Here is a 223,445-nt window from a genome sequence, read left to right as displayed (position 1 = left end):
TGTAGGAGCTGCCGCAGGCTGCGATCTTTTGCTTTCAGGAGCTGACTTTTTTACGCGGCACGATCTTCTTCAGCAACAATTTCGCCTTCCCGCGTAACCGCGCCAAACCCGAATCCTTCCCCGGCGGGGTCAAACCCTGCTGCCTCACCCAGTCCTTCCAGCGAATTCGTTCATCGCGCACCAGCCAGCCTTCCTGTCGGGCAAAACTCTCGGCCAGGTACAGGCCACGCGTGCTGGCCGGGTACAGTTGATCCTTTTTCAGGGTGTAGAGCTCAGCCATCGGATGGCCGTCCTGCAAGGGCATCAAGTACAGATCGGGGCGCTTGCGGTCGAGGCGGGCGACGAGTTGATCGCCTTCCAGCCGTTCATCGACATGGAACAGACTCAGGGACTTGGCTTCCTTGGGAACGTCCAGGCGCAGGTCGTAAATCAGTTGCAGCGACGCCGTCGGCAAATGCACGTAAGCCCGCGGACGCTCCATCAACGTCAGGTTGGCGCAACGCACCGGCCGCGCCGAGCCGGACAGTGGCGACAAGCGAAACGGCAGGGCTTCGCGGTAATGCAGGGCAGCCGAGTAGGGCGCCGGCAGCCAGGTGTCATTGAACCGGCCACCGAGCCAGCCTTCCGGGGTTTCCAGCAGGCATTCTTCGGCAATCTCCTGGATCGCTGTGTGCAGGGGGAGGTTCAGTTCGTGGGCCGGCACGTAACCGGAGATCAGCTTGAGCACCACGTCGCCACGGTCCTGCCGACGCTGACGCACCAGCACCCAGTAGTCGCGATTCTGCCAATGCAGGGTCAGGCGCACCGAGACCCCGAGATTGGCCAGTTCCAGGGCAAATCGTTCGCTGTCGCCGACCGTGACCGGCCGACGACGTTGCAGGGTCTGGGAGAAATTCAGCGGCCTGCCGACGCTCTGGTAACTCAGGCCTTCAGGAGTCGCTTCGACGAATAACGGCAGGGTCTTGAAGTTGCTCGGGTTCTTTCTGATGAGCGTGCGCGACATGTCGGCTCCTGCTTAAGGCCGCGTGAGCGGCGTCAGTGGCTACGTAGGACCTGGGCAACGGTCGCGACATTGTGGGCGAGGTGCAGCGGATTGATGGTCCCGACAATAGCACTGGCAACGCCCGGATGTTCAAACAGCAACTCGAAACTGGCGCGCACCGGGTCCACGCCCGGACTCAGGCATACGTGACCGCTGGCGAGGGCTTTCTTGACCAGAATGGCTTTGCCGTGTGCAGCAGCATAGTCAATGACGGCCTTCTCGTTTTGTTCGTTCAGATTGTAGGTGACCATCGCGCAGTCGCCTTGCTCCAGCGCCTTCAATCCGCCTTCGACGGTCTTGCCGGAAAACCCGAATCCGCCAATCTTGCCTTCGGCCTTGAGTTCGGCGAGGGTTTCGTAGACTTCGCAGTCATTGAGGATCGCCAGGTCGTTGCCATCGGAGTGCACCAGCACCAAGTCGATGAAGTCCGTTTCCAGGCGTTGCAGGCTGCGCTCTACCGACATGCGCGTGTGTGCCGCGCTGAAATCGTGACGAGACTGGCCGTCGGCAAATTCTTCACCCACCTTACTGACAATCACCCAATCCTGACGCTGGCCGCGCAGCAATGGGCCGAGGCGTTCTTCGCTGCGGCCATAGGCCGGGGCTGTGTCGATCAGGTTGATGCCCAGGTCGCGGGCAAGCTTGAGCAGCATGCGCGCTTCATCGTCATCGGGAATCCGGAAGCCGTTGGGGTATTTCACGCCTTGGTCGCGGCCCAGTTTCACTGTGCCCAGGCCCAGGGGTGAGACCAGCAGGCCGCTGCTGCCCAGGGGGCGATGCAAGTCATGCAGGGTCGGTTGGCTCATGGTAGCAGTTGCTCCCAGGCCGGTACGCCCATCGGCGGCTTCGGCAGTTCAGGCAGCGCTGCCGGGTGGCCTGGCTGGATGCCGTCGCGGGTCAGGTTGGCGATGACCCGGTCAGCGAAGTCCGGCGCCAGGGCGAGTTTGGTTGGCCAGCCCACCAGCAGCCGGCCTTCTTCTGCGAGAAACGCATTGTCGGGGCGGGTCAGGCCCGATTGCAGGGGTTCGGCGCGATCCACGCGCAGGGTGGCCCACTGCACCGTGCTCAAGTCGATCCACGGCAGCAACTGGCCGAGTTCTTTCTGTGCGGTGGCGATTTGCTCCGCAGGCTCACGGAGCACGCCTTCGCTTTCGGCGATGTCGCCACCCATGTACCAGACCCATTGACCGTCGGCGGCCGGGTGGGTGGTGACGGTAATGCGCGGTTTGGTGCCGCCGCCCAGGCAATGGGCGTACAGCGGTTTGAGGCTCGGCCCCTTGGCGATGATCATGTGCAGCGGTCGACGCTGCATCGCCGGCTCGCTGAGACCCAATGCTTCGAGCAGTTGCGCCGTGCCCGCGCCGGCGCTCAAGACGATGCGCTGGGCGCGGATCTCGCGCTCATCGACGATCAGGCCGACCAGTACGCCACCCTCCAGCAGCGGTTCGATTTTCTGCCCGGCGAGCAAGCCATCACCGGCGAGGTCGGCCAGGCGCTGGACCAGGCTCGGCACATCGATCACCAGTTCCGCCAGGCGATAGACCTTGCCCTTGAAGCGCTTGTCTTGCAGCGCGGGTGGCAATTGGTCGCCCTTGACCTGATCGACGCGACCGCGCACGGCCTTGCTGGCGAAGAAACTGGTCAGGTTGCCGGCGAGGGTGCCAGGGGACCACAGGTAATGGGCTTCGGAGAGCAGGCGCACACCAGACAGGTCCAGCTCGCCGTCACCGGCCAGGGCTTCACGCCAGCGGCGCGGCATATCGGCGATGGCTTCCGAAGCGCCGGTCAGGGCGCCGTGCAATGCGTACTTGGCACCACCGTGGATAATGCCCTGGGACTTCACGGTCTGCCCGCCACCGAGGCTGGCGCTTTCCACCAGCACGGTCGAAAAACCCTGGCGGCGCAGGCGCGCGTTCAGCCAGAGGCCGGCGACACCAGCGCCGACAATCAGAACGTCGGTGGAAATAACGGATGGCATGCAGCGACCTCTGTGTTCAAGACGAGGGCGCAGTATACAGAGCTGAGACGGGAAAAAAGATCGCAGCCTTCGGCAGCTCCTACAGGTGGCGCACGCATTCCCCTGTAGGAGCTGCCGAAGGCTGCGATCTTTTCTTTCAATGACCTGCGGTTTTGGAAAAGAGTTGAATCACCACAACCCCCAGCACAATCAACGCCATCCCCAGCATGGCCGGCACGTCCAGCTTCTGCTCGTAGATAAACAGCGCCGCGACGCTGACCATCACGATCCCCATGCCGGCCCACACGGCATACGCCACACCCACGGGAACGCTGCGCACCACCAGGGTCAGCATCCAGAAGGCAATGCCGTAGCCAAGGATGACCAGCACCAGTGGCAGCGGAGTGCTGAGGCCTTTGACGGCTTTCATCGAAACAGTGGCAATCACTTCGGCGCAGATGGCAATGGCCAGGTAGTAGTAAGCGGTCATGGGTCAATCCTCGTGTGAAGTGTTGCTCTCTGAGGTCGGCATTCTAGTGATTTGCCAGATGCGGTAAAGTCATTACCTATCTGTTCAAGAGATGGGTTGAGCCATGAGCATGCAATGGAATCTGGAACAACTGCGGTTGTTTGTCAGCGTAGCGGAGCAGCGTTCGTTTTCTGCCGTGGCGCGGGATCAGCGCAAGGCGCAGTCGGCGGTCAGCAGTGCGATAGCGTTGCTGGAGGATGACCTGGGCGTCAGCCTGTTTGACCGCAGCAGCGGTCGTCAGCCGAAGCTCACTGAAGCCGGTACCGCTTTGCTGGACGAAGCACGGGAAGTGTTGCGTCAATGCGAGCGGCTCAATGGTCGGGCATTGGCGATGATGCGCGGCCAGGAGGCACGACTGCGCGTGGCGCAGGATGAAGCGATGCCTTATCAGCCGATCATCGAAAGCTTCGAGGCCCTGGCGGAAAAATTCCCCAGCCTTGAAGTGCAACTGACCAGTGCCGCCCAAGGCGATGTCGCGCGCAAGCTGGTGGAGCGGCGCGCCGATCTGGGGCTGCTGTTCTTTCACGATCAGATTCCCGAGGCGCTTGAGCGTCGCGTGCTGGGCAGCGTGGAAATGGTCACGGTGTGCGGCAAGGATCATCCGTTGGCGAGCAAAGGCACAGTGGACGGCCAGCAGTTGGCGCAGCATCGGCAGTTGTTGATGTCCACGGAGTCGAGCATTTATCCCGGCAGTGATCCCGCCAGCCCGCAAGTCTGGCGCGCCGACAGTTTCTATGTGATGGCCGAATGGCTGGTGCGCGGCCTCGGCTGGGCGTGGTTGCCGCGCCACGTGGTGCAATACCCGACTTATCAGAACCAGATGGTCGAACTGGTCAGCGAATGGACCCCGCCGGCCCTGGTGGTGGAGCTGGTATGGCGCCGGGACGAGCCGCTCGGTCCGGCCGCGCGCTGGCTCGCCGAACGTTTTGCCGTGCACTTGCAGACGATTGGCGAAAAAAGCCGATAAACTCCGCCGCCATGAATAGAACTCTCTACACCGCGCTGTTTTATCTGGGGCTGCCATTGGTAGCGATTCGGCTTTGGCTGCGCGCACGCAAGGCGCCGGCGTATGCCAGGCGCATCGGCGAGCGCTTCTCCTACGGGATGCCGGCGATGAAACCGGGCGGCATCTGGGTGCATGCCGTGTCGGTGGGCGAAAGCATTGCTGCCGCGCCGATGATCCGCGCCTTGCTGGCGCGTTACCCGAATCTGCCGATCACCGTGACCTGCATGACGCCGACCGGTTCGGAACGCATCCTGGCCCTGTTTGCCAATGAGCCGCGCATCCAGCACTGCTATCTACCTTACGATTTGCCGTGCGCAGCCCGGCGCTTCCTCGATCGGGTCCGGCCAAAACTGGCGGTGATCATGGAAACCGAGCTGTGGCCCAACCATATCCATCAATGTGCCAAACGCGGGATTCCCGTGGCGCTGGCCAATGCACGACTGTCCGAACGTTCGGCCAAGGGCTACGGCCGCTTGCGCAAGCTGACCCAGCCGATGCTGGCCGAGATGAGCCTGTTCGCGGTGCAGACCGAGGCCGAAGCCCAACGCTTCCGTAATCTGGGTGCGCGTTCGGAGACGGTCGAAGTGACCGGGTCGATCAAGTTCGACCTGACCATCGACCCGCAACTGCTCGAGCGCGCCAGCCAGTTGCGTGGGCAATGGCAGGCGCTGGAGCGACCGGTGTGGATCGCGGCCAGTACCCATGACGGCGAAGACGAGGTCGTGCTGGCGGCTCATCGTCAGTTGCTGGCCAGTCACCCCGATGCGTTGCTGATTCTGGTGCCACGTCATCCGGAACGCTTCAATTCGGTGTACGGGCTGTGCCAGCAACAAGGGTTTGCCACCGTCCGGCGCTCCAGTGGCGACGCGGTCAGTGCCGATACTTCAGTGTTGCTGGGCGACACCATGGGCGAGTTGCTGTTTCTCTACGCGCTGGCTGACAGCGCTTTCGTCGGCGGTAGCCTGGTGCCGAACGGCGGGCATAACCTGCTGGAACCGGCGGCCCTCGCCAAACCGGTGCTGAGCGGGCCGCATCTTTTCAACTTCCTCGAAATCGCTGCGCAGTTGCGCAGTGCCGGGGCGTTGCAGGAAGTGGAGGATGCCGAAGGGTTGGCGGTGGCGGTGCAACGGCTGTTCGAACTGCCGCGTGATGCGCAGCGCATGGCAGAGGCAGGGTTGAAGGTGATGCGCGCCAATCAGGGGGCGTTGCAGCGCTTGCTGGACGGGTTGGGGCGGTTGATCGAGCGGTAGACTGAGTCGTCTGGCAGAAAAAGATCGCAGCCTGCGGCAGCTCCTACAGCAGGCTGCGATCTTTTGCTTTATTGCTCCGGTCGCGCCTTCAACTGTTCCTCTGCCGCCTTGGCCAGATCCGGTGGCAGGAAATCCTTGTCCGGGTTGTAGTTGGGATTGAGCCAGCGTGCCAGGTTTTGCAGGTCCCCCGGATTCAACGTGCCGGCCTGTTGCTTCAAGCGCAGGTTGTCGAGGATGTAGTCGTAGCGGGTGTTGTTGTAGTCGCGCACCGAGTTGTAGAGCGAGCGTTGCGCATCCAGCACGTCGACGATGTTTCGCGTCCCCACCTGATAGCCGATTTCAGTCGCTTCCACCGCGCTCTGGTTGGAGATGATCGATTGCTTGCGCGCCTGTACCTGCTCGACATCGGTGTTCACTGCGCGGTGCAGGTCGCGGGTGTTTTCCACGATGCTGCGGCGTAGGGCTTCGCGTTGCTGCTCGGTCTGGTCCAGTTGTGCATACGATTGGCGCACCTGGGAGTTGATCAGGCCGCCGCTGTAGATCGGGATGTTCAGTTGCAGGCCGACGGTGGTTTGATCGACGTTGCCGCCGTACGCCTGGGGCAGGTTGTTCGGGTTGCTGAAGCCCAGTGCATCGTTGTCGCCTTTCTCGTACTTGGCGATCGCATCAACCGTTGGCAAGTGCCCGGACTTGCGCTGCTTGAGGGTTTGCTCGGCGGCGCTGACGGCATAGTTGCTGGCCAACAGATTGAGGTTCTGCCTGCCCGCCGTTTCGACCCAGGCCTTGGCGTCGTTCGGTACTGGCGGCAGGATCGGCAGGTTATGGCTGATGCCCCAGATCGAGTTGTACTGACGGTTGGTCAGGGTGATCAATGCTTCAAAGGCGTCGTCCACCTGGCGCTGCGCAACGATGCGGTTGGCGCGTGCGGTGTCGTAGCTGGCTTGTGAGTTCAACACGTCGGTCTTGTCCGAGAGGCCGACATCGAAACGCTCGTTGGATTGATCGAGCTGGCGCTTGAACGCCGCTTCTTCGGCCTTGGTCGAGGCCAGGTTGTCTTGGGTGCGCAGCACGTTGAAATAGCTGTCGGCGGTTTGCAGGATCAGGTTCTGCTCGGTCGCCGAGAGTTGCAGGGCGGCCTGTTCGTTGACTTCCTTGGCGGCCTGGAACTGGAACCAGCGGTCTGCCCGGAACAGCGGCTGCGCCAAAGTGGCCTGGTAGGAATGGGCATCGCGGTTGGACGTGCCCGACGGTTGATCGAGCGACGTACGCACCTCGGAAACATTCGCGCCGCCCGAGAGGTTCGGCAGCAGCCCGGCGCGAGCCTGGGGGACGACTTCCTTCTGCGCGCCGTATTGGGCGATGGCAGCCGCCAGATCGGCGTTGTTGTTGACGGCTTCCTGATAAACGCTGACAAGGTCCGTCTTGTTCGATAAGGGCGCATCTGCTGCCCAGGCCAATCCGTTGGACGCACAAGACACGGCAAGGGCCAGTGAGAGTTTGCGCAGCATAGACGATCCCTAGAATTGATATTACAAAGGTAATTTGAGCGCCAAGGCTAAGGCTCTGCTTCGACAGCGTCAATGCGCGGCTCAGCGTAGCGAGTGTAGTTGCGCATTGGGGTGGCAACAATCCTGATACTGCGTGTTATTACGCCATTCATCATGGTATTTGCCGGGGGGTTGGCGTTCTTTGCCAGTTGTGTCTAGACTGGCCGGGTTCTTGTCGGGGTGCCTTGCTATGAGGCTGAGATCGAATAATTTCGGATCCCGTTGAACCTGATCAGGTTAGCGCCTGCGTAGGGAACAAGATTTCTCGTCACCCGGCGAGTCCTCTTGTGCTTCGTCCGGGAAATTGTTCGACAATCGAACGCTCCCCGTGTGACGACGCACAGCACCAGTCCTGGTGCGTCCGTGCCTTTCAGGTTCTGCTCCGACAATCCACTGCCTGGATGCTGTCTGGAGAGCCCGTGATGACCATAAAAGCAAAAAACGCGATCAACCTGAGTGAGTCGGCCAAGGTCGATGAACAGTCGGTTCAACCCTTTACCCGTTCGCAAAAAATCTACGTCCAGGGCTCTCGTCCGGACATCCGCGTGCCGATGCGCGAAATCACCCTGGACGTGACGCCGACTGACTTCGGTGGCGAAATCAACGCCCCGGTGACTGTCTACGATACCTCGGGTCCCTACACCGATCCCAACGTGGTGATTGACGTACGTAAAGGCCTGGGCGACGTGCGTTCGGCGTGGATCGACGACCGTGGTGACACCGAACGCCTGAGTGGCCTGAGCTCGAACTTCGGTCAGGAGCGCCTTGCCGATCCAGAGCTGACCAAACTGCGCTTTGCCCACGTGAACAACCCGCGCCGCGCCAAGGCCGGGGCCAACGTCAGCCAGATGCACTACGCGCGCAAAGGCATCATCACCGCCGAGATGGAATACGTCGCCATCCGCGAAAACATGAAGCTGCAAGAGGCCCGCGCCGCCGGCCTGTTGAAGCAACAGCACGCCGGCCACAGCTTCGGCGCGAGCATCCCGAAAGAAATCACCCCTGAATTCGTCCGCGAAGAAATCGCCCGCGGCCGCGCGATCATCCCGGCCAACATCAACCACACCGAACTGGAACCGATGATCATCGGCCGTAACTTCCTGGTGAAGATCAACGGCAATATCGGCAACAGCGCCCTGGGTTCGTCCATCGAAGAAGAAGTGGCGAAACTGACCTGGGGCATTCGCTGGGGTTCGGACACGGTCATGGACCTGTCCACCGGCAAGCACATCCACGAAACCCGTGAGTGGATCATCCGCAACTCGCCGGTGCCGATCGGTACGGTGCCGATCTACCAGGCGCTGGAGAAGGTCAACGGTGTGGCCGAAGACCTGACCTGGGAGCTGTTTCGCGACACGCTGATCGAGCAGGCCGAGCAGGGCGTCGACTACTTCACCATCCACGCCGGCGTGTTGCTGCGCTACGTACCGATGACCGCCAAGCGCGTGACCGGCATCGTATCCCGTGGCGGCTCGATCATGGCCAAGTGGTGCCTGGCGCACCACAAAGAGAACTTCCTCTACACCCATTTCGACGAAATCTGCGAAATCATGAAGGCCTACGACGTCAGCTTCTCGCTGGGCGATGGCCTGCGTCCGGGCTCGATTGCCGACGCCAACGACGAAGCGCAGTTCGGCGAGCTGGAAACCCTCGGCGAGCTGACCAAGATTGCCTGGAAACACGACGTGCAGTGCATGATCGAAGGCCCGGGTCACGTGCCGATGCAGTTGATCAAGGAGAACATGGACAAGCAGCTGGAGTGCTGCGACGAGGCGCCGTTCTACACCCTCGGTCCGCTGACCACCGACATCGCGCCGGGCTACGACCACATCACCTCGGGCATCGGTGCGGCGATGATCGGCTGGTTCGGTTGCGCCATGCTCTGCTACGTGACGCCGAAGGAGCACCTGGGCCTGCCGAACAAGGATGACGTGAAGACCGGGATCATCACCTACAAGATCGCCGCGCACGCCGCCGATCTGGCGAAGGGACACCCGGGTGCACAGATCCGCGACAATGCCTTGAGCAAGGCGCGTTTCGAGTTCCGCTGGGAAGACCAGTTCAACCTGGGCCTCGATCCGGACACCGCGCGTTCGTATCACGACGAAACCCTGCCGAAGGATTCGGCCAAGGTCGCGCACTTCTGCTCGATGTGCGGGCCGAAGTTCTGCTCGATGAAAATCACCCAGGAAGTCCGCGAGTATGCGGCCAACCAACGGATCGAAGCGGTCGACGTGGACGTCGCCCAAGGCATGGCTGAACAGGCCGAGCGCTTCAAGCAGGAAGGCAGTCAGCTTTACCAGAAAGTTTGATCTGACAGGTCGGCGGTGTACTCACCGCCGTCTTCGCGAGCAGGCTCGCTCCCACAGGGGATTTGTGAACGACGCAAACCTAATGTGGGAGCGAGCCTGCTCGCGAAGGCAATCAAGAAAACAACAAATGTCCCTCTGAGATAACACCCTTGAGCATTCAACCCAGCACTTACTCCCCCGACATCGCGGTGCCGACCGACAAACGTGTGTTCGGCGGTCGCGATCTGTTTTCCCTGTGGTTCTCCCTCGGCATCGGCCTGATGGTATTGCAGACCGGTGCATTGCTCGCGCCGGGCCTGGGCCTGTCCGGTTCGTTGCTGGCGATTTTCCTCGGCACCCTGGTCGGCGTTCTGCTGCTCGCGGCGGTCGGGGTGATTGGCAGTGACACCGGCCTGTCGTCGATGGCCGCCCTCAAGCTCAGCCTCGGTACCAAGGGCGCGAGCCTGCCGGCGGTGCTGAACCTGCTGCAACTGATCGGTTGGGGTTCGTTCGAAATCATTGTCATGCGCGATGCCGCCAGCCTGTTGGGCGCGAAGGCCTTCAGCGACGGCAGCCTGCTGTCGAATCCGCTGCTCTGGACCCTGTTCTTCGGCGCCCTGGCGACCCTGTTGGCGGTCAGCGGCCCGTTGACCTTCGTCCGGCAGATCCTGCGCAAGTGGGGTATCTGGCTGCTGTTGGCCGCGTGCATCTGGCTGACCTGGAACCTGTTCGCCAAGGCTGACCTGGCTGCATTGTGGGCCCAGGCCGGTGACGGTTCGATGCCGTTCGCCGTGGGTTTCGACATCGCCATTGCCATGCCCCTTTCCTGGCTGCCGCTGATCGCCGACTACTCGCGGTTCGGCAAACGGGCGAAAAACGTCTTCGGTGGCACGGCCATCGGATTCTTTATCGGTAACTTCTGGCTGATGAGCCTGGGCGTGGCCTACACCCTGGCATTCGCGCCGAGCGGTGAAGTCAATGCATTGCTGCTGGCGCTGGCCGGTGCCGGCCTGGGGATTCCGCTGCTGCTGATTCTTCTGGATGAATCGGAAAACGCCTTTGCCGATATTCACTCGGCAGCGGTGTCCAGCGGGATTCTGTTGCGTGCCAAAGTCGAGCATCTGGCCCTGGCCATCGGCGTTATCTGCACGCTGATTGCCCTGCTGGCGCCATTGGCCCAGTACCAGAACTTCCTGCTGCTGATCGGTTCGGTGTTTGCGCCGTTGTTCGGCGTGGTGCTGGTGGACCACTTCATCCTGCGCAAGCGCAGCGGCCAGGTGGCTTCAGCCGCTTTGCGCTGGCCGGCGCTGCTGGCCTGGCTGGGTGGGATCAGCACTTACCATCTGCTCGCCAACCTGTATCCGGACGTGGGTGCGACCCTGCCGGCGCTGGTCCTGGCAGGGTTGCTGCAGCTGGTACTGGGCCGGGCCTTCAGTTACGGCCGGGAAACAGCTCGGGCTTGATGATGCCGTTCAGGCGAGGGTAGGGGATCTTCAGTTCGACATGGCCCAGCGCGTAAGGCGCAATGGTGCTGGTTTCGTACTTGAGGATCACCCCGCCGTAGGTCAGCGCCACGTTCTGGGTTTTCTGGAACGGCCAGCTCTTCACGAACTCCGGTTCCTGATCGAGCTTGGTGCTGATCAGCCAGCTGTTGTGCGCCACTTGCGCGGCTTTCCAGAATGCGTCTTCCTGCCCTGGCACCAACATGTCGGACAACGTCAGCACTTTATGCTGCTGGCGCGAGTAGTTGATGAAACCCCGCCCCGGCGTGCCATGGGCTCCGCCGGTGTCCAGGTAGCTGGACAATTCGATGATCACCAAGCCGTCATGCTGCTCACGTACCTTTGCTTGCAGATAGCTGCTGTTGCGCGGGCCGGCGGTGCGCAGGAACTCTTCGCGATAGGCCGCCAGGGTCGGTGCGACCGGCGCGTCGGGCGAGGTGCGGGTCATTTGCAGCAGGCGTTTTTCGATGATGCCGTCCAGGGCAGGCTCGTCCGGAAAGTGCAGGGTGTCGATGTTGACCAGCGGGCATTCCGGGTTGCTGCAGCCGGGCTTGAGTTGCTCGGAAGCGTCGCGGGTGGTTTCCAGCGGCGTCCGGTAGTTGGGCTGGAACAGGCTCGCGCAAGCGCCCAGGGTCAGGGCGATGGCGGCCACGGAGGCGATTTTGAAAAGCGACATGGGCGTCCTTTCTGAAACAGGGGAAGGCAAAAAGTTACCGGCTTCGACTCTCAACAAAGCAATCAGTTCGCCACTAAGCTAATTAGAGAGGGTTTCGCCTTCACCGTCCATCCCGCTGACGGGAAAGGGGCTGCATCAAACATCACGGGCGCGTTAGGATGGCGCGAAGTCGAGGCCCAGGAAGAAAGCAGCCTCGTTCAGGATTTGCAGTAACGAGGATAATCATGACGGATTTTGCCAACGCCATTCCGACCGCCGTTGATATCGTGCGGCGCGAAAAATGCTACGAGGGCTTCTACAAACTCGAACGCGTGCACTTGCGCCACGAATTGTTCGCCGGGGGCATGAGCCGTGAGATCAATCGTGAAGTGTTCGTTCGCCATGATGCGGTCTGCATGCTGCCTTACGATCCGCAGCGCGATGAAGTGGTGCTGATCGAGCAGTTTCGAGTCGGCGCCATGGGCAAGACCGACAACCCGTGGCTGATCGAACTGGTCGCTGGTCTGATCGACAAGGATGAAGTGCCGGAAGCAGTTGCTCACCGCGAAGCGCAGGAGGAAGCTGGGCTGGAAATCGGGGCGCTCTGGCCGATGCTCAAATATTTTCCATCGCCGGGCGGCAGTAACGAGTTCGTGCATTTGTACCTGGGGCGTTGTGATACTACCGGGGTAGGCGGCCTGCATGGGCTGGAGGAAGAGGCAGAAGACATCCGCGTCACGGTCTGGGCTTTCGAAGATGCCCTGCAAGCCGTGCGCGACGGGCGTATTGCCAACGCGGCGAGCATCATTGCCTTGCAATGGCTGGCTTTGAACCGCGTTGAAGTGAGGGGGTTATGGTCGTAAACAAGCTGCGCGATCGCTATCGGGTAGATCTGGTGGGGCTGCAAGCGTCCTGCGAGGCGAACTACGCGCGCCTCATGCGACTGCTGCCGGACATGCGCAGCGAGCCTGCCGCGCGGCGCATCGCCGTGACCCATGGCGACCAGATGCTCGGCGTGCTGGCCCTGGAGGTATTGCTGACCTGTCCTTACACCACGACCCTGCAAGTGCGCCAGGAACACAGCCTGCCGTGGCTGCCGGTGCCGCAACTGGAAGTGCAGGTCTATCACGATGCGCGTATGGCCGAAGTGGTGAGCGCCGAACATGCACGACGCTTTCGCGGCATCTATCCTTACCCGAACGCCTCGATGCACCAGCCGGACGAAAAGGCCCAGCTGAACATGTTTCTGGGCGAATGGCTGAGCCATTGCCTGGCGCTGGGGCATGAGTACGAAGTCGTACGTTAACGGCGAAGCGCAGATGTGAACTGCGTCAGGTTCACGGATTTCCCCTTTCGATCGTCCCCCAGCATAATTGCGGCACTTACCCATCCCCGTGATCACGCCCTGGGAGAACGCCTTGCCGAGCGTATCCACATTGACCACCGCCGATCCGGCGTTGCTGGTGCAACTCTCCGACAGCCATCTGTTTGCCGAAGCGGACGGTGCGTTGCTGGGCATGAACACCCGCGACAGCCTGCAAAAGGTCATCGAGCTGGTGCGCGCGCAACAGCCGCAGATCGATTTGATCCTGGCCACGGGTGATCTGTCCCAGGACGGGACGCTGGCGTCCTACCGGCAATTTCGCGAGATGACGCGCCAGCTCGATGCGCCGGCGCGCTGGATTCCCGGCAACCACGATGAGCCACAGATCATGGCCGAGGCGGCGGTGCAGAGCGCTTTGCTCGAACCGGTGGTGGATATCGGCAACTGGCGGGTCACGATGCTCGATTCGGCGGTACCGGGCTCGGTGCCGGGATATTTGCAGGATGAACAGCTGCAGTTGCTCGCCCGCTCGTTGAGCGAAGCGCCGGAACGCCATCATCTGGTGTGCTTCCACCATCACCCGGTGTCCATCGGTTGTGCCTGGATGGAACCGATTGGCTTGCGCAATCCCGAAGCGTTGTTCGCCGTGCTGGACCGTTTCGAACAGGTGCGGGCGGTGTTGTGGGGGCATGTGCACCAGGAAATCGATCAGAGGCGCAATGGTGTGCGATTGATCGCCTCGCCCTCGACCTGCATCCAGTTCGAGCCGGGCAGCGAGGATTTCAAGGTCGGGGAACAGGCGCCGGGCTATCGCTGGTTGCGGCTGCTGCCCGACGGGGGGCTGGAAACCGGTGTGGAGCGGGTCACCGGATTCGATTTCACTGTGGATTACGGTTCCAACGGCTACTGATACATCCCTTGTAGGAGCTGTCGAGTGCAACGAGGCTGCGATCTCTTGATCTTAAAAAATCAAAATCAAAAGATCGCAGCCTGCGGCAGCTCCTACAGGGATCGCATTTCATCGGCACCCAACGCGCCCGAGTCCCTGTAAACTCCGACTCTTTAGCCGACGCACAGGGAACTCAAATGTCCGGTTCGATCCTTTATATCCACGGCTTCAACAGCTCGCCGTTGTCGAAGAAGGCCTGCCAGTTGGTCGAGGTGATGGAGCGTCTGGGCCTGAGTGAACACTTGCGCGTTCCGGCATTGCACCACCACCCGCGCCAGGCTATCGAGCAGCTGGAGCAGGCGATCGCCGAACTGGGACGGCCACTGCTGGTCGGCAGCTCCCTCGGCGGCTACTATGCCACTCACCTGGCCGAGCGCCATGGCTTGAAAGCCCTGTTGATCAACCCTGCCGTCAGCCCGCACCGGATGTTCGACGGCTATCTGGGGACGCAGAAAAACCTGTATACCGAAGAGGCCTGGGAGTTGACCCACGACCACGTGACGGCCCTGGCCGAGCTGGAAGTGCCGGCACCCCGGGATCCGCAGCGTTATCAGGTATGGTTGCAGACAGCTGACGAAACGTTGGACTATCGTCTCGCCCAGCAGTATTACCGGGCATGCGCCTTGCGTATCCAGGCCGGTGGCGACCACAGTTTCCAGGGTTTTGCCACGCGACTGCCGGCCATGTTGAGTTTTGCCGGCATTGGTGCCGATTTGTATCAGGCAATCGATTTCAGCGCATTGTGAGCGATAGCCCCATGAATTCTTTTTTCACCGAACACTGACGACGAGACCCCATGGCCACTCCCAGCGCTAGCTCTTATAACGCCGACGCCATCGAAGTCCTCTCGGGCCTCGACCCGGTGCGCAAACGCCCCGGCATGTACACCGACACCAGTCGGCCGAACCACCTTGCCCAGGAAGTCATCGACAACAGTGTCGACGAAGCCCTGGCCGGGCATGCCTCATCGGTACAGGTGATCCTGCATGCCGACCATTCCCTGGAAGTCAGCGATGACGGCCGTGGCATGCCGGTGGACATTCACCCCGAGGAAGGTGTTTCGGGCGTCGAGTTGATCCTCACCAAGCTTCACGCCGGTGGCAAGTTTTCCAACAAGAACTACCAGTTCTCCGGCGGTTTGCACGGGGTGGGTATTTCGGTGGTCAACGCCTTGTCCACCGAAGTGCGGGTGCGGGTCAAGCGTGACGGCAACGAGTACCAGATGACCTTCAAGGATGGCTACAAGGCCACCGAACTGGAGATCGTCGGTACTGTCGGCAAACGCAACACCGGCACCAGTGTGTTTTTCGCACCGGATCCGAAATACTTCGACTCCCCGAAATTCTCCATCAGCCGCCTCAAGCACGTGCTCAAGGCCAAGGCCGTGTTGTGCCCGGGGCTGCTGGTCAGTTTTGAAGACAAGGCCACCGGCGAGAAAGTCGAATGGCATTACGAAGACGGCCTGCGCTCCTACCTGGTGGACGCGGTCAGCGAATTCGAGCGCCTGCCGGACGAGCCGTTCTGCGGCAGCCTGGCCGGTAATAAGGAAGCGGTGGATTGGGCGCTGCTGTGGCTGCCCGAAGGTGGCGACGCGGTACAGGAAAGCTACGTCAACCTGATCCCGACCGCACAGGGCGGTACCCACGTCAACGGCTTGCGCCAAGGCCTGCTCGACGCCATGCGCGAGTTCTGCGAATTCCGCAGCCTGTTGCCGCGCGGCGTGAAGCTGGCGCCGGAAGACGTCTGGGAACGTATCGCCTTCGTACTGTCGATGAAGATGCAGGAGCCGCAATTCTCCGGCCAGACCAAGGAGCGCCTGTCGTCCCGTGAAGCGGCGGCGTTCGTCTCTGGTGTGGTCAAGGATGCGTTCAGCCTGTGGCTCAACGCCCACCCGGAAACCGGCATGCTGCTGGCGGAACTGGCGATCAACAACGCCGGCCGTCGCCTCAAGGCCAGCAAGAAGGTCGAGCGCAAACGCATTACCCAAGGCCCGGCGCTGCCGGGCAAGCTGGCCGACTGTGCCGGGCAGGACCCGATGCGTTCCGAGTTGTTCCTGGTGGAAGGTGATTCCGCCGGCGGCTCGGCCAAGCAAGCGCGAGACAAAGAATTCCAGGCGATCCTGCCGTTGCGCGGCAAGATCCTCAACACCTGGGAAGTCGACGGCAGCGAAGTGCTGGCCAGCCAGGAAGTGCACAACATCGCCGTGGCGATCGGTGTCGATCCGGGCGCTGCCGACATGAGCCAACTGCGCTACGGCAAGATCTGCATCCTCGCCGACGCCGACTCCGACGGTCTGCACATCGCGACCTTGCTGTGCGCCTTGTTCGTCCAGCACTTTCGCCCGCTGGTGGATGCCGGTCACGTCTACGTGGCCATGCCGCCGCTGTACCGCATCGACCTGGGCAAGGAAATCTACTACGCCCTGGATGAAGCCGAACGCGACGGCATCCTTGATCGTCTGGTAGCCGAGAAGAAACGCGGCAAACCGCAGGTCACCCGATTCAAGGGGCTGGGTGAAATGAACCCGCCGCAGCTGCGTGAAACCACCATGGACCCGAACACTCGGCGTCTGGTGCAGTTGACCCTGGAAGATTTCGAGGCTACCTCGGAAATGATGGACATGCTGCTGGCGAAGAAACGCGCCGGTGACCGCAAGACCTGGCTGGAGTCCAAGGGCAACCTGGCCGAGGTGCTGGGCTGATGCGTCTGGGCTTTGCCCTGGCCTGTGCGTTGCTGCTGACGTCGATTACGGTATCTGCCGAGCCGGCGCCACAGCTGCGCCTGTTGTCCGGGCATGTCGTCGACAGCATGCGCGGTGGCAACCTGTCCGGGCTGGCGCAGTGCGGCAATGACCTGTGGGCAGTTTCCGACCGCGACGATGATCAGATCTATCGCCTCGATACCAGCGGACCTGACTGGCAGGCCGAAGCGGTGCACATTGACGTGCCGCCGGTGCCTGACAGCGGCTTGCCCTGGGGGTTGAGGTCTAGTGTCTGGGGAGCTTCGTTCGTGCGTGGCGGCGATCTGGACTTCGAAGGCATCTCCTGCGACAGCGCCGGCAATCGCTACATCGTCAGCGAAGGCCATGCCGCTGTCTTGCAAGTGCCGGCCACGGGGCCTGCTACCTGGCTGAAAATTTCGCCGATGATGGTTCGCGAGGCACGGGCCAGAGGCCTGTTACTGCAATTCAATGCGCTGTTCGAAGGGCTGGCGGTCAATCCGGCGGGCGATCAGATGTGGCTCGCCGCCGAGCGTCAAGGCCGCGGCCTGCTGATGATCAAACGCAAGCAGACGTTGTGGGATTGCGACGGTGGCTGCGTGCTGCTGAGCGAGGCGGGCATGGAAATGCAACCCGAGCAGTTTCCCCACGCCAGAGCTGTCTCGCAGGATTTTTCGGACCTGTCGCTGTTCAACGGCAAGCTGTTCGCCCTTGAACGCAACGCCTATCAGATTTGTCGCCGGGATCCGCAGACGGCCAGGGTCGAGCGCTGCTGGTCGTACGCCGCCGAGTTGTTGCAGGAAAACCGTCGTTATCCACAGGACTACGGGTTGGAAGAAGCGTTGATCGTGGATGCCGATGGTGCCTGGATCGGTGTCGACAATAACTTCGGTGCGCGCGCCGATGGTGAAGTGCGTCCGGTGGTCTGGCGCTTCGCTGCACCGGAAGGTGGCTGGAGTGCCAAGCCATGAGCCAACAAACGCCGGGTCAGCGCATCGGCCGGGTGTTTATGGTGCTGGCCTGGTGCGCAGCGCTGTTTCTGGCCACGCGGTTTTTCGGCCAGTGGGAAGCGCGGCAGCAAAATCCGAATGTGGTGGTCAGCTCGGAGCAGGGCGAAGGTTTCATCGAGGTGAAACTGGTCAGCAATGTGCAGGGGCATTTCGTAGCCAGCGGCCAGATCAACGGCCAGCCGGTGGACTTCATGCTCGACACCGGGGCGACCGATGTGTCGATTCCGGCGGACCTGGCCAAGCGTTTGAAGCTCGAAGAAGGATTCGGCGTGACCCTGAGCACGGCCAATGGCCTGAGCCAGGGCTATCGCACCCGTATTGAACGCCTGCAACTGGGCGACATCGTGCTGCGGGATGTGCGCGCACTGGTGGCCCCGGGGCTGCATGGCGATCAGGTGTTGCTCGGCATGAGCGCACTGAACAAACTTGAATTTACCCAGCGCGGTGGCACCATGCTGCTGCGCCAGACAACGAACCGATGAGGCCCGCATGAGCGACTCCCTTGATCTCAGCCTGGACGGTGTAGAACGCCGGTCACTGGCTGACTTCACCGAAAATGCCTACCTCAACTACTCCATGTACGTGATCATGGACCGTGCCCTGCCGCATATCGGCGACGGTCTTAAACCGGTACAGCGGCGTATCGTCTACGCCATGAGCGAGCTGGGGCTGGACGCCGATTCCAAGCACAAGAAATCGGCGCGTACCGTCGGTGACGTGCTCGGTAAATTCCACCCCCACGGCGACTCGGCCTGCTACGAAGCCATGGTCCTGATGGCCCAGCCGTTCAGCTATCGCTACACGCTGGTCGACGGCCAGGGCAACTGGGGTGCGCCGGATGATCCCAAGTCCTTCGCCGCCATGCGTTACACCGAAGCGCGGCTGTCGCGTTATTCCGAAGTGCTGCTCAGCGAACTGGGCCAGGGCACGGCGGACTGGGGGCCGAACTTCGACGGCACGCTGGACGAGCCGCTGGTCCTGCCGGCCCGTTTGCCGAACATCCTGCTCAACGGCACCACCGGCATCGCCGTGGGCATGGCCACCGACGTGCCGCCGCACAACCTGCGCGAAGTCGCCACGGCGTGCGTGCGTTTGCTCGATGAGCCCAAGGCTACGGTCGAACAGCTCTGTGAACACATCCAGGGCCCGGATTACCCGACCGAAGCGGAAATCATCACCCCGCGCGCCGACCTGCTGAAAATCTACGAAACCGGTCGCGGCTCGGTGCGCATGCGCGCCGTGTATCACATCGAAGACGGCGACATCATCGTCACCGCGTTGCCGCATCAGGTCTCGGGCGCCAAGGTGCTGGAGCAGATTGCCGCGATGATGCAGGCCAAGCCGTCCAAGGCCCCGCAAATCGCCGACCTGCGCGACGAATCCGACCATGAAAACCCGTGCCGGATCGTGATCATTCCGGGGGCGCGCAAGAACTTCGACCACGATGCCTTGATGCAGCACCTGTTCGCCAGCACCGAGCTGGAGTCGAGCTACCGGGTCAACATCAACATCATCGGCCTGGACGGCAAGCCGCAGCTGAAAAACCTGCGCGCGTTGCTGGTCGAATGGCTGGAGTTCCGGGTGCAGACCGTGCGTCGTCGCCTGCAATTCCGCCTCGACAAGGTCGAGCGTCGCCTGCACCTGTTGGACGGTTTGCTGATTGCCTACCTCAACCTGGATGAAGTGATCCACATCATCCGTACCGAGGAACAGCCACGGGCGAAACTGATCGAACGCTTCGCCCTGAGCGAGATCCAGGCCGACTACATCCTCGACACCCGCTTGCGTCAACTGGCGCGACTGGAAGAGATGAAGCTGCGTGCCGAGCAGGATGAATTGCTCAAGGAACAAGCCAAGCTGCAAGCCCTGCTGAGCAGCGAAGCCAAGCTGAAAAAGCTGGTGCGCACCGAGCTGATCAAGGACGCCGAAACCTACGGCGACGACCGTCGTTCGCCTATCGTCGAGCGCGCCGAAGCCAAGGCCCTGACCGAGCACGATCTGCTGCCGAACGAGAAAGTGACGGTTGTACTGTCGGAAAAGGGCTGGATTCGTTCCGCCAAAGGCCACGAGATCGATGCCACCGGGCTTTCCTACAAGGCCGGGGACGGGTTCAAGGCGTTGGCCGCCGGGCGCTCCAACCAGTTTGCCGTGTTTATCGACTCCACCGGCCGCAGTTATTCGGTGGCCGCCCATACCTTGCCGTCGGCCCGTGGCCAGGGCGAACCGCTGACCGGTCGCCTGACGCCGCCACCGGGAGCGAGTTTCGAATGCGTGCTGATGCCCGAAGACGACGCGTTGTACGTGATCGCCTCCGACGCCGGCTACGGTTTCGTGGTCAAGGGCGAGGACCTGCAAGCCAAGAACAAGGCGGGCAAGGCCCTGTTGAGCCTGCCGAACAACGCCAAGGTCATGCTGCCGCGCCCTGTTGCCGATCGTGAGCAGAACTGGCTGGCATCGGTGACGACCGAAGGTCGCCTGCTGATCTTCAAAATCAGCGACCTGCCACAATTAGGAAAAGGCAAAGGCAACAAGATCATCGGGATTCCCGGTGAGCGAGTGGCCAGTCGCGAAGAGTATGTGACGGACATCGCCGTATTGCCGGACGGTGCAACACTGGTGTTGCAGGCCGGGAAACGTACCTTGTCACTGAAAGCGGACGACCTCGAACACTACAAGGGTGAACGTGGCCGTCGCGGCAACAAGCTGCCGCGTGGCTTCCAGCGGGTAGATGCGCTGCTCGTCGAAAACCTCAATTAGGCCTCCTGGAGGTGCCGAACTACGAATTAACCCGTAGTTCGGCGCTTTGCGCTGGAGTCGGAACGCATATTCACGGATGATATGGCCTTTCAAGCGCCGGCACTGCCGCGCGTTCTTCATATTTATTGAGTATTTTCACTGTGATCAGCCTTTTATTGATCACCTGGATGGGACGATGACTGCTCTGCGCCTTCCTTTTATTCTTATGCTCGCCGGCATTCTTGGCCTGGCGGGTTGCAGCGTTCACCAACCGGTGTCGCTGTATCAGCTGGACGCTGGAAACCCGGTTCAGCCTGCGCAGAACGCGGGCATGGCGGTATTGTTGGGCCCGGTCACCGTGGCCGACTACCTGCAGCGCGAAACCTTGTTGCAGCGTCAGCCGGATGGCAGCTTGCAAGCATCGACCGACGGTCGTTGGGCCGGCAGCCTTTCGTCGGATATCGATCAGTTGCTGCTGCGTCAGGTCGCAGGTCACCTGGACAGCCAGCGCGTAGTGCTGGCCCCGGCAACATTGGGGTTCACCCCGGACGTTCAGGTGCTGCTGACCATCACGCGCCTGGATTCGGGTGCAAAGCAACCGGCGATCCTCGATGCGCAATGGCGGCTGATCGACCGTCGCGGGCAGGTCCGCGACAACCGCATCATCCATTTGCAGGAACAGCATGCCGGTAGTACGGCGGCTCAGGTCCAGGCACAGGGCGTGTTGTTGCAACGCCTGGCCTCGGAATTGTCGGTGGCGCTCAAGCCGCTGGCCAATCAGCCGCCGATCGCCGAAGTCCCGCGTAAAGCGCCAGCCAAAGTGGCTGCACCTGCGGTAGAACAGGAAAAGCAGCCGAAGATCCCGATGGCCGCGCCTATTCGTACGGATATGGAAGTGTTCCGCTTCTAAGCCTGGACTGAAGCTGTTCCCCCATAAAGCCCGCCTTGTGCGGGCTTTATTGTTTCTGCCGGCTGGCGATCTTTAGTGTGGCTGGTGGCCTCATCGCGAGCAGGCTCGCTCCCACAGGGGGTCCTCAGTGAGCACTCCGTTGTGGTAACCCGGATCAATTGTGGGAGCGAGCCTGCTCGCGAAGGCGTAGGTACAGACAACAAAAAAGCCCGCAGACGATCACTCATCTGCGGGCTTCATTGTGGCCGGGCCTAAGGTTTAAGCCCGGCGCTCGTGCATCCGCGCCAGTTGCCGCTCAAGCATCGATGGATACGGCTCCATCAACCGCTCCACGCAGCATGCGCCTTCAGGGCTGGCAATCGGGCGGATCCGTGCGCGCTGACGGATCAACGCGTCGTCGCTGATCTTGCGTTCCACCAGCAGCAGGTTGCGGCTGTGCTGCGACAGGGCCAGGGCGTCCTGGGCAGGGTCGGTCAGCAACAGGTCGATCTGGCTCAGGCCGAACAGTTCGTCGCCGAGGGTCAGGCCCAACTGCAATTGCAGGGTGATGCCGCTGTCCGCGACTTCGATCTGCAACTGGTGGCCCAAGGCCCGTAGCAACTCGCCACAGCAAATGGCGTTGGTCAGGTAATCGTCGCCGCTGTCTTCGGTGTGGAACAGCATCAGCGTGCTGCCATCGTTCAAGGTCTCCACTTCGCCCTGATACAGCGATGCGGCCTGGTCGAGGCAATCGCGATAGCGCTCCAGCAGTTCTTCAAGGCGCGCCCGCGGCAAGCGTCGCAGTTGCTCCTGGGAGCCCAGTTGCACCGCCAGTACCGCGCTGTGTTGCGGCACGCTCGGCGTGGCCTTGCGAATCACCGGTTGCGGGGGGCTGTCCAGCGACTCGTCGCGCAGGTCGGCGAACGGGTCCTCGTCATCGTCGTCTTCGACGGTGCTGACGATCTGCCGTGGCGCTGGCTTGAGCGCCGCTACCGGGCGGCTCTCGTCGAAACTCGGATCGCGCAGGTTACGGACTTCGAAGGCCGGGTCGGCCTCGTCATCGACGTCGTCGAATTCCGGTTCCGGTTCCGGCACAGGGGCAGGCTCCGGGGCGAAGTTGGCGTGCAGCTGGCGCGCCAGGTCGCCGATTTCGTCCTGGCGGTCGGTGGCCGGGGTGTATTCATCGATATTGCGCAGCCACACCCGCAATTGCAGCAGGGGTGTTGAGAGATAACGCCCCATGCGCAGGCTCAGGGCCAGGGACAGGGCCAGCAGGATGGCGCTGAGGATGCCCATGCTTTGCAGGCTGATGGTCATCGGCTGCTGGAACTGGTCCATGTCCAGGCTGATGCGCAATTGCCCGGCGGTCACGTCCTGGAAGGTGATCTTGCTCTGGTACATGCCTTCGGCCTCGCCCAGCAGGCCATGCTTGGGACGCTGGCCGGATTCGGCAAGGATGCGGTTGTCCGGGCTGTAGATGGCGGCGTGGGCCACCAGCTTGTTCTTGGTCAGGTTATTGAGCAGCACATTGAGGCTGAGGATGTCGTTGGACACCAACAGCTCCGTGGCCGAAGTGGCCGTCTGCGTCGTCAGGCTTTCGCCCAGCGCATCCGCCTGCTCGTGCATGGCCTGCTTGAACTGCAGGCCCATCACACCGGCATAGATGACCAGGGCCAGGGCGACCAGGATCACGTTATGGCTGGCGATGCGCAATGCAATCGGTACACGGCGGTGGCGCAGTGCCCGGAAGATCAGCAGGAAGAAGTTATCGGTTTTTACTGGCGTGGGCCGGTTCACTTGAGCTCGGCTCTTTTGTCCGTGAAGTTGACGCGCAGTATAGCGACAGGCCCTAGACCGTCAAAGCGCTCACGGTGCCCGATGGTCACTGAAAGTGGGTAGAATGCGGTTTTTTTCCACCTGCGGGGGTGCGCCTTGCGCGAAATCGTCCTGATAAACATCACGGGAGTCGACCGTCCGGGTCTGACTGCGGCCATTACCGGCGTTCTGGCCCAGGGTGGTGTGAACATTCTCGACATCGGTCAGGCGGTGATCCACGACACCTTGTCGTTCGGCATCCTGGTTGAAATTCCCGATACCGAACAAGGCAAGTCCGTGCTCAAGGACATCCTGTTCAAGGGCTACGAGCTCGATCAACAGGTGCGTTTCACGCCGGTGTCCGAACAGGATTACCAGCAGTGGGTCGGCAACCAGGGCAAAAAGCGCCACATCGTGACCCTGTTGACCCGCAAGGTGACAGCCGGGCAGTTGCAGGCCGTGAGTTCGATCACTGCCAAATATGGCCTGAACATCGACCACATCGATCGTCTGTCCGGGCGCATGCCACTGGACACCCCGGCCGACAAGGGCAAGGGCTGCATCGAGTTTTCCGTGCGTGGCGAGGCGGCTGATCCGCAGGCACTGCGGGCCGAATTCCTCAGCGTCGCCCAGGAACTGAACGTCGACATCGCCTTCCAGGAAGACTCGCTGTTCCGTCGCAACCGTCGTCTGGCGGTGTTCGACATGGACTCGACCCTGATCGAAGCCGAAGTGATCGATGAGTTGGCCAAGGCGGCTGGCGTGGGTGACAAGGTTTCGGAAATCACTGAGCGGGCGATGGCCGGCGAACTGGATTTTCGCGCCAGCTTCAAAGAGCGCCTGGCCCTGCTCAAAGGTCTGGACGTTGGCGTGCTGGATTCCATTGGTGCCTCGTTGCGCCTGACCGAAGGGGCCGAAACCCTGTTCGCCGAACTCAAGCGCCTGGGCTACAAGACCGCGATCCTGTCAGGCGGCTTCACCTACTTCGCCAAGCAATTGCAGGCCAAGCTGGGAATCGACTATGTGTTTGCCAATGAGCTGGAAGTGGTCGACGGCAAAGTCACCGGCGTGGCGGTCGAGCCGATTGTCGATGCACAGCGCAAGGCGGATTTGCTGAAGGAACTGGCACACAAGGAAGGCTTGCGCCTGGAGCAGACCATTGCGGTCGGCGACGGTGCCAATGACTTGCCGATGCTGGCGATTGCCGGGTTGGGCGTGGCGTTCCGCGCCAAGCCGCTGGTGAAGCAGTCAGCCAAACAGGCGATTTCGACGCTGGGGCTGGATGGCGTGCTGTACCTGCTGGGCTTCCGCGATCGCGACGGCCAGTTGTAACGCGCAAACCCACTGTAGGAGCGAGCCTGCTCGCGATGAACCTGAGAGCGACGCGGGCATTCAGAATGCCCGCGTCATCGTTAACGTCCATCGCGAGCAGGCTCGCTCCTACAGTGAATAGCGGTGTCTATCAGGCTTTTGGTGAGCCCATGCCCTGACCCATCTGCACCGCTGTACCGGCAGTCATTTCCTCAGCCCACTTCACCTGATCCGGCCCGAACAGCACGACGGCGGTCGAACCCAGCTTGAAGCGACCCAGTTCCGCACCTTTTTCCAGGTGGATCGGCGCGCGCGCGGCTTCGTCGTAGCGGAAGGTTTTCAGCTCGCGCTTCGGCGGCGTGACCAGGCCGGCCCAGACGGTTTCAATCGAAGCCACGATCATTGCGCCTACCAGCACCACGGCCATCGGCCCGCGCTCGGTGTCGAAAATGCACGCCACGCGCTCGTTGCGGGCGAACAGTTCCGGAACGTTTTCAGCGGTGGTCTGGTTGACCGAGAACAGACGGCCCGGGATGTAGACCATCTCGCGCAGGGTGCCGGCCAGCGGCATGTGCACGCGGTGGTAGTCCTTCGGCGACAGGTAGATGGTCGCGAAGTCACCGCCCATGAACGGCGCAGCATTCGCCGCATCGCCACCCAGCAGTTCCAGCACGCTGAAGCTGTGGCCCTTGGCCTGGAAAATACGACCGTGCTCGATCGGGCCGAGCTGGCTGATCGCGCCGTCGGCCGGGCTGAGGATCGCGCCCGGCGTTTCGTCCAGCGGGCGGGCGCCGTCTTTCAGTGCGCGGGTGAAGAACGCGTTGAAGTGCTCGTAGGCAGTCAGGTCTTCGACCAGCGCCTGGGACATGTCCACCTGATAGCGCTTGGCGAACCAGGCGGTAAAGGCATTCTTGAACCAGCGCACGCGGCATTCGGCGATGCAGCCGGCCAGTCGCGAGAGCAAGTTGTGGGGCAGCAGGTACTGGCCGAGGAGAAACAGACGCTTGTTCATTAACAGTCCTTAAAAATCTTAAATTTCTACCGGGGTATCGGGATGGTTGCCCCATTCGCCCCAGGAGCCGGCGTAGCCCTTGACCCGCGGATAACCGAGAGCCTTGGCCACCAGATAGGTGAAGCCAGAGCGGTGGTGGGTCTGGCAGTGGGTAATCACTTCTTTGTCTTTGCTGATCCCGAGTTGTTCGAGGATCTGCGGCATGTCGGTGCGGATGCGCAGCTGGCGCGACTGATCCATGCCGGCGGTCCATTCGAAATTGACCGCACCGGGAATGTGCCCGCCCTTGGCCGCCAGGACTTTCTCGCCGGAATACTCCAGCGGCCCGCGTGCGTCCCAGATCGCCAGGTCGGCGGCGCCGAGGCGGCTTTGCAGGTACTCACGGGTGGCGGTGGGTTCGTCGTGCAAGGTCAGTGAAACCGGGCCGCCCACGGCTGGCGGGATCTGGATCGACATGGGCAAGCCTTCCGCCAGCCAGGCCGTCAGGCCGCCGTCGACGTAGTGGTACTTGCTGTGGCCGATGACATCCAGCAGCCAGATGAAGCGCCCGGCCCAACCGCCGCCTTCATCGTCATACACGACATAGACCGCATCGGGATTGTGTCCCAGCTCGCCAAACAGCGTTTCGAGCGCTGCCTGCGGGGGCATCAGTCCCGGGGCGGGTGCCTGCCCCAGTTGCGTGCGTTTCGGATCGACAAAGCGCGCGCCGGGAATGTGTCCCTCGGCGTAGCGGGCGGCACTGGTCAAGTCCACCAGAATCAGTTCGCGAGCGTCGAGGCGAGGGAGCAAGTCGCTCGGCTCGATCACCAGCGGCAAGCCAGAGAAGTCAGACATGTGAGGTCTCCAGAGCACAAAAGGGAGGATTGTAGCGCAGCCTTATTGGCCACGGTGGCTAAAGCTGTGCAGGGCTTTCTCGATGCACTGCGCGGTTTTACCGAAGGCCTGTACGGAAATTTCCGAAAACGGCCCGCCGCCCTGATCCGCCACGACGATCATGATCACCCGGCCATTATTGACCAGTGAGCGCAGCAGCAGGTGTTCGCCGCTGAACTGTGAGCGCAGGCTGTTGGGCAGCAGGGCCGAGAATTGCGCGTTGTTGGCCGGCGTCAGGCGGACCTGGGCCTGTTGCGCGAGCAGGCGTTGCAAGACGTTGCTCTGGCTGACCACAAAGTTCAGCCCGGCCGTTTCCTTCGGCAGGCCGGCCGTCTGGTGCACGCGCAGGTTGGCATGGGTACGGTCGGCCATCAGGATCATCACCCGACGCATGCCGCAGGCCACCAGAGCATCGCGGGCGGCGATGGTCAAGTGCATGGCGTTGGTGAAGCGACTCGGCTCGACCAGCAATTCGGCGCATTGCTTGCGCCATTTCGCCAGATCTTCGGCAGTGGGGCCGGCGGCCGGTAGCAGTCCGGCGTGGATACGGTTCATACCCCACGGCCAGATCAGCGATTCAGCGGGGTGCCAGAGGTCGGGCATGGAGTGATGGCGCGCGCTGTTGGCGGCTTGCTGGTGCAGTTGTTGTTGCACCTCATCCATCGGCATTTGCAGGTAAAGGCTGGTCAGGTACTGCCAGCGTTCACTGTGCGGGCTGTCCCAGGCGTGTTGTGCCGACAGCGCCAGCCCGTTGGCCAGCAGCACCGTATTGGCCGGTTGGTTGAGCCAGCGGCGCAGGGTCGGATCGTCATCGAGGCGGTTCTGCTGGCGCAACGGGTGCTCGCTGTCACGGGCGATGCGCAGGACTTTCACCAGCTCCCGCTGCTCGGTGAGCAACAGGCGATAGCCCTGTTGCACCCAGATCGGCAAGTGCCAGACCTCCACCAGCGCCTGGCCGATGTCCAGCAGGCGTACGCCAAACAATTGCTTTTCTACTTTACGTGCCGATTCACCTTTATGGATGACCCGCAGCTCCCAGTCTTCGAGCAGTTCTGGATGGGTCAGCGCCAAAGGCCACAGGGGCGAAAGAAACAGCAGGCTACCCCAGTGGATGTCCTGCCACAGGCGAGCCAGGCGACTGGCAAAAAAACCATTGGCCTGTTGCGTGGCGTGCTGGCTGATCATCTGCAGCTGACGCAAGGCTTTGGGGATTTCGGACTGGGGGTCGGCGGGCAGGCGCGCGAGCAACTCTTCGGTGCGTTTCAGGCCCAGGCGATTGATCGCAACCTCAAGGTTTTCCGCAGGCTCGGCCATGCCGCCGTGGGTGTGCCGGTTGGCTTCGCGAATCACGCTCAAGGCCAGGGCGGGGCTGCCTTGCATGAGGTCGGCGATATCGCGCAGTGAGCTTCGATTGTCGCGGATGGCCTTGCAGACCCGGTCGTGGCTGGCTTGCGGGACGGGAAGGCGTACGCCATCGAGCAGCTTGACCCAGCCTTCGAGCGTCGTTGGTTTTGGTGTTGGAACGTTCGTTTCGTTAACCATGGTGGGAGGCGATCATCGTCAACAATACCTGTGCCCGGAAGGGGTCAAATTAGCTTTTCGCCTGAACTGGCTATAGTCTGGCGCAGTTTTGCCGATAAGTAGAAGAAGAGATTTTTTAACTTCCGAATATGACCTTGAACCCGACTCAGTAAGTGCTCTCCTAACCTATGGCTAAAATTATCGGCATCATCGTCGTATTCGCGAGCGTGCTCGGCGGATACGTGCTTTCCCACGGCAAGATTGCCGCCCTGATCCAGCCTTTCGAGGTCATGATTATTGGCGGTGCAGCCCTCGGCGCATTCTTGCAGGCCAACCCCGGCTACATGACGATGCACGTGCTCAAGAAATCCCTGGGCATGTTCAGTTCGCGGTTCAACCACGCCTTTTACCTTGAAGTGCTGGGCCTGATCTACGAGATCCTCAACAAGAGCCGCCGCGAAGGCATGATGGCCATTGAGGGCGACATCGAAGATGCCGCCGCGAGCCCGATCTTCGCCAAGTACCCGACGGTCCTCAAGGACGAGCGCATGACCGCGTTCATCTGTGATTACCTGCGCATCATGTCCTCCGGCAACATGGCCCCGCACGAGCTGGAAGGCCTGTTCGACATGGAGCTGTTCAGCCTCAAGGAAGACCTGGAACACCCCTCCCACGCGGTCAACGGCATCGCCGACGCCATGCCAGGTTTCGGTATCGTCGCGGCGGTACTGGGTATCGTGGTGACCATGGCTTCGCTGGGTGAGGGCGACCAGAAGTCCATCGGCCTGCACGTCGGTGCGGCACTGGTCGGTACCTTCTTCGGTATTCTCGCCGCCTACGGTTTCTTTGGCCCGCTGGCCCATTCGCTGGCCCACGATGCCAAGGAAGAGCTGAACGTCTACGAAGCCATCAAGGCCTCGCTGGTGGCTTCGGCGTCCGGCATGCCGCCATCGCTGGCCGTCGAGTTCGGGCGCAAGGTTCTGTACCCGGCGCACCGTCCTAGCTTCGCCGAGCTGGAACAAGCGGTTCGCGGTCGTTAAGCATGGAAAATAATCAGCCGATAATCATCAAGCGCGTCAAGCGCTATGCCGGCGGGCATCACGGCGGGGCGTGGAAGATCGCCTTCGCCGACTTCGCTACGGCGATGATGGCGTTCTTCCTGGTGTTATGGCTGCTGTCCACCGCCACGCCGGAACAGAAGATTGCCATCGCCGGTTACTTCAAGGACCCGATCGGCTTTTCCGAAAGCGGCACGCCGTACATCATCGATCTAGGCGGCACGCCGACCATGGCGCCGGAAAACACCCTCAACCCTGAGGTGAAGTCCCAGCCGCAGCCGGACAAGGTCACCGTCGATACCGACCAGGTCGAAGGCATGGCCGAGCAGGTCGAAAAGGAGCGCCTCGAACTGTTGCTGCAGGAACTGCAGACCAAGGTTGAAGAGAATCCGCAGCTGCAGAAATTCAAAGACCAGATCATGTTCGAGATCACCCCGGACGGCTTGCGCATCCAGATCGTGGACGCGGAAAACCGCCCGATGTTCGACTCAGGCAGTGCCCGTCTGAAGCCGTATTTCGAAGACATCCTGCTGGCCATGGCCGACACCATCAAGGCGGTGCCGAACAAGATCAGCATCAGCGGCCACACCGATGCCAAACCGTACACCGGCACCGGTGATTTCGGTAACTGGGAACTCTCGGCCAACCGTGCCAACGCCGCACGTCGTGCGCTGGTGGCGGGCAGCTATCCGGATGCACAGGTGGCGCGCGTGGTCGGTTATGCCTCTTCGGCGTTGTTCGATCGCGAGCACCCGTTCAACCCGGTTAACCGTCGTATCGACATCGTGGTGCTGACCAAGAAAGCCCAGCGGGCCATCGAAGGCTCGCAAGGCGCGGAGCCAGCTCCCGATGCGCCGCAAGGTTCGGCTGCACCAGGCGCAGCACCGACCACACCGGTCGACCCGAACGTGTTGCCGGCGGACAAGGAGCCGCTGCCGGCCCACGAACTGCGCGAGCGTTTGAATCTGTTTGATGATCCGGCACCGAAACCGGGTGAGCCACCCAAGCAGTGACGTACAAAAAAGCCGACAGCGATGTCGGCTTTTTTGTGCGGCTTTCACTGGCTTGGAGGGATCCCCTGTAGGAGCCGGCTTGCCGGCGATGGTCGTCAACGATAACGCGTGCTGCCTGGATCCACTCGGCGTACTTGAACTCATCGCCGGCAAGCCGGCTCCTACAGATGATGGGTGAGAGAAACCCCGGAGTGACGTCAGAAGCCGCGGATGATTCGGGACTTGAGCTCGGCGTGAAAGCGATCCGCATTGGATCTGTTGACGCTGCGCACCGACTCGCTGCCGGTCACCGATTCCAGCGACATCGAGCGCTTGAGCGTCGCTTCGTTGCGGTAGGCATCGATAAAGAAGTCGATGTCCCGGTCGCTGGTCAGCTTCGGCCATTTGTCCAGGTACAGTGGCAGCTCGGTCGGGCCGGTCTTGAACGAGCAGATGCGTCGGTTGGTGATGGTCGCCTCGCCGATTTCGAACGGTACCCACCAGGACAGTGCGGTTTTCTCCGAGACCACCGCCAGCAGGTGCGTGCATTCGCTGATGTTGCGGGTAATCACCCCGGTGATGTCGTCGGTGGTCTGGGATTCGGCATCCAGCACATCAAGGTAGGTCTTGATGTTGGCCTGGATCAGGCGCGCGTTGATCTTGACCGCGTGGGCGCGGTCCATGTGGCGGTAGCTGATAAACACTGGCATCAGAAATGTCCCTTGATCGCGAGTTCGCGGTAATAGGCGCCGAGGGCGGTGAGGCGGCAACCGGTGGAGTGGATGGCGGCGTAATACATGTGCTCGGCGTCCACCGGTTCGATGAGGCTGTGACGGTTGCACTTTTGCAACTGGGCGAAGACGTCGCCGTGCTCCGGGTTGAATTCAGGCTCGGTGGGCTCAAAGCTGGGGGCGAGGGGGTACACCGACTCCGCTTCGGCAAACCATTCGGGGAGTTTGCGCAGGATCTCCTTGGGGATCAGCGGCGACACTTCGCGCAGGGAAATGAACTGCGAGACGTTGGTCTTGAACACCGGGCGCTGTTCCCAGGCATCGAGGGCGTTGTCGACAAACGAATAGAGGCTGCCGGGTGTGATCTTGCCCAGGATGTTCGCTGCTCCGCCGTGCAGGGCCTGGAGCAATAGTCCGGTGAACACGCCGTGTTGCGCGCCCTCCATCGCCGGCTCTTCCTTTTTGCAGGCAGTCAGAATGGTCATGCCTTCGCCGACCACGCTACCCTCGCTGCGCAAGGCGCGCAGTTCGCCGGCCGAGCCGCTCTGGCAACAATCGAGGATGATCACTTTGTTTTTGATCTTCGTGGCTTTGCTCGCCCAGTTAAGAATGTCGCTGAGGCGAATCCCGTCCTTGGCGCTCTTGTAATCCTGCGGGATCAGCATGCCTTCGTCGGTGTCGGTGTCGAAGCTGCCGTGGCCGGCGAAATACAGCAGCGCGACATTGCAGTCCCCGGAAAACAGCTCGCGGATCTGGTCTTCGAGCTTTTCCCGGCTCAGGTAGTCCTCGGCGGAGGTCAGCACGATGTTCTTGAAGTTCGGATCGCCATTGGCGTCGGTCTTGAGCACGGAAGCCATGGCCATGGCGTCATTGCTGCAACCGCTGAGCCGCGAAACGTGGGTGTAGTCGTTGATGCCGATAAACAGTCCTTTGCGCATGGTTACACCGCCGTATGCTGGCGAATTGCGCTGATGATGCTGTTGGTGTTCCAGGCACACTCGGCATGTGCCGCCTCACGTACCGCCGTGGAAATCCGCTCGGCGCCGAACGGTTTGATCGCAATGATCACCTTGCCCATGCGCTTGGCGATCTCGATTTCCTTGTTGATCCACTTGCTGTAGGTGGAATACATCCCGGCCATGATCAATACCGCCGAACATGGACGGATCTTGTTTTCGATGGCCTCCTCAAGTTGTTTGTCGGTTTTCGCGCCGACAATCGGGTTGTCCGGTGGCACCGAAAAATTCTTGTAGGTGAAACCGGGCTTGGCGTTGAGCAGGCGCACGAGATTGTCGTGGGCGTCGGAGTAGTTCCACGAGTGGCTGATGAACAGATGGTAGGTTTGCATGGGTGTCCCTCGGTGTCGCTGGAGTGCGAAGAGGGTTTGAAACTAGGTGATTACAGGGCGGCTACAAGAGGCCGGCGCGGAAAGAGAAATGCCCTACAGGCGAGCGTGCGCACGTCTTACAGAAAGGTCTGATGTTTAAGCGGGGGACGATCCAGCCGCCGACCACCCCGCGTAAAGCTAGGTGGTCGGCATCTCTGTTTAGTAGCCGTTTTCCGGCAGGCTGGCGATGATCGAGCGGTAGCTGTTCATCCGTTGCTGCTGCACGCGGCCATCTTCAAGGGCCTTGAGCAGGGCGCAACCGGGTTCGCGGTCATGCTTGCAGTCACGGAAGCGGCAGGTGCCCAGCAGGTCGTTGAACTCGATGAAGCCGGCTTCGACGTCGGCACGGCTGACGTGGCCCAGGCCGAATTCGCGGATACCCGGGGAGTCGATCAACTCACCGCCGCCGGGGAAGTGGAACAACCGCGCGGTAGTGGTGGTGTGGGTGCCCTGGCCGGACAGCTCGGACAGCGGGCCGACGCGGGTCTCGACATCCGGCAGCAGGCTGTTGACCAGCGACGACTTGCCGACACCGGACTGGCCGACGAACACGCTGATGCGTCCGTCCAGCTGCGTCTGCAACTGCTCCATACCGTTGCCGTGATGCGCCGACACTTCCAGCACCGGGTAACCGAGTGTGCGGTATACGGCGAGCAAGGCATTCAGTGCAGGGGCGTTGTTTTCGTCGATCAGGTCGAATTTGTTCAGCAGCAGCAGCGGCTTGATGCCCGCATGTTCGGCCGCCACCAGGTAGCGGTCGATCAAGTTGGCGTGGGGCTCGGGCAGCGGTGCAAACACGATGACGATCATGTCGACGTTGGCCGCCACCGGCTTGAGCTGACCACGGCTGTCCGGGCGGCACAGCTCGGTGTTTCGCGGCAGTTGTGCCACGATTACACCGATGCCCTGGTTGCCGGCGCGCCACACCACCTGATCACCGGTCACCAGCGCCGGCAGGTTCGCGCGCAGGTGGCAACGGAACACCTGGCCGGCCAGTTCGCCGTCGCGGGCCTCGACCTCGACCTGCACACCGAAGTGCGCGATCACCAGACCGTGCTGTTCCGGGCCCAGATCGCCGCCCTCAAGTGCCTCGACAGCTGAGGACTCGCGTTTGGCGGCGCGGGCAGCGCGTTCGCCCTGAATCTTTTCGATGCGCCAGTTTTGGCGGCGATTGAGTTGGCGTTTGGCCATGGGTGTTCCGTATAAAGAATGCAGCGATTAGGTAAAACGGCCGCGAGTTTAGCACGCCCGGCCACCGGCCTAGGCTAAACTGCGCAGCATTGCTTAGGAGCCGAACATGCAAAATCCGCAGAACCTGATCTGGATCGACCTGGAAATGACCGGTCTGAACCCTGATACCGACGTCATTATCGAAATGGCCACCATCGTCACCGACAGTGACCTGAACACTCTGGCCGAAGGCCCGGTGATCGCCATTCACCACAGCGACGAAATCCTCGCCGGCATGGACGAGTGGAACACCCGCCAGCATGGCGGTTCCGGGCTGACCCAGCGGGTTCGTGACAGCCGTATCAGCATGGCCGAAGCCGAAGCCGAAACCATCGCCTTCCTGGAGAAGTGGGTGCCGAAGGGCAAATCGCCGATCTGCGGCAACAGCATCTGCCAGGACCGTCGCTTCCTTTATACCCACATGAAATCCCTGGAAAGCTATTTCCACTACCGCAACCTCGACGTGTCCACCCTCAAAGAGCTGGCGGCGCGCTGGGCACCGGACGTGCGTGACAGCTTCAAGAAGGGCAGCACCCACCTGGCGCTGGACGACATCCGCGAATCCATCGCCGAGTTGCAGCACTACCGCAAGCACTTCATCAAGGCCTGATCGGACTCCTCTGTAGGAGCTGCCGCAGGCTGCGATCTTTTGATCTTGAATACCAAAGTCACAAGATCGCAGCCTGCGGCAGCTCCTACAGGGTTTGTGGGCCTTGGTGAATTGGGTAGACTGCGCGCCTTTTCGCAAGGACCGCCACCATGTTGCTGATGCTCTACCTGATCGCCATCACCGCCGAAGCCATGACCGGCGCCCTGTCTGCCGGGCGTCGTGGCATGGATTGGTTTGGTGTGGTGCTGATCGCTTGCGTCACGGCGTTGGGGGGCGGTTCGGTGCGCGATGTGCTGCTCGGGCATTACCCGCTGACGTGGGTCAAACACCCGGAATACCTGGTGCTGACCACGGCTGCGGCGATGATTACCGTGTTCACGGCACGCTGGATGCGGCATTTGCGCTCACTGTTTCTGGTGCTCGATGCCATGGGGCTGGTTGCCTTCACCCTGATCGGCTGCATCACCGCCCTGGAAATGGGCCATGGCATGTTGGTCGCCTCGGTCAGCGGTGTAATCACCGGAGTATTTGGCGGCATCCTGCGGGACATTTTCTGCAACGATATTCCGCTGATCTTCCGGCGTGAGCTGTATGCCAGCGTCTCGTTTGCGGCGGCGTGGTGCTACATGCTCTGTCTGTACCTGAACTTGCCAGGGGAACAGGCGATTCTGATCACATTGTTCGGCGGGTTCCTGTTGCGCTTGTTGGCGATCCGTTTTCACTGGGAAATGCCCAAGTTCGTCTACAACGACGAGGCTTGACGCCGCGATCCCCCTACACGAGGCCGTGTTGTTTCAGGGCCCACTCGACGTGTTCGCGGACCAGTTCGGACGGATGCTCGCGTCGCGCCTTCAACGCCTCCAGCACCGGAATCGTCGAAGGCGCATTGCCCAGGCCTACCGCCAGGTTGCGCAACCAGTTTTCGTAACCGGTCCGACGCAGCGGCGAGCCTTCGGTGCTGCTCAGGAATTTCTCCTCATCCCACATGAACAGCTCCGCCAGTTCGGCGTTGTCCAGGTTGTGCCGTGGCTTAAAGTCGTTTTCACCGGACGGGCGGGCGAAGCGGTTCCAGGGGCAGACAATCTGGCAATCATCGCAACCGAACACCCGATTGCCGATCAGCGGCCGCAGGTCTTGCGGGATCGCGCCTTTGAGTTCGATGGTCAGGTAGGAAATGCAGCGCCGGGCATCCAGCACGTAAGGGCCGACGAAAGCATTGGTCGGACAGATGTCGAGGCAGGCACTGCACCGACCGCAGTGTTCGGTGGCGTGGGGCGGGTCTACCGGCAGCGGCAAGTCAACGAACAGCTCGGCGAGGAAGAAATAACTGCCTGCCTTGCGGTTCAACACCAGGGTGTTTTTGCCAATCCAGCCCAGTCCGGCCTGTTCGGCGATGGCTTTTTCCAGCACCGGTGCACTGTCGACAAAGGCACGGAAACCAAACGGGCCGATTTCTGCCTGAATCTTGTCCGCCAGTTGTTGCACGCGCTTGCGGATCAATTTGTGGTAATCGCGACCCAGGGCATAACGCGAGACGTAGGCTTTTTCCGGTTGGGCGAGCATTTTCGCCATGTGGGTGTCGCCCGCCAGGTAGTCCATGCGCAGCGAAACCACGCGCAAAGTGCCGGGCACCAGCTCCTCCGGGTGTGAGCGTTTGCTGCCATGGGCGCCCATGTAGTCCATCTCGCCGTGGTAGCCGGCGGCGAGCCAGTGCTCCAGGTGTTGCTCGTGCTCGCCCAAGTCGAGGCCGCTGATGCCGACTTGCTGAAAGCCCAGCTCGCGGCCCCAGTCCTTGATGGATTGGGCGAGGGCAGGCAGGTCTGTGGTAATAGCGGGCATGATGCGAGAGAAACCGGAGCTGAGGTGCGTATAATTCTGCCAGACATCGGAGCCCGAAGACGCATGCCGCACACTAAAGATGAATTACCCGACGCGCTGTACAGTGCCGCGCAAGTGCGAGCACTCGACGCGAGCCTGATCGCCGCCGGCACACCGGGCTTCGAATTGATGCAGCGCGCGGCGCGGGCGACGTGGCGCGCGCTGGTGCGGCAATGGCCGACAGCGAATGAACTGAGTGTACTCACCGGCCATGGCAACAACGCCGGGGACGGGTATCTGGTGGCCGTGTTGGCCTTGCGCGCAGGCTGGTCTGTCCGGGTATTGGCGGTGGGAGATCCGCAGCGCCTGCAGGGTGACGCGGCCTTGGCACATGCCGAGGCGGTGTCTGAAAAAGTGCTCATCGAGCCCTGGACCGCACAATCCGGATTGCGCGGCATCGTCCTGGATGCTTTGCTTGGCACCGGGCTGAGCGGCGAGGTGCGTGAGCCGTATGCCAGCGCCATCACCGCGATCAATATGAGCGGGTTGCCGGTCGCGGCGGTGGATATTCCTTCAGGGCTGTGCGCCGATACCGGTCGTATCCTCGGCGTGGCGGTGCAGGCCGACCTGACAGTGACCTTCATCGGCTTGAAATTGGGATTGTTCACCGGGGAGGCGGCTGATGTGGTCGGCGAACTGCTGTTCAACGACTTGCACGCAGACCCACAGTTGATGGAAGGCGCTGCTTTCACCGCCCGTCGCCTGACTGCGGCTAACCTGCCGCGTCCAGCGGCGCGGGCACCGGCTTCCCACAAAGGCAGATTTGGCCATGTGTTGCTGATTGGCGGCGACCGCGGGTTGGGTGGTGCGATTCTGCTGAGCGCGCAAAGTGCGCTACGCAGCGGGGCGGGCATGGTGTCGGTGGCGACCCGCAGCGAACATGTCGCGGCCGCACTGGCGCGGATCCCCGAGGCGATGGTGCTGGGCACTTCCTCGGCCAATCAGCTGATGAATTTGCTGCAAAAGGTTTCCGTGCTGGTGGTCGGTCCGGGGCTGGGGCAAGCGGGTTGGGGGCGCAGCTTGTTGTCTGCCGCTGCTAACGCAGCGTTGCCGCAAGTCTGGGACGCCGATGCGCTGAACCTGCTGGCCGAGGAGCGTGTGAGTTTGCCCAGGGATTGCGTGATCACTCCGCATCCGGGCGAAGCGGCGCGTTTGCTCGGAATGAGTACGGCGCAGGTTCAAGCCGACCGACCGGCAGCGGCCCATGCATTGAGCAAGAAATATTCGGCGGTCGTGGTGCTCAAGGGGGCCGGGAGCCTGATTGCCTGTCCCGACGGGCGGCTGGCCGTCTGTCATCAGGGCCACCCGGCGATGGCTACTGCCGGTTTAGGCGATGTTCTGGCCGGTTTGCTCGGCGCATTGCTGGCCCAGGGCATGGAACCCTTCGACGCGGCCTGCCTGGCGGTCTGGCTGCACGCCAATGCCGGCGAGCAACAAGGAAAATTCGGCCGTGGGCTGGCGGCCAGTGATCTGATTCCAGCCATTCGTCAGTTGTTGGAGGAGCAAGCACCGTGTCTGAAGTAACCCTGTACCTGGCCGATGAGCAGGCCATGAGCGACTTTGGCGCACGCATTGCCCGAATCACCCAAGGCCATGGCCTGATCTTCCTCGAGGGCAACCTGGGGATGGGCAAAACCACGTTGTCCCGAGGCATCATCCGCGGCCTGGGGCATGTCGGGGCGGTAAAAAGTCCGACCTTCACCCTGGTTGAACCCTACGAGATTGGCGACATTCGCGCCTTCCATTTCGATTTGTACCGTCTGGTCGATCCGGAAGAGCTGGAGTTCCTCGGTATCCGCGACTATTTCGAAGACGATGCCCTGTGTCTGATCGAGTGGCCCGACAAAGGTGCAGGCTTTTTGCCAAAGCCGGACCTGACCATTACCATTAGCCCGCAAGACAGCGGGCGTTCGCTGAAAATTTTATCCCAGGGCTCGCGTGGCGAGGCCTGGTGTGCCGCTTTGGCATTGGAATCCAAATAAATGATGGGGTTAGGTATGCGCTTTCGCGCGTTGGTTGCTGCCGTAGGGGTGTTGTTTCTGGCGGTGACCGTCGACGCTGTGGCCGATTCGAAGGTCAACAGTGTTCGTCTGTGGCGGGCACCGGACAACACACGTCTGGTGTTTGACCTGACCGGCCCGGTGCAACACAGCGTCTTTACCCTGACCGCGCCGGATCGCCTGGTCATCGACATCAATGGTGCGACCCTCGGTGCGCCACTCAACGTCAACACGTCGAACACCCCGATTACCGCCATGCGCTCGGCTCAACGCACGCCGACCGACCTGCGGGTGGTCATCGACCTGAAAAAGGCGGTGACACCAAAAAGCTTCTCCCTGGCGCCGAACGCCCAGTACGGCAACCGCTTGGTAGTCGATCTGTTCGATAACGCCGCGGATGCAGCGCCTCCTCCAGCGCCGACACCGTCGGTCGCCACGATGCCCGCCGTGCCAGTCACGCCTGTGGAGCCTGCAATCAAGCTGCCGCCGGCCCCGCCCGGCAAGCGCGACATCATTGTGGTGATCGACGCCGGACACGGTGGTGAAGACCCGGGTGCATCGGGTTCTCGCGGCCAGCGTGAGAAAGACGTGGTGTTGCAGATCGCCCGCGAATTGCAACGCCAGATCAGCGGCATGAAAGGTTTCCGCGCCGAACTGACCCGTACCGGCGATTATTTCATTCCGTTGCGCGGCCGTACCGAAATTGCCCGCAAGAAAGGCGCCGACCTGTTCGTCTCGATCCACGCCGACGCAGCGCCTTCTGCCGCCGCTTTCGGTGCCTCGGTATTTGCCCTGTCCGATCGCGGCGCGACCTCGGAGACGGCCCGCTGGCTGGCTGACAGCGAAAACCGTTCCGACCTGATCGGGGGGGCCGGCAACGTCAGCCTCGATGACAAGGACCGCATGCTCGCCGGCGTGCTGCTCGACCTGTCGATGACGGCATCCCTGACGTCCAGCCTGAACGTTGGCCAGAAGGTGCTGAGCAACATTGGCCGGGTCACGCCTCTGCACAAGCAGCGGGTCGAACAGGCCGGGTTCATGGTGCTGAAGTCGCCGGATATTCCGTCGATCCTGGTGGAAACCGGGTTCATCTCCAACGCCAACGAAGCCTCGAAACTCGCGGCATCGAACCACCAGCAGGCACTGGCGCGTTCGATCAGCAGCGGCGTGCGCCAGTTCTTCCAGCAGAACCCGCCGCCGGGCACTTACATTGCCTGGCTGCGCGACTCCGGCAAGATCGTGCAGGGGCCACGTGACCACCGCGTCAACCCGGGCGAGACCCTGGCGATGATCGCCGTGCGTTATCAGGTGTCGCCCGCGACCCTGCGCAGTGCCAACAACCTGTCGAGCGATGAGCTCAAGATCGGTCAGCACCTGACCATTCCGGGCACTGAACTGGCGGCCAAAGAATGAATCAGGTCGTGAACAACGGCGCGCGAATCGAGCTGTTAAGCCCGCGACTGGCGAACCAGATTGCCGCGGGTGAGGTGGTCGAGCGCCCGGCTTCGGTGATCAAGGAACTGTTGGAAAACAGCCTCGACTCCGGTGCCAGGCGCATCGACGTCGATGTGGAGCAGGGCGGCGTCAAATTGCTGCGGGTGCGCGACGACGGTAGCGGCATTTCTGCCGATGACCTGCCGCTGGCGCTGGCCCGCCACGCCACCAGCAAGATCCGCAACCTGGAAGACCTCGAACAGGTCATGAGCCTGGGCTTTAGGGGTGAGGCCCTGGCATCGATCAGCTCCGTCGCGCGCCTGACCCTGACCTCCCGCACCCGCGATGCCGATCAGGCCTGGCAGGTCGAGACCGAGGGCCGTGACATGGCGCCCCGCGTGCAGCCTGCGGCGCATCCGGTGGGCACTTCGGTTGAAGTGCGCGACCTGTTTTTCAACACGCCGGCGCGGCGCAAGTTTCTCAAAACCGAAAAAACCGAATTCGATCACCTGCAGGAAGTCATCAGGCGTCTGGCCCTGGCGCGCTTCGATGTGGCGTTCCATCTGCGCCACAACGGCAAGACCATTCTCAGCCTGCACGAGGCCCATGATGATGCGGCCCGTGCCCGGCGCGTGGCGGCGATCTGCGGGCCGGGCTTCCTGGAACAGGCCCTGCCGATCGAAATCGAGCGCAACGGCCTGCATCTATGGGGCTGGGTCGGCCTGCCGACCTTCAACCGCAGTCAGGCCGACTTGCAGTATTTCTTCGTCAATGGCCGTGCCGTGCGCGACAAGCTGGTGGCCCACGCGGTACGCCAGGCCTATCGCGATGTGCTGTTCAACGGTCGGCACCCGACCTTCGTGCTGTTTTTCGAAGTCGATCCGACCGGCGTCGACGTCAATGTGCACCCGACCAAACACGAAGTGCGCTTCCGCGAAGGGCGCATGGTCCACGATTTCCTCTACGGCACCTTGCACCGTGCCTTGGGCGATGTGCGCCCCGATGATCATCTGGCGGCACCGGTTGCCACGGCCATCGTCCGGCCTACCGGCCTCGAAGCCGGTGAATTCGGGCCCCAGGGAGAAATGCGCCTGGCCGCCAATGCCCTGCTGGAACAGCCTCAGGCCCAGCCGTCGTTCAATGCGCCGGCAGGTTCGGGTGCTGGCGCGGGTTATCAGTATCAATACACGCCGCGCCCGCAGTCCGGTGTGCCTGTCGCCGAAGCGCAGGCCGCCTACCGCGAGTTTTTTGCGCCGCTGCCCGAGGCCAATGCCGTTGCGCTACCGGCCGGGCAGGACGACATCCCGCCGCTGGGTTATGCGCTGGCACAACTCAAGGGCATCTACATCCTTTCGGAAAACGCCCAGGGCCTGGTGCTGGTGGACATGCACGCCGCGCACGAGCGGATCATGTATGAGCGTCTGAAGGTGGCGATGGCCAGCGAGGGCCTGAGTGGTCAGCCGTTGTTGGTGCCGGAGTCCCTGGCCGTTAGTCAGCGTGAAGCCGATTGCGCCGAGGAACATGTCGCCTGGTTCCAGCGCCTGGGCTTTGAGTTGCAGCGCCTGGGCCCGGAAACCCTGGCCATCCGACAGATCCCGGCACTGCTCAAGCAGGCCGAAGCCAACCGGCTGGTCGCGGACGTCCTGGCGGATCTGATGGAATTCGGCACCAGCGACCGCATTCAGGCGCACCTGAACGAGTTGCTCGGGACCATGGCCTGCCACGGCGCGGTTCGGGCGAACCGGCGTCTGGCCCTGCCGGAAATGAATGCCCTGCTGCGTGACATGGAAAACACCGAGCGCAGCGGTCAATGCAACCATGGCCGACCGACCTGGACCCAACTGGGCCTGGACGATCTGGACAAACTGTTCTTGCGCGGTCGTTGATGAGCCAGCTCCCACCTGCGATTTTCCTGATGGGGCCGACCGCCGCCGGCAAGACCGACCTGGCCATCGAACTCACCAAGGTCCTGCCTTGCGAGTTGATCAGCGTCGATTCGGCGCTGGTCTACCGTGGCATGGACATCGGCACCGCCAAGCCTTCCAAAGAGCTGCTGGCGCAATATCCGCACCGTCTGATCGATATTCTCGACCCGGCCGAGAGCTATTCGGCCGCGGATTTCCGCCGTGACGCCCTGGAAGCCATGGCAGAGATCACCGCACGCGGAAAAATTCCGCTGCTGGTAGGCGGTACGATGCTCTATTACAAGGCTTTGCTTGAAGGCCTGGCGGAGATGCCGGCCGCCGACCCGCAAGTGCGCGCACAGATCGAAGAAGAGGCTGCACGCCTTGGCTGGCAAGCCCTGCACGACCAATTGGCAGTGATCGACCCGGTTTCTGCCGCGCGTATTCATCCGAACGATCCGCAGCGTCTGAGTCGAGCACTGGAAGTTTATCGGGTAAGCGGTCAGAGCATGACTGCGCTACGCTTGCAACAATCTGCGCAAAGTACCGAAGCAGCCGCTTCGGGACAGCAACAATTGCCCTATACTGTCGCGAACTTGGCTATTGCCCCGGCAAATCGCCAGGTACTGCACGAGCGAATTAAACAAAGATTCACTTTAATGTTGGAACAGGGATTCATTGACGAGGTCGTAGCCCTGCGTAATAGAGGTGACCTGCATGCCGGGATGCCGTCTATACGTGCAGTAGGCTATCGCCAAGTCTGGGACTACCTGGATGGCAAGCTGACGTCAGCCGAGATGCAGGAGCGTGGAATCATTGCCACGCGCCAATTGGCGAAACGCCAGTTCACCTGGCTGCGCAGTTGGACTGACCTGCATTGGCTGGACAGTCTGGATTGCGACAATCTGCCGCGCGCCTTGAAATACCTTGGGACCATCTCCATATTGAGCTGAGTCCTTGCAATTGCCGTCTATCCTTGGGGGTGTGGCGGCTAAAGCCACCTGTTTACCTATTTTTTTATATTGAATCCTTAAAGGAGTGCGGCACATGTCAAAAGGGCATTCGCTACAAGACCCTTACTTGAATACTTTACGTAAAGAGAAAGTTGGGGTGTCCATCTACCTGGTCAACGGTATCAAACTGCAAGGAACGATCGAGTCGTTCGACCAGTTCGTCATCCTGCTGAAAAACACCGTAAGCCAGATGGTCTACAAGCACGCTATCTCTACAGTGGTACCGGTTCGTCCAATTCGTCTGCCTAGCGCAACCGAATCCGATGCAGGTGACGCTGAGCCAGGTAACGCCTGATAGGAGTCTCCTTTGTTCTTTGAGCGCCACGGTGGTGGTGAGCGAGTGATCCTCGTTCACTTGGATGGACAGGACCCTGAGGCGCGCGAAGATCCGCAGGAGTTTCAGGAATTGGCTAATTCGGCCGGCGCCGAGACCGTTGCGTTTTTTAACGTGCCGCGTCATCGGCCAACCGCCAAATTTCTGATTGGCAGCGGCAAGGTCGAGGAGCTACGTGATCTGGTCCATGCCGAAGAAGCAGACCTGGTCATCTTCAATCACGTCCTCACACCCAGTCAGGAACGTAACCTCGAACGTGTCTTCGAGTGTCGCGTGATCGACCGCACCGGTCTGATTCTCGATATTTTCGCCCAGCGCGCCCGCACCCATGAAGGCAAGCTCCAGGTAGAACTGGCCCAGCTTGACCATATGAGCACCCGGCTGGTTCGTGGCTGGACCCACCTTGAGCGCCAGGGTGGCGGTATCGGCATGCGTGGCCCGGGTGAAACCCAGCTGGAAACCGACCGCCGTTTGCTGCGGGTTCGCCTGCGACAGATCAAGGGCCGGCTGGAAAAAGTGCGCAGTCAGCGCGAACAGTCACGACGCGGCCGTTCACGTGCGGATATTCCTACCGTGTCCCTGGTGGGCTATACCAACGCCGGTAAGTCCACGCTCTTCAACAACGTGACGAAATCCGACGTGTACGCGGCTGACCAGTTGTTTGCCACGCTGGACCCGACCTTGCGCCGTCTGGAACTGGACGACCTGGGGCCGATTGTCCTGGCCGACACTGTGGGTTTCATCCGCCACTTGCCCCACAAGCTGGTCGAGGCATTTCGGTCTACGCTCGAAGAGTCGAGCAACTCCGACCTGCTGCTGCACGTGATCGATGCGGCCGAACCGGATCGCATGTTGCAGATCGAGCAGGTGATGGTGGTGCTGGGCGAGATTGGCGCCCAGGACTTGCCGATCCTCGAGGTCTATAACAAACTCGATTTGCTTGAAGGCGTTGAGCCACAAATCCAGCGCGACGAAAACGGCAGGCCCCAGCGGGTCTGGCTCTCGGCACGTGATGGCACAGGTTTGGAATTGCTTGAGCAAGCCATTGCCGAGTTGCTGGGCAGTGAATTGTTTGTCGGTACCTTGCGCTTGCCTCAGCGCTTTGCGCGTCTGCGTGCACAGTTTTTCGAGCTGGGCGCGGTACAGAAAGAAGAATACGACGAAGAAGGTGTCAGCTTGCTGGCCGTTCGATTGCCGCGCTCGGAGCTCAATCGACTGGTCAGCCGTGAAGGCGTTGTGCCGACGGAGTTTATCGAGCAACACACTTTGCAATAAAAGCCTGAGAAAGCGGTTGTGCCGTGGTGACAGGCATTCTGTAGCATTGGTCGGCGCGCCGTGGGTGCGTCTTTGCTTTATCAGATGGAGAGCGCTATGGCTTGGAATGAGCCGGGTGGCAACTCGAATAATCAGGATCCTTGGGGTGGCAAGCGTCGTAACAACGGCGACCGCAAGGGGCCACCGGATCTCGACGAGGCCTTCCGAAAGCTGCAGGAAAGCCTGAACGGTTTGTTCGGTGGTGGTAAGAAACGTGGTGGCGACGACGGCGGTGGTCCGGGCAAGAGTGGCGGCTTTGGCGGCCTGCTCGGCATCGGCCTGGTCGTGTTGGCCGCCGTTTGGCTGTACAGCGCGGTTTATGTCGTCGACGAGCAGGAGCAAGCCGTGGTGCTGCGCTTCGGCAAGTACTACGAAACCGTGGGTCCGGGCCTGAATATCTATTTCCCGCCGATCGACAAGAAGTACATGGAAAACGTCACGCGTGAGCGTGCCTACACCAAGCAGGGCCAGATGCTGACCGAAGACGAGAACATCGTCGAAGTGCCGCTGACCGTGCAGTACAAGATCAGCAACCTGCAGGACTTCGTGCTGAGCGTCGATCAGCCGGAAATCAGCCTGCAGCACGCGACCGACAGCGCCTTGCGCCATGTGGTGGGTTCCACCGCAATGGACCAGGTACTGACCGAAGGTCGTGAGTTGATGGCCAGCGAGATCAAGGAGCGTCTGCAACGCTTCATGGACACCTATCGCACCGGTATCACCGTTACCCAGGTCAACGTTCAGAGCGCAGCGGCACCGCGCGAAGTCCAGGAAGCCTTCGATGACGTGATCCGTGCCCGGGAAGACGAGCAGCGTTCGCGCAACCAGGCCGAAACCTATGCCAACGGCGTCGTGCCGGAAGCCCGTGGTCAGGCCCAGCGCATCCTGGAGGATGCCAATGGTTACCGTGACGAGACCGTCTCGCGTGCCAAGGGTGAGGCCGATCGCTTCACCAAGCTGGTTGCCGAGTACCGCAAGGCGCCTGAAGTCACCCGCCAGCGTCTGTACCTGGACACCATGCAGGAAGTCTTCAGCAACACCAGCAAGGTGCTCGTGACCGGCAACAAGAACGGCCAGAGCAACCTGTTGTACCTGCCGCTGGACAAGATGGTCGAAAGTGGTCGCAACACCAGCACTCCGGTGACCAGTGCGGCAGCCACCAGCAATGAAGCGAATGCGCGTGCGGCAGCTGATCTGCAGCAACAGCAAGCACGTACCAGGGAGAGTCGCTGATGAGCAATAAATCGCTGATCGCCCTTATTGTCGGCGTCGTCGTGGCGATCGCTGCCTGGAACTGCTTCTACATCGTGGCTCAGACCGAGCGTGCGGTGTTGCTGCAGTTCGGTCGCGTGGTCCAGACCGATGTTCAGCCAGGCCTGCATGTGAAAGTGCCTTACGTTAACCAGGTGCGTAAATTCGACGCACGCCTGATGACGCTGGATGCACCGACACAACGCTTCCTGACGCTGGAAAAGAAAGCCGTGATGGTCGATGCCTACGCCAAGTGGCGCGTGAAGGACGCAGAGCGTTACTACACCGCGACTTCCGGCCTCAAGCAGATCGCCGACGAACGTCTGTCCCGTCGTCTCGAATCGGGCCTGCGTGACCAGTTCGGTAAGCGCACCTTGCACGAAGTGGTCTCCGGTGAGCGCGATGCGTTGATGGCGGACATTACTGCTTCGCTGAACAAGATGGCTGAAAAAGAACTGGGCATCGAAGTGGTCGATGTCCGGGTCAAGACCATCGACCTGCCGAAAGAAGTGAACCGCAGCGTGTTCGAACGTATGAGCACCGAGCGTGAGCGTGAAGCTCGCGAGCACCGCGCCAAGGGTAACGAGCTGGCCGAAGGCATCCGTGCCGACGCCGATCGTCAACGCCGCGTGCTGCTGGCTGAAGCCTATCGTGAATCCGAAGAGGTTCGCGGTGACGGCGATGCCCAGGCCGCTGCGATCTACTCCAAGGCCTACGGTCAGGATCAGGAGTTCTACGCGTTCTACCGTAGTCTGCGTGCCTACCGTGAAAGCTTCGCGAACAAATCCGACGTCATGGTCCTCGACCCAAGCAGCGACTTCTTCCACTACCTGGAAAAAGCCAAGCCTTGATACGGCGTTGACCTGATTTATCCCCCCGCCGGGCGGCTAAAACCTCTGGCGGGGTGATCCTTTGGGAAAACGTGTGTATGATGCGGCAGCCGGGAAATTCCCGGCTTTTTTGCGTCTGCATGTTTGATTGCTGTTTTAAAGCAGATGCCGGGCCGATTGGCTCGACAGTTTTTCGAGGAAAGTGGTTGGCGAAGCCGGTAGAAGGGCTTTTCGCTCCGTCGCTCATGCGCGTGGTTTGTGCGCAAGCCGATCATTTTCTGCTTCACTCAAGGCTCGCCGACAGGCTGGTCGCCCGGAGATAGGGGAAGGCGTAATGGCAACGGTAGACCGCTGGCTTCTGCCAGATGGCATCGAAGAAGTACTGCCACCGGAAGCTGCGCGTATTGAAGTCGCGCGTCGTCAGGTGTTGGATCTGTTCCAGAGCTGGGGTTACGAGTTTGTCGTGACTCCCCATATCGAGTACCTGGAATCCCTGCTGACCGGCGCGGGCCAGGACCTGGATCTGCGCACCTTCAAGGTCATCGACCCGCAGTCGGGCCGCCAGATGGGTTTCCGTGCCGACATCACGCCACAAGTGGCGCGCATCGATGCGCATACCCTGCGTCGCGAAGGTCCGAGCCGCCTGTGCTATGCCGGCAGCGTGCTGCATGCCCAGCCGCGTGCCTTGTCGTCCTCGCGCAGCCCGATTCAGCTGGGTGCCGAGTTGTACGGCGACGGCAGCCCGAGCAGCGACGTCGAAGTCATCAGCCTGATGCTGGCCATGCTGCAACTGGCCGATGTGCCGGATGTGCACATGGACCTCGGTCATGTCGGCATCTATCGCGGCCTGGCCCGCGCCGCCGGTTTGTCCGGTGAAGTCGAGCAGCAGTTGTTCGATGCCTTGCAACGCAAGGCCATCGACGAGGTCATTACCTTGACCGAAGGTTTGCCTGCCGATCTGTCGGGCATGCTGCGGGCGTTGGTCGACCTGTGTGGCGGTCGTGAAGTGCTGGCTGCGGCCCGCGAGCGCCTGGCCAAGGCGCCTGCCCCGGTTCTGGCGGCGCTGGACGACCTGCTGGCGATTGCCGAGCGGCTGTCCGTGCGTTTCCCTGAGCTGCCGCTGTATTTCGACCTGGGTGAGCTGCGTGGCTACCACTACCACACCGGTGTGGTGTTCGCCGTGTTCGTGCCGGGTGTTGGCCAGTCCATTGCCCAGGGCGGTCGTTACGACGACATCGGCGCCGACTTCGGTCGTGCCCGTCCGGCGACCGGCTTTTCCACCGATTTGAAAACCCTGGTGACCCTGGGGCGTGCTGAGATCGAGCTACCGTCTGGCGGTATCTGGATGCCTGACAGTACGGATGCGGCACTCTGGCAGCAGGTTTGCCAGTTGCGCAGTGAGGGTCAGCGTGTCGTTCAGGCTTTGCCTGGACAACCTTTGGCCGCCGCCCGTGAAGCGGACTGCGACCGGCAATTGATTCAGCAGAACGGGCTTTGGCAAGTATCGCCACTGGCTTCTTGAGTTTTCCCGCCGGCTGCCGCCGGCACCAAGTTTGCGCGAATGAGGACAAGTGTTATGGGTAAGAATGTCGTAGTCCTGGGCACCCAATGGGGTGATGAGGGCAAAGGCAAGATCGTTGATCTGCTGACCGAACATGCTGCCGCCGTAGTGCGCTACCAGGGTGGCCACAACGCGGGTCACACTCTGGTGATCGATGGCGAAAAAACCGTCTTGCACCTGATCCCGTCGGGCGTGCTGCGCGAAGGCGTGCAGTGCCTGATCGGCAACGGCGTGGTGGTTGCACCTGACGCCCTGCTGCGCGAGATCACCAAGCTGGAAGAAAAAGGTGTGCCGGTGCGCGAGCGCCTGCGTATCAGCCCGTCCTGCCCGCTGATCCTGTCCTTCCACGTTGCGCTGGACCAGGCCCGTGAAAAGGCCCGTGGCGAGCTGAAGATCGGTACCACCGGTCGCGGCATCGGCCCGGCCTACGAAGACAAGGTTGCACGTCGTGGCCTGCGTGTGGGCGACCTGCTCAACATGCCGCGCTTTGAAGACAAGCTGCGTGAACTGGTGGATTACCACAACTTCATGCTGGTGGGTTACTACAAAGAGCCAGCCATCGACTTCGACAAGACCCTGGCCGAGTGCAAGGAATACGCTGAGCTGCTCAAGCCGCTGATGCTGGACGTGACGGCCGAGCTGCACGACCTGCGTCGTGCTGGCAAAGACATCATGTTCGAAGGCGCCCAAGGCTCCCTGCTGGACATCGACCACGGTACCTACCCGTACGTGACCAGCTCCAACACCACCGCTGGCGGCGTTGCTACCGGTTCGGGTGTCGGCCCTATGTTCCTGGACTACATCCTGGGCATCACCAAGGCTTACACCACGCGTGTAGGTTCGGGTCCATTCCCGACAGAGCTGTTCGACGAAGTCGGTGCGCACTTGGCTAAACAAGGTCACGAGTTCGGCGCAACTACCGGCCGTGCTCGTCGTTGTGGCTGGTTCGACGCTGTTATCCTGCGTCGCGCTATCGATGTGAACAGCATCTCGGGCATCTGCCTGACCAAGCTGGACGTGCTCGACGGTCTGGAAACCATCAACATCTGCGTCGGCTACAAAGACGCAGAAGGCAAGGCCGTTGCCCCGACTGATGCTGACAGCTACGTGGGCCTGCAGCCTGTGTACGAAGAAGTGCCGGGCTGGACCGAGTCGACCGTGGGTGCCAAAACCCTGGAAGAGCTGCCAGCTAACGCCCGTGCCTACATCAAGCGCGTTGAAGAGCTGATCGGTGCACCGATCGACATTATTTCGACGGGCCCGGACCGCAACGAAACCATCGTTCTGCGTCATCCGTTTGCTTGATAAGTCGTTGATGTAAAACACAAAGGCTCCTTAATCGGGGCCTTTGTCGTATTTGTCTGTAGGACGGCATGACCTTTGCTGTAAATATCTTCAAAAGAATGCCATCAAATTAATGGCGTCCAAGTAGAGGGATTCACAGTGTCGGCCGTTCTCTCACTGTTACAAAGCCGTTTGTTGCGGCCTGTGTTCGTTACCCTGGGTATCGCCCTTTTGGTGCAGGTGCTGGTGGCTGTTGCTCTGACCCGGAGCACGGTGACGGCGCTCGAAGCCGATCTGGGCACACGCCTGGGCGCGGACAGTCAAAAACTTTCCGCCGAGCTCGAGCAGGCCGGGCGTGAAGTCACGTCCAGTCTGGACAGCCTTTCTACCAGTACACGTCAGCGCCTCACGGCCGGTTTGTCCTCACGCCTTGAGGAAGAGCAGGCGCAACTGCGTTCGACCCTGGAAAAGGACCTGAAGGACTCCGCCAACGATATGGCGCAGCTTCTGGCTTCGGTCGCGCCCCGCGCCATGTGGGACAACGACGTTCCGACGCTGTCCGAATTCGCCCGCCGGGCCCAGCGCAATCCCAATGTGCTGTTCGTGGTGTATGACGACGCTACCGGTCAGCACCTGACGCGCTACCTCAACCGGGAAAACCCGATCAACAAGGCACTGCTGGAAAAAGGCCAGGGCGAGCGGGCGCTCGACAAGGTGCTGGATGCAGCGAAGAACGATCCTTCGGTCTTCTACATCGAGGCCTCGATCAACCCCAATGGCGTGGAAATCGGCAAGGTCCTGATGGGGGTCTCGACGGCTTCCGTGGAGACTGATCTCGCAGCCCTCGACAAGCGCTTCTCGGCCTTGATCGCCAGCAGCGATCAACTGGTCGGCGACAGCCTCAAAGGCGCGGCTGCCGACAGCGCAACGGCGATGCGCGCGCGTCTGCAGTCCGCGCAGTCCACAGCGGCTGAAATGAAAGCCAACACCACCAGCACCGTACAGGAAGCGGCTGCAACATTGCGCTGGCGCATCGGCGTGTGTCTGGCAGTCGTGGGTTTTGGTGTCCTCCTGTTGCTGGCGGTGGTGCTCGGTCGTCGAGTGGTCAATCGCCTGAAAATGCTGATCGTTGCCATGGATGACCTGGCCGCGGGCGAGGGCGATCTGACCAAGCGTGTGCAGATCAACAGCAAGGACGAAATCGGCGACATGGCCTCGGCGGTCAATCGCTTTGTGGATAAGTTGCAGCCGATCGTGCGTGAGGCGGGCGATGTGGCTCAGCGTACCGGCGTCGAGATTGGTGCCATGACCCTGCGCAACGCGGGTGCGGACGCAGCGGCTGGCATGCAGCGCGACGAAGTGGCGGAGAGTTTGCGTGCCCTGTCGCAAATGGCGGATGAGGCGCAGTCGGAAAGCCATGCCATGCAGGCGGCGCTCAAGCAGGTGGTGGAGATTCGTCAGGCCACCGATGAAAACACCCGGACCTCGGCGAAAGTCGGCAGCCTGATCGAGGAGCTGGCGGGGCAGGTCAATACCGGCGCCCAAGTGATCGAGCGCCTGGCGCAGCAAAGCGAGCAGATTGAAGTGGTGTTGACGGTAATTCACGGCATCGCCGAGCAGACCAACCTGCTGGCGCTGAACGCGGCGATTGAAGCGGCGCGTGCCGGTGAGACCGGGCGCGGGTTTGCGGTGGTGGCAGATGAAGTGCGGGCACTGGCGAGCAAGACGCAGAGCTCCACCGGCGATATCCAGGCGCATATCGTGGCATTGCAGCAGGGCGCGCGCGAGGCGGTCGCGGCAATCGGTCAGGCCGGACGCCAGGCCAACGAAGGTTTGGTGGTGCTGCGTGACAGTGCACGGTTGCAGCAGTCGGTGCAGGCGTCGGTCGAGCAGGTGCATGCGGCGATCGGTCTGGCGACCCAGGCTGCGGCGCATCAGGCTCAGGGCGCACAGGCGGTGCGTGGTCGGGTCGAGACCATTCATGCTCAGGCTGAGAAAGCCGCACAAGCTGTGGTGGAGACCACGGCCAGCGGTAAGGTGCTGGATGGGTTGGCGGCGCAGTTGAAGGCGAGCCTGGGGCAGTTCAGGGCTTAGGGTTTGTGTTGAATGGTCTGGCGTCATCGCGAGCAGGCTCGCTCCCACATTGGAATGCGTTTCCCTGTGGGAGCGAGCCTGCTCGCGAATACGGTTTTAGCGACTCAGATACATCCGGGTCGTCAGCAGATAGACCGGTAATCCCGACACCAGAATCAGCAACGCCGCATAAGGCGCCGCCGCGGCAAATTCCACATTCGCGGTATGCGCCCAGACTTCCGTCGCCAGCGTATTCAGCCCCGTCGGACTCAACAGCAAGGTCGCCGTCAGTTCTTTCATCGCATCCAGGAACACCAGGGCGAAAGCTGCGCCGAGTGCCGGGAAAATGATCGGCAGTGTCACTCGACAGAACGCACTGAAAGACGAGGCGCCCAGTGTGCGTGCCGCTTCTTCAAGCTGCGGTGCCGCCTTGTTCAGGGCGGTGCGGATCGGCGCCTGGGCCAGCGGCAGAAACAGCAGGGCGTACGCGATCAGCAGCAATGCCGAAGTCTGGTAAAGCATCGGCACGTAGTGCAGGGCGAAATACACCAGGGTCAGGGCAATGACCAGTCCTGGCAGGGCGTGCAGCAGATACGGCAAACGCTCGGCCCAGATCGCCAGTTGGCCCTTGTAGCGCACGACCAGCAGGCCGACCGGCACCGCCAGCACCAGGCACACCGCAGCGCCACCCAACGACAGCGCGAGGGATGACAGCAATGCTTCGCCGATGGCTGCCATTGGAAAGGCCGCCGATGATCCGACGGCCAGCCAGTAAGCCAGCATCCCTAACGGAATCCCGCTGCCAATGATTGCCAGCAGCAGGCAATAAAGCTGTCCTGCCACCGCCCAGGGGCCCAGTTGAACCTGTTCTGCGCGGCGCGCCGCACCCTGACCGGTGCGCACGTGTCGACCCTTGCCCCGAACGCGCAGCTCCAGCCACAGCAGCGCCAGGCACAGCATCAGCAGCACGGCGGAGAGCATTGCCGCGTTGGCATTGCTGAACTCGAGCTCGAACTGTTGATAGATCGCGGTGGTGAAGGTTTGCAGGCCGATAATCGACAGCGCGCCGAATTCCACCAGCATGTGCAGGGCAATCAGCAAGGAGCCGGCGAGCAGCGACGGCCAGAGCAGGGGCAGGGTGACCTTGAAGAACACGCCCCAGCGGCTCTGTCCCAGGGTGCGCGCCGACTCTTCCAGCGATGGGTCGAGATTGCGCAGGGTCGCCGCCACCGGCAGGAAAATCAGCGGGTATTTAGAGAGCGTCATCACCAGAATCGCCCCGCCGAGTCCCTCGAAATGAGCGCTCAATGAAACCCAGGTGAAACTGCTGACAAACGCCGGTACGGCAAAGGGCAGGCACAGGATCACGCCCCACAGGCGTCGCCCCGGCAGACTGCTGCGCTCCAGCAGCCACGCCAGCGACAGGCCGATCGCACCGCAGGCCAGCGTCACGCCGACCATCAGCGCCAGAGTGTTGCGCAGCAGTCCGAACACATAGGGGCGCCACAGCAAATGCAGCGCCTCGGCCCAGCCTGCCTGCCAGGCCTTGAGCCCGACATAGGCCAACGGCAGCAGGCTGAGCACCACCAGTAGCAAAACCGGTAGGACCAGCCATATCGACGGCCGCTTGCGCCGCGGCATGTACCCGCCATGCGCGGAAAGCGATGCGCTCATCAGTTCAGGCCAACTTCACGTTCCAGGTCCAGGGCTTCTTCGGCATTGCCCAGGTCGGCTGGCGTGACTTTCGGTGCTTGCAGCTCGCTGAATGGCTTGAGCCCGCGATCAGATTCCATGCCTTTGTGCAGCGGGTATTCGGCGGTGGTCTGGGTGATCACGCGCTGGCCTTCCTCGCTGGCCATGTAGGCGAGCAATTGCTGTGCTTCTGTTGGGTGTTTGCTGGATTTCAGGACTGCTGCGCTGGACACGGTGATCAGCCCGCCGACGTCGCCGCCGGTGAAGTAGTGCAGTTTCGAATCGAGCTGGCCTTTTTCATGCTGCAAGGCGAACCAGTAATAGTTGTTGACCAGCACGGTGGCCACTTCGCCATTTTCCACGGCTTTGAGCGCGACCATATTGTTGCTGTAGGTCTTGCCGAATGCGCGCAGCCCGGTTAGCCATTCTTCGGCAGCGTCCATGCCGTGCACTTTGATGATTGCCACGGCTTGTTCCTGAAAGGCGCCGCTGGTAGGCACGAAGCCGACCTTGCCTTGCCATTTGGGATTGGAGAATTCCATCACCGAGGTCGGCAGGTCTTTTTCATCAATCAGCTTGGGGTTGTAGGCGACGACGCGCACCCGGGCAGTCACGCCAATCCAGGTGCCATTGCTGGCGACGTATTCCTTGGGCAGAACGGCCAGCGTGGCGTCATCCGCCTTGGCTAGCAGGCCTTGTTCGCCAAGTTTGTTCAATGGCGGCGATTCTTCGGTGTAGATCACGTCGGCAGGGGAGCGATCGCCTTCTTCGACGACCTGGCTGGCGAGCTGGTTGCTGCTGCCTTTGCGTACATTGACGTGGATCCCGGTCTTGGCTTCGAAGGCTTTGGCGACCGCGTCGCCGACTTCTTTGTGTTGGCCGTTGTAGAGCGTCAGGGAAACCGGGTCGGCGGCTTGGGTGAGGGGGGTGGCGAGTGTCAGGCCGAGCAGGGTGATGGTCAAGCCGCGGCGCAGGGTATTTCGAAACATCATTCGCAGGGTTCCTCACTGTCGCATTGCAAAAACTTGCAACAATGATAAACGATATTGTTTCTCAAGTGCGCCTTGCGGGTTGGATTTCCTTTTGGTACAGGCTGCCGATGACCCTGTAGGAGCGAGCCTGCTCGCGATGGTTTTCAACGATAACGCGGGGTGCCTGCATGCCAGTGTTGTCTGGGCGTGCATCGCGAGCAGGCTCGCTCCTACAGAAGGGCGGTAGAGAACATTTCTGGAGGTCAGAAACGCAAAAACCCGCTTTCGCGGGTTCTTGTGAAATTCAAGGCCGTAACCTTGAACTTGAATTGGTGCCCAGAAGAAGACTCGAACTTCCACGACCGTAAGGTCACCAGCACCTGAAGCTGGCGTGTCTACCAATTTCACCATCTGGGCATTCATCTTCAGCGTTGCCGCTGTTGATGTGGCGCACTATACGGAGAGCGTTTTGATCTGTAAACCCCTGATTTTAAAAATTAATAAACCAGTGGTCGAGAATGCAAAAACCCGCTTTCGCGGGTTTTTGTGTGAGCCTTGAAATTGATCTAATCTCAAGCTCGAAATTGGTGCCCAGAAGAAGACTCGAACTTCCACGACCTTGCGGTCACCAGCACCTGAAGCTGGCGTGTCTACCAATTTCACCATCTGGGCAGTATCGGCAACGTCTCCGTCGTCGATGGCGCGCACTATACGGAGCGTCTTTTTAACTGTAAACCCCCGACACCAAAAAAACCTGGAAAATTTCACCAGCGGTCTTCAAATCAGCTTTGCGGTGTCGATACAGGGCTTTAGATGGGTCGTCTTAGCTTGAAATTTCCCGTTTCATTACGCCTATGCCAAACTAACCCGCATATAGACAAGGTGAAAACTCTCTAATGGCCGATTGGCAGTCCCTCGATCCCGAGGCCGCTCGTGAAGCGGAAAAATATGAAAACCCTATTCCTAGCCGCGAACTGATCCTTCAGCACCTTGCTGATCGGGGTTCGCCTGCTAACCGCGAGCAACTGGTCGAAGAGTTTGGTCTGACCACAGAAGACCAGATCGAAGCCCTGCGCCGCCGCCTGCGCGCCATGGAGCGCGATGCTCAACTCATCTATACCCGTCGTGGCACTTATGCGCCGGTGGACAAGCTTGACCTGATCCTGGGCCGCATCAGCGGTCACCGCGATGGCTTCGGCTTCCTGGTGCCGGACGACGGCAGTGACGATCTGTTCATGAGCCCGGCGCAGATGCGCCTGGTGTTCGACGGTGACCGTGCCCTGGCGCGTGTTTCCGGTCTGGATCGCCGTGGTCGCCGTGAGGGCATGATCGTCGAAGTGGTATCCCGTGCGCACGAGACCATCGTCGGTCGCTACTTCGAAGAAGGCGGTATCGGTTTCGTCGTCGCAGATAACCCGAAGATCCAGCAGGAAGTGCTGGTGACGCCGGGCCGTAATGCCAACGCGCAGATCGGTCAGTTCGTCGAAGTGAAGATCACTCACTGGCCGACGCCACGCTTCCAGCCGCAAGGCGACGTGGTTGAAGTCGTGGGCAACTACATGGCGCCGGGCATGGAAATCGACGTCGCCCTGCGTACCTATGACATTCCTCACGTCTGGCCTGACGCCGTGCTCAAGGAAGCCGGCAAGCTCAAGCCGGAAGTCGAAGAGAAAGACAAAGAGAAGCGCATCGACCTGCGTCATCTGCCGTTCGTCACCATTGACGGCGAAGATGCCCGCGACTTCGACGATGCGGTCTATTGCGAAGCCCGTCCGGGCAAGCTGCGTCTGTTCTCGGGCGGCTGGAAGCTTTATGTGGCGATTGCCGACGTATCCAGCTACGTGAAGCTCGGTTCGGCGCTGGATGCCGAAGCCCAGGTTCGCGGCAACTCGGTGTACTTCCCCGAGCGCGTGATCCCGATGCTGCCTGAGCAGCTGTCCAACGGTTTGTGCTCGCTGAACCCGCAAGTCGATCGTCTGGCCATGGTTTGCGAGATGACCATCTCCAAGTCCGGCGAAATGACCGACTACTGCTTCTACGAAGCGGTGATCCACTCCCATGCGCGCCTGACCTACAACAAAGTCAGCGCCATGCTCGAAACGCCGAAGGCCACCGAGGCGCGCAAGCTGCGCGGCGAATACACCGACGTCGTGCCGCACCTCAAGCAGCTGTACTCGCTGTACAAGGTATTGCTGGCGGCCCGTCACGTTCGTGGCGCGATCGATTTCGAAACCCAGGAAACCCGGATCATCTTCGGTTCCGAGCGCAAGATCGCCGAAATCCGTCCGACCGTGCGCAACGATGCACACAAGCTGATCGAGGAATGCATGCTGGCGGCCAACGTGGCCACCGCCGAATTCCTGAAAAAGCACGAAATTCCTGCGTTGTACCGCGTTCACGATGGTCCGCCGCCGGAGCGTCTGGAAAAACTGCGCGCCTTCCTCGGCGAGCTCGGCCTGTCCCTGCACAAAGGCAAGGATGGTCCGTCGCCGAAGGATTACCAGGCATTGCTGGCCGGTATCAAGGATCGTCCGGATTTCCACCTGATCCAGACCGTCATGCTGCGTTCGTTGAGTCAAGCGGTGTACAGCGCTGATAACCAGGGCCACTTCGGCCTGAATTACGAAGCCTATACCCACTTCACCTCGCCGATCCGCCGCTACCCGGATTTGCTCACGCATCGCGCAATCCGCAGCGTGATCCATTCCAAGCAGAACACCCCGCACGTTCGCCGTGCCGGTGCGATGACCATTCCGAAGGCGCGCATCTATCCGTACGACGAAGCGGCCCTGGAGCAACTCGGCGAGCAGTGCTCGATGAGCGAGCGCCGTGCCGACGAAGCGACCCGTGATGTGGTGAACTGGCTCAAGTGCGAGTTCATGAAGGATCGCGTGGGCGAATCGTTCCCAGGTGTGATCACGGCCGTGACCGGTTTTGGTCTGTTCGTCGAGCTGACCGATATCTACGTCGAAGGCTTGGTGCATGTCACCGCGCTGCCGGGCGATTACTACCACTTCGATCCTGTGCACCACCGTCTGGCCGGTGAGCGCACCGGTCGCAGCTTCCGCCTGGGCGACACCGTGGAAGTGCGAGTCATGCGCGTCGACCTCGACGAGCGCAAGATCGACTTCGAGATGGCTGAAAAAACCATCAGTGCGCCTATCGGCCGCAAAAAGCGCGGTACCGAAAGTGCAGCGCCTGCAGCGAAAGTCGAAGCAGAACCGGCCCCGGCGAAAACCGGTCGCCGTCCTGCCAAGGAAAAGGCTGTCGAGGCCTATCGCCCGAGCGATGCCGCGGCGAAAAACGCCGAAGTGCGCAAAAGTCGTGAAATGAAACAGGCGTTGCTGGCCGGTGCGAAAAGTGGCGGTAAAGCGGCGTCTGGGGGAAAGACCAGTCGGTCGGCGCCTGACAAGGCCGTCGGCGGCAAGCCAGCCAAACCGAGCAAACATCGTAAAGGCCCGCCAAAAGCGGGCTCGGCTCCAGCCAAGAGTGGCGGGGCGCGTAAACCTAAGGCCAAGCCATGAGTCAGTTGGAAAAGATCTACGGCGTTCATGCTGTAGAAGCGTTGTTGCGTCACCACCCGAAACGCGTCAAGCAGATCTGGCTGGCCGAAGGCCGCAATGACCCTCGGGTCCAGACGCTGATTGAGCTGGCCAACGAAAACCGGGTCCAGGTCGGTCAGGCCGAGCGTCGCGAAATGGACGCCTGGGTTGAAGGCGTGCACCAAGGCGTGGTCGCGGAGGTGAGTCCGAGCCAGGTCTGGGGCGAGGCAATGCTTGACGAACTGCTCGATCGCACCGACGGCGCGCCGTTGTTGCTGGTGCTTGACGGCGTGACCGATCCGCACAACCTCGGTGCCTGCTTGCGTTCCGCCGATGCGGCGGGCGCGCTGGCAGTGATCGTACCGAAGGACAAGTCGGCTACCCTGACGCCGGTTGTACGAAAAATCGCCTGCGGCGCGGCGGAAGTGATTCCGCTCGTTGCCGTGACCAACCTGGCGCGCACCCTGGAAAAGCTCCAGCAGCGCGGCTTGTGGGTTGTCGGTACGGCCGGCGAGGCTGAGGTCAGTCTGTATGACCAGGATCTCACCGGTCCGACCATCCTGATCATGGGCGCCGAAGGCAAGGGCATGCGTCGCCTGACCCGCGAGCATTGCGATTATCTGGTGAACCTGCCGATGGCCGGTAGCGTCAGCAGTCTCAACGTTTCCGTGGCGACCGGCGTTTGCCTGTTCGAAGCGCAACGCCAGCGCAGTGTCAAAGCCAAGGCTGCCGCCAAGAAAGCCTGATCCGGTTGCAGTCCCTGTGGGAGCGAGCAAGCTCGCTCCCACAGTGTTTTGTGGTGTGGCATGAATGTGTGGTTGTTCAAATAATCACCAATTACCTTGCGCCTCTCTCGCCCCTTCTCTACAATTGCGCCCCTTGCTGTGATGGCAGGCACCAACGTGTCTAGCGTCCGCAAGTCCATAAGTGTCATTCACTCCTTGTCTGACCGCTTTTGAGCGGCAGGCTACAACCCGTAAGGAGCATTCATGCGTCATTACGAAATCATCTTTTTGGTCCACCCGGATCAAAGCGAGCAAGTCGGCGGCATGGTTGAGCGTTACACCAAGCTGATCGAAGAAGACGGCGGCAAAATCCACCGTCTGGAAGATTGGGGCCGTCGTCAACTGGCCTACGCAATCAACAATGTTCACAAGGCTCACTACGTGATGCTGAACGTTGAGTGCACTGGCAAGGCCCTGGCCGAGCTGGAAGACAACTTCCGCTACAACGATGCAGTGATCCGTAACCTAGTCATCCGTCGCGACGAAGCCGTTACCGGCCAGTCCGAGATGCTCAAGGCTGAAGAAAACCGCAGTGAGCGCCGTGAGCGTCGCGACCGTCCTGAGCACGAAGGCGCTGAAAGCGTTGACAGTGATGACAGCGACAACAGCGATAACGCTGACGAGTAATCCACGGACCTTTTAAGGAGCCTATCAAATGGCACGTTTCTTCCGTCGTCGTAAATTCTGCCGCTTCACCGCTGAAGACGTGAAAGAGATCGATTACAAAGATCTCAACACTCTGAAAGCCTACGTATCCGAGACCGGCAAAATTGTTCCAAGCCGCATCACCGGTACCAAAGCTCGTTATCAGCGTCAGCTGGCCACCGCTATCAAGCGCGCCCGCTTCCTGGCCCTGCTGGCCTACACCGACAGCCACGGCCGCTGAGACCGGGCAGTCGACACGTAGCAAAGGATTGAATGCATGCGGGCCATAGCTGAGTTCATCATGCGCGGCCGTATGCAGGCCACTCTGGTAGTGGCTGGATGCGCGGCATTGCCGTTGTTGTATTGGTTGGGTGCTGCCGCCGGATGCCTTGTGCTCCTGCGGCGCGGATTGAGGGACGCCCTGGGCGTTCTTGCTCTGGGACTGCTGCCGGCATTGGCCTGGTGGCTTTACTCCGACGACCCACGTGCACTTCTGGTGCTGCTGGGGTCTGCGAGCCTTGCGTTGGTTTTGCGCGCAAGCGAGTCCTGGAACCGCGTGCTGCTGGTCAGCATAGCGATGGGAGTGGTGTTTTCAGTGGTGTTGGGGACAGCTTTTGCTCCCCAGATCGAGATGCTGGCGCAGGCTTTGATCAAAGTCATGCCGTCGCTACTCGGCGATGTCTACCAGAAGTTGTCGGTAGACGAACAAGCGCGTTTCGCGTCCCTGATTGCACCGGTCCTGACCGGCCTGATTGCGGCGTTGTTGCAAATCGTCAGCTTGCTGAGCCTGCTTGTCGGGCGCTACTGGCAGGCGTTGTTGTACAACCCGGGCGGTTTTGGTCGCGAGTTTCGCGCCATCCGCTTCCCGCTGTTGCCGGCGATGTTGCTGCTGGCGTGCATGCTTCTGGGGCCGAACATCGGTCCGCAGATGGCCATGTTGACGCCGTTGTGCAGCGTACCGCTGGTGTTCGCCGGGCTGGCCCTGATTCACGGGCTGGTGGCGCAGAAGCGACTGGCCAGGTTCTGGCTGGTGGGGTTGTACGTGACGCTGTTGCTGTTCATGCAACTGATCTATCCGTTGCTGGTGGTCCTGGCCATCGTCGACAGCCTGATTGATTTTCGCGGTCGTTCGGCACCGAAAGATGCCGATAACGCGAACGGTGAAGGTTAAAAGTTAAGAGGATTTTCACATGCAACTGATCCTTCTGGAAAAAGTCACCAACCTGGGCAACCTGGGTGACAAAGTGAACGTTAAGGCTGGTTACGGTCGTAACTACCTGCTGCCTTACGGCAAAGCTACCGCTGCGACCCCAGCCAACCTGGCTGCGTTCGAAGAGCGTCGCGCTGAGCTGGAAAAAGCTGCAGCAGATCGCAAAGCATCGGCTGAAAGCCGCGCTGCCCAACTGGCCGAGCTGGAAGTGACCATCACTGCCACCGCTGGCGACGAAGGCAAGCTGTTCGGTTCGATCGGTACTCACGACATCGCTGACGCACTGACCGCCTCCGGCGTTGAAGTGCAGAAGAGCGAAGTTCGTCTGCCGAACGGCACCATCCGCAACGTAGGCGAATTCGACGTAGCCGTGCACCTGCACGCCGAAGTTGAAGCCACCGTACGCGTTGTCGTGGTAGCAGCTTAAGCAGCACTTGTCGGCTGGCACCCTCGGGTGCTTGCCGGTAACATCGGGCACGATCCTGTTTACAGGTCGTGCCCTTTGTCTTTCTGGCATCCCAGTTTTTACATTCCTGCTTTCCAAAAAAAACCAAGTGGCCATGAACGAAATCTTAGCTCCCGAGCAATACGACCTGCAAACCGCCGCGCTGAAGGTGCCGCCGCATTCCATCGAGGCCGAACAGGCTGTGCTCGGTGGTCTGATGCTGGACAACAACGCCTGGGAGCGCGTGCTCGATCAGGTCTCCGACGGCGATTTCTATCGGCATGACCACCGTCTGATTTTCCGTGCGATCGCCAAATTGGCCGATCAGAACATGCCGATCGACGTCGTGACCCTGTCCGAGCAACTGGACAAGGAAGGTCAGACTTCACAGGTCGGCGGCCTCGGTTACCTCGGCGAACTGGCGAAAAATACGCCGTCCGTCGCCAACATCAAGGCCTATGCGCAGATCGTTCGCGAACGGGCGACATTGCGTCAATTGATCGGCATCAGCACCGAAATCGCCGATAGCGCTTTCAATCCGGAAGGCCGTACCGCCGCCGAGATTCTCGACGAAGCCGAGCGCCAGATCTTTCAGATTGCCGAAGCGCGGCCAAAAACCGGTGGCCCGGTGGGCGTCAACGACCTGCTGACCAAGGCCATCGACCGCATCGACACCCTGTTCAATACCGACAACGCCATCACCGGCCTGTCCACCGGCTACACCGACCTCGACGAGAAAACCAGCGGCCTGCAACCGGCCGACCTGATCATCGTCGCCGGCCGTCCGTCCATGGGTAAAACCACCTTTGCGATGAACCTGGTGGAAAACGCCGTGCTGCGCAGCGAGAAGGCCGTCCTGGTGTACTCCCTCGAGATGCCAGGCGAATCGCTGATCATGCGTATGCTGTCTTCCCTCGGCCGCATCGACCAGACCAAGGTGCGTTCCGGTCAGTTGGAAGACGACGACTGGCCGCGCCTGACCTCGGCGGTCAACCTGCTCAACGACCGCAAGCTGTTCATCGACGATACCGCGGGCATCAGTCCGTCGGAAATGCGCGCCCGAACTCGCCGTCTGGTGCGCGAACACGGTGATGTCGGCCTGATCATGATCGACTACCTGCAGCTGATGCAGATCCCGGGTTCAAGCGGTGACAACCGGACCAACGAGATTTCCGAGATCTCCCGATCCCTGAAAGCCCTGGCCAAGGAATTCAACTGCCCGGTGGTGGCGCTCTCGCAGCTCAACCGCTCCCTGGAACAGCGGCCAAACAAACGCCCGGTGAACTCCGACTTGCGGGAATCCGGAGCGATCGAGCAGGACGCCGACGTGATCATGTTCGTGTACCGCGACGAGGTGTATCACCCGGAAACCGAGCACAAGGGCATTGCCGAGATCATCATCGGCAAGCAGCGGAACGGGCCGATCGGCTTTATCCGCCTGGCCTTTATCGGTAAGTACACCCGATTCGAGAACCTCGCGCCGGGCAGCTATAACTTCGACGACGACGAGTAACTGTTGATGCGGGGCCTCTGTGGCGAGGGAGCTTGCTCCCGCTGGGCTGCGCAGCAGCCCCAATACCTGCAACGGTACTGATTCAGACACACCGCATTTGCTGGTTTTGCGACTGCTTCGCAGTCGAGCGGGAGCAAGCTCCCTCGCCACATGGGTTGCGTGTGCCAGAGCTTCCACCAATTTCCGACCACAGCCGTCGGAATTGGTCAAAATTTGTGCTATATTCCGCGCCCGCGAAATTCAATGAAAGCCAACACCGGTTATCGACATGCAAGCAGCCAAGCCGTTATTTGACTATCCCAAGTACTGGGCCGAATGTTTCGGGCCAGCGCCGTTCCTGCCAATGAGCAGGGAGGAGATGGATCAGCTCGGCTGGGATTCCTGCGACATCATCATCGTCACCGGTGATGCCTACGTCGATCACCCGTCGTTCGGCATGGCGATCATCGGCCGGCTGCTGGAGTCCCAGGGCTTCCGCGTCGGGATCATTGCCCAGCCGAACTGGCAGTCCAAAGACGACTTCATGAAGCTCGGCGAGCCGAACCTGTTCTTCGGTGTCGCGGCCGGCAACATGGACTCGATGATCAACCGCTACACCGCGGACAAGAAAATCCGTTCCGACGATGCCTACACGCCAGGTGGCATGGCGGGTAAGCGTCCGGACCGCGCCAGCCTGGTCTACAGCCAGCGCTGCAAGGAAGCCTACAAGCACGTGCCGATCGTGCTCGGCGGCATCGAAGCGTCGCTGCGCCGCATCGCTCACTACGACTACTGGCAGGACCGCGTGCGCAACTCGATCCTGATCGACGCCAGCGCCGACATCCTGCTCTATGGCAACGCCGAGCGCGCGATCGTCGAGGTCGCCCAGCGTCTGTCCTACGGTCACAAGATCGAAGACATCACCGACGTGCGCGGGACGGCGTTCATCCGTCGTGACACGCCGCAAGGCTGGTACGAGGTCGATTCCACGCGCATCGACCGTCCGGGCAAGATCGACAAGATCATCAACCCGTACGTGAACACCCAGGACACCCAGGCCTGTGCCATCGAGCAGGAAAAGGGGCCGGTTGAAGATCCGCAGGAAGCCAAGGTCGTACAGATCCTGGCGAGCCCGCGCATGACCCGCGACAAGACCGTGATCCGTCTGCCGTCGGTGGAAAAGGTCCGCAACGACGCGGTGCTCTACGCCCACGCCAACCGTGTGTTGCACCTGGAAACCAACCCGGGCAACGCCCGCGCGCTGGTGCAGAAGCACGGCGAAGTCGATGTCTGGTTCAACCCGCCACCGATTCCGATGACCACCGAAGAAATGGACTACGTGTTCGGTATGCCTTACGCCCGCATTCCGCACCCGGCGTATGGCAAGGAGAAAATCCCGGCCTACGACATGATCCGTTTCTCGGTGAACATCATGCGTGGCTGCTTCGGCGGCTGCACCTTCTGCTCGATCACCGAGCACGAAGGGCGGATCATCCAGAACCGTTCCCACGAGTCGATCATTCGCGAAATCGAAGAAATTCGCGACAAGGTTCCCGGTTTTACCGGCGTGATCTCCGACCTCGGTGGCCCGACCGCGAACATGTACCGCATCGCCTGCAAGAGCCCGGAAATCGAATCCGCGTGCCGCAAGCCATCGTGCGTGTTCCCGGGTATCTGCCCGAACCTGAACACCGACCACTCGGCGCTGATCCAGCTGTACCGCAGTGCCCGTGAATTGCCGGGTGTGAAGAAGATCCTGATCGCTTCCGGCTTGCGTTATGACCTCGCGGTCGAGTCGCCGGAATACGTTAAAGAGCTGGTGACCCACCACGTCGGCGGCTACCTGAAGATCGCCCCGGAACACACCGAGGAAGGTCCGCTCAACCAGATGATGAAACCGGGCATCGGCAGCTATGACAAGTTCAAGCGCATGTTCGAGAAGTACTCCAAGGAAGCGGGCAAGGAGCAGTACCTGATTCCGTATTTCATCGCCGCCCACCCGGGCACCACCGATGAAGACATGATGAACCTGGCCCTGTGGCTCAAGGGCAACGGTTTCCGTGCCGACCAGGTGCAGGCGTTCTACCCGTCGCCGATGGCCACCGCCACCGCGATGTACCACTCGGGCAAGAACCCGCTGCGCAAGGTCACCTACAAGAGTGACGCGGTGACCATCGTCAAGAGCGAGGAGCAGCGTCGTCTGCACAAGGCGTTCTTGCGTTATCACGACCCGAAAGGCTGGCCGATGCTGCGTGAAGCACTGACCCGCATGGGCCGCGCCGACCTGATCGGGCCGGGCAAGAACCAATTGATTCCTTTGCACCAGCCATCGACTGACAGCTACCAGAGCGCCCGTCGCAAGAACTCGACGCCGGCCGGCAGCCATAAAGTGGCCGCGAAAGAGAAGACCACCAAGATCCTCACCCAGCACACTGGCCTGCCACCGCGTGCCAGCGATGGCGGCAACCCGTGGGACAAACGCGAACAGGCCAAGGCGGCGGCGTTCGCCCGCAACCAGCAGGCGGCCAAGGAGCGCAAGGACGCGGCCAAGGGCAAGGGGCCGAAGCCGGCTCGCAAACCGGTCGTCCCGCGCTAAACCTCGCCTGCGCTGAACAGAACGCCAACCTTCGGGTTGGCGTTTTGCATTCCGGGAAGAGTAAAAGCTGTATCACAGCCCGAGAGTGGGTTATGGCAACTGGCCTCTTCGCGAGCGGGCTCGCTCCCACAATGAAATGCATTTCTCCTGTGGGAGCGAGTCTGCTCGCGAAGAGGGCGGTACATTCACCAAAGAGCTTCCCAGGCGAAACCCCACTCGCCACATTTACGTGCAACATAATCAACCCATTTTCCTGCATCGCCCGGTTTTGGTGCTGTACTGCCTCAGGCAACCGAAGAAAGCGCCAGTAATGCGCGATGGCATAAGTCTTGCGCGCTTTCCCATACGCTCAAGGCTCGCAGGAGGCACGCCGTGTCGATTCATGTCGCATTGCACCATGTCACGCATTACCGCTATGACCGCGCTGTCGAGCTGGGTCCGCAGATTGTTCGCCTGCGTCCTGCCGCCCACAGCCGCACGCGGATTCTGTCTTATGCGCTGAAAGTCTCGCCCGAGCAGCACTTCATCAACTGGCAGCAGGACCCTCAGGGCAATTACCTGGCGCGGCTGGTGTTCCCGGAAAAAACCGAAGAGCTGCGGATCGAGGTCGATCTGCTGGCGGAGATGGCGATCTTCAATCCGTTCGACTTCTTCCTCGAACCCTACGCGGAAAAGATCCCCTTCACGTATGCCGCAGATGAGCGCAAGGAACTGGCGCCGTACCTGGAAACCCTGCCGCTGACGCCGAAATTCAAGGCCTATCTGGACGGCATCGACCGCACACCGTTGCCCGCCGTGGACTTCCTCGTCGCGCTCAACCAGCGCCTGAGCGAAGACATCGACTACCTGATTCGCATGGAGCCCGGCGTGCAGACGCCGGAACACACCCTCGAACACGCCTCGGGTTCCTGCCGCGACTCGGCATGGTTGTTGGTGCAACTGCTGCGTAACCTGGGGCTGGCAGCGCGCTTCGTGTCGGGTTACCTGATCCAGCTGACCGCCGACGTCAAAAGTCTCGACGGTCCGTCCGGCACCGAAGTGGATTTCACCGACCTGCACGCCTGGTGCGAGGTGTACTTGCCCGGTGCCGGCTGGATCGGCCTGGACGCAACCTCCGGGCTGTTTGCCGGTGAAGGACATATTCCGTTGGCTTGTAGTCCCGATCCGTCTTCTGCGGCGCCGATCAGTGGCCTGGTGGAACCGTGCGAGTGCGAGTTCAGCCACGAAATGTCCGTGGAGCGGATTTGGGAGGCGCCACGGGTCACCAAGCCCTACACCGAAGACCAGTGGCTGGCAATTCAAGCCCTGGGCCGACAGATCGATGCCGACTTGCTGGAAGGCGATGTGCGCCTGACCATGGGCGGCGAGCCGACCTTTGTGTCCATCGATGACCCGGACGGCGCCGAGTGGAATACCGCGGCACTGGGGCCGGATAAACGGCGGTTGTCCGCCGAACTGTTCCAGCGCATGCGTAAACACTACGCGCCCAATGGGCTGGTGCATTTCGGGCAAGGCAAGTGGTACCCCGGCGAGCAACTGCCGCGCTGGTCGCTCAATTGTTACTGGCGCCGCGACGGCGTGCCGATCTGGCACAACAGCGCGCTGATCGCCGACGAACAACAAGACTACGGCGCCGATGGCGCGCTGGCCGGACGTTTTCTGGCGAGTGTCGCCGAACGCCTGAAACTTCCGACACGCTTCGTTTTTCCAGCCTACGAAGACAATTTCTATTACCTCTGGCGCGAAGGGATGCTGCCGCAAAACGTCAGCGCCGAAGATTCCCGTCTGGAGGAGCCGCTGGAGCGGGCACGTCTGCGCAAAGTGTTCAGCCAGGGGTTGGACAAGGTGATTGGCCAGGTTCTGCCGCTGGCGCGCACCGCCAAGGGCGATCAGTGGCAGAGCGGCCGCTGGTATCTGCGCGACGAGCACTGCCGACTGGTGCCGGGAGACTCGCCGCTGGGCTATCGCTTGCCGCTGGGGTCGCAACCCTGGGTGAAAGCGGCGGAATATCCATTCATTCATGCGCAAGATCCGAATCAGGCGTTCCCGCCGCTGCCTGACACCGGCCAGCTTCAGAGGCAGGGCGCAGCAGTCGCAGAAGAGCGCGCGCCCAAAATCGACGAATCCGCCGACTGGCTGACCCGCACGGCCTTCTGTGCCGAGGCGCGGGAAGGCCGGTTGTACCTGTTCATGCCGCCGCTGGAGCGGGTGGAGGATTATCTCGAATTGGTCGCGGCCATCGAAGCCACCGCTGAGGAACTGATGTGCCCGGTATTGCTGGAGGGCTATGAGCCGCCGAGCGATCCCCGCCTGAGCAACTTCCGCATCACCCCGGACCCGGGGGTGATCGAGGTCAACGTGCAGCCGTCCGCGACTTGGGATGAATTGGTCGAACGCACCGAGTTCCTCTACGAAGAAGCGCGCCAGACCCGCCTGACCACCGAGAAATTCATGATCGACGGCCGGCACACCGGTACGGGCGGCGGTAACCATTTCGTGCTGGGTGGCGCGACCCCGGGGGACTCGCCGTTTCTGCGTCGCCCGGATCTGCTGCGCAGCCTGATCAGCTACTGGCACAACCACCCGTCCTTGTCCTACCTGTTTTCCGGACTGTTCATCGGCCCGACGTCCCAGGCGCCCCGCGTCGACGAAGCGCGCAACGATGCCTTGTACGAACTGGAAATCGCCTTCGCGCAGATGCCTGAAGCGGGTGAGGAGTGTCCGCCATGGCTGGTGGATCGACTGCTGCGCAACCTGCTGATCGATGTCACCGGCAACACCCACCGCGCCGAGTTCTGCATCGACAAACTCTATTCGCCGGACGGCGCCACCGGCCGCCTCGGATTGCTGGAGCTGCGGGCATTTGAGATGCCGCCCCATTCCCGCATGAGCCTGGCGCAACAATTGTTGCTGCGGGCGCTGGTGGCACGGTTTTGGCGCGAGCCCTATGCACCGCCAAAACTGGCGCGCTGGGGCACGGAACTGCACGATCGCTTCCTGTTGCCGCACTTTATCGAGCAGGATTTTGCCGATGTCATCGTCGACCTCAACGCCGCCGGTTATCCGGTACGGGCTGAATGGTTCGCCGCGCATCTGGAGTTCCGTTTTCCCAAGGTGGGCGATTACGCCGTCAGTGGTATTGCCCTGGAACTGCGCCAGGCGCTCGAGCCCTGGCACGTGCTGGGTGAAGAGGGCGCCATGGGCGGCACGGTGCGTTACGTGGATTCATCGCTGGAGCGTTTGCAGGTCAAGCTCAGCGGCTTGCCGCCCCAGCGTTACCTGCTGACCTGCAACGGTATTCCTGTTCCATTGCAGCCCACTGGGCGTGTAGGCGAATTCGTCGCGGGCGTGCGTTTTCGTGCCTGGCAACCGGCCAACTGCCTGCAGCCGACTATCCCGGTTCACGCGCCGCTGGTATTTGACCTGCTCGATACCTGGATGCAGCGTTCGCTGGGCGGCTGCCAGTACCACGTCGCCCATCCGGGCGGGCGCAATTACGACAGCTTGCCGGTCAATGCCAACGAGGCCGAGAGCCGGCGGATGGCGCGCTTCTTCCGCATCGGACACACGCCGGGGAAACTGCCCGTACCCCATCTGGACATTAACGATGAGCTACCGATGACGCTCGATTTACGACGTTTCTAAACCGTCCGCGACGCTCGGATTTTTCGTATATCCGGGCGTCACGAGCCTGCGCTAGTCTGACCGATCATTGCTGTCTGCCGAGCTTTCCATGCCTGACCTGCTAGACCGCTACCCGCTGACGGCGGGCACCTATCACGAACTGCTCGACGCCAGTGGCGCCGTGCGCCCGCACTGGCGCCGGCTGTTCGAGCAGTTGCAACGCAGCACGCCGGCACAACTGGTGCAGCGTCAGGCCCTGTTGACCCGGCAGATCCAGGAAAACGGCGTTACCTATAACGTCTATGCCGACCCCAAGGGCGCTGACCGGCCGTGGGAGCTGGACCTGCTACCCCACGTCATCGCGGCTGATGATTGGCAGCAGTTGTCGGCCGGAGTCGCGCAGCGGGCGCGTTTGCTCAATGCCGTGCTGGCTGACCTTTACGGTCCGCAACGGCTGATTGCCGAGGGGCTGCTGCCCGCCGAGCTGGTGTTCGGTCACAACAATTTCCTTTGGCCCTGTCAGGGCATCAGCCCGCCTGACGGGGCCTTTCTGCATCTGTATGCCGTGGATCTGGCGCGCACACCCGATGGCCGCTGGTGGGTCACGGCGGACCGTACCCAGGCGCCTTCGGGTGCCGGGTATGCGCTGGAAAACCGCACCATCGTGTCCCGGGCCTTTCCCGAGCTGTACCGCGATATGAAAGTGCAGCACTTGGCCGGGTTCTTCCGCACCTTGCAGGAAACCCTGGTCCGTCAGGCCCCGAGTGACGGGGATGCGCCTTTGGTGGTGCTGCTGACACCAGGACGTTTCAACGAAAGCTATTTCGAACATCTGTACCTGGCTCGACAGCTCGGTTATCCGCTGGTGGAGGGCGGTGACCTGACGGTGCGCGATGCCACTGTCTACCTGAAGACCCTGAGTGGGCTGCGGCGGGTGCACGCGATCATGCGTCGGCTCGACGATGACTTCTGCGACCCGCTGGAACTGCGCACTGATTCGGCCCTCGGCGTGCCGGGCCTGCTGGAAGCGGTGCGGCAGGGGCGTGTGCTGGTAGCCAACGCGCTCGGCAGTGGTGTGCTGGAGTCGCCAGGTTTGTTGGGTTTCCTGCCGAAGATCAATCAATTCCTGTTCGGCGAAGAATTGATCCTGCCGTCCATCGCCACCTGGTGGTGCGGTGAAGCGCCGGTATTGGCCCAGGCCCTGGAAAAACTGCCGGAACTGCTGATCAAACCGGCATTTCCGTCCCAGAGCTTTGCACCGGTATTTGGCCGCGACTTGAGTGAAAAACAGCGCCAGGAGCTCGCCGAGCGCATGCAAGCGCGTCCTTATGCCTATGTGGCGCAAGAACTTGCGCAATTGTCCCAGGCACCGATCTGGCAAGCCGAAGACGGTCAACTGCAACCCCGGGCCATCGGCATGCGCGTGTACGCGGTGGCCAGCCGCGAGGGATATCGGGTGTTGCCCGGTGGCTTGACCCGGGTCGCCGCGCAAGCCGATGCCGAAGTGGTGTCGATGCAGCGCGGCGGCGCCAGCAAGGACACCTGGGTCCTGGGCGATCGTGCGCCCAGCGGCGAACAATGGAAGGCCCAGCGCAACATCGGTGTGCATGATCTGGTGCGGCGCGATCCGTATCTGCCATCGCGGGTGGTGGAAAACCTGTTCTGGTTTGGTCGTTACTGCGAACGTTGCGACGACAGTGCCCGTTTGCTGCGCATCATGCTCGCGCGCTATGTCGACGGCGACGACCCGCAAGCCTTGCAGGCCGCAGTCGATCTCGGCGAACGGTTGATGCTGCTGCCCGATGAGGGCGAATTACCCGAACGCCTGTTGGCAGCATTACTCGGTGACGACTGGCCGTTCAGCCTGCGGTCCAACTTGCAACGCTTGCAGTGGGCCGCTTCGCAAGTGCGCGGCAAGCTCTCGCGGGAAAACTGGCAGGCGCTGGTGGAGTTGCAGCGCGAAGCCATGGAGCTGGAAACCGAAGAACCGGACTTCGGCGAGTTGCTGGATTTCCTCAACCGTCTGGTGATGTCCCTCGCGGCGCTGTCCGGTTTTGCCCTGGACGACATGACCCGGGATGAAGGCTGGCGTTTCCTGATGATTGGCCGGCGGATCGAGCGCCTGCAATTTCTCAGCGGCAGCCTGGCGGCGTTCCTGCGAGGCACCGGGGTCTTCGATCAGGCCGGGCTGGAATGGTTACTGGAACTGGGCAACAGCAGCATCACCTACCGGTCGCGCTATCTGGCGGTCGCGCAACTGGTCCCGGTGCTCGACCTGTTGTTGCTCGACGAGCAGAACCCTCACGCCGTGTTGTTCCAGTTGAAACTGGTGACGCGCACCCTCAAGCGTCTCAACGACGACTTTGGCGTACCGCGTGAAACTGTACTGCCGCAATTGGTCGAGCGTCTGGCGCGATTCGATCTGGGGTGCCTGGAAAACCCTCTGTTCGGCGACGCCAGTGTTCGCGCCGCCATCGAAGGGCTGGCGGCACTGTTGCAGGAGATCGCCGATGCCAGCGGGCAAGTTTCCGATCGCCTGGCGCTACGGCATTTTGCCCATGTCGACGATGTCAGCCAGCGCACGGTGTCCGTCTGATGAGCGCCCGCTACCAGATTTTCCACGACACCCATTATCACTACGACAGCCCGGTGTCCCTGGCCCAGCAACTGGCGCATTTGTGGCCGCGGCCTTGTGCCTGGCAGCGCTGCACCGACCGGCAATTGCAGATCAGTCCGCAGCCGAACTCACGTCGCGATGAGCTGGACGTATTCGGCAATCCGCTGACCCGGCTGGCGTTCGAGCGTCCCCACGATGAGTTGCTGGTCAACGCCAGTCTCACCATCGAAGTGTTGTCCCGACCTGTGCCGGACTTCAGCCGGTCTCCGGCGTGGGAACATACGCGAAGCGCGCTGACCTACAGCAGCCAACCGTTGTCGCCAGAATTGCTCGAAGCCTGCCGATACCGGTTTGAATCGCCGTATGTGCATTTGAAGAGAAACTTCGTCGAGTTCTCGCAAAGCTGTTTTCCACCCGGTCGACCGTTGTTGCTCGGCGTGCAGGCGCTGATGGAGAAAATCTTCAGCGAATTCACCTTCGATGCTGAAGCTACCCAGGTGGCGACGCCATTGGTGGAAGTGCTGGAGCGCCGACGTGGGGTCTGTCAGGACTTTGCTCACCTGATGCTCGCTTGCGTACGCTCCCGTGGATTGGCCGCGCGCTACATCAGCGGCTACCTGCTGACCCAGCCACCGCCGGGCCAGCCACGGCTGATCGGTGCCGATGCGTCCCACGCCTGGGTATCGGTGTTTTGCCCGGTGCTGGGGTGGGTGGATTTCGATCCGACCAACAATGTGCAGCCGGCACTGGAGCACATCACCCTGGCCTGGGGCCGGGATTTTTCCGATGTGTCGCCGTTGCGGGGCGTAATCCTGGGAGGAGGGAACCACGACCCGGAAGTTCGGGTCACCGTGATGCCACTGGAATAGCCCCCCCCGATCCTTGTAGGAGCTGCCGCAGGCTGCGATCTTTTGATCTTGTTTTTTTAAAAATCAAAGTCAAAAGATCGCAGCCTGCGGCAGCTCCTACAAGGGGGGAATGTATAGCGATTCTGGAGAGGGGTATTTCAGATCGGCCTGTGAGGATCGGCAGCCAAGCTGCCAATCCATTACACAGATCCGGTGGGCCAGATCAGATCAACCGGCCCGGAGGTTCTCAGGCGTCGGGCGCCGAGTCTTTCGGTGCATCAACATCGTCTTCTGCCGCCACTTCACCCTCAGGGTTCAGTGCCGCTTCTTCAGCTGTAGCTTTCTTGCGCTGAAGCTTTTCCTCTTTCTTCTGCTCCTTGGCCAAGTCTCTCTGACGTTTGGCGAAGGAATAATTAGGTTTAGCCATGGGCGATCCTCTGGGGTCGAAGGTGAGGTTGAGCGGCGCATATTCTGCCCTGTATCGGTGCCGAGCCGTTAGCTGGGTTTTTGCTCGGCCCACTTTGGCGCTACGGACGGTTGCCAGGCATCCAGAGCATCGAGCAGGTTTTGCGGCGATTCGCTCACCTGCAGCATGTCACGGTGCTGCCCGCGAACGAAGCCTTCGCCGACGATGTGATCAAGAAAAGACGTCAATTTGCTGTAGAAACCGTTCACTTCCAGCAATCCCAGCGGTTTTCCGTGGTAGCCGAGTTGGCCCCAGGTCCAGACTTCGAACAGTTCTTCGAGGGTGCCAAGGCCACCGGGCAGCGCGATAAAGGCATCGCTGAGTTCGGCCATCCGGGCCTTGCGCGCGTGCATGCCATCGACAACTTCCAGGCGGGTCAGGCCGCTGTGGCCGATCTCCTTGTCCTTGAGGCTTTGCGGGATGATGCCGATCACTTCACCGCCGGCCGCCAGGGCCGCATCGGCGACGATTCCCATCAGGCCCACGGCACCACCGCCATACACCAGGGTCAGCTTGCGTTCGGCCAGAGCCCGGCCAAGGGCCACGGCTGCTTCGCGGTAAGCCGGGTGGGTGCCGGTGCTGGCGCCACAAAATACACAAACGGATGTTAAAGACATGCCTTGCTCCATGGTCGATCAGGGCCACAGAGTAAAGGCAGGCGCGCGACACTCCAAGGGCTAGACTTGGTGTTTTGGCGTTTCGTACGTACCGCTGGCGCCGCAGGCGTAGGCGGCCAGCAAACTGCACAACAGGCTGTTGATCGACATGACAGGCATTCCATTTGAAGGGGGACGGCCTGATGATAGGCCCGGGCCAGACACTTGGCCGGTAGATATTTCGTATCGGTGCCATAGCGCGAAAGTTGTATACAATTTTTGATTCAAGTCATATGAACTTGCGAAGTTTTCAGGCAGTCTTCTGTTTATTCGCGATTTCGCTAACCCTGCCTTGGAGATTCACCATGTTTGCCAAACTTGTTGCGGTATCCCTGTTGACACTGGCCAGCAGCCAATTGATGGCTGCCGAGTGCAAAGTCACTGTCGACTCCACCGACCAGATGTCTTTCGACACGAAGGCCATTGAAATCGACAAGAGCTGCAAGACGTTTACCGTGGAACTCAAGCACTCCGGCAGCTTGCCGAAGAACGTCATGGGCCATAACTGGGTGCTGAGTAAAGAAGCCGACATGCAGCCGATCGCCACCGATGGCCTGAGCGCCGGCATCGACAAGAACTATCTGAAAGAAGGCGACGCCCGTGTGATCGCCCACACCAAGATCATCGGCGCTGGCGAGACAGACTCGGTGACCTTCGATGTGTCGAAGCTCGATGCGGCGGAAAAATACGGTTTCTTCTGCTCGTTCCCGGGCCACATCTCGATGATGAAAGGCACCGTGACCCTGAAGTAATCAGGTAAACCGCGTCATTGTTCTTCGCGAGCAGGCTCGCTCCCACATTTAGGCCGCGATCAAATGTGGGAGCGAGCCTACTCGCGAATGGGCCATCTGCATCAATAAATGTGCTGGCCAAAGAAAAGCCCGCTGAGGATCACTCTTCAGCGGGCTTTTTCATTCACTCACGCCTCAAGGCGCAAACGGCATCACACGCTTGTGATGGGTCTTGTTGTAGGTATCAACAATGATCTTGAACGCTTCCTCACGCACCGGATGGCCGTGCAGGAACGCGTCGATCTCGGCGTAGGTCACGCCGTGGGAGGCTTCGTCCGGTTTGCCGGGCGAAAGGTCTTCCAGGTCGGCCGTCGGGACTTTTTCCACCAGCGATTCCGGCGCGCCGAAGCTGCGGGCGATGGCGCGGACCTGGTTTTTCACCAGGCCGCTCAGTGGCGCCAGGTCGCAGGCGCCGTCACCGAACTTGGTGAAGAACCCCATCACCGCTTCCGCCGCGTGATCGGTGCCGATCACCAGGCCATGGGCCGCGCCGGCGATGGTGTACTGGGCGACCATGCGCATGCGCGCCTTGGTGTTGCCGAGCACGAAGTCCACCGACACCGCATGTTTGCCTTCGAAGGCCGCCACTTCATTGGCCAGGGATTTGACCGCCGGGCCGATGTTCACGGTGTGGCGCTCGTCCGGCTTGATGAAATCCACCGAAGCCTGGGCGTCGTGTTCATCGAACTGGGTTTCGTAGGGCAGGCGCACGGCAATGAATTTGTACGCGGCATCACCGCTGCGCTGGCGCAGTTCACGCACGGCTCGTTGGGCCAGCAGGCCGGCGGTCAGGGAGTCGACACCGCCACTGATGCCCAGGACCAGGGTCTTGAGCCCGGAGTTGACCAGGCAGTCCTGAATGAAGGTCACCCGCCGGGCGACTTCGGCCTCAAGGGCGGCTTCGTCGGCGAATGGCGGCTGGACCTTGAGCTGTTCAGCAATCTCACGCTGTACGGCTTGCATGAATTCACTCCTTGCTTGATGGACTTGAAAGGGCGGCAGGTACTTGGAAAACGTGTCGCAAGTACGCGACGAAATTCGGGTCTTTGCAGTGCGTCTTGCCGGGCTCGTCGGAGATTTTTGCCACCGGCTGGCCGTTGCAGGCGGCCATTTTAAGCACGATGCTCATCGGTTCGACACCCGGAATGTCACAGGTCAGGTTGGTGCCGATGCCGAAGCTGACATTGATCCGACCGCGCAGCGCTCGGAATATCTCCAGGGCCCTGGGCAGGGTCAGGCTGTCGGAGAAGGTCAGCGTCTTGCTCATCGGGTCGATGCCGAGCTTGTGATAGTGGGCAATGGCTTTTTCCGCCCAGACCACCGGATCGCCCGAGTCGTGGCGCAAACCGTCGAAAAGCTTGGCGAAAAACAGATCGAAATCGCCGAGGAAGGCATCCATGGTGATGCAGTCGGTCAGGGCAATCCCCAGCAGGCCACGGTATTCGCGGACCCAGCAATCGAGTGCGGCGATCTGGCTGTCGATCAGCCGCGGGCCGAGCTGCTGGTGGGCCATGATCCATTCGTGGGCCATGGTGCCCAGCGGTTTCATTTCCAGCTCCCGGGACAGGTGCACGTTGCTGGTGCCGACAAAGCGTCCGGGGAAGTCGTGCTTGAGCACATTCACCACTTCTTCCTGAACGCGATACGAGAAGCGGCGGCGCGTGCCGAAGTCGGCCACCTGCAACTCGGACAATTCATCGCTGCTGGCGTTGGCGCTCAGCCAGTCGAACTTGCGGTAGAGCTGCTCGCGGGCCTGCTCCAGCACGACTTCGCGGTAGCGATAGCGATTGCGTACCTCGCTGACCAGCGCCAGCAGCGGCACTTCGAACAGGATCACATGCAGCCAGGGGCCGCGCAGGCGGATGACCAGCTCACCATTTTCGATACCGGTGTGGAGGTAGCGCAGGTTGAAGCGAAACAAGCCGAGAAAGCGCAGGAAATCCGGCTTCAGGAAGCTGATGCGTTCCAGAAAGCTCAATTGATCGGCGCTCAGGCTCAGTTCGGCCAGGCGCTCGATCTGGAAACGGATCTCCGCCAGGTACGGGCGCAAATCCTCGCCGTTACGGCAACGAAACTCCCATTCGACTTCGACGTTGGGGTAGTTGTGCAGCACCGCCTGCATCATCGTCAGTTTGTAGAAGTCGGTGTCGAGCAGGTTCTGCACGATGCGATCGGCAAACACACTCTCGCTCATAACGGGAATCTCCAGCGTTGCAGCGGTATTGATCAATGGCGCTAGTGGCGCATATCACGGACAAGGATTACCAGCATTTTTTAGACTAAGGCAGGCCCTTGTAGGAGCTGGCTTGCCAGCGAAGGCGGACTTTCAGTCAACATTGTTTTTGAATGTGCCGGCCTCTTCGCTGGCAAGCCAGCTCCTACAAGGCGATGGCGCCCATCAGGTCGCCTCCGGGCTATCAACCTGCTCCAGCATCCACTTCACAAAGTCCCGCACCTTGGGTACTTCCGCCGAGTGCTCCGGGTATGCAAGGTAATAGGCATCGCTGCTGGGCATTGCATGCTGCCAGGGAATGACCAGCTTGCCATCGGCCAGTTCCTCTTCCACCAGAAAGCGCGGTAGCAGCGCCACGCCGCAGCCAACCTGGGCGGCACGGATGCACATATAAAAGGTTTCGAAACGCGGGCCGTGGTAGCTGTGCTCGGTGTGGTAGCCCTGGTGGTCGAACCAGTCATGCCAGGCCTGGGGCCGGGAGGCGTTTTGCAGCAGGACCAGGTCGGTCAGTTGCGTCGGGTCGGTGAACGGCGTGTCCGGCAGGCTACCCGGGGCGCACACCGGCACCAACTCTTCGCCGAACAGCTTCAGGCATTCGGTGCCGGGCCGCGAGCCCTGGCCGAAGTAGAACGCCAGGTCACTGCGACCTTGCAGCAGGTCGTCGGCTTCCTGTTCGCTGCACAGGTCCAGATGGATCGACGGGTGCCGCAGACGCCAGCCTTTCAGGCGCGGTACCAGCCAGCGCGCGCCGAAGGTGGGCGGCGTCGAAACCCGCAGGACTTCGGTTTCGCCACCGTAGGAACGCAGGTAATGGGTCGACATCTCGACCTGAGTGAGGATTTTTCGCACCTCAACCAGGTACAGATCGCCGGCCGGCGTCATCTGCAGGCGACGGCGCACCCGACGGAACAGCAGGTGCTGCAACAGCTCCTCGAGTTGTGCGACCTGTTTGCTCACGGCGCTCTGGGTCAGGTTCAGCTCTTCGGCAGCCCGGGTGAAGCTCAAGTGCCGGGTGACGGCTTCGAAGCACTGCAACGCAGCGATCGATGGCAGGTAGCGTTTATTCAGCATGGGCGGTCCTTGGTTCTTGTTTCTTATTGCCAGCAATGCACTGCATGAATAAACGGAATGATATCTCTCTTAAAGGTCGTTTGTTGAGTAACCTCCGGGCAGCTAAAACTACAGCTCTGATCAGCCGTGATTTTCCGGCTGCACGTGTTCTGTCTTTTGCTTGAGGAGTGACCCATGGTTGCCGCATTGCTTGATCGTCTAGGTGTGAACCCGGCCCTGTACCAGAACGGCAAAGTGCCGGTGCATTCGCCGGTCGATGGTAGCAGGATCGCCGCCGTGAACTGGGAAGGCGCGGCTGAGGTCGAGCAGCACATCAGTCGCGCAGATCATGCGTTCGAACTGTGGCGCAAGGTTCCGGCACCGCGCCGTGGTGAGTTGGTGCGTCAATTCGGTGAAGTGCTGCGCGAATACAAGGCCGACCTCGGCGAGTTGGTGTCCTGGGAAGCCGGCAAGATCACTCAGGAAGGCCTGGGTGAAGTTCAGGAAATGATCGATATCTGCGACTTCGCCGTCGGCCTGTCGCGTCAACTGTACGGTTTGACCATCGCTTCCGAGCGCCCTGGCCACCACATGCGTGAAACCTGGCACCCGCTGGGCGTTGTCGGGGTGATCAGTGCGTTCAACTTCCCGGTCGCGGTCTGGGCCTGGAACACCACGCTGGCACTGGTGTGCGGCAACCCTGTGGTGTGGAAGCCCTCGGAAAAGACCCCGCTCACCGCGCTGGCTTGCCAGGCGCTGTTCGACCGCGTCGTGAAGAACTTCAGCGATGCGCCTGCGAATTTGTGCCAGGTAGTGATCGGTGGTCGCGATGCAGGTGAGGCACTGGTGGACGATCCACGTGTAGCCCTGATCAGCGCCACCGGCAGCACCCGCATGGGCCGCGAAGTGGCACCGAAAGTGGCCGCGCGCTTTGCCCGCAGCATTCTCGAACTGGGCGGTAACAACGCCATGATCCTCGGCCCGAGCGCCGACCTGGACATGGCCGTTCGCGCGATCCTGTTCAGCGCCGTCGGTACCGCCGGTCAGCGCTGCACCACCCTGCGTCGACTGATCGCTCATGAATCGGTGAAAGAAGAAATCGTCACCCGCCTGAAAGCCGCGTACTCGAAAGTGCGTATCGGCCACCCGCTGGAAGGCAACTTGGTCGGCCCGCTGATCGACAAGCAAAGCTTCGAAAATATGCAGGATTCGCTGGAGCAGGCCTTGAGCGAAGGCGGCAAAGTCTTCGGCGGCAAGCGTCAGTTGGAAGACCAGTTCCCGAACGCTTACTACGTGTCGCCGGCCATCGTCGAAATGCCGGAGCAGAGCGATGTGGTCTGCCACGAAACATTCGCCCCGATCCTGTATGTGGTCGGCTACACCGACTTCCAGGAAGCGCTGCGCCTGAACAACGCCGTGCCACAAGGCCTGTCCTCGTGCATCTTCACCACCGACGTGCGTGAAGCCGAGCAGTTCATGTCGGCGGTGGGCAGCGACTGCGGCATCGCCAACGTCAACATCGGCCCGAGCGGCGCGGAAATCGGTGGCGCGTTTGGTGGCGAGAAAGAAACCGGCGGTGGTCGTGAATCCGGCTCCGATGCATGGCGCGGCTACATGCGCCGCCAGACCAACACCGTGAACTATTCACTGGAGTTGCCGTTGGCGCAGGGCATCACGTTCGATTAATTGTAGGAGCGAGCTTGCTCGCGATGATCGTCAACGATAACGCGGGCTTGCTGTTTAAACGCGTTGCCATGACGTTTTTCGCGAGCAAGCTCGCTCCTACAGTGATTTGTGTGTTGGTTAGGTTTCTGTTGGAGTCTGGCAATGCCGTTACGCGAAGAGTGTCTGTGGGAAAAACTGACGCCGCAGAGGCCGGACAATTCGGCCCTCAAGGGTGAGGTCACGGTGGATGTCTGCGTCATCGGCGCCGGGTTTACCGGTTTGTCGGCGGCGGTGCATCTGCTGGAGCAAGGCAAGACCGTTTGTGTGCTGGAGGCCCATCGCGCCGGCCATGGTGGCTCGGGGCGCAATGTCGGGCTGGTCAATGCCGGGATGTGGATTCCCCCGGACGAGATCGAAGCCGGGTTCGGCACTGAGGTCGGCAGCCAGCTCAACCGCATGCTGGGCGCGGCGCCATCCCTGGTGTTCAGCCTTGTCGACAAATACAACATCGATTGCCAGTTGCGCCGCGAAGGCACGCTGCACATGGCGCACAACGCCCGTGGCGAAGCCGACCTGCGCAGCCGTGAAGAACAATGGAAGCGCCGTGGGGCGCCGGTAGAGCTGCTCACCGGTCAGGCCTGCGAGCAAGCCACCGGCACCAAAAAAATCGCCGCTGCGCTGCTTGATCGCCGCGCTGGCACGCTCAACCCGATGGCCTACACCACCGGGCTGGCCAAGGCGGCCATCGGCCTGGGCGGTCAATTGTTCGATCATTCCCCGGTCACCCGGCTCGAACGCCAGGGCCAGCGCTGGTCGGTGCAAACCGCCCAGGGTTCGGTGATGGCCGAGAAGGTGGTGATTGCCTCCAATGCCTACACCGAAGGCGACTGGACGGAACTGCGGCGCAATTTCTTCCCCGGTTATTACTATCAGGTGGCCTCGGTGCCGCTGACCGAAGAAGCCGCCCGGCAAATTCTGCCCGGTGGCCAGGGTTCCTGGGACACCCGACAGGTGCTCAGCAGTATCCGTCGGGATAAAGACGGTCGCCTGTTGCTTGGCAGCCTGGGTAATGGCAATCAGAAGCCGACCTGGTTCCTCAAGGCCTGGGCCGACCGGGTGCAGCAGCACTATTTCCCGTACCTCAAGCCGGTGGAATGGGAGTGCACCTGGACCGGTCGCATTGCCTTCACCCCCGATCATTTGATGCGCCTGTTCGAGCCAGCGCCCGGTTTGGTGGCAGTCACCGGTTACAACGGGCGGGGCGTGACCACGGGAACGGTGGTCGGCAAGGCCTTTGCCGATTACCTGTGTAACGGAAATCCTCAAGCGCTACCGATTCCTTTCGCGCCCATGCAGCCATTGGCCGGGGTGGGGTTGCGCAGCTGTCTGTACGAGGCGGGATTCTCGCTGTATCACGCAGGCCAGTGCTTGCGGATCGTGATCTGAATGTTGATTTTTGCAGTGGGGAAGCGGCGCTTTTTCGATCTGCAGCTAGCCTGTAGTGGTGCGGGTTGTAGCAGTCTCGCACCAGCAGTGTGCACTTCGGTGACGCACGTTGTTACAGGCTGGTTGCACGTCGTTTAAAGCTGCGGTTGCAATGATGGCGCAGGCGGGTTGCGCCTCAAAAAAATAATGGTTTTACCTTCCGCGGTTTAGACGGTTGCACGCCCAATGAAAATGGGCCCGAAACAGTCGAAATAACAAGAAAGCAGCGACTTTTTTCAGAATAAAAAACCGATGGCACGGCCCTTGCTCTGAGCATTCAGTGAAGTCGCAGTGCCAATTAAAAAAAACCATGGAGCACCACCTCATGTCCCAGACGTTTTACAAGAAAGGCTTTCTGGCCCTCGCAGTAGCAACTGCGCTGGGTGTTTCTGCGTTTGCTCAGGCTGACATCAAGATCGGCGTAGCGGGACCAATGACAGGCGCCAACGCGGCATTTGGCGAACAGTACATGAAGGGTGCGCAAGCGGCGGCCGATGCGGTCAACGCGTCGGGCGGGGTCAACGGGGAAAAAATCGTATTGGTCAAGGGCGATGACGCCTGTGAACCGAAACAGGCTGTGACGGTCGCCAAGGACCTGACCAACCAGAAAGTCGCCGGCGTGGTCGGTCACTTCTGCTCCTCGTCGACCATCCCGGCCTCCGAGATCTACGACGAAGCAGGCATCATCGCCATCACTCCTGGCTCCACCAACCCGGCTGTGACCGAGCGCGGCCTGAGCGCCATGTTCCGTATGTGCGGGCGTGACGACCAGCAAGGCATCGTGGCCGGCGACTACATCGTCGACGTGCTCAAGGGCAAGAAAGTGGTCGTGCTGCACGACAAGGACACCTACGGTCAGGGCCTGGCGGATGCCACCAAGGCTCAGCTTGAGAAGCGTGGCGTGAAGCCTGTGCTGTATGAAGGCCTGACCCGTGGCGAGAAAGACTTCAGCACCATCGTGACCAAGATCCGCGGCGCTGGCGCTGACGTCGTCTACTTCGGTGGCCTGCACCCGGAAGCTGGTCCTCTGGTGCGTCAACTGCGTGAACAAGGCCTGAAAGACGTCAAGTTCATGTCCGACGACGGCATCGTGACCGACGAACTGGTGACCACCGCAGGCGGTCCGCAATTCGTTGACGGCGTGCTGATGACCTTCGGCGCCGACCCACGCCTGCTGCCAGACAGCAAGACCGTGGTAGACGCCTTCCGCAAGGCCGGTACCGAGCCTGAAGGCTACACCCTGTACGCCTACGCTTCGGTCCAGGCCCTGGCGGCAGCCTTCAACGGCGCCAAGTCCAACAAGGGCGAAGAAGCGGCCGCATGGCTGAAGAAGAACCCGGTCAAGACCGTCATGGGCGAGAAGACCTGGGACAGCAAGGGCGACCTGAAAGTCTCCGACTACGTGGTTTACCAGTGGGACAAGGACGGCAAATACCACCAGCTGGAAAAACAGAAGTAAGGGCTGACTCGATCGGCTGAACCCCACTGACCCCTTGTGGGAGCGGGCTTGCTCGCGAAAAACGTCAACGATAACGCGTGCTTGCTGGTTCAACGCGTTGTCCTCAGGTTCTTCGCGAGCAAGCTCGCTCCTACAAGGGGCAGTGGTGGCCAGCCTGATCGTGGGTGTCATTGCTCCGACGTATATCTGTATTTTCCTTAGAAGAACCGCACAGCCACATGTGCAGGTTCTCATTGCGTGAGATTGCGTTATGGATGGTATTTTCCTGCAGCAACTGGTCAACGGCCTGACCCTCGGGTCGGTCTATGGCCTGATCGCCATCGGCTACACAATGGTCTATGGCATCATCGGCATGATCAACTTCGCCCACGGCGAGGTTTACATGATTTCCGCTTACCTCGCGGCAATCAGTCTGGCTCTGCTGGCTTACTTCGGTATCGAATCCTTTCCGCTGCTGATGCTTGGCACACTGATCTTCACCATCGTCGTTACGGCGGTGTATGGCTGGGTCATCGAGCGTGTCGCCTACAAACCCCTGCGCAACTCCACTCGACTCGCACCGCTGATCAGTGCGATCGGTATTTCCCTGATCCTGCAAAACTACGCACAGATCTCCCAGGGCGCGAAGCAACAAGGCGTTCCGACTTTGCTCACGGGTGCCTGGCGCGTTGATATCGGTACCGGTTTCGTTCAGTTGACCTACACCAAGGTCTTCATTCTGGTCGCAGCGTTCGTCGGGATGGGCCTGCTGACCTACGTCATCAAGTACACCAAGCTCGGCCGCATGTGCCGTGCAACCCAGCAAGACCGCAAGATGGCTTCGATCCTGGGGATCAACACCGATCGGGTGATTTCCTACGTGTTCATCATCGGTGCAGCGATGGCGGCCCTGGCCGGCGTGCTGATCACCATGAACTACGGCACATTCGACTTCTATGCCGGCTTCATCATCGGGATCAAGGCGTTCACCGCCGCGGTGCTCGGCGGGATTGGCTCACTGCCCGGGGCGATGCTCGGCGGGATCATTCTCGGGATTTCCGAGTCGCTGTTTTCCGGTCTGGTGAACTCGGACTACAAAGACGTTTTCAGCTTCTCGCTGTTGGTCCTCGTTCTGGTCTTTCGGCCTCAAGGCCTGCTCGGCCGTCCTCTTGTGTCGAAGGTGTAAGCGATGTCTTCAACCACTAAAAAAACCATTGATATCAAAAAAAGTCTGGTTGACGCGATTCTTGCCGGCCTCATTGCCCTGATTGTGTTCGGGCCGATTGTCGGCGTCGTTCTCGATGGCTATGGCTTCAACCTGGAAACCACCCGGGTGGCGTGGATCGTGGCGATCGTCATGGCCGGACGTTTTGCCCTGAGCATGTTCCTGCAGACAGCCAAGGGCCTGAAAATCCTCGAAGGCTTTGAAACGACAGGCTCCGGGGTGCATGTGCTGGCGCCGGACTACAAGTCGCGGTTGCGCTGGATCATCCCGCTGATGATCGTCATCGCCGTGGCGCTGCCGTTTTTCTCCAACTCCTACCTGCTGGGCGTGGTCATCCTCGGGCTGATCTACGTACTGCTGGGGCTGGGACTGAACATCGTGGTCGGCCTGGCAGGCCTGCTCGACCTCGGTTACGTGGCGTTCTACGCCATCGGCGCCTACGGCCTGGCACTCGGTTACCAATACCTCGGGCTGGGCTTCTGGACGGTGTTGCCACTGGCGGCGATCATCGCCGGCCTGGCCGGTTGCATCCTCGGTTTCCCGGTGCTGCGCCTGCACGGTGACTACCTGGCGATCGTGACCCTGGGCTTCGGTGAAATCATCCGCCTGATCCTCAACAACTGGTTGTCGCTGACTGGCGGCCCGAACGGTATGCCGGCACCGCTGCCGACCTTCTTCGGCCTGGAGTTCGGCAAGCGAGCCAAGGACGGCGGTGTGCCGTTCCATGAGTTCTTCGGCATCGCCTACAACCCCGACGTGAAGTACTACTTCATCTACGCGGTGCTGTTCCTGGTGGTGCTGGCTGTGCTGTACATCAAGCATCGCCTGACCCGCATGCCAGTCGGCCGCGCCTGGGAAGCCCTGCGTGAAGACGAAATCGCCTGCCGCTCCATGGGCTTGAACCACGTACTGGTCAAGCTCTCGGCATTCACCATCGGTGCCTCGACGGCCGGTCTGGCCGGGGTGTTCTTCGCCACCTACCAGGGCTTCGTCAACCCGACCTCGTTCACCTTCTTCGAGTCGGCGTTGATCCTCGCCATCGTGGTACTGGGTGGCATGGGTTCGACCATAGGCGTGGTGATTGCAGCCTTCGTGCTGACCGTCGCCCCGGAACTGCTGCGTGGCTTCGCCGAGTACCGCGTGCTGCTGTTCGGCATCCTGATGGTGTTGATGATGATCTGGCGACCGCGCGGACTGATTCGGATCAGCCGTACCGGTGTGACGCCGCGTAAAGGAGTAGCGCCATGAGCGAAGTCGTACTCTCCGTAGAGAAGCTGATGATGCACTTCGGCGGCATCAAGGCGCTGAATGATGTGAGCCTGAAGGTCAAGCGCAACTCGATCTTCGCCCTGATCGGCCCCAACGGCGCCGGCAAGACCACGGTGTTCAACTGCCTGACCGGGTTCTACAAGGCCTCCGGCGGCAAGATCGAACTGAACGTGCGCGGGCAAAAAACCAACGTCATCAAGTTGCTGGGCGAATCGTTCAAACCGACCGATTTCGTTTCGCCAAAAAGCTTCATCACCCGGTTACGCTACAAGATGTTCGGCGGCACCCACCTGGTGAACCGTGCCGGCCTGGCGCGGACGTTCCAGAACATTCGCCTGTTCAAGGAAATGTCGGTGCTGGAAAACCTGCTGGTGGCCCAGCACATGTGGGTCAACCGCAACATGCTGGCCGGCATCCTCAACACCAAGGGCTATCGCAAGGCCGAAAGCGATGCGCTGGACCATGCCTTCTACTGGCTGGAAGTGGTGGACCTGGTGGATTGCGCCAACCGCCTGGCCGGTGAACTGTCCTACGGCCAGCAGCGCCGCCTGGAAATCGCCCGCGCCATGTGCACCCGTCCGCAGATCATCTGCCTCGACGAACCGGCCGCCGGCCTCAACCCTCAGGAAACCGAAGCGCTGAGCGCGATGATCCGGCTGCTGCGCGATGAGCACGATCTGACCGTGGTGCTGATCGAACACGACATGGGCATGGTAATGAGTATTTCCGACCACATCGTGGTGCTGGACCACGGCATCGTCATCGCCGAGGGTGGTCCCGACGACATCCGCCACGACCCGAAAGTGATTGCCGCGTACCTGGGCGCCGACGAAGAGGAGGTGGTATGAGCAAGCCCATCCTCGAACTCAAGGACCTGGACGTGTTCTACGGCCCGATCCAGGCCCTGAAAGGCGTCTCGCTGCACATCAACGAAGGGGAGACCGTCAGCCTGATCGGCTCCAACGGTGCCGGCAAGTCGACCCTGCTGATGTCGATCTTCGGCCAGCCACGGGCCGCCGACGGGCAGATCCTTTATCAGGGCGTGGACATTACCCACAAGTCGTCCCACTACATCGCCTCCAACGGCATCGCGCAGTCGCCGGAAGGGCGGCGGGTGTTCCCCGACATGACAGTCGAGGAGAACCTGCTGATGGGCACCATCCCCATCGGTGACAAGTACGCCAAGGAAGACATGCAACGCATGTTCGAGCTGTTCCCGCGGCTCGAAGAGCGGCGTACCCAGCGGGCGATGACCATGTCCGGTGGCGAGCAGCAGATGCTTGCCATCGCCCGCGCCCTGATGAGCCGGCCCAAGTTGTTGCTGCTGGATGAGCCGAGCCTGGGCCTGGCGCCGATCGTGGTGAAACAGATCTTCGCGACCCTGCGAGAACTGGCCAAGACCGGCATGACCATCTTCCTGGTGGAGCAGAACGCCAACCACGCCCTGCGGTTGTCGGACCGGGCGTATGTGATGGTCAACGGCGAGATCCGCATGACCGGCACCGGCAAGGAACTGCTGGTCAACGAGGATGTGCGTAACGCCTATCTCGGCGGACACTGATCCTCAACGTTCAAAAAAACGCCCTGACGCTCTCAGCGTCAGGGCGTTTTTTTATGCGCGCTGTAGGAGCTGCCGCAGGCTGCGATCTTTTGATCTTGTTTTCAAGCGCCAGGATCAAAAGATCGCAGCCTGCGGCAGCTCCTACAAGAGCGGCGGTGTGAGGTAAAGGAAATTGTGGAAAACAATATTCAGGAGCTCCCGAAGCGCGACATAAAGCCGCTGCAAATAGTTGTTTTGTCACGGTTTTGACTTGTCCCCGTTTGCTGTGGAGCCGGCTGTGAATAACGTGGGAGTAGCTGGCTGGAGGCCTTTTAAACCGTGGCCTGCAGGGGTGTGTTCAGTTTTTGATCAAGTGTTTTTGCGCAACTTGAAGACCGCTTTGTCAACCTTTTTGTTCGAGATGAATGTGTGTGGAATCAGCGTGGACAAGCCTGTGGATAAGTCTGTGATTAAACTCTGGAAAGACCCGGCTGAAGGCCGTGGTTACTGGCTTGGCGCCATCGCTGGTTTGACCCGTCAGTCATGAAAATTGCCAGGGGCTACACGGCAGGCTATTGAGGGTCAAGCAAAAAAGTTTCAAAAAGCCGCGCAAAGCCTTGTGGACAGCGGCTCGCAGCTTTTTCACTTGCCCCCAAAGACTGTGGACCGGCCTGTGGATAACGTGCGCGCACATGGCTGCAAGCCAGGCTGGCCGAGGGCTTGCGAGGATTGTTCGTTTTTTGTACAGAAAGTGCGGTTGCCGCTATGGGCAAGGCCGGGCATTCTGCCTGCTGATTTACCATTCCAATGGCTGGCGATCAGCCGAAGCAAGGAGAACACGATGTCCAACACCCTGTTTATTACCGGCGCGACCTCCGGTTTTGGTGAAGCCTGTGCCCGTCGTTTTGCCGACGCTGGCTGGAAATTGGTGCTGACAGGCCGTCGTGAAGAGCGCCTCAATGCGCTGTGCGCCGAGCTGTCGAAGCAGACCGAAGTCCATGGCCTGGTGCTCGATGTGCGTGATCGCAAGGCCATGGAGGAAGCGATTGCCAATCTGCCGCCATCCTTTGCCAAACTGCGTGGGTTGATCAACAACGCCGGGCTGGCCCTGGGTGTCGATCCGGCACCCAAGTGCGACCTGGACGATTGGGACACCATGGTCGACACCAACGTCAAAGGCCTGATGTACAGCACCCGTCTGCTGTTGCCACGCCTGATCGCCCACGGTCGTGGTGCCGGTATCGTCAACCTGGGGTCCATCGCCGGCAACTACCCGTACCCGGGCAGCCACGTGTATGGCGCGACCAAGGCGTTCGTCAAACAGTTCTCCCTGAACCTGCGCTGCGACCTGCAGGGCACAGGCGTACGGGTCAGCAACATCGAGCCGGGCCTGTGCGAGAGCGAGTTCTCGCTGGTGCGTTTTGCCGGTGACCAGGAGCGCTACAACGCCACTTACGCCGGCGCCGAGCCGATCCAGCCGCAAGACATCGCCGAGACCATTTTCTGGGTGCTCAATGCGCCTGCGCATATCAACATCAACAGCCTGGAGCTGATGCCGGTTAGCCAGACCTGGGCCGGGTTTTCGATCGAGCGCAAGTCTTAAGATCGAGTCACGGCCATTCGCGAACAGGCTCGCTCCCACAAGGATTGCACTGTACCTGTGGGAGCGAGCCTGCTCGCGAAGGGGCCGGAACTGGCAGTGCAAGACATCAGCTAGACTCCTCACCCAACAACCCCGCCGCAACCTGCGGTCTAGAGGTTCCAGAGGAGATCCAGTGAGTAATCGAGGCGAGCAGTCACTGCTCAAACAATCGACCTTCCTGATGCTCGCCGTGACATTCGCCGGGATCATCACCGGTTTTGTGTCGGGCGCCCAATCCATCCTGTTCGATGGCTTCTTTTCGTTGATCGCGGCCTTTATCAAGGTCCTGATGCTGATCACCGCCCGGCTGATTGCCAAGGAAAGCAACCAGCGCTTCCAGTTCGGTTCCTGGCACCTGGAACCCATGGTGCTGGTGATCGAAGGTAGCTTCATTTTCCTGGTCGCCATTTACGCCTTTCTCAACGGCGTGTTCGGCATCATCAGTGGAGGCCGCGAGGTCGAACTGGGGCTGGTGATCTTCTACGCGGCGTTCTTCACTGTCGTTGAGCTCATTTACTTTTTCTACGTCCGCCAACGCAATCGCACGCTCAACTCATCGCTGATCCAGTTCGACAACATCAGTTGGCTGGTGGACGCGATGCTGTCGGCGGGCCTGCTGGTGAGTTTCCTCATCGCGCTGCTGCTCAAGACACAGGGGTACGACAAGTGGGCGGTGTATGTCGACCCGATGATCCTGATTCTGCTGGCCTTGGGCATGCTCCCCCCAGCCTTCAAAATCCTCGGGCCGGCCTTGCGCGATGTGTTGGGGATCGTCCCGGATCAACTGGACGACAAGGTTCGTCAGGTGATGGAGGTGGCGAAGGTCGAGCATGGGTTCGACGACTACATTTCCTACGTGCAGAAGCACGGCAGGGCGTGTTTTATCGAGATCCACATCGTATTGCCGAAGGATTACTGGCTGGACGGGGTGGGGCAGCTGGACAGTTTGCGCGAGGAAATTTCAACAAAGCTAGGCGAGCCGGATGCCGCACGATGGCTGACCATCAGCTTTACCGGGGATCGCAAGTGGATTGAGTGACAGCCAGGTGACCTCTTTGAGGTCATTCGCGAGCAGGCTCGCTCCCACATTGAAATGCGATCAACTGTGGGAGCGAGCCTGCTCGCGAAAGCAATCAAACAGTCAGCCGAGATATACCGCCAACCCGCGATAACAGGTCGCCAGGTGGTAGGGCGTGGTCGACGGCATGTCGCGGCGGCTGACTTCACCGTGCTCATCACGACACTCAAACCAGCCTCCTGCGTGCAGCGAACGCTGCTGCAGCGCCTGCAATTGACGCAACACATCCGCTTCGCTGTCCGGACGCAGCGTCAGGGCGCGCAAGTATTCGGCTTGGGCCCATATACGCTGTGTGGCATCCCGGACGCCGCCAGCTGGTTCGAGGTCGAGCATGGCTCGCACCGCACCAGTCTGTTGATCAACACCCAACTGCTCGGTAAAGGCGAAGGCCCTTTCCAGATCGGCATGCAGGGTCGAAGTGCGCAGCAATGCCGAGGATTCCAGCAGGAAATACCACTCGAACTGATGCCCCGGTTCAAACCAGTTATCCACAGACCCCAGCGGCTTTTCCATCAACGCGCCGTGCTGCGGATCGATGAAGCGCGCGTGCATGGCTGTGCATAACTCGATGAGTGCGTGTTGTACGTCGAGATCTTCACGCACCGACAGGGTGGCGAGGAAGGCTTCGGCCAGGTGCATCAGCGGGTTTTGCAAGGGGCCGCTGCCCAGCGATGCCCAGTCGCGGTCGAGCGTGGCTTCGTACAGACCGTCGTCCGTGGCGAAACGCTGCGCGATCACTTCCAGCGAGGCGTTGAGTACCGACTCCACCAGCGGCTCGCGGACCTTGTCCCAGTAATGGGCGCAGGCGAACAGGATGAACGCGTGGGTGTAGAGGTCCTTGCGCTGATCCAGTGGCGCCCCTTGAGCATCGACGCTGTAGAACCAGCCACCGTGCTCGGCATCGTGGAAGTGCCGCTGCAACGAGCGGAACAAGGCGGCGGCACGCTCTTCGGCGCCCGGCACCTGACCGATCAGGCTGGCAAACAGATACAACTGCCGCGCACAGGCCATGGCCCGGTAGCGTTGCGGTGGCAGCGGTTGGTGTTCGGCATCCAGCGCCTCGTAGGGCAACGCCATGTCGGCATTCCAGCCCGGACCTTGCCAGAGCGGCACGATGACGTTCAGGAAGTGCTGTTGCACCGAAGCGAACAGGGCGGTCAATTCAGGCTGGGAGGCGGAGCGGGAAACAGGTGGCATTGGCTGGCGTCGTCACGGCAGGGGCGATTGCGCGACATGTTAGCAGAGAGGTCGGCCTGAGAGAGGCTGTGTCTGTCAGGCCGCTTTCGCGAGCAGGCTCGCTGCCACAAGGGATCGTAGTACACGGGACCCATGTGGGAGCGAGCCTGCTCGCGATGGGGCCATCACAGGCGACAAAAAATCAACCCGCCAACAACCACACCCCGGTCGCCGCCGAAGCCGCGCCCGCCAGTCGTACCAGCGGTGCCGCTGCCTGTGGCAACACCCGCACCAGCGCATAACCCGCCGCATGCAACACCGCCGTCGCTGCGACAAAGCCTGCAGCATAGGTCCAGGGACTCGACATCTCCGGCAGTTCCAGCCCATGTGCCACACCATGAAATAGCGCAAACAACGCTGTCGCACCCACCGCCATCACCAGCGGTGGACGCACAGCCAGCGCCACCACCAGCCCCAAGGCCAATACGGAAGCGGCAATCCCGCTCTCCAGTGCAGGCAGGTTCATTCCTTCAAAGCCCAGCATCCCGCCAATCAGCAGGGTCCCGACGAAGGTGCATGGCAGCGCCCAGCGCGCAGCACCTTGTTGCTGTGCGGCCCACAGGCCGACCGCGAGCATCGCCAGCAGGTGATCGAGACCGCCAAGCGGATGGCTGATACCGGTGATCAAGCCATTGTCGCCGTGCCCCGGATGGGCGAGGGCAAGGGCTGGCGTCAGCAGCAGGGCCAGGGCGCCCAGAATGCGTTTCAGTGTCATGGAAAGCTTCCTTGTTGAAGGGGTGATCAGGCCGCGGTCAGCAAGCCCTGGCGTTCGATGAAGGCGATGATCTGTTCCAGACCCTGGCCGGTTTTCTGGTTGCTGAAGACAAATGGCTTGCCGTTGCGCATGCGCTGGGTGTCGCTGTTCATCATCTCCAGCGAGGCACCGACCAGCGGCGCCAGGTCGATCTTGTTGATCACCAGCAGGTCGGATTTGCAGATCCCCGGCCCACCCTTGCGCGGCAGCTTGTCGCCAGCGGAGACGTCGATCACGTAGATCGTCAGGTCGGACAGTTCCGGGCTGAAGGTCGCGGAGAGGTTGTCGCCACCGGACTCCACGAGAATCAGGTCCAGCCCCGGAAAACGGCGATTGAGTTGATCCACGGCTTCAAGGTTGATCGAAGCGTCTTCGCGGATGGCCGTGTGCGGGCAGCCGCCGGTTTCCACGCCGATGATGCGTTCCGGTGCCAGGGCTTCGTTGCGCACCAGGAAGTCGGCGTCTTCGCGGGTGTAGATGTCGTTGGTCACCACGGCCAGGTTGTAGCGCTCGCGCAGGGCCAGGCACAGGGCCAGGGTCAGGGCGGTTTTGCCGGAACCGACCGGGCCGCCGATGCCCACGCGCAGAGGTTGAGTGTTCATGTGATTCTCCAAAATAACAGGCCCTAGGAACGGAACAGACGGCTGTACTGGCGCTCATGGGCCATACACGCCAGGGACAGGCCGAAAGCGGCGCTGCCGTAGTGATCGGGATCGATTCGGGTGGCGCTCTGTTGCGCCTGTTGAAGCAGCGGCAACAGTTCGCTGGTCAGGCGTTGGGCGGCTTGCTGACCCAGTGGCAAGGTCTTCATCAGCACCGCCAACTGGTTTTCCAGCCAGCTCCATAGCCACGCAGCCAATGCGTCCTGGGGGCTGATCTGCCAGGCGCGCGCGGCCAAGGCCCAACCCAGAGCCAGATGGGGCTCGCTGCGTTGTTCGAGGAAGGCACGGGCGGGGGTGTCGAGTTCCGGCAAGCCGTTGAGCAATTGCTGCAACGAGTAACCCATCTGCCGGCTTTCCTGATGCAGCTCGCGGGTTTCGCGACTGGCGCGGTGTTCCTCGCAGCGTTGCAGCAATTGGCCCCAGTTGTCCTCGCTGGCGGCCACGCAATGGGCAAGCAGCAACGGTGCTTCGAAGCGTGCCAGATTCAACAGCAACTGATCGCTGATCCAGCGTCGCGCACTGTCGGGGTCGCTTACCCGGCCGTTATCCACAGCCATTTCCAGCCCTTGGGAGTAGCTGTAGCCGCCAATCGGCAATTGCGGGCTGGCCAGGCGCAGCAGCGCCCAGGCCGGGTTCATGGGCGTACGCCGAACTGGTGCAGTTTCGGCGCGTAGTTGAAGTCTTCATCGCCGTGGCGCGAATGATGATGGCCACCGCCGTAGGCGCCATGTTCCGGCTGGAACGGTGCTTCGATGTGCGAGGCAATGGCACCGAGTTGTTCGAGCATGGCCTTGAGCACGTAGTCGTCGAGCAGTCGTAACCAGCCGTCGCCGACTTGCAGGGCGACATGGCGGTTGCCCAGGTGATAGGCCGCGCGGGTCAGTTCGAAGGCATTGGCGCAGGTGACGTGCAGCAGTTGTTCGGGGCGGGCGCAGACACGCACGATCCGCCCGTCTTCGGCTTGCAGGCATTCGCCGTCATGCAGCGGCGGTTGGCCACGCTCCAAAAACAACCCGACGTCTTCGCCCTCGGCACTGAAACAGCGCAAACGACTTTTGCTGCGGGCTTCGAACGTCAGGTGCAGTTCAGCGGCCCAAACGGGTTGAGGCTCGATTCTGCGATGAATCACCAGCATCGGAAGGCTTCCAGCAATGGACGATGCTCAGGCTAGAGCAAGGGGCTTGCCAATCGACATGATGCGTAGGAAATGGCTGACGGACGCGTAGGAGGGGTATCGATTGAGTAAGTTTTTTGGTTGAAGTTGGTGCGCTGGTTTTTTACTGCGCACCAATTTAAGGCGGATTTTGATTTTTGTGGGAGCGAGCCTGCTCGCGATAGCGGTGTGCCTGTTACATGGATGTTGAATGTGTCGATGCCATCGCGAGCAGGCTCGCTCCCACAGGGTCTTGATCCAGACTGAAGGTTAAGGGTTACTCGGTGCTGCCGAGCCCTTGCCAGTGCTTGAGGCCGATAAAGATAAACCGCAGCTGCTGGGTGATTTTTGCCTGGGGCGTCAGGTGCTCTGGCAAGGCCTCGGCGGGCGGATCGATGATGTCCGGCAGGGTGGCGAACACGCTTTTGACGATCAGATCCGCCATGACGCTCAGGTCGGCGATGTCCAGGTGCTGCAGTTTCGGCATCAGTGACAAATCCGCCGCCAGGTCCGAACTGATGCCTTCACGCAGACGGCCAATGGCCTGGCGCACCGGCAGCGAACCGCCGTATTGCTCGCGGGCGAGAAACAGGAACTGCGAGCGGTTGGCGCTGACCACGTCGAGAAAAATCCGCACCGAGGCATCGATGATGCCGCCCATCACGAATTCGTTGTGCCGTACCAGGCGAATGGTTTCGCGAAAGGTCTGGCCGACTTCGCTGACCAGCACCAGGCCCAGTTCATCCATATCGGCAAAATGGCGGTAGAAACCGGTCGGTACGATGCCGGCGGTTTTCGCGACTTCACGCAGGCTCAGGCTGCCGAATCCTCGGCCGCCGTCCATCAGGCGCCGGGCAGCGTCCATCAGGGCATTACGGGTCTGTTGTTTCTGTTCGGCGCGGGGCAGCATCGCAAGGGCGTTTTCTGGACAGGGACGCGGCGCACTCTAGCAAATCGGCTTTGCCGGCGTCGAACGACAGTGAGGGATCAAGCGGGGAAGTGCGTTATCTATCAAGCGCAGTGCTGAAAAGTCAAAAGCCCAATCCGTGGATTGGGCTTTTTTTCTGGGCGGCCATGGGGCTTAGCTCAGAGCGCTGTTGCGTTCGAACACACGGTCACCACCGCCTTCAGCGAGGGTTTGACCTTGTGGAGTGCGATCCGAACCATCAGCGGCCAGGGTTTGACCTTGTGGGGTGCGATCCGAACCATCGGCAGCCAGGGTCTGGCCTTGTGGGGTGCGATCCGAACCGTCGGCAGCCAGGGTCTGGCCTTGTGGGGTGCGATCCGAACCATCAGCGGCGAGGGTCTGGCCTTGTGGGGTGCGATCCGAACCATCGGCAGCCAGGGTCTGGCCTTGTGGAGTACGGTCCGAGCCATCCTGAGTGATCAGGCCTTTTTCTTTCAGACGATCATTACCGCCTTCGGCAAGGGTTTGACCCTGAGGAGTACGGTCGGAGCCATCGGCGGCGACGGTCTGGCTGAACACCGAGTGGTCTTGTTTCACTTGTGGGGTGGCCTGGTCAGCGGCTGGCAGGGCAAAAGCAGTGCTGGCCAGCATCGAGAGTGAAAGGCTAAGCAGTAATTGGCGTTTCATGATTGTTGTGCTCCTCGGGGGTGCGAAAAAGTGGGTACGAGGGCAATGCTACTCTCGATAAATCGATATAAAAGTTCATAAACGCAATGGTAATAATCAACGGAATTGATTGTTTGCTGGGGAGGCTCTAGACCGGGCGTTTCCGGCGAGTTGTCTTGCACCGGTTTGGGTATTTTCGACCCATCTTTGACGTGTAAAAGTGCGGGGCCGGTAACGCTGTTCGACTGATGGGTCAGTATCGGACTGGCTGAATTCGGCGAAATCGGTCTATCGATTAAACCTGCCGGGTTTTTATCAGTCGTAGACTTCATGGCGAGCCGCTTCCGGCTCACCGTTTCACCTGTGCGTCGCAGTCGGGGCGCTCAGTCGTATCAGGAGCCCTGTGCAATGACGCGCACCCAAAAGACGTTTGTCTGGACCCTTTCCACCTTCCTTACCTTGTTGGCGTTGCTGGTGCTGATCATCGTGTTCTTCGACTGGAACCGGATCAAACCGCCGCTCAATGCCAAGGTTTCCGAAGAGCTGCACCGCGCTTTTGCCATCAACGGTAATCTGTCGGTGGTCTGGCAGACCGAGCCCGATGAAAGCGGCTGGCGCGCTTGGGTGCCTTGGCCTCATGTGGTGGCCGAGGACATCAGCCTGGGCAACCCGGACTGGTCGAAGCAACCGCAGATGGCCACTCTCAAGCGTGTCGAGTTGCGCATTTCACCCCTGGCTTTGCTGGCGCAGCGGGTAGTGATCCCGCGTATCGACCTCGCCGAGCCGAATGCGCAACTGCAACGCCTGGCTGACGGACGCGCCAACTGGACGTTCAAATTCGACCCCAAAGACCCGAACGCCGAGCCTTCCAGTTGGGTGGTGGATATCGGGGCGATCGGCTTCGACAAGGGCCACGTCACCCTCGACGACCAGAGCCTGAAGACGCAGCTCGATGTGCTGATCGATCCGTTGGGCAAGCCGATTCCGTTCAGCGATATCGTCGGCGACAAAGCGGCGAAAGCCGCGCAGGAAAAGGGCTCGTCACCCCAGGATTATGCGTTCGCCCTCAAGGTCAACGGCCAGTACCACGGCCAGAAACTCGCGGGCCAGGGCAAGATTGGCGGGTTGTTGGCGCTGCAGGACGCGGCACGCCCGTTTCCGCTTCAGGCACAGGTGAAGATCGCCGATTCCAGCGTCGAACTGGCTGGCACCCTGACCGATCCGCTGAATCTCGGCGCCCTGGACCTGCGCCTGAAATTGGCCGGCACCAGCCTGGGCAACCTCTACCCGCTGACCGGCGTGATCCTGCCAGACACGCCACCCTATGCCACCGACGGCCATCTGATCGCCAAGTTGCACGAACCGGGTGGCGCGGTGTTCCGCTATGAGGAATTCAACGGCAAGATCGGCGAGAGTGACATCCACGGCAGTCTGACTTACGTGGCCAGCCAGCCACGGCCAAAACTCAGCGGCTCGCTGTTGTCCAATCAATTGCTGTTCGCTGACCTGGCGCCGCTGATTGGCGCCGATTCCAACGCCAAACAGAAGGCCCGTGGCGGTGACAGCAAACAACCGGCGGACAAAGTGCTGCCGGTCGAAGAGTTCAAGACAGATCGCTGGCGCGATATGGACGCCGATGTCGAGTTCACCGGCAAGCGCATCGTGCACAGCGAAAAATTGCCATTCAACGACCTCTATACCCATCTGGTGCTCACCGATGGCGTGCTCAGCCTCGAACCGCTGCGCTTCGGCGTGGCCGGCGGCAAGCTGGACGCGCAGATTCGCCTGAACGGCCACACCGATCCCCTGGAAGGCCACGCGAGGCTTACGGCGAGGGGCTTCAAGCTCAAACAGTTGTTCCCCGGCTTTGAGCCGATGAAGACCAGTTTTGGCGAGCTCAATGGCGACGCAGATATCAGCGGGCGCGGCAATTCGGTGGCCAGGCTGCTGGGCAGCGCCAATGGCAATCTGAAAATGCTGATCAACGATGGCGCCATCAGTCGCGAATTGATGGAGCTGGCAGGCCTGAACGTCGGCAACTATGTGGTTGGCAAGATCTTTGGCGACAAGGAAGTGAAGATCAACTGCGCGGCCGCCGACTTCGGTATCCAGTCCGGCCTGGCCACCACCCGGCTGTTCGTATTCGACACCGAGAACGCCATCGTCTACATCGACGGCACCGCTAACATGGCGACGGAACAACTGGACCTGACCATCACCCCGGAATCCAAGGGCTGGCGCCTGATTTCATTGCGTTCGCCGCTGTATGTGCGTGGCAAGTTCATCAAGCCCGATGCCGGGGTCAAGGCCGTGCCGTTGATGCTGCGCGGCGCCGGAATGGTGGCGCTGGGGGTGATTGCCGCGCCGGCGGCAGGATTGCTGGCGCTGGTGGCACCGAGCGGTGGTGAACCGAATCAATGCGCACCGTTGCTGGAACAGATGAAGTCGGGCAAGGCGCCTGTCACCGTCAAACCGGGTAAATAATCGGGTGGCTGTAGGGGCCCCATCGCGAGCAGGCTCGCTCCTACAGGGGATCTGTGCATACAGGGTTATTGTGCGAGCTTGCTCGCGATGGCGGCCTGACAGGCGCAACCATTCTCACGCCAGAGCATGCCCCGACGCCAACGCCTCTTCACGCAGCCACGCAAAAAACGCCCGAACCGGTGGATGGCGTTCGCGTCCCGGCACGCACAGTGCGCTGTAGCCGGCGCCATCGACCTGGATGTCTCCCCGGTACGGCAACAAAAGGCCGCTGGCCACGCTTTCCGACACCAGAATATTGCTTGCCAGCACCAGACCCTGCCCGGCAATGGCCGCTTGCAGGGCGTAATGCTCTTCGTCGTATTCGCGCACCGCTGGCCGACCGCTCAGCCAGGTTTCGCCCGATTGCGCGCACCAGGCCTCCCAGCCGTGGGCGTAGAGTCTGGAGTTGTGCCAGCGCACGCTGATCAGCGTCGGGGCACGATTCAACGCCAGCGCCACTTGTTCGGGCGAACCGTAGACACCGAAGGACTCATCGAACAGGCACTGGCCGTACAGGTTGGGGTAATTGTCGAGGCTGTAGCGCAGCACCAGATCGACACTGGCGTCCTGATGCAAATCGATGACTTCGCAGTGGGTGTCGAGGCGCACGTTGATGTTCGGGTGCCGGGCATAGAAGCGTCCCAACCGAGGCACCAGCCACAGTGCGGCGAAGGCCGCGGTGGTGGAGACCGTCAAGTTCGCGCCGCTGCGCTGCGGGCGCAGGGTATCGACACTTTGCGCCACTTCGAGGAACGCCCCGTGCAGGCTCTGGAACAGCCGTTCGCCGCATTCGGTCAGGCGCACCTGGCGTGGCAGGCGTTCGAACAGCGGCACGCCGAGCCAGCTTTCCAGGGAGCGGATCTGATGGGACACCGCCGTCGGGGTGACGGCCAGTTCTTCGGCGGCGGCCTTGAAACTCAACAGGCGTGAGGCGGATTCGAAGGCGCGCAGGGCGGTCAAGGGCAGCGAGGCGAACATTGAAAACTCCACAGGTGAAATAGATTCACCTTGGCTGATTTTTACTCATTTGAAGGGGTGCAGCCGCGAGCTTCAAGCTGCAAGCCACAAGCCGTTCGAGTTTAGTCCCTGAGGAGGTTCAGATGAGTAAAATTCTTGCCGTTCATGCCAGCCCCCGTGGCGATCGTTCGCATTCCCGGCGTTTGGCCGAAGTGTTTCTGACGGCCTGGCAGGCCCGTCATCCACACTCGCCACTGACCCGACGCGAAGTCGGTCGGGCGCTGATCCCGCCGGTCAACGAGGCATTCGTGGCCGCCGCGTTTTACCCCGAGCCCGACGCTCGGCCACTGTCGATGCAGGCCGATCTGGCGTTCAGCGACGAACTGGTCGGCGAACTGCTCGGCCATGATGTGCTGGTGATTTCCACACCGATGCACAACTTCAGCGTTCCCAGCGGCTTGAAGGCCTGGATCGATCAGATCGTGCGGGTGGGGGTGACCTTCGATCACACCCTGGACAATGGCGTGGCCCAGTACGAGCCATTGGTGCAGGGCAAAAAAGCCCTGATCATCACCAGCCGTGGCGGCTTCGGTTTTGGCCCGGGCGGCGAGCTGGAAGCCATGAACCATGCCGACACGCTACTGCGCACGGTGCTCGGATTCATCGGCATCACCGATGTCACAGTGGTCGCTGCCGAGGGCGAGGAGTCCGCCGAGCGCAGCTTTGAGATCTCTGCCGCCGAGGCTGAGCAGCGCTTGCTGGCGCTGGCCGGGGAGTTCTAGATGGCCTGGCTTTTTCTGCTGGTCGCCGCCGGGTTCGAAGTCACCTTCGCCATGGGCATGAAATACGCCGAGGGCTTCACCCGGCTCTGGCCTTCGCTGATCACGGTGGTGGCCGCTGTGGGCGGGATCTACTTCCTGACCCTGGCCATGCGCGAGTTACCCGTGAGCATTGCGTACCCGATCTGGACCGCCATCGGATCGCTAGGCACGGTGTTTCTCGGGTTCGCGCTGCTGGGGGAAAGCCTGAGCGTGATCAAGCTGGTCTCGGTCGGGCTGATCGTGGCGGGCGTGGCGGGGTTGAAGTAGGGCGGATGACATAGACTTGTCGTCGAGTTGTCATCTTCGCTGGCGATGCTTGGCGGATGTCTTGCATTGCGCCTTGCGTCACCACCCGACCACAAGGATGTCCACCCATGTCGCAAGGTTCTGCCCCGCGCTACCCGCTGGTGCTGGTCCCGGGAATGCTCGGGTTCATCCGCTTGGTGCTTTATCCGTACTGGTACGGGATCGTCGAGGCGCTGCGTCGTGGTGGGGCCGTGGTGTTCGCCGTGCAGGTCTCGCCGCTTAATTCGAACGAAGTACGCGGCGAGCAATTGCTGGCACGTATCGACGAAATCCTGCGGGAAACCGGGGCCGACAAGGTCAACCTGATAGGCCATAGCCAGGGCTCGCTGACCGCTCGTTACGCCGCGGCCAAGCGTCCGGACCTGGTGGCGTCGGTGACCTCGGTGGCGGGGCCGAACCATGGTTCGGAGCTTGCCGATTATCTGCACAAGCATTACCCCCATGACAGCGTCCGTGGTCATCTGCTCTGTTTTTTGCTGCGGATGGTCAGCGCGCTGATGGGGTGGCTGGATACCGGTTACCGCGGGCCGAAGCTGCCGGTGGATATCCATGCGTCCCATCTCTCCCTCACCAGCGCTGGTGTGGCGCTGTTCAACCGGCGTTATCCACAGGGCTTGCCCGAAACCTGGGGCGGTCACGGGCCGGAAGAGGTCAACGGCGTGCGTTATTACTCCTGGTCCGGCACCTTGCAGCCGGGCATTACCGATCGCGGGCGCAATCTGCTGGACGGTACCAACCGCAGTTGCCGGTTATTCGCTAAAACCTTCGTCCGTGAAGCCGGGCATTGCGACGGCATGGTCGGGCGCTACAGCTCGCACCTGGGCACGGTGATTGGCGATGAGTATCCGCTGGATCACTTCGATATCGTCAACCAGTCGCTGGGGCTGGTGGGCAAGGGGGCAGAGCCGGTCCGTTTGTTTGTCGAGCATGCGGCGCGACTGCAAGCGGCGGGTCTATAAGATCAAAAGATCGCAGCCTGCGGCAGCTCCTACAGGGGAACGCATTCCAACTGTAGGAGCTGCCGAAGGCTGCGATCTTTTCAATCAGGCAACACCGACCTTACGCCCCAACACTGTCGTCCAGCGCTCGGAAACAATCACCCCACCCAGCGTCAACACACCACCCACCAGGTGGTACATCGCCAGTTGTTCATGCAGCACCACCGCTGCAATCAATGCGGTAATCAACGGCAACAAATTGAAAAACTGCGTGGTCCGGCTCGGCCCCAAACGTACCACCGCCTGCATCCACGCCAACGGCGCGACCATCGAAGCCAGCAGGCAGGCGTACAGCACCAGCGGAATGTTCTGCAGGGTCGGGCCGACTTTCGGTGAGGCGAGGAACAGCGGAAACAGCACCACCACGGCCACCAGCACCTGCAGATACAAGAGCACCAGCGGCGGCAGTTTCAGCTGCCATTTTTTCAACAGGGTGCTGTAGACCGCGTAGGCCAGGGTGGCGATCAGCATCATCGCGTCGCCCAGGTTGACCCCGTGTTCGAGCAATGTGCCCAGGCTGCCGGACGACACCACTACCAGGACGCCGGCGAACGACAGCACCGCACCGGCCAGGGCACCCATGGTCAGGCGTTGGCCGAGGCTGATGATCGCCATCGCGAGCGACATCAGCGGCATCAGCGACAGAATGATGCCCATGTTGGTGGCCGAGGTCAGGTTCGCGGCGAAGTACGCCAGGCTTTGATAGACCGCCATGCCGAGAACACCGAGGACAAAGATCTTGCCCAGTTTCGGGCGGATCAGCGGCCAATGGGCGAGCACCGGTTTGAGCATGAAGGGCGTGAACAGCAAACCGGCCAGCAGCCAGCGGTAGAAACCGATCTCGGCGGGGAAGATCGCCCCGGCCGACATTTTGGTGATCACGGTATTGCCGGCCCAGATGAAAATGGCCAGCAGGGGATAAGCGTATTGCATCGGGAAAAACCAGAACGTTAATGAAGTGCAATTATCCGCTTGTCTGGATGCAAGCCTATACTTCGATCCGGACAACTCGCCCCTGATGACGGACAGCATGAGCAGTAAACACATCGACCTGCTGGATTTCAGCGAACTGCCGTCGGCGGTGTACTTCCGCTACGCCGATTTCGACGCCCACGAATACGCAGCCCCCCATCGACATCCCTGGGGGACGCTGGAATATGCAGCCCACGGCGTGCTGCACATGGACGTCGAGGGCAGCCGCTTCATGTCGCCTCCGCAATACGCGGTGTGGGTACCGCCAAAGATCGAGCACAGTTTCTATAGCCACCAACCGGTCAACTACCGCGCCGTGTGCCTGGCGCCCAAGGTGTGCGCCGATCTGCCGTCGCGAGCCTGTACCTTGGCCATCAGCGACATCCTCAAGGCGATCCTCAAGGACTTCGCCGCCCGGGACGTGCAAATTCCCGAGCAGGCCGCCGACCAGCGTCTGGCCCAGGTATTGGTGGATCAACTGCAACAGGCCCCGGTGCACGAGTGCTACCTGCCTTACGCCAGCAGCCCCGGATTGCTGGGGATTCTGGAAGCATTGCAGGCCGAGCCCGGGGATAACCGGCCATTGGCGGAATGGGCCGCACGCATCCATGTCAGCGAACGCACCCTGGCGCGGCAGTTCGTGCGGGAGTTGGGCATGAGTTTCGGCGAATGGCGCCAGCGCCTGCGTTTTCTGGCGGCGATCGAAGCGCTGGACAGCCAGCGCAGCATTCAGGAAATCGCTTTCGACATGGGCTACAGCACCGGCTCGGCGTTTATCGCGATGTTCCAGCGCCAGGCCGGATGTACGCCGGAGCAGTATCGGCGCAGCCATCTGGAGAACAGGAAGGTGTAACAGGGGTTGTCTACACTTCAGTACGAGGCCGCGCCCCTCGGTGTGGCGACCAGGAGAAAACTCCATGAAGAATTTGCGTGTCCCTTTGTTGATGATCGGTTTGCTGCTCTGCTCCCAGGGCTTCGCCGCCACAGCCCAACAGGAAAAGATGACTACCTGCAACGCCGACGCCACGGCCAAAAGCCTCAAGGGCGACGAGCGCAAAGCCTTCATGAGCACCTGCCTGAAGGCTACTCCGGCGGCAAACGATGCCGGCAAGGCCTTGACGCCGCAGCAAGAGAAAATGAAAACCTGCAACGCCGACGCCGCCACCAAAGCCCTCAAGGGCGATGAGCGCAAGGCGTTCATGAGTGATTGCCTGAAGAAAAAATAAACATAGGGCTGAAAAATGTGGGAGCTGTGAGGGCCCCATCGCGAGCAGGCTCGCTCCCACAGTGGAACTGGGCACGCAGGACAAATGTGGGAGCGAGCCTGCTCGCGATGAGGCCGGTCGGGGCACGGCAAAAGAACCTGAACCCCCACCAAGGTCGACCCACACAATCCTAGTGCTCGCACCGGATCGCTGGCAGACTGCCAATCCTTTTTACGCCGTTCGTTTTTGAGGCTGTATGCCAACGTTTTCTCAGCGTCAAATTTTGCTGGTCATCAGCTGGGTCATCATTTTTGGCGGGCTGCTGCTGGTCCTGCCGCTGCGGTTGCTGCCGAGCCTGCTCGCCGGGTTGCTGGTGTTCGAACTGGTCAACATGCTCACCCCGCAACTGCAACGGCTGATCGAAGGCCGGCGTGCGCGCTGGCTGGCGGTGGCATTGCTGGGGACTCTGATTGTCAGCGTACTGTCGCTGATCTTTGCCGGTGCCTTCAGCTTCCTGCTGCACGAGGCGGAAAACCCTGGCGCTTCCCTCGACAAATTCATGGGGGTGGTCGACCGCGCGCGCGGGCAACTGCCGCCGTTCATCGACGCCTATCTGCCGGCCAGTGCCGCCGAGTTCCGTGTGGCCATTGGCGAGTGGGTCAGCAAGCACCTGAGCGAATTGCAACTGGTGGGCAAGGATGCGGCACACATGTTCGTGACCTTGCTGATCGGCATGGTGCTGGGCGCGATTATTGCGTTGCAGCGTGTACCGGATCTGACCAAGCGCAAACCGCTGGCGGCGGCGCTGTTTGATCGACTGCACCTGCTGGTTCAGGCGTTTCGCAACATCGTGTTCGCCCAGATCAAGATTTCCCTGCTCAACACCTTCTTCACCGGGATTTTCCTGGCGGTGATCCTGCCGATGTTCGGCATCAAGCTGCCGCTGACCAAAACCCTGATCGTGCTGACGTTCCTGCTCGGCCTGTTGCCGGTGATCGGCAACCTGATGTCCAACACCCTGATCACCATCGTCGGTCTGTCGTTGTCGATCTGGGTCGCCGTCGCGGCGCTGGGTTACCTGATTTTTATCCACAAGCTCGAATACTTCCTCAACGCGCGCATCGTCGGCGGGCAGATCAGTGCCAAGTCGTGGGAGTTGCTGCTGGCGATGCTGGTGTTCGAGGCCGCGTTCGGCCTGCCGGGAGTGGTGGCGGGGCCGATTTACTACGCGTATCTGAAGAGTGAGTTGAAGCAGGTGGGGATGGTTTGATCCGAAAGATGTATTGCCTGATCTGACGCTATCGCTGGCAAGCCAGCTCCTACAAAGGGCGTCACAATACCTGTAGGAGCTGGCTTGCCAGCGATGGGGGACACAGCAGAAACCGGATCAGTCCATCGACCCGTAGCGTTTCGCAGCCTCGATCGCCAGGCCGCTGCCGATACTGCCAAAGATGTTCCCTTCCACATGCCGCGCCTTCGGCAGCATCGCCGAGACGCTGTTGCGCAGCGCCGGGATGCCGCTCGAACCGCCGGTGAAGAACACCGTGTCGACCTGATCGACCCGAACATCGGCGTCTGTCAGTAATTGGGTGACGCTGTTGCGCACCCGCTCCAGCAGGTTGTCGATGGCCGACTCGAACAGCGCACGGCTCAAGTCCACGCTCAGGCCCGCTTCAATGCGGTCCAGCGGCACGTGGCGGTTGTCGGCGTGGGTCAGCTGGATCTTGGTTTCTTCCACTTCCATCGCCAGCCAGTGCCCGGCGCGCTGTTCGATCAGCTTGAACAGGCGATCGATGCCGCCAGTGTCCTCGATGTCGTAGCGCATGCTGCCCAGGGCCAGTTGCGATTTCTGCGAGTACACCGAGTTGATCGTGTGCCAGGTCGCCAGGTTCATGTGGTGGCTGGTGGGCATGTAGGCGCCGCTCTTCATCCGGCTGCCGTAGCCGAACAGCGGCATCAGGCCGGCCAGCGAGAGTTGTTTGTCGAAGTCGGTTCCGCCGATGTGCACGCCGCCGGTGGCGAGGATGTCGTCCTGGCGGTTATCCACAGCACGACGTTCCGGCGACAGGCGTACCAGGGAGAAGTCGGACGTACCGCCGCCGATGTCGACGATCAGTACCAGCTCTTCTTTCTCGATGGTCGACTCGTAGTCGAAGGCCGCGGCAATCGGTTCGAACTGGAACGAGACTTCCTTGAAGCCGATCTTGCGCGCCACATCGACCAGGGTGTCTTCGGCTTCCTTGTCGGCCATTGGATCGTCATCGACGAAGAACACCGGGCGACCCAGCACCACTTCTTCGAATTCCCGACCGGCGGCGGCTTCGGCACGGCTCTTGAGCTGGCCAATGAACAGCCCGAGCAGGTCCTTGAACGGCATGGCCGTGCCGAGGACGCTGGTGTCGTGCTTGATCAGCTTGGAACCCAGCAGGCTCTTGAGCGAGCGCATCAGGCGGCCTTCGTAGCCTTCCAGGTACTCGTGCAGCGCCAGCCGGCCGTACACCGGGCGACGTTCTTCGATATTGAAGAAGACCACTGACGGCAGGGTGATCTTGTCGTCCTCCAGCGCGATCAGCGTTTCCACGCCGGGGCGCAGCCAGCCGACGGTGGAGTTGGACGTGCCAAAGTCGATACCCACGGCACGGGCTGGAGATGCGTTGTTCATGTCTTTCAGGTTCCGGTTAAAAAACGGCCGCGCAGTGTATGCCAGTGCGCGCCAGATTCGAAGGCCGGTTATCTGCTAATTCTTCGCAAACAATGCCTTGAAAGATGGGGCATTCCCCCCAAACTACCCTGCATCAACCGGACAGCGGCGGGCGTGCTCGCAAGAAGCCCCGCCGGCTGCCGATAAACTTCTGCTGCGCCGCCCGGTCACAAATTTGAGATCGGTCAAACCAACGGCTGCAAACAAGCGCATGCTATGGCCCGTGGCGCGATTTGATAACGGATGGTGATTCCCGCGATGGACTTCAAAGACTATTACAAGATTCTCGGTGTGGAACCGACCGCAGACGATAAGGCGATCAAGGCCGCCTATCGCAAGCTGGCGCGCAAATACCACCCTGACGTCAGCAAGGAAAAGGACGCCGAGGCCAAGTTCAAGGACGCCTCGGAAGCCTATGAAGCGCTGAAAAGCGCCGACAAACGCGCCGAATACGATGAACTGCGCCGCTACGGCCAGCATGGTCAGCCGTTCCAGGGACCACCGGGCTGGCAGAGCCGTGGCGGTTTTGGTGGCGGCGGCCAGGACACGGGCGATTTCTCGGACTTCTTCAGTTCGATCTTCGGCAACCGTGGGCCTGGTTTCAGTGGTGGTGGACAGTCGCGTCGCAGCACCGGACGTCGAGGGCAAGACGTGGAAATGGAACTTGGGGTTTTTCTCGAAGAAACACTGTCGACCGAATCGAAGAAGGTCACCTTCCAGGTACCGCAGTACAACGCGGCCGGCCAGCATGTGAGCAACACCAGCAAAAGCCTGAACGTGAAGATTCCGGCCGGTGTGGTCGACGGCGAGCGCATTCGCCTCAAGGGGCAGGGCGCTCCGGGTGTGGGCGGCGGCGCCAATGGCGACCTGTACCTGACGATCCGTTTCGCACCGCACCCGAAATTCGACGTCGAAGGCGATAACCTGATCATCACCTTGCCACTGGCTCCGTGGGAGCTGGCGCTGGGGGCCGAAGTCGCCGTGCCGACCCTGACCGGCAAGATCAATCTCAAGGTGCCGGCCGGCAGCCAGAACGGCCAGCGCATGCGCGCCAAGGGCCATGGCCTGATGAACAAGGCCGGTGAACGCGGTTACCTGTTCGTGCAATTGAAGGCCGTGATGCCGAAGAAATCCGACGATGACATCAAGGCCCTGTGGCAGGAGCTGGCGAAAAAAGCCGCGTTCGACCCGCGAGAGCATTTTTGATCCCTTAGAACCAAGGAGCCACTGACAATGAGCAGTCCCCTGATCGTTCAACTGGACATGGCAGAATTCTGTGAGGCGACCGAGCTGTCGGACGTCTACGTGATCGAAATCGTCGAACACGGCATCCTCGAACCTCAGGGCGCTCAGCCCAAGGACTGGGTTTTCAACGACTATGAGCTGACCCTGGCCAAGCGCGCCGCCAAGCTGCGGCGCGACCTTGACCTGGAGTGGGAAGGCGTCGCCCTGGCGCTGGACCTGCTCGAAGAGGTGCAGCAGCTGCGCGCCGAGAACCGCATGCTCAAGCAGCGATTGGGGCGGTTGCTGGTGGAGTAGGAGCTGCCGCAGGCTGCGATCTTTTGATCTTGTGTTTCATTGCTCCTGCTGATGCAAGACTTCAAAAGCAAAATCAAAAGATCGCAGCCTGCGGCAGCTCCTACACGGGGGGGCTTCAGGTTTTGCGTGGCAATACCACGGTGAAGGTCGTGCCATCCCTCTCACTGGAACTGACTTCAATCGTCCCCCGGTGGGCGTCGACCACTTCCTTGACGATAAACAACCCCAATCCAAGGCTGGTAGTAGGCTCGCCGAGTTCTTCGCTGGCACTGCGCACCAGTGGGTCGAAAATGGTCGGGATCGCATCGCCAGGGATGGGGACTCCATTGTTCTGCACTGTCAGCCGAACGCTGTCGGCCTCGCCCTTGAGGGTCAAGGTCACTTCACGTTTGCTTGAGCCATGCTGCAAGGCATTGCCGATCAGGTTTTGCAGCATCTGGTCGAGCCTGCGCGGGTCCCAGGTGCCGCGGGTGTCACCCTGTACCGTCAGGGTCGGATCGCACTCCGGTTGACCGGCACAGGCCCGCGCAATCGCGTCCCGTGCCGCTTCGGCCAGGTCCATGGGCGCCGGTTCGATCGGCAGGTGCTTGCCCAGGCGACTGCGCACCAGTTCCAGCAAATCCCCGACCATCACTGCCAGATGTCCGGTGCTGCGCTGGATATTGATCGCGCACTTGAGCGCATCACCTTCCAGCGCGGCTTTGCGCATTAGTATTTCGGTGGACATGCTCACCGCCTGCAGCGGCGCGCGCAGGTCATGACCCAGGATCGCGAGGAAAATGTCCCGGGAGCGGTTGACCATTTCGGCATAGGCGGCGGTGGATTCAGCCAGGGCTTCGTCGATGGCTTCGTTGAAACGGATCATGTCCTGGAAGTAGGCCAGGTCAGGCGATTGCAGACTGTTGACCCACATGCGGATGACACAGGCGCGCAAATGACGGAATTCACTGGTCATCTGCACCAGGTCAAAACCCACGGTATGGCGCAACTCGCCATGGCTGGCACCGGCCTCGTCGAGGCTCGGGGTTTTCTCCGGGCCTTCGCCGCGTGCCTTGGCCGCTTGCTCGGCGGGTGTCTGGGGCTTGCACATGTCCCGGGCTGCGGCCAGCAGGATCGACCGGGCATGATCGCGCAAGGCGGCGCTGTCCATGGACTCCGCGGCCGGGGTGATGGTTTTGGCGAACTGCTCCCACTCATCGACGATGCGATCAACCTGTAGCACGATGAATTCGGAAAGACGCATGGTGGTTACCTGAGCGTGAATCGGGGACAGCGAATCGAATAGTAGTCCCTTTGCCGGAAAAAACACGACCGCTCGTTCGGTGGCATAAGTCCAGGCCTCATTGGCGGTACTTATGTATTGAAGGCTCTTTGAATTTCGAACGGTGGAGGCCTTTTTTCAGGGGTGGCCCAACGGTTTTTTGGGCTTTTGTTTGGCGGGCGGGTTGGCGAAGCTGTGGGTTCAAATCCAGCCATCAAGGTGTTGTAACAGTGTCTGAATTGCATGGAAGCCATTCACAACAAACCATTGAAACCACAGGCGTCGAACACCAGGGCGTGCATTACCGTCGCGTATTCAACGGGATACCGGGCGTCCTGAAAAATGCCCCTCTTGCAAGGCTCAAATCCCTCGAAACCCTGAAGCCGGCGATGCCCGAGTGGTACAGCGGCGCACGGGCCATTGACCGTCAGTACCTGAAGCAGTTGATCGAGGAGCGCTGGCGTGTGCAGGGCATACTGGACAAAACCCTGGGCAGCTTGCAACACGACATTGAAGCCTTCGCCGAACCACTGCTCAAGGAGATGTTGCAGGCGAATTTCAGCTCGGTTGAACGCGCCGACGAACTCAGCGTGCAGCTCGAGGTGCCCAGTACGATCATCTTCGGCATCGACACCGGTGCCAGTCGCGTCCGCCAGTCCACCTTGCTGGAGGCGGCGCTGCACAACTTCGAGGAAGCTGAAACCGTCGAAGAAGCGTTCCGAGACAGTTCCGGTATTTACCGCAAGGACAGTCGGGGCAGTCTCAGCCTGGAGCCGGCCATTGCCCTGCCGGACTTTGCCGCGTTGTGCCGCAGCCTGGACATCGGCGGGCAATACCAGCGGCACATCAAGTCCGTCCTGTTGCCCGATACCCCGCAAGCACAGCGAACCTTGCAACAAGACTCGGTGGCCAGTGAACAGGCGGCCTTTCATGTGGCCGCACTGATTGCCCGATTGAAGGGCGATATCACTGACTATGCCTACGGCAAACTGGGCCAGGTGCGTGAGGGGCAGGCAAACATCACGCTGTACGACCGGCCGTTGTATGGTCATCGCTTGTCGCTGATGGGTTTTCGGTTGACCGGCATCGTGTTGTTCAGCGCGGTCAGCGAGCCATCGCAAATAAAGCGCGAAGTTGAAGCGTTGACGCCGGCCCTGTTGAGATTCTGGACCGACTGGTCGCACCGCGTCCCTGTTCTGCCGGGCCGGGAATACGATCAATTCAAACTGCTGCAAGCCTTCTTCGCCAATGGGCCGCAGGGGTTGAACGATGAGCTGTTGCGCCGCGAGGATATCTATCAACAGAGCCGTGTAAGCGGTCCGTTGATCGCCTATGTGCCCGATGATCCTGACCATCCGTTGAAGGAGTATCCCTCGCTGACCGCATTCATGAAGGCGCTCCTGGGTCAGTTGAGAAGTACCGATTACCAGGCCTTTTTCAGCCGGTTTGTGGCGCAGAAGGACAAAGGGCAGTTTTTCGCCCGGGTCAATGAGCGTCTCACGACCTACACCTGGCATGAGCGCGAACCGCTGGACATGGGCCCGTGGTGGCGTGAAACGGCGGTCGAAAATCCCGATGCGGAACCGGTGACTAACCAGGTCGCGGATGATCTGTGGATCACCCTGTTTGTGGAGCGGCGTAACAAGGCCATCGCCGATGCCCGGCTGATCGCCATACCGACCGGCGACGAGGATGCCAACGCACGCTTCAAGCGCCTGACCGGTTACCTGTCGATCGGCTGGAATGTATTCAATTTCGCCGCAATGCTGGTGCCGGGGCTGGGGGAAGCCATGCTCGGCATCATGGTCGCGCAAATGCTCGCCGAGGTTGCCGAAGGCGTCGAGGACTGGAGCAAGGGTGACAAGGAGCAGGCGTCGGCGTACTTCAACGGGGTCTTGATCAACTTCGCGCAACTGGCACTGATGGGCGCCGGCCATGTGTTGCCCGGCCCCGCTGTCGCACCCATCAAGGTGTCGCCGTTTGTCGAGGGGCTCAAGCCAGTGGAAGTCGGCGGCAAGGAGCGGTTGTGGAACCCTAACCTTGCGCCCTATGAGCAATCGATCACATTGCCCGATGGGGCGAAGGCCGGTGACACAGGGCTGTACCGTCATCAGGAACAGGACCTGCTGCGGCTCGATGACAAATGCTATGCCGTCAGGCAAGACCCGGAAACCGGCCAGCATCGGCTGCAACACCCGACTCGCGCCGATGCCTATCAGCCGCTGTTGGAGCACAACGGTGCCGGCAGCTGGAAGACCGAACTCGATCAACCGCTCGAATGGGATCGGCGCGTAGTGCTCAGGCGTCTGGGCGCTTCGGTGGAGGGGCTGTCCGATGAGACCCTGGAGCAGGCTTTGACTGCCAGCGGCGTGCATGAAAACACCTTGCGCCGGCTCCATGTCGAGCATGAAACTCCGCCCGCGTCATTGGCCGATACCCTCAAGCGCTTCAAGGCCCATGCCGATGCCGAAGCCGGTGCGCAACAGATTCTGGCCCATCGGATCGGTAGCGATTGGGCGGATTACTCGCTTCGACTCATGACGGAATTGCACGGCTGGCCAGGCGACAAGGCCATTGAAGTCTTCCAGGGACCGGGCCTGACCGGTGTATCGATCAAGGAGGGCTACGCTAATGCGTCAGCGACCAATACCTTGCAGATGACCTGGTCTGAACTGCTTGGGGGTGAGTTGCCTGAACGGGTGGTCGGTTTCCTTGACGAAACAGCGCTACGCGAACTGCTGGGAGAAGGGTATTCCGGTGAACAAGCGAAACGTGTCCAGGCACTTTGTGATCAATGGGCGGCGCTGGCGCGTCAGCGCAAAAGTCAGTTGTTCGACCTGTTGTACAAGCGCCGTACTCGGTCGGACGATCCGTTGGTGAACATGCTCAAGGATGATGGGGCTGATATCTCTGTCAGTCAGGCGCAGGAGTTGCTGAGTGAAACGCATCCCTCGGATGTGCAGCATTTGAAGGAAAAAAAACGTGTTCCGTTGAGACTGGCTCAACAAGCTCGAGAGGCAGCGGAACAACTGCGTGTGACACGGGCTTATGAAGGCTTGTACCTCGACGTACTGCACAATCGCGATACCGCACGCCTGGAGCTGCACTCGCTGGCCGCATTGCCGGGCTGGCCGGCGGATCTGCGTCTGGAAATCCGTGAGTATTCATTCACGGGATCACTGACCGACAGTCTCGGCCCCGTCGACGCGCCGACCCGCAAAGTGCTGGTCCTGGGTGAGGATGGCCAATACGAGGCACGGGATGGCAGCGATCAACATCTGCACGGTGCGGACAATCTGTACGCGGCGGTGCTGCATGCCTTGCCCGACTCTGAGCGCACAGCGCTTGGCTTTGAAATCCATGAGTCTTCACGCCTTGAGCAAGCGGTCAGGGCGCAGCCGCTGGATCGATCCCGGTTTGAGCTGATTCTGCGGGACAACCCGATCACCAGGCCGGCTTACGACCCGAGCGTCATGCGCTTGCGTGGCGGCATGCGTGGCTATGCCCGACAAGCACCGCAAGGCGTGGGGCTGCGACGACGGGCTCATGCACTTTATCCGGATTTTACCTCGGAGGAAGTCGAGACACTGCTGGCGGGTTTCGGTCAGGGTGAAGGGGCGGTGCATGAACGGCTGACCGTGCTGGAGGCCGAGTTCAACCAGTTGAACCGCACCCTGCAACGCTGGATGAATTCGCCGACACAATCCGCTCGGTTTACCCCGGCGGGCGTGGCGGAGTGGCATGCGCGAAACAACATCTACAAAGCGCTCAGGCAATGCTGGCAGCGCACCGGGCCTGAGGGAATCGAGGTTTCCGGGGTAGTGCGGCCGCAGGCGTTGAATCTGGACAACATTCCCAGGCTGAGCCGACTGCTGGAAACCCTGCCGAGACTGGAGGCCAACTTCGATCATGTCACCAGCCTGAGCCTGCGCGGTGGGCAGTTGCGTTCCGGGAACCTGTCGTTCCTCGACCCGTTCCATCAGGTGCGCTACCTCAACCTGCAAGACAATCTGCTGACCGCTGTTCCGCCGGTACTGAAGGACATGCGTCATCTCACCGACCTGTTCCTCAACGACAACCGCATCGAGCTGGATGTATTGGCGGTGGATCGCCTGAAGAATCTGACACGCCTGAGGTCGTTGGCGCTGCGCGGCAACCCGCTGAAGCTCATTCCTGATATCAGCCGGATGCCGCATTTGCAGGTGTTGGTATTGAGCGATGCCGGACTGGACAGTTGGCCTGTCGGTCTGTTTTCCCAGTCGCGGCCACGCAGTATTTTCATTGAATTGAGCCGCAATCCGATCAGCCGGATATCGCAAGTCGCGCCCGGATCGTTTCGCGCCGAGTTGCTGGCACGCACGGTGATCAGCCGGGAGCCGCACTGGATATCACCGGAAAACCTCGACACCCTCAGGTTGTACATCGAGTCGGTCGGCATGGACCCGGACCGCCCATACCCACCCCGAGGTCTGCTCGACAGCGCGGATTGGTGGATGGGCATGACTGAGCGGCAATGGCAGGAAAAGCAGGAAGTCTGGAACGACGTTGAAGACGAGTTTGGTTCGGTGCCGTTTTTCAATGAGCTGCGCAAGCTCACCCAGTCCGCCGACTTCAAGGACGGCGGTGCCTATCAGACGGAACTGACGACCAAGGTCTGGCGCATGCTCGAAGCCATGGCCAGCGACAGCGAACTGCGAATCAAGCTGTTCAACGAGGCGGCAACGCCCACCGAGTGCGTGGATGGCGGCACGCAACTGTTCAATGCCATGGGCGTGCAGGTGATGGTGCACGAAGCCTACGCCCTGGTGCGTGCGGACCTGATCGAGGCGCAATTGCTGGAACTGGCCCTGGGCAAGTCCCGGCTCGATGAGCTCGGCGCCATTGCCCGTTCGCGGGTGTCCGCGCGGTTGGCTAACGGCGAACGGTTCCGTCGCTACGACGCCAATGGCGATGTGATCGGCACTATCGATGAAGTGGAGGTGCACCTGGCCTACATGACCGATCTGGCGGAGCGTCTGGATTTGCCGTGGCAGGCGCGGGGCATGCAGTTTCGCAAAATCGCCGGTGTGAGCAAGGATATGACCGAAGCAGCGTTCCAGCGGATCAAGGCGCTGGAGGAAGGTGATCTGCTGATTGATCGCCTCTTCGAGCAACCGCTCTGGCGAACCTGGCTGGAGTCTACTTACCGCGAAGAATTGAACGGCTTGAAGCGCAGGATCGACGCCACTACCGATTTGCAGGATGCGTTGCAGCGTCGGGCCGAAGGTACGCGGCTCACTGCCGAGGGAAAGGCGGCGGTGGAGACGGAAATCAAGGGGTTGTGCAGTGAGTTGGGCAAAAGTGAAACTGACTTTGCGGACGGCAAGCTGATGACTGACGAGGAATATGTTCAAGCCTTGGATGACATCGATCTGCAGATTACGCAGTTGCTGAAAAAACTGACACGGGAAGCGATGATTCGGGCCAAGCTGGATCGGCTGCGGATTGAATCCGTTCAGTAATCACGGAAAAAACAAAGGCCTCGACACCGGGTGTGCGAGGCCTTTGCTCGTGTCGTGGTTGCCGGTTCAGAACAGGAAGTAACGCTGGGCCATCGGCAATGTTTCAGCCGGTTCACACCACAGCAAAACCCCATCGGCCTTGACCTGATAGGTCTGCGGATCGACGTCGATTTTCGGCAGGTAATCGTTGTGGATCAGGTCGGTTTTCTGCACGTCGCGGCAACCTTTGACCACAGCGATTTTCTTCTTCAAACCCAGCGCTTCAGGCAAGCCGGCCTCCTGCGCCGCCTGACTGATGAAGGTCATGCAGGTGGCGTGCAGCGAGCCGCCATAGCTGGCGAACATGGGGCGGTAGTGCACCGGTTGCGGTGTCGGGATCGAGGCATTGGCGTCGCCCATCAGGCTGGCCGCGATGGCGCCGCCCTTGAGAATCAGCGTCGGTTTCACGCCGAAAAATGCCGGACGCCAGAGCACCAGGTCCGCCCATTTGCCCACTTCGACCGAACCCACTTCATGGCTGATGCCGTGGGTGATCGCCGGGTTGATGGTGTACTTGGCGATGTAGCGCTTGGCGCGGAAGTTGTCGTTGCCCTCACCATCGCCGGGCAGCGGCCCGCGCTGTTTTTTCATCTTGTCGGCGGTCTGCCAGGTGCGGGTGATGACTTCGCCGACCCGGCCCATGGCCTGGCTGTCGGAGCTGATCATCGAGAACGCTCCGAGGTCGTGGAGGATGTCTTCGGCGGCAATCGTCTCGCGGCGGATGCGGCTTTCGGCGAAGGCCACATCCTCGGCAATGCTCGGGTCGAGGTGATGGCAGACCATCAGCATGTCGAGGTGTTCGTCGATGGTGTTGCGGGTGAACGGCCGTGTCGGGTTGGTCGAACTCGGCAGCACGTTGGTAAAACCGCAGGCCTTGATGATGTCCGGCGCGTGACCGCCACCGGCACCTTCGGTGTGATAGGTGTGAATGGTGCGGCCCTTGAAGGCGGCGAGGGTGGTCTCGACGAAGCCGGATTCGTTAAGGGTGTCGGTGTGGATCGCCACCTGCACGTCGAACCGGTCGGCCACGCTCAGGCAGTTGTCGATGCTCGCGGGCGTAGTGCCCCAGTCCTCATGCAACTTCAGGCCGATGGCACCGGCCTTGACCTGTTCGATCAACGGCTCCGGCAAGCTGGCGTTGCCCTTGCCGGTGAGGCCGATGTTCATCGGGAAGGCGTCGGCGGCCTGGAGCATGCGCGCCAGGTGCCACGGCCCGGAGGTGCAGGTGGTCGCATTGGTGCCGGTAGCCGGGCCGGTGCCGCCACCGATCATGGTGGTGACACCGCTCATCAATGCCTCTTCGATCTGCTGCGGGCAGATGAAGTGGATATGGGTGTCGATGCCGCCGGCGGTGAGGATCATGCCTTCGCCGGCGATGACTTCGGTGCTGGCGCCAATGGCGATGTTGACGTTGGGCTGGATGTCCGGGTTGCCAGCCTTGCCGATCGCCGCGATGCGCCCGTCCTTGAGGCCGACGTCAGCCTTGACGATACCCCAGTGATCGATGATCAACGCGTTGGTGATCAGGGTGTCGACCACGTCAGCGGCCAGCAACTGGCTCTGACCCTGGCCGTCACGAATGACTTTACCGCCACCGAATTTCACTTCTTCGCCGTAGGTGGTGAAGTCCTGTTCCACTTCGATCCACAATTCGGTATCGGCCAGGCGCACCTTGTCACCGATAGTGGGACCGAACATGTCGGCGTAGGCTTGACGGGAAATCTTCATTCGTTCGCCCTGAGATTCAATTGAATTTGGTACCGCTCGCGTTGCTCGCTATCGCAGCCTCGCTTCGCTCGACAGCTCCTACAGGGGGCCGCGATCACATTGGAGAATTCTGTAGGAGCTGTCTCGCGAAGCGAGGCTGCGATCTTTTGATCTTTAATCGAGATCGCCCATGATCCTGCCGGCAAACCCGAACACCCGACGATGCCCCGCCAGATCCACCAACTCCACCTCGCGACTCTGCCCCGGTTCAAAACGCACCGCCGTGCCGGCGGGGATGTTCAGGCGCATGCCGCGACTGGCGGCACGGTCGAACGCCAGGGCGTCGTTGGTTTCGAAAAAGTGATAATGCGAGCCGACCTGGATCGGCCGATCACCACTGTTGGCCACCTTCAGGCTGATCGTGCGGCGGCCGACGTTGAGTTCGATGTCGCCGGACTGGATCTGGTATTCACCGGGAATCATCAATGGGCCCCCTGAAGAATCTTGTAGTAGAGGGCGGTCGGTTTGTAGCGGCCGCTCGGGTCGCAGGCGTAGTCGGGGATTTCACCGGCACGGGTATAGCCCAGCGATTGGTAGAAGGCTTCGGCAGGCGAACCGGCCTCGGTGTCGAGGTACAGCATGCCGCGCTTGTGCTGCAGGGCGGCCGCCTCCAGAGCGCTCATCAGTTGCTGGCCCAGGCCGCGACGCCGGGCATGTTCGCGCACCAGCAGCTTTTGCACTTCGGCGCGGTTCAGGCCGTTGGCTTTCTGGCACAAACCCAATTGCACGCTGGCCTGCACCTGTTCGTCCTTGACCACCACCCACAGCAACAGATTGCCCTTGTTCAGGTTGTCCTGGACCTCATCGAAATAGGCGTGGGCCTGGGTCGCATCGAGGCCGGCCATGAAGCCGACACTGGCGCCATAACCGACGGCATCGAGCAGCAGGTCGATCAGGCCCTGACGATAGTGCGCAAAGCTTTCAACGTTGACGCGTCGCAGTTGGGCGGCGTTCATCGGGCATTACTCCTGGTTGACGCTCGGCGGTTGCGCGCCGGGGTTGAGGGTCAGTTGCATGAAGGTCAGGTCCAGCCAGCGGCCGAACTTGGTGCCGACCTGGGGCATTTGCCCGGTGGTCACGAAGCCAATGCGCTCGTGCAAACGAATGGACGCAGCGTTGCCACTTTCGATGGCGGCGACCATCACATGCTTGCCGCAGTCTTTGGCGCGTTCGATCAGCGCTACCATCAGTTTCGGGCCGAGGCCGTTGCCACGCTGGTCACTGCGCACGTAGACCGAGTGCTCGACGGTGTGGCGGAAACCGTCGAAGGGGCGCCAGTCGCCGAACGAGGCGTAACCGAGCACCGAGTTGTCGGCATCGACAATCACCAGAATCGGATAACGCTGGGTTTGCCGGGCGCTGAACCAGGCCTGGCGGTTGTCGAGATCGACCGCTTGCTCGTTCCAGATCGCGGTGGTGTTGAGCACCGCGTCGTTGTAGATGTCGCGGATGGCCGGCAGATCGGCATGCTCGGCATCGCGGATGTGGTAAGTCATGGCGCGGCCTCAGGCGATGGGTTGGTGGACGGTGACCAGTTTGGTGCCGTCGGGAAAGGTGGCCTCGACCTGGATTTCCGGGATCATTTCCGGGATACCCTCCATCACTTGTTCGCGGGTCAGCAGGGTGGTGCCGAAGTGCATCAGGTCGGCCACGGTCTGGCCGTCACGGGCGCCTTCGAGCAGGGCCGCGGAGATATAGGCCATGGCTTCCGGGTAATTGAGTTTCACGCCGCGCGCCAAACGCCGCTCGGCCACCAGGCCGGCGGTGAAGATCAGCAGCTTGTCTTTTTCGCGTGGGGTCAGGTCCATTGTTGGCGTCCATCCGGGCAGATAAAAAATATTCGGATCTGTAAATACATAACCTGTAGGAGCTGGCTTGCCAGCGATGGGGACCTCAAGGCCGCCAAAAGCATCGCTGGCAAGCCAGCTCCTACAAGGGATCGGTGTTCAGGTGTTCCATATTCTGGGTGGCACGGCCTCGCGACCCAGCAGGGCAGGGCGTAACAAGCGCCACAAATCAATCAGCCAGCCCCGCGCCAACAACGCCTCACTCGCCAGGCTCCGTGCAACCAGCAACCCCGGCAACTGGGTCAAGTCCCCGCGCACGTCGTTGCGCAGCGAGCGGCAGCGCTCCAGCAGTTCGCTATCGATCTCACCCGTCACCAATAACGTGGCAAACACCGGTTGCCCGTCGAGCCCGATGGGCGAATCAAGTAAACCGTCCGCTCCGACAATGCGCTGACGTTCATGCCAGAGCAACTGGCCGTCGCGGCGGACATCCAGTCGTGCCTGGAAATGCCCAAGGTCGAAGCGCTCGCCACTGGCCGGACGGCCCAGGGCCACGACGTCCCAGTAGAACAGGCGCGCATCGCCTTCAAGGTCGATGGAGGTGCTGAGTTCAGCCTGGGCCGCACTGAAAATGATCGTCTCCTGGGGCAGCCACTCCAGTGTCGCACCGGCCGCCACCTTCAGATTCAGCTGCTGATAGGCGGGACCAGCGGCGCGATACCACTTGGCCGCGCCGGGGCTGGTGATTTGCGCCCAGGCATCGCACTCGACGTTGGCCGAAATGTCCAGTCGATCGCCGCCGGCAATGCCGCCGGGTGGGTGGACGATGATGTGCTGGCAGACTTCCGGCCCTTCGGCATACAGGTGTTTTTGTACCCGCAGCGGGCCTTTGTGCCGGCGCTGGACCGGGCGCGTGGTGTTGTCGAATCGGGCGTAGCCCAGTTCCAGTTCGGCGTGCCAACTGGGGGTGAACAAAACGCCTGAAGCCGGAAGAGTCATAGTCAATGCTTGTCGAGAGGTCGTCAGGATGTTTGCAAAGGCTGTGCCGCAAGGATTTTCAGGCAGGAGGTGGCTGTTGAGTGTTGGGGTGCACCAATAGCGTGCACGGCTGCAGCTTCGGCGCGACAAATTGGTGCCTAGTCAAATGGAGCGGACCGTGACGCCTCAGATGGTAACGAGCCCACGCACGCCTTCTGCTTCCATGTTTTCACCGCGCCCCTGTTGCACGATTTCGCCCCGGGACATCACCAGGTATTGGTCAGCCAGTTCGGCGGCGAAATCGTAGAACTGTTCCACCAGCAGAATAGCCATGTCACCCCGGGCCGCGAGTTTTTTGATCACGGCACCGATCTCCTTGATCACCGACGGCTGGATGCCTTCGGTGGGTTCGTCGAGGATCAGCAGGCGAGGGCGACTGGCCAGCGCGCGGCCGATGGCCAGTTGCTGTTGTTGGCCGCCGGACAGGTCGCCACCGCGCCGCTGCTTCATTTGCAAGAGCACCGGGAACAGTTCGTAGATAAACGCCGGGACTTCCTTCGCTTCGCTGCCGGGAAAACGCGACAGGCCCATCAGCAGGTTTTCCTCGACGGTCAGGCGGCCGAAGATTTCCCGGCCCTGCGGGACATAGGCAATGCCGGCATGCACACGCTGGTGCGGTTTGAACGTGGTGATCGGCTTGCCTTCCCAATTGACCGCGCCTTCTTTGGCCGGCAGCAGGCCCATCAGGCATTTGAGCAGGGTGGTCTTGCCCACGCCGTTACGCCCGAGCAGACAGGTGACTTCGCCGACTTTCACGTCAAACGTCAGGCCGCGCAGGATGTGGCTTCCGCCGTAGTACTGGTGCAGTTTTTCGACTTGGAGCATGTTCAAATTCCCCTCAATCCCTTGTAGGAGCTGGCTTGCCAGCGATGAGGCCATGACATTCAACATCAATGTCGAAAGATCCATCGCTATCGCTGGCAAGCCAGCTCCTACAGGTTCTGTATTCGCAACCTCAGCGACCGAGATACACCTCGATCACCCGCTCGTTGTCCTGCACCTGCTCCAGTGAGCCCTCGGCCAGCACGCTGCCCTGATGCAACACGGTGACGTGGTCGGCAATCGAGCCGACGAAGCCCATGTCGTGTTCCACGACCATCAGCGAGTGCTTGCCGGCCAGGCGCTTGAACAGCTCGGCGGTGAATTCGGTTTCGGCGTCGGTCATGCCCGCCACCGGTTCATCGAGCAGCAGCAATTGCGGGTCCTGCATCAGCAGCATGCCGATCTCGAGGAACTGCTTCTGGCCGTGGGACAGCAGGCCGGCCGGGCGATTGACCGAGCTGGTCAAGCGAATGGTCTCCAGCACTTCGGCGATGCGGTCTTTCTGCTCGCCATTCAAGCGCGCCCGCAGGCTGGCCCACACCGACTTGTCGGTTTTCTGCGCCAGTTCCAGGTTCTCGAACACGCTCAAGGCTTCGAACACCGTCGGCTTCTGGAACTTGCGCCCGATGCCGGCCTGGGCGATCTGCACTTCACTCATCTGCGTCAGGTCCAGGGTTTCGCCGAACCAGGCCTTGCCGTGGCCGGGACGGGTCTTGCCGGTGATCACATCCATCAGCGTGGTCTTGCCCGCGCCGTTGGGACCGATGATGCAGCGCAGTTCGCCGACGCCGATGTACAGGTTCAAATCGTTCAGCGCCTTGAAGCCGTCGAAGCTGACGCTGATGTCTTCCAGGGTCAGGATGGTGCCGTGGCGTGTATTCAGGCCTTTGCCGGCGCGCTGGCCGAGACCGATGGCGTCGCGGCTGCTGCCGGCGTCCTTGTTGGGTTCTACGGGGAAAAACGCCGGTTCGAGCATGAATTCAGCGGTTGCCGTGACTCTCATGATTCACCTCTTTTCTTCAGCAGACCGATCACGCCTTTGGGCAGGTACAGGGTCACGACGATGAACAGCGCGCCGAGGAAGAACAGCCAGTACTCGGGGAAGGCCACGGTGAACCAGCTCTTCATGCCGTTGACTACGCCGGCGCCGAGCAACGGACCGATCAAGGTGCCACGACCGCCGAGGGCGACCCACACCGCCGCTTCGATCGAGTTGGTCGGCGACATCTCGCTCGGGTTGATGATGCCGACTTGCGGCACGTACAGCGCACCGGCCAGGCCACACAACACCGCGCTCAACACCCAGACAAACAACTTGAACCCGCGCGGATCGTAGCCGCAGAACATCAGGCGGTTCTCCGCATCGCGCAGTGCGGTCAGCACCCGACCGAACTTGCTCTGCGCCAGGCGCCAGCCGATGTACAGGCTCGCCACCAGCAACAGCACCGTGGCGAAAAACAACACCGCGCGGGTGCCGGGCTCGGTGATGCCAAAGCCGAGAATCGTGCGGAAGTTGGTGAAGCCGTTGTTGCCGCCAAAACCGGTTTCGTTGCGAAAGAACAGCAACATGCCGGCGAAGGTCAGGGCCTGGGTCATGATCGAGAAGTACACGCCCTTGATCCGCGAACGGAAGGCGAAGAAGCCGAACACCAACGCCAGCAACCCCGGCGCCAATACCACCAGGCACAGGGTCCAGAGGAAGCTGCTGGTGCCGGTCCAGAACCAGGGCATTTCGGTCCACGACAGGAAGGTCATGAACGCCGGCAGGCCATCGCCCGAGGCCTGGCGCATCAGGTACATGCCCATGGCATAGCCGCCGAGGGCGAAGAACAGGCCGTGACCGAGGGACAGCAGACCGGCGTAGCCCCAGACCAGATCGAGGGCCAACGCGACAATGGCATAGCAGAGAATCTTGCCCACCAGCGTCAAGGTATAAGCCGAGACGTGCAGTGTGCTGTCCGCCGGCAACAGCGACAGCAGCGGTAACGCCAGCAGCACAATGAGGATCACTGCGCCGATGGCAATCGAGACTTTGGGGCCGGCTTTTTGGGTCGCGGTAACGAGCAGGGGCTGGTTCATCAGTCGATCACCCGTCCTTTGAGTGCGAAGAGGCCTTGCGGACGTTTCTGGATGAACAGAATGATCAGCGCGAGGATGAGGATCTTGCCGAGTACCGCACCGATCTGCGGTTCGAGAATCTTGTTGGCTATCCCTAAGCCGAACGCCGCCAGCACGCTACCGGCCAACTGGCCGACACCGCCGAGCACCACCACCAGGAACGAGTCGATGATGTAGCTCTGGCCGAGGTCCGGGCCGACGTTGCCGATCTGGCTCAGGGCCACGCCACCGAGGCCGGCGATGCCCGAGCCAAGACCGAAGGCGAGCATGTCCACGCGCCCGGTGGGCACGCCGCAGCAGGCGGCCATGTTGCGATTCTGGGTGACCGCTCGCACGTTCAGGCCCAGGCGCGTCTTGTTCAGCAGCAGCCAGGTCAGCACTACCACAAACAGCGCAAAGGCAATGATGACGATGCGGTTGTAGGGCAGCACGAGATTGGGCAACACCTGAATCCCGCCCGACAGCCAGGCCGGGTTGGCCACTTCGACGTTCTGCGCGCCGAACAGCAACCGAACAAGCTGAATCAGCATCAGGCTGATGCCCCAGGTGGCGAGCAGGGTTTCCAGTGGACGACCATAGAGGTGGCGAATCACCGTGCGCTCCAGCGCCATGCCGATGGCGGCGGTGACGAAAAATGCCACGGGTAGCGCGATCAATGGATAGAACTCGATGGCCTGCGGGGCGAAGCGCTGGAACATCAGTTGCACCACATAGGTCGAGTAGGCGCCGAGCATCAGCATCTCGCCGTGAGCCATATTGATCACGCCGAGCAGGCCGAAGGTGATCGCAAGGCCCAATGCCGCGAGCAGCAGGATCGATCCGAGGGACATGCCGCTAAACGCCTGGCCCAGCATTTCGCCGACCAGCAGTTTGCGCTTGACCTGGGCGAGGCTGGTTTCAGCGGCGGTGCGCACCATCGCATCGGTTTCAACGCCCGGCTCCAGCAGGCTTTCGAGGCGGGTGCGGGCCAGCGGATCGCCGGTTTCACCGAGAAGGCGTACCGCGGCGAGGCGCACGGCCGGATCGCCGTCGACCAGTTGCAGATTGGCCAGGGCCAGGCTGAGGGCTGCGTGGACGCCTTCATCCTTTTCGTCCGCCAGTTGCCGGTCGAGGAATTTCAACTGCGCCGGTTTGGCGCTCTTCTGCAATTGCTGCGCGGCGGCGAGACGGATTTTGGCGTCGGCGGCGAGCAACTGATGACTGGCCAGGGCCGAGTCGATCAGACCCCGCAGGCGGTTGTTCAGGCGCAGGGTTTTCGGTTGCCCGTCGATGGTCAGTTCGCCTTGCTGCAGGGCATTGATCAATTCGATACGGGCCGGATCGGGCTGCGCGGCCCAGGCTTCCAGAAATTTGGCTTGCTGCACGGGATTGGCGGCGACGAAGTCTTCGGCGTCGCCGGCGTGGGTGGCCATCGGCAACAGCAGTGCGAGGGCGAGGATGAAGCGGTAAAGGGCGGTGGGCATGTCAAATGTCCTGGTCATGCGCGGACCCTGTAGGAGCCGGCTTGCCGGCGATGGCGGTCCATCAGGCAGAGCCGTGTGGTGCTGATCGCTGGCAAGCCAGCTCCTACAGGTATTGTGTCGGCCTGGGCTCCATGCCCGGGCCCGACATCCTGTGGCTTAGTTGCTCTTCACCGCATACTCCGGCTTCTTGTCGTTGCCCTGGATGAACGGGCTCCACGGTTGGGCGCGGATCGGTCCTTCGGTCTGCCACACCACGTTGAACTGACCGTCAGACTGGATTTCACCGATCATCACCGGCTTGTGCAGGTGGTGATTGGTCTTGTCCATGGTCAGCGTGTAACCGGACGGCGCGGCAAAGGTCTGGCCGGCCAAGGCTTCGCGGACTTTGTCGACGTCGGTGGATTTGGCTTTTTCGGCGGCTTGCGCCCACATGTGGATGCCGACATAGGTGGCTTCCATCGGGTCGTTGGTCACCGCTTTGTCGGCGCCCGGCAGGTTGTGTTTTTTGGCGTAGGCTTTCCAGTCATCGACGAACTTCTTGTTCACCGGGTTCTCGACCGATTCGAAGTAGTTCCACGCGGCGAGGTTGCCCACCAGTGGCTTGGTGTCGATGCCGCGCAGTTCTTCTTCGCCGACCGAGAACGCCACGACCGGAACATCGGTGGCTTTCAGGCCCTGGTTGGCCAGCTCTTTGTAGAACGGCACGTTGGAGTCGCCGTTGACGGTGGAGATGACGGCGGTCTTGCCGCCCGCCGAGAACTTCTTGATGTTGGCGACAATGGTCTGGTAGTCGCTGTGACCGAAGGGGGTATAGACCTCTTCGATGTCCTTGTCGGCCACGCCTTTGGAGTGCAGGAACGAACGCAGGATCTTGTTGGTGGTGCGCGGGTAGACGTAGTCGGTGCCGAGCAGGAAGTAGCGCTTGGCGCTGCCGCCTTCTTCGCTCATCAGGTATTCAACGGCAGGGATCGCCTGCTGGTTCGGCGCGGCGCCGGTGTAGAACACGTTCGGCGACATTTCTTCGCCTTCGTACTGCACCGGGTAGAACAGCAGGCCATTGAGCTCTTCGAACACCGGCAGGACCGATTTGCGCGACACCGAAGTCCAGCAGCCGAACACCACGGCGACCTTGTCCTGGGTCAGCAACTGACGGCCCTTTTCGGCGAACAGCGGCCAGTTCGACGCCGGGTCGACCACCACCGGTTCCAGCATCTTGCCGTTCACGCCGCCCTTGGCGTTGATCTCGTCGATGGTCATCAGCGCCATGTCTTTCAACGACGTTTCGGAGATCGCCATGGTCCCGGACAACGAATGCAGAATACCGACCTTGATGGTCTCGGCGGCCTGGACGGTCCAGGTCATGCCCATTGCGGCAATGGATGCCGAGAGAGTGAAAGCCTTGATCAAACTGCGACGCTTCATTGTGCGATCTCCATGAACTTATGAGTTTTCTTGGTTGGCAGATGCGGACTACTGAAGGGTCTTTAGCAAGGGCTGTGCCCGGTCGGGGAAAGGTACGGGAATGGCGTTTTAGAGCGGTTGTGCGGATTGGTGGCGCACCATGAAGGATCGCGGCAGGCGTGTTGGTGCGAAGCGTTGCGCCAGATTGGGGCGGGCAGCATCGCTCAATTGTGGGAGCGAGCCTGCTCGCGAAAGCGCTGGGTCAGACAACATCTGCACCGACAGAAAGACCGCCATCGCGAGCAGGCTCGCTCCCACAGGGTCAGCGGCGCATCGGTTCAGCTTTTGATGCAGGTTTCAAAACCATGCCCGCCACCTTCGTACTCCGGGCCGTAGTAGTACTTGGTGAATGAAGTTTTCCCGTCGGGCGTGGAAGCGAAGTTCGCAATTCCGACACCGTAATCCTTGAGCGACGGATCCGTATGGGCAAAGTAAATCGCCAGGGAACTCGAGTTGGCAGCGGCAAAGCCGTCATACCGGGAGTTGTCGAGCAACGTCAGGGTAAAACCGTAGGCGCCATGTTCGCCGGTACTTTGTTCGGCATTGAGTTTCATGTCGACCACACCTTCAAACGCACCGATATGGCTGTCCATTCCGGTGCATTGATATCGGCCGCTGTGGTCAACGCCAGTAAAGGGTGGCTTGGCTGCCCATGCAGGTGTTGAAACAAGTGCGATGGATATGATGAGTTTTTTGAACATGGTTACCTCTTTCCGCTCTTGTAAGAGTTGTGACGATTAAGGTGTAGGAATAATCGTCATTGAAGTGCGCGAGTGTTTTTTATTATTCAACTCGCGGGGGCGGAGTATGAGCGTGGTAATGGATTTGTTAAGCGTTAACTCAATACGGGGTTTTTCCAGGCATACATGCAGTTTTGAAGTTTATTTTAATTAAACATGGCGTTAACGACGTCGCATCAAACCGATGAAGAACAACCCGCCAATCGCCGCCGTGGCCACACCAATAGGCAAGTCCTCCGGAGCAATCATCGTCCGGGCAGCAACGTCGACCCAGACCAGAAACACGCTGCCGAGCAACACGCACACCGGCAACACTCTTCGGTGTTCAGCCCCGACCAGACGCCGCGCGATGTGCGGCACCATCAGCCCGACAAAGCCGATCGAGCCGCTGATCGACACCAGCACCCCGGTCATCAGCGATGCAATCAGAAATACCCGCAGGCGCACGGTGCGCGCATTCAGGCCCAGGGTCACGGCCGTCTGCTCACCGGCCATCAGCGCATTCAACGGTCGCGCCATGCCCAGCAGCAACACCAGCCCGAACAACACACTGGCTGTCGGTACCGCCAGCAATTCCCAGCGCGCCAACCCGAGTCCGCCGAGCATCCAGAACATCACCGCCGAACTGGCTCGATGGTCGCCCAGGAACAGCAACAAATTGGCGATCGCCATCATCACGAACGACACCGCCACGCCGCACAACAACAGACGGTCACTGTCGAGGCGACCGTGGCGGCTGGCGATCATCAGAACCACCAGCATGCTCAGCAATGCACCGATGAAGGCAGCGATCGGCAAGGTCAGCAGGCCAACGATTTCTCCGACATGCAACACCACGATCACTGCGCCCAATGTCGCGCCGGACGTGACGCCGAGTAAATGCGGGTCAGCCAGCGGATTGCGCGTCACCGCTTGCAGCACCGCGCCGATCAAAGCCAGCCCGGCGCCCACCAACGCGCCGAGCAGCATGCGCGGGACGCGGATCAGCCAGACGATATGCTCCTGCCCGGGATTCCAGTGCGGCACACCGAAGCCGAACAGTTTGTGCAACAGGATGCGCCACACCACGTCCAGCGGTACCCGCGCCGGGCCGAAACCCAGGGACACCACGCACGACACCAGCAACAGGGCACCGAGGGCGATCAGCAACAGGGCGTAGCGACGGTTGATCATTCGCTGTGGAAGCCCTTGGCCAGGGTGGCGACCGCCAGCACGTTATCGATCCCCGGCGTGGCCTGCACGTACGGGATGACGATGAAGCGCTGGTGCTTGATCGCTTCCACCGATTGCAGGGCCTTGTTGGCCAGCAGGAACTGAATCTTCTGTTCGGCGGTGATTTCGCTGTAGTCGACGATCACGATCACCTGCGGGTTGTGTTCGACCACGCTTTCCCAGTTGACCCGGGTCCAGCTTGCGTCGACTTCCTCGAGGATGTTGCGCCCGCCAGCGGCGTCGATCAGTGCTTGTGGCATGCCCAGGCGGCCTGAGGTCATGGCTCGGTCTTCGCCGCTGTCGTACAGGAAGACCCGCGGTCTTTGCGCGGGCAGGGTTTTGCGAATGTCCGCCACTTGCGCCTGCATGTGGGCGACCAGGGCGTTGGCGCGGTCCTGCACGTCGAAGATCCTGCCGAGGTTGCGCAGGTCGTTGTAGGTATCCTCGAGGCTGGCCGGTGGGCGCTTCATCACGAAGGCGCAGGATTCGCTCAGCTCGTACACATTGATGCCCAGCGGCTGCAGGGTCTGCGGAGTGAGATCGCCGCCGACGCGCATGCCGTAGTCCCAACCGGCGAAGAGGAAATCGACGTTGGCATCGAGCAGGGTTTCCACCGACGGGTACTTGGCCGCCAGCTCCGGCAGACCGTCGAGCAGCGACTGCATGTCGGATGTCACGGCCTTCCAGCCACTGACGCCGCTGTAGCCGGCCATCCGCGGCTTGAGGCCGAGGGCGAGCATCATCTGGGTCATGTTGATGTCGTGGCTGAGGGCGTGTTGCGGTGCTTTGGTGAAGGTCACTTCGCGGTTGCAGCTTTTGACTGTCAGCGGGTAATGGGTGGCTTCGGCCAAGGCTTGGCCGCAGCCCGACAGCATCACGAGACAGAGGCCGGAGCGCAGCAGGGAACGCAAATTCATGGTTGGGTTATCCAGGTGATTCGTGGGTAGCCGTGCAGCGGATGGTCATCGATAAGCGCTTCGACGCCAAACACGTTGCGCAGCAGGGCGGCGGTGAGCACCTCTTGCGGCGTGCCGCTGGCGACGATGCGGCCATGGTTGATCACGTACAGCCGATCACAGAAAGCCGCCGCGAGGTTGAGGTCGTGGATGCTCGCCAGGGTGCCGATGTTCAAGCGCCTGACCAACTTCAACAGCTCAAGCTGATAGCGTGGGTCGAGGTGGTTGGTCGGCTCGTCGAGGATCAGCAGTTGCGGTTGCTGGGCCAGGGCGCGGGCGAGGATTACCCGCTGTTTTTCACCGCCTGAGAGGGTGGCGAACTCATGGTCATCGAAGCCCTTGAGGCCGACGGACTCCAGCGCCTGATGAATGAGTGTCGAGTCCTCGAGCGTGTCGCCATCGAACAGACCTTTGTGCGGCGTGCGGCCCATCGCGACCACTTCCTCGACGGTCAGGCCGAAGGCGTCGGGAAACTCCTGCAAGACCACGGCGATGCGTTGCGCACACCAGCGTGAAGACTGTTTCCAGACATTCTGGTGATCGAGCCTGACCTCGCCGTACTCCGGTTTACTGAAGCGCCAGGCACAACGCAACAGGCTGGTCTTGCCACTGCCGTTGGGGCCGATCAACCCGACGAACTCGCCCGCGGCAACGTGCACGGAGGCATCGCGCAGCTGGAATTGGTGGTGGCAACGGCCGTGGCCCAGGGGCGCCCAGGAAATGTTTGCGAGGTTCAGCGAGGTCATGCAAATGCTCTTGGTACATCGGTGGTGCGGCTGACCCCATCGCGAGCAGGCTCGCTCCCACATTGGAACGCGGTCAAATGTGGGAGCGAGCCTGCTCGCGAAGAGAGCCGAGGTGACATGCGGGGGAGTTTACAGCCCCTTGAGCCCCGCGCATCTCAGCTGTTTCATGATGAAGATGAGGCGCTCTCAGTCTGCCGGGTAAAACGCGACAGCAGCACACGATCCAGCACCCACACCACCACCAGCGAAGCGCCCACCAACGGGAAGGCCACCGCGAGGGCGAACATGATCACCATGGCGGTTTTCCATTTCGGCAGGTCGTGGCGCAGCGGTGGTACGCCGAGTTTTCCTTGCGGACGACGTTTCCACCAGATCACCACGCCGCTGACCGCGCTGAGCAGGATCATCAGGCAGATCAGCAACACGATGAGCTGATTGAGCGTGCCGAACATCTTGCCTTCGTGCAGCATCACGCCGATTTCCGTGGCGCGGGCGACGGCGCCATATTGCTCGTAACGTACATCGGCAAGGACCTTGCCGGTGTACTGGTCGATGTGCAACGTGGCGTCATTGCGCGGGTCATCGGCGAACACGGCGATAGTGAACACACCGGTGGCGGTCGTTGGCAAGGTGATGCTGTAGCCAGGCTCGACCTTGCTTTGGGTGGCGATGTTTTGCACGTCCTGCAGGCTGATGGTCGGTGTGGCCGGGCCGGCTTGCGCGCCATCGTGGGCCATGTGTTCGGCGTGGTCGCCGGACATTGGCATCGGCGTGTTTTCCATGGCCCAGGGCACGGTCTGGCGGGTGGCGCTGTTGAGGCTGCGCGCCTCGACGTCGGACTTCGGTACGTTGTCCCACATTGCCGTCGGAAAGACGTTCCACACGGCCGCGTATTGCTGGCCCCAGAAGCCGGTCCAGGTCATGCCGCTGAGCAGCATCACCAGCAGCAGGGAGGCGCCCCAGAATCCGGTGACGGCATGCAAGTCACGCCAAAGCACCCGCCCGCGACTGCTCAGGCGTGGCCACAGAATGCCGGCGGCCTGACCGCGCGGCCACCACAGGAATACCCCGGAAACCACCAGCACCACACCCCAACCGGCGGCCAGTTCGATCAGCCGATCGCCGACGGTGCCGATCATCAGCTCGCCGTGAATCGCGCGCGCAATGGCTTGCAGGTTCTTCTTGGCATCTTGCTCTCCGAGGATGTCGCCGTGGTACGGATCGACAAAAACGTTCAGCTCGTTGCCGTCATTGAGCACGACAAACTGGGCGCTGCGTTCGGCATTGACCGGTGGCAGGTACTGTTTGATCGTTGCCTGGGGATACGCGTCTTTCACCCGCTTGAGCAGGTCGTCGGCCCGTACGGTGTGATGACCGGCCGGCACGTTGAGCAGGCTGCTGTACATCAGCGAATCGAGTTGTGGCTTGAACAGGTAAAGGGTGCCGGTCAGGGCCAGCATCACCATGAATGGCGCAACGAACAATCCGGCATAGAAATGCCAGCGCCAGGCCAGGTTGTAGAAATTCACTTTGGGCTGTTTCATCACGTGTGCTCCGCATTGGCTGGATCTTTTAGTTGTTTGTTTTTTGCGGTTGCTGCGCAACCGATCGCGGGCAAGCCCGCTCCCACAGGTTCAACACTGTCCATGTGGGAGCAACTGTCTTCCCCCAGCCACTCGTCACCGCCACTCGGTGCCGTCCCGCAACATGGCATTCAGCCTGATCAGTAGGATCCGCATGCAGGCGATGAGCGCGACTTTCGCGCTCTTGCCTCGCTCCCGAAGAGCGTCATAACGTGCCTTGAAGTCTGGCTGATGACGGATCACGACCCAGCAAGACATGTAAAGCGCACGTCTGACGCGGGCTCTGCCTCCGTAGATTTGACGTTTTCCGCTGTGATTGCCACTGTCGTCGTTGTACGGCGCAATTCCCGCCAAGGCCGCCACTTCACGACGATCAAGCGCTCCCAATTCGGGCAGATAAACCAGCAAGCTGGCTGTGGCCACCGTACCGATGCCTTTAACGGAAATGAGTCGCTCGGCTTTTTCGGCATCCAGCTCATGCATGCTCTGATGGATGGTTTTATCGAGCTGCTTGATCTGCACTTGCAGGTAGTGAACAAGACCTTTGATCGCCACGGTAACAGCGGGTAGTTGAACTTGCTGAAGCCGGCGCTTGTTGTCGTCTCGTTGCTGAACAAACTGCTCGCGCAACTGGATCAGCTCGCGCAGCGCTTCACGTTCCGGCGAAATGATCTTGTCGCGGGATGCATGCAGCACTTCAGCGAAGTCCGCCAGCACGGCCGCGTCGATGGGGTCGGTCTTGGCATTCTTGCCCATGGCCACGGCGAAGGCTCTGGCCCGGCGGGGATTGATTCTAAGCACTTTGAAGTTGGCGCCTTGCAGCGCCGCCATGACCTTGCATTCGTACCCACCGGTGGCCTCCAGCAGAACCCGGTCAACCTCGTACTGGCTCAGGCGCTCAATCAGCTCAACAAAGCCTTCTGACGTATTGGGAAGGTCAAAACCTTCACCTTGAGGTTGAACCCATACAACCAGGTTTGATTTGGAGATATCGATGCCGACCCAGGAAATCATGGCAAAACCCTCTTACACTCAGGAGTGAGAGTGCTCTGGCTTTGCCCACGCTTGTGATTCGAGTGGCGCTCGTCCAACTGTTCGGGCTTATGGGCCAGAGTGGAAAGGTGGATGGCAGCTTGGCTCCCACACGTGCTTTTAGCACCGCGGACTCACAGCTTGCCATCCACCTCTCTCACCCCAGAGTTTATCCCTAGATCTAGACACAAGCGGGCTTGCCCGCGATGCTCTTAAAAGCTCATATCCACCTTGGTCCAGAGCGTGCGCCCCGGCTCCTTGATGGCTTGCGGGTCATTGGCCGGGTAGCCGAAACCTGCGTTGCCGGCCAGGTTCAAGTGCTCGGCGTAAGCCTTGCCGAACAGGTTGTCGACGCCGCTGCTGACCTTCCAGTTGCTGTTGATCCGATAGGCACCGTTGAGGGAGAACACGCCGAACCCCGGCGTCTTGCCGAAGTCCTTGCCGACCACGTTGCCCTTGTTCTGGTCGATACGGTTTTGTGCGGCGACCACTCTCCACAGTGCGCCGGCACTCCAGTTGTCTTCGCTGTAGGTCAGGCCGAAACGGGCATCCAGCGGCGGCATCTGCGGCAATGCAGAGCCATCGCTGCTGTTCTTGCCCCAGGCGTAGGCCAGGGTCGCATCGGCTTTCCAGCGTTCAGTGAGGCTGTACGCGGCGCCCAGTTCGCCGCCCATGATTCGTGCGTCGATGTTCTCGGCTTGCGAGGTCGTGCCCATCATCGTCGGGGTGTAGTTGAACAGGATGTAATCGCGCACCTGCCCGACATAACCCGAGGCCCAGGCTTCGAGTGTTTCGGTCTTGTATTGCAGGCCGAAATCGAGCTGGGTGGTTTTTTCCGGCTTGATCGAATCGAAGGCATTCACCGAACCGGCGGGGCCGGAATTGGGCGAAAACAGCTCCCAGTAATCCGGAAACCGCTGGGTGTGACCGAGGCCCGCGTACAAGGTGGTCGGGCTGTCGGCCAGGTCATGCTCGTAGCGGATGAAGCCGCTTGGCAGGGTGTCGGCGCGGGTGTCGTCGGCGGTCGGATTCGGGCGGGTCATCATTCCCGAGCCGATGGTCTGCCGATAGTCCTTGGCCGAGGCGCGGTCCAGGCGTGCGCCGCTGATCAAACGGTCACGGTCCGCGGCGTACCAGGTCAGTTCGCCAAACACACCGTAGTCATGGAAGTCGGCATCCTTGGTGTAGGGCAGGTCCTTGTAGGCGTCGATGCCCATGGCGCTGCGCTGGCGATGTTCGTTGGTCTGTGCGTCGATGCCGCTGATCAGTTGCACATCAGCCCAGCGCCAGGTGGCCTTGATCCGCGCGCCGAGGGTGCGTCGGTCGACGTTGGAGGCCATGGGGCCGGCCATCATGCCGGTACCGGACGGCGTGCGCAGGGTGTAGTTGTCCATCACGTGGTCGGCGTAGTTGTAGTAGACCTGCGCCTCGACCGTGTCCAGCACATCGCCGATGTTGGATTTCTCGAAGCGCAGGCCGAGGCTTTCGCGCAGGAACTGCGAACCGTCCATACTGCGCCCGGCGTAGCGCGCTTCACCGTCACCCTTGCCGGCGGTCAGCTCCAGCAGGGTATCGGCATCCGGGGTCCAGCCGAGTGCGACGTCGCCGTTCCATTTGTCGTAGCGCGATGGGACGGTGTCGTTGTTGCCATCCTGGTAGTCGTCTGCATGTGCGGTGTTGCCGATCACCCGCACGTAGCCCAGTGGCCCGCCGGCAGCGGTGTCCACCAGTTTGTCGAAACGCCCGTTGGAGCCGGCCAGCACACTGGCGTTGACCCGTGTGCCGAGCTCGCCGAAGTGTTCCGGCTCGCGGTCGAACAGGATGGTGCCGGCCGAAGCGCCCGGTCCCCAGAGCACGGTTTGCGGGCCTTTGATCACGGTAAGCTTGTCGTAGGTTTCCGGCGAAATGTAGGAGGTCGGGGCGTCCATCCGGCCCGGGCAGGCGCCGAGCATCATGCCGCCGTTGGTGAGGATGTTCAGCCGCGAGCCGAACATGCCGCGCAGCACCGGGTCGCCGTTGGTGCCGCCGTTGCGCACTTGGGCGAAACCCGGAATGGTTTTCAGATAATCCGAGCCGTCGCTGGCCGGCACCGGTTGGCGCGGGTCCTTGGGGTTGGTGACGATGGTCAATGGCGAGCTGGGGGCAACGGCGGTAATCACCGTCGGGCTCAGTTCTTCAGTGTGACCGGCGTGTTCATCGGCCAGCGCGGAAGGCGCCAGCAATGCACTGCACAAAATCGCAGTGGCGTGCCTGAAACGAATGCCGGATTCGTTTTGGGCCATGGAGACTTGAGCTGGGCTCAAGCGTGTGTCAGCAGAAAACCTGGACATGAAATTTCCATCGAACAGTCGTAAACGACACGGCCGGCAGCCTGAAGCTTTCCCTGTGTTAGCGGGCTTTGGCTGTCTTGCGGACCGTGCGAAATCAGCAGTGAGTGTTTACGCGACGATGAACGGCGGTGCGCGGGTGCGGGCGCCGGGGAAGAAGGTTTGCCGGGCATGGCCCAGGCGCGGAGAGGGCGTGGTGAAGGTGTTGACGGGTGGAATGACGAAGTTGGCGAAGGACACGCCACCGGTCAGCGCCGGGCAATTGAACAGCAGGCTGCAATAGCCGCACTTTTCCCATAGCACATGGTGCCCCGGGGCAGGCGGGCAATGCTCGGCGGAGGTTTGCTTGCCGTGGTCGGCATGCTCCATTGCCGACATGTCCATGCTCATACCCGCAGGCATGCTCATCGACATGGCGCGCGAATCCATCGGCATCGACTGGGAAATCAGCGGACCGATAAAGATCATCAGCATGGCGAACAGGCTGATCCAGCTGCCGCGTGTCAGGCTCAATGCCTGACTGCGTGGCCTGGATGACCTGGCGCTAAGCGGGCGCATGGGCGTTTTCAGCTCAGGCGATTACGGATTGTGCACGTGCGCTTGCATGCCGTCCGGCGCCTGCTTCTGCACCGCGACTTCGACCGTCACGTCACCGGCCTTCTCGAAGTGCAGCGTCATGGGGAAGCGCTTGCCGTCAACCAGCAGGCTGCGGTCCTTGAGGCCCAGCAACATCACGTGATAGGCCATCGGTGCGAAAGTGACCTCGCCACCGGCGGGCACTTCCACGCTCGGTACGTGCTGCATTTTCATCATGTCGCCTTGCATCACGTGCTCATGCAATTGCGCTTCGCCGGCAATGGGGGTGTCGACGCTGAGCAGGCGGTCGGCGGTCTTGCCTTCATTGTCGATCACGAAATACGCCGCAACGGTGGGCGCATTGGGCGGCAACTCCTGGGACCACGGATGAGCGATTTCCAGTGTGCCGACCTTGTATTCGTGGGCATTGGCAAAGCAGGCAGGCAGCAGCAACGCAGCCAGAACGATGAGTTTGTTCAACATGGCAGTTCTCCGGAACGATTTAAAACGCAGTCAATTGCGAGAAAAAATCACACCAGAGGGGACGCGCGGGGGTTGAGACTCGGCCATTGCTGGCGCGGTGACGGACTGGTGAGCGAGGAGGCAGGCAGGCTTCGGTTGGATTCGAAGTGCGCGAAATACAACTGTGGCGAATGCCCCGGCAACGCCACCAATGGCGCAGAACCCGAGCAGCACCAGCAATGCTGCATATTGGAATGATCGTCGTTTTGCGGGGCTTTCTGTTCAAGGTCGCCGATGGACGTCGCCACCATCCTGGTGCCGCTGGAACTGCAGAAGCTGCCCCACAACAACTGTTCGGCAGGTGACTTCGATGTTTGCGCCATCGCTCCGGACATCGGCATGGCGAGCAGGTTGAACAGCACTGCGAAGCAGGCTATCCAGGCAATTGCGAGCCGTTGTCGGGACATGGGACAAAATCCGTTTGGGTGGGCGATCAGGCGCGGGCTATTTAGCCTGATCAGGGCCGATAAGTAAAAACGCGGCGTGCGGTTTGGTGTCGCAGCGCGTTGCGTTCATTGATTTCATCATAGCTGCGAATTTCAGAATGCCAGCACCGCTTAAACATTGTTCAGAATCTCAAGATAGTCAGTCGTTCCTTAAAGATTTGTACGTAAAGTCTGAGTGACTGGCAGGTTCCAGTCTTTGCGTTACCACTGATGACGCTTTCGCGGGCAAGCCCGCTCCCACAGGTTTCTTTGTCTAGCCCTGGATTTGTGCATAGTGAGGTCCACTGTGGGAGCGGGCTTGCCCGCGATGGCGTCCTGACGTGTTCGCAAAAATCAGATCAATTGCTGCTCTGCCATTACCTGCAGTATCTCGGCCACCGCCGCAAACTCCCGATCAACCTCCGGCAACTCCGGCCGCTTCAAAACAATCACCGGCACCCCACGCTCACGCGCCACTTCCAGCTTCGGCTCGGTCGCCGTGCTGCCGCTGTTCTTGCTGATCAATACGTCGATCTGTCGACGTTCGAACAACGCGCGTTCATCGTCGATCAGGAATGGCCCACGTGCGCCGATCACTTCGCAGCGCTCGTTGCCCGGATAGACGTCCAGCGCGCGCAGGGTCCAGAATTGCTCCGCAGGAATTTCACCCAGGTGTTGCAGGGGCTCGCGACCGAGGGTGAACAGCGGTCGGCGGAAGGGTTTCAGGGCTTCGATCAGTTCGGCCCAATCGGCAACTTCCCGCCAATCGTCTCCTGCCCGGGCTTGCCAGGCCGGACGCCGTAGCGCCCAGCAGGGAATACCGCTCAAGTGCGCGGCGGTCGCCGCGTTCTGGCTGATTTGGGCGGCGTAGGGGTGAGTGGCGTCGACCAGCAGTTCGATACCTTCATCGCGAATGAATTGCGCCAGACCCTCGGCACCGCCGTAACCGCCGACGCGGATCTGACATTGCAGGTCCGTCGGCACCCGACCGATACCGGCCAGGCTATAGATGTGCTGCGGCCCCAGCGTGCGGGCAATGGCCAGGGCTTCGGTCACACCGCCGAGCAATAGGATGCGTTTCATTGAAAAGCGCCTGCATGGCCGACAATCCCGCCCTGGCGATCGATGGCAAAGACTTCCACCTGAACCTGCGCCGGCACCACGCTGCGGGCAAAGTCCAGGGCGTGCTGGCAGACTGCATCGCCCAGGGCGACCCCGGCTGCGGCGGCCATGGCCAGTGCCTGCTGGCTGGTGTTGGCCTCGCGGATGCTTTGCTGCAATGCCGTATCGGCGCCGACCTGTGCGGCCCATTGCGCCAGTTGCGGCAGGTCGATGCTCGAATGACGACTGTGCAAATCCATATGCCCGGCCGCCAGTTTGCTGATCTTGCCGAAACCACCGCACAGGCTGAGCTTGTCCACGGGCACCTTGCGCAGGTGCTTGAGTACGGCACCGACGAAGTCGCCCATTTCGATCAGAGCAATTTCCGGCAAGTTGTAGACCTGGCGCATGGTGTCTTCGCTGGCGTTGCCGGTACAGGCCGCGATGTGCAGGTAACCGTTGGTTTTCGCCACGTCGATGCCCTGGTGGATCGAGGCGATGTAGGCCGCGCATGAAAATGGCCGGACGATGCCGCTGGTGCCGAGGATCGACAGTCCGCCAAGAATGCCCAGGCGCGGGTTCATGGTTTTCAGTGCCAGTGCCTCGCCATTCTCGACATTGACCGTCACGTCGAATCCACCGGCATAACCGAGCTCGTCGGCCAGCCGGGCCAGGTGATCGCCGATCATTTTACGTGGCACCGGATTGATAGCCGGTTCGCCGACACCCAGCACCAGCCCGGGCCGGGTCACGGTGCCGACGCCGCGGCCGGCATGGAAGCGAATCCCCGGTTCGGCGCTCAGGCGCACCTGCGAGTAGAGCAGGGCACCATGGGTCACGTCGGGATCATCGCCGGCGTCCTTGAGGGTTCCCGCTTCGGCACCGCCCCCGGTGAGGCGGCAGAACTCCAGGCGCATCTGCACGTGCTTGCCTTTGGGCAGCACGATGTCCACCGCATCGGCCGTTACACCTGCCAACAGCAAGCGTGCGGCAGCGAGGCTGGTAGCGGTGGCGCAACTGCCGGTGGTCAGGCCACTGCGCAGCGGGGCGGGTTGTTCGGCGGTTTCGTCACGCATCGAAAGGCTTCGTCACGTCCAGCAAGGTAATCGGCAGGGCCTGGCGCCAGGTGTCGAAGTCGCCCAGCGGTTGAGCCTGCGCGATATGAATCCGCGTCAGCTCTCCGCCGTGTTGCTCGCGCCAGGCCATCAGGGTCATTTCACTTTGCAGGGTGACCGCATTGGCAATCAGCCGGCCACCGGGCTTGAGTTCGGCCCAGCACGTATCCAGCACGCCTTCACGGGTGACACCGCCGCCGATGAAAATCGCGTCCGGTCGCTCCAGGCCGGCCAAGGCCTGTGGAGCACTGCCGCGAACCAGCTGCAGGCCGGGAACGCCAAGGACATCGCGGTTGTGTTCGATCAACGCCTGGCGGCCGTCATCCGCCTCGATGGCCAGTGCGCGGCAGCCGGGGTGGGTGCGCATCCATTCGATGCCGATCGAACCACTGCCAGCACCGACATCCCACAACAGTTCGCCGGGGATCGGGGCCAGACGCGCGAGGGTGATGGCGCGCACATCGCGTTTGGTCAATTGGCCGTCGTGCTTGAAGGCGGAGTCCGGCAGTCCGGCCAGTCGAGACAGGCGAGGTGTATTCGGTTCAGCGATACATTCGATGGCGACCAGGTTCAGGTCGGCGATCGGCGAATCGTTCCAGTCGCTGGCGACACCGTCGATACGCCGCTCGGCTTCGCCGCCCAGGTGTTCCAGCACGGTGAGACGACTGGGACCGAAGCCTCGTTCGCGTAACAGTGCAGCGATGGCAGCGGGGCTGCGGCCGTCGTTGCTCAATACCAGCAAGCGCATGCCGCTGGACAGCTGGGCGTTGAGTGCGGCGACCGGCCGGGCCACCACCGAAAGGGTGACCACGTCCTGCAAGGGCCAACCCATTCGCGCAGCGGCCAGTGAGCAGGAGGAGGGCGCGGGAAGCGTCAGCATGTCGCTGGCAGGGAGTTGTCGGGCAAGGCTGGCGCCGACGCCATAGAACATTGGATCGCCGCTGGCCAGGACGCAGACGGGCTCGCCACGTCTGGCCAGGAGCGGATCAAGGGAAAAGGGGCTTGGCCACAATTGCCGTTCGCCACGGATGCAGGCTGGCAGCAGATCCAGTTGTCGTTGACCGCCAATGATCCGCGAAGCCTTCAGCAGAGCATGTCGGGCATTTTTTCCAAGCCCCTTGAAGCCTTCCTCTCCGATGCCTACTACTGTCAGCCAGGGGGTCATGCTGTTCCTCATCTATCAATCGAAGCCAAATCACGGAGCCGGTCCGTGCCGGGCTGGCGGTTGCGCATCATACCGCGGCGCGGCATTCGCCTGTTGTCATCGGGTGAAGGCGTGCTTTTGACCGTGATGACACCGTTCAAGTGTCAGGATATTCAATCCTATGATGGTTTGCGCAGTTCGAATCTCTTCATGGTGATCTCGCGAAGCTTTTTTTCAATCAGCGGTTTTATACTTTCGAGTTTGTATCTGTCCAGTTTAAGACTGGCCCGACGCTGGGTGATTTGTGCATCCTGATCTTCCCAGTTCCAGAACAAAAAACCATTTTTTCTTGTAGTGACTTCCAATTCAAGATTAAAGACGGCTATTTCAAGGAAACCCTTTGAATCGTAGCGTGCAGGTATTACCTGAAAACCTTCTCCCATAAGACTCTCTTTATCCAGTGAAAACAGCGCCGATTTGTCGGGCTTCAGCGCGTCGAGCGTGTCTATCATGGCATTGCCTTGTCGGGAGTCCCGCATGCCTTCAGCGCTTTGCACCAGAAAGTGCGCAACGCTTTGTGAAATGACACTACGGGTGCGGGTGAAAATCGCGTTTTCAAAGACAGACCAACCCAGGAAATCCAGCGTATTTACATATTCATGCAGCCACTTTGACGAATCAGTGAAGCGACTACAAAGCATGTCAGCGGATTTTGTGGCTATTTGCGTGCAATCGGTAAGGTCTTTGTGATCTTGCAGTGAAAGTTCGTCTATGCATGAAGTAAGGCTGTGTCCGGTCAATGCTCCAGACAGGCTATTTTTGCTCATTGGTTGCTCCTGATAGTTAGCTGTTTGATATGTTTTGCTATTTTTGTTTGCGAATTAAAAGTACAGGAGTCGATATAGGGTTGAAATAAGAGCGGGTTGTGAAGTTGATTTTTGTTGTCAGTATTTTTTGCGGCGTTTATGCCTGACATGAGCCAGTACGACTCGTGCGCCAGAATAAATATTCTGACGCCGGAGCCGGGCGCTTTTCGTCGTCCATCTGCCTGGACTTTTCATCCCGCCTGACAAAGCAGGCATAATGCTGCCCTTCGCCTCGTACCGGTCATCCAGTGAATTCTCGTCAGAAATCCAACCCTTTACGCCCTTCGGCCTGTCCCGGATTGCTGCGTATCGTCCAGGCGTTGGACGGCGGCATTTGCCGAATCAAACTCAGCAGTGGTTCCATCCGCGCACAGCAGGCCTTCGCGGTGGCCGATGCAGCCGAGCGATATGCCGGTGGCGTGATCGAGGCGACCAACCGCGGCAACTTGCAGATTCGTGGCATCGGCAACGAACAGGCCGCCTTGATCGACTGCCTGCTTGCCGCAGGATTGGGCCCGAGCCATGCGGCGGGTGACGATGTTCGCAATCTGATGCTCAGCCCCGCCGCCGGGTTCGATCGGCAGATGCTGTTCGATACCCGTGCGCTGGCCGAACGGATTTTGGCCACGGTGCAACAGCACGAACGCTTTCACGATCTCAGCGCCAAGTTCGCCGTGCAACTCGATGGCGGTGAGGCTCTGGCGATGCTTGAGCATCCCCACGACCTGTGGCTCGCCGCTTTCGAGCGAAACGGTGAGCGACGGCTGGCGTTTGGGTTGGCCGGATGCCCGACGGACACACCGGCGGGTTCGGTCGCGCTCGACGATGGCCATGCCCTGGCGGTCGCGGTGCTTGAGTTGTTCCTTGAATGGGCGCGCGCCGAGCAGACGCGGATGCGTCATTTGCTGGCCGAGTACTCGATCGAACACGTCCTGCTTCGGCTGGCTGAGCGTGTGTCGATGCAAGCGGTTGTCGATTGGCAGCGGGTTTCGGCTGGCAGCGATTTGCACATCGGCGCCCATCCCCAGGCCGACTCCGGCGTTGTCTATGTGGGGGCTGTCCCGCCACTGGGACGGCTCGATCCGACGATGCTGCGGGGCGTGGCGCAAGTGGCCTGCGAGCTCGGTGATTCGAGTCTGCGTTTCACACCCTGGCAAAGTCTGCTGGTGCCCAATGTCCGCGCGGAAAATGCCGCTGAGGTCATTCGGCGACTGCAGTGTCTGGGTCTGCAGTGCGAAGCCGATCAGCCAATGTCCCGGCTGATCGCCTGCACCGGCTCAATCGGTTGCGCCAAAGGCCTGGCCGAGACCAAGGGCGATGCCCTGCAATTGGCCGCGCTGCTGCGCCGCCACGGACCGGCGCTGAACATACACCTGAGCGGCTGCCCACGTTCCTGCGCCGCCGCGCATATCGCGCCCGTCACATTGCTGGCCGTCGCCCCCGGTCACTACGATCTATATTTTCGCGATGCAGCGCAGCCGGGTTTCGGCGCTCTGCACGCACGCAACCTTACTATTGAAGCGGTCGCGGCCTTGCTCGACGCCCGCTCACGGAGCCCCCTTGATGCTTGATTACATCCGCGACGGTCAGGAGATCTATCGCAACTCCTTCGCGATCATTCGCGCCGAGGCCAACCTCGACCGAATTCCGGCCGATCTGGAGAAACTCGCAGTCCGTGTGATTCACGCCTGCGGCATGGTCGAGGCTATCGACGGTTTGCAGTTTTCCGAAGGAGCGGGCAAGGCCGGGCGTGATGCGCTGGCGGCCGGCGCGCCGATTTTGTGCGATGCGCGAATGGTCTCCGAAGGCGTGACCCGCGCGCGGTTGCCGGCGAACAATCCGGTGATCTGCACCTTGCGCGACGAAAGCGTTCCGGAACTGGCCCGTGAGTTGGGCAACACCCGCTCAGCCGCTGCGCTGGAGCTGTGGCGTCCCCATCTGGAAGGTAGCGTGGTGGTCATCGGCAATGCCCCGACGGCGCTGTTCTATTTGCTGGAAATGCTCGACGCCGGTGCGCCGAAACCGGCGCTGATCCTCGGCTTCCCTGTGGGTTTCGTCGGCGCCGCCGAATCCAAGGCAGCGCTGGCGGCTGACAGCCGTGGCGTGCCGTTTGTCATCATGCAAGGTCGCCTGGGCGGTAGCGCCATGGCTGCCGCCGCCGTCAATGCCCTCGCCACGGAGATCGAATGATGCAGCAACCTGGACGTTTGATCGGCCTCGGTGTCGGTCCCGGTGATCCGGAACTGATTACCGTCAAGGCGCTGCGGTTGCTGCGCGAGTCGCCTGTAGTGGCGTACTTCGTCGCCAAGGGCAAGAAGGGCAACGCCTTCGGTATCATCGAAGCACACCTGCAAGACGCACAGAATTTGTTGCCACTGGTGTACCCGGTGACCACCGAAGCCTTGCCGGCGCCGTTGTCCTACGAGCAAGTGATCAGCGACTTCTACGATGACGCTGCCGCAGAACTGGCCGCGCATCTCGACGCAGGCCGCGACGTAGCGGTGATCTGCGAGGGCGACCCGTTCTTCTATGGCTCCTACATGTACCTGCACGACCGGCTCGCCCAGCGTTATCAGGCTGAAGTCGTGCCTGGCGTGTGCTCGATGCTCGGCGGAGCCTCGGTGCTCGGTGCGCCACTGGTGTATCGCAATCAGAGTCTGTCGGTGTTGTCCGGTGTGCTGCCGCACGACGAACTCAAGCGTCGCCTGGCCGATGCCGATGCGGCGGTGATCATGAAACTGGGACGCAACTTTCCCAAGGTTCGCCAGGTGCTGGAAGAACTCGGCCTGGCTGAGCGTGCGCTGTACGTCGAACGCGCAACCATGGCCAATCAGAAGATCGTGCCGCTGGATCAGGTCGAGCCGATGTCTTCGCCGTACTTCTCGTTGATCATTGTTCCCGGTGAAAGGTGGCAAGGCTGATGACCCGTCCAGTTCCGGCGATTGTCATTCTCGGCAATGGCAGCCTCGCGACCGCGCGCAGGATTCAACAACTTTATCCCGATGCGCTGATTCACGGCCTGGCTGAACGGGTTGAAGGCGCGGATCGGGTCTATCACGAATTCGGTGCGACTCTGCGCGAGCTCTATCAACAGGGCACACCGGTGATTGCCCTGTGCGCCGCCGGGATCGTGATCCGCACGCTGGCGCCGTTGTTGCTGGAGAAAGGTGCAGAGCCGCCAGTGCTGGCCGTTGCCGAAGATGGCAGTGCCGTGGTGCCGCTGCTCGGCGGTCTGGGTGGGGTCAACGTCATCGCCCGCGAAGTGGCGGCGCACCTGGATGTGGCGCCGGCCATCACCACCAGTGGTGAACTGCGTTTCGGTACCTGCCTGCTGAATCCTCCCCAAGGGTATGCCTTGGGCGACCTAACGTTGGGCAAGCGCTTCGTTTCCGATTTGCTGGCCGGGGAAACGGTGCGCATCGAAGGTTCGGCGCCTTGGTTGGCAGACGCGCAACTGCCCGAGAATGAACAGGCGCGGCTGACCGTTCACGTCGGTCATGCCCGGCGCGAGCCGGCCGCCAACGAATTGCTGATCTATCCGCGCAACGTGCTGGTTGCCGTGGCAGGCGAATCGACGCCTGTGTCAGGGGCCCTTCACGAGGCATTGCATCAGGCGGGAATCGCCGTGCAATCGGTGGCTTGCCTGTTGGCCGCCGACACCGAAATGAGCAGCTCCTCCTTGCGTGAAGTGGCGCTTGAATTGGGTGTGCCGTTGCGTTTTGTCAGTGCCGCCGGTGTGGGCAGCGAACTGGTGCGGCAGGCCATCGGGCAAGCTGTCTCCATTGTCGGTGATGACGCTATTGCCATTGCTGTCGCCGAACAGCCGCTGGACCCCATGCAGATAGGCCGCCCTCGCGGACGCCTGGCGGTGATCGGTCTTGGGCCGGGAGCTGCGGAGTTGATGGTGCCGGCGGTGAAAGCGGAACTGGCTCGCGCCAACGATGTGCTCGGCTACGAAACCTACGTGCGCATGGCCGGCCCGTTCCGGGCAGACCAGGTCCTGCACTGCACCGATAACCGTGAAGAAATGCAGCGTGCCCGACACGCCTTCGAACTGGCGGCTCAAGGGCGGTCGGTGGTGGTGGTTTCGTCCGGCGACCCAGGTGTTTTCGCCATGGCAGCCGCTGTGCTGGAGGCGCTTCACGAGTCCAGCGATGGCGCATGGCACGGCGTCGATCTCGAGATCTTGCCGGGTGTCTCTGCTTCGTTGGCAACGGCTGCCCAGGCCGGTGCGCCTTTGGGTCATGACTTCTGTGTGTTGTCACTGTCCGACAACCTCAAACCGTGGGAGATCATCGAGAAGCGCCTGGATCTGGCCGCTCAGGCCGACCTGGCACTGGCTTTCTACAATCCGATTTCGCGTTCGCGGCCGTGGCAATTGGGCCGGGCGCTGGAGATTGTCGGCCAGCACCGTGAGCCGGCGACTCCGGTCGTGCTGGGGCGCGATATTGGCCGCCCGGGTCAGACCTTGCGGGTTACAACACTGGGTCAACTGAGTGTCGATCAAGTGGATATGCGCACGATGGTGCTTATCGGGTCTTCGACAACACGTGTATTCCCTCGCCCGGACGGGCAGCTTTGGGTGTATACACCGCGTAGCTATGGCGACAAGCTTACGCCCATCCAATAGTTGCTGTTTCTAAAAGCCGGGTCGTTATTGATTGATAATGATCCGGTTTTTTTATGGGCGGTGGCGTGCAAATACATATGTTGTATTTTGTTATGTTTGATGGTTGGGTTGCTTCGCGTTAGTTTAGAGGTGTTCCTGGATGGAACGCTTGTTATAAATAAAAGGAGTGTTATTTGTGGATATTTTTGACGGTTCGGTAGATGTTTCGAAAAGTTCTGATTTTGTAAGGTCCTGCATAAACAAGCGTAAACGTGTCACGGCCGAAATGCTGCGCACAAGTTCATTGGCATCAACGGTTGTTTCGAGTCCTACCAAGGAGCTCGACGCGCTGGTCCTGGGTAATAGTCTCATTGCTTTCGGCGACAAGATTACCCTCGAAAATATGGCGGTCATGGAAAATCTGATCGCCATGTCGAAGATGGAGGCAAATTACGAGGTGCCGGGTAATAAAGATCCCAAGGCCTGGTACCACGCTTTTATCAACTGTATGCATGAGCTTGGGTGTTTCGTGCCCGATAACGGCTATTCAAAATACAGTGCCAGTTCGCTGCAAGTAACCATGGATAACATAGTGGTTGATATTGTTCAGGCCGCCGTCGAGGCCGCAAAAGCTGCAATTCCAGGCGCCTCCGTGCTCAATGCGATAACCAGCTCCACATTGGGTGCATTAAAGAAAGAGAAGGAAGCGCTCAACTTGTTGAATGTTGAGTCGAAGAATACCGAAGGCGTGCGCTTGACCACCATTCCGTGCGAGCAAATGGCGAATGGTATTCTCCTGGTTGCGGCTGTGGCGATTGATCATCAGGGTAAGGGCAGGGATGGCGGTGTACTGTTTGTCGACTGGAAAACTTCTTCCCTGGAGATCTTTCATGGAAAGTCATTCATGACGTTCAATCCTGCCCGTTATGCGGAATTCAAGTCTTTAATCGAAGAGTACCTCGATATGCACCGTAAGGACGTTTTGCTCAAGCGTTTCAGTCGACGTAAGTGAAGGAACAAGGTCAGAGGCTTTGTGTCTCTGACCTTGCTGAAGCAAGGTAAGGACGTTCTACGATCAGCAAAATCCCTGCAGGAGAAATGTCGAGCTAGGGAACCAGATACCCCCTCACTCCGGTGAAGATGATCTGTGCCGCCAGTGCGCATACGAATAGCCCCATCAAACGGCTGACGATCTGTAATCCCTGATCACCTAGAATGCGTTCGATTCGACTGGACAAAAACAGCACCACGCCCACGGTAAAACTGGCCATGGCAATGCCGACAATGGCCGTGAGTTTGTCGTCCCAGTGCGGCTGACTCACGCCCATCACCAGCAAGGCACCGATGGTGCCGGGGCCGACGGTCAGTGGAATGGTCAGCGGGACGATGGTCACATCCTGCTGCACGTTGTCGGTCTGTACCGCCGATTTGCCTTGTGCCATCCCCAGCGCCGAGATGAACAGGACGCTACCGGCGCCGATGCGGAATGCGTCCACGGTAATGCCGAAAACACTGAAAATCACTCGGCCGAACAAGTACAGCAGCACACTGGAGACCAGTGTGGCGACTGCAACTTTCCAGGCCAGTCGACGCTGTTCCTTGCGCGAATAACCACGGGTCAGGCTGATGAAGCAGGACAACACGAAGAATGGGCTGTAGAGCACCAGCATCTTCAGGTAAACGCTGAACAACACATGGAGCATGGTGCCGGGCTCACTGGCGAGGGAAGTCGATGGGGAGTCTATCAGGGGTTGCGCAGTCTGTCGGCTCAGGACGTTTGGGTCGTTGCGCGATTCTGCTGGTCACGCTGAGCGACCCAGTGTTCGATCAATTCACGTAGTTGTGACAGTTCGACCGGTTTGGCCATGTGTCCGTCCATGCCGGCCTGGCGCGCACGCTCTTTGTGTTCGGCCAGGATATGGGCGGTCAATGCCACCACGGGGGTGCGGACCCGCTGGTTGCCGACTTCCCAGGCACGCAATTGCTGGGTGGCCGAGAAGCCGTCGAGGATCGGCATTTCGCAGTCCATCAGCACCAGGTCGTAACGTTGGGCTTTCATCGCCTGCAAGGCTTCTTCGCCGTTGCAGGCGGTATCGGGTTGCAGGTTGAGCTTGCTCAGCATGCCGCGGATAACCTTGGTCGAAATGCTGTTGTCTTCGGCCACCAGGATGCGGAAATCGCTGGGGACCTTGACCGGCGGGGGCGGGCCGCTTGGCAGCGATTGCGTGACGACCTGGCCTTTGTTGCGTTGGGTCAGTTCGTCGGCCAGGGTGGTCTTGAGGGTGTAGCCGGCCACCGGTTTGGCGAGGATGCGCTTGATCCCGGAGTTGCGCGCAATGATCTTGCTCGGCGCGTTGCTGATGCCGGTGAGCATGATCAGCAGGATGTCATGGTTCAGGCTCGGGTCTTCCTTGATCTTGGCCGCCAGTTGCATGCCGGTCATTCCGGGCATGTTCTGGTCCAGCAGGACCACATCGAAGTAATCGCGCAAATGCGCCTTGGTGCGCAGCAGTGCCAGCGCTTCCTTGCCGGAAGGCGCGGCGCTGACGTTCAGTCCCCAGGCGCTGCATTGCTGCACCAGCACCTTGCGACAGGTGTCGTTGTCGTCCACCACCAATACCCGTGCACCTTGCAGCGGGCCGTCGAGGTCGGAGGTCGGGTGTTCGAGGCGATCCGGATCCAGCGGCAGGGTCAGCCACAGGGTGCTGCCCTGGTTGCTGCCACTCTTGATGCCGAATTCCCCTTGCATCAAGCGTATCAGTTGCCGGGCAATCACCAGGCCCAGGTTGCCGCCCAGGTGGGTGGCCGACAGAAAATGCCGGCTGTGCAGTTCGGCGTGCATCAGGGCGTCGCGTTCTTCGGCGTCCATCGGCTCGCCGCTGTCCTGCACGGCGATACGCAGGCGCGGTTTGGTGTTGCGCTCGTCTAGCGCCACGACGATCAGGATTTCGCCTTCATCGGTTTTTTTCAGGGCGTTTTCGAGCAGGCTCAACAGGGTCTGGCGCAGGCGTGTCGGGTCACCGCTGATCACTCGAGGCACTTGCGGCTGGATGAAGCTGATCAACTCGACGTTTTGCTGCTCGGCCTTGGCGCGGAAGATGCTCAGGCAGTCTTCGATCAGCGCGTTGAGGTCGAACTGGACATCGTCCAGCTCGATCTGCCCGGACTCGAGTTTGGAAATGTCGAGAATTTCGTTGATCAGTGTCAGCAGCTCGTTGCCGGCGCTGTGGATCGTCTGCACATAGTCGCGTTGCTTGACCGACAGCGGTGTGCCCAACAGCAGCTCGGTCATGCCGAGAACACCGTTCATCGGGGTGCGGATTTCATGGCTGATCTTCGCCAGGAACTCGGCCTTGGCGTTGACCTCGGCATTGCTGGCCGCCAGGTCGCGGCTGATGCTGAAGCGGTCTTCGGTGATGCGGCGCTGGCGCTCGCTCAACGCGATGCTCATCAGCAGGCCGCTGATGCAGATGAACACCAGCAAGGTGGTGATCAGGCCATGGGGTTCGACCAGGGTCAGCCCCAACAGCGCAGGCAGGATGACCAGGGACCCGAGGTTGAACACCACCATGGCCGCCACGAAGAGACGGGCCGGGCGATAGCCTTTTTGCCAGTGGTAGGCGCTGATGAACAGCATGGTCAGGCCAGCCAGGGCTACCAGGCCGTAGGTAATGAAGTTCAGCGGCAAGGTATTGACGAACAGCAGCATCAGGCCGCAGGCGGTGATCAGCAGGACCTCGCCGAGCAGCAACCGGTTCAGCGGGTGCGGCCCGAGCGGAGAGAAGAAGCGATAGGCAAGCATCAGGCCGCAGGGCGCTGTCAGCAGCAATGCCAGGTACGCCCCCGGCGTTTGCAATGCGTGCCAGTCCGGTAGCCAAGGGCCGGCGAGGTTCAGCAACAGCAGCAGGCTGAGCATCAACAGCCCTTCGCACGCTGCCAGCCAGAGGGCGCTGTGCGAGCGGGTGTAGGCGTAGCGGATGAGGTTGTGCAGGATCAGCATGGCGATGCAGCCGAACAGCAGGCCATAGATCAGCGTCTGGTTCTGGTTGGCTGCCGCGATGACCGCCGATTGCAGGGTGATGTAGGGTCGTAACTGGTGGTCGGAGGCCAGTCGCAGGTAGACGTCCAGGGGGCTGTCGCTTTGCGGCAGGGGCAGCATGAAGTCGCTGCTGGGCAATGGACGCTCGGATTGGGGCTGTTCGTTGCCCGTGCTGGATTGATCGATCAGCTTGTCGCCGTCCAGTACGTACATGTTGAACTGGCGCAGGTCAGGCGCGAACAACCGCAGCACCTGTTCGTGCTTGCCCGGTGCAAGCTTGAATCGCAACCATAGCGCTCCATCGGGTTCAGCCGCGGTAATGCGGTCGAGTTCGATGGGGCTGAATTGATTGGTGTAGCGTGCGGAACGGATGTCGCTCAGTTGCAGGTCGCCCTGTTCGTCGAGCAATACCGCCCAGCCACTGCCTTGTGCGGCCTGGGCCGGTAGCATGCAGAGCAGGGTCAGCAATGTGACGGTTAAGCTTATGGCAATCCTGAGCCAGCGCACGGCGAAATCCCTTCGTTAGGTTGATGCCAGAATATAACGATGCGCGGCGCCGGAATAGCCAGGCAATGAACCCTGTTCATTGCCTGGCGCGGTGTCTACCTTATTCCTGGCTTTCGCCACGCTCGCGGGCAATGGCGCGGTAGCCAATGTCCTTGCGATAGAAACAGCCTTCCCAGTCAATCGTTGCCGCCAGCTTGTAGGCCTGCTGCTGTGCGGCGTCGACGCTGGCACCCATGGCTGTGGCGCACAACACACGACCACCGGCGGTCACTACCTGACCGTCCTTGAGCGCCGTGCCGGCGTGGAAAACCTTGCCTTCCAGTGCAGCGGCTGCATCCAGCCCCTTGATGGCTGTGCCCTTGGCGTAATCACCAGGATAGCCGCCAGCGGCCAGAACGATGCCGACGCTCGGACGTGGATCCCATTGCGCTTCAACTTTGTCCAGCGCCTGGGCCAGGGCGGCTTCGACCAGCAACACCAGGCTCGACTGCAGGCGCAGCATCACCGGTTGGGTTTCAGGGTCGCCGAAACGGCAGTTGAATTCGATGACTTTTGGGTTACCAGCCTTGTCGATCATCAGGCCGGCGTACAGGAAACCAGTGTAGATGTTGCCTTCTTCGGCCATGCCGCGCACGGTCGGCCAGATCACCAGGTCCATGACGCGCTTGTGCACGTCGGCGGTGACCACTGGCGCCGGGGAGTAAGCTCCCATGCCGCCGGTGTTCGGACCGGTGTCGCCGTCGCCGACGCGTTTGTGGTCCTGGCTGGTGGCCATTGGCAGCACGTTCTTGCCGTCGACCATGACGATGAAACTGGCTTCTTCGCCGTCCAGGAACTCTTCGATGACCACGCGCGAACCCGCATCGCCAAAGGCATTGCCCGCCAGCATGTCGCGCACGGCGTCTTCGGCTTCGGTCAGGGTCATGGCGACGATCACGCCTTTACCGGCGGCCAGGCCGTCGGCCTTGATCACGATCGGAGCGCCTTTTTCACGCAGGTAGGCGAGGGCCGGCTCGATTTCGGTGAAGTTCTGGTAGTCGGCAGTCGGGATCTTGTGGCGAGCCAGGAAGTCCTTGGTGAAGGCTTTCGAACCTTCCAGCTGCGCAGCGCCAGCGGTCGGGCCGAAGCAATCGAGGCCGCGGCTGCGGAACAGGTCCACAACACCGGCTACCAGTGGCACTTCAGGGCCGACGATGGTCAGGGAAACGTTTTTCTCGGCAAAGTCTGCCAGTTGCTCAAGCGCCAGTACGTCGATGGCGACGTTCTCGCACTTGGCTTCGATGGCGGTACCGGCGTTGCCCGGTGCCACGAACACTTTCTGCACGCGCGGATCCTGAGCCACTTTCCAGGCCAGGGCGTGTTCACGGCCACCGCTGCCAATGATCAAAACATTCATTTCAAAAACCTCGGATGACGCAAATTCTGTGGGCAGCGCTGAAGCTGCTTTTCTGTGGGAGCGAGCCTGCTCGCGAAAGCGGTGTCTCAGTCACATCACTATTAAATGTGCCGCCGTCTTCGCGAGCAGGCTCGCTCCCACAGTTGATCGTGTACTTAGTGACGGAAGTGGCGCATGCCGGTGAAGACCATGGCGATGCCGGCTTCGTCAGCGGCTGCAATCACTTCGTTGTCACGCATCGAGCCGCCAGGCTGGATCACCGCAGTGATGCCGACCTTGGCTGCGTTGTCGATGCCGTCGCGGAACGGGAAGAACGCGTCCGAGGCCATGACCGCACCCTGCACCTGCAAGCCGGCATGTTCAGCCTTGATGGCAGCAATGCGCGCGGAGTTCACGCGGCTCATCTGGCCGGCGCCGACACCGATGGTCTGGCGATTCTTGGCGTAGACGATGGCGTTTGATTTCACGTACTTGGCGACTTTCCAGGCGAAGATCAGGTCGTTGATTTCCTGTTCGGTCGGTGCGCGCTTGGTCACCACTTTCAGGTCGTCGGCGCCGATCATGCCGATGTCGCGGCTCTGCACCAGCAGGCCACCGTTGACGCGTTTGTAGTCCCAGGCAGCTGCACGGTCAGCCGACCACTCGCCGCAGGCCAGTAGGCGTACGTTGGCTTTGGCGGCAACAATGGCGCGGGCTTCTTCGCTGACGCTCGGGGCAATGATCACTTCGACGAATTGGCGCTCGACGATGGCCTTGGCGGTCTCGGCGTCCAGTTCGCGGTTGAAGGCGATGATGCCGCCGAAGGCGGATTCGGTGTCGGTGGCGTAGGCCAGGTCGTAGGCCTTGCGGATGCCGCCTTCGGCGTCAGGGCTGACAGCCACGCCGCACGGGTTGGCGTGCTTGACGATCACGCAAGCCGGCTTGACGAAGCTCTTCACGCATTCCAGCGCGGCGTCGGTGTCGGCCACGTTGTTGTACGACAGTTCCTTGCCTTGCAGCTGGGTTGCGGTGGCGATGCCGACTTCGGCAGGCTTGGCTTCCACGTAGAACGCCGCGCTCTGGTGCGGGTTCTCGCCGTAGCGCATTTCCTGGGCCTTGATGAACTGGCTGTTGAAGGTGCGCGGGAATTCGCTGCGGCCTTCTGTGCTCAGGGTGTCGGCCGCCTGGTTCACGGTGCCCATGTAGTTGGCGATCATGCCGTCGTAGGCGGCGGTGTGTTCGAACGCCTTGAGCATCAGGTCGAAGCGCTGAGCGTAGGTCAGGCCGCCGGCCTTGAGGTTTTCCAGGACGCTGGCGTAATCGCTGGCATTCACCACGATCGCTACGTCTTTATGGTTTTTCGCGGCCGAACGAACCATGGTCGGGCCGCCGATGTCGATGTTCTCGATGGCGGTCGGCAGGTCGCAGCCCGGCTTGTTGATGGTGGCTTCGAACGGGTACAGGTTGACCGCGACCAGGTCGATCGGCTTGATGCCGTGTTCGTTCATGATCGCGTCGTCGATACCGCGACGACCGAGGATCCCGCCGTGGATTTTCGGGTGCAGGGTTTTCACCCGGCCGTCCATCATTTCGGCGAAACCGGTGTAATCCGCGACTTCCACTGCGGCAACGCCGTTGTCCTGCAGCAGCTTGAACGTCCCGCCGGTGGAGAGGATCTCGACGCCTAGGGCTTCAAGCTCCTTGGCGAATTCGAGGATCCCGGTCTTGTCGGAAACGCTGATCAAGGCGCGGCGGATCGGCAGGCGGGTAGTCTGGTCGGTCATCTCAATTTCCATCAAAAGCAAAGGAAGTCAGCAAAAAAGGCGACCGGTTTTACGCGGGCGCCTTTCTGGTTTGATTGAATGCTTACAGCAAATCGTACTGCTTGAGTTTCTTGCGCAGCGTGCCCCGGTTCAGTCCGAGCATCTCGCTGGCCTTGGTCTGGTTGCCCTTGACGTAGTTCATCACGCACTCGAGCAGGGGAGCCTCGACTTCGGAGAGCACCAGGTTGTACACATCAGTGACGGCAGCGCCCTCAAGGTGGGCGAAATAATTGTGCAGCGCCTTCTCGACACTCCCGCGAAGGGTCTGGCCCTCTTCGCTCGGTGTATTGAGGTGCTGTTTCAAATTCACGTTGTCGCTCACGGGTGTTGTTCCACTCACTAAAGTCTCGGTCATCATCGTCATGCGGCCACCCACTCTCCGTCCCCTGTCAGGCTCTTGTAACGCTCGGCGAAAAACGCCCGAACGTTGGCGCATTGTGCATCCGTACCATCCAAACGATTGAAGTGGGCGCGAAACTCCCTGGCGCCCGGCAGGGTTGCGAGATACCAGCCCACATGCTTTCGAGCAATGCGTACACCCATGACATCGCCATAGAAGGCGTGCAGGGCAGCCAGATGCTCTAGCAGGATGCGTTCCACCTCGATCAGTTCCAGCGCCGGGAGTTTCTCGCCGGTACGCAGGAAATGGTCGATCTCGCGAAAAATCCATGGCCGCCCCTGGGCAGCCCGGCCAATCAACAAACCATCGGCACCGGTCGCGTCGAGCACGTACCGGGCTTTTTCCGGCGAATCGATATCGCCGTTGGCGAAGACCGGAATCGACACCGCCTGCTTGATCGCGGCAATGGTGTCGTACTCGGCTTCACCGGTATACAGGTCGGCACGGGTGCGGCCATGCACTGCCAGCGCCGTAATGCCTGCCTGCTCGGCGATCTTCGCCACCGTCAGGCCGTTCTTGTTGTCCCGGTCCCAGCCGGTCCGGATCTTCAGGGTAACCGGCACATCGACCGCAGCCACGACGGCCTGCAGGATCTCGGTTACCAGGGCTTCATCCTTCAACAGTGCGGAACCGGCAGCCTTGTTGCAGACTTTCTTGGCCGGGCAGCCCATGTTGATATCAATAATCTGCGCGCCCATTTCAACATTGGCACGGGCAGCGTCCGCCAGCATCTGCGCGTCCCCACCGGCGATCTGTACCGAGCGTGGCTCGGGATCACCTGTATGGATCATCCGCATGCGCGACTTGCGGGTGTTCCACAGACTCATGTCGCTGGTGACCATTTCCGAGACGACCAGTCCCGCGCCCAAGCGCTTGCACAGCTGACGAAAGGGCTGGTCGGTGACACCCGCCATGGGGGCGAGAATCAAGCTGTTATGTAATGTGTATGGGCCGATGCGTACCGCCGACATAGGACTTCCCTGTTGTGGGGCCGGATCATGAGAGTTCGAAAAAGGGTTGGCATGATACCCGCTCTCGATGACTGGATAAAGGCTGAATTGAACAAAATCTGAACAGTTATTCTGTTATTACCCGTGGTTTGGTTGGCCAGGGGGAGTCAGAAAGCCGACGTCAATCGGGGAGCGATGACGCGCTTCACTCCGGAGAGTGAAAGCTCAGACTGTAGTTCACGGCCTTGGCGCCGGGGTCGAGAATGTCCAGGGCGATGTGGATCGGCGTCTGCGGAGGCATTTCCGCCATGCCTTCGAGATCGCCATTGAGGTACTCGCCTGGCTTGAAACGGCGGCTGGCGATCAGATGGCCATTGAGGTCGGCGAAGCGCAGTTCCAGCAGCGGGAAGGGCTGGGAAAAGGGTGCACGGTTATAGATGATCGCATCGACCACCAGCGCGCCATTGAATTCGGGATGGCTGCGTACCACCAGGTTGCTGCTTTTGATTTTTGCAATGTCGACTTTGGAGGGCACGGTGCAGCCGATTTGCGGGCACAGTTGCTGGAACCACGGGCGATATTGGTCCTGTCTCGCCAGTTCGTCGAAATGGTAGGCGATGTACTGGCCGGCGAGCGCGCCCGCGGCGATCAGCACCAGCAGCAACCACAGCAGCCGTCGGCCCCAGGGTGAGCGGCGTTTTTGCCAGTCCAGTTGCAGCGGGTCGTCGGTCAGGTCTTGCAGCACTTCGGCACGCACGCCCGTCTCGCTGCGTTCACGTCGCTTGCGCAGCGGTTCGACCGAGGGCAGGTTGTCGTCGATTTCGTTCTCGTCGGCGGCCGACAGGCGTTCGTGGTGCAGCGGCGCATCGAGCGGGTCGTGCAAGCGCAACTGGGGTGGCTGCAGTTCGTCGTCGAGATCGACCGGTTCCAGGGACAGCGAAGGTTCGGTGCGCGAGGCTTTGCCCGGTTCGACCGTTGGCTCTGGCGATTCAAGGCTGTCGAACGGTTCGTCGACTTGCGCACGATCGGCCGCCGACTCACTGAACAGGCTGTCGGACCACGGCTCCTCTTCATCCTGCCCGGTGCTGTCGCGGCGGGCGCTCAGCGAGTCGTCGCGATGGCGGCCGAGCTCGGTGGCCGGCTGGATCTCCCGCTGTTCGAGCCGGGCGAGTTCTTCGTCGAGGTCAAGACTGTCCAGGTCCAGTTCGGTCGCGCTCCATTGCTTTTGGCTGATGGCGCGCGGTGCCGATGGCTCGAGCGGTTCGGCAGGCTGCACAGGCGGTAACGGCGCCACTACCGGTGGTTCCTTGCCGGCCTGCTCAAGCAACTGCCTGGCGGCATTGAACACCTGCAGGCAGGAGCCGCAGCGAACCACGCCGCGAGCCACGCTCAATTGGGCATGGCTGACGCGGAAGCTGGTTTGGCAATGCGGGCACTGAGTGACGAAGCTATCGGTCATGCGGCGTTCCGGATTATGCAGGCGGCCATTCTAGCGCCGACGGCCAGTGATGCGCACCCAGCCATCGCGATTGGCGATCGGATCCAGATCGAAGTCCTTGGCGTAGGCGGCAGCGACATCGTCGCCTTGTTCGGCGAGGATGCCCGACAGCGCCAGGCGACCGCCCGACTTGACCAGGCCGGACAGCTGCGGCGCCAGGGAAACCAGCGGGCCGGCGAGAATGTTGGCCACCAGCACGTCGGCCTGCACCTGTGGCAGGTTTTCCGGCAGGTACAGCGGGAACAGGTGTTCGGCGATGTTGTTGCGCCCGGCGTTGTCACGGGAGGCTTCCAGCGCCTGCACGTCGATGTCGGTGCCCACGGCTTCCCTGGCGCCCAGCAACAGCGCGGCGATCGCCAGGATCCCCGAACCGCAGCCGAAGTCCAGTACGTTGCAGTCCTTCAGGTCCTGACCGTCGAGCCATTCCAGGCACAGTGCGGTGGTCGGGTGGGTGCCGGTGCCGAACGCCAGGCCCGGATCAAGCAACAGGTTCACTGCGTCAGGTTCCGGTGCGGCGTGCCAGCTCGGCACGATCCACAGGCGCTGGCCGAAACGCATCGGCTGGAATCCGTCCATCCAGCTGCGTTCCCAATCCTGGTCTTCGATGACTTCGCTGTGGTGTTCAGGCAGCGGGCTGCCGGTCAGCAGCTCCAGGTGGGCCAGTACCGGGCCGGGCTCGGTGCCACCTTCGAACAGGGCCAGCAGGTGCGTGTGCGACCACAGTGGCGTGGTGTTGAGTTCCGGCTCGAAGATCGGCTGGTCTTCGGCGTCCATGAAGGTCACCGATACGGCGCCCACTTCAAGGAAAGCGTCTTCATAGGTTTCGGCTTGTTCTGGGCTGATGGCGAGACGTACTTGCAGCCAAGGCATGGCGGGCACCTTTGAAAAATGTTGATTGCAGCCTAGCGGGCTGCGAGAAGCGCGCAAGTTTACGCGAGAGCGGGGCTTTTGTGGGAGTGGGTTGCCCTGTACATCGACGCATACCCCTGTGGGAGCGAGCTTGCTCCGGGCGGCGTTCCGACGATAGCGGTGACGAGTGGCAGGGGGAAGACAGTTGCTCCCACAGGGATTGTGCAAGGCCACCTATCCGATGAAATGTCCAGATACAACAAAGCCGCCCGAAGGCGGCCTTGTTGATGGGGTCGAAGCTTAGTGCTTCTCGCCAGCCAGCTTGTGCTCGAGGTAGTGAATGTTCACGCCCCCTTTGCAGAAGCCTTCATCGCGGGTCAGGTCGCGGTGCAGCGGGATGTTGGTCTTGATCCCGTCAACCACGATCTCGTCCAGCGCATTGCGCATGCGCGCCATGGCTTCGTCACGGGTTGCGCCGTAGGTGATCAGCTTGCCGATCAACGAATCGTAGTTCGGCGGAACGGCATAACCGCTGTACAGGTGCGAGTCGACGCGAACGCCGTTGCCGCCTGGAGCGTGGAAATGCTTGACCGTGCCAGGGCTCGGCATAAAGGTTTTCGGGTCTTCGGCGTTGATCCGGCATTCCAGCGCGTGACCGCGGATGACCACGTCATCCTGGGTGAACGACAGCTTGTTGCCGGCGGCGATGCTGAGCATCTCCTTGACGATGTCGATGCCGGTGACCATTTCCGAAACCGGGTGCTCTACCTGGACACGAGTGTTCATCTCGATGAAGTAGAAACGACCGTTTTCGTACAGGAACTCGAAAGTGCCTGCGCCACGGTAGCCGATGTCGATGCACGCCTTGACGCAGCGTGCGAGTACTTCTTCACGTGCGTTTTCGTCAATGCCCGGTGCCGGCGCTTCTTCAAGAACCTTCTGGTGGCGACGTTGCAGCGAGCAATCGCGGTCGCCCAGATGGATAGCCTGGCCCTGGCCATCGGAAAGAACCTGGACTTCCACGTGGCGTGGGTTGGTCAGGAATTTTTCCAGATAGACCATCGGGTTGCCGAACGCCGCGCCTGCTTCGGAGCGGGTCAGTTTCGCCGAGGAAATCAGGTCTTCTTCCTTGTGCACAACGCGCATGCCGCGACCACCACCGCCGCCAGCGGCCTTGATGATCACCGGGTAACCCACTTCGCGACCAATACGCAGAGCGGTTTCTTCGTCTTCCGGCAGCGGGCCGTCAGAACCCGGAACGGTCGGTACGCCAGCTGCGATCATGGCGTGCTTGGCCGATACCTTGTCGCCCATCAGGCGAATGGTTTCGGCTTTCGGGCCAATGAACGCGAAGCCGGAATTCTCGACCTGCTCGGCGAAGTCGGCGTTTTCCGCAAGGAAGCCGTAGCCCGGGTGAATGGCGGTGGCGCCCGTCACTTCGGCTGCGGCAATGATTGCCGGAATGTGCAGGTAGGAGTGGGCGGCCGATGCCGGTCCGATGCAGACGGATTCGTCTGCCAGGCCCAGGTGCATCAATTCCTTGTCAGCCTTGGAGTAAACGGCGACGGTCTTGATGCCCATTTCTTTGCAGGCGCGCAGGATCCGCAGGGCGATCTCACCGCGGTTGGCGATCAGAACTTTTTCCAACTTCGCAGTCATCAAAGGCTCTCCGCGGTTCAAACGATGGTGAACAGCGGTTGGTCGTACTCAACCGGCTGGCCGTCTTCGACGAGGATGGATTCGATCACACCGCTGGTTTCAGCTTCGATGTGGTTCATCATCTTCATGGCTTCAACGATGCACAGGGTGTCGCCTTTCTTCACGGTCTGGCCGACTTCAACGAAGGACGGCGAGGTTGGCGAAGATTTGCGGTAGAACGTACCGACCATCGGCGAACGGGCAACGGTGCCGTTCAGCGCTGGTGCGGCGGCAGCAGCAGGTGCAGCAGCGGCAGCCGGAGCGGCGGCAGCGACAGGCGCGGCAGCCGGAGCAGGCATTGGAGCCGGTGCGTAGTACTGCTGAGCCGGGGTCTTGCTATGACGGCTGATGCGTACGGACTCTTCGCCTTCCTTGATCTCGAGCTCGTCGATGCCGGACTCTTCCAGCAATTCGATCAGTTTCTTAACTTTACGGATATCCATGAATCATCAACTCCCAAGGGTCGGTCAGGGGCGGTTAACTTGTTGTTCAAGCTGTTCCAGGGCAGCCTCCAGGGCCAGTCGATAACCGCTGGCGCCAAGGCCGCAGATCACTCCCACCGCTACGTCGGAGAAGTAAGAGTGATGGCGGAAAGGTTCGCGTTTGTGCACGTTAGACAAATGCACTTCGATGAATGGGATGCTCACCGCCAGCAGCGCGTCACGTAATGCGACACTTGTATGTGTAAAAGCTGCCGGGTTGATCAAAATGAAGTCCACGCCTTCGCTGCGGGCAGCGTGAATACGGTCGATCAATTCGTACTCGGCATTGCTTTGCAGGTGCAGCAGGTGGTGACCGGCTTCGCGGGCACGGCGTTCCAGGTCCTGGTTGATCTGCGCCAGCGTCGTGGCGCCGTAGGTGCCCGGTTCACGAGTGCCGAGCAAGTTCAGGTTGGGTCCGTGCAGAACCAGTAGGGTCGCCATCGGCTGTTCCTTTATTTTCCGTGAGCAATTGTCAGAACCCGGCGACTATGCCGCAAAGCCTTTGTGACTGTCCAGTTCTCTGCAATAGGCAGCACGATGACCGATGTTTGCGCGAAATATATGACTGCTTGATTAAATGTGGTCATTCGCCCTGGTAACACGTTCGGCGAAGTCTTTGGCGTTGATCTCGCCGATCACCCGCACATCGGCGCGTTCGACACCGTCCTTGCCAAAAAACATCAGGGCCGGGGGGCCGAACAACTGGTAGCGGTCGAGCAGGGCGCGTTGCTCGGCGTTGCTGGCGGTGATGTCGAAGCGGATCAGCCGGTAACCCTTGAGGCGTTCGATGACGACAGGGTCCTCCAGCACCTCACGCTCGATGACTTTGCAACTGATGCACCAGTCGGCATACCAGTCGAGCAGCAGCGGTGTGCCGGAGGAGCGTGCGTCGGTGAGTGCGCGGTCCAGATCGGCCGGCGTGCGGACGGTTTGCCAGGCGCTGGTGGCTTGCTCCTGGCCGCGGTTGTCGACGATGCGAGGCTGGCCTATCGGGTTGAACGGGTCAGTCTGGCCGCTGAACGCGCCGTACCAGCAGGCCAGCGCGTAAAACACCAGGAACGTGCCGAGCAACTGTCCGAGACGTTTGCGTGGTGGTTTATAGACGAATTCCAGCGCCCCCATGAACAGGCCGACACCGCCGGCCAGCAAACCGATCAGCAGCAAGGTGACCTGGCCCGGCAGGACGCGACTGAGCAAGCCGACGGCCAACCCGAGCAACAACACGCCTATCGCGTTTTTCACGTAGACCAGCCACGGACCGCTTTTTGGCAACCAGGCTGCGCCACCGGTGGCCACCAGCAACAGCGGTGCCCCCATGCCGAGGCCGAGCATGAACAGTTTCAGGCCGCCGCCCAGCGCATCGCCACTGGCGCTGATGTACAGCAACGCGCCGGCCAGTGGTGCCGAAACACAGGGTGAAACCAGCAAGCTGGAAACCACGCCCAACACCGCGGCGCCCCACAGTGACCCGCCTTCGGTGCGACCGGCGATGCGGTCCAGGCGACTGCTGATGGCGTGCGGCAGTTTCAGTTCGAAGACGCCGAACATCGCCAGCGCGAACAGCGCAAAAAACATCGCAAAAGGCACCAGCACCCAGGCCGATTGCAGCCGCGCCTGAAGATTGAGCTGGGCACCGAACAGGCCCATCAGCGCACCGAGCAGGGCAAAGCACGCGGCCATCGGCAGCACATAGGCCAGTGACAGATTGAAACCGCGCCAGCCGCCGACCTGGCCGCGCAGCACCACCCCGGACAGGATCGGCAGCATGGGCAGCACGCAGGGTGTGAAGGTCAGGCCCAGGCCCGCGAGGAAAAACAAGGCCAGTTCGCGCCAGCTCCATTGAGATGCCGTCGTCGTCGTCGTCGCCGCGCCGCTGCCGTCGATGCTCAGGCGCTCGGTCTCCGGCGGATAGCACAGGCCTTTATCGGCGCAACCCTGATACGTCACGGCCAGCGTGAAGGCCCGCTGATCGGTACGCGGTAGTTCGACGTCGAGAATGCCGTGGTAGACCTCGACGTCGCCGAAGTACTCATCGTGCTTTTTCTGGCCATCGGGCAGTTTCGCCGCACCGAGCACGACTTCGGCCGGATCGGCGCGAAACTGGAAGCGGTGACGGTAGAGGTAATAGCCTTCAGTGGCGACGAAGCGCAGCTTGATCGATTGCGGCGTGCTTTCTACCAGGCTCAACTGGAAGGCTTCGCGCACGGGCAGGAAGTCGGCGCTGTTGTTGATCGAGCCCAGGCTGGCGCTGGGACGATTTTCCAGCAAGCCGGTGGCGCTGGCCGGCAGGGCGAATACTAAAAGCAGCAGGCAGAGCAAACGGCGCATGACGATCTCGCGTATCGGTATTGGGGGGATGATAGCGGACAGCGGCGGGGTGTGCAGAGCAGGAGTCTTGCGGTGAATGTTCTGACGCCATCGCGAGCAGGCTCGCTCCCACAGGTCAACATTCCAATGTGGGAGCGAGCCTGCTCGCGATGGCGGCCTATCAGACGCGGAAGGCTTGAACGGCAGTGTGCAATCGTCCACCCAGCACCAGTAGGTTCTCCCCTTGCTCACGCCCTTCGCCGATGCGCAGCAAGTTATCCCCACCCAACTGATGAATCCGCTCGCTGTGATCACGGATCTCGCTGACCGCGCCGCTTTGCTGGGCGGTGACATCGGCGATGCGCACCGCCGTGTCGGAAATGGTCTGGATCGCCCCGACGATTTTATCCAGCGCGCCATCAGCGGCCTGGGCCTGGCTGGCCGTGGCTTCGGCATGTTCGACCTGGGCACGCATGCCTTCCACCGACTGCCGCGCGGCGGTTTGCAGCCCGGCGATCAGCGTCTGGATTTCTGCCGTGGCCCCGGCGGTACGTTGCGCCAGTGAGCGCACCTCTTCCGCCACCACGGCAAAGCCGCGGCCCATTTCCCCGGCCCGGGCCGCCTCGATGGCCGCGTTCAAGGCCAGCAGGTTGGTCTGGTCGGCGATCGAGCGGATCACCGTCAATACGCCGCCGATGGTGGCCGACTCCTCGGCCAGGTGTTCGATCATTTGCGCATTGCCTTGCACTTCATCCACCAGCGCATGCAGGCCGGTGAGGCTCAGACCGATGACTTTCTGGCCGTGTTCCACGGCCAGGCCGGCGTGGCGGCTGGCGTCGGCAGCCTGGCTGGCATCGCCGGCGACCTGCTGAATGGTCGCTTCCAGCTCGCTGAGGGAGTCGCGGATCAGCGCTGTGTCGCCGGCCTGATGTTCCGCACCGTCATGCAAATCGTTGCTCAGGTCGGCCAGGGTGCGGCTGCTGCCGGCCACTTGCTCGGCATTGAGGCGAATGGTCCCCACCAGGTCCACCAGATAAGCGCGCAGGCGGTTGAGCGAGGCTTCAATGTCATGCAATTCGCGGTTGGTGTTGCCCAGTTGAATGTCGCGGCTGAAGTCGCCTTCGGCCCAGGTCGACAGGGCCGGGGCGAGGTTGGTCAGGGTCCGGGCCAGTTTGCGCTGCAGGGTGTCGATCAGCAGCGCGATCAACAGGATCAAGCCGATCATCACGCCTTGCATCAGCCGCACTTCACCCTGGATCTGCCCGTGCTGGGCGCGTACCACCGGCTCCAGCCCGGCAATGGCCTGTTGCACGTCGGCGATTTTCAGGTGAGTCGCGGTGCCCAGGTCAGCGCGTTTGCCGATTTGATCACGGGTGCGCGCGAGCTCGGCCGGGTAGCGGGTGAGCAGGCTGTTGAGTTCACGCTTGAGGCCGACGCCGGCATCTTCGGCGACGGTTTTTTCCTTGTTCTCAAGGCCCATCATCGAGGCGAAATCATCGGTGTTCGATTCGCTGCTGGAGGTCACGCCCAGCAAGGGCAGGGCATCGAGTTTTTCCGCCTGGGTGCGGATGTTGGTCACTTCGCGTTCGACGTCGGCGGCCAGCTCGCTGCGTCCACTGCTGACCAGCTTTTCCCGCGCCAGGGACAATTTGCCCAGGTGCAGCGATGCGCTGAGCAGCGGTGTCAGATAGGCGGCATTGCCACTGGCGTACTGGCTGAGCTGATCGAGACTGGCTCCCAGTTCCCGTTCGGCCTGCAACAGCAGGGCTTGCGGATCGCCGGCCAGTTTGCCGGCTGCCAGCAGGTCGGTTTTGCTGAACTCTTCAAGGGTCGACAGGCTCGGGCGCAAGGTCTCGGCCAGGGCGGGTGGCAATTCGCCGAGTTGTTTTTGCAGGCTGTCGATGCCTTGGGCGGCACTGCTCAGGCGCAGGGCATCGCCGCTGCCAAGGTAATCTTCGACGCTGCGGGCGACTTCATTCTGAAACTGCTGCGACAGGCCCAGGTAGCGCTCCATTAATAGATACGGACGCTCAAGGGCTTTTTGCGACCACCACAGCGTGGCGCCGAGGGCCACGCACACGGCCACCAAAAGGAGGGTATTGAGATTGGTCAGCAGCTTCAGGCGCATTACGGACTACCAACGACAGAAATGGTAAGTGCCTGAAGTTATTGCGTTTCTGTTACAGGGTTATGACTGTATCGGTCGATTCCGATGAAAAAGTGGCACTTTGCTTTGATGTGCGAGCGGCCTGTACGCGATTGCGTCCGCCGCCCTTGGCCCGGTACAGCGCCTCGTCTGCCAGGCTGGCCATCATCAGGCTGTCGGAGCTTTCGCAGAACTCCACCACCCCGGCACTGAAGGTGCACCAAAGGTCCTGGGGTTGAGCGGGGTAGTGAATCTCGGCAAAACGCTGGCGGATTTCATCGAGCACGTTGTAGGCCGCTTCGATATCGGTATCCGGCATGACAATGGCGAATTCTTCGCCACCGTAGCGGCCGATGAAGTCGGTTTTGCGCAGGCGTTGCTTGAGAAACAGCGCCAGGCTCTTGATCACCCGGTCGCCCATGGGGTGGCCGTGGCTGTCGTTGACCCGTTTGAAGTGGTCGATGTCGAGCATGGCAAAGCTCAGCGGCTTGTTCTCGCGACGGGCGCGGAACGAGCAGTCTTCGAGCAATTGCAGGATGTGCGTGTGGTTGTACAGGCCGGTGAGGCTGTCGCGGACCATCCGTGCCTTGAGGTTGCGGGCCCTTGCTGCACGGTTGCGCACGGTGGTGATCAGGTGCCGGGGCTTGATCGGTTTGGTCAGGAAGTCATCGCCGCCCTCGCTCATGGCGTCGAGTTGCTTGTCCAGGTCGTCTTCGGCCGACAGGTAAATGATCGGCACGCTGACATAACGGTCGTTGTGACGGATCACCTTGGCCAGTTCCGTACCGGTGCAGGCCGGCATGTACATGTCGAGGATGATCAGGTCCGGCTGGAAGTCCGCCAGTTCGGCCATGGCCTGGATCGGCTCGATCAACGTCCGGGTGACGATCCCGGCACTATTGAGCAGGCGCTCGGTGTGCAGGGCCTGGGCGCGAGAGTCGTCGATGATCAACACTTTATAAGGTTCGTACTGGGCGACGCAGGTCAGGACTTCGATTTTCTCCAGCAGGCTCGACGCTTCGAGGGTGCCGGTGAGGAACTCCTGGCCTCCGGCGCGCACGGCGGCGAGGCGGGTCGGTGTGTCGGTTTCGTGCAGGCTGAAGAACAGCAGCGGCAAACGATGGTCCAGGCCTTCCTGGGCTTCGGCGGCCAGCTTCAGGCCGACACCGGGGCCGCTGAAGTCCACGTCCATGACAATCGCCGCCGGCAAGCGCTCGACCATCGACGAGCGAAACGCGTCTACGCTGTCCAGGGACTGGGCGCTGAGCCCGAAGAATTCCAGTTGTTTGGCCAGGCGTTCGGCGCGGTCGTGATCCTGCAGCATCACATAGATGGGCTTGCGCAGCGGCGGCAGGAAGGTTTGATCGAGTTGATCGCCATGGCGCAGGCCGGTGCGTGACAGGCGCTGCATCAAGCGATTGAGGTCGGTGATCAGACCGCTGCTCAGGCGTCCGCGGTTGGCGTCGACCGCCTCCAGGGATTGACCGATATGACGCGCCAGTTGCGTGTGTTCCGGTTGCTCGAAGCGCTCGGCGAAACGCAGCAGGCGCAGATTGGCCTCGCTCAGTTCCGACAGGTCGGCGGTGGACCACTCGCTGCGTTGCAGGCGCTGCCATATCTCAAGAATCTGACGAGCCTGATGAATTACCCGCTGGGCAAAGTGGTGCTTGAGGCGCTCGCGGCTGGGGTCTTCTGGCTCGGTCATATCCTGACTACTAGTTAGGGTGCACACTGAGGTCGACTGGTGGCTCTATGCTAGCACCACTTTTCCATTACATGAGTGCTGTACGTCAATAATCTGCAATGCGACCTCATTCAGTTTGTGACCGGTCGGTCCGCTTCGAGCCTTCAAAGTCGCGGCATGCGGGGACGAAGTGCTTGAAACGGGGCACATGACGGGCGCGGGGTGGCAAGTGGTGCGTGACTGATAGTGGGGCATTCATGACGTTTGGCCCGTGCTGATCGGGCTGTTTTTTTGGCTTCAGGGGATCAGGGATTCCCTTAGAGGGTGTGATGCAAGCTATCAGGGGGATTTCGACGGCCGCCGCGTCGTCGCGTGGGTAGAAACACTTTTCATCCACAAGCCCGGTAATTTCCCCCATTGATGCAATGGCGGGTGCCGGGCCAAGGCACGTTGTTGTATGGTTGTGGTCGAACCGTTGAACTCAAGAGATTGAAAGGATATCGCCATGCTGGACTGGAAGAACCGCACAGGCAGTGCGCCTGAACGTACCGCTGAACCGAAGTCGGAGGCCCGCAGTTACCTGGGCGGTCTGTTGTTCAGCCGGGCGCTGGCCACTCTGCTGGGCATCTACCTGTTGGTGGCGTGTGTCCTGGGCTGGTACTGGAGCCAGGAGCCGGCGCTCTTCCCGGTCCAGCAAACCGCACAACTGGCGGCCGAGAAAGAAGGCAAGCAGATGGTCGTCGGCTACACCACGGTGGAAACCCTCAAGACCGTCGCCGGCACTTTGCTGACCAAGCCGGGCGGCTATATATCCAACGACCGTTTCCCGCCAGGCCTGTGGATGGACAACATGCCGAGCTGGGAATACGGCGTGCTGGTGCAGGTCCGCGACCTGAGCCGGGCGTTGCGCAAAGACTTCGCCCGTTCGCAGTCGCAGTCCGCCGAAGACGCCGACCTGGCCAAGGCCGAGCCGCGTTTCAACTTCGACAACAAGAGCTGGGTGCTGCCGTCCAGTGAGTCCGAGTACCAGGAAGGCATCAACTCCCTGAGTCGCTATCAGGCGCGCCTGTCCGATCCGAACCAGAAGAGCGCGCTGTTCTATGCCCGTGCCGACAACCTGAACAACTGGCTGGGTGATGTCGGTACCCGCCTGGGTTCGCTGTCGCAACGGCTGTCGGCCAGTGTGGGTCGGGTCAAGCTCAATACCGCATTGAAAACCGAAGTCGTGGCACCGGGCGAGGTGCCGCAGGTCGACGAGGAAATCGTCGAGACGCCGTGGATGCAGATCGACAACGTGTTCTACGAAGCCCGCGGCCAGGCCTGGGCGCTGTCGCACCTGTTGCGCGCCATCGAAGTCGACTTCGCCGATGTGCTGGCCAAGAAAAACGCCACGGTCAGCGTGCGCCAGATCATTCGTGAGCTGGAAGCCTCGCAGGAGCCGGTATGGAGCCCGATGATCCTTAACGGCAGTGGCTTCGGCGTACTGGCCAACCACTCGCTGGTCATGGCCAACTACATTTCCCGGGCCAACGCCGCGGTGATCGATTTGCGTCAACTGCTCAATCAGGGCTGAGTCATGGTCGAAAACACCAGGGAAGCCGCACACCGTGCGGCGTCCGATGCCGAACACATCGCCTGGGTCGACGAGCAGGACAACCTGCTGGGCGCCCTGGTCCGTTCCGATTTGCGCGAGCGCGGGCTGATCGGGCGCGGTACCTATATCATGTTGTTCAATTCCGCTGGCGAGCTGTGCGTGCATCGCCGCACCCTGAGCAAGGCGATCTATCCCGGTTACTGGGACGTGGCAGCGGGGGGCATGGTGCTCGCCACTGAAACCTACGCCGAATCGGCGGCACGGGAACTGGAAGAAGAACTGGGCGTGAGTGGCGTGGAACTGACCGCCCATGACCATTTCTTCTTCGAGGACACTGGCAATCGCCTGTGGTGCTCGGCGTTCTCGGCGGTGTGGGACGGCCCGTTGGTCCTGCAACCGGAAGAGGTGCTCGAAGCACGCTTTATCCCCATTGATCAGGTCATGCTGGAGATCGAGCAAAAGCCTTACTGCCCGGACTCTCTGGCGGCGTTGAAGCGCTATCTGAAGGCTCAACAAAGCAACGTCGCAAAACAGCTATAAATTGGCGCCGATTGGCTCTTAGCAATCGGCGTTTTTGCCGTTACACTGCGCGACCTTTTCAAACTGAACCGGTATTGCTGGTTGTTGCTGTAGGAGCGAGCCTGCTCGCGATGGACGTCAACGATTACGCGGGCATCCAGAATGAACGCGTCGCCTTTGAGTTCATCGCGAGCAAGCTCGCTCCCACAGTGAAGTGAATGTTGTACCGTTTCAGTAGCGCTGCCCCTGCCTGAGTGGGGCTTCGCGGTCGATAGCCTTCCCAAGTGCTGCGACCAGTCTTTGTCCTCCGAAGAGGATTGCCGGTGGCCAAAAAAGCCGCATCCTTCGCCGCCTTGGGCGGCCTGGTATTTTCCACCGACGCAGGTCGTCATTGCCCGGAATGCAGTAAACCGGTGGACGCCTGCATCTGCAAACAGACCGTTATCCCGGCCGGCGACGGCATTGCGCGCGTGCGTCGCGAAAGCAAGGGCCGTGGCGGCAAGACGGTGACCACCATCACCGGCGTGCCATTGGCTGAAGATGCGCTCAAGGAACTGGCCACGACGTTGAAGAAGCGTTGCGGTACCGGTGGGGCGTTGAAAGACGGTGTCATCGAAATCCAGGGCGATCATGTCGAGCTACTCTTGGCAGAACTGATCAAGCTCGGTTTCAAGGCGAAGAAGTCCGGCGGCTAGCAGCCTCTGTGAAAACCACCCTCGGCTTGACCCGGTCCTGATGGCATTCAGGCCTGGCGCCGTCCACATGGTTTTCACAGAGCCTGTTCATGACCGGTTTCTAAACTCACTGCGGTCGGCGGGGTCTATTGCCTCGTTGACGAACCGTCATTTTCATTCTTTAGACTGCGCCGGCCTGAACCCAGGCGACGCACTATGACTTCTTTATAGGGGACTTCGATGTCCGTACGACGCACACGCAAAGACGATGGCAGCCAATGGACAGTTGCGGACAGCCGCAGTGTTTACGGGATTCGCCATTGGGGGGCCGGGTATTTCGCGATCAATGACGCCGGTCGCGTCGAAGTTCGTCCGAACGGTCCGAGCAGCTCGCCTATCGACCTGTTCGAGCAAGTCGACCAGCTGCGCAAAAGCGGCCTGTCCTTGCCGTTGCTGGTCCGTTTCCCGGACATTCTGCAAGACCGCGTGCGTCAGCTGACGGGCGCGTTCGATGCCAACATCGAGCGTCTGGAATACCAGAGCAAGTACACCGCGCTGTATCCGATCAAGGTGAACCAGCAGGAAGCGGTGATCGAAAACATCATCGCCACCCAGAACGTTTCCATCGGTCTGGAAGCCGGGTCCAAGCCCGAACTGCTGGCGGTGCTGGCCCTGGCGCCGAAGGGCGGCACCATCGTCTGCAACGGTTACAAGGACCGTGAGTTCATCCGCCTGGCGCTGATGGGCCAGAAGCTCGGCCACAACGTGTTCATCGTGATCGAGAAAGAATCCGAAGTCGGCCTGGTGATCGAAGAAGCGACCTCGCTCAAGGTCAAGCCTCAGGTCGGCCTGCGGGTGCGCCTGTCGTCCCTGGCGTCGAGCAAGTGGGCAGACACCGGCGGCGAGAAATCCAAGTTCGGCCTGTCGGCGGCGCAACTGCTGTCGGTGGTCGAGCGTTTCCGCGCGGCCGGCCTGGACCAGGGCATTCGCCTGCTGCACTTCCACATGGGCTCGCAGATCGCCAACCTGGCGGACTACCAGCACGGCTTCAAAGAAGCGATCCGTTACTACGGCGAGTTGCGCAACCTCGGCCTGCCGGTGGACCACATCGATGTCGGTGGCGGCCTGGGCGTGGACTACGACGGCACGCACTCGCGTAACGCCAGTTCGATCAACTACGACATGGACGATTACGCCGGCGTCGTGGTCGGGATGCTCAAGGAATTCTGCGATGCGCAGAGCCTGCCGCACCCGAACATCTTCTCCGAAAGCGGCCGTTCCCTGACCGCGCACCACGCCATGTTGGTGATCCAGGTGACCGACGTCGAGAAACACAACGACGACGTGCCGCAGATCGAGAACAAGGAAGCGCTGCCGGAAACCGTGCAGTGGCTGGTGGACCTGCTGGGCCCGACCGACATCGAGATGGTCACCGAAACCTACTGGCGCGCCACGCACTACATGAGCGATGTTGCCTCCCAGTACGCCGACGGCAAGCTGACCCTGGCCGAGAAAGCCCTGGCCGAGCAATGCTACTTCGCGGTGTGCCGTCGCCTGCACAACTCGCTCAAGGCGCGCCAGCGTTCCCACCGTCAGGTGCTGGACGAACTCAACGACAAACTGGCCGACAAGTACATCTGCAACTTCTCGGTGTTCCAGAGCCTGCCGGACACCTGGGCCATCGACCAGGTCCTGCCGATCATCCCGCTGCACCGCCTCGACGAAGAGCCGCTGCGTCGTGCGGTGCTGCAAGACCTGACCTGTGACTCCGACGGCAAGATCAACCAGTACGTCGACGAGCAGAGCATCGAAACCAGTTTGCCGGTGCACGCGCTGAACGAAGGTGAAGACTACCTGCTGGGTGTGTTCCTGGTCGGTGCCTACCAGGAAATTCTTGGCGACATGCACAACCTGTTCGGTGACACCGACTCGGTGAACATCTACCAGAACGCCGACGGCAGCGTGTACCACGCCGGTATCGAAACCCACGACACCATCGAAGACATGCTGCGTTACGTGCACTTGTCGCCGGAGGAGTTGATGACTCACTACCGCGACAAGTGCGCGAGTGCCCGCATCAGCGCCACCGAGCGCACGCAGTTCCTCGATGCCTTGCGTCTGGGGCTGACCCGTTCGTCTTACCTGTCTTCCTGAGGTAAGCGCCACGCTCATCAGGTTGTCTGAAAATTTTCCTTTTGCCTCGGAAATTTCAGATGACCTGGTGCGGCAATTCTCCGATTCCACGCGAAATTACCTGCGTTTCGACTACCCAGCGCATTTGGTCTTCTTTTCGCGTAGGTTATTTCCTAATTTGTATTTCGGCACTCTACTCGGCCATGTCTCTCAGCGAGAATCCCCGGCCGCCCCTCCCGTAGAGAAACGCCGATGTTCAACCCAGTCAGCGAACCGCCATTTCGTCTGGATGTTGCAGGTTTGCCCGACTCCTTTGAGGTCCTGGCCTTTACCGGTAGAGAAGCCATCAGCGAGCCGTTTGTGTTCGACCTGGAGCTGCTGATCGATGACCCGGTGCTTGACCTTGCCAGTTTGCTGTACCGCCCGGCCTCCTTGCATTTCGGGCCAGCCGGAAACCATGTGCATGGGCAATTGCATGAACTCGTCCAGCGTGATCATGCCTCGGGGCCCCGACTCTGCCAGGTGCGCCTGGGACCAGGACTGGCTTGTCTGGCCCAGCGCTTCAGCCAACGAATTTTCAGCGCCCGTTCGGTGCCGCAAATCCTCGATCAGGTGCTCAAGGAGCACGGCATTACCGGTAAGGATCGACGCCTGGCGCTGAGCGGCGACCACCCGCCCCGGGATTTCTGCACGCAATATCGAGAGTCGGACCTGCAATTTCTCCAGCGACTGTGTGCCCAGGAAGGACTGCATTTCCACTTCGAAAACCGGGTCGGGGGGCACTGCGTGGTGTTCAGCGACGATCAGCAACATTTTCGAACCGCAGAGCCTGCGATAATGCGCAGCAAGGGCGATCGGCCGGCAGTGCGGCAGCTCGAACGCCAGCGTAGCGCTGCGACAGCGGCGCAAAGTGTCGAATGCCGGACAGACCTGGCGACCTTGCGCAGCGGTCGGGTGATGCCGCTGTCCGGTCATCCGGTTGCCGATTGCAATCGGCTCTGGCTGGTGACCCGCATTGAACATTGGGGCCGTCAGGATACGGCGACGCCGTACCACAACCAGGCCCGTGCCCTGCAATGGCCTGCCCGCTTCGAGCCGCCCTGCGCGACGAGCAAGCCACAGATGCACAGCCTGCAGCGGGCGTGGGTCGTCGAGGTCGATGAACAGGGCCCCGATCCGGCAAGGCCGGTATCGGTGCAATTCGACTGGCTTTACCAGGGCGAAGGGGCAGCGCCCAGTCACTGTTGGCTGCCATTGGCCGGGCCGTTGCAGGCCGAGACGTACTCGCCATTGCGCGAAGGAACCGAGCTGGTCGTGAGTTTTGTCGAAGGTGATCCCGATCAGCCGCAGATATCCGGGGTGCTGCATGCGCCGGCAACGATCGAGGGGACGAACGCGGACACCCCCCAGGCCTTCTGTACCCCTGATGAGGGCCTGGAGCAATGGTTGCACTCGGCAGAGCCGCTGCTGATGCTGTGCCTGCTGCCCGGCGGCGGCAGTTTCAATCATTGCGCACAGGCGTTGTGCACCTGTCGTCTGGCGACGCAGCTTGGCCAGAGCTCTGGAGCATGATCGTCACGCGCACGCCCGAGGCGCCCCCGCAGTGGTTGTTGCTGGATGTACCGGGCACGCCGCAGGCGGGTGTCACGCTTCGGCAGATGTTTGCACAAGTCCGGTGGTCCGGGTTGTTCGAAGGTACGGAGTGGCATGCGCTGCGTGAGCAGGGGCCGGTCCTGGTCGATCTGCGCACCTGCCCGGCACTGGCCGATCTGTGCATCGTCGACGGCCAACGCTGGCCCGGATTGCTGATGGTCAGCGAGGCCGGCGCTGCATCGTTGCTGGCGCATTTACGGCGCATGCTCACGGTTACGCTTGGCTTGCACCGGGCCCTTTTGAACTACTACAACCCGATCACGGCCAGCTATTTTTTCGATGCTTGCGATGCCGCTGAACTGAGTCGCTGGCTAGGGCCGATCCAGCAGATGCGTTGGTTCGGCGGCAGCTGGGCAGATCGCGCAACGGGATGTGAGGGGTGGCAGCGCTTGTCCAACCCCGGGCTGGCGGTCAGCCCGTTGGCAGTCGAGGAGAGCCTCAGTGCCGGGCAACAGGGAAAACTGCAAACCTGCCTGCTCGAACAACATGCCTGGCGCTGGAACCGATCCACCGGGGCCGATTTCTCCCGCCTGTGGGCCCATGTGCAGGAAGGACTGGCGCTGGGTTTCAGCGAGCGCCCGGTGCTTGATGGCTGGATATGGCTACGCTTGCAGTATCCCGACGCCGTCCCCGTGCAGCCATTGCCGGGCAGGACTCAGCAGGAGCGCTTCGAAAGCCTGCGTCGCCTGTGGCAGAACAACCCACCCTGGCCATGAGGTCGATCCGCTCAGTGAGTGCTGCCGGCAAACCAGCCATCGTGACGGCGCAGGCGCCAGGCGATCACGCCGAGTGTCAGGCTGCGCAGCAGCATGAACAGCAAAAAGGTCATCCACAGGCCATGGTTGCCCCAGCCTTGCAGTGCCCAGCCGAAAGGCAGCACCAGCACCAGGGTCAGCACCATGCCGTTGCGCATTTCCCTGGCGCGGGTGGCGCCGATGAAAAGGCCGTCGAGCAGGTAGCTCCAGACGGCAATCAGCGGCAGTACGGCGAGGTAGGGCAGGTAGATGAACGCGGTGTCGCGCACACTCTGAATGTCGGTCTGCATCTCGATGAACAAATGCCCGGCGAACAGAAACAACGCGGCAAAGCCCAGGCTCGCCAGCAACGACCAGCCGCCCGCCACCACCAATGAACGACGCAGGGCATCGCGGTCGCGGGCGCCGAGGGCATGCCCGCACAGCGCTTCCACGGCGTGGGCCAGGCCATCGAGGGCGTGGGCGGTCAGCAGCAAACCGTTGAGCAGCAGGGCATTGGCCGCGACCGTGGCGTCGCCCAGCCGCGTGCCCTGCACCGTGATCAGGAAAAACACCGACTGCAGCGCCAGGCTGCGGATGAAGATGTCGCGGTTGACCGCCAGCAATGGCCGCCAACTCTGCCACAGCGCCAATGCCGCCCAGACGATATGCCCGGGATAGGCACGCAGGGCCTTGCGGGTCATCAGCAAGCCGATCAGCGCCCCCGTCCATTCGGCAATCACCGAGGCCCGGGCCGCACCGACCACGCCCCATTCGAGGCCGAGGACGAACCACAGGTTCAGGGCGATATTGATCAGGTTGGTACTCAGCAAAATCGCCAGCGGCGCCCGGGCATTCTGGGTGCCGAGAAACCAGCCGACCAGTGCATAACTGGCCAGCGCCGCGGGCAGCCCGAACAGACGGGTGTGGAAAAACTCGCGGGTCAGTTGATCGAGCTCCGCCGACGGTTGCATGAAGTGCAGCGCCACTGTGCTCAACGGCACGCCTACAGCACCCAGGACCAGGGCCAGGCCGAAGGCGAGCAACAGGCCTTGCAACAGAATCTGGCGCAAGGCCGCACCATCTCCGCGCCCGGCCGCCTGGGCGGCGAACCCGGTGGAGCCCATGCGCAGAAAACCCATGGCCCAGGCAAGGAAGGTATACAGACTGGCCCCGACCGCGACGGCGCCGAGTTGATGGGCGTGGGGCAGGTGACCGATGACGGTGCTGTCGACCAGTGCCACCAGCGGTACGGAAATGTTCGAAAGAATCATCGGCGCGGCGAGTGCCCAGACCCGGCGATGGGTAGGGCGGTCGCGCCAGTCGGCGGTCAGGTTGGACATGCAGGCTCCTTGGGGGAGCGGGCATTGTAGCGGCACATCAAGAGCAAGCCGCGATCAATTGTTGGGGTCAGTGGATGATCCAGCTGAGCAACCAAAGCCCCAGCATCAACCAGATGATCCCCATGATGAACGACGCATTGAGAAAGGCGCGGATCGCCGACCACAGCAGGATCAGCCCGAGGATCAAGGTCACGATGCTGACGACGGAGGTATCCATGCCCAGCGCTCTGGACAAGCCTTCGACAAAATTGCTGCTGGCGTTGCTCAACAGATTGAACAGCCCACTGAGGCCATCAACGATGAAGCGGATGATCGAGCCGAGTACCTGGCCGAGCCATTCGAAAAAACCTTCTACCTGCATGGAGTGAACGTCCTGATTAAAGAGAATTGAGCCTTGGGCTGTCGATCATGCTGCCGAGTTCCCACAAGCATAGAGCGTGCACTGTAACTGTGGGAGCGAGCCTGCTCGCGAAAGCATTGGATCAGACACATCAATGTTGGATGTGCCGCCGCCTTCGCGAGCAGGCTCGCTCCTACAAAAAACAAACGGGACACTGAGCCGTTGTCACTTGCCTTCACTCGTCATCCCCCCGAAGCTATACGTCTTCAGGAGAGCCCGATGAACCTTGTTGAACTGACCGAACGCCTGCACGCCATCCGTGACCGCAATGACTGGCGGCAATTTCACAGCCCGAAAAACCTGGCCATGGCCGCGAGCGTGGAAATGTCCGAGCTGGTGGAGATTTTCCAGTGGCTGACCGAAGACCAGTCACGCCAGTTGCCGGCGGACAAACTCGCCCATGCCGGGCAGGAAGTCGGTGACATCGTGCTTTATCTGTTGCTGTTGTGCAGCGAGCTGGGCCTGGACATGGAGGCTGTGGTACGCAGCAAGCTGGCGGACAGCGAGCGGAGGTTCAGCTGATGAGCGACCGTCATTTCGATCAACTGGCGACCCGTTTCGCTGAAAAAATCTACGGCGGCGCCAAAGGTGCGATCCGTCTGGCGGTGTTGCAGGCCGATCTGGCCGAAACCTTGCCCGACCGCCCGCTGCGCGTGCTGGACATCGGCGCTGGCCTTGGCCACATGTCGTTGTGGCTGGCCCAGCGTGGCCATCAGGTGACCCTCGCCGAACCTGCCGAACCGATGCTCGAAGGCGCCCGCCAACGTTTTGCCGAAGCCGGGCAGAGCGCCACCTTCATTCAGGCACCCTGGCAGGAACTGCTCGGGCAGCTCACCGAACCCTACGACCTGGTGCTGTGCCACGCCGTGCTGGAGTGGCTGGCCGAACCCCACGCCATCCTGCCGGTGCTGCATCAACTGACCAAGGCGGACGGCTGGCTGTCCCTGGCGTTCTACAACCGCGACGCGCTGATTTATCGCAACTTGCTCAAGGGCCATTTCCGCAAGATGCGCAAGAACGACATGGCCGGCGAAAAGCAGAGCCTGACCCCGCAGCAGCCCCTTGATCCGCGCGAGCTGGCGGCGCAACTTGAAGGTCTGTGGCGGGTCGAAACCCAGAGTGGCGTGCGGGTTTTTCACGATTACATGCCGGTGGAATTCCAGGCCCGCGCCGAGCTGGTGGACCTGCTGGAAATGGAACTGGCCCACCGCCGTCATCCAGCCTATGCCGGGCTTGGGCGTTACTTGCACTGGATCTGTCGGCCTGTCTGATCGGAGCACGCAATGAAAAGTCATTCAGGTGTACTGCTGTTCTGCCTGGGGCTGGCGGCCTGTCAGGGCAGCAACCCTTATGTCGCCACGTCCAACCCCTTGCCTCCGGCACCGCCCCAGGCCGCCAAGACCTTCGACCGCAGCGCTTACCCGGCAGCACCCCGTGATTATGGGCGCTACCGCAGTTGGGCCTGGCTCGACGGGCACCTGCCACCGGGCACGGCCTGGGCTGATTCCGCACAGATTGCCGAAGCGGTCAGCAATGCGCTGGACCAGCGCGGCTTGCGCCCGTTGCACGACAATCGCCCGGCCGACCTGTTTGTCAGCGCCGACCTGCGCCTGGAAACCCGCTTGCGTCAGGTTCAGGACGACTATTACGGCGGCGCTTATGGCGGCTACAACGGCTACGGCCCTGGATATGGTGGATACGCCACCGTGCCGATCATCCGTACCTATCAGGAACAGGTCGTGGTGGTTCAGGTGGATATGTATGACGCCAAAAGCGGTCAGCCGATATGGAGCTCCAGCGCTGAAACCGGCAACCGGGGCAGCGAAAGCGAGCGCGCCGATGCCATACGGGAGGCTGTGGAAAAGGCGATGTCGGCGTATCCTCCTAGTTAGCTTCTGTAGATAAGAAGCATTTCGCAGGAGAACCATCATGTTCCGCCGTTTCCTTCTACTGGCCATGGTCGCGCTGCTCAGTGCCTGCGCCGCCAACCAGGTCAATCATGATTTTGACGCCAGCCGCGATTTTGCTGCCTATCGCAGCTGGGCGTGGAAAGAACCCGCCGTGCAATATCGTCCCGATGATCCACGGATCAAGAGTGACCTGACCGACCAGCGCATCCGTCAGGCGGTTGCCGATCAACTGGACCAGCGCGGTCTGCGCCCGGCCGCCGCGGGTGCCAAGGGTGACTTGAATGTGCAGACCTACCTGATTGTCGAAGAGCGGGAACAGCAGGTGACCACCAACTACGGCGGCGGGTGGGGGTACCCGTGGTATGGCTACTATGGCGCGCCCATGTATAACGAAACCCGTAATGTCAGCTACAAGGTGGCCACCATCCAGATCGACCTGCTCGATGGCAAGGACGGCAAATTGGTGTGGCGTGGCAGTGACGAACAGATACTCAGCCGCACACCGAACCCGTCGGATCGTCGTGATGCCATCCTGGAAACAGTCACGCGGATATTGGCCAACTATCCACCGCACGCCTCCTAGAATCATCCGCCCATAAAAACCCCTGTGCCTCACAGGGGTTTTTTATGGGGCTTTCACTGGTTTGGAAGTCACTTCATTTTCGACCCGGACGCGGTCTCATGCAGGAGCTGGCTTGTCGGGTCGCCGCATCGCAGCGATGGTCGTTAACGATAACGCGTGAGAGCTGGATATACGCGGTGCATTTGAGTCCATCGCCGGCAAGCCGGCTCCTACAGTTTTCCGGAAGTGCGTGAAGACCCTCTTTTTTATCGTCTGCGCTGGCGAGTTGCCAGCATTCTCGGTAACCCTTGTCTACACTGCCTTTCACCAACGGAGGTCGCGCCCGGCCGTGCGCCGGCAAAGGAGTGCGCCATGTCTCCCCGCATGCAGTTTCGCGGCCCGGCCCGGCAACGGGGCGCGATCGGCTTAATGGCCGCGTTGACGCTGACGCTGGCGCTGGGGTTCATGTTGCTGGTGGTCGATACCGGCAGGTTATACCTGGAGCAACGCAAGTTGCAGCGCATCGCCGACGTGGCGGTGCTGGAAGCGGTCACGCGCAACGGCGATTGCCTGGTGCCGGCGGCCACTGCGGCGACATATGCCCAGGCCAGCGCCACCCGCAACGGCTACGACGCCGCCGACAGCATGACCCTGAACACCACCTGCGGCACATTGCAGACGGGGGCCAACAACCTTCGGACCTTCCTGGCTGATGCCGGTAAAAAAGACGCGGTTCGGGTGATTGTCACCCACACCGTGCAGACCAGCGTGGCGGCGGGTATCTATGCGCTGATGGGCCCCGGCCCCGTCAGCCTGACCACCCAACTGACGGCGACGGCGGTCAGTGCGCCGGCGGTCCTTCCACCCCTGGCGATGTTGACCATCGGCAGTACGGCGCTGCTGGTCGATTCCAGCCAATCAGCGGCCTTGAACCTGCTGCTGGGGCAGATGCTCGGTGGCAGCCTGAACCTGAGTGTTGCCGGGTGGCAGGGGCTGGTTGATACGCAGATCAGCCTGCTCGGTTATCTCAATCAACTGGCCATTGATGCTCACGTCACCGCCGGGGACTACACCACGCTGCTGAGCAAAAACATCGCCCTGACTCAACTGCTGGACTCCGCCATCACGGTACTCCAGGCCGGTGGCACGAGCACCAGCCTGGCGGTCAGCGGCCTGACCGGTCTGAAGGTGGCTGCGGGCAGTACGTCGCTTGTTCTGGGGCAATTACTGCAACTGCAAACGGGCACGGTGTCGTCGGCTCTCAATACCAATTTGCAGGTGTTTCAGTTGGTCGAGGCCTTCATCCAGTTGGCCAACAGCCAGAATGCCGCCGTCGCCAACATCCCGTTGAGCATTCCGGGGCTGGTCAATGGCGGGGTCAAGGTCAAAGTCATCCAGCCACCGCAGTTGTCGGCCATTGGCAACCCGGCGCTGGTCACTGGCCAGCTCAATGATCCCAACCGGATTTACGTGCGCACCGCCCAGGTGCGCACGGTGCTGTCGCTCAATTTGCCAGTGCTGTCCGGCATCAGTGGTCTGGCCAGCGCCATCACCAGCAACGCCTTGGTCAGCGGGCTGACGGATACGTTGAATAATCTGTTGCACTTGAACCTGGCCGGTACGCTCAGTTCGTTGCTTTGCACATTGACCGGCTCTTGCGACAAAACCGATCTGAAGATCCTGCCCACGCCAACCATCGACATTTCCCTGGAAGTGGCCGCAGCCGATAGCCATGTCACTGCCTACACCTGCGTCAGCGACGCCACCAAAACCCTGACCACCCAGACCAACACGTCGCTGGTGAAACTCAAAGTCGGCAAGATCGACACCGCCAATGCGTTTTCATCGTCGGCCGATGTCAGTGTTCAGCCCCTGGCGTTGATTGATGTCGGCAAGGTCAGTTGTGTGTTCGGGTTTTGCAATCAGAGCACTCGCGTTCCGTTCTATGGCGGGGGACTAGGGGTAAAAGTCGACACTTCAGTCGCCAGCACCCAAAGCAACCACGTGTACAACCAACCACCGGAAATCAAGCAGCCGCCGCTGGTCTATAGCCTGGGCACGCAAGGCATCGTCAACAGCCTGAAAAGCACGTTGGGGGGGATTCAGGTTGAGGCCTACAAGCCGACCGGGTCGAGTTTGTTGGGGGACTTGCTGGTCGTTGCGGCCGGTACCCTCAACGGTGTGCAAAGCACGCTGGGCGTTGCGATCCAGGGCTTGCTCAGCCCCTTGGTCGACCCCATTCTCGACAGCCTGCTGGCCAACCTCGGGATCACCTTGAACACGGTCGATGTCGGCGCCAATCTCAGTTGCAAACCGCCCGGACGCCCCTCCCTGGTGATCTAGTCCGGTACCACAATCGGTAATTCGATGCAGAACCGCGCACCCTCGGTGGAGTTCCTGACACTCAGTCTGCCGCCCATGTTTTCGACGATGCCGTAACTCACCGAGAGTCCCAGACCGGTACCGACGCCCACCGGTTTGGTGGTGAAGAACGGCTCGAAAATCCGCTCCAGCAAACGCGGGTCGATACCGCCGCCGTTGTCCTCGACCCACAGGCGTACCGTGTGTGTATCCCGTTCGGCGTACAGCGAAATCCACGGTTTGAAATCGGGGTTGGCCTCGCGCTTGCCGAGCAATGCATCCCGGGCGTTGACCATCAGGTTGATCAGCACCTGCTCAAGCTGATCGACGTAGCCGCGCACCAGCACTTCAAAACCGGTCTCGCTGATGCGCAGGTCGACGCCTTTGCCGCGCATCCCCTCGGACAACAGCGCCAGCGTGCCTTCGATGGCCTGGGCAGGGTTGAACGGTTGCTGCTCGATTTCCGAGCGGCGGCCGAACACCCGCATGTGGTCCACCACCCGCGCGGCGCGCTGCACCTGGGTGTCGATGCGGGTGAGCTTGTCGATCAGGTAATCGACCTGCACGTCGCCGTTGTTGAGGCGCTTGAGGACATTGACGATGGCCATGCGCATCACGTTCAACGGCTGGTTGATCTCATGGGCCAGGCCGGTGGCCATTTCACCGAGGGTGGCCATTTTCGCGCTTTGTGTGAGCTGCTGCTGCGAGCGTCGTACCTCGGTGTTGTCGCGCCCCACGGCCTGGACCTCGAGCAGGCGGCCCTGTTCGTCGAACACCCCGCGATCGGACCAGACCCACCAGGCGTGTTCGCGGCCGGGCAGTTGCAGGTTGATCTCGGCGGTGCTGACTGGAAACTCCGGGCTCAAATGGTTCAGCCGCCGGGTGAATGCCTCGCGCTGTTCCCCGGACATCCAGTTGCCCAGATTCACCCCCGGCAATTGTTCGGGCGCCAATTCCAGATAGCTGGCCAGCGGGCGGTTGCCGAAAGTCAGGGTCAGGTCCGGCTGGTAGCGGCAGATCATCGCCGGCGAGTCTTCCACCAGAATCCGGTAGCGTTCCTCACTCTGCCTGACCTGCTCGGTCGCCAGGGTCGCTTCGGTGACGTCCAGCCACAGGCCCACGGCTTCCACCGGCAAGCCGAGGTCGTCGCGCAACAACTTCGCTTCATCGAGCAGCCAGTGATAGTCACCGTGACTGTCGCGCAATCGATAGCGGGCGCGCACCGAGCCTTCACGCAGCAACAGCCGCGTGCGCTCGAAATACTGCAGGCGGTCGTCGGGATGCACCCGCTCCACCAGTGTTCCGGGTGCGCAGTCGGCCAGGGTCCAGCCGAGCAACGGGAACAGGCTGTCGCTGAAGAACACCGGTTGCAGAGCGCCTTCGTCATAGCGCTGTACATAAATCACCGCCGGTGAACTGGCGATCAGATTGTCCAGCCGTGCATGGGTGGCAGCGGCGCTCTGTTGCTGATTCTTGATGTCGCTGATGTCGTGCATGAAACCCACCAGCCGACGGTTTTTGCCCACGCCCAGCGCCTGGCCTTGCAGGCGATACCAGACGGGTTCGAGTCCATCGTCGGGGCGATACAGGCGCACGCACAACAGCAGCGGCATGCCCGACGCCTGCAAGTCCTGCAGGCAGATGCGCAGCTCTTCGCGGTCGGCGGGATACACCTGGTCGAGCCAGTCCTGTACGGGTAAACGCGATGTTCCAAGGTTCAGGGTCGTTGCCAGCGAAGGTGCCAACTGCACCTCTTCGCTGTCGCTGAAAACTTCCCACCAGCCTGTGCCCAGCAACGCTTGCAGCGATTCCAGGCGTTCCAGTTGCAGGTGATGCCGGTGCTCGCGCAGGCGTTCGAGCAAGGGGCTGGCGAGCGCGGCGGTGATTTGCAGCCAGTCGCGTTCGGTGACATCGGGGGCGCGTTGTTGCGGCGTGTAGAAACCGCACAGCAACCAGGCGACCACCCCTTGCGCATCGTGGTAGGGCACGGCGAAGCCATCGGTATTGCCGAACATGCCTTGCAGGCGCGGGTGTTCGCGCGGGGTCAGGTACTGGGGGGCCGAGCCGCTCAAACTGTCCAGCCCCGTGCCCAGGCGCTGGTCGTTTTGCCATAGCTGGGGTGCATCGAAAGCCGTGTAGTGCTGGTGAATCTGCCAACCCTGTTCCTGCTCATCGAGCAAGGCCAGGGCAATGCAGGGGATCTGAAAGCGCTGGGCCAGGCTTTGCAGTTGTTCGCCCAGCATCTCGGGCAGGCGTGTCAGGCTGCACAGGCGCAACTGTTCGGCGATTTGCAGCGCCAACACCTGGCATTGCTCGCGGTTGCGTGATTGCCGGCGCTCGAGCAACAAGTCGCCGATGTCGAGCATCTGCAACAACCAGGCATCGGCCAAGGGTTGCACCCAGCCGCGCAAATGCAGGGGCGGACCATTGAGACTGTAGAAGTCCAGGTCCAGGGTTTGTCCCTGCCATTGCGCCGGCGCGCCTTCGATGATCAGGCCGCTGTGGGGCAACAGGAAGTCGAGCAGGTGCGGTGCCAGTGCGCCGGGGGTTTGCTGGGCCAGCAAGTGGCGCAGCGGACCGCTCAATTGAACGACACGCCCATCGGCATTGAGCTGCATCTGCAAGCCGAAGCCGGGCACCCGCAGTGCCTCCGGCGGCTCCGGTGGGGGCGGCGGGTGGCGGTGGAGCAGGCGCCCGAACAATTTGTCCCCGGCACTCAAAATTGCAGGCTCGCACTGGCCGTGAGAGTGGCCGGCAGATTGGGTACCCGACCGATGCCCGGCAGGGTCAGGAACGGGATCACCGCGTTGATTTTATTCGAGGGGTAATGAATGGCGACGGTCAGCAGTCCGCTGGTGTACGTCGTGGAGGCATCGGTGGCGACATTGAAGTTCAGTGCCGCGGGAATCCAGGCCAATTGCGTACTCAGTTCCGTCGTGGCGCGGTTGATCAGTGCGGCATCGTAACCGGGGGTAGCCGGGTCCAGCGCCACGCTGCGGCGCACGGCTTCGGCGGTCGACTGGTTGAATGACTGCATCAACAGCAATGGCAGGCTGTAACTGATAATGCCGTAGAACACGCCAAAGAAAATGATGAACACCAGGGCGAATTCAATCGCGGCGGCGCCTTTTTGTTTGTGGGGGAGGCTGGCTTTCATGAGTGCGTCTACCCTGACCAACACTGAGTAATGTCAGCATAGAATCATTCAGCCAAAACGGACGTTTTTTACCGAATGCAGAGCTTTGTCCTATTGATCTGGCTGGCGCTTTGCGCCGCACAGGATGCCCGGCAACGGCACATCGCCAATGGTCTGACCCTGGGCGCCGGCGCCCTGGCCCTGGCGTGGTTGCTGTGGAGCGGCACGACCTGGTTGGGGGCCGAAGCGCAACAGGGCGGCTGGGCTTTTTTGTTGGCTGTGGGCTTCACGCTACCGGGCTACGCCATGAAGCGAATGGGCGGCGGGGACGTGAAACTCATGGCCGCCCTGGGTCTTGCGACGGACGGTATGCACGTGCTCGGCACGTTTATTGGCGCCGGATTGGCCAGTGTTTTCTGGCTGCTGCTGGCGCCAAGAGTCTGGCTCCATATGAGTCAAGGGCTTAGAACCCATCTTTTTTACATGGCGCCTGAAATGTCAAAGAGGCAGCCATTTGCACCCTTCGTGCTGGCGGGGCTGATGCTGACATTGGCGTGGCTCCACTAGTCGACCCTTTTGTGTACATAGCCGGAAACTGCGTCTACTTTTCAGACAGAAGTTGTACAGCCACTGGCTGTCGGTGTGGGACGGGTCAACCTTTGACCTGACAGGGAGTTACTCGTGAGCAAGTTTACTTCGGCAGTAAAAGTCCTTGTGGTCGACGATGCGCCATTGATCGTTGAAGAGCTTTGCGAATTTCTGGAGGGCAAAGGTTACCGCTGTGTTCCCTGCGAATCGGGCTATCAGGCGATCAAGCGTTTCAGCGAAGACCTCGATATCGGTCTGGTGCTGCTGGACTTTCACATGCCCGGCATGGACGGTATTGCGCTGATGCAGGAGCTGCAACGACTGTCGGGCAAGCACCGGGTGTTCGAGGCGATCATGCTCACCGGGTGTGCCGACAAGCAGGACGTGATCAAGGCCCTGCGCGCTGGCGTGTCCGACTATTACCAGAAACCGATCGATCTGAATGAGTTGTTCGAAGGTTTGCAGCGGCAGGAAGTGGCCTTGCAGGAGAGGCACAAGAACCTGCAGTTGGGGCATTTGAACCAGAAGCTGCAGTATTTGTCCGAGTCGATCGATGATCTGTACCAGGACCTGGACAAGGTTCGGCGCGGGCCGCAGGCGGCAGACGCGGGTGGTCGGGGTGTCGCTGATTCTGATGCGGTGGAGATTCCGGCGATTTTCAACCAGCTGTCTCCGCGGCAACTGGAAGTGGCGCGGTTGGTGGGCAAGGGGCAGACCAATTATCAGATTGCCTGTGAGTTGGGGATTACCGAGAACACGGTGAAGTTGTATGTGTCGCAGGTGTTGCGGTTGACGCATATGCATAATCGGACGCAGTTGGCGTTGGCTTTGTCGCCCAGTGGTTCGGGGGGGCGGCAGCGGGTTACGGCGCATTGAGGCTTGGCTGCCTCTGGGCCGACCATGCTGGTGGTTTAAGTTGAGTACATATCCATTCCTGCGGTAACGGCTGCCTACGGTTCCGCTCTTACAGCGGGTCACTTTGGCAAACGCCCCAAAGTAACCAAAGGTCTCGCCCCTTACGTACGGCCCCTCGCCTAGGCTCGGGGTTCCTTCGCTCCGGTGTCCATCCGGGGGCATTGCCCTCCGGTCGGCTTCGCTTCGACCTACATGCAATGAGTTCGACTGCGTCGAACGGCGCTGCGCGCCCATCCCCGGATGAACACCTCCACTCAGCCTGCCGAGGGGGCGGGTGGATCAAGATCAAGAGCTGCAGGCGAGCTAACGCTCGGCCTGTTGAGTGGTGGGGAGCGTGGGTGTACGCCGACCGGCCTTTGCTCTTCTGTGGGAGCGGGCTTGCCCGCGATGACGTCCTTCCAGCCGACACATTTCTGTGTGGTTTTCCTCAAATCCCTGGGAAACCTCCGACACGCTTTTCAGGTTGTCCGTCGGAAGCGCGATCTCTAGCCTTTGTCGGTCGCTGAAAGTTCAGCGTCCGGGCGTCGCGGCTCGATTCCTAAGGCATAATCGCTCCACCTGACGACAACACTTTCTTGTGTCTGTCGTCCTGTGTCATGGCGACTGTGCGCGGGATACCTTCGGGTATGCCGAGCTGCCTCTGGGATCGGTCCGCGAACCCGCGTACAGCTGCCACCCCAATTTGCTTCGCGGCAATTTGGACGTGGCTCCATTTCATCCCAGAGGTGCAACGATGATCAAACCCACCCCCAATCCCCCCAAACAACCTACCGCTCACAAACCCAGCACGATGTTCGTCATCGCCCCCAACATCGACACCGAGACCCTGCTGGCCCATGCCTGTGAATCGCTGGCATCGGCGAGTGTGATGGCGAGTGATTTTGCGGGGTTTCTCGAAGGCTCGCAGCGCAACACCCTGCTGGGGATTGCGCAGGTGATCATGCTGGGGGAGCTGGCGGTGAATCGGGCACTGGATAATCTCGATCCGCAAGACTGAACACGACCCCTTGTGGCGAGGGGGCTCGCCCCCGTTGGGCTGCGAAGCAGCCCCAGGTCCGGGAATTGCGTTTTTTCTGACTCACCACATTGGCCCGTTTAGCGGGTGCTTTGCACCCGAACGGGGGCAAGCCCCCTCGCCACAATGAGTGGTCAGCCAGCGATCACGATCCGCCCCCCGACCCGCCGCTATAGACCTTGCCCCCGGCGTCCTGGTCCCAGAATTGCGGGATCTCATGCTGGAAGCTTTTCAACCAGCGCTGCATGGCCAGTTCGCGCTCGGTGGCGCTGGAGGTTTGCGGTTTGTCGGAGGCGACTTTGTTGCGGGCCTGCAGTTGCAGCCAGCCTTCGGTTTCCTGTTGTTGCGGCGAGGCCGGGCCGGCGTCGATGGCGTGGGCGGTGAGGGGCAGGGCCAGCAGGCCGAGGCAGTAGAGGGTGGTCGGTTTCATCCTGTGCGCTCCCTATTGAAGGGTCGATGGAGAGACGGCGGCGACTTGCGCGGCAATGCTCTGGCCGGGCCGGGTCGCAGTCTTGAGTTTTTCGGCGCGGGCCTGGGCTTCGGTGACCTGGGCCGGGGTCAGGCCGACGCGGCTGACCAGTTCGGCGGCGCGGCTCCAGTCGTCCTGATAGAGCAGCAGGGTCACCAGATTCACGGCCGCCAGTTGATCGCTTTGCTTGAGTTCGATGGCGGTGAGGAATTCGAATTTGGCGTCTTCGACCCGCAGCTGATTGAGGTACACCACGCCCAGGTCGTTGCGGATTTTTTCGTCGGTGGGCGCCAGTCGTGCGGCCCGTTGCAGGTGGGCCTGGGCCTGGCCGTTATCGCCACTGGCGGCGGCAAGTTGCCCCAGGCCATGTTCGGCTTCGGCGGCCAGGCAGGTGCCGAGCAGGCTGCGGTACAACGGCTCGGCTTCGCTGCGCCCCAACTGCCGATAGACCTTGGCCTTGCGCAGGCGTACGTCGGCGAGGTTGTCCGGCAGGTTTTGCAGGTTGGCCAGGCTGGCGTGCAGTTTGCCGTCCCTGGCCATGTCATCGGCCAGGTTCATCGACAGCTGCTCATCGGAGCTCAGCTTGCCGCAACTGGTAGTGCTGGTGAGGGCGCTCCAGGGTGTCTGGCCGTTGCTGGCGCAGCCGCTCAGCAGCAGCAGACTCAAACCGGCTATCAATGCTTTCATCAGGTTCCCTCTAGGAAGCAAAGGCCCGGGACAGGGCAGTGAAGCCCGGGCCGGCCAGGACGATCAACAACGCCGGGAAGAGAAACAGCATCATCACGACGGACATTTTCGCGGACATCTTGGAGATGTATTCCTGCAGGCGCGTCAGGCGCCGGTCATCGAGCAACTGCTTGAGCATCAGCAAAGACTTCATCGCGCCACCGCCCTGATGGATCAACTGTTGAAGGATCACGCAGGTGTCGGTGAACTCGTCTACCGAGAGTAAGCGGGTGCTCTTGTTCAACTCTTCGCCCAATTCCAGACCGGAATCGACACGGGTCAGGATCAGGCGCAATTCATGGGTCAGCGCTGGCAGCAACTGCTTGCCCTCCTGGCTCAGCACGCGCAGGGATTGCTCAACCGCCATACCGGATTCGAAGAGGATGCGCAGCAGCGCAATGAAGGTCGATATCTCGGTGGCCAGTTGTTTTTGCCGACGCAGTGCAGCGGCGGCCAGCAAGCGTTTTGGCAACAGATAACCGATGCCGGTGGCGAAGACCGGGGCGATCCAGTGATTCGCTACCTCCGGGTAGAACAGTCCCTGGATCAGCAGGCACAAAGACAGTGCCAGCACCGGCACGCCCACCTGCAAGGCGGCGAACATCGAGCGTTGACGTACGCTGCGCCAGCCCAGGCGGTTGAGCAGGGCCTGGGTTTCGTTGTCCATTTTCATCGACTGCTGCCCCAGGCGGCTGGCACCCAGGGCTTGCAGCAGTTGACTGAAGCGGCTATCACTCGGCGCCTTGCCGTCCAGCCGCTGGGCCACCTGGCGCTTGCGTCGCTGTTGATCCAGCACGGCGCTGAACAGCAACAGGGCGGCCCCGAGCAGGAGCAGCGCACTGACCAGCAAGGGCATCTTCATATTCATAGGCTACGCAACATGCGCCACAGCGCCAGGCAACCGATCACCTGCAAACCGAAGGCACTCGCCAACAGAGTTTGCCCCGAGCTGTCGTGCCACATGGATAGCAGATAGGTTGGATTGGTCAGCAGGAAGTAGCCGGCGACTGTCACCGGCAACAGGGCCAGGACCACTGCCGTGATACGGGTTTCGCCGGTCATGGCTTTCAGCTGGCGGGCCGCCTGCTCGCGTTCGCGGATCATCTTGATCAGGTTTTCCAGCAGCTCACTGGCATTGCCGCCGTAACGGTGGTTGACCTTCAAGCCCAGGGCGAACAGGCGCAGTTCATCTCTCTCGTACAGCTCGGCGAAGTCCGAAGCGGCGTCCGCCAGGCTGACCCCCAATTGCACATTGCGTTGAATCCGGCCCATGGCGTTTTTCAACGGGTCTTCGGTGGCATCGATGGCGCCGAGCACGGCATCGGCCAGGGTCCGCCCTGACTTCAGGCTGCGCACGGCATGGTCGAGCAGCATCGGCAGCTGTTCGATCATGCGACTCAGACGCCGTTGATATCGCCAACTGACGAACAGTCGCACCAACGCTGGCGGCACCAGTAGCAACAGCAATGCGCCAATCCAGCCACCCACGGCAAAGCCCGACAGCACCCCGAGTATCCAGAACGCCAGCCATTGGCCAAGGCGTTCGGTGGGGCGTCCGAGACCGGCGCGCAGGAAGGCGCGTTCAAGGCCGGTCCACGACGTTTTTTGCACCACCCGCTGCGGTTGCCCCTGGCTCAGGCGCCCAAGAATCCGTTCAGTACCGCTCTGGCGTAAACCGTTATAGAGCAGGCGCAGCGACAGGCCGAGAAAGATCAGGCAAACGAGGATGAGCAGCGCGGGTTTGAGCATGCCGTGGCCTCAGTAAACGGAAGGAGAAAGCACCGAGTCCCGGCGCAGTTTGTCGCCCGCCGGGTTGACCGCCTCGCGCAGGAAACCGAAACCGCTGCGGCGGTCGAGACGGAACAGCGTGTTGGTGACATACACGTCGTCGCGCACACCGACGACCTCCACCACTTCGCTGACGCAGCGGCGGCCGTCGGGCATGCGCGTGAGCTGGATGACCACGTCGAGCGCCGCGCAGATCATCTGCCGCAGGGTGCGCTCGGCGATGCTGCGGCCGGTCAGGCCCACCAGGGTCTCCAGGCGCAGCAGCGCATCCTGGGCGTTGTTGGCGTGTACGGTACTCATGGAGCCGTCGTGGCCGGTGTTCATGGCGGTCAGCACGTCGACCACTTCGACGCCGCGAATTTCGCCGAGGATGATCCGGTCCGGGCGCATCCGCAGGGCATTGCGAATCAGGTCGCTGGCTTTTACCTCGCCATGGCCTTCGGCATTCGGTGGCCGGGTTTCCAGGCGCACAACGTGAGGGTGGCCCAATTGCAGTTCGGCGACGTCTTCGATGGTGACCAGGCGTTCGTGAGGGTTGATCAACTGGCTGAGTATGTTCAGCAGCGTGGTCTTGCCGGTGCCGGTGCCGCCGCTGATCAGGATGTTGCAGCGCTTGCCCACGGCTTCCTGAATGAATTCGAAAATCGCCTGGTCGATGGTTTGCATCGCCATCAGGTCGGAGCTTTTGAGCATGTCCTTGCGGAACTTGCGGATCGACAGGCACGGGCCATCGAGGGCGATAGGCGGGATGATGGCGTTGACCCGGCTGCCGTCCGGCAGGCGGGCGTCGACCATCGGTGAGGATTCGTCGAGCCGCCGGCCCAGCGGCGCGAGAATCCGTTGCATGACACGTTCGACGTGGTGTGAATCGATAAAGCGCAAGTCGCTCAGGTGCAGCACGCCATCGCGTTCGACAAATACCCGGTGCGGGCCGTTGACCAGAATCTCGGTCACCGCCGTGTCGCGCAGCAGCACTTCCAGCGGGCCGAAGCCGGTGAGTTCGTCGACGATCTCTTCGGCCAGGCGCTCCATTTCATAGCGGGAAATCGCCAGGTGCAAGCGAGCGATGTACTCGGCCACTTTGTCGGTCACGAACTGCGACAGCACCTGTCGCGAACCTTCCAGCAGGTTTTTTCCGGACTCTTCGATGGCGTCGATGATGTAGCGGTGCAGCACCAGCTTCAGGCCTTCGTGGTCGGTATTGCCGACCGCGCCGCGCTGGGGTGAACCGAAGAGTTTTTCACTGCTCATTGCGCACCCCTCAAACGGTTGAACCAGCCGGTCTTGGGTTTGACCAGGCCTTCGGAGCGCTTGGCCAGGCGGTCGCCGAGGGCGCGCAGGCTCTGGGTGAGGCTTTCGCGTGGGGCCAGTTCGAACAAGGTCAGGCCCTGGTTCTTGGCGTTGAGCCGCACCTCAGGGCTGTAGGCGAGGGTGGCGATGATCTCCAGGCCAAACGTCTTGCCCAGGGTTTCGGAGTCCGGGGCGACGCTGCGCAGGTAGCGGTCCACCAGCAACCTGGCGTGATCGAGCTTCATGCCTTTTTCGCGCCACAGATTGAGCACCGCCAGGTTGCGGCGGCAGTCGAGCACGTTCTGATCGGTGTACCACAGCAGTTTGTCGCAATGGCTGACGAAGGTGCGCAGCGCTTCGCTGTCCGGCTGCCCGGTGAGGTTGACCACGATGTGCTGGAAGTGTTGGCGCAGGGCGCTGAGCAGCATGTACAGCTCGGCGGCGCTGGTGTGCTCCAGCGGTTCATCGCCGGTAGCGTAAGCGAGGATGCGCAACCCCTCCGCGCAACTGGTGAAGGCACTGTCGATCAGCGTCGCGTCCAGCCGCCGCAGGTGACGCAGCGCATCGCCGAAATGAAACGAGCTCTCCAGACCGAGCAACGCCAGGCTGTCGCCGCGAGGTAAACCGAGGTCCAGGAGCAGGGTGTGCTGACCGCTTTTTTGCACCACTTGCGCCATGTGCGTGGCCAGTAGCGCGCCGTCGGCGCTGCTCTGCACGCCATACAGCACGGTCAGGCCGCCCAGGTGTGTGCTCGGCGTGACGGCGGGCAGGCGTTTGCCCAGGCGCCGCACCAGCCCCGCGACTTCACTGGAGCGCGACCCATAGGCCACGAAGTCCCGGGCTCCGGCACGCATGGCATTGAGTACCAACTGGTTGTCCATGCCGTCGCCCAGCGCGACGATCGCCAGCATCGGCTTGGCTTCCAGCGCGCCTTCGATCAATGCGCTTTGGGCCACCACGTGGTCACGGTCCAGGCCGATGAACACCAGGCTGGCGAAGGTCACGTCCACCAGCGCCAACAGTTCATCGAGGCTGCCGCCACCGGCGCTGACCACCTGGCCCAGGGGCGCGAGAGCACCTTGCAGCCATTCCAGGTCGGTGCTGTTGCGCGTGATGGCGAGGAAGGTTTGATTCAGGTTCTGGCTCATTGCGATAACCCGCTGCGTTTATCGAAGTTGCCGTTTTCGAGGAAGTACAGGCGATACCAGTTGGGGTCGTAGTTGCGCAGTTGCTCACCGGGCAGCGACGGCAGTTGTGCATTAGCCGCCAGCGGCTGCACCAGATGCGGCGTGACGATCATCAGCAGTTCCCGTTCTTCGCGGTTGATCGACGAACTGCGAAAGAACGCGCCGAGTATCGGGATATCGCCCAGCCCTGGAAACTTGTCCACCTGCGAAGTGTTTTGCGTGCTGATCAAACCGCTGATGACAAAACTCTCGCCATCGGCCAGGGAGATGCTGGTGTCGGTGCGGCGGATCGTGAAGGCCGGCACCGTGGTGCCACCGATGGTGACCGCGTTGTTGTAATCCAGTTCGCTGACTTCGGGGGCGACCTTGAGGGCGATCTGGTCGTTGCTGACTACGGTGGGCGTCAGCGTCAGGCGGATGCCGAATTCCTTGTATTCGATGGAATAGCTGTTGCTGTTGGCACTGGGGATCGGAATCGGGATTTCACCGCCGGCGAGGAAGCTTGCACTCTGTCCGCTGATCGCCACCAGGCTTGGTCGCGCCAGGGTGTAGGCGAAACCGCTGCTTTCCATGGCATTGATGATGGCGAGGAAGTTACCGCCGCCGGCGACGATGTTGTACATGTCGTTGGCCAACGGAATGCTCGGCACGGCAATGCGTGGATCGAGGTTGCGCAGCGGGAATACCCGGGGTGTCACAGCGGTGTTGGGGACGGTGCCGGGCGAGCCGAACAGGAAGTTCGAGTTCTTGCCGTAGATCGAGGTGCTGGCTTCCTTGAGTTTGGTGCGGCTGACTTCGACGAAGCGGATATCGGTCTGTACCTGGGACGGCAGCAGCGGGTTGTCGGAGGGCAACTTGCTGGCGCTGGTCATGGCGGCGGTGGCTCGACCCTGGACAAATATCATGCTCTGGCGCGGTGCACTGGCGCAGGCCGTCCAGACCATCAGGCTGGTGGCGCCGGGGGCCATGCCGGTGAGCAGCAAGGCCTGATTGCCGTTGACCCGCACGTCGGCAATTTTCGGATCACCCACCGCCACACGAGTGACGGCCACCGGTGATTGCAGTTCCTGTTGCAGCCCTTCGCCCACTTCCAGCGCCGCCGGCAACGAACCGAGCGCGGCGCAATTGCCCACCGCCGCCGAGACCGCACTGGCTGGCAGGCCGCCGAGCAACGCGACCCAGATCATGCCTTTGAACAACGGCGTAAAACGTCTGCGCATGGAAAGGCGTCCTTGCTCGAATCAGGGGGTTTGTCGGGTGATTTCGTTACCGCGAATGACTTCCACGCTCGGCTTGCGCGGCGCGGCTGCAGAGTGGCTGGCGACAGGTTGGGGCGGCGCAGTCATGGCCAGTTGGCTGAATTGCAGTAACTCGCGGTTGGCATTGGCCAGGCTGGCAGCCGAGGTGCTTTCGCCGGCCCAGTAGCGCGCCAGGCGTTTTTCATCGGCGCTGCGTACGGCCAGGCGCAATACGCCGGCCTGGGTCGCGAGCATCAGGCGGCTGACCAATTGTTCGGGCACGGCGAGCAACACGGTCCGGGCCGTGGCGCGTAATTGATCCTGCTTGAGTTTTTCTTCGTTGCTGCGTGCCGGGCTGGAAGGCTGGCCGTCGTTGGTCAGGCCCAGTTGTTCGCCGACGCCGAGCACCCGCAAGGCCGGCACTACAAGTTGTGCCGTTGGCTGAGGGTTGAGGGTGTCCATGCGCAGGAACAGCAGCACGTCGACATAGTCGCCGGGTGTCAGTTGCCCGCCGGCATTGACGACTTCGTCCACGGCAACCGCCAGGGCGCGCTCATCAGGGCGGATCATCCGTGACAGCTTGCTGCCGGCTTCGAAGCTTTCATCATTGAGCCAGCTCCCGGCGCTGAGGGCGCGCCAGGGTGTGCGGCCAATGGCCTGGTCGAGGCTGGTCAGGCTGCCGGCGGGCACCCTGTGCAGTTTTTCCAGGCTGACATCGGCGGCGGTGATCGGCGCATACGGCGCAACATCGTGGATCAACACGACCACGGGATGAAGGGTAGGGTCTTCTGCCGGAACGGGCGTCTGGACGTTGGCGAGCGGTGCACTGACGGTGGGTTGGGCAACGGCTTCGGAGGCCGGTTGACGGCTCAATGTGAGCCCCCAGTAACCGGCAATGACGGCGCCGACCAGAAACAATCCGGCGAGGCCCAGAGTGACACGGCTGTTCATGAAGGCTCTCCCTATCCTGCTGCGTAAAACCCCGTCAAATCCAACGAGACAACTTCGCAATCAGGCAGCAATGAACATGGAACTATTTCGCTATTTGACCGTAGCGCAGGTAAAGCGAAATGCCATTACTGCGGGGGAAATATCTAACGAAAGTGCAATGTTGCGATGAGATCTCACCTTTTTTTGACGTCAACGAAACGGTTAATACTTTCGTGTTAATGCGTATTTACAGTTGTTGGGCCGGGGAATGCCGACAATGCTGGTGCTGGCACTGGGGAATCATGTTGCGTCCGTGCAACACCCGTCGTCGTCCAGGAGAAATGCCATGTCTTTTTCCAAGCTTGTTGAGAAGGTCAAATCCGGGATCGTTTTTTATAAAAACCTCGCCAGGGATACCGAGGGGGCCTCGGGCATTGAGTACGCCATGATTGCCGGGATGGTGGCGGTTGCATTGGCCGCTTTCGTGACACCGATCAAGACGGCGGTCACCACGATGTTCACCACGATCTCAGGGGCGCTGTGACAGGGGGAATCGGCAACTTGTTTTTGCTTCAGACGGACCCTTACGTCAGCGCTTCGTCCCTTGCAGGTGTGACTTCATGAACGCTCACGCACAGCCACGCCAACAGCTGCTTCTGGTGGATGACGACGAGGACGCATTGCTTGAGTTGGCGGAGTTGCTGGAGGGGGAGGGGTTCAATTGCTTTACCGCCACTTCGGTCAAGCTTGCGCTGCAGCATCTGACCCGGCATCCCGATATCGCTTTGGTGATCACTGATTTGCGCATGCCGGAGGAGAGCGGCATGTCGTTGATCAGACGGTTGCGCGAGCATACGTCTCGCGAGCATTTGCCGGTGATTGTGATGTCGGGGCATGCGGGCATGGATGATGTCAGTGATATGTTGCGCTTGCAGGTGCTGGATCTTTTTCGCAAGCCGATTTATCACGTGCGGTTGTTGGAGACGTTGAATAATCTGTTTCCGTTGCCGCAGGTTTATTTGGTCAAGGGTTGAGTTGAGTACATATCCGTTATTTAGGTAACGGCGGCTGGCGGTTTCGCCCTTACGGCGACTCCCTTTTTTACAAGCGCCTAAAAAAGGAAGCAAAAAACGCTCGCCCCTTACGTACGGCCCCTCGCTGAGGCTCGGGGTTCCTTCGCTGCGGTATTCATCCGGGGGCATTGCCCTCCGGTCGGCTTCGCTTCGACCTACATGCAATGAGTTCGACTGCGTCGAACGGCGCTGCGCGCCCATCCCCGGATGAACACCTCCACTCAGCCTGCCGAGGGGGCGGGTGGATCAAGATCAAGAGCTGCAGGCGAGCTAACGCTCGGCCTGTTGAGTGGTGAAGAGCGTGGGGGTACACCGATCGTCCTTTGCTTTTCTGTGGGAGCGAGCCTGCTCGCGAAGGCGGCCTAGCGGCCGGTCTGATATCTGGATCTACAGCCCGGCGGGAGCAAGCCCCCTCGCCACAAACATCAGCCTTATCAGGCCACCGGCCGCCAATGCCCGACCATGTGCTCCAGCTCTCCGACACCCACCAACTGAAAGTCCCCGCTCGCCCCCGGCTCGCTGGCGAGCAACGTCACCTCACTGGGCAGCCGTACCGGCTTCTTGAACTGCACTGCGATCTCGACGTTCGCCACAGGCAGGTGCCCGGCCAGTGCCGCCAGTGTGCGGGCCTTGTTCCACAGGCCATGGGCGATGGCGGTCGGGAAGCCGAAGAGTCGGGCGCTGGCCGCGCTCAGGTGGATCGGATTGTAGTCGCCGGACACCTTGGCGTATTGCCGACCGATGTCCGAGGGCGCTTTCCAGTGCTCGACTTCGTTCATGTCCAGATTCGTTACCAGGTTCTCCTCAAGCGGTTCGCCCTCGAGTTTGACGCCGCGGCAGAGCATCCGGCTTTGTGCCTCCCACAACGGCCCCAGTTGATCGTCGAGGGTGGTCAGTAAATCGAACGTCGCGCCTTTGGCGTGGGGTTGCAGGTTCTGCACCTGCACGCTGACTCGCGCCCGATTCACCCCGCCCATGGGACGTAGCAGACGAATTCGATTGCTCAGGTGAATCAGGCCCAGCAGCGGGAACGGGAAGTCCCTGGTCGTGAGCAATTGCATCTGCAAGGCAAAGCCGAGGATATGCGGATAGGTCGGCGGCAACAGGCCGTTGTCGGCGAAGCCACAGACCTTGCGATAGGCCGCCAGGCGTTTGGGATCGACGTCGACCCAGCAGCGCAAACCCGAATCGGGCAGGGTGGTGCCGGTGATTTTTCGCCGTGTCGCCGCTCGTGCATACAACCCCGGGAGGCTGGGTTCGCGGTTGAGAGTGTGCCAGTCGGTGATCATCCTCAAGCCCCCAGAGCGCTTTGCCCGCATACGCGCAACGCTTGCCCGGTGAATGCGCCGGTACCCGGTTGCGCGAGCCAGGCCACGGCTTCGGCGACATCCTGTGGCAGGCCGCCCTGGCCGAGGGAGCTCATGCGCCGTCCGGCTTCGCGCAGGCCGAAGGGTATGTGCGCGGTCATTTGTGTTTCGATGAATCCCGGTGCCACGGCGTTGATGCTGATGCCACGTTCGGTGAGCAGCGGCGCCCAGGCTTGCGCCAGGCCAATGAGCCCGGCCTTGCTCGCGGCGTAGTTGGTTTGCCCGCGATTGCCGGCGATGCCGCTGATGGAGGCCAGCAGAATCACCCGGGCATTGTCGTGCAGGGCGCCGCTATCGAGCAGGGCTTTGGTCAGCACTTGCGGTGCGTTGAGGTTGACGGCCAGTACGGCGTCCCAGAAGTCCGGTGTCATGTTGGCCAGGGTTTTATCGCGGGTGATGCCGGCGTTGTGCACCACGATGTCGAGGCCGTCGGGCAATTGTTCGATCAACTGCGCGGCGGCATCTTCGGCGCAGATGTCGAGGCTGATGCTGCGCCCGCCGAGGCGTGCGGCGAGGGCATCGAGGTCGGTTTTGGCCGCAGGCACATCGAGCAGGATGACGTCGGCACCGTCACGGGCCAGGGTTTCGGCGATGGCGGCGCCAATGCCGCGTGCTGCGCCGGTAACCAGTGCCTTGCGCCCGGCGAGCGGGCGCGTCCAGTCGCTGACGGGCGTCGAGCACGGAGCCAGGCGAATGACCTGCCCGGACACGAAGGCGCTTTTGGGCGAGAGGAAAAACCGCAGCGGGCCTTCCAGTTGCGCCTCGGCCCCTTCGCCGACGTAGATCAATTGCAGGGTGCCACCGCTGCGCAATTCCTTGGCCAGGGAACGGCTGAAACCTTCCAGGGCACGCTGCGCACTGGCGGCGAACGGGTCACGCAGGGTTTGCGGATCGCGTCCGAAAATCACCAGGTGCGCACAGTGATCGAGGTTCTTCATCAATGGCTGGAAGAACTCGCGCAGTTGCTTGAGCTGATCGGTGTGCAGCAGGTCACTGCCGTCGAACACCACGGCCTTGAGTTTCGGTCCATGGCCGGGAATCCAGGCCGTGGCCACCGAAGGTTCGGTGCCGTAGCTGTAGATCGCGTCGGTCAGGCGGTTGGCGAAGGCGCTGACGTGTTCTGCCAACGGCCCGCCGCCGATCAGCAGCGCACCTTCCACGGGCCGCAGCCGGCCTGCCTGCCAGCGCTCCAGTCGAGTCGGTGTCGGCAACCCCAGGGCACCGACCAGACGATGGCCGATGGACGAATTGGCGAAGTCGATATAGCGGTCAGACATGGAACGCGCTCCGAAAGCTGGGGTTCAAAGTGTGGACCATGAATGGCGATCAGTCGTTCGATCCACGAGATAAGGCCTACGCTTGGTCATTGTAGGAGCTGCCGAAGGCTGCGATCTTTTGACTTTGCCTTTTAAGATCAAGATCAACAGATCGCAGCCTTCGGCAGTTCCTACAGGGGTAGTTTCAATTTCCTTTTTCATCAGGAGTTCTTATGACCCAACTGCGCCGCGTCGCGATCATCGGCGGTAACCGGATTCCTTTCGCCCGCTCCAACGGCCCCTACGCCACGGCCAGTAACCAGGTAATGCTCACCGCTGCCCTCGAGGGCCTGATCGAGCGTTACAACCTGCATGGCCAGCGCATCGGCGAAGTGGTCGCCGGGGCCGTGCTCAAGTTGGCGCGGGACATGAACCTCACACGCGAGTGCGTACTCGGCTCGCGGTTGTCGCCCGCCACCCCGGCCTATGACATCCAGCAGGCGTGCGGCACCGGGCTGGAAGCGGCGTTGCTGGTGGCGAACAAGATTGCCCTGGGCCAGATCGATTGCGGCATCGCCGGTGGCGTGGACACCACCTCGGATGCACCGATCAGTGTCAGCGAAGGCCTGCGCAAAATCCTCCTGCAAGCCAACCGCGCGAAAACCACCGGCGACAAACTGAAAACCTTCCTGCAATTGCGTCCGAAGCATCTGATCCCCGAATTCCCGCGCAACGGCGAGCCGCGCACCGGGTTGTCCATGGGGCAGCATTGCGAGCTGATGGCCCAGACCTGGAACATCCCGCGCGAAGCCCAGGATCAATTGGCGCTCGAAAGCCATCAGAAACTGGCGGCGTCCTACGCCGAAGGCTGGCACAACGACCTGATGACGCCGTTCCTGGGGCTCACCCGCGACAACAACCTGCGCCCGGATTCGACCCTGGAAAAGCTCGCCGCACTCAAGCCGGCCTACGAGAAAAGCGCCAAGGGCACCCTGACGGCGGGCAACTCCACGCCGCTGACCGACGGGGCGTCACTGGTGCTGCTGGGCAGCGAGGAATGGGCGAAGGCGCGAGGGTTGCCGATTCTTGCCTACTGGCGTGACGGCGAGGCGGCGGCGGTGGATTTCGTCAACGGTGCCGAAGGGTTGTTGATGGCGCCGGTCTACGCCGTGCCACGCTTGCTCGCGCGCAATGGCCTGACCCTGCAGGACTTCGACTACTACGAAATCCACGAAGCCTTCGCCGCGCAGGTGCTGTGCACATTGAAGGCCTGGGAAGATCCGCAGTACTGCAAAACCCGTCTCGGGCTGGATGCGCCGTTGGGCTCGATTGACCGCAGTCGGCTCAACGTCAAGGGCAGTTCATTGGCGGCGGGGCATCCGTTTGCCGCCACCGGTGGGCGCATCGTCGCCAACCTGGCGAAGTTGCTGGATGCGGCGGGCAAGGGGCGGGGGCTGATTTCGATTTGCGCGGCGGGCGGGCAGGGGGTTACAGCGATTATTGAGCGTTGATGCAAAAAAGATCGCAGCCTTCGGCAGCTCCTACACCTACCCTGTAGGAGCTGCCGAAGGCTGCGATCTTTTATCTTTTTAGTTTCAGGTACGGAACCTGCGCACCAGCCCGTCCAGCTCGTTCGACAGCCCGGCCAGGCTCTGGGAATCCAGGCGTGCCGAGTTGGCCAGTTCCGCCACCAGTTGCGCATCGCCATGGATCTGGCTGATGTGCCGGTTGATGTCTTCGGCCACTTGATGCTGTTGTTCCGCTGCCGTGGCGATCTGGGTGTTCATGTCGCGGATCACGTCCACCGACTCGCGAATCTGCCCGAAGCTGTTGCGCGCCTCACCGATGCGCGTCACCGATTGCTGGGACACTTCCAGGCTGGCGTGCATCTGTTGGGTCACCTGGCTGGTGCGTTTGGCCAAGTTGCCCAGCAGTCCGTCGATTTCCGCCGTGGAGTCGGCCGTGCGCTTGGCCAGGGCCCGTACTTCGTCGGCCACCACGGCAAAGCCGCGACCCTGTTCACCGGCCCGGGCCGCTTCGATCGCGGCGTTCAGCGCCAGCAGGTTGGTCTGTTCGGCGATCGAACGGATGGTCCCGAGGATCGACTGAATGTCGTTGCTGTCGCGCTCCAGCTGTTGCATCGACTGGGCCGACTGTTCGATTTCCTGGCTCAGGCGATCCACGCTGTTCACCGCCGCGTCGATCTGTTGCTGACCTTCGCGCGCCTGGCGCTGGCCACTGTCGGCGGATTCCGCCGCCTGGCTGCAAGAGCGCGCAACTTCGTTGGCGGTGGCGACCATTTCGTGGAACGCCGTGGACACCATGTCCACCGCTTCACGCTGGCGTCCGGCGGCTTCGGCCATGTCGCTGGAGACCTGGGTCGAACTCTTGGACGTGGCGAGGATCTTGCCCGCTGCGCCGCCGATGTTCTGGATCAGGTTGCGAATCGCGGTCAGGAACTGGTTGAACCAGTTGGCCAGCTGCGCGGTTTCGTCGTTGCCACGGATTTGCAGGTTCTGGGTCAGGTCGCCTTCGCCTTGGGCGATGCCTTCCAGGCCGCTGGCCACGCTGCGGATCGGACGCACGATGAGGCTGGCAAAACTGGCGCCGACGATGGCGAAGATGACGGCCAGGACGGCGGCGATGATGGCGATCAACCAGGTCAACTGGGTCGCGGAGCTCATCACGTCGTTCTGTTTGATCAGGCCGATGAAGGTCCAGCCCAGTTGCTCCGACGGCCAGACGTTGGCCATGTAGCGCTCGCCGTTCAACTCCACTTCCACCAGGCCCTTGCCGGCCTTGGCCAGTTGCGCGTAACCCTCGCCCAGGCTGTTCAGCGGTTTGAAGTTGTGTTCCGGTTGTTTCGGATCCACCAGGACCGTGCCGGTGTTTTCCAGCAGCATCAGGTAGCCGGTTTCGCCGAGCTTGATCTGTTTGACGATTTCGGTGAGCTGCTTGAGCGTCACGTCGATGCTGACCACGCCACCGTTGGTGCCCAGCTTGTTGTCGATGGTGCGCACGGTGCTGACGTAGGTCGCGTCGTCCTGGGCCCAGTAGTAGGCCTCGGTGCGGAACGGCTTGCCCGGTTTGGCCTGGGCGGCCTTGTACCAGGGGCGCTGGCGCGGGTCGTAGTTGCTCAGTTTCGGATCATCCGGCCACGACACGTAGCCGCCCGCCGCCGTGCCGAGGATGGCATAGGCGTAGGACGGGTGGCTGTTGCCCAGGTCCTGGAGCAGGGTGAAGACTTTCTTGTCCATTTCGCCCTGGGGAACGCTCTCGGCGTTGGCAGCCATGTAAGTCTTGAGGCTGTCGTCGGAGTTTCGGATCAACGGCTGCTTGGCCAGGTAATCGACGTTCTGGCTGATGCCGTCAAAGAACAATTGCATGGCGTTGCTGACCTGACGAATCTCTCGGGCACTGCCGTCGATAAATTCGTCCCTGGCATCACTGCGCAGGTTCAGCACAACGAGGGTGGCGACCAGCACCACGGGCAGGCAGGCGATGATTGCAAACGCCCAGGTCAACTTCTGTTTGATGTTCATCCGCGCTCCAGATTTTCTTGTAGGCCCACGCAGTGCAGATGACTCGCGGTTTATTGGCAGCCGTAATCGTTCTTGGTCAACCCGGGTCCTTGAGTGCGGCATCGCTTTTGTTGTGGCAGCGATTGTCGGACATATCACTTTGTCACTAAGGACTTCGGCTGTTGTTGGAGGAAATTTAGGTCTGTTGAGAAAAATCCTACGGAAAGCTTCAGAAGTGGTGTCAGCTTCTGTCGCAATTGCCTTCAATGTCCTTGCACAACAAGTGATGCAGGCTCGGCTATGATCCGGAGCGACCCGTGGCGGTCGTCGGTTTTACCTGTTGAAATCGGCACATTGTGTGCTTGTGCAATGTTCATAAGTCGGCAACCCCTCCCCCCCGTGAGTGGATTGCCGTATAACGAATGACTTTCGCGTGTTTGGTAATAAAGGACCCACAATAAAAGCTGATGAAGACTCCAAAACGCATTGAACCCCTGATCGAGGACGGTCTGGTCGACGAGGTGCTGCGCCCACTCATGAGTGGTAAAGAAGCAGCTGTTTATGTGGTGCGCTGCGGTAACCAGTTACGTTGCGCGAAAGTCTACAAGGAGGCGAATAAACGCAGTTTCCGTCAGGCGGCCGAGTATCAGGAAGGCCGCAAGGTGCGCAACAGCCGTCAGGCCCGGGCGATGGCCAAGGGCTCCAAGTTTGGCCGCAAGGAAACCGAAGACGCCTGGCAGAACGCTGAAGTGGCGGCACTGTTCCGTCTGGCCAATGCCGGCGTGCGGGTGCCCAAGCCGTACGACTTCCTCGAAGGCGTGCTGCTCATGGAGCTGGTGGCCGACGAATACGGTGATGCCGCGCCGCGTCTGAACGATGTGGTGCTGGAGCCGGACCAGGCACGGGAATATCACGCGTTCCTGATTTCGCAGATCGTGCTGATGTTGTGTACCGGTCTGGTGCACGGCGACCTGTCCGAGTTCAACGTGCTGCTGACGCCGACCGGCCCGGTGATCATCGACCTGCCACAAGCGGTGGATGCGGCGGGCAACAACCACGCATTCAGCATGCTGGAGCGCGACGTGGGCAACATGGCGTCCTACTTCGGGCGGTTTGCGCCGGAATTGAAGAAGACCAAATACGCCAAGGAAATGTGGGCCTTGTACGAGGCCGGCACCTTGCACCCGGCCAGCGTCCTGACCGGTGAGTTCGCCGACACGGAAGAGCTGGCCGACGTGGGCGGTATCATGCGCGAAATCGAGGCTGCACGCCTGGATGAAGAGCGTAAGCAAGCGGCACGCGCGGCGGACGATGCGCCGCCGGGCAAGACCGAAGAACCGCCTCCACCGTGGATGCAGTGATCGGCTAAAGAAAAACCCGGCTTCGGCCGGGTTTTTTATGCCCCTCTGTAGGAGCTGCCGCAGGCTGCGATCTCTTGATCTTGATTTTTTAGAAGCAAGATCAAGAGATCGCAGCCTGCGGCAGCTCCTACGGGGAGGGGGCGCAGCAGCCGGATTCCAGGTTCTTCAGAATCGGGCAATCCGGCCGATGGTCGCCATGGCAGTGCTCAACCAGATCCTGCAGCGTATCGCGCAACTGCCCCAGTTCACGGATCTTCCGGTTCAGCTCATCGATATGCTGACGGGCTAAAGCCTTCACATCGGCGCTGGCGCGCTGGCGGTCTTGCCAGAGGGTCAGCAACTTGCCGACTTCCTCCAGGGAAAACCCCAGGTCCCGCGAGCGCTTGATGAACGCCAGCGTGTGCAGGTCATCATCGCCATACACCCGATAACCGCTGTCGGTGCGATGAGCCGCCTTGAGCAGGCCGATGGATTCGTAATAACGGATCATCTTTGCGCTCAGGCCGCTGTGGCGGGCCGCTTGGCCGATGTTCATCGGTTGTCCTCCAGGTCCTTGGGTTTCCAGGTTTTCAACAGTAGCGCATTGCTCACCACGCTGACGCTCGACAACGCCATGGCTGCACCGGCCAGCACTGGATTGAGGAAGCCAAACGCCGCCAGCGGGATGCCGATCAGGTTATAGACAAAGGCCCAGAACAGGTTCTGCCGAATTTTGGCGTAGGTCTTGCGGCTGATCTCCAATGCAGCCGGTACCAGTCGCGGATCGCCGCGCATCAGGGTGATGCCGGCCGCGTGCATGGCGACGTCGGTGCCGCCACCCATGGCGATGCCGATGTCGGCGGCGGCCAGTGCCGGGGCGTCGTTAATGCCGTCGCCGACCATGGCCACCACGCCGGTTTCTTTCAGTGCGGTGACGGTGGCGGCTTTGTCCGCCGGCAACACTTCGGCATGCACGTCCTGGATGCCCAGCGCCTCGGCCACCACCTTGGCGCTACCGCGATTGTCGCCGGTCAGCAGGTGGCTGCTGATGTTCCGTGCGCTCAGTTGCTGCACCGCTTGCAGCGCGCCGGGCTTGAGGGTGTCACCGAAGGCGAACAGGCCCAGCACCTGCGGTTCGGGGGATTGTTCGATCAGCCAGGACAAGGTCCGGCCTTCTTGTTCCCACGCGATCGCCGAGTCGGCCAACGATCCGGCGTTCAAGCCGCTGTCCTCCAGCAGGCGACGATTACCCAGGGCCAGGCGACGACCCTCCAGTGTGCCGGCAATGCCGCGGCCGGTCAGGGACTGGCTGTCGCTGACGTCGGCCACCTTCAAGTGGCGTTCGGCGCAGGCATCCAGAACAGCCTTGGCCAACGGATGCTCACTGCCGCGTTGCAGGGCGCCGGCCAGTTGCAGCAGGCTCGCTTCATTGCCGTCGATGGCACTCAGATGAGCAATGCGCGGGGCGCCGGAGGTCAGGGTGCCGGTCTTGTCGAATACCACCGCGCTGACTTCATGGGCACGCTCCAGGGCTTCCGCGTCCTTGATCAGAATCCCGTAGCGTGCCGCCACGCCGGTGCCGGCCATGATCGCCGTTGGCGTGGCCAGGCCCAGTGCGCAAGGGCAGGCGATCACCAGCACCGCCACGGCGTTGATCAGCGCGGTTTCCATCGGCGCGCCATACAGCAGCCACCCGATCAAAGTCGCCAAGGCAATCACCAGCACGGTGGGTACGAATACCTGGCTGACTTTATCCACCAGTTTCTGGATCGGCGCCTTTGCGGCCTGGGCGTCCTCCACCAGGCGGATGATCCGTGCCAGTACGGTTTCCGCACCGAGGGCCTGGGTACGCACCAGCAACCGGCCTTCACCGTTGATCGCGCCGCCAGTGACCTTGTCGCCGGGCTGTTTGGGCACCGGCAGGCTCTCGCCACTGATCAGGGCTTCGTCGGCGTGGCTCTGGCCTTCTATCACTTCGCCATCGACCGGGAAGCGCTCACCGGGTTTGACCATCACCAGGTCATTGAGGCGCAGGGCGCTGATGGCGACTTCCTGCTCGCGACCATCGAGCACCTGAATCGCTCGCTCCGGGCGCAAGGCTTCGAGGGCGCGGATGGCGCTGGCGGTCTGGCGCTTGGCGCGGCTTTCCAGGTACTTGCCCAGCAATACCAGGGCGATCACCACCGCCGAGGCTTCGAAATACAGGTGCGGCATGCGCCCGGCGGCGGTGGCCCATTCATACACACTCAAGCCATAACCGGCGCTGGTGCCCAGGGCCACCAGCAAATCCATGTTGCCGGCTCCGGCGCGTACGGCTTTCCAGGCCGCGACGTAAAACCGTGAACCGAAGATGAATTGCACCGGCGTGGCCAAGGCGAATTGCGCCCAGGCCGGGAGCATCCAGTGCACACCGAACGGTTGCAGCAGCATCGGCAAGACCAGCGGCAAGGCGAGGGTGATGGCCATGATCAAGGCCAGGCGTTCTCGATGCAGACGCTGTTGCTGATTGTCGGTTGGCGGGTGTTCGGCTTCCCATACGCTGGCGGCGTATCCGGCCTTGGTCACGGCCGCGATCAAGGTTTGCGGATCGACCTGGCCGAGCAGTTCAAGGTGGGCGCGTTCGTTGGCCAGGTTGACGCTGACGCTTTTCACGCCCGCCACCTTGCCCAGCGCCCGCTCTACCCGACCGACGCAGGACGCGCAGGTCATGCCGTCGATGCTCAGTTCCAGGCTCTGCTGCGGCACGCTGTAGCCGGCCTTGGCCACGGCATCCATCAGGGCCGGCAGGCTGTCGCTGGGTGCCTGGACCCGAGCCTGTTCAGTGGCGAGGTTGACGCTGACGGCACTGGCGCCAATGACTTTGCTCAAGGCGCGCTCGACACGCCCGGCGCAACTGGCGCAGGTCATGCCGGCAATCGGCAGATCGAACGTGGTGGATTCGGACATCGGTCGCACTCCCTGTAGTAGATGACCACAGGATCAACCTTGCCATGCTGGCAAGGTCAAGTGCCAATCTGAAACTCACCAGAGACTAAATGTGGGAGCGAGCCTGCTCGCGAAGGGGGTCTTTCAGGCACATCCATGTTGAATTTGCCACCGTCATCGCGAGCAGGCTCGCTCCCACAAGGGTTGTGGGTCAGTAGCCGAGACCGGCGCGCTTGAGGTACATCCCTTCCTGCGTCATCGCGATCCGGTACTTGAGTACATCACCGGCCTTGAGCTGGATGTCCTGCGACCCCGGCGCGAGCATGCCCGGATTGCAACCCGGCATCTGGCCCGGGAGTAACTTGAGGCGCAGCGAGACGATACCGGGCGGCAGGTTGAACGAGGTGCTCTGCTCCTGAAACAGCCGCGCCGCCAATTGATCCTGGATGTACACACCGATCTCGCAGCTGGTCGCGACTTCCAGGCGCTCGCGGGAAATGATCAGCACGCCATAATCCTGACCGGCAGCATTGATCGAAGGCACGGCGGCGAAAAGGCTGAGAAAGCCAAACAGGCTGAAAACCGACCAGCGCATGGCTGAATCTCCTGAGTTCGAGTCATTGATGGACGCAGCTTGGCCGAGCGTAGCGCCGATTGCCAGCCCGGCAGCTAACTTCAGAACTTGACCTTGCCATGGTGGCAAGCTCGAAACTGGACTCAACCCTCGGAAAAGGAGTCATCCCATGCAAGTGTTCAATGTTGAAGGCATGTCTTGTGGCCACTGCGTCAAGGCCATCACTCAGGCTGTGCAGGCCAAGGACCCGGCAGCCAGTGTGCGGGTCGATCTGGCGGCGAAAGAAGTCGGTGTCGAAAGTGCGCTGACTGCCCAGCAAGTGATCGAGGCGATCAGCGAAGAGGGGTATGGCGTCAAACTGGCCTGATTTTGATAGTTAGCGAGCTACCGGAATGTTCAAGGCGTCCATGCGCGGCTAGACTGTCGGGCTGCCGACTCCTGCCTCACTGGATGCCTGATGAACTTCCGTACCATTCTGATTCTCGGCGCCTTGAGCGCTTTCGGTCCGCTGGCGATCGATTTCTACTTGCCGGCCTTCCCGGCCATGGCGCTGGCTTTCGGCACGGACGAAAATCACGTCCAGATGACATTGGCGGCCTACTTCCTCGGCTTGTCCATCGGTCAATTGGCCTATGGCCCGGTGGCGGATCGTTTCGGGCGACGCATTCCGTTGCTCACCGGTGTCGGTCTGTTCACCGCTGCCTCGGTGGCGTGCGCCTATGCGCCGAATCTGGAATGGCTGATCGGTGCGCGTTTCGTCCAGGCGTTGGGTGGCTGCGCGGGCATGGTGATTTCCCGGGCGGTGGTCAGCGACAAATGTGATGCGGTGGGCTCGGCGAAAGTCTTTTCACAGTTGATGCTGGTGATGGGGCTCGCGCCTATCCTCGCGCCATTGCTGGGTGGGTTGCTGGTCAACACCACAGGCTGGCAGTCGATTTTCCTGGCCTTGACCGGGTTCAGTGCCTTGGCGGGGCTGGCGGTGGCCACGGGATTGCCGGAAAGCTTGCCGGCCCACATACCCCGCCAACCGCTGTCGGGCGCGCTGCGCCAGTACGGTCGGTTGCTGGCCGACCCGATATTTCTTGGCCACGCCTTGACCGGGGGCATCGCCATCGCCGGGATGTTTGCCTATATCGCCGGATCACCTTTCATCATCATCAAGCTCTACGGCGTTCCGGCCGAGCATTTCGGCTGGTTGTTCGGCACCAATGCGGCGGGCTTCATTCTGGTGGCGCAGGTCAACGCGCGGCTGCTGGCCAAACGGGGCCCGACGTTCTTGCTGGCGCGCGCGGTTTGGGTTTATCTCGCGGCCGGTCTGACCCTGCTCGCTGTCAGCGCGCTGCACACGGCCCACCTGTGGCCGCTGCTGATTCCATTGTTCATCTGTATTTCCAGCCTCGGTTGCATCAGCCCCAACGCCGCCGCCTGCGCGATGAGCGGGCAGGGCGCACGTGCCGGCAGCGCGTCGGCGCTGCTTGGTTGCCTGCAGTTCAGTGTGGCGGCCGGCGCCTCCGCCCTGGTGGGCATTTTGCACGATGGCAGCGCCGTGCCGATGGCCATGGTCATCAGCCTCTGCGGAATTCTGGTGGTGAGCGCTGCGGTGCTCACCCGGCGCTTGCAAAATGCCCGCGCGCTGGCGCAAGCCCAGGTTTGAGGCCGGAATCAGCCGGCAGCACGCTGCGGGTGGAGGATGGGAATCTGGTGAGGAGCCTGGATGCGGGCTTCGAGGGTACGCGTGAAAGCGCGAGCTTCTGCTTCGCTGCGGAACGTCACCGCATGCTGGTCTAAGCGGACTTGCCACTGGGATTTTGCCAATTCTTTTATCAGGATCTTCACAACTGATCACCTCTCGTAAAAGACGTTACGCAAAAGACTGCCTCGCAGGAGATTCGATTGTAGTCCTGAATACGAGCATCATTGTGACAAGGATCAACTGTCGGACTGACGGTTTGTAACTAAAAAAAACACGACTTTTCGAGGGCCTCCAAAGGGGTTGTCTGCGACCGGGACGCTCAGGTCGCAGACGAAAAAACGCAGAAACGATGAAACCTGAAAGGGTTTTTTCAGCGTTTCAAAACCCTTCCAGAACGATCTTGCCCTTGGCCTTGCCGCTTTCCAGCAGGGCATGGGCACGGCGCAAATTGGCCGCATTGATCGTCCCGAAATGTTCGCCCACCGTGGTTTTCAGTGTCCCGGCATCGATCAGCCAGGCGACGCGATTGAGCAGGTTGTGCTGCTCGATCATGTCAGCGGTTTCAAACAGAGAACGGGTGTACATGAACTCCCAGTGCAGTGACAGGCTCTTGCGCTTGAGCTTGGTCACGTCCAGCGACTTGGGGTCATCGATCAGCGCCAGCTTGCCTTGGGGGGCCAATGCCTCGACCAGTTGGTCCAGGTGCTGGTCGGTCTGGGTCAGGCTGGCGACGTGGGTGACCTGATCCACACCGGCCCGCTTGAGTGCTTCGCTCAGTGGCTGGCCATGGTCGATCACCAGGTCGGCACCCAGCTCCTTCACCCAGCTTTGGGTCTGTGCACGCGAAGCGGTGCCGATGACTTTCAGGGCCGTCAGCTGGTGAGCCAGCTGCGTAAGAATCGAGCCCACGCCACCTGCCGCGCCGACGATCAACAGGCTCTGACCTTCGTCGGTTTTGCCTTCGCGCACTTGCAGGCGTTCGAACAACAGTTCCCACGCCGTGATCGCGGTCAGCGGCAGGGCGGCGGCCTCGGCGAAACCAAGGGTCTTGGGCATGTGGCCGACGATGCGTTCATCCACCACATGCAACTCGCTGTTGCCGCCCGCACGGGCGATGGAGCCGGCGTAAAACACCTTGTCGCCGACCGAGAACAGCGTCACCTCACTGCCCACGGCCTTGACCACGCCAGCCACGTCCCAGCCCAGCACCTTGGCCGCACCATCTTCGGGCTGGACGTTCTGGCGCACCTTGGTATCCACCGGGTTGACCGAGATGGCTTTGACTTCCACCAGCAAGTCGCGAGGGCCGGCAACCGGCGCCGGCAGCTCGATGTCTTGCAGGGCTTTGTCATCACTGATCGGTAACGAGGTGTAGTAGGCAATGGCTTTCATGGACGACTCCTGAACACTAATAAAGAAGCGATTCGATGGGGGAGATGATTGGCTATTTCTCCTGAAGATAAAACCGGCTAAAAGAGCAGTCTCTTTCAATATTTTTTTGATAATAGGTGTTCTTGATGCTGCGTTTCGATGACTTGCAGTTGTTTGTCCGGGCGGCGGACCTGGGCAGTCTGTCCGCCGCCGCGCGGGGCATGGACATGTCGGCGGCGGTGGCCAGTGCAGCGCTCAAGCGCATCGAACGGCAACTCGGCGCCCGTCTATTGGCCCGTTCGACCCGCAGCTTGCGCCTGACCGCCGAAGGCGAGGGCTTTCTCGAATACGCCCGCGCGGCCCTGAGCAATCTCGACGAGGGCCGGCGATTACTGGCCAGCGGTCAGGACCAGGTCAGCGGGGTTCTGCAACTGTCGGCGCCGTCGGACTTTGGTCGCCATCTGCTGTTGCCCTGGCTTGACCAGTTTCAGCGCGAGCATCCGAAACTGACCGTGCGTCTGCTGCTGGGGGACCGCATCGCCGACCTGTTCCGCCAGCCGGTAGACATTGCCCTGCGTTACGGTGAACCGGAGGACTCCAGCCTGGTGGCGCTGCCCATCGCCCCGCAGAACCGCCGGGTGTTGTGCGCCGCTCCCGACTATCTGGCTCGCCACGGCGAACCGCGGCATCTGGAGCAACTGGCTCAGCACAATTGCCTGTTGTACATGCTCGGCAGCAGGGTCCACGATCACTGGAGTTTTCACGACGGCAAACGCGAAGTCAGCCTGACCGTCAGCGGCGATCGCTTCAGTGACGATGCCGATGTCGTTCGCCTTTGGGCCGTGGCCGGTGCCGGAATCGCCTACAAATCCTGGCTTGATGTCGCCGCCGATGTACTGGCCGGTCGCTTGAAGGTGCTGATGCCGGAACTGCTCTGCGAGCGCGCGCCGTTGAATCTGTTGTGCGCCCATCGCGCGCAATTGAGTAAGCCGGTGAACCTGTTGCGCGAAATGCTTGTCAGCCGATGCGCCCTGTTGAGCAGTCAATTTCCGGGCTTTTCGGATATCGATCATTAGTCGCACAAAAAAAGAGAAATTTCCCTCAGGAACGATCACCACCTATGCCTTGGGGAGGACAGGATCCGCCGACCAACCCGCATATACTAGCGCCCTCATCATATAAGTAGCGTCGATCCCCCAACGGCGGGTCCACGTTCGAGTCGGCCCGGCAGCACGGTCATCCTTCTGGCCTTCGCGGCATCGGCCAGGCAGCGCTAACGGGTGAGCAAGGCGTTGCCGGATTCATGGCAGTTTCCACGGATTGGCCGACGACACATTACTGGTCAAGATGTTTCTGGTCAGAAGACGAAACGATTCAACAGGGAGTGAATACATGGAACATGCACCTTGCATCAGCCAGATTGCCACATTGCTGGCTGACCCAAAGCGCAGCGCAATGATGTGGGCCTTGATGGATGGTTCGGCGCGAGCAACCGAAGAGTTGGCATTGCTGGCCGGCCTGTCACCGTCTTCGGCCAGTGCACACCTGGGACGTTTGTCCGCTGGAGGTCTGTTAAGGGTTGAAAACCGTGGCCGCAAACGCTTCTTCCGCCTGGCTGCCCCCGAGGTCGGGGCGGCAATCGAAGCGCTGGCCAGCGCGACCTTCGCCAGCGCGCCCCAGGATATTCCGGACGTGTTCAAGCGCAATGCGCCACTCGTCAAACCCCGGGCAGTGCGCTCGTCATTGCTGAGTGCCCGGCTGTGCGACGATCACTTGGGGGGTACCCTGTCCGCCGACCTGTATCAGCGACTGCTGGAAGCAGGCTGGATCGAACATTCGGATCAGCGGGTCACGGTCACGCTCAAGGGCGCGACGGAGTTGGCGGCGCGGGGAGTGTTCATCCAGGCGCTGGCTCATCACAACGGCAGGGTTGCCTGCGCGTGCCCTGACTGGAGCGAAAGACGCCCGCACATGGGCGGCTCGTTGGGTGCCGCCTTGTTGCAGCTGTTCATGCAGTCGGGGTGGCTGAGCCTGCCCAACGATTCCCGAGCCTTGCAGGTGACGGCCTCCGGGCAACGCGAAATTCATCGCTTTGCCCTGGAAACCGAGCTGGAAATGGCGCTCTAGGAGCCGGCTTGCCGGCGATGGCTGTGCCACATTCGGCATCATTGTTGAATCAGAGGGCGCCATCGCTGGCAAGCCAGCTCCTACAGTTGGATTTGCGGTGTTGCTCAGGGTTTTACCAACCGCGCATCGAGACTGTTCTGCGCCAGGCGTCTGGCCTGGTCCTGGGTCATGCCCAGGTGAGTGTGCAGGGCATGGAAGTTCTCCGTGACATAACCGCCGAAGTACGCCGGGTCATCGGAGTTCACGGTCACTTTCACACCGCGTTCCAGCATGTCGAGAATGTTGTGCTGCGACATGTGATCGAACACGCACAGTTTGGTGTTCGACAGGGGGCACACGGTCAGCGGGATCTGCTCGTCAATGATCCGCTGCATCAGGCGCTCGTCTTCGATGGCGCGCACGCCATGGTCGATGCGCTGGATTTTCAGCAGGTCGATGGCTTCCCAGATGTACTCGGGCGGGCCTTCTTCACCGGCGTGGGCGACGGTCAGGAAGCCTTCGTGACGGGCACGGTCGAACACGCGCTGGAACTTGCTCGGCGGGTGGCCCATCTCGGAGCTGTCCAGGCCCACGGCGACGAACGCATCGCGGAACGGCAGCGCCTGGTCGAGGGTTTTCTGCGCTTCGTCTTCGCTCAGATGGCGCAGGAAGCTCAGGATCAAACCGCTGGTGATGCCCAACTGCTGCTCGCCATCCTTCAGCGCGGCGGCGATACCGTTGAGCACCACCTCGAAGGGGATGCCACGGTCGGTGTGGGTCTGCGGGTCGAAGAACGGTTCGGTGTGAATCACATTCTGCTCTTTGCAGCGAAGCAGGTATGCCCAGGTCAGGTCATAGAAATCCTGGGAGGTGCGCAGCACATCGGCACCCCGGTAATACAGGTCGAGGAATTCCTGCAGGTTGTTGAAGGCATACGCCTTGCGCAAGGTTTCGACGTCGCTCCATGGCAAGGCAATCTTGTTGCGCTCGGCCAGGGCGAACAACAGCTCGGGTTCCAGCGAACCTTCCAGGTGCAGGTGCAATTCTGCCTTGGGCAGGGCGTTCAGCCAGTCATACATGATTCTTTTCTCATCAGGTGCAATGGTCGCCATTCTACAGAGGGTTGCCGCAACAATTGGTAAAACCTGACCAGGCGGTTCATCACCCCGCTTCCTGTTCCCGTCGATAGGCGTAGGTATCGGCGAAGCGCGAGAGCAGGAACCCGGCGCAGGTGGTGGCCGGGTATTTTGCCGGGTGCAATGCATCCTGACACCCGGGCAGGCATTCGATGCGGGTATCGGGGTGCGGCTCGGCGAAGAACGGCATCGAATAGCGATCCACGCCGAGCGGGCTGATCACCCGGTGCGGCGTCGACAGGTAACGGTCGTTGCTCCAGCGCGCCATCATGTCGCCGAGGTTGACCACGAACGTACCGTCGATGGGGGGTGCGTCGATCCACTCGCCTTTGACGTTGCGTACCTGCAAGCCACCGGCGGCGTCCTGATAGAGCAGGGTGATGCAGCCGTAGTCGGTATGGGCGCCAGCGCCTTGCTGCTCGGTGGAGCTGGCCGTGTGACGCGGCGGGTAATGGATCAGGCGCAACACACTGACCGGGTCATTGAAGCGAGTGTCGAAGAAATCGCGCTCAATCCCCAGCGCAATGGTCATTGCCCGCAACAGCATTTGTGCGAGGGCCTGCATGTCGACGTAGTGTTGCTCCATCAGCGCTTCCCAACCAGGCAGGGACGGATGGCGATTGGGGCCGCGCAAGGGTTTTTCCGCCAGTACGTCAGGGTGCCCGGCCGGCAGGTGCAGGCCCATGTCGAAGGTTTCCTTGAGGTCGCTGGGTTTGCTCGGGTCCAACTGTTCGGTGGCGATGGCGCCGTAGCCGCGATGGTGATGGCTTTGGGTGATGTCGATCTTGAGTTTTTCGGCGGTGGGTTGGGCGAAGAAGCGTTTGGCGTGGTCGAGCAGGGCATCGATGCGCGCGGCACTGATTGGATGGCCCTTGATGTAGAAGAATCCCCACTCGCGGCAGGCGTGGTCGATGTGTGTGGCCACGGCTGGCCAGGCGTTCTGGTCGTCGCTGTAGAGCGGTGCGATGTCAATGATGGGAAGGCTGGTCATGTTGCTTTCCTGATATGGAATGAGCTTTTGTAGGAGCTGGCTTGCCAGCGATGGGGCCATCCAATCCAAAATCATTGTTGAATGACACTACGCCATCGCTGGCAAGCCAGCTCCTGCAGGGGGCGTGTTACTTCGGTATTTCGGCCTTCATGCCTTCCACGTAGTAGTTCATCGACGCCAGTTCCGCCGTGGTCGCGCTCACGCCCGCCGGGATTTTTTCGACGCCGGCCTGATCCTTGATCGGCCCGGTGAACGGCTGCAGCGTACCGCTCTTGATATTGGCGATGAGCTGTTCGGCTTCACTTTTCACCGCTGCCGGCACCAGGTCGCTGATCGGCAGCTCAACCGTGCCTTCTTTCAAGCCGCCCCAGTAGTCCTGGGACTTCCAGTCATGATCGATCAGGCTTTGGGCTGCCTGAATGTAGTGCGGGCCCCAATCGTTGACGATGGAGGTCAGCACCGCCTTCGGTCCGAAGTGCGCCATGTCCGAAGCGTAGCCCACCGCATACACGCCGCGACGTTCGGCGGCCTGGATTGGCGCCGGGCTGTCGGTGTGCTGGAACACCACGTCCACGCCCTGATCGATCAGGGCGTTGGCGGCATCCGCTTCCTTGCCCGGATCGAACCAGGAGTTGACCCACACCACCTTGATTTCGGTACCGGGGTTGTACTTGTTCAGGGCCAGCTGGATGGCGTTGATGTCGCGGATCACCTCCGGGATCGGGAACGAGGCGACATAGCCGATCTTCCTGGTCTTGGTCATCTTCGCCGCGAGGAAGCCCCCGACGTAGCGACCTTCATAGGTGCGCGCCAGGTAGGTGCCGAGGTTCTTGTCCTGCTTGTAGCCGGTGGCGTGTTCGAAGGTCACCTGGGGAAACTGCTTGGCGACTTTCACGGTCGGGTTCATGTAGCCGAAGGAGGTGGTGAAGATCAGGTCGTATTTGTCCTTGGCCATGTTGCGGATCACCCGCTCGGCGTCGGCGCCTTCGGCGACGTTCTCCACGTAGTTGGTGGTGATCTGCGGACCGAATTTTGCCGCGAGCTCCTTGCGTCCCTGTTCATGCTGATACGTCCAGCCGTGGTCGCCGATCGGGCCGATGTAGACGAAGCCGACTTTCAGCGGGTCGTTGGCGCTGGCGCTCAGGCTGGCGCCCAGGCCGATGGCGGCGGTAACGGCGCAAAGCAGTTTCTTCAACGGACGGTTGTGCATGAATTGGAGCTCCATTTTGTTGTGTGGTTGGCAGGGGCAATGCAAATGGCTGACCAACCGGACAACAAAATTAAAGGCTGAAGGTTTTGCGGCGGTTGTGAGTGCGCTATCGCTGGCAAGCCAGCTCCTACAAAAGCCGGATCACCGTTCCCCTGTAGGAGCTGGCTTGCCAGCGATGACACACTCCGGTGCGCCAATGCACCTTCCTGCCTGCCCATGGTGCGCTAAGGTAAAACGAAACGTTAACGCCACCCCGCAGTCAGTAGCTCATCGGCACCACTCGGCAAAAAGGCTCGCCATGCTCACCACCCTCAAGCAAGAAGGCTTCCTGCTGTTGGCGTTGATCGCCGCGTGTGTGGCCTATCCGCTGGAGCACTGGATGCTGCACAGCGGCCAGGTCATCGCACTGATCAGCGGGCTGGTGCTGATTGCCTTCATCGTCGCCGCCTCCATGCGCGTTGCCCATCAGGCCGAGTTGCTGGCGGAGAAGGTCGGTGACCCCTACGGCACGATGATCCTGACCCTGGCCGCCGTGCTGGTCGAAGTGGTGATCCTGGCGATCATGATGAGCAACGAAGCCTCGGCCACGCTGGTGCGCGATACGATCTACTCGGCGGTGATGCTCGACATCAATGGCATCCTTGGCCTCGCGGCGTTGATGGGCGGGCTCAAGCATGGCGAACAGTCCTATAACGATGATTCGGCGCGCAGTTATAGCGTGATGATTCTCACCGCCATGGGAGTCTCGATGGTGGTGCCGGAGTTCATTCCCGAAGCGCGATGGAAGCTCTATTCGGCCTTTACCATCGGCACGATGGTGGTGCTCTACGCCTTGTTCCTGCGCATGCAGGTCGGGCCGCACAGTTATTTTTTCAGCTACAGCTACCCGGACAAGCGCCGCCGGAAGGAGTCAGGCGCGGAACCGCAGCCGGTCAATCTGGTGCTGAGTATCGGCACCTTGGTGTTCGGGGTGGTGGTGATTGGCGCACTGGCCGAAGTGATGTCCAGGACCCTCGATCTGGGGCTGGAAGGGACGGGGGCACCGCCGGTGATTACGGCGATCCTGGTGGCGGCGATCTCTGCGGCGCCGGAGATCTTGACCGCGTTGCGCGCGGCACTGGCCAACCGCATGCAGTCGGTGGTCAACATCGCCATGGGCGCGTCACTGTCGACGGTGATCCTGACGGTGCCGGTGATGGAGGCGATGGCGCTCTATACCGGCCAGCCATTCCAGATGGCCATGACCCCGGTGCAGACCGTGATGGTGTTTCTCACCCTGATCGTCAGCGCGATCAATCTCAACGACGGCGAAACCAACGCCATCGAAGGCATGACGCATTTCGTGTTGTTTGCGACGTTTATCATGTTGTCGCTATTGGGACTCTGAAGGCCCCACAAAACCAATGTGGGAGCGAGCCTGCTCGCGATAGCGGTGTGTCATACACAAAATATGTCGACTGACACGCCGCCTTCGCGAGCAGGCTCGCTCCCACAGTTTTAATCGGTGTTGTGTCAGGTCCCTGCAATCAACTGTCGCGCCGCCTGGCTGTGATCGGCAATCAAGCCCTTCAGATCCAGCCCCTCGACCTGCCCGTCAATCACCCGCCACTTGCCACCGACCATCACCCGGTCCGCGCGATCGGCGCCGCACAGCAGCAGGGCCGAGACCGGATCATGGCTACCGGAGAAGCGCAGTTCATCCAGCTTGAACAGCGCCAGGTCGGCCTGCTTGCCTACCGCCAGTTCACCGATATCGGTACGGCCCAACAGACTGGCCGAGCCTTTGGTCGCCCAGCCGAGCACGCGTTCCGGGGTGATCTTCTCGGCGCCATAGCGCAGGCGCTGGATGTACAGGGCTTGGCGCGCTTCGAGCATCATGTTCGAGGCATCGTTGGAGGCTGAACCGTCCACGCCCAGACCCAGCAGGGCGCCAGCGTCAGTCAATTCGATGCTTGGGCAGATGCCCGAGGCCAGGCGCATGTTCGAACTCGGGCAATGGCAGATACCGGTCCCGGCGGCGCCGAGGCGGGCGATCTCGTCCGGGTTGAAATGGATGCCATGGGCCAGCCAGGTACGCGGGCCGAGCCAGCCGACGCTGTCCAGATAGTCCACGGTGCGCAGGCCGAAGCGTTGCAGGCAGAAATCTTCTTCGTCGAGGGTTTCTGCGAGGTGGGTGTGCAGGCGCACGTCGAGTTTGTTCGCCAGTTCGGCGCTGGCCGACATGATTTCCGGGGTCACCGAGAACGGCGAGCACGGTGCCAGGGCGATCTGGATTTGCGCGCCGTCACCGCGCTCGTGGTATTCGGCGATCAGCCGCTGGCTGTCGGCGAGGATCACTTCGCCTTCCTGCACGGTCTGTTGCGGCGGCAGGCCACCGTCCTTTTCACCGAGGCTCATGGAGCCGCGGGTGAGCATGGCGCGCATGCCCAGTTCGCGAACGCTCTCGACTTGCACGTCGATGGCATTTTCCAGACCTTCCGGGAACAGGTAGTGATGGTCGGCGGCGGTGGTGCAGCCGGACAGCAGCAATTCGGCCAGTGCGACCTTGGTGGCGAGGGCGAGTTTTTCCGGGGTCAGGCGTGCCCAGACCGGGTACAGGGTTTTCAGCCATGGAAACAGCGGCTGATTGACCACCGGCGCCCAGGCGCGGGTCAGGGTTTGATAGAAGTGGTGATGGGTGTTGATCAGGCCCGGCAGGATCACATGCTCGCGAGCATCGAACACTTCATTGCATGGTGCGGAAGGTTGCTGGCCTGCGCCGAGCACTTCGACGATCAAGCCGTCTTGCAGCACCAGGCCGCCACGGGCATCGAGACCGTTGGAGGTGAAAATGGCGAGGGGATTCTTTAACCAGGTACGGGTCGCAGGCATGTCGGCCGGCTCCTCTGAAAGTTGGGTTCAGGGTTGCCAGCTCAGTGTTGCCCTGTCTGCTGATCCAGGTTCGCCGGGGAGGCGAGGTGGGCAGTTTCGATCAAAATGCCGTTATGGGCAAGCCCGGCCCGACAGAACAACTCAAGACCCTGTGGGAGCGAGCTTGCTCGCGATAGCGGTGTGTCAGTCAAATCGTTGTTGGTTGTGCCGCCGTCATCGCGGGCAAGCCCGCTCCCACAGGGTAGTGTGTTGGCGGTAATTACCAGGGAATGGTTTCGCCCCGGTAATTGATGAAGTGATGCCCGCCCTTGCCGACATACGCATTCACCTGATCAACCAGGCCACGGGTGCTGGTTTCGACATCGATGTCCGCGCCTTCACCGCCCATGTCGGTCTTCACCCAACCAGGGTGCAGCGACAGCACAGTGAGCGTTGTGTCGCCCAACTGAGTGACGAAGCTGTTGGTCATGGAGTTCAGTGCCGCCTTGCTGGCCTTGTACAGCGCCAGCTCCGGCGCATCGGGCATGGTCACGCTGCCCAGCACGGAACTCATGAATGCCAGCACGCCGGTGTCCGGGCGAATCTGTTCGACAAAACGCTGGGCCAGGTTGATCGGCGCCACGGCGTTGGTGAAAAACAACTGACCGACGTCGGCCATCGTCGCGCCACCGTTGGGTGTCTGGACATCCGGTCCCTTGACCCCGGCATTGACGAACAACAGGTCAAACACCTCGCCCTTGAGTTGTTGGCTCAGGGCGGACACCGCTGGCTGATCGTCCATGTCGAGCTGTTCGATCCGCACCTTGCCCAGGGCCTGCAAGGCCTCGGCTTTTTGCGGATCGCGCACGGTGGCGGTGACTTGCCAGCCATCGGCCAGCAGGGTTTTCACCAGCCCGAGGCCAAGCCCTCGGGAGGCGCCGATAATGAGTGCGGTTTTTGCCTTGGACATGAGTGGCTTCCTTGAAAATTCAGGATCGTGGATTCAATGGACACTGTTGCCCGAGCCGTTGTTGCAACTCTTCGCGTAGCGCGCCGAGTTCGGTCATGCGGGCTTCGATCAGTTTGAGTTTGTCTTGCAGCAGTTGCGTGACGGCGCTGGCCTTGGTTAATTCACCGATGCGCATCATGACGTCTCGAAGGGGCTTGACCCTGGAGCATACTCCAGGCTTTAGCCTTGTTGCTCCCTGAATTGATGGAGCAATGTCGATGTGGACTACAACGCAATATCGCCGGTTGGTGCAAGGCAGTGCCTGGTATGACTTGTTGGTGACGATGGCGTTTGTCACGCCGTGGAGTTTTGCGGCGTTGCATGGGGTTTTGACTGCGCTGAGCCAGGCGTTGAGTTTGCCTGGTGAGCTGCCACCGTTCGAACCGGTGCACATGTTGATGGCGAATCTGTTGGGCTCGATCGTCTGCGTATGGGCGGTGCTGCGGATTCGTGATCCGCAGCAGGTTTTCGGGCGTTATGACGCCGTGGCCAGATTCCTGTTTTCGGCCTGGCAGGCTTATGCCCTGATCCAGGGTGCGAGTTCGATTCTGGTGGTTTTTCTGGTGTTTGAATTGGCGTGGGGCGTGGCTCAGGTGTTGCCTGTTCGGGCCCCTTCGCGAGCGGGCTCGCTCCCACAGGGTTTGCGCCAGACTCGGTTATGTGGGAGCGAGCCTGCTCGCGAAGAGGCCCACCCAAACAACCACTAATGCCCGGCCTGCCACGGCTGCCCCAACGACACCGGCGCATACAACCGTGTCCGCAGCGCATCCCGTGACAACAGCACCAGCACTACTATGGTCGCGACATACGGCAGCATCGCCAGCAGGCTCGACGGAATCGCCAGCCCCAATCCCTGCGCCACCAGGTGCAGGATGCTGGCGAGCCCGAACAGGTACGCGCCGAGCAGCAAGCGCCACACCCGCCAACTGGCGAACACCACCAGCGCCAGGGCAATCCAGCCGCGCCCGGCGCTCATGTTCTCCGCCCACATCGGCGTGTACGCCAGGGACAGATAAGCCCCGGCCAAACCGGCCATTGCACCGCCGAATAACACCGCCAAAGTACGCACTGACAACACCGGCAAACCTATGGCACTGGCGGCAGCGGGATTTTCCCCGACGGCTTGAATGATCAGCCCGACTCGGCTCTTCAGAATGACCCAGGCCACCAGCGCAAACAGTGCGAACGACAGATACACCAACAGGTCCTGGGCAAACAGCATCCGCCCGATCAGCGGGATTTCGCTCAGATAGGGAATCGCCAAGGGTTCGAAACCCGCCAGCGGTTTGCCGACCCAGGCCGCACCGACAAAGGTCGACAGGCCCACGCCGAAAATCGTCAGGGCCAGACCGGTGGCCACCTGATTGGCATTGAACACCAGTGCCACCAGCGCAAACAGCGATGACAACAGCATCCCGGCGAGCATCGCCAGCACTACGCCGAGCCACAGGTGCCCGGTATTGAACGCGACGATGAAACCGATCACCGCACCAAACAGCATCATGCCTTCCTGGCCCAGGTTGAGGACGCCGCTTTTCTCGCAGATCAGTTCCCCCAGCGCCACCAACAGCAACGGCGTACCGCAGCGGACCATGGCGTAGAAAATATTGCTCAGCAGATCGATATCCATCACAACGCTCCTGCGTGTACGGCGGTGGCTTGGGCACGGCGGGTCCAGCGCAGGTTCAGGCGCGGCCGGTAGAGAATCAGCACATCGCTGGCCAGCAGGAAAAACAGCATCATGCCCTGGAACAATTGGGTGATCGCTTGCGGCAGGTTCAGGCTCATTTGTGCGCTTTCACCGCCAATGTACAGCAGCGCCATCAACAGGCTGGAAAACAGGATCCCGAGCGGATTCAGGCGACCGAGAAACGCCACGGTGATCGCCGCATAGCCGTAGCCCGGCGAGACCTGCGGCACCAGTTGACCGATCGGCCCGGTGACTTCGCACACACCGGCAAGCCCCGCCAGACCACCGCTGATCAACAGCGCGAGCCAGATCAAACGCTTCTCGCGAAAGCCGACGAAACCGGCGGCCCGCTTGTCCAGCCCGAGCACCTTGATCTGGAAGCCGACAAAACTTTTCTGCAACAGCACCCACACCGCCACTAAGGCGAGCAGGGCGAAATACACCCCGGCGTGAACCCGTCCATCCTCCATCAAGAGCGGCAAGCGGCTGGCATCCCCGAACATCGCTGACTCGGGGAAGTTGAACCCGGCGGGATCCTTCAACGGACCGTGAACGCAGAACAGCAACAGGTTCAGCGCGATGTAGTTGAGCATAATGCTGGTCAGGATTTCATTGGCGTTGAAGCGTGTGCGTAACCACGCCGTCAGGCCGGCCCAGGCAGCACCGGCCAGGGTGCCGGTGAGCAGGATCAGCACCAGCGCCCAGCGGCTTTGTACATCGATGATGTTGACCGCCAGCGCGCTGCCGGCCAATGCACCGAGCAGCAGTTGACCTTCGGCACCGATGTTCCAGATGCGCGCCTGGTAGGCGACGGCCAGGCCCAATGCGCACAGCAGGATCGGCAGGGCTTTGACCAACAATTCAGAGACGCCATACAGGTCGCTGACTGGCGCGATCAGCAACGTGTGCAAGGTCAACAGCGGGTCATGCCCGAGCGCGATGAACAACAACGATCCACAGCCCAGGGTCAGCGCAGCCGCCAGCAACGGCGAGCACCACAGCATCAGCCGCGATTGCTGGCCGCGGGGTTCAAGAGAAAGCAGCATGTGACACTCCGTTAGCGCGTGGCGGATGCGCGTGATTGAGGGGCAGCGAACTGGCCGGCCATCCAGCCACCGACATCGCTCAGGCGCGTATCGACCGTGGCGTGGAGCGCCGACAATCGACCGCCGCACAAGGCGCCGAGGCGGTCGCTGATCTGGAACAGTTCGTCGAGGTCTTCGGAGATCACCAGGATCGCCGCGCCGGCATCGCGCAAGGCAATCAAGGCGCGATGAATGGTGGCGGCCGCGCCGACGTCCACCCCCCAGGTTGGGTGCGCGGCGATCAGCAGTTTGGGTTGCTGAAGGATTTCCCTGCCGAGGATGAATTTCTGCAGGTTGCCGCCGGACAGGCTGCGGGCCGGGGTTTGGCTATCGGGTGTCTTGACCCCGAAACGGCGGATGATTTCCTCGGCCAGCGCTTCGACGCTGCTGCGCCGAATCAGACCCTTGCTCACCAGTCCTTGCTGGAAAGCGGTCAATAGCGCGTTGTCTGCCAGGCTCAACTCTGGCACCGCGCCATGGCCCAGGCGTTCGGCGGGGACAAAGCTCAGGCCCAGTCTGCGACGTGCGTCGGGGTGTAAATGGGCAGCCGGTTCCTGGCCAAAACGCAGGGTTGCGCCTTCGTTGCGATTGAGGCGTTGTTCGCCGCTGAGCAAGGCCAGCAGCTCGTCCTGGCCATTGCCCGCGACACCCGCGATGCCGACGATTTCGCCGCTGCGCACTTCAAGATTGATGTCCTTGAGCGAGCAACCGAACGGGTCCGGGTTGTGCCAGGACAATCCACGTACCTCAAGGAACGCATCACCCCCGGTCACCTTCGGATAGTTTGCGATCAACTGCGCCGCCTCACCGACCATCAGGCGCGCCAGTTGCTGATCCGTACAGTCGGCTGGCACGCAATGTCCGGTCACGCGCCCGCCGCGCAGTACCGTCGCGCTCTGGCATAACGCCCGGACTTCCCCGAGCTTGTGGCTGATGAACAAAATGCTGCAGCCCTCGGCGGCGAGCCGGCGCAGGGTGACGAACAAGTCGTCGGCCTCTTGCGGCGTCAGTACCGAAGTCGGTTCATCGAGAATCAACAGGCGGATGTCCTGCATCAGGCAGCGAATGATTTCCACCCGTTGCCGTTCTCCGATCGACAGGCTGTGGACAAGTCGCTCCGGTTCCAGCGCCATGCCATAACGTCGGGATACCTCGCGAATCTTCGGCTCAAGTTGTCTGGGTGTGCCTGCCGCCGCGCCCATGGCCAGGGCGATGTTCTGCGCCACGCTCAAGGTTTCGAACAGCGAGAAGTGCTGGAACACCATGCCGATGCCCAAACTCCGGGCCTGGGCCGGGTTGCGCAGGGTTACCCGCTGACCTTGCCAGATCACCTCGCCCGAATCGGCCTGGGTGACGCCGTAGATGATTTTCATCAGCGTGCTTTTGCCTGCGCCGTTTTCCCCAAGCAGGGCATGGATCTCGCCAGGGGCAATGGTCAGGTCGATGGCATCGTTGGCCAGGCAACCGGGGTAGCGTTTGCTGATCCTGCGCAGTTGCAGGCGCGGAACCGGATCCGGGATTGGAGCGTGATTGGGCATGACAGGCTCGGTGCTGTTGGACTTGTGCCTGTGGATAAAGCAATTTTCTGGCCATCAGGTCAGGAAAATCTTCAGGTCGTATGAGTCGAGGCGTTGAGTCCGCAGCTTTCAAATGTGTTGCACGGAGCCCGGCACCAGATGGGGGCAAGGGTGCAAATCAAGCCCCGATTTTGCTCGTGTGGTTTTGCTCAAAAAATGATCAATCGACCACAAGCCATACCGTGCAGGGTGCCGAGACGGCCATGAACGGGTTATCCACAGATTGCTCCACAGTATTTGTGCGCAAGCTCAAGGCATGGGCATAAGCACTGGGTGGCTTTCTTCTAAAGGTGATAAATCTCTGTAACTGTTTGTTTTTGCTTGAATTTGATGCGCTTGATGGCAGATTGGACGAAAATTGAGCAAAGTCCGCAAAGCCGCATGACAGAAGGGTTACAGCGGTATGTGCTCAGGTTATCCACAGCCGGGTGCACAGCAGATGTGGGCAAATATGGAATAAGTGGAAAAGCGGCGTGCCCCAAAAGATCGCAGCCTGCGGCAGCTCCTACAGGGGAACGCATTCCAAATGTAGGAGCTGCCGCAGGCTGCGATCTTTTGCTCTTGTTTTCAGCGCTGTAAAAGAATACGTCCACGACTCAAATCGGCCAGCTGTGACTGCAAGGTATCGATCTGCGCATCGCCTACCGCCAACTGCAACTCGACACCATTGGCGGTGAAGCTTTCATCCACAACCAGGCCACCTGCCTCCGCCACCCGCAGCTTGACCAGGGCCAGCTCGGCAAACCCGCAAGCGCAACGCAACGGCACCCGGCTGATCAACTCAACCTTTGGCGCCGCTTGAAGGCATTTGTTCGCACCTCCGCCATAGGCCCGGGCGAGACCACCGGTGCCCAGTTGGATGCCACCGTACCAGCGAATCACCAGCACCGCGACCTGATCACAATCCTGTGCCTCTATCGCCGCCAGAATCGGCCGACCTGCCGTGCCGCCGGGCTCGCCATCATCGGTGCTGCGATATTGATCGCCGAGCTTCCATGCCCAGCAGTTGTGCGAGGCATTCAAGTCGCTGTGCTGTTCAATGAACGCCTGGGCCTCGGCCGGGCTGGAGATCGGCGCGGCGAAGGTAATGAAGCGGCTCTTGCGAATCTCTTCGCGGTATTCGCAAAAACCGCTGAGGGTAAAAGGCATATGTATTTAAATGGCAGGTTGCAGGCCGCAGCCCTTGAGGATGATGCGGATCAGGTTGTCCCCGGCGTCTTCCATGTCTTGCTTGGTCAACTTGGTGCGCCCGGTGACGCGGCAGATCTGCGTGGCGAAGTCGGCGTAATGCTGGGTGCTGCCCCACAACAGGAAGATCAGGTGCACCGGGTCGACCGGGTCCATTTTACCGGCGTCGATCCAGGCCTGGAACACGCCCGCACGGCCCTGGAACCAGGCGCGATAGTCCTGGTTGAAATATTCGGTCAGGCATTCACCGCCGCTGATGACTTCCATGGCGAATATTCGCGACGCTTGCGGCTGGCGGCGGGAAAACTCCATTTTGGCGCGAATGTAACGGGTCAAGGCCTCGGTCGGATCATCCTCGGCGGTGAGGGTGTTGAAGGTGCTGTCCCACAACTCGATGATGTTGCTCAGCACCGCCACGTACAAACCGAGTTTGTTGGTGAAGTAGTAATGCAGGTTTGCCTTGGGCAGCTTGGCATTCTGGGCGATGGTGTTCATGCTCGTGCCTTTGTACCCGTGACGGGCGAACTCGTCTTCGGCGGCTTTGATGATGGTCTCTTCGTTCTTCTGACGAATGCGGCTGACGGGTTTTCCGCCGTGGGCTGGGACTTCAAAGATCATAGGCACTTCCGAACTGGTAGGTGGGTGCAACCAGTGCGTTGATAGCGTAAAACCGAAACCACCACAACCCTGTAGGAGCTGCCGAAGGCTGCGATCTTTTGATCTTGATTTTAAATACCTGGATCAAAAGATCGCAGCCTTCGGCAGCTCCTACAGGGGGGTAATTGTTCAACGCGTCGCGGCCAGGCTCTCGAGAAAACTCTCCAGCACCAGATGCGGTCGACGGCCCTTGCGTGTGACCGATGCCAGGCTCAAGTCATAGAAGCGCGTTTTAGCTTTCAACGCTCGCAAACGGCCTTGCTGTACCCAAAGACTCGCATAGTGATCCGGCAGATAACCGATATAGCGTCCGGTCAGGATCAGGAACGCCATGCCTTCGCGGTCCGAGGCGCTGGCGGTGCAATTGAGCGCCTGGTAGTGAGCCTGGATTTCCGCCGGTAAGCGGAAGGTGGGGGCGATGGCGTCCTGACTGTTCAGGCGCTCGTCGTCCAGTTGTTTGTCGTCGACATAAAACAGCGGATGGCCGACCGCGCAGTACAACAGCGATCGCTCGCTATACAGCGGTTGATATTCCAGTCCGGAAAGCGCGCTGGCCTGCGGCACCACGCCGACGTGCAGGCGGCCGTCGAGCACGCCTTGTTCGACTTCGTTGGGCGCGATCATGCGGATCTGGATCTGTACGTCCGGGCCGCGCTCTTTCAACTGCGCGAGGGCATGGGTGATGCGCATGTGGGGCAGGGTGACCAGGTTGTCCGTCAGGCCAATGATCAATTCGCCACGCAAGTGCTGGTGCAGACCGTTGACCTCGGTGCGGAAGCTTTCCAGCGCACTTAACAGTTGCAACGCCGATTGATAGACCTCGCGACCTTCTTCGGTCAGGGAAAAACCGGCGCGTCCACGTTGGCACAGACGCAGGCCGAGGCGTTGCTCCAGATCGCTCATCTGCTGGCTGATCGCCGAGCGACCAATGCCCAGCACGGTTTCCGCCGCGGAGAAGCCGCCGCACTCCACCACGCTGCGAAAGATCCTCAGCAGGCGAATATCAAAGTCGCTGACCTGGGCCAGCGGATCGGGACGGCGAGTGCTCATGCGGGCTACCAGAAAGTTTAGTGATTGGCTGACTGAACATTAGAAGAGTTGCATTTCACCGACTTTATCCCCGTGGCAATTTAGCTGCAACAACGGTTTTCAATCCTTACGCCGCTTATTGCCTTGCGAGGTTTTGCCCATGAACTTGCCTGAAAACGCCCCGACTTCGCTGGCCAGCCAGCTCAAGCTCGATGCTCACTGGATGCCTTACACCGCCAACCGTAACTTCCAGCGCGACCCGCGCCTGATCGTTGGCGCCGAAGGCAGCTGGCTGATCGACGACAAGGGCCGCAAGGTGTATGACTCGCTGTCGGGTCTGTGGACCTGTGGCGCCGGCCACACCCGCAAAGAAATCCAGGAAGCGGTCGCCAAGCAACTGGGCACGCTCGATTACTCGCCAGCCTTCCAGTACGGTCATCCGCTGTCGTTCCAGCTGGCCGAGAAAATCACCGACCTGACCCCGGGCAACCTGAACCACGTGTTCTTCACCGACTCGGGCTCCGAGTGCGCTGACACCGCGGTGAAGATGGTCCGTGCCTACTGGCGCCTGAAGGGCCAGTCGACCAAGACCAAAATGATCGGCCGTGCCCGTGGCTACCACGGTGTGAACATCGCCGGCACCAGCCTCGGCGGCGTGAACGGCAACCGCAAACTGTTCGGTCAGGCGATGATGGACGTCGACCACCTGCCGCACACTCTGCTGGCAAGCAACGCCTACTCCCGTGGCATGCCGGAGCAGGGTGGCATCGCCCTGGCTGACGAACTGCTCAAGCTGATCGAACTGCACGATGCGTCGAACATCGCGGCGGTATTCGTCGAGCCATTAGCCGGTTCCGCTGGCGTGCTGGTTCCGCCACAGGGTTACCTCAAGCGTCTGCGTGAAATCTGCGACCAGCACAACATCCTGCTGGTGTTCGACGAAGTGATCACCGGTTTCGGCCGTACCGGCACCATGTTCGGCGCCACCACCTTCGGCGTGACCCCGGACCTGATGTGCATTGCCAAGCAAGTCACCAACGGCGCGATCCCGATGGGCGCGGTGATTGCCAGCTCCGAGATCTACCAGACCTTCATGAATCAGCCGACGCCTGAGTACGCGGTCGAGTTCCCGCATGGCTACACCTATTCGGCACACCCAGTGGCTTGCGCGGCGGGCCTGGCAGCACTCGACCTGCTGCAAAAGGAAAACCTGGTACAGAGCGTGGCTGAAGTCGCACCGCATTTCGAAAACGCGCTGCATGGCCTCAAAGGCACCAAGAACATTATCGACATCCGCAACTTCGGCCTGGCCGGTGCGATCCAGATCGCACCACGTGACGGCGATGCGATCGTGCGTCCGTTCGAAGCCGGTATGGCACTGTGGAAAGCCGGGTTCTACGTCCGCTTCGGCGGCGACACCCTGCAGTTCGGCCCAACCTTCAACAGCAAGCCGCAGGACCTGGATCGTCTGTTCGACGCGGTCGGCGAAGTGCTGGGCAAGATCGACTGATTTCTCCTTCTATATACCTATAAACAACGGGCGCTCGGGAACGGGCGCCTGTGGACAACTTTTCAGGAGCTTCCATGAGCGTTATTCCGCATTTGATCAATGGCGAACTGGTGACCGAGAACGGTCGCGCGGTTGATGTGTTCAACCCGTCTACCGGTCAGGCTATCCACAAGTTGCCGCTGGCGACCCGCGAAACCATCCAGAGCGCCATCGACGCGGCCAAGGCTGCATTCCCGGCCTGGCGCAACACGCCGCCGGCCAAGCGTGCCCAGGTGATGTTCCGTTTCAAGCAACTGCTGGAGCAGAATGAGGCTCGCATCTCGCAACTGATCAGCGAAGAGCACGGCAAGACCCTGGAAGACGCTGCCGGTGAATTGAAGCGCGGCATCGAGAACGTCGAGTTCGCTTGCGCGGCTCCGGAAATCCTCAAGGGCGAGTACAGCCGCAACGTCGGCCCGAACATCGATGCCTGGTCTGACTTCCAGCCGCTGGGCGTGGTTGCCGGTATCACGCCGTTCAACTTCCCGGCCATGGTGCCACTGTGGATGTACCCGCTGGCGATCGTCTGCGGCAACTGCTTCATCCTCAAACCGTCCGAGCGTGACCCGAGCTCGACGCTGCTGATTGCCCAGCTGCTGCTGGAAGCTGGTTTGCCTAAAGGCGTACTGAGCGTGGTGCACGGTGACAAGACTGCGGTGGATGCGTTGATCGAAGCGCCGGAAGTCAAGGCGCTGAGCTTCGTCGGTTCGACGCCGATTGCCGAATACATCTACTCCGAAGGGACCAAGCGCGGCAAACGCGTTCAGGCCCTGGGTGGTGCGAAGAACCACGCCGTGCTGATGCCGGATGCTGATTTGGACAACGCTGTCAGCGCACTGATGGGCGCGGCTTACGGTTCTTGCGGTGAGCGCTGCATGGCGATCTCCGTGGCCGTGTGTGTCGGTGACCAGGTCGCCGACGCTCTGGTGGCCAAGCTGGTTCCGCAAATCCAGGCGCTGAAAATCGGTGCCGGTACTTCCTGCGGTCTGGACATGGGCCCACTGGTGACTGGCCAGGCTCGTGACAAAGTCAGCGGTTATGTAGAAGACGGCGTAGCCGCCGGCGCGACGCTGGTGGTGGATGGTCGTGGCCTGACCGTGGCCGGTCATGAAGAAGGCTTCTTCCTGGGGGGGTGCCTGTTCGACAACGTCACGCCAGAGATGCGTATCTATAAAGAAGAGATCTTCGGGCCAGTGCTGTGCGTTGTTCGGGTCAACAGCCTGGAAGAAGCCATGCAACTGATCAATGATCACGAGTATGGCAACGGCACCTGCATCTTCACCCGTGACGGCGAAGCGGCGCGGTTGTTCTGCGACGAGATCGAAGTCGGCATGGTCGGCGTCAACGTACCGTTGCCGGTGCCGGTCGCCTATCACAGTTTCGGCGGCTGGAAGCGTTCGCTGTTCGGCGACCTGCACGCCTACGGCCCGGACGGCGTGCGTTTCTACACCCGTCGCAAGGCCATCACCCAGCGCTGGCCGCAGCGTGCGAGCCATGAAGCTTCGCAGTTCGCGTTCCCTAGCTTGTAAGTAGAAGGGTGTAGAAGGCCGACCCGTTGGGTCGGCCTTTTTTGTTTTAGAGGCTTTTTTGGCCTATATGACAGATTTGTGAAAATAGGTGTTGACGGCAGATTTCAGATGTCTATAATTCGCCCCACTTCCGGCGCAGTCGAAACGGAAAACTCCTTGATAAACAAAGAGTTACGCAGTTTTCGGCAGCGGGTTGCTTCAGGTCATCGAAGCGTAAAGGAAGTTGAAAAGGAGGTGTTGACAGCAGCGAGTAACGCTGTAGAATTCGCCTCCCGCTGACGAGAGATCGAAAGCGCAAGTGGTTGAAGTTGTTAAGGATTCCTTGAAAACTTCTGAAAAAAATCACTTGACAGCAAAT

196 protein-coding genes, 2 tRNA genes, 2 pseudogenes and 1 riboswitch are annotated in these 223,445 nt (G+C 61.1%); of the genes and pseudogenes, 93 read left to right on the top strand and 107 right to left on the bottom strand.

Annotation, left to right across the window (positions count from 1 at the left end; genetic code table 11):
* Nucleotides 1-34: 34 nt before the first annotated feature.
* The 4 genes from CD175_RS30600 to CD175_RS30585 form a co-directional block, all read right to left on the bottom strand.
* Nucleotides 35-1,003, bottom strand: a complete 969-nt coding sequence (locus CD175_RS30600) for a metal ABC transporter ATPase (RefSeq protein ID WP_104451585.1) — start codon at nt 1,001-1,003, stop codon at nt 35-37.
* Between the two features lie 32 nt (nt 1,004-1,035).
* Complete coding sequence (locus tag CD175_RS30595) at nt 1,036-1,848, bottom strand: aldo/keto reductase (RefSeq protein ID WP_104451584.1); 813 nt, start codon at nt 1,846-1,848, stop codon at nt 1,036-1,038.
* Entirely contained in the window at nt 1,845-3,020 is a 1,176-nt protein-coding gene (locus tag CD175_RS30590) for an NAD(P)/FAD-dependent oxidoreductase (protein ID WP_104451583.1), read from the bottom strand. The genes CD175_RS30595 and CD175_RS30590 overlap by 4 nt, the downstream gene beginning before the upstream one ends.
* Before the next feature lie 136 nt (nt 3,021-3,156).
* Nucleotides 3,157-3,489: a DMT family transporter gene (locus tag CD175_RS30585; protein ID WP_104451582.1), complete on the bottom strand. Its 333-nt coding sequence runs from the start codon at nt 3,487-3,489 to the stop codon at nt 3,157-3,159.
* 103 nt (nt 3,490-3,592) lie between these two features.
* Between CD175_RS30585 and CD175_RS30580 the strand changes: the two genes are divergently transcribed.
* Together CD175_RS30580 and waaA are read left to right on the top strand one after the other, a co-directional pair.
* Nucleotides 3,593-4,495, top strand: a complete 903-nt coding sequence (locus tag CD175_RS30580; protein ID WP_205886363.1) for a LysR family transcriptional regulator — start codon at nt 3,593-3,595, stop codon at nt 4,493-4,495.
* Between the two features lie 11 nt (nt 4,496-4,506).
* Nucleotides 4,507-5,784 carry a lipid IV(A) 3-deoxy-D-manno-octulosonic acid transferase gene (gene waaA / locus CD175_RS30575; protein WP_104451581.1) on the top strand — a complete coding sequence of 426 codons (1,278 nt, stop codon included), beginning with the start codon at nt 4,507-4,509 and terminating at the stop codon, nt 5,782-5,784.
* Nucleotides 5,785-5,852: 68 nt separating this feature from the next.
* Here waaA and CD175_RS30570 read toward each other — a convergent pair whose 3' ends face one another.
* Entirely contained in the window at nt 5,853-7,292 is a 1,440-nt protein-coding gene (locus CD175_RS30570; RefSeq protein ID WP_104451580.1) for a TolC family outer membrane protein, read from the bottom strand.
* 205 nt (nt 7,293-7,497) lie between these two features.
* Nucleotides 7,498-7,603: riboswitch (TPP riboswitch) on the top strand.
* Nucleotides 7,604-7,753: 150 nt separating this feature from the next.
* Between CD175_RS30570 and thiC the strand changes: the two genes are divergently transcribed.
* Nucleotides 7,754-9,643 carry a phosphomethylpyrimidine synthase ThiC gene (gene thiC / locus CD175_RS30565; RefSeq protein ID WP_104451579.1) on the top strand — a complete coding sequence of 630 codons (1,890 nt, stop codon included), beginning with the start codon at nt 7,754-7,756 and terminating at the stop codon, nt 9,641-9,643.
* A 149-nt stretch (nt 9,644-9,792) separates the two neighbouring features.
* Nucleotides 9,793-11,085, top strand: coding sequence for a putative hydroxymethylpyrimidine transporter CytX (gene cytX, locus CD175_RS30560; RefSeq protein ID WP_104451578.1), 1,293 nt, complete (start codon nt 9,793-9,795; stop codon nt 11,083-11,085).
* Here cytX and CD175_RS30555 read toward each other — a convergent pair.
* On the bottom strand, nt 11,054-11,800 hold the full coding sequence (locus CD175_RS30555) for an RsiV family protein (protein WP_104451577.1): 747 nt from the start codon (nt 11,798-11,800) through the stop codon (nt 11,054-11,056). The genes cytX and CD175_RS30555 overlap by 32 nt on opposite strands.
* A 224-nt stretch (nt 11,801-12,024) precedes the next feature.
* Between CD175_RS30555 and CD175_RS30550 the strand changes: the two genes are divergently transcribed.
* The 9 genes from CD175_RS30550 (at nt 12,025) to CD175_RS30510 (ending at nt 21,427) form a co-directional block, all read left to right on the top strand.
* Nucleotides 12,025-12,642 (top strand): NUDIX domain-containing protein, encoded by a 618-nt coding sequence (locus CD175_RS30550; RefSeq protein ID WP_015093209.1) that lies wholly within the window; start codon nt 12,025-12,027, stop codon nt 12,640-12,642.
* Nucleotides 12,633-13,085 (top strand): DUF1249 domain-containing protein, encoded by a 453-nt coding sequence (locus CD175_RS30545; RefSeq protein WP_007977461.1) that lies wholly within the window; start codon nt 12,633-12,635, stop codon nt 13,083-13,085. Before CD175_RS30550 ends, CD175_RS30545 begins: the two co-directional genes overlap by 10 nt.
* Nucleotides 13,086-13,197: 112 nt before the next feature.
* Nucleotides 13,198-14,013, top strand: coding sequence for a 3',5'-cyclic-AMP phosphodiesterase (gene cpdA, locus CD175_RS30540; RefSeq protein WP_104451576.1), 816 nt, complete (start codon nt 13,198-13,200; stop codon nt 14,011-14,013).
* Between the two features lie 176 nt (nt 14,014-14,189).
* Nucleotides 14,190-14,798, top strand: coding sequence for a YqiA/YcfP family alpha/beta fold hydrolase (locus CD175_RS30535; RefSeq protein WP_104451575.1), 609 nt, complete (start codon nt 14,190-14,192; stop codon nt 14,796-14,798).
* Nucleotides 14,799-14,848: 50 nt separating this feature from the next.
* The gene (gene parE / locus CD175_RS30530; RefSeq protein WP_007977465.1) at nt 14,849-16,753 is read left to right on the top strand and encodes a DNA topoisomerase IV subunit B; all 1,905 of its coding nucleotides are present in this window, start codon (nt 14,849-14,851) and stop codon (nt 16,751-16,753) included.
* Nucleotides 16,753-17,742 carry an esterase-like activity of phytase family protein gene (locus CD175_RS30525; protein ID WP_104451574.1) on the top strand — a complete coding sequence of 330 codons (990 nt, stop codon included), beginning with the start codon at nt 16,753-16,755 and terminating at the stop codon, nt 17,740-17,742. Before parE ends, CD175_RS30525 begins: the two co-directional genes overlap by 1 nt.
* Nucleotides 17,739-18,263 (top strand): retropepsin-like aspartic protease family protein, encoded by a 525-nt coding sequence (locus CD175_RS30520; protein ID WP_104451573.1) that lies wholly within the window; start codon nt 17,739-17,741, stop codon nt 18,261-18,263. The genes CD175_RS30525 and CD175_RS30520 overlap by 4 nt, the downstream gene beginning before the upstream one ends.
* 7 nt (nt 18,264-18,270) lie before the next feature.
* Nucleotides 18,271-20,538, top strand: a complete 2,268-nt coding sequence (gene parC, locus CD175_RS30515) for a DNA topoisomerase IV subunit A (protein WP_015093214.1) — start codon at nt 18,271-18,273, stop codon at nt 20,536-20,538.
* Between the two features lie 175 nt (nt 20,539-20,713).
* The gene (locus CD175_RS30510; protein ID WP_104451572.1) at nt 20,714-21,427 is read left to right on the top strand and encodes a PqiC family protein; all 714 of its coding nucleotides are present in this window, start codon (nt 20,714-20,716) and stop codon (nt 21,425-21,427) included.
* Between the two features lie 258 nt (nt 21,428-21,685).
* Here the strand turns inward: CD175_RS30510 and CD175_RS30505 are convergent, their stop codons facing one another.
* Complete coding sequence (locus CD175_RS30505; RefSeq protein ID WP_104451571.1) at nt 21,686-23,203, bottom strand: AhpA/YtjB family protein; 1,518 nt, start codon at nt 23,201-23,203, stop codon at nt 21,686-21,688.
* A gap of 135 nt (nt 23,204-23,338) precedes the next feature.
* Between CD175_RS30505 and serB the strand changes: the two genes are divergently transcribed.
* The gene (serB, locus tag CD175_RS30500) at nt 23,339-24,553 is read left to right on the top strand and encodes a phosphoserine phosphatase SerB (RefSeq protein ID WP_007977477.1); all 1,215 of its coding nucleotides are present in this window, start codon (nt 23,339-23,341) and stop codon (nt 24,551-24,553) included.
* A gap of 130 nt (nt 24,554-24,683) precedes the next feature.
* On the opposite strand, the gene asd is transcribed toward serB, so the two are convergent.
* Genes asd through CD175_RS30485 form a run of 3 tightly spaced genes read right to left on the bottom strand, consistent with a single transcriptional unit; the run spans nt 24,684 to nt 27,959 of the window.
* Complete coding sequence (asd, locus tag CD175_RS30495; RefSeq protein ID WP_104451570.1) at nt 24,684-25,544, bottom strand: archaetidylserine decarboxylase; 861 nt, start codon at nt 25,542-25,544, stop codon at nt 24,684-24,686.
* Between the two features lie 18 nt (nt 25,545-25,562).
* The gene (locus tag CD175_RS30490; protein WP_104451569.1) at nt 25,563-26,378 is read right to left on the bottom strand and encodes a rhodanese-like domain-containing protein; all 816 of its coding nucleotides are present in this window, start codon (nt 26,376-26,378) and stop codon (nt 25,563-25,565) included.
* A 42-nt stretch (nt 26,379-26,420) separates the two neighbouring features.
* On the bottom strand, nt 26,421-27,959 hold the full coding sequence (locus tag CD175_RS30485) for an HDOD domain-containing protein (RefSeq protein ID WP_104451568.1): 1,539 nt from the start codon (nt 27,957-27,959) through the stop codon (nt 26,421-26,423).
* A 167-nt stretch (nt 27,960-28,126) separates the two neighbouring features.
* On the opposite strand from CD175_RS30485, the gene motA reads away from it, so the two are divergent.
* Together motA and motB are read left to right on the top strand one after the other, a co-directional pair.
* Nucleotides 28,127-28,978 carry a flagellar motor stator protein MotA gene (gene motA, locus CD175_RS30480; protein ID WP_046039800.1) on the top strand — a complete coding sequence of 284 codons (852 nt, stop codon included), beginning with the start codon at nt 28,127-28,129 and terminating at the stop codon, nt 28,976-28,978.
* A 2-nt stretch (nt 28,979-28,980) separates the two neighbouring features.
* On the top strand, nt 28,981-30,009 hold the full coding sequence (gene motB, locus CD175_RS30475; protein ID WP_104451567.1) for a flagellar motor protein MotB: 1,029 nt from the start codon (nt 28,981-28,983) through the stop codon (nt 30,007-30,009).
* 197 nt (nt 30,010-30,206) lie between these two features.
* Here the strand turns inward: motB and CD175_RS30470 are convergent, their stop codons facing one another.
* From CD175_RS30470 to rsgA, 4 genes are all read right to left on the bottom strand, one after another.
* Entirely contained in the window at nt 30,207-30,698 is a 492-nt protein-coding gene (locus CD175_RS30470) for a toll/interleukin-1 receptor domain-containing protein (protein ID WP_104451566.1), read from the bottom strand.
* Complete coding sequence (locus CD175_RS30465) at nt 30,698-31,657, bottom strand: caspase family protein (protein ID WP_102698654.1); 960 nt, start codon at nt 31,655-31,657, stop codon at nt 30,698-30,700. Before CD175_RS30465 ends, CD175_RS30470 begins: the two co-directional genes overlap by 1 nt.
* 2 nt (nt 31,658-31,659) lie before the next feature.
* Nucleotides 31,660-32,067: a TIR domain-containing protein gene (locus tag CD175_RS30460; protein ID WP_104451565.1), complete on the bottom strand. Its 408-nt coding sequence runs from the start codon at nt 32,065-32,067 to the stop codon at nt 31,660-31,662.
* Nucleotides 32,068-32,265: 198 nt separating this feature from the next.
* Nucleotides 32,266-33,297, bottom strand: coding sequence for a small ribosomal subunit biogenesis GTPase RsgA (rsgA, locus tag CD175_RS30455; RefSeq protein ID WP_007978809.1), 1,032 nt, complete (start codon nt 33,295-33,297; stop codon nt 32,266-32,268).
* 106 nt (nt 33,298-33,403) lie between these two features.
* On the opposite strand from rsgA, the gene orn reads away from it, so the two are divergent.
* Complete coding sequence (gene orn / locus CD175_RS30450) at nt 33,404-33,946, top strand: oligoribonuclease (protein ID WP_007983969.1); 543 nt, start codon at nt 33,404-33,406, stop codon at nt 33,944-33,946.
* 149 nt (nt 33,947-34,095) lie between these two features.
* Nucleotides 34,096-34,707: a trimeric intracellular cation channel family protein gene (locus tag CD175_RS30445; RefSeq protein WP_007973246.1), complete on the top strand. Its 612-nt coding sequence runs from the start codon at nt 34,096-34,098 to the stop codon at nt 34,705-34,707.
* 13 nt (nt 34,708-34,720) lie between these two features.
* On the opposite strand, the gene queG is transcribed toward CD175_RS30445, so the two are convergent.
* Nucleotides 34,721-35,785: a tRNA epoxyqueuosine(34) reductase QueG gene (queG, locus tag CD175_RS30440; RefSeq protein WP_104451564.1), complete on the bottom strand. Its 1,065-nt coding sequence runs from the start codon at nt 35,783-35,785 to the stop codon at nt 34,721-34,723.
* A 63-nt stretch (nt 35,786-35,848) separates the two neighbouring features.
* Here queG and CD175_RS30435 point away from each other — a divergent pair, with 63 nt between their 5' ends.
* The 12 genes from CD175_RS30435 to CD175_RS30380 all read left to right on the top strand — a co-directional run bounded on the left by CD175_RS30435 (nt 35,849) and on the right by CD175_RS30380 (nt 50,843).
* The gene (locus tag CD175_RS30435) at nt 35,849-37,348 is read left to right on the top strand and encodes an NAD(P)H-hydrate dehydratase (protein WP_104451563.1); all 1,500 of its coding nucleotides are present in this window, start codon (nt 35,849-35,851) and stop codon (nt 37,346-37,348) included.
* Nucleotides 37,336-37,806 (top strand): tRNA (adenosine(37)-N6)-threonylcarbamoyltransferase complex ATPase subunit type 1 TsaE, encoded by a 471-nt coding sequence (gene tsaE, locus CD175_RS30430; RefSeq protein WP_007973252.1) that lies wholly within the window; start codon nt 37,336-37,338, stop codon nt 37,804-37,806. The genes CD175_RS30435 and tsaE overlap by 13 nt, the downstream gene beginning before the upstream one ends.
* Nucleotides 37,807-39,237, top strand: coding sequence for an N-acetylmuramoyl-L-alanine amidase (locus CD175_RS30425; RefSeq protein ID WP_104451562.1), 1,431 nt, complete (start codon nt 37,807-37,809; stop codon nt 39,235-39,237).
* Nucleotides 39,234-41,144 carry a DNA mismatch repair endonuclease MutL gene (mutL, locus tag CD175_RS30420; protein ID WP_104451561.1) on the top strand — a complete coding sequence of 637 codons (1,911 nt, stop codon included), beginning with the start codon at nt 39,234-39,236 and terminating at the stop codon, nt 41,142-41,144. Before CD175_RS30425 ends, mutL begins: the two co-directional genes overlap by 4 nt.
* A complete protein-coding gene (gene miaA, locus CD175_RS30415) occupies nt 41,144-42,115 on the top strand; it encodes a tRNA (adenosine(37)-N6)-dimethylallyltransferase MiaA (protein ID WP_104451560.1) in 972 nt (323 codons plus the stop codon). Before mutL ends, miaA begins: the two co-directional genes overlap by 1 nt.
* 94 nt (nt 42,116-42,209) lie before the next feature.
* Nucleotides 42,210-42,470 carry an RNA chaperone Hfq gene (gene hfq, locus CD175_RS30410; protein ID WP_003221112.1) on the top strand — a complete coding sequence of 87 codons (261 nt, stop codon included), beginning with the start codon at nt 42,210-42,212 and terminating at the stop codon, nt 42,468-42,470.
* A gap of 12 nt (nt 42,471-42,482) precedes the next feature.
* Nucleotides 42,483-43,784 carry a ribosome rescue GTPase HflX gene (gene hflX / locus CD175_RS30405; protein WP_104451559.1) on the top strand — a complete coding sequence of 434 codons (1,302 nt, stop codon included), beginning with the start codon at nt 42,483-42,485 and terminating at the stop codon, nt 43,782-43,784.
* A 96-nt stretch (nt 43,785-43,880) separates the two neighbouring features.
* On the top strand, nt 43,881-45,056 hold the full coding sequence (gene hflK, locus CD175_RS30400) for an FtsH protease activity modulator HflK (RefSeq protein ID WP_102698659.1): 1,176 nt from the start codon (nt 43,881-43,883) through the stop codon (nt 45,054-45,056).
* On the top strand, nt 45,056-45,925 hold the full coding sequence (hflC, locus tag CD175_RS30395) for a protease modulator HflC (RefSeq protein ID WP_007973264.1): 870 nt from the start codon (nt 45,056-45,058) through the stop codon (nt 45,923-45,925). The genes hflK and hflC overlap by 1 nt, the downstream gene beginning before the upstream one ends.
* A 313-nt stretch (nt 45,926-46,238) precedes the next feature.
* Entirely contained in the window at nt 46,239-47,426 is a 1,188-nt protein-coding gene (locus CD175_RS30390; protein ID WP_007973265.1) for an ATP phosphoribosyltransferase regulatory subunit, read from the top strand.
* A 54-nt stretch (nt 47,427-47,480) separates the two neighbouring features.
* On the top strand, nt 47,481-48,770 hold the full coding sequence (locus CD175_RS30385) for an adenylosuccinate synthase (RefSeq protein WP_007973267.1): 1,290 nt from the start codon (nt 47,481-47,483) through the stop codon (nt 48,768-48,770).
* Nucleotides 48,771-48,908: 138 nt separating this feature from the next.
* Nucleotides 48,909-50,843: a methyl-accepting chemotaxis protein gene (locus tag CD175_RS30380; RefSeq protein WP_104451558.1), complete on the top strand. Its 1,935-nt coding sequence runs from the start codon at nt 48,909-48,911 to the stop codon at nt 50,841-50,843.
* A gap of 96 nt (nt 50,844-50,939) precedes the next feature.
* Here the strand turns inward: CD175_RS30380 and CD175_RS30375 are convergent, their stop codons facing one another.
* The 4 genes from CD175_RS30375 to CD175_RS30360 all read right to left on the bottom strand — a co-directional run bounded on the left by CD175_RS30375 (nt 50,940) and on the right by CD175_RS30360 (nt 54,157).
* Nucleotides 50,940-52,496, bottom strand: coding sequence for an ABC transporter permease (locus CD175_RS30375; protein ID WP_104451557.1), 1,557 nt, complete (start codon nt 52,494-52,496; stop codon nt 50,940-50,942).
* Nucleotides 52,496-53,506, bottom strand: coding sequence for an extracellular solute-binding protein (locus CD175_RS30370; RefSeq protein ID WP_104451556.1), 1,011 nt, complete (start codon nt 53,504-53,506; stop codon nt 52,496-52,498). Before CD175_RS30370 ends, CD175_RS30375 begins: the two co-directional genes overlap by 1 nt.
* Nucleotides 53,507-53,815: 309 nt before the next feature.
* A tRNA-Leu gene (locus tag CD175_RS30365) sits at nt 53,816-53,902 on the bottom strand.
* Nucleotides 53,903-54,070: 168 nt separating this feature from the next.
* Nucleotides 54,071-54,157, bottom strand: a tRNA-Leu gene (locus CD175_RS30360).
* A gap of 224 nt (nt 54,158-54,381) precedes the next feature.
* Between CD175_RS30360 and rnr the strand changes: the two genes are divergently transcribed.
* From rnr to CD175_RS30305, 11 genes are all read left to right on the top strand, one after another.
* The gene (gene rnr / locus CD175_RS30355; protein WP_102673156.1) at nt 54,382-57,009 is read left to right on the top strand and encodes a ribonuclease R; all 2,628 of its coding nucleotides are present in this window, start codon (nt 54,382-54,384) and stop codon (nt 57,007-57,009) included.
* Nucleotides 57,006-57,773, top strand: coding sequence for a 23S rRNA (guanosine(2251)-2'-O)-methyltransferase RlmB (rlmB, locus tag CD175_RS30350; RefSeq protein ID WP_060542750.1), 768 nt, complete (start codon nt 57,006-57,008; stop codon nt 57,771-57,773). Before rnr ends, rlmB begins: the two co-directional genes overlap by 4 nt.
* Before the next feature lie 243 nt (nt 57,774-58,016).
* A complete protein-coding gene (rpsF, locus tag CD175_RS30345; protein WP_007982042.1) occupies nt 58,017-58,439 on the top strand; it encodes a 30S ribosomal protein S6 in 423 nt (140 codons plus the stop codon).
* 28 nt (nt 58,440-58,467) lie between these two features.
* Nucleotides 58,468-58,698, top strand: a complete 231-nt coding sequence (gene rpsR, locus CD175_RS30340) for a 30S ribosomal protein S18 (protein WP_002551829.1) — start codon at nt 58,468-58,470, stop codon at nt 58,696-58,698.
* Between the two features lie 36 nt (nt 58,699-58,734).
* Nucleotides 58,735-59,628: a YybS family protein gene (locus CD175_RS30335; protein WP_007973275.1), complete on the top strand. Its 894-nt coding sequence runs from the start codon at nt 58,735-58,737 to the stop codon at nt 59,626-59,628.
* Nucleotides 59,629-59,647: 19 nt separating this feature from the next.
* Nucleotides 59,648-60,094: a 50S ribosomal protein L9 gene (gene rplI / locus CD175_RS30330; RefSeq protein ID WP_007973276.1), complete on the top strand. Its 447-nt coding sequence runs from the start codon at nt 59,648-59,650 to the stop codon at nt 60,092-60,094.
* A 133-nt stretch (nt 60,095-60,227) separates the two neighbouring features.
* Entirely contained in the window at nt 60,228-61,625 is a 1,398-nt protein-coding gene (dnaB, locus tag CD175_RS30325; RefSeq protein ID WP_095964704.1) for a replicative DNA helicase, read from the top strand.
* A gap of 268 nt (nt 61,626-61,893) precedes the next feature.
* Nucleotides 61,894-64,200: a YgiQ family radical SAM protein gene (locus CD175_RS30320; protein WP_104451555.1), complete on the top strand. Its 2,307-nt coding sequence runs from the start codon at nt 61,894-61,896 to the stop codon at nt 64,198-64,200.
* 372 nt (nt 64,201-64,572) lie between these two features.
* Nucleotides 64,573-67,845, top strand: a complete 3,273-nt coding sequence (locus tag CD175_RS30315) for a transglutaminase family protein (protein ID WP_104451554.1) — start codon at nt 64,573-64,575, stop codon at nt 67,843-67,845.
* Between the two features lie 88 nt (nt 67,846-67,933).
* Nucleotides 67,934-70,420 carry a circularly permuted type 2 ATP-grasp protein gene (locus CD175_RS30310; RefSeq protein ID WP_104451553.1) on the top strand — a complete coding sequence of 829 codons (2,487 nt, stop codon included), beginning with the start codon at nt 67,934-67,936 and terminating at the stop codon, nt 70,418-70,420.
* Complete coding sequence (locus CD175_RS30305; RefSeq protein WP_104451552.1) at nt 70,420-71,310, top strand: transglutaminase family protein; 891 nt, start codon at nt 70,420-70,422, stop codon at nt 71,308-71,310. Before CD175_RS30310 ends, CD175_RS30305 begins: the two co-directional genes overlap by 1 nt.
* A gap of 226 nt (nt 71,311-71,536) precedes the next feature.
* Here the strand turns inward: CD175_RS30305 and CD175_RS30300 are convergent, their stop codons facing one another.
* Nucleotides 71,537-71,716, bottom strand: a complete 180-nt coding sequence (locus tag CD175_RS30300) for a hypothetical protein (protein WP_007973286.1) — start codon at nt 71,714-71,716, stop codon at nt 71,537-71,539.
* Between the two features lie 68 nt (nt 71,717-71,784).
* Nucleotides 71,785-72,372 (bottom strand): cytokinin riboside 5'-monophosphate phosphoribohydrolase, encoded by a 588-nt coding sequence (locus CD175_RS30295; RefSeq protein WP_007973290.1) that lies wholly within the window; start codon nt 72,370-72,372, stop codon nt 71,785-71,787.
* 344 nt (nt 72,373-72,716) lie between these two features.
* On the opposite strand from CD175_RS30295, the gene azu reads away from it, so the two are divergent.
* Nucleotides 72,717-73,163 carry an azurin gene (gene azu, locus CD175_RS30290; protein ID WP_104451551.1) on the top strand — a complete coding sequence of 149 codons (447 nt, stop codon included), beginning with the start codon at nt 72,717-72,719 and terminating at the stop codon, nt 73,161-73,163.
* Nucleotides 73,164-73,337: 174 nt separating this feature from the next.
* Here the strand turns inward: azu and nadE are convergent, their stop codons facing one another.
* From nadE to CD175_RS30275, 3 genes are all read right to left on the bottom strand, one after another.
* Nucleotides 73,338-74,165: an NAD(+) synthase gene (gene nadE, locus CD175_RS30285; RefSeq protein ID WP_104451550.1), complete on the bottom strand. Its 828-nt coding sequence runs from the start codon at nt 74,163-74,165 to the stop codon at nt 73,338-73,340.
* Between the two features lie 4 nt (nt 74,166-74,169).
* Complete coding sequence (pncB, locus tag CD175_RS30280) at nt 74,170-75,396, bottom strand: nicotinate phosphoribosyltransferase (RefSeq protein ID WP_104451549.1); 1,227 nt, start codon at nt 75,394-75,396, stop codon at nt 74,170-74,172.
* 204 nt (nt 75,397-75,600) lie between these two features.
* Entirely contained in the window at nt 75,601-76,506 is a 906-nt protein-coding gene (locus CD175_RS30275) for a LysR family transcriptional regulator (RefSeq protein WP_104451548.1), read from the bottom strand.
* 174 nt (nt 76,507-76,680) lie between these two features.
* On the opposite strand from CD175_RS30275, the gene amaB reads away from it, so the two are divergent.
* The 10 genes from amaB (at nt 76,681) to CD175_RS30220 (ending at nt 87,788) form a co-directional block, all read left to right on the top strand.
* Nucleotides 76,681-78,171 (top strand): L-piperidine-6-carboxylate dehydrogenase, encoded by a 1,491-nt coding sequence (amaB, locus tag CD175_RS30270; protein WP_104451547.1) that lies wholly within the window; start codon nt 76,681-76,683, stop codon nt 78,169-78,171.
* Between the two features lie 141 nt (nt 78,172-78,312).
* Complete coding sequence (gene amaA / locus CD175_RS30260; protein ID WP_015093244.1) at nt 78,313-79,596, top strand: L-pipecolate oxidase; 1,284 nt, start codon at nt 78,313-78,315, stop codon at nt 79,594-79,596.
* A 364-nt stretch (nt 79,597-79,960) separates the two neighbouring features.
* The gene (locus tag CD175_RS30255; RefSeq protein WP_007979707.1) at nt 79,961-81,094 is read left to right on the top strand and encodes an ABC transporter substrate-binding protein; all 1,134 of its coding nucleotides are present in this window, start codon (nt 79,961-79,963) and stop codon (nt 81,092-81,094) included.
* 250 nt (nt 81,095-81,344) lie between these two features.
* Entirely contained in the window at nt 81,345-82,259 is a 915-nt protein-coding gene (locus CD175_RS30250) for an ABC transporter permease subunit (protein WP_104451545.1), read from the top strand.
* Nucleotides 82,260-82,262: 3 nt separating this feature from the next.
* Entirely contained in the window at nt 82,263-83,546 is a 1,284-nt protein-coding gene (gene livM, locus CD175_RS30245) for a high-affinity branched-chain amino acid ABC transporter permease LivM (protein WP_104451544.1), read from the top strand.
* The gene (locus CD175_RS30240) at nt 83,543-84,415 is read left to right on the top strand and encodes an ABC transporter ATP-binding protein (protein WP_104451543.1); all 873 of its coding nucleotides are present in this window, start codon (nt 83,543-83,545) and stop codon (nt 84,413-84,415) included. The genes livM and CD175_RS30240 overlap by 4 nt, the downstream gene beginning before the upstream one ends.
* Nucleotides 84,412-85,128: an ABC transporter ATP-binding protein gene (locus CD175_RS30235; protein ID WP_007979701.1), complete on the top strand. Its 717-nt coding sequence runs from the start codon at nt 84,412-84,414 to the stop codon at nt 85,126-85,128. Before CD175_RS30240 ends, CD175_RS30235 begins: the two co-directional genes overlap by 4 nt.
* A gap of 277 nt (nt 85,129-85,405) precedes the next feature.
* A complete protein-coding gene (locus tag CD175_RS30230) occupies nt 85,406-85,654 on the top strand; it encodes a hypothetical protein (protein WP_167399561.1) in 249 nt (82 codons plus the stop codon).
* Nucleotides 85,655-85,948: 294 nt separating this feature from the next.
* Nucleotides 85,949-86,710, top strand: a complete 762-nt coding sequence (locus CD175_RS30225; RefSeq protein WP_104451541.1) for an SDR family oxidoreductase — start codon at nt 85,949-85,951, stop codon at nt 86,708-86,710.
* Nucleotides 86,711-86,882: 172 nt separating this feature from the next.
* Nucleotides 86,883-87,788 (top strand): cation diffusion facilitator family transporter, encoded by a 906-nt coding sequence (locus tag CD175_RS30220; protein WP_104451540.1) that lies wholly within the window; start codon nt 86,883-86,885, stop codon nt 87,786-87,788.
* A gap of 102 nt (nt 87,789-87,890) precedes the next feature.
* Here the strand turns inward: CD175_RS30220 and CD175_RS30215 are convergent, their stop codons facing one another.
* The 7 genes from CD175_RS30215 to CD175_RS30180 all read right to left on the bottom strand — a co-directional run bounded on the left by CD175_RS30215 (nt 87,891) and on the right by CD175_RS30180 (nt 93,226).
* The gene (locus CD175_RS30215; RefSeq protein ID WP_104451539.1) at nt 87,891-89,024 is read right to left on the bottom strand and encodes an AGE family epimerase/isomerase; all 1,134 of its coding nucleotides are present in this window, start codon (nt 89,022-89,024) and stop codon (nt 87,891-87,893) included.
* Between the two features lie 181 nt (nt 89,025-89,205).
* The gene (locus CD175_RS30205; RefSeq protein ID WP_104451537.1) at nt 89,206-89,778 is read right to left on the bottom strand and encodes a HupE/UreJ family protein; all 573 of its coding nucleotides are present in this window, start codon (nt 89,776-89,778) and stop codon (nt 89,206-89,208) included.
* Between the two features lie 26 nt (nt 89,779-89,804).
* Nucleotides 89,805-90,419, bottom strand: coding sequence for an urease accessory protein UreG (gene ureG, locus CD175_RS30200; protein ID WP_007979691.1), 615 nt, complete (start codon nt 90,417-90,419; stop codon nt 89,805-89,807).
* A 23-nt stretch (nt 90,420-90,442) separates the two neighbouring features.
* Nucleotides 90,443-91,117 (bottom strand): urease accessory protein UreF, encoded by a 675-nt coding sequence (locus CD175_RS30195; protein WP_104451536.1) that lies wholly within the window; start codon nt 91,115-91,117, stop codon nt 90,443-90,445.
* Nucleotides 91,114-91,614 carry an urease accessory protein UreE gene (ureE, locus tag CD175_RS30190; RefSeq protein ID WP_104451535.1) on the bottom strand — a complete coding sequence of 167 codons (501 nt, stop codon included), beginning with the start codon at nt 91,612-91,614 and terminating at the stop codon, nt 91,114-91,116. Before ureE ends, CD175_RS30195 begins: the two co-directional genes overlap by 4 nt.
* A gap of 295 nt (nt 91,615-91,909) precedes the next feature.
* Nucleotides 91,910-92,542, bottom strand: a complete 633-nt coding sequence (locus CD175_RS30185) for a TetR family transcriptional regulator (RefSeq protein ID WP_007979686.1) — start codon at nt 92,540-92,542, stop codon at nt 91,910-91,912.
* A 171-nt stretch (nt 92,543-92,713) separates the two neighbouring features.
* Nucleotides 92,714-93,226, bottom strand: coding sequence for a hypothetical protein (locus tag CD175_RS30180; RefSeq protein WP_104451534.1), 513 nt, complete (start codon nt 93,224-93,226; stop codon nt 92,714-92,716).
* Between the two features lie 387 nt (nt 93,227-93,613).
* Between CD175_RS30180 and CD175_RS30175 the strand changes: the two genes are divergently transcribed.
* Entirely contained in the window at nt 93,614-95,689 is a 2,076-nt protein-coding gene (locus tag CD175_RS30175) for an AsmA family protein (RefSeq protein ID WP_104451533.1), read from the top strand.
* 114 nt (nt 95,690-95,803) lie between these two features.
* Here the strand turns inward: CD175_RS30175 and CD175_RS30170 are convergent, their stop codons facing one another.
* A complete protein-coding gene (locus CD175_RS30170) occupies nt 95,804-96,718 on the bottom strand; it encodes a LysR substrate-binding domain-containing protein (RefSeq protein ID WP_167399560.1) in 915 nt (304 codons plus the stop codon).
* Nucleotides 96,719-96,828: 110 nt separating this feature from the next.
* Between CD175_RS30170 and CD175_RS30165 the strand changes: the two genes are divergently transcribed.
* The 3 genes from CD175_RS30165 (at nt 96,829) to CD175_RS30155 (ending at nt 98,771) form a co-directional block, all read left to right on the top strand.
* Entirely contained in the window at nt 96,829-97,467 is a 639-nt protein-coding gene (locus tag CD175_RS30165) for an FMN-dependent NADH-azoreductase (RefSeq protein WP_104451531.1), read from the top strand.
* Nucleotides 97,468-97,773 carry a DMT family transporter gene (locus CD175_RS30160; RefSeq protein ID WP_095964730.1) on the top strand — a complete coding sequence of 102 codons (306 nt, stop codon included), beginning with the start codon at nt 97,468-97,470 and terminating at the stop codon, nt 97,771-97,773.
* A 107-nt stretch (nt 97,774-97,880) separates the two neighbouring features.
* Nucleotides 97,881-98,771 (top strand): esterase/lipase family protein, encoded by an 891-nt coding sequence (locus CD175_RS30155; protein ID WP_104451530.1) that lies wholly within the window; start codon nt 97,881-97,883, stop codon nt 98,769-98,771.
* An 84-nt stretch (nt 98,772-98,855) separates the two neighbouring features.
* On the opposite strand, the gene CD175_RS30150 is transcribed toward CD175_RS30155, so the two are convergent.
* The gene (locus tag CD175_RS30150; RefSeq protein WP_104451529.1) at nt 98,856-99,743 is read right to left on the bottom strand and encodes a DMT family transporter; all 888 of its coding nucleotides are present in this window, start codon (nt 99,741-99,743) and stop codon (nt 98,856-98,858) included.
* Between the two features lie 97 nt (nt 99,744-99,840).
* Between CD175_RS30150 and CD175_RS30145 the strand changes: the two genes are divergently transcribed.
* The 3 genes from CD175_RS30145 (at nt 99,841) to CD175_RS30130 (ending at nt 102,257) form a co-directional block, all read left to right on the top strand.
* Complete coding sequence (locus CD175_RS30145) at nt 99,841-100,635, top strand: AraC family transcriptional regulator (RefSeq protein WP_104451528.1); 795 nt, start codon at nt 99,841-99,843, stop codon at nt 100,633-100,635.
* 64 nt (nt 100,636-100,699) lie between these two features.
* Nucleotides 100,700-101,008 carry a PsiF family protein gene (locus CD175_RS30140; RefSeq protein ID WP_007979669.1) on the top strand — a complete coding sequence of 103 codons (309 nt, stop codon included), beginning with the start codon at nt 100,700-100,702 and terminating at the stop codon, nt 101,006-101,008.
* Nucleotides 101,009-101,243: 235 nt separating this feature from the next.
* On the top strand, nt 101,244-102,257 hold the full coding sequence (locus CD175_RS30130; protein ID WP_007990865.1) for an AI-2E family transporter: 1,014 nt from the start codon (nt 101,244-101,246) through the stop codon (nt 102,255-102,257).
* A gap of 117 nt (nt 102,258-102,374) precedes the next feature.
* Here the strand turns inward: CD175_RS30130 and CD175_RS30125 are convergent, their stop codons facing one another.
* Nucleotides 102,375-103,649, bottom strand: coding sequence for an Hsp70 family protein (locus tag CD175_RS30125; RefSeq protein WP_007979665.1), 1,275 nt, complete (start codon nt 103,647-103,649; stop codon nt 102,375-102,377).
* A 297-nt stretch (nt 103,650-103,946) separates the two neighbouring features.
* On the opposite strand from CD175_RS30125, the gene CD175_RS30120 reads away from it, so the two are divergent.
* Together CD175_RS30120 and CD175_RS30115 are read left to right on the top strand one after the other, a co-directional pair.
* Nucleotides 103,947-104,894: a DnaJ C-terminal domain-containing protein gene (locus CD175_RS30120; RefSeq protein ID WP_104451526.1), complete on the top strand. Its 948-nt coding sequence runs from the start codon at nt 103,947-103,949 to the stop codon at nt 104,892-104,894.
* 27 nt (nt 104,895-104,921) lie between these two features.
* Nucleotides 104,922-105,227: a chaperone modulator CbpM gene (locus CD175_RS30115; protein WP_007979663.1), complete on the top strand. Its 306-nt coding sequence runs from the start codon at nt 104,922-104,924 to the stop codon at nt 105,225-105,227.
* A gap of 115 nt (nt 105,228-105,342) precedes the next feature.
* Here the strand turns inward: CD175_RS30115 and CD175_RS30110 are convergent, their stop codons facing one another.
* Entirely contained in the window at nt 105,343-106,470 is a 1,128-nt protein-coding gene (locus CD175_RS30110) for a sensor histidine kinase (protein ID WP_104451525.1), read from the bottom strand.
* Between the two features lie 248 nt (nt 106,471-106,718).
* On the opposite strand from CD175_RS30110, the gene CD175_RS30105 reads away from it, so the two are divergent.
* Nucleotides 106,719-111,989 (top strand): NEL-type E3 ubiquitin ligase domain-containing protein, encoded by a 5,271-nt coding sequence (locus CD175_RS30105; protein WP_104451524.1) that lies wholly within the window; start codon nt 106,719-106,721, stop codon nt 111,987-111,989.
* A 66-nt stretch (nt 111,990-112,055) separates the two neighbouring features.
* On the opposite strand, the gene ureC is transcribed toward CD175_RS30105, so the two are convergent.
* From ureC to CD175_RS29975, 25 genes are all read right to left on the bottom strand, one after another.
* A complete protein-coding gene (gene ureC / locus CD175_RS30100; RefSeq protein WP_104451523.1) occupies nt 112,056-113,756 on the bottom strand; it encodes an urease subunit alpha in 1,701 nt (566 codons plus the stop codon).
* Between the two features lie 153 nt (nt 113,757-113,909).
* Nucleotides 113,910-114,218, bottom strand: a complete 309-nt coding sequence (locus CD175_RS30095; protein ID WP_104451522.1) for an urease subunit beta — start codon at nt 114,216-114,218, stop codon at nt 113,910-113,912.
* Entirely contained in the window at nt 114,218-114,751 is a 534-nt protein-coding gene (locus tag CD175_RS30090) for a GNAT family N-acetyltransferase (RefSeq protein ID WP_104451521.1), read from the bottom strand. The genes CD175_RS30095 and CD175_RS30090 overlap by 1 nt, the downstream gene beginning before the upstream one ends.
* Nucleotides 114,752-114,757: 6 nt before the next feature.
* The gene (locus tag CD175_RS30085) at nt 114,758-115,291 is read right to left on the bottom strand and encodes a GNAT family N-acetyltransferase (RefSeq protein WP_104451520.1); all 534 of its coding nucleotides are present in this window, start codon (nt 115,289-115,291) and stop codon (nt 114,758-114,760) included.
* Between the two features lie 9 nt (nt 115,292-115,300).
* Nucleotides 115,301-115,603, bottom strand: coding sequence for an urease subunit gamma (locus CD175_RS30080; protein ID WP_007945249.1), 303 nt, complete (start codon nt 115,601-115,603; stop codon nt 115,301-115,303).
* Nucleotides 115,604-115,741: 138 nt separating this feature from the next.
* Complete coding sequence (locus CD175_RS30075) at nt 115,742-116,581, bottom strand: urease accessory protein UreD (protein ID WP_104451519.1); 840 nt, start codon at nt 116,579-116,581, stop codon at nt 115,742-115,744.
* Between the two features lie 165 nt (nt 116,582-116,746).
* Nucleotides 116,747-117,445, bottom strand: a complete 699-nt coding sequence (gene urtE, locus CD175_RS30070; protein ID WP_007979642.1) for an urea ABC transporter ATP-binding subunit UrtE — start codon at nt 117,443-117,445, stop codon at nt 116,747-116,749.
* A 130-nt stretch (nt 117,446-117,575) separates the two neighbouring features.
* Nucleotides 117,576-118,445, bottom strand: a complete 870-nt coding sequence (gene urtD, locus CD175_RS30065) for an urea ABC transporter ATP-binding protein UrtD (protein WP_104451518.1) — start codon at nt 118,443-118,445, stop codon at nt 117,576-117,578.
* Nucleotides 118,442-119,521 (bottom strand): urea ABC transporter permease subunit UrtC, encoded by a 1,080-nt coding sequence (urtC, locus tag CD175_RS30060; protein WP_104451517.1) that lies wholly within the window; start codon nt 119,519-119,521, stop codon nt 118,442-118,444. The genes urtD and urtC overlap by 4 nt, the downstream gene beginning before the upstream one ends.
* Complete coding sequence (urtB, locus tag CD175_RS30055; protein ID WP_104451516.1) at nt 119,521-121,023, bottom strand: urea ABC transporter permease subunit UrtB; 1,503 nt, start codon at nt 121,021-121,023, stop codon at nt 119,521-119,523. The genes urtC and urtB overlap by 1 nt, the downstream gene beginning before the upstream one ends.
* Nucleotides 121,024-121,179: 156 nt before the next feature.
* Nucleotides 121,180-122,445 (bottom strand): urea ABC transporter substrate-binding protein, encoded by a 1,266-nt coding sequence (urtA, locus tag CD175_RS30050; protein WP_007979634.1) that lies wholly within the window; start codon nt 122,443-122,445, stop codon nt 121,180-121,182.
* Nucleotides 122,446-122,762: 317 nt separating this feature from the next.
* On the bottom strand, nt 122,763-123,185 hold the full coding sequence (locus CD175_RS30040; RefSeq protein ID WP_104451514.1) for a hypothetical protein: 423 nt from the start codon (nt 123,183-123,185) through the stop codon (nt 122,763-122,765).
* A 201-nt stretch (nt 123,186-123,386) separates the two neighbouring features.
* Nucleotides 123,387-124,397, bottom strand: a complete 1,011-nt coding sequence (locus CD175_RS30035) for a FecCD family ABC transporter permease (protein WP_104451513.1) — start codon at nt 124,395-124,397, stop codon at nt 123,387-123,389.
* Complete coding sequence (locus CD175_RS30030) at nt 124,394-125,353, bottom strand: ABC transporter substrate-binding protein (RefSeq protein ID WP_104451512.1); 960 nt, start codon at nt 125,351-125,353, stop codon at nt 124,394-124,396. The genes CD175_RS30035 and CD175_RS30030 overlap by 4 nt, the downstream gene beginning before the upstream one ends.
* Nucleotides 125,350-126,138: an ABC transporter ATP-binding protein gene (locus CD175_RS30025; RefSeq protein WP_104451511.1), complete on the bottom strand. Its 789-nt coding sequence runs from the start codon at nt 126,136-126,138 to the stop codon at nt 125,350-125,352. The genes CD175_RS30030 and CD175_RS30025 overlap by 4 nt, the downstream gene beginning before the upstream one ends.
* A 164-nt stretch (nt 126,139-126,302) precedes the next feature.
* On the bottom strand, nt 126,303-127,682 hold the full coding sequence (locus CD175_RS30020) for a PepSY-associated TM helix domain-containing protein (protein WP_104451510.1): 1,380 nt from the start codon (nt 127,680-127,682) through the stop codon (nt 126,303-126,305).
* A gap of 135 nt (nt 127,683-127,817) precedes the next feature.
* The gene (locus CD175_RS30015; RefSeq protein ID WP_104447890.1) at nt 127,818-128,735 is read right to left on the bottom strand and encodes an IS110 family transposase; all 918 of its coding nucleotides are present in this window, start codon (nt 128,733-128,735) and stop codon (nt 127,818-127,820) included.
* 230 nt (nt 128,736-128,965) lie between these two features.
* On the bottom strand, nt 128,966-131,035 hold the full coding sequence (locus CD175_RS30010) for a TonB-dependent copper receptor (protein WP_420849159.1): 2,070 nt from the start codon (nt 131,033-131,035) through the stop codon (nt 128,966-128,968).
* Between the two features lie 156 nt (nt 131,036-131,191).
* Nucleotides 131,192-131,638, bottom strand: coding sequence for a DUF2946 domain-containing protein (locus tag CD175_RS30005; RefSeq protein WP_015093284.1), 447 nt, complete (start codon nt 131,636-131,638; stop codon nt 131,192-131,194).
* 21 nt (nt 131,639-131,659) lie between these two features.
* On the bottom strand, nt 131,660-132,139 hold the full coding sequence (locus tag CD175_RS30000; RefSeq protein ID WP_102700452.1) for a copper chaperone PCu(A)C: 480 nt from the start codon (nt 132,137-132,139) through the stop codon (nt 131,660-131,662).
* 47 nt (nt 132,140-132,186) lie between these two features.
* Entirely contained in the window at nt 132,187-132,585 is a 399-nt protein-coding gene (locus CD175_RS29995; RefSeq protein ID WP_104451508.1) for a DUF2946 domain-containing protein, read from the bottom strand.
* A gap of 372 nt (nt 132,586-132,957) precedes the next feature.
* Nucleotides 132,958-133,686: a cobalt-precorrin-6A reductase gene (locus tag CD175_RS29990; RefSeq protein WP_104451507.1), complete on the bottom strand. Its 729-nt coding sequence runs from the start codon at nt 133,684-133,686 to the stop codon at nt 132,958-132,960.
* A complete protein-coding gene (locus CD175_RS29985) occupies nt 133,683-134,780 on the bottom strand; it encodes a cobalt-precorrin-5B (C(1))-methyltransferase (protein WP_104451506.1) in 1,098 nt (365 codons plus the stop codon). Before CD175_RS29985 ends, CD175_RS29990 begins: the two co-directional genes overlap by 4 nt.
* Nucleotides 134,773-135,984 (bottom strand): precorrin-6y C5,15-methyltransferase (decarboxylating) subunit CbiE, encoded by a 1,212-nt coding sequence (gene cbiE, locus CD175_RS29980; protein WP_104451505.1) that lies wholly within the window; start codon nt 135,982-135,984, stop codon nt 134,773-134,775. The genes CD175_RS29985 and cbiE overlap by 8 nt, the downstream gene beginning before the upstream one ends.
* A 158-nt stretch (nt 135,985-136,142) precedes the next feature.
* Nucleotides 136,143-136,790 carry a hypothetical protein gene (locus CD175_RS29975; protein WP_104451504.1) on the bottom strand — a complete coding sequence of 216 codons (648 nt, stop codon included), beginning with the start codon at nt 136,788-136,790 and terminating at the stop codon, nt 136,143-136,145.
* A 287-nt stretch (nt 136,791-137,077) separates the two neighbouring features.
* Here CD175_RS29975 and cobG point away from each other — a divergent pair, with 287 nt between their 5' ends.
* The 5 genes from cobG to CD175_RS29950 all read left to right on the top strand — a co-directional run bounded on the left by cobG (nt 137,078) and on the right by CD175_RS29950 (nt 142,450).
* Nucleotides 137,078-138,400, top strand: coding sequence for a precorrin-3B synthase (cobG, locus tag CD175_RS29970; protein WP_104451503.1), 1,323 nt, complete (start codon nt 137,078-137,080; stop codon nt 138,398-138,400).
* Entirely contained in the window at nt 138,393-139,019 is a 627-nt protein-coding gene (locus tag CD175_RS29965; protein WP_007979603.1) for a precorrin-8X methylmutase, read from the top strand. The genes cobG and CD175_RS29965 overlap by 8 nt, the downstream gene beginning before the upstream one ends.
* Nucleotides 139,019-139,750 carry a precorrin-2 C(20)-methyltransferase gene (locus CD175_RS29960; protein ID WP_095964814.1) on the top strand — a complete coding sequence of 244 codons (732 nt, stop codon included), beginning with the start codon at nt 139,019-139,021 and terminating at the stop codon, nt 139,748-139,750. Before CD175_RS29965 ends, CD175_RS29960 begins: the two co-directional genes overlap by 1 nt.
* Nucleotides 139,750-141,459 (top strand): precorrin-3B C(17)-methyltransferase, encoded by a 1,710-nt coding sequence (cobJ, locus tag CD175_RS29955; protein WP_104451502.1) that lies wholly within the window; start codon nt 139,750-139,752, stop codon nt 141,457-141,459. The genes CD175_RS29960 and cobJ overlap by 1 nt, the downstream gene beginning before the upstream one ends.
* A gap of 175 nt (nt 141,460-141,634) precedes the next feature.
* The gene (locus CD175_RS29950; protein ID WP_240629037.1) at nt 141,635-142,450 is read left to right on the top strand and encodes a hypothetical protein; all 816 of its coding nucleotides are present in this window, start codon (nt 141,635-141,637) and stop codon (nt 142,448-142,450) included.
* A 94-nt stretch (nt 142,451-142,544) separates the two neighbouring features.
* Here the strand turns inward: CD175_RS29950 and CD175_RS29945 are convergent, their stop codons facing one another.
* The 14 genes from CD175_RS29945 to gcbA all read right to left on the bottom strand — a co-directional run bounded on the left by CD175_RS29945 (nt 142,545) and on the right by gcbA (nt 161,217).
* On the bottom strand, nt 142,545-143,141 hold the full coding sequence (locus CD175_RS29945; RefSeq protein ID WP_007971378.1) for a MarC family protein: 597 nt from the start codon (nt 143,139-143,141) through the stop codon (nt 142,545-142,547).
* A gap of 65 nt (nt 143,142-143,206) precedes the next feature.
* Nucleotides 143,207-145,984 carry a hybrid sensor histidine kinase/response regulator gene (locus CD175_RS29940; RefSeq protein ID WP_104451501.1) on the bottom strand — a complete coding sequence of 926 codons (2,778 nt, stop codon included), beginning with the start codon at nt 145,982-145,984 and terminating at the stop codon, nt 143,207-143,209.
* A gap of 100 nt (nt 145,985-146,084) precedes the next feature.
* Nucleotides 146,085-147,380: a phosphoribosylamine--glycine ligase gene (gene purD / locus CD175_RS29935; RefSeq protein ID WP_104451500.1), complete on the bottom strand. Its 1,296-nt coding sequence runs from the start codon at nt 147,378-147,380 to the stop codon at nt 146,085-146,087.
* A 155-nt stretch (nt 147,381-147,535) separates the two neighbouring features.
* Nucleotides 147,536-149,143 carry a bifunctional phosphoribosylaminoimidazolecarboxamide formyltransferase/IMP cyclohydrolase gene (purH, locus tag CD175_RS29930; protein ID WP_104451499.1) on the bottom strand — a complete coding sequence of 536 codons (1,608 nt, stop codon included), beginning with the start codon at nt 149,141-149,143 and terminating at the stop codon, nt 147,536-147,538.
* 82 nt (nt 149,144-149,225) lie between these two features.
* Entirely contained in the window at nt 149,226-149,546 is a 321-nt protein-coding gene (fis, locus tag CD175_RS29925; protein ID WP_015093301.1) for a DNA-binding transcriptional regulator Fis, read from the bottom strand.
* Complete coding sequence (gene dusB / locus CD175_RS29920) at nt 149,543-150,553, bottom strand: tRNA dihydrouridine synthase DusB (RefSeq protein WP_104451498.1); 1,011 nt, start codon at nt 150,551-150,553, stop codon at nt 149,543-149,545. The genes fis and dusB overlap by 4 nt, the downstream gene beginning before the upstream one ends.
* Nucleotides 150,554-150,737: 184 nt before the next feature.
* Complete coding sequence (locus tag CD175_RS29910; protein WP_104451497.1) at nt 150,738-151,991, bottom strand: DUF3426 domain-containing protein; 1,254 nt, start codon at nt 151,989-151,991, stop codon at nt 150,738-150,740.
* A gap of 30 nt (nt 151,992-152,021) precedes the next feature.
* Entirely contained in the window at nt 152,022-152,900 is an 879-nt protein-coding gene (prmA, locus tag CD175_RS29905) for a 50S ribosomal protein L11 methyltransferase (RefSeq protein WP_104451496.1), read from the bottom strand.
* Nucleotides 152,901-153,179: 279 nt separating this feature from the next.
* Nucleotides 153,180-154,538, bottom strand: a complete 1,359-nt coding sequence (accC, locus tag CD175_RS29900) for an acetyl-CoA carboxylase biotin carboxylase subunit (protein ID WP_008053950.1) — start codon at nt 154,536-154,538, stop codon at nt 153,180-153,182.
* A gap of 17 nt (nt 154,539-154,555) precedes the next feature.
* Complete coding sequence (gene accB / locus CD175_RS29895; RefSeq protein WP_007971363.1) at nt 154,556-155,020, bottom strand: acetyl-CoA carboxylase biotin carboxyl carrier protein; 465 nt, start codon at nt 155,018-155,020, stop codon at nt 154,556-154,558.
* Nucleotides 155,021-155,044: 24 nt separating this feature from the next.
* Nucleotides 155,045-155,500, bottom strand: a complete 456-nt coding sequence (gene aroQ / locus CD175_RS29890; RefSeq protein ID WP_007971361.1) for a type II 3-dehydroquinate dehydratase — start codon at nt 155,498-155,500, stop codon at nt 155,045-155,047.
* Between the two features lie 132 nt (nt 155,501-155,632).
* Nucleotides 155,633-157,387 (bottom strand): protein-disulfide reductase DsbD, encoded by a 1,755-nt coding sequence (locus tag CD175_RS29885; RefSeq protein ID WP_104451495.1) that lies wholly within the window; start codon nt 157,385-157,387, stop codon nt 155,633-155,635.
* 160 nt (nt 157,388-157,547) lie between these two features.
* Nucleotides 157,548-158,591: a methyl-accepting chemotaxis protein gene (locus CD175_RS32225; RefSeq protein WP_420849161.1), complete on the bottom strand. Its 1,044-nt coding sequence runs from the start codon at nt 158,589-158,591 to the stop codon at nt 157,548-157,550.
* Nucleotides 158,592-159,546: 955 nt separating this feature from the next.
* Nucleotides 159,547-161,217: a diguanylate cyclase GcbA gene (gene gcbA / locus CD175_RS29875; protein ID WP_104451493.1), complete on the bottom strand. Its 1,671-nt coding sequence runs from the start codon at nt 161,215-161,217 to the stop codon at nt 159,547-159,549.
* A 484-nt stretch (nt 161,218-161,701) separates the two neighbouring features.
* Between gcbA and CD175_RS29870 the strand changes: the two genes are divergently transcribed.
* The 6 genes from CD175_RS29870 to CD175_RS29845 all read left to right on the top strand — a co-directional run bounded on the left by CD175_RS29870 (nt 161,702) and on the right by CD175_RS29845 (nt 168,485).
* Entirely contained in the window at nt 161,702-162,769 is a 1,068-nt protein-coding gene (locus tag CD175_RS29870; RefSeq protein WP_104451492.1) for a DUF2333 family protein, read from the top strand.
* 3 nt (nt 162,770-162,772) lie between these two features.
* On the top strand, nt 162,773-163,330 hold the full coding sequence (locus CD175_RS29865; RefSeq protein WP_104451491.1) for an NUDIX hydrolase: 558 nt from the start codon (nt 162,773-162,775) through the stop codon (nt 163,328-163,330).
* Between the two features lie 302 nt (nt 163,331-163,632).
* Nucleotides 163,633-164,004, top strand: coding sequence for a translation initiation factor Sui1 (locus CD175_RS29860; RefSeq protein ID WP_007991289.1), 372 nt, complete (start codon nt 163,633-163,635; stop codon nt 164,002-164,004).
* A gap of 219 nt (nt 164,005-164,223) precedes the next feature.
* Entirely contained in the window at nt 164,224-166,137 is a 1,914-nt protein-coding gene (gene speA, locus CD175_RS29855; protein ID WP_007971353.1) for an arginine decarboxylase, read from the top strand.
* A gap of 231 nt (nt 166,138-166,368) precedes the next feature.
* Entirely contained in the window at nt 166,369-167,688 is a 1,320-nt protein-coding gene (locus CD175_RS29850; RefSeq protein ID WP_104451490.1) for a type VI secretion system Vgr family protein, read from the top strand.
* Entirely contained in the window at nt 167,685-168,485 is an 801-nt protein-coding gene (locus CD175_RS29845; RefSeq protein ID WP_104451489.1) for a DUF4123 domain-containing protein, read from the top strand. Before CD175_RS29850 ends, CD175_RS29845 begins: the two co-directional genes overlap by 4 nt.
* A gap of 11 nt (nt 168,486-168,496) precedes the next feature.
* On the opposite strand, the gene CD175_RS29840 is transcribed toward CD175_RS29845, so the two are convergent.
* Both CD175_RS29840 and CD175_RS29835 read right to left on the bottom strand, forming a co-directional pair.
* Nucleotides 168,497-169,846, bottom strand: coding sequence for an MATE family efflux transporter (locus CD175_RS29840; RefSeq protein ID WP_104451488.1), 1,350 nt, complete (start codon nt 169,844-169,846; stop codon nt 168,497-168,499).
* Between the two features lie 67 nt (nt 169,847-169,913).
* Nucleotides 169,914-170,207, bottom strand: a complete 294-nt coding sequence (locus CD175_RS29835) for a hypothetical protein (protein ID WP_104451487.1) — start codon at nt 170,205-170,207, stop codon at nt 169,914-169,916.
* 258 nt (nt 170,208-170,465) lie between these two features.
* Here CD175_RS29835 and CD175_RS29830 point away from each other — a divergent pair, with 258 nt between their 5' ends.
* The 5 genes from CD175_RS29830 to CD175_RS29810 all read left to right on the top strand — a co-directional run bounded on the left by CD175_RS29830 (nt 170,466) and on the right by CD175_RS29810 (nt 175,061).
* Nucleotides 170,466-170,768 carry a MazG-like family protein gene (locus CD175_RS29830; protein ID WP_007971343.1) on the top strand — a complete coding sequence of 101 codons (303 nt, stop codon included), beginning with the start codon at nt 170,466-170,468 and terminating at the stop codon, nt 170,766-170,768.
* A complete protein-coding gene (locus tag CD175_RS29825; protein ID WP_102700479.1) occupies nt 170,768-171,517 on the top strand; it encodes a methyltransferase domain-containing protein in 750 nt (249 codons plus the stop codon). The genes CD175_RS29830 and CD175_RS29825 overlap by 1 nt, the downstream gene beginning before the upstream one ends.
* 12 nt (nt 171,518-171,529) lie before the next feature.
* Entirely contained in the window at nt 171,530-172,138 is a 609-nt protein-coding gene (locus CD175_RS29820; protein ID WP_104451486.1) for a DUF4136 domain-containing protein, read from the top strand.
* A 37-nt stretch (nt 172,139-172,175) separates the two neighbouring features.
* Nucleotides 172,176-172,739 carry a DUF4136 domain-containing protein gene (locus CD175_RS29815; RefSeq protein WP_104451485.1) on the top strand — a complete coding sequence of 188 codons (564 nt, stop codon included), beginning with the start codon at nt 172,176-172,178 and terminating at the stop codon, nt 172,737-172,739.
* A gap of 351 nt (nt 172,740-173,090) precedes the next feature.
* Nucleotides 173,091-175,061 (top strand): pilus assembly protein TadG-related protein, encoded by a 1,971-nt coding sequence (locus CD175_RS29810; RefSeq protein WP_104451484.1) that lies wholly within the window; start codon nt 173,091-173,093, stop codon nt 175,059-175,061.
* Here CD175_RS29810 and CD175_RS29805 read toward each other — a convergent pair.
* Nucleotides 175,058-177,799 (bottom strand): PAS domain-containing sensor histidine kinase, encoded by a 2,742-nt coding sequence (locus tag CD175_RS29805; protein ID WP_104451483.1) that lies wholly within the window; start codon nt 177,797-177,799, stop codon nt 175,058-175,060. The two genes, CD175_RS29810 and CD175_RS29805, sit on opposite strands and share 4 nt — an antisense overlap.
* Nucleotides 177,796-178,236 carry a TadE/TadG family type IV pilus assembly protein gene (locus CD175_RS29800; protein ID WP_104451482.1) on the bottom strand — a complete coding sequence of 147 codons (441 nt, stop codon included), beginning with the start codon at nt 178,234-178,236 and terminating at the stop codon, nt 177,796-177,798. Before CD175_RS29800 ends, CD175_RS29805 begins: the two co-directional genes overlap by 4 nt.
* A gap of 75 nt (nt 178,237-178,311) precedes the next feature.
* Here CD175_RS29800 and CD175_RS29795 point away from each other — a divergent pair, with 75 nt between their 5' ends.
* The 3 genes from CD175_RS29795 (at nt 178,312) to CD175_RS29780 (ending at nt 180,715) form a co-directional block, all read left to right on the top strand.
* Nucleotides 178,312-178,782: a prepilin peptidase gene (locus CD175_RS29795; protein WP_104451481.1), complete on the top strand. Its 471-nt coding sequence runs from the start codon at nt 178,312-178,314 to the stop codon at nt 178,780-178,782.
* A 114-nt stretch (nt 178,783-178,896) separates the two neighbouring features.
* Entirely contained in the window at nt 178,897-179,679 is a 783-nt protein-coding gene (locus tag CD175_RS29790; protein WP_104451480.1) for a response regulator transcription factor, read from the top strand.
* 772 nt (nt 179,680-180,451) lie between these two features.
* Entirely contained in the window at nt 180,452-180,715 is a 264-nt protein-coding gene (locus tag CD175_RS29780; RefSeq protein WP_104451479.1) for a DUF6124 family protein, read from the top strand.
* 163 nt (nt 180,716-180,878) lie between these two features.
* Here CD175_RS29780 and CD175_RS29775 read toward each other — a convergent pair whose 3' ends face one another.
* The 8 genes from CD175_RS29775 to cpaB are packed head-to-tail and all read right to left on the bottom strand — an operon-like array spanning nt 180,879 to nt 188,382.
* The gene (locus tag CD175_RS29775; RefSeq protein ID WP_104451478.1) at nt 180,879-181,163 is read right to left on the bottom strand and encodes a DUF3613 domain-containing protein; all 285 of its coding nucleotides are present in this window, start codon (nt 181,161-181,163) and stop codon (nt 180,879-180,881) included.
* 12 nt (nt 181,164-181,175) lie between these two features.
* Complete coding sequence (locus CD175_RS29770; protein WP_104451477.1) at nt 181,176-181,889, bottom strand: tetratricopeptide repeat protein; 714 nt, start codon at nt 181,887-181,889, stop codon at nt 181,176-181,178.
* Between the two features lie 10 nt (nt 181,890-181,899).
* Entirely contained in the window at nt 181,900-182,790 is an 891-nt protein-coding gene (locus CD175_RS29765; RefSeq protein ID WP_104451476.1) for a type II secretion system F family protein, read from the bottom strand.
* A gap of 2 nt (nt 182,791-182,792) precedes the next feature.
* Nucleotides 182,793-183,677: a type II secretion system F family protein gene (locus tag CD175_RS29760; RefSeq protein ID WP_104451475.1), complete on the bottom strand. Its 885-nt coding sequence runs from the start codon at nt 183,675-183,677 to the stop codon at nt 182,793-182,795.
* A gap of 9 nt (nt 183,678-183,686) precedes the next feature.
* The gene (locus CD175_RS29755) at nt 183,687-184,967 is read right to left on the bottom strand and encodes a TadA family conjugal transfer-associated ATPase (RefSeq protein ID WP_104451474.1); all 1,281 of its coding nucleotides are present in this window, start codon (nt 184,965-184,967) and stop codon (nt 183,687-183,689) included.
* The gene (locus tag CD175_RS29750) at nt 184,964-186,154 is read right to left on the bottom strand and encodes a CpaE/TadZ family protein (RefSeq protein ID WP_104451473.1); all 1,191 of its coding nucleotides are present in this window, start codon (nt 186,152-186,154) and stop codon (nt 184,964-184,966) included. Before CD175_RS29750 ends, CD175_RS29755 begins: the two co-directional genes overlap by 4 nt.
* Nucleotides 186,151-187,413, bottom strand: a complete 1,263-nt coding sequence (locus CD175_RS29745) for a type II and III secretion system protein family protein (protein WP_104451472.1) — start codon at nt 187,411-187,413, stop codon at nt 186,151-186,153. The genes CD175_RS29750 and CD175_RS29745 overlap by 4 nt, the downstream gene beginning before the upstream one ends.
* A gap of 21 nt (nt 187,414-187,434) precedes the next feature.
* Nucleotides 187,435-188,382 (bottom strand): Flp pilus assembly protein CpaB, encoded by a 948-nt coding sequence (gene cpaB, locus CD175_RS29740; protein ID WP_104451471.1) that lies wholly within the window; start codon nt 188,380-188,382, stop codon nt 187,435-187,437.
* Between the two features lie 325 nt (nt 188,383-188,707).
* On the opposite strand from cpaB, the gene CD175_RS29735 reads away from it, so the two are divergent.
* Both CD175_RS29735 and CD175_RS29730 read left to right on the top strand, forming a co-directional pair.
* Nucleotides 188,708-188,905: a Flp family type IVb pilin gene (locus CD175_RS29735; protein ID WP_104451470.1), complete on the top strand. Its 198-nt coding sequence runs from the start codon at nt 188,708-188,710 to the stop codon at nt 188,903-188,905.
* 76 nt (nt 188,906-188,981) lie between these two features.
* Nucleotides 188,982-189,395 carry a response regulator gene (locus tag CD175_RS29730; RefSeq protein WP_104451469.1) on the top strand — a complete coding sequence of 138 codons (414 nt, stop codon included), beginning with the start codon at nt 188,982-188,984 and terminating at the stop codon, nt 189,393-189,395.
* 473 nt (nt 189,396-189,868) lie between these two features.
* Here CD175_RS29730 and CD175_RS29720 read toward each other — a convergent pair whose 3' ends face one another.
* Nucleotides 189,869-190,723 (bottom strand): MaoC family dehydratase, encoded by an 855-nt coding sequence (locus CD175_RS29720; RefSeq protein ID WP_104451468.1) that lies wholly within the window; start codon nt 190,721-190,723, stop codon nt 189,869-189,871.
* Nucleotides 190,724-190,725: 2 nt separating this feature from the next.
* Nucleotides 190,726-192,078 (bottom strand): 3-oxoacyl-ACP reductase, encoded by a 1,353-nt coding sequence (locus CD175_RS29715; protein ID WP_104451467.1) that lies wholly within the window; start codon nt 192,076-192,078, stop codon nt 190,726-190,728.
* Nucleotides 192,079-192,290: 212 nt separating this feature from the next.
* Between CD175_RS29715 and CD175_RS29710 the strand changes: the two genes are divergently transcribed.
* Complete coding sequence (locus CD175_RS29710) at nt 192,291-193,568, top strand: acetyl-CoA C-acetyltransferase (protein WP_104451466.1); 1,278 nt, start codon at nt 192,291-192,293, stop codon at nt 193,566-193,568.
* Between the two features lie 84 nt (nt 193,569-193,652).
* On the opposite strand, the gene CD175_RS32220 is transcribed toward CD175_RS29710, so the two are convergent.
* A complete protein-coding gene (locus tag CD175_RS32220) occupies nt 193,653-194,381 on the bottom strand; it encodes a methyl-accepting chemotaxis protein (RefSeq protein WP_371317838.1) in 729 nt (242 codons plus the stop codon).
* A gap of 129 nt (nt 194,382-194,510) precedes the next feature.
* Nucleotides 194,511-195,599: pseudogene (locus tag CD175_RS32215) on the bottom strand (cache domain-containing protein); the annotation flags it as partial.
* Nucleotides 195,600-196,045: 446 nt separating this feature from the next.
* Here CD175_RS32215 and CD175_RS29700 point away from each other — a divergent pair.
* Nucleotides 196,046-196,939: a PA4780 family RIO1-like protein kinase gene (locus tag CD175_RS29700; protein WP_007980900.1), complete on the top strand. Its 894-nt coding sequence runs from the start codon at nt 196,046-196,048 to the stop codon at nt 196,937-196,939.
* Between the two features lie 127 nt (nt 196,940-197,066).
* Here CD175_RS29700 and cueR read toward each other — a convergent pair whose 3' ends face one another.
* From cueR to CD175_RS29685, 3 genes are all read right to left on the bottom strand, one after another.
* Nucleotides 197,067-197,474, bottom strand: coding sequence for a Cu(I)-responsive transcriptional regulator (cueR, locus tag CD175_RS29695; protein ID WP_104451464.1), 408 nt, complete (start codon nt 197,472-197,474; stop codon nt 197,067-197,069).
* Nucleotides 197,471-199,864: a heavy metal translocating P-type ATPase gene (locus tag CD175_RS29690; RefSeq protein WP_104451463.1), complete on the bottom strand. Its 2,394-nt coding sequence runs from the start codon at nt 199,862-199,864 to the stop codon at nt 197,471-197,473. Before CD175_RS29690 ends, cueR begins: the two co-directional genes overlap by 4 nt.
* A gap of 190 nt (nt 199,865-200,054) precedes the next feature.
* Nucleotides 200,055-200,438: a hypothetical protein gene (locus CD175_RS29685; RefSeq protein WP_104451462.1), complete on the bottom strand. Its 384-nt coding sequence runs from the start codon at nt 200,436-200,438 to the stop codon at nt 200,055-200,057.
* A 148-nt stretch (nt 200,439-200,586) separates the two neighbouring features.
* Between CD175_RS29685 and CD175_RS29680 the strand changes: the two genes are divergently transcribed.
* The gene (locus CD175_RS29680) at nt 200,587-200,784 is read left to right on the top strand and encodes a cation transporter (RefSeq protein ID WP_007996466.1); all 198 of its coding nucleotides are present in this window, start codon (nt 200,587-200,589) and stop codon (nt 200,782-200,784) included.
* Between the two features lie 90 nt (nt 200,785-200,874).
* The gene (locus CD175_RS29675) at nt 200,875-202,071 is read left to right on the top strand and encodes a multidrug effflux MFS transporter (RefSeq protein WP_104451461.1); all 1,197 of its coding nucleotides are present in this window, start codon (nt 200,875-200,877) and stop codon (nt 202,069-202,071) included.
* Between the two features lie 8 nt (nt 202,072-202,079).
* On the opposite strand, the gene CD175_RS31390 is transcribed toward CD175_RS29675, so the two are convergent.
* Nucleotides 202,080-202,253 (bottom strand): hypothetical protein, encoded by a 174-nt coding sequence (locus CD175_RS31390; RefSeq protein WP_007971850.1) that lies wholly within the window; start codon nt 202,251-202,253, stop codon nt 202,080-202,082.
* Nucleotides 202,254-202,488: 235 nt separating this feature from the next.
* Entirely contained in the window at nt 202,489-203,502 is a 1,014-nt protein-coding gene (locus CD175_RS29670; protein ID WP_104451460.1) for a zinc-binding alcohol dehydrogenase family protein, read from the bottom strand.
* A gap of 125 nt (nt 203,503-203,627) precedes the next feature.
* Between CD175_RS29670 and CD175_RS29665 the strand changes: the two genes are divergently transcribed.
* Nucleotides 203,628-204,557: a transcription regulator VimR gene (locus CD175_RS29665; RefSeq protein WP_104451459.1), complete on the top strand. Its 930-nt coding sequence runs from the start codon at nt 203,628-203,630 to the stop codon at nt 204,555-204,557.
* Nucleotides 204,558-204,873: 316 nt separating this feature from the next.
* A complete protein-coding gene (locus CD175_RS29660; protein ID WP_104451458.1) occupies nt 204,874-205,608 on the top strand; it encodes an ArsR/SmtB family transcription factor in 735 nt (244 codons plus the stop codon).
* A 104-nt stretch (nt 205,609-205,712) separates the two neighbouring features.
* On the opposite strand, the gene CD175_RS29655 is transcribed toward CD175_RS29660, so the two are convergent.
* The 3 genes from CD175_RS29655 to CD175_RS29645 all read right to left on the bottom strand — a co-directional run bounded on the left by CD175_RS29655 (nt 205,713) and on the right by CD175_RS29645 (nt 208,924).
* Entirely contained in the window at nt 205,713-206,666 is a 954-nt protein-coding gene (locus CD175_RS29655; RefSeq protein ID WP_015093335.1) for an adenosine deaminase, read from the bottom strand.
* A gap of 82 nt (nt 206,667-206,748) precedes the next feature.
* Entirely contained in the window at nt 206,749-207,714 is a 966-nt protein-coding gene (locus CD175_RS29650; RefSeq protein WP_104451457.1) for an isopenicillin N synthase family dioxygenase, read from the bottom strand.
* Nucleotides 207,715-207,841: 127 nt separating this feature from the next.
* A complete protein-coding gene (locus CD175_RS29645; RefSeq protein ID WP_104451456.1) occupies nt 207,842-208,924 on the bottom strand; it encodes a BMP family ABC transporter substrate-binding protein in 1,083 nt (360 codons plus the stop codon).
* Between the two features lie 298 nt (nt 208,925-209,222).
* Here CD175_RS29645 and CD175_RS29640 point away from each other — a divergent pair, with 298 nt between their 5' ends.
* Nucleotides 209,223-210,311, top strand: coding sequence for a calcium:cation antiporter (locus CD175_RS29640; RefSeq protein ID WP_104451455.1), 1,089 nt, complete (start codon nt 209,223-209,225; stop codon nt 210,309-210,311).
* A gap of 125 nt (nt 210,312-210,436) precedes the next feature.
* Here the strand turns inward: CD175_RS29640 and CD175_RS29635 are convergent, their stop codons facing one another.
* The 3 genes and pseudogenes from CD175_RS29635 to CD175_RS31385 form a co-directional block, all read right to left on the bottom strand.
* Entirely contained in the window at nt 210,437-211,795 is a 1,359-nt protein-coding gene (locus tag CD175_RS29635) for an 8-oxoguanine deaminase (protein WP_104451454.1), read from the bottom strand.
* Between the two features lie 259 nt (nt 211,796-212,054).
* A complete protein-coding gene (locus tag CD175_RS29630; protein ID WP_104451453.1) occupies nt 212,055-212,744 on the bottom strand; it encodes an SDR family oxidoreductase in 690 nt (229 codons plus the stop codon).
* A gap of 19 nt (nt 212,745-212,763) precedes the next feature.
* Nucleotides 212,764-212,892 (bottom strand): annotated as a pseudogene (locus CD175_RS31385) (MerR family transcriptional regulator); the annotation flags it as partial.
* Nucleotides 212,893-213,001: 109 nt separating this feature from the next.
* Between CD175_RS31385 and CD175_RS29625 the strand changes: the two are divergent.
* Entirely contained in the window at nt 213,002-213,490 is a 489-nt protein-coding gene (locus CD175_RS29625; RefSeq protein ID WP_104451452.1) for a hypothetical protein, read from the top strand.
* On the opposite strand, the gene CD175_RS29620 is transcribed toward CD175_RS29625, so the two are convergent.
* The 6 genes from CD175_RS29620 to CD175_RS29590 all read right to left on the bottom strand — a co-directional run bounded on the left by CD175_RS29620 (nt 213,487) and on the right by CD175_RS29590 (nt 220,030).
* Nucleotides 213,487-214,413 (bottom strand): ABC transporter permease, encoded by a 927-nt coding sequence (locus CD175_RS29620; RefSeq protein WP_104451451.1) that lies wholly within the window; start codon nt 214,411-214,413, stop codon nt 213,487-213,489. The genes CD175_RS29625 and CD175_RS29620 overlap by 4 nt on opposite strands.
* Nucleotides 214,413-215,519, bottom strand: a complete 1,107-nt coding sequence (locus tag CD175_RS29615; protein WP_104451450.1) for an ABC transporter permease — start codon at nt 215,517-215,519, stop codon at nt 214,413-214,415. Before CD175_RS29615 ends, CD175_RS29620 begins: the two co-directional genes overlap by 1 nt.
* Nucleotides 215,520-215,530: 11 nt before the next feature.
* The gene (locus CD175_RS29610) at nt 215,531-217,096 is read right to left on the bottom strand and encodes an ABC transporter ATP-binding protein (protein WP_104451449.1); all 1,566 of its coding nucleotides are present in this window, start codon (nt 217,094-217,096) and stop codon (nt 215,531-215,533) included.
* A gap of 606 nt (nt 217,097-217,702) precedes the next feature.
* A complete protein-coding gene (locus CD175_RS29605; RefSeq protein ID WP_015093345.1) occupies nt 217,703-218,284 on the bottom strand; it encodes an IMPACT family protein in 582 nt (193 codons plus the stop codon).
* A 6-nt stretch (nt 218,285-218,290) separates the two neighbouring features.
* Complete coding sequence (locus CD175_RS29600) at nt 218,291-218,941, bottom strand: TetR/AcrR family transcriptional regulator (protein WP_104451448.1); 651 nt, start codon at nt 218,939-218,941, stop codon at nt 218,291-218,293.
* Between the two features lie 168 nt (nt 218,942-219,109).
* A complete protein-coding gene (locus tag CD175_RS29590; protein WP_007971880.1) occupies nt 219,110-220,030 on the bottom strand; it encodes a LysR family transcriptional regulator in 921 nt (306 codons plus the stop codon).
* A 139-nt stretch (nt 220,031-220,169) separates the two neighbouring features.
* On the opposite strand from CD175_RS29590, the gene aptA reads away from it, so the two are divergent.
* Nucleotides 220,170-221,519, top strand: coding sequence for an omega-aminotransferase AptA (gene aptA, locus CD175_RS29585; RefSeq protein ID WP_104451447.1), 1,350 nt, complete (start codon nt 220,170-220,172; stop codon nt 221,517-221,519).
* Between the two features lie 74 nt (nt 221,520-221,593).
* Nucleotides 221,594-223,087, top strand: coding sequence for a CoA-acylating methylmalonate-semialdehyde dehydrogenase (locus tag CD175_RS29580; protein ID WP_046816441.1), 1,494 nt, complete (start codon nt 221,594-221,596; stop codon nt 223,085-223,087).
* The last annotated feature ends 358 nt before the right edge of the window (nt 223,088-223,445 follow it).

The organism is Pseudomonas laurylsulfatiphila (assembly GCF_002934665.1).
Classification (GTDB): domain Bacteria; phylum Pseudomonadota; class Gammaproteobacteria; order Pseudomonadales; family Pseudomonadaceae; genus Aquipseudomonas; species Aquipseudomonas laurylsulfatiphila.
This window is presented reverse-complemented; position numbering and strand designations above follow the sequence as displayed.

Coding starts and splice junctions, on each gene's coding strand:
- CD175_RS30600 (WP_104451585.1), bottom strand. CDS start 1,003: ATGTCGCGCACGCTCATCAGAAAGAACCCGAGCAACTTCAAGACCCTG.
- CD175_RS30595 (WP_104451584.1), bottom strand. CDS start 1,848: ATGAGCCAACCGACCCTGCATGACTTGCATCGCCCCCTGGGCAGCAGC.
- CD175_RS30590 (WP_104451583.1), bottom strand. CDS start 3,020: ATGCCATCCGTTATTTCCACCGACGTTCTGATTGTCGGCGCTGGTGTC.
- CD175_RS30585 (WP_104451582.1), bottom strand. CDS start 3,489: ATGACCGCTTACTACTACCTGGCCATTGCCATCTGCGCCGAAGTGATT.
- CD175_RS30580 (WP_205886363.1), top strand. CDS start 3,593: ATGAGCATGCAATGGAATCTGGAACAACTGCGGTTGTTTGTCAGCGTA.
- waaA (WP_104451581.1), top strand. CDS start 4,507: ATGAATAGAACTCTCTACACCGCGCTGTTTTATCTGGGGCTGCCATTG.
- CD175_RS30570 (WP_104451580.1), bottom strand. CDS start 7,292: ATGCTGCGCAAACTCTCACTGGCCCTTGCCGTGTCTTGTGCGTCCAAC.
- thiC (WP_104451579.1), top strand. CDS start 7,754: ATGACCATAAAAGCAAAAAACGCGATCAACCTGAGTGAGTCGGCCAAG.
- CD175_RS30555 (WP_104451577.1), bottom strand. CDS start 11,800: ATGTCGCTTTTCAAAATCGCCTCCGTGGCCGCCATCGCCCTGACCCTG.
- CD175_RS30550 (WP_015093209.1), top strand. CDS start 12,025: ATGACGGATTTTGCCAACGCCATTCCGACCGCCGTTGATATCGTGCGG.
- CD175_RS30545 (WP_007977461.1), top strand. CDS start 12,633: ATGGTCGTAAACAAGCTGCGCGATCGCTATCGGGTAGATCTGGTGGGG.
- CD175_RS30535 (WP_104451575.1), top strand. CDS start 14,190: ATGTCCGGTTCGATCCTTTATATCCACGGCTTCAACAGCTCGCCGTTG.
- parE (WP_007977465.1), top strand. CDS start 14,849: ATGGCCACTCCCAGCGCTAGCTCTTATAACGCCGACGCCATCGAAGTC.
- CD175_RS30525 (WP_104451574.1), top strand. CDS start 16,753: ATGCGTCTGGGCTTTGCCCTGGCCTGTGCGTTGCTGCTGACGTCGATT.
- CD175_RS30520 (WP_104451573.1), top strand. CDS start 17,739: ATGAGCCAACAAACGCCGGGTCAGCGCATCGGCCGGGTGTTTATGGTG.
- parC (WP_015093214.1), top strand. CDS start 18,271: ATGAGCGACTCCCTTGATCTCAGCCTGGACGGTGTAGAACGCCGGTCA.
- CD175_RS30510 (WP_104451572.1), top strand. CDS start 20,714: ATGACTGCTCTGCGCCTTCCTTTTATTCTTATGCTCGCCGGCATTCTT.
- asd (WP_104451570.1), bottom strand. CDS start 25,544: ATGAACAAGCGTCTGTTTCTCCTCGGCCAGTACCTGCTGCCCCACAAC.
- CD175_RS30490 (WP_104451569.1), bottom strand. CDS start 26,378: ATGTCTGACTTCTCTGGCTTGCCGCTGGTGATCGAGCCGAGCGACTTG.
- CD175_RS30485 (WP_104451568.1), bottom strand. CDS start 27,959: ATGGTTAACGAAACGAACGTTCCAACACCAAAACCAACGACGCTCGAA.
- motA (WP_046039800.1), top strand. CDS start 28,127: ATGGCTAAAATTATCGGCATCATCGTCGTATTCGCGAGCGTGCTCGGC.
- motB (WP_104451567.1), top strand. CDS start 28,981: ATGGAAAATAATCAGCCGATAATCATCAAGCGCGTCAAGCGCTATGCC.
- CD175_RS30470 (WP_104451566.1), bottom strand. CDS start 30,698: ATGCCAGTGTTTATCAGCTACCGCCACATGGACCGCGCCCACGCGGTC.
- CD175_RS30465 (WP_102698654.1), bottom strand. CDS start 31,657: ATGCGCAAAGGACTGTTTATCGGCATCAACGACTACACCCACGTTTCG.
- CD175_RS30460 (WP_104451565.1), bottom strand. CDS start 32,067: ATGCAAACCTACCATCTGTTCATCAGCCACTCGTGGAACTACTCCGAC.
- rsgA (WP_007978809.1), bottom strand. CDS start 33,297: ATGGCCAAACGCCAACTCAATCGCCGCCAAAACTGGCGCATCGAAAAG.
- orn (WP_007983969.1), top strand. CDS start 33,404: ATGCAAAATCCGCAGAACCTGATCTGGATCGACCTGGAAATGACCGGT.
- CD175_RS30445 (WP_007973246.1), top strand. CDS start 34,096: ATGTTGCTGATGCTCTACCTGATCGCCATCACCGCCGAAGCCATGACC.
- queG (WP_104451564.1), bottom strand. CDS start 35,785: ATGCCCGCTATTACCACAGACCTGCCTGCCCTCGCCCAATCCATCAAG.
- CD175_RS30435 (WP_104451563.1), top strand. CDS start 35,849: ATGCCGCACACTAAAGATGAATTACCCGACGCGCTGTACAGTGCCGCG.
- CD175_RS30425 (WP_104451562.1), top strand. CDS start 37,807: ATGATGGGGTTAGGTATGCGCTTTCGCGCGTTGGTTGCTGCCGTAGGG.
- mutL (WP_104451561.1), top strand. CDS start 39,234: ATGAATCAGGTCGTGAACAACGGCGCGCGAATCGAGCTGTTAAGCCCG.
- miaA (WP_104451560.1), top strand. CDS start 41,144: ATGAGCCAGCTCCCACCTGCGATTTTCCTGATGGGGCCGACCGCCGCC.
- hfq (WP_003221112.1), top strand. CDS start 42,210: ATGTCAAAAGGGCATTCGCTACAAGACCCTTACTTGAATACTTTACGT.
- hflK (WP_102698659.1), top strand. CDS start 43,881: ATGGCTTGGAATGAGCCGGGTGGCAACTCGAATAATCAGGATCCTTGG.
- hflC (WP_007973264.1), top strand. CDS start 45,056: ATGAGCAATAAATCGCTGATCGCCCTTATTGTCGGCGTCGTCGTGGCG.
- CD175_RS30390 (WP_007973265.1), top strand. CDS start 46,239: ATGGCAACGGTAGACCGCTGGCTTCTGCCAGATGGCATCGAAGAAGTA.
- CD175_RS30385 (WP_007973267.1), top strand. CDS start 47,481: ATGGGTAAGAATGTCGTAGTCCTGGGCACCCAATGGGGTGATGAGGGC.
- CD175_RS30375 (WP_104451557.1), bottom strand. CDS start 52,496: ATGAGCGCATCGCTTTCCGCGCATGGCGGGTACATGCCGCGGCGCAAG.
- CD175_RS30370 (WP_104451556.1), bottom strand. CDS start 53,506: ATGATGTTTCGAAATACCCTGCGCCGCGGCTTGACCATCACCCTGCTC.
- rnr (WP_102673156.1), top strand. CDS start 54,382: ATGGCCGATTGGCAGTCCCTCGATCCCGAGGCCGCTCGTGAAGCGGAA.
- rlmB (WP_060542750.1), top strand. CDS start 57,006: ATGAGTCAGTTGGAAAAGATCTACGGCGTTCATGCTGTAGAAGCGTTG.
- rpsF (WP_007982042.1), top strand. CDS start 58,017: ATGCGTCATTACGAAATCATCTTTTTGGTCCACCCGGATCAAAGCGAG.
- rpsR (WP_002551829.1), top strand. CDS start 58,468: ATGGCACGTTTCTTCCGTCGTCGTAAATTCTGCCGCTTCACCGCTGAA.
- CD175_RS30335 (WP_007973275.1), top strand. CDS start 58,735: ATGCGGGCCATAGCTGAGTTCATCATGCGCGGCCGTATGCAGGCCACT.
- rplI (WP_007973276.1), top strand. CDS start 59,648: ATGCAACTGATCCTTCTGGAAAAAGTCACCAACCTGGGCAACCTGGGT.
- dnaB (WP_095964704.1), top strand. CDS start 60,228: ATGAACGAAATCTTAGCTCCCGAGCAATACGACCTGCAAACCGCCGCG.
- CD175_RS30320 (WP_104451555.1), top strand. CDS start 61,894: ATGCAAGCAGCCAAGCCGTTATTTGACTATCCCAAGTACTGGGCCGAA.
- CD175_RS30310 (WP_104451553.1), top strand. CDS start 67,934: ATGCCTGACCTGCTAGACCGCTACCCGCTGACGGCGGGCACCTATCAC.
- CD175_RS30305 (WP_104451552.1), top strand. CDS start 70,420: ATGAGCGCCCGCTACCAGATTTTCCACGACACCCATTATCACTACGAC.
- CD175_RS30300 (WP_007973286.1), bottom strand. CDS start 71,716: ATGGCTAAACCTAATTATTCCTTCGCCAAACGTCAGAGAGACTTGGCC.
- CD175_RS30295 (WP_007973290.1), bottom strand. CDS start 72,372: ATGTCTTTAACATCCGTTTGTGTATTTTGTGGCGCCAGCACCGGCACC.
- azu (WP_104451551.1), top strand. CDS start 72,717: ATGTTTGCCAAACTTGTTGCGGTATCCCTGTTGACACTGGCCAGCAGC.
- nadE (WP_104451550.1), bottom strand. CDS start 74,165: ATGCAAGCCGTACAGCGTGAGATTGCTGAACAGCTCAAGGTCCAGCCG.
- pncB (WP_104451549.1), bottom strand. CDS start 75,396: ATGAGCGAGAGTGTGTTTGCCGATCGCATCGTGCAGAACCTGCTCGAC.
- CD175_RS30275 (WP_104451548.1), bottom strand. CDS start 76,506: ATGCTGAATAAACGCTACCTGCCATCGATCGCTGCGTTGCAGTGCTTC.
- amaB (WP_104451547.1), top strand. CDS start 76,681: ATGGTTGCCGCATTGCTTGATCGTCTAGGTGTGAACCCGGCCCTGTAC.
- amaA (WP_015093244.1), top strand. CDS start 78,313: ATGCCGTTACGCGAAGAGTGTCTGTGGGAAAAACTGACGCCGCAGAGG.
- CD175_RS30255 (WP_007979707.1), top strand. CDS start 79,961: ATGTCCCAGACGTTTTACAAGAAAGGCTTTCTGGCCCTCGCAGTAGCA.
- CD175_RS30250 (WP_104451545.1), top strand. CDS start 81,345: ATGGATGGTATTTTCCTGCAGCAACTGGTCAACGGCCTGACCCTCGGG.
- livM (WP_104451544.1), top strand. CDS start 82,263: ATGTCTTCAACCACTAAAAAAACCATTGATATCAAAAAAAGTCTGGTT.
- CD175_RS30240 (WP_104451543.1), top strand. CDS start 83,543: ATGAGCGAAGTCGTACTCTCCGTAGAGAAGCTGATGATGCACTTCGGC.
- CD175_RS30235 (WP_007979701.1), top strand. CDS start 84,412: ATGAGCAAGCCCATCCTCGAACTCAAGGACCTGGACGTGTTCTACGGC.
- CD175_RS30225 (WP_104451541.1), top strand. CDS start 85,949: ATGTCCAACACCCTGTTTATTACCGGCGCGACCTCCGGTTTTGGTGAA.
- CD175_RS30215 (WP_104451539.1), bottom strand. CDS start 89,024: ATGCCACCTGTTTCCCGCTCCGCCTCCCAGCCTGAATTGACCGCCCTG.
- CD175_RS30205 (WP_104451537.1), bottom strand. CDS start 89,778: ATGACACTGAAACGCATTCTGGGCGCCCTGGCCCTGCTGCTGACGCCA.
- ureG (WP_007979691.1), bottom strand. CDS start 90,419: ATGAACACTCAACCTCTGCGCGTGGGCATCGGCGGCCCGGTCGGTTCC.
- CD175_RS30195 (WP_104451536.1), bottom strand. CDS start 91,117: ATGAACCCGGCCTGGGCGCTGCTGCGCCTGGCCAGCCCGCAATTGCCG.
- ureE (WP_104451535.1), bottom strand. CDS start 91,614: ATGCTGGTGATTCATCGCAGAATCGAGCCTCAACCCGTTTGGGCCGCT.
- CD175_RS30185 (WP_007979686.1), bottom strand. CDS start 92,542: ATGCTGCCCCGCGCCGAACAGAAACAACAGACCCGTAATGCCCTGATG.
- CD175_RS30180 (WP_104451534.1), bottom strand. CDS start 93,226: ATGAAACGCCAATTACTGCTTAGCCTTTCACTCTCGATGCTGGCCAGC.
- CD175_RS30175 (WP_104451533.1), top strand. CDS start 93,614: ATGACGCGCACCCAAAAGACGTTTGTCTGGACCCTTTCCACCTTCCTT.
- CD175_RS30165 (WP_104451531.1), top strand. CDS start 96,829: ATGAGTAAAATTCTTGCCGTTCATGCCAGCCCCCGTGGCGATCGTTCG.
- CD175_RS30160 (WP_095964730.1), top strand. CDS start 97,468: ATGGCCTGGCTTTTTCTGCTGGTCGCCGCCGGGTTCGAAGTCACCTTC.
- CD175_RS30155 (WP_104451530.1), top strand. CDS start 97,881: ATGTCGCAAGGTTCTGCCCCGCGCTACCCGCTGGTGCTGGTCCCGGGA.
- CD175_RS30150 (WP_104451529.1), bottom strand. CDS start 99,743: ATGCAATACGCTTATCCCCTGCTGGCCATTTTCATCTGGGCCGGCAAT.
- CD175_RS30145 (WP_104451528.1), top strand. CDS start 99,841: ATGAGCAGTAAACACATCGACCTGCTGGATTTCAGCGAACTGCCGTCG.
- CD175_RS30140 (WP_007979669.1), top strand. CDS start 100,700: ATGAAGAATTTGCGTGTCCCTTTGTTGATGATCGGTTTGCTGCTCTGC.
- CD175_RS30130 (WP_007990865.1), top strand. CDS start 101,244: ATGCCAACGTTTTCTCAGCGTCAAATTTTGCTGGTCATCAGCTGGGTC.
- CD175_RS30125 (WP_007979665.1), bottom strand. CDS start 103,649: ATGAACAACGCATCTCCAGCCCGTGCCGTGGGTATCGACTTTGGCACG.
- CD175_RS30120 (WP_104451526.1), top strand. CDS start 103,947: ATGGACTTCAAAGACTATTACAAGATTCTCGGTGTGGAACCGACCGCA.
- CD175_RS30115 (WP_007979663.1), top strand. CDS start 104,922: ATGAGCAGTCCCCTGATCGTTCAACTGGACATGGCAGAATTCTGTGAG.
- CD175_RS30110 (WP_104451525.1), bottom strand. CDS start 106,470: ATGCGTCTTTCCGAATTCATCGTGCTACAGGTTGATCGCATCGTCGAT.
- ureC (WP_104451523.1), bottom strand. CDS start 113,756: ATGAAGATTTCCCGTCAAGCCTACGCCGACATGTTCGGTCCCACTATC.
- CD175_RS30095 (WP_104451522.1), bottom strand. CDS start 114,218: ATGATTCCCGGTGAATACCAGATCCAGTCCGGCGACATCGAACTCAAC.
- CD175_RS30090 (WP_104451521.1), bottom strand. CDS start 114,751: ATGAACGCCGCCCAACTGCGACGCGTCAACGTTGAAAGCTTTGCGCAC.
- CD175_RS30085 (WP_104451520.1), bottom strand. CDS start 115,291: ATGACTTACCACATCCGCGATGCCGAGCATGCCGATCTGCCGGCCATC.
- CD175_RS30080 (WP_007945249.1), bottom strand. CDS start 115,603: ATGGACCTGACCCCACGCGAAAAAGACAAGCTGCTGATCTTCACCGCC.
- CD175_RS30075 (WP_104451519.1), bottom strand. CDS start 116,581: ATGACTCTTCCGGCTTCAGGCGTTTTGTTCACCCCCAGTTGGCACGCC.
- urtE (WP_007979642.1), bottom strand. CDS start 117,445: ATGCTCCAAGTCGAAAAACTGCACCAGTACTACGGCGGAAGCCACATC.
- urtD (WP_104451518.1), bottom strand. CDS start 118,445: ATGAGAGTCACGGCAACCGCTGAATTCATGCTCGAACCGGCGTTTTTC.
- urtC (WP_104451517.1), bottom strand. CDS start 119,521: ATGAACCAGCCCCTGCTCGTTACCGCGACCCAAAAAGCCGGCCCCAAA.
- urtB (WP_104451516.1), bottom strand. CDS start 121,023: ATGCCCACCGCCCTTTACCGCTTCATCCTCGCCCTCGCACTGCTGTTG.
- urtA (WP_007979634.1), bottom strand. CDS start 122,445: ATGAAGCGTCGCAGTTTGATCAAGGCTTTCACTCTCTCGGCATCCATT.
- CD175_RS30040 (WP_104451514.1), bottom strand. CDS start 123,185: ATGTTCAAAAAACTCATCATATCCATCGCACTTGTTTCAACACCTGCA.
- CD175_RS30035 (WP_104451513.1), bottom strand. CDS start 124,397: ATGATCAACCGTCGCTACGCCCTGTTGCTGATCGCCCTCGGTGCCCTG.
- CD175_RS30030 (WP_104451512.1), bottom strand. CDS start 125,353: ATGAATTTGCGTTCCCTGCTGCGCTCCGGCCTCTGTCTCGTGATGCTG.
- CD175_RS30025 (WP_104451511.1), bottom strand. CDS start 126,138: ATGACCTCGCTGAACCTCGCAAACATTTCCTGGGCGCCCCTGGGCCAC.
- CD175_RS30020 (WP_104451510.1), bottom strand. CDS start 127,682: ATGAAACAGCCCAAAGTGAATTTCTACAACCTGGCCTGGCGCTGGCAT.
- CD175_RS30015 (WP_104447890.1), bottom strand. CDS start 128,735: ATGATTTCCTGGGTCGGCATCGATATCTCCAAATCAAACCTGGTTGTA.
- CD175_RS30010 (WP_420849159.1), bottom strand. CDS start 131,035: ATGGCCCAAAACGAATCCGGCATTCGTTTCAGGCACGCCACTGCGATT.
- CD175_RS30005 (WP_015093284.1), bottom strand. CDS start 131,638: ATGCGCCCGCTTAGCGCCAGGTCATCCAGGCCACGCAGTCAGGCATTG.
- CD175_RS30000 (WP_102700452.1), bottom strand. CDS start 132,139: ATGTTGAACAAACTCATCGTTCTGGCTGCGTTGCTGCTGCCTGCCTGC.
- CD175_RS29995 (WP_104451508.1), bottom strand. CDS start 132,585: ATGTCCCGACAACGGCTCGCAATTGCCTGGATAGCCTGCTTCGCAGTG.
- CD175_RS29990 (WP_104451507.1), bottom strand. CDS start 133,686: ATGAAACGCATCCTATTGCTCGGCGGTGTGACCGAAGCCCTGGCCATT.
- CD175_RS29985 (WP_104451506.1), bottom strand. CDS start 134,780: ATGCGTGACGAAACCGCCGAACAACCCGCCCCGCTGCGCAGTGGCCTG.
- cbiE (WP_104451505.1), bottom strand. CDS start 135,984: ATGACCCCCTGGCTGACAGTAGTAGGCATCGGAGAGGAAGGCTTCAAG.
- CD175_RS29975 (WP_104451504.1), bottom strand. CDS start 136,790: ATGAGCAAAAATAGCCTGTCTGGAGCATTGACCGGACACAGCCTTACT.
- CD175_RS29965 (WP_007979603.1), top strand. CDS start 138,393: ATGCTTGATTACATCCGCGACGGTCAGGAGATCTATCGCAACTCCTTC.
- CD175_RS29960 (WP_095964814.1), top strand. CDS start 139,019: ATGCAGCAACCTGGACGTTTGATCGGCCTCGGTGTCGGTCCCGGTGAT.
- cobJ (WP_104451502.1), top strand. CDS start 139,750: ATGACCCGTCCAGTTCCGGCGATTGTCATTCTCGGCAATGGCAGCCTC.
- CD175_RS29945 (WP_007971378.1), bottom strand. CDS start 143,141: ATGCTCCATGTGTTGTTCAGCGTTTACCTGAAGATGCTGGTGCTCTAC.
- purD (WP_104451500.1), bottom strand. CDS start 147,380: ATGAATGTTTTGATCATTGGCAGCGGTGGCCGTGAACACGCCCTGGCC.
- purH (WP_104451499.1), bottom strand. CDS start 149,143: ATGACCGACCAGACTACCCGCCTGCCGATCCGCCGCGCCTTGATCAGC.
- fis (WP_015093301.1), bottom strand. CDS start 149,546: ATGACGATGATGACCGAGACTTTAGTGAGTGGAACAACACCCGTGAGC.
- dusB (WP_104451498.1), bottom strand. CDS start 150,553: ATGTCGGCGGTACGCATCGGCCCATACACATTACATAACAGCTTGATT.
- CD175_RS29910 (WP_104451497.1), bottom strand. CDS start 151,991: ATGACCGATAGCTTCGTCACTCAGTGCCCGCATTGCCAAACCAGCTTC.
- prmA (WP_104451496.1), bottom strand. CDS start 152,900: ATGCCTTGGCTGCAAGTACGTCTCGCCATCAGCCCAGAACAAGCCGAA.
- accC (WP_008053950.1), bottom strand. CDS start 154,538: ATGACTGCGAAGTTGGAAAAAGTTCTGATCGCCAACCGCGGTGAGATC.
- accB (WP_007971363.1), bottom strand. CDS start 155,020: ATGGATATCCGTAAAGTTAAGAAACTGATCGAATTGCTGGAAGAGTCC.
- aroQ (WP_007971361.1), bottom strand. CDS start 155,500: ATGGCGACCCTACTGGTTCTGCACGGACCCAACCTGAACTTGCTCGGC.
- CD175_RS29885 (WP_104451495.1), bottom strand. CDS start 157,387: ATGCGCCGTTTGCTCTGCCTGCTGCTTTTAGTATTCGCCCTGCCGGCC.
- CD175_RS32225 (WP_420849161.1), bottom strand. CDS start 158,591: ATGATCGGCTTGATCCTGTTGATCGCGCTGCTGATCGACACCCTGCAG.
- gcbA (WP_104451493.1), bottom strand. CDS start 161,217: ATGACCGAGCCAGAAGACCCCAGCCGCGAGCGCCTCAAGCACCACTTT.
- CD175_RS29870 (WP_104451492.1), top strand. CDS start 161,702: ATGCTGGACTGGAAGAACCGCACAGGCAGTGCGCCTGAACGTACCGCT.
- CD175_RS29865 (WP_104451491.1), top strand. CDS start 162,773: ATGGTCGAAAACACCAGGGAAGCCGCACACCGTGCGGCGTCCGATGCC.
- speA (WP_007971353.1), top strand. CDS start 164,224: ATGTCCGTACGACGCACACGCAAAGACGATGGCAGCCAATGGACAGTT.
- CD175_RS29850 (WP_104451490.1), top strand. CDS start 166,369: ATGTTCAACCCAGTCAGCGAACCGCCATTTCGTCTGGATGTTGCAGGT.
- CD175_RS29845 (WP_104451489.1), top strand. CDS start 167,685: ATGATCGTCACGCGCACGCCCGAGGCGCCCCCGCAGTGGTTGTTGCTG.
- CD175_RS29840 (WP_104451488.1), bottom strand. CDS start 169,846: ATGTCCAACCTGACCGCCGACTGGCGCGACCGCCCTACCCATCGCCGG.
- CD175_RS29835 (WP_104451487.1), bottom strand. CDS start 170,207: ATGCAGGTAGAAGGTTTTTTCGAATGGCTCGGCCAGGTACTCGGCTCG.
- CD175_RS29830 (WP_007971343.1), top strand. CDS start 170,466: ATGAACCTTGTTGAACTGACCGAACGCCTGCACGCCATCCGTGACCGC.
- CD175_RS29825 (WP_102700479.1), top strand. CDS start 170,768: ATGAGCGACCGTCATTTCGATCAACTGGCGACCCGTTTCGCTGAAAAA.
- CD175_RS29820 (WP_104451486.1), top strand. CDS start 171,530: ATGAAAAGTCATTCAGGTGTACTGCTGTTCTGCCTGGGGCTGGCGGCC.
- CD175_RS29815 (WP_104451485.1), top strand. CDS start 172,176: ATGTTCCGCCGTTTCCTTCTACTGGCCATGGTCGCGCTGCTCAGTGCC.
- CD175_RS29810 (WP_104451484.1), top strand. CDS start 173,091: ATGTCTCCCCGCATGCAGTTTCGCGGCCCGGCCCGGCAACGGGGCGCG.
- CD175_RS29800 (WP_104451482.1), bottom strand. CDS start 178,236: ATGAAAGCCAGCCTCCCCCACAAACAAAAAGGCGCCGCCGCGATTGAA.
- CD175_RS29795 (WP_104451481.1), top strand. CDS start 178,312: ATGCAGAGCTTTGTCCTATTGATCTGGCTGGCGCTTTGCGCCGCACAG.
- CD175_RS29780 (WP_104451479.1), top strand. CDS start 180,452: ATGATCAAACCCACCCCCAATCCCCCCAAACAACCTACCGCTCACAAA.
- CD175_RS29775 (WP_104451478.1), bottom strand. CDS start 181,163: ATGAAACCGACCACCCTCTACTGCCTCGGCCTGCTGGCCCTGCCCCTC.
- CD175_RS29770 (WP_104451477.1), bottom strand. CDS start 181,889: ATGAAAGCATTGATAGCCGGTTTGAGTCTGCTGCTGCTGAGCGGCTGC.
- CD175_RS29765 (WP_104451476.1), bottom strand. CDS start 182,790: ATGAAGATGCCCTTGCTGGTCAGTGCGCTGCTCCTGCTCGGGGCCGCC.
- CD175_RS29760 (WP_104451475.1), bottom strand. CDS start 183,677: ATGCTCAAACCCGCGCTGCTCATCCTCGTTTGCCTGATCTTTCTCGGC.
- CD175_RS29755 (WP_104451474.1), bottom strand. CDS start 184,967: ATGAGCAGTGAAAAACTCTTCGGTTCACCCCAGCGCGGCGCGGTCGGC.
- CD175_RS29750 (WP_104451473.1), bottom strand. CDS start 186,154: ATGAGCCAGAACCTGAATCAAACCTTCCTCGCCATCACGCGCAACAGC.
- CD175_RS29745 (WP_104451472.1), bottom strand. CDS start 187,413: ATGCGCAGACGTTTTACGCCGTTGTTCAAAGGCATGATCTGGGTCGCG.
- cpaB (WP_104451471.1), bottom strand. CDS start 188,382: ATGAACAGCCGTGTCACTCTGGGCCTCGCCGGATTGTTTCTGGTCGGC.
- CD175_RS29735 (WP_104451470.1), top strand. CDS start 188,708: ATGTCTTTTTCCAAGCTTGTTGAGAAGGTCAAATCCGGGATCGTTTTT.
- CD175_RS29730 (WP_104451469.1), top strand. CDS start 188,982: ATGAACGCTCACGCACAGCCACGCCAACAGCTGCTTCTGGTGGATGAC.
- CD175_RS29720 (WP_104451468.1), bottom strand. CDS start 190,723: ATGATCACCGACTGGCACACTCTCAACCGCGAACCCAGCCTCCCGGGG.
- CD175_RS29715 (WP_104451467.1), bottom strand. CDS start 192,078: ATGTCTGACCGCTATATCGACTTCGCCAATTCGTCCATCGGCCATCGT.
- CD175_RS29710 (WP_104451466.1), top strand. CDS start 192,291: ATGACCCAACTGCGCCGCGTCGCGATCATCGGCGGTAACCGGATTCCT.
- CD175_RS32220 (WP_371317838.1), bottom strand. CDS start 194,381: ATGGTGTCCACGGCGTTCCACGAAATGGTCGCCACCGCCAACGAAGTT.
- CD175_RS29700 (WP_007980900.1), top strand. CDS start 196,046: ATGAAGACTCCAAAACGCATTGAACCCCTGATCGAGGACGGTCTGGTC.
- cueR (WP_104451464.1), bottom strand. CDS start 197,474: ATGAACATCGGCCAAGCGGCCCGCCACAGCGGCCTGAGCGCAAAGATG.
- CD175_RS29690 (WP_104451463.1), bottom strand. CDS start 199,864: ATGTCCGAATCCACCACGTTCGATCTGCCGATTGCCGGCATGACCTGC.
- CD175_RS29685 (WP_104451462.1), bottom strand. CDS start 200,438: ATGCGCTGGTCGGTTTTCAGCCTGTTTGGCTTTCTCAGCCTTTTCGCC.
- CD175_RS29680 (WP_007996466.1), top strand. CDS start 200,587: ATGCAAGTGTTCAATGTTGAAGGCATGTCTTGTGGCCACTGCGTCAAG.
- CD175_RS29675 (WP_104451461.1), top strand. CDS start 200,875: ATGAACTTCCGTACCATTCTGATTCTCGGCGCCTTGAGCGCTTTCGGT.
- CD175_RS29670 (WP_104451460.1), bottom strand. CDS start 203,502: ATGAAAGCCATTGCCTACTACACCTCGTTACCGATCAGTGATGACAAA.
- CD175_RS29665 (WP_104451459.1), top strand. CDS start 203,628: ATGCTGCGTTTCGATGACTTGCAGTTGTTTGTCCGGGCGGCGGACCTG.
- CD175_RS29660 (WP_104451458.1), top strand. CDS start 204,874: ATGGAACATGCACCTTGCATCAGCCAGATTGCCACATTGCTGGCTGAC.
- CD175_RS29655 (WP_015093335.1), bottom strand. CDS start 206,666: ATGTATGACTGGCTGAACGCCCTGCCCAAGGCAGAATTGCACCTGCAC.
- CD175_RS29650 (WP_104451457.1), bottom strand. CDS start 207,714: ATGACCAGCCTTCCCATCATTGACATCGCACCGCTCTACAGCGACGAC.
- CD175_RS29645 (WP_104451456.1), bottom strand. CDS start 208,924: ATGCACAACCGTCCGTTGAAGAAACTGCTTTGCGCCGTTACCGCCGCC.
- CD175_RS29640 (WP_104451455.1), top strand. CDS start 209,223: ATGCTCACCACCCTCAAGCAAGAAGGCTTCCTGCTGTTGGCGTTGATC.
- CD175_RS29635 (WP_104451454.1), bottom strand. CDS start 211,795: ATGCCTGCGACCCGTACCTGGTTAAAGAATCCCCTCGCCATTTTCACC.
- CD175_RS29630 (WP_104451453.1), bottom strand. CDS start 212,744: ATGTCCAAGGCAAAAACCGCACTCATTATCGGCGCCTCCCGAGGGCTT.
- CD175_RS29625 (WP_104451452.1), top strand. CDS start 213,002: ATGTGGACTACAACGCAATATCGCCGGTTGGTGCAAGGCAGTGCCTGG.
- CD175_RS29620 (WP_104451451.1), bottom strand. CDS start 214,413: ATGGATATCGATCTGCTGAGCAATATTTTCTACGCCATGGTCCGCTGC.
- CD175_RS29615 (WP_104451450.1), bottom strand. CDS start 215,519: ATGCTGCTTTCTCTTGAACCCCGCGGCCAGCAATCGCGGCTGATGCTG.
- CD175_RS29610 (WP_104451449.1), bottom strand. CDS start 217,096: ATGCCCAATCACGCTCCAATCCCGGATCCGGTTCCGCGCCTGCAACTG.
- CD175_RS29605 (WP_015093345.1), bottom strand. CDS start 218,284: ATGCCTTTTACCCTCAGCGGTTTTTGCGAATACCGCGAAGAGATTCGC.
- CD175_RS29600 (WP_104451448.1), bottom strand. CDS start 218,941: ATGATCTTTGAAGTCCCAGCCCACGGCGGAAAACCCGTCAGCCGCATT.
- CD175_RS29590 (WP_007971880.1), bottom strand. CDS start 220,030: ATGAGCACTCGCCGTCCCGATCCGCTGGCCCAGGTCAGCGACTTTGAT.
- aptA (WP_104451447.1), top strand. CDS start 220,170: ATGAACTTGCCTGAAAACGCCCCGACTTCGCTGGCCAGCCAGCTCAAG.
- CD175_RS29580 (WP_046816441.1), top strand. CDS start 221,594: ATGAGCGTTATTCCGCATTTGATCAATGGCGAACTGGTGACCGAGAAC.